This window comes from Kribbella sp. NPDC049174 (assembly GCF_043197365.1).
Classification (GTDB): Bacteria; Actinomycetota; Actinomycetes; order Propionibacteriales; family Kribbellaceae; genus Kribbella.
In genome coordinates, this window is the sequence record NZ_JBICSZ010000006.1 from 115344 (window position 1) to 343767 (window position 228424).

Annotated in this window: 203 protein-coding genes and 2 pseudogenes (2 of these 205 only partly in view); 113 read left to right on the forward strand and 92 right to left on the reverse strand. The window is 68.8% G+C overall.

Going from position 1 to position 228424, the window contains the following annotated elements:
• The 4 genes from ACGFIF_RS28040 to ACGFIF_RS28055 form a co-directional block, all read left to right on the forward strand.
• Nucleotides 1–426, forward strand: the final stretch of a protein-coding gene (locus ACGFIF_RS28040; protein WP_393158520.1) for an asparaginase. The gene continues 543 nt to the left of window position 1, outside the view; only the last 426 of its 969 coding nucleotides appear in the window; its start codon lies off the left edge, out of view; the stop codon is at nt 424–426.
• An 89-nt stretch (nt 427–515) separates the two neighbouring features.
• A complete protein-coding gene (locus tag ACGFIF_RS28045) occupies nt 516–1145 on the forward strand; it encodes a DUF1989 domain-containing protein (RefSeq protein ID WP_393158521.1) in 630 nt (209 codons plus the stop codon).
• On the forward strand, nt 1142–2263 hold the full coding sequence (locus ACGFIF_RS28050; protein WP_393158522.1) for a tRNA-dihydrouridine synthase: 1122 nt from the start codon (nt 1142–1144) through the stop codon (nt 2261–2263). Before ACGFIF_RS28045 ends, ACGFIF_RS28050 begins: the two co-directional genes overlap by 4 nt.
• The gene (locus tag ACGFIF_RS28055) at nt 2250–3110 is read left to right on the forward strand and encodes a polysaccharide deacetylase (protein ID WP_393158523.1); all 861 of its coding nucleotides are present in this window, start codon (nt 2250–2252) and stop codon (nt 3108–3110) included. The genes ACGFIF_RS28050 and ACGFIF_RS28055 overlap by 14 nt, the downstream gene beginning before the upstream one ends.
• On the opposite strand, the gene ACGFIF_RS28060 is transcribed toward ACGFIF_RS28055, so the two are convergent.
• Both ACGFIF_RS28060 and ACGFIF_RS28065 read right to left on the reverse strand, forming a co-directional pair.
• Nucleotides 3107–4669 (reverse strand): PucR family transcriptional regulator, encoded by a 1563-nt coding sequence (locus ACGFIF_RS28060; RefSeq protein WP_393158524.1) that lies wholly within the window; start codon nt 4667–4669, stop codon nt 3107–3109. The two genes, ACGFIF_RS28055 and ACGFIF_RS28060, sit on opposite strands and share 4 nt — an antisense overlap.
• A gap of 11 nt (nt 4670–4680) precedes the next feature.
• Nucleotides 4681–6240, reverse strand: coding sequence for a PucR family transcriptional regulator (locus tag ACGFIF_RS28065; RefSeq protein ID WP_393158526.1), 1560 nt, complete (start codon nt 6238–6240; stop codon nt 4681–4683).
• Nucleotides 6241–6360: 120 nt separating this feature from the next.
• Here ACGFIF_RS28065 and ACGFIF_RS28070 point away from each other — a divergent pair, with 120 nt between their 5' ends.
• Both ACGFIF_RS28070 and ACGFIF_RS28075 read left to right on the forward strand, forming a co-directional pair.
• Complete coding sequence (locus tag ACGFIF_RS28070; protein WP_393158528.1) at nt 6361–7875, forward strand: CoA-acylating methylmalonate-semialdehyde dehydrogenase; 1515 nt, start codon at nt 6361–6363, stop codon at nt 7873–7875.
• Complete coding sequence (locus ACGFIF_RS28075; RefSeq protein ID WP_393158529.1) at nt 7868–9193, forward strand: aspartate aminotransferase family protein; 1326 nt, start codon at nt 7868–7870, stop codon at nt 9191–9193. The genes ACGFIF_RS28070 and ACGFIF_RS28075 overlap by 8 nt, the downstream gene beginning before the upstream one ends.
• On the opposite strand, the gene ACGFIF_RS28080 is transcribed toward ACGFIF_RS28075, so the two are convergent.
• Nucleotides 9190–10170: an alpha/beta hydrolase family esterase gene (locus ACGFIF_RS28080; RefSeq protein ID WP_393158530.1), complete on the reverse strand. Its 981-nt coding sequence runs from the start codon at nt 10168–10170 to the stop codon at nt 9190–9192. The two genes, ACGFIF_RS28075 and ACGFIF_RS28080, sit on opposite strands and share 4 nt — an antisense overlap.
• 226 nt (nt 10171–10396) lie before the next feature.
• Between ACGFIF_RS28080 and ACGFIF_RS28085 the strand changes: the two genes are divergently transcribed.
• A complete protein-coding gene (locus tag ACGFIF_RS28085; protein WP_393158532.1) occupies nt 10397–11842 on the forward strand; it encodes a Gfo/Idh/MocA family oxidoreductase in 1446 nt (481 codons plus the stop codon).
• Nucleotides 11843–11855: 13 nt separating this feature from the next.
• Here the strand turns inward: ACGFIF_RS28085 and lhgO are convergent, their stop codons facing one another.
• Both lhgO and ACGFIF_RS28095 read right to left on the reverse strand, forming a co-directional pair.
• The gene (gene lhgO / locus ACGFIF_RS28090; RefSeq protein WP_393158534.1) at nt 11856–13043 is read right to left on the reverse strand and encodes an L-2-hydroxyglutarate oxidase; all 1188 of its coding nucleotides are present in this window, start codon (nt 13041–13043) and stop codon (nt 11856–11858) included.
• A 117-nt stretch (nt 13044–13160) separates the two neighbouring features.
• Nucleotides 13161–13730 (reverse strand): TetR/AcrR family transcriptional regulator, encoded by a 570-nt coding sequence (locus ACGFIF_RS28095; RefSeq protein WP_393158536.1) that lies wholly within the window; start codon nt 13728–13730, stop codon nt 13161–13163.
• Between the two features lie 66 nt (nt 13731–13796).
• Here ACGFIF_RS28095 and ACGFIF_RS28100 point away from each other — a divergent pair, with 66 nt between their 5' ends.
• On the forward strand, nt 13797–14123 hold the full coding sequence (locus ACGFIF_RS28100; protein ID WP_393158537.1) for a DMT family transporter: 327 nt from the start codon (nt 13797–13799) through the stop codon (nt 14121–14123).
• A gap of 70 nt (nt 14124–14193) precedes the next feature.
• The gene (locus tag ACGFIF_RS28105; protein WP_393158539.1) at nt 14194–14391 is read left to right on the forward strand and encodes a three-helix bundle dimerization domain-containing protein; all 198 of its coding nucleotides are present in this window, start codon (nt 14194–14196) and stop codon (nt 14389–14391) included.
• On the opposite strand, the gene ACGFIF_RS28110 is transcribed toward ACGFIF_RS28105, so the two are convergent.
• Nucleotides 14388–15494: a flavin-containing monooxygenase gene (locus ACGFIF_RS28110; RefSeq protein WP_393158541.1), complete on the reverse strand. Its 1107-nt coding sequence runs from the start codon at nt 15492–15494 to the stop codon at nt 14388–14390. The genes ACGFIF_RS28105 and ACGFIF_RS28110 overlap by 4 nt on opposite strands.
• A 238-nt stretch (nt 15495–15732) precedes the next feature.
• A pseudogene (locus ACGFIF_RS28115) lies at nt 15733–15921 on the reverse strand (YceI family protein); the annotation flags it as partial.
• On the opposite strand from ACGFIF_RS28115, the gene ACGFIF_RS28120 reads away from it, so the two are divergent.
• Nucleotides 15890–16888 carry a hypothetical protein gene (locus ACGFIF_RS28120; RefSeq protein ID WP_393158542.1) on the forward strand — a complete coding sequence of 333 codons (999 nt, stop codon included), beginning with the start codon at nt 15890–15892 and terminating at the stop codon, nt 16886–16888. The pseudogene ACGFIF_RS28115 and the gene ACGFIF_RS28120 sit on opposite strands and share 32 nt — an antisense overlap.
• A gap of 12 nt (nt 16889–16900) precedes the next feature.
• On the opposite strand, the gene ACGFIF_RS28125 is transcribed toward ACGFIF_RS28120, so the two are convergent.
• From ACGFIF_RS28125 to ACGFIF_RS28140, 4 genes and pseudogenes are all read right to left on the reverse strand, one after another.
• The gene (locus ACGFIF_RS28125) at nt 16901–19669 is read right to left on the reverse strand and encodes an AAA family ATPase (RefSeq protein ID WP_393158544.1); all 2769 of its coding nucleotides are present in this window, start codon (nt 19667–19669) and stop codon (nt 16901–16903) included.
• Between the two features lie 24 nt (nt 19670–19693).
• Nucleotides 19694–21034, reverse strand: a pseudogene (locus tag ACGFIF_RS28130) (NAD(P)/FAD-dependent oxidoreductase).
• Nucleotides 21035–21113: 79 nt separating this feature from the next.
• Entirely contained in the window at nt 21114–21974 is an 861-nt protein-coding gene (locus ACGFIF_RS28135) for a universal stress protein (protein ID WP_393158545.1), read from the reverse strand.
• A 29-nt stretch (nt 21975–22003) separates the two neighbouring features.
• Nucleotides 22004–23119, reverse strand: coding sequence for an alpha/beta fold hydrolase (locus ACGFIF_RS28140; protein ID WP_393158546.1), 1116 nt, complete (start codon nt 23117–23119; stop codon nt 22004–22006).
• 209 nt (nt 23120–23328) lie between these two features.
• Between ACGFIF_RS28140 and ACGFIF_RS28145 the strand changes: the two genes are divergently transcribed.
• Together ACGFIF_RS28145 and ACGFIF_RS28150 are read left to right on the forward strand one after the other, a co-directional pair.
• On the forward strand, nt 23329–26094 hold the full coding sequence (locus tag ACGFIF_RS28145; RefSeq protein ID WP_393158547.1) for an AAA family ATPase: 2766 nt from the start codon (nt 23329–23331) through the stop codon (nt 26092–26094).
• Nucleotides 26095–26195: 101 nt separating this feature from the next.
• Nucleotides 26196–27980, forward strand: coding sequence for a glycoside hydrolase family 15 protein (locus ACGFIF_RS28150; RefSeq protein WP_393158548.1), 1785 nt, complete (start codon nt 26196–26198; stop codon nt 27978–27980).
• A gap of 2 nt (nt 27981–27982) precedes the next feature.
• Here ACGFIF_RS28150 and ACGFIF_RS28155 read toward each other — a convergent pair whose 3' ends face one another.
• Nucleotides 27983–29407, reverse strand: a complete 1425-nt coding sequence (locus ACGFIF_RS28155) for a dihydrolipoyl dehydrogenase family protein (protein ID WP_393158549.1) — start codon at nt 29405–29407, stop codon at nt 27983–27985.
• A gap of 129 nt (nt 29408–29536) precedes the next feature.
• Between ACGFIF_RS28155 and ACGFIF_RS28160 the strand changes: the two genes are divergently transcribed.
• Nucleotides 29537–30577: an NAD-dependent epimerase/dehydratase family protein gene (locus ACGFIF_RS28160; protein WP_393158550.1), complete on the forward strand. Its 1041-nt coding sequence runs from the start codon at nt 29537–29539 to the stop codon at nt 30575–30577.
• Nucleotides 30578–30618: 41 nt separating this feature from the next.
• Nucleotides 30619–31803 carry an aldehyde dehydrogenase family protein gene (locus tag ACGFIF_RS28165; RefSeq protein ID WP_393158552.1) on the forward strand — a complete coding sequence of 395 codons (1185 nt, stop codon included), beginning with the start codon at nt 30619–30621 and terminating at the stop codon, nt 31801–31803.
• Nucleotides 31804–31942: 139 nt separating this feature from the next.
• Here the strand turns inward: ACGFIF_RS28165 and ACGFIF_RS28170 are convergent, their stop codons facing one another.
• Genes ACGFIF_RS28170 through ACGFIF_RS28190 form a run of 5 tightly spaced genes read right to left on the reverse strand, consistent with a single transcriptional unit; the run spans nt 31943 to nt 37627 of the window.
• Entirely contained in the window at nt 31943–32716 is a 774-nt protein-coding gene (locus ACGFIF_RS28170; protein ID WP_393158554.1) for an enoyl-CoA hydratase-related protein, read from the reverse strand.
• Nucleotides 32713–33936: an acyl-CoA dehydrogenase family protein gene (locus ACGFIF_RS28175; protein WP_393158556.1), complete on the reverse strand. Its 1224-nt coding sequence runs from the start codon at nt 33934–33936 to the stop codon at nt 32713–32715. The genes ACGFIF_RS28170 and ACGFIF_RS28175 overlap by 4 nt, the downstream gene beginning before the upstream one ends.
• A 29-nt stretch (nt 33937–33965) precedes the next feature.
• Nucleotides 33966–35003, reverse strand: coding sequence for a phosphotransferase family protein (locus ACGFIF_RS28180; RefSeq protein ID WP_393158557.1), 1038 nt, complete (start codon nt 35001–35003; stop codon nt 33966–33968).
• Nucleotides 35000–36655, reverse strand: a complete 1656-nt coding sequence (locus ACGFIF_RS28185; RefSeq protein WP_393158558.1) for a long-chain fatty acid--CoA ligase — start codon at nt 36653–36655, stop codon at nt 35000–35002. The genes ACGFIF_RS28180 and ACGFIF_RS28185 overlap by 4 nt, the downstream gene beginning before the upstream one ends.
• Before the next feature lie 6 nt (nt 36656–36661).
• Complete coding sequence (locus ACGFIF_RS28190) at nt 36662–37627, reverse strand: cyclase family protein (RefSeq protein WP_393158559.1); 966 nt, start codon at nt 37625–37627, stop codon at nt 36662–36664.
• 166 nt (nt 37628–37793) lie between these two features.
• Here ACGFIF_RS28190 and ACGFIF_RS28195 point away from each other — a divergent pair, with 166 nt between their 5' ends.
• A complete protein-coding gene (locus tag ACGFIF_RS28195; protein WP_393158561.1) occupies nt 37794–38669 on the forward strand; it encodes a TetR family transcriptional regulator in 876 nt (291 codons plus the stop codon).
• 2 nt (nt 38670–38671) lie between these two features.
• Here the strand turns inward: ACGFIF_RS28195 and ACGFIF_RS28200 are convergent, their stop codons facing one another.
• Nucleotides 38672–39583: a pseudouridine-5'-phosphate glycosidase gene (locus ACGFIF_RS28200; protein ID WP_393158562.1), complete on the reverse strand. Its 912-nt coding sequence runs from the start codon at nt 39581–39583 to the stop codon at nt 38672–38674.
• A complete protein-coding gene (locus tag ACGFIF_RS28205) occupies nt 39576–40463 on the reverse strand; it encodes a carbohydrate kinase family protein (RefSeq protein ID WP_393158564.1) in 888 nt (295 codons plus the stop codon). Before ACGFIF_RS28205 ends, ACGFIF_RS28200 begins: the two co-directional genes overlap by 8 nt.
• Nucleotides 40464–40518: 55 nt before the next feature.
• On the opposite strand from ACGFIF_RS28205, the gene ACGFIF_RS28210 reads away from it, so the two are divergent.
• The 8 genes from ACGFIF_RS28210 to ACGFIF_RS28245 all read left to right on the forward strand — a co-directional run bounded on the left by ACGFIF_RS28210 (nt 40519) and on the right by ACGFIF_RS28245 (nt 48894).
• Nucleotides 40519–41805, forward strand: coding sequence for a hypothetical protein (locus tag ACGFIF_RS28210; protein ID WP_393158566.1), 1287 nt, complete (start codon nt 40519–40521; stop codon nt 41803–41805).
• Between the two features lie 133 nt (nt 41806–41938).
• The gene (locus ACGFIF_RS28215; RefSeq protein WP_393158567.1) at nt 41939–42565 is read left to right on the forward strand and encodes a hypothetical protein; all 627 of its coding nucleotides are present in this window, start codon (nt 41939–41941) and stop codon (nt 42563–42565) included.
• A 37-nt stretch (nt 42566–42602) separates the two neighbouring features.
• On the forward strand, nt 42603–43448 hold the full coding sequence (locus ACGFIF_RS28220; protein ID WP_393158568.1) for a hypothetical protein: 846 nt from the start codon (nt 42603–42605) through the stop codon (nt 43446–43448).
• Nucleotides 43449–43457: 9 nt separating this feature from the next.
• On the forward strand, nt 43458–44762 hold the full coding sequence (locus ACGFIF_RS28225) for a hypothetical protein (protein ID WP_393158570.1): 1305 nt from the start codon (nt 43458–43460) through the stop codon (nt 44760–44762).
• A 22-nt stretch (nt 44763–44784) separates the two neighbouring features.
• The gene (locus tag ACGFIF_RS28230; RefSeq protein WP_393158572.1) at nt 44785–46413 is read left to right on the forward strand and encodes a hypothetical protein; all 1629 of its coding nucleotides are present in this window, start codon (nt 44785–44787) and stop codon (nt 46411–46413) included.
• Nucleotides 46410–47480: an aminotransferase class I/II-fold pyridoxal phosphate-dependent enzyme gene (locus ACGFIF_RS28235; protein ID WP_393158573.1), complete on the forward strand. Its 1071-nt coding sequence runs from the start codon at nt 46410–46412 to the stop codon at nt 47478–47480. Before ACGFIF_RS28230 ends, ACGFIF_RS28235 begins: the two co-directional genes overlap by 4 nt.
• Nucleotides 47477–48277 (forward strand): amidohydrolase family protein, encoded by an 801-nt coding sequence (locus tag ACGFIF_RS28240; RefSeq protein WP_393158574.1) that lies wholly within the window; start codon nt 47477–47479, stop codon nt 48275–48277. The genes ACGFIF_RS28235 and ACGFIF_RS28240 overlap by 4 nt, the downstream gene beginning before the upstream one ends.
• Nucleotides 48274–48894, forward strand: a complete 621-nt coding sequence (locus ACGFIF_RS28245) for a hypothetical protein (protein ID WP_393158575.1) — start codon at nt 48274–48276, stop codon at nt 48892–48894. The genes ACGFIF_RS28240 and ACGFIF_RS28245 overlap by 4 nt, the downstream gene beginning before the upstream one ends.
• Here ACGFIF_RS28245 and ACGFIF_RS28250 read toward each other — a convergent pair.
• Nucleotides 48891–50222, reverse strand: a complete 1332-nt coding sequence (locus ACGFIF_RS28250) for a sigma-54-dependent transcriptional regulator (RefSeq protein WP_393158576.1) — start codon at nt 50220–50222, stop codon at nt 48891–48893. The two genes, ACGFIF_RS28245 and ACGFIF_RS28250, sit on opposite strands and share 4 nt — an antisense overlap.
• A 279-nt stretch (nt 50223–50501) precedes the next feature.
• On the opposite strand from ACGFIF_RS28250, the gene ACGFIF_RS28255 reads away from it, so the two are divergent.
• Genes ACGFIF_RS28255 through ACGFIF_RS28270 form a run of 4 tightly spaced genes read left to right on the forward strand, consistent with a single transcriptional unit; the run spans nt 50502 to nt 54069 of the window.
• Entirely contained in the window at nt 50502–51422 is a 921-nt protein-coding gene (locus ACGFIF_RS28255; RefSeq protein WP_393158577.1) for a patatin-like phospholipase family protein, read from the forward strand.
• Nucleotides 51419–52642: a macrolide family glycosyltransferase gene (locus tag ACGFIF_RS28260; protein ID WP_393158578.1), complete on the forward strand. Its 1224-nt coding sequence runs from the start codon at nt 51419–51421 to the stop codon at nt 52640–52642. The genes ACGFIF_RS28255 and ACGFIF_RS28260 overlap by 4 nt, the downstream gene beginning before the upstream one ends.
• Nucleotides 52643–52645: 3 nt before the next feature.
• Nucleotides 52646–53134 carry a hypothetical protein gene (locus ACGFIF_RS28265; RefSeq protein WP_393158580.1) on the forward strand — a complete coding sequence of 163 codons (489 nt, stop codon included), beginning with the start codon at nt 52646–52648 and terminating at the stop codon, nt 53132–53134.
• Complete coding sequence (locus ACGFIF_RS28270) at nt 53131–54069, forward strand: hypothetical protein (protein WP_393158581.1); 939 nt, start codon at nt 53131–53133, stop codon at nt 54067–54069. Before ACGFIF_RS28265 ends, ACGFIF_RS28270 begins: the two co-directional genes overlap by 4 nt.
• 6 nt (nt 54070–54075) lie before the next feature.
• On the opposite strand, the gene ACGFIF_RS28275 is transcribed toward ACGFIF_RS28270, so the two are convergent.
• The 3 genes from ACGFIF_RS28275 to ACGFIF_RS28285 all read right to left on the reverse strand — a co-directional run bounded on the left by ACGFIF_RS28275 (nt 54076) and on the right by ACGFIF_RS28285 (nt 55729).
• Nucleotides 54076–54981 (reverse strand): GTP-binding protein LepA, encoded by a 906-nt coding sequence (locus ACGFIF_RS28275; RefSeq protein WP_393158583.1) that lies wholly within the window; start codon nt 54979–54981, stop codon nt 54076–54078.
• Between the two features lie 227 nt (nt 54982–55208).
• Nucleotides 55209–55493 carry a sigma factor-like helix-turn-helix DNA-binding protein gene (locus ACGFIF_RS28280; RefSeq protein ID WP_393158585.1) on the reverse strand — a complete coding sequence of 95 codons (285 nt, stop codon included), beginning with the start codon at nt 55491–55493 and terminating at the stop codon, nt 55209–55211.
• On the reverse strand, nt 55469–55729 hold the full coding sequence (locus tag ACGFIF_RS28285) for a sigma factor (RefSeq protein ID WP_393158587.1): 261 nt from the start codon (nt 55727–55729) through the stop codon (nt 55469–55471). Before ACGFIF_RS28285 ends, ACGFIF_RS28280 begins: the two co-directional genes overlap by 25 nt.
• Nucleotides 55730–55887: 158 nt before the next feature.
• On the opposite strand from ACGFIF_RS28285, the gene ACGFIF_RS28290 reads away from it, so the two are divergent.
• Complete coding sequence (locus ACGFIF_RS28290; RefSeq protein ID WP_393158588.1) at nt 55888–56499, forward strand: hypothetical protein; 612 nt, start codon at nt 55888–55890, stop codon at nt 56497–56499.
• 15 nt (nt 56500–56514) lie between these two features.
• Here ACGFIF_RS28290 and ACGFIF_RS28295 read toward each other — a convergent pair whose 3' ends face one another.
• Complete coding sequence (locus ACGFIF_RS28295) at nt 56515–57159, reverse strand: HAD family hydrolase (protein WP_393158590.1); 645 nt, start codon at nt 57157–57159, stop codon at nt 56515–56517.
• A gap of 91 nt (nt 57160–57250) precedes the next feature.
• On the opposite strand from ACGFIF_RS28295, the gene ACGFIF_RS28300 reads away from it, so the two are divergent.
• Nucleotides 57251–58609, forward strand: coding sequence for a serine/threonine-protein kinase (locus tag ACGFIF_RS28300; protein ID WP_393158591.1), 1359 nt, complete (start codon nt 57251–57253; stop codon nt 58607–58609).
• Here the strand turns inward: ACGFIF_RS28300 and ACGFIF_RS28305 are convergent.
• Nucleotides 58606–58839 carry a sulfatase/phosphatase domain-containing protein gene (locus tag ACGFIF_RS28305; RefSeq protein ID WP_393158593.1) on the reverse strand — a complete coding sequence of 78 codons (234 nt, stop codon included), beginning with the start codon at nt 58837–58839 and terminating at the stop codon, nt 58606–58608. The genes ACGFIF_RS28300 and ACGFIF_RS28305 overlap by 4 nt on opposite strands.
• 312 nt (nt 58840–59151) lie before the next feature.
• On the opposite strand from ACGFIF_RS28305, the gene ACGFIF_RS28310 reads away from it, so the two are divergent.
• The 8 genes from ACGFIF_RS28310 to ACGFIF_RS28345 are packed head-to-tail and all read left to right on the forward strand — an operon-like array spanning nt 59152 to nt 66782.
• Nucleotides 59152–60363 carry an ROK family transcriptional regulator gene (locus ACGFIF_RS28310; protein WP_393158594.1) on the forward strand — a complete coding sequence of 404 codons (1212 nt, stop codon included), beginning with the start codon at nt 59152–59154 and terminating at the stop codon, nt 60361–60363.
• Between the two features lie 14 nt (nt 60364–60377).
• Complete coding sequence (locus tag ACGFIF_RS28315; RefSeq protein ID WP_393158595.1) at nt 60378–61697, forward strand: ABC transporter substrate-binding protein; 1320 nt, start codon at nt 60378–60380, stop codon at nt 61695–61697.
• Nucleotides 61637–61873, forward strand: coding sequence for a hypothetical protein (locus ACGFIF_RS28320; protein ID WP_393158597.1), 237 nt, complete (start codon nt 61637–61639; stop codon nt 61871–61873). Before ACGFIF_RS28315 ends, ACGFIF_RS28320 begins: the two co-directional genes overlap by 61 nt.
• Nucleotides 61870–62829 (forward strand): carbohydrate ABC transporter permease, encoded by a 960-nt coding sequence (locus ACGFIF_RS28325; protein ID WP_393158598.1) that lies wholly within the window; start codon nt 61870–61872, stop codon nt 62827–62829. Before ACGFIF_RS28320 ends, ACGFIF_RS28325 begins: the two co-directional genes overlap by 4 nt.
• Nucleotides 62826–63656, forward strand: a complete 831-nt coding sequence (locus ACGFIF_RS28330) for a carbohydrate ABC transporter permease (protein ID WP_393158600.1) — start codon at nt 62826–62828, stop codon at nt 63654–63656. The genes ACGFIF_RS28325 and ACGFIF_RS28330 overlap by 4 nt, the downstream gene beginning before the upstream one ends.
• Nucleotides 63657–63673: 17 nt before the next feature.
• The gene (locus ACGFIF_RS28335) at nt 63674–65158 is read left to right on the forward strand and encodes a sulfatase-like hydrolase/transferase (protein WP_393158602.1); all 1485 of its coding nucleotides are present in this window, start codon (nt 63674–63676) and stop codon (nt 65156–65158) included.
• Nucleotides 65155–66057 (forward strand): hypothetical protein, encoded by a 903-nt coding sequence (locus tag ACGFIF_RS28340; RefSeq protein WP_393158603.1) that lies wholly within the window; start codon nt 65155–65157, stop codon nt 66055–66057. The genes ACGFIF_RS28335 and ACGFIF_RS28340 overlap by 4 nt, the downstream gene beginning before the upstream one ends.
• A complete protein-coding gene (locus tag ACGFIF_RS28345; RefSeq protein ID WP_393158605.1) occupies nt 66054–66782 on the forward strand; it encodes an alpha-L-arabinofuranosidase C-terminal domain-containing protein in 729 nt (242 codons plus the stop codon). The genes ACGFIF_RS28340 and ACGFIF_RS28345 overlap by 4 nt, the downstream gene beginning before the upstream one ends.
• A 56-nt stretch (nt 66783–66838) precedes the next feature.
• On the opposite strand, the gene ACGFIF_RS28350 is transcribed toward ACGFIF_RS28345, so the two are convergent.
• From ACGFIF_RS28350 to ACGFIF_RS28370, 5 genes are all read right to left on the reverse strand, one after another.
• Entirely contained in the window at nt 66839–67759 is a 921-nt protein-coding gene (locus tag ACGFIF_RS28350; protein WP_393158606.1) for a hypothetical protein, read from the reverse strand.
• A gap of 77 nt (nt 67760–67836) precedes the next feature.
• Nucleotides 67837–68232, reverse strand: coding sequence for a hypothetical protein (locus tag ACGFIF_RS28355; RefSeq protein WP_393158607.1), 396 nt, complete (start codon nt 68230–68232; stop codon nt 67837–67839).
• Entirely contained in the window at nt 68229–69608 is a 1380-nt protein-coding gene (locus ACGFIF_RS28360) for a DUF4331 domain-containing protein (RefSeq protein ID WP_393158609.1), read from the reverse strand. Before ACGFIF_RS28360 ends, ACGFIF_RS28355 begins: the two co-directional genes overlap by 4 nt.
• A gap of 78 nt (nt 69609–69686) precedes the next feature.
• Nucleotides 69687–69968, reverse strand: a complete 282-nt coding sequence (locus ACGFIF_RS28365; protein WP_393158611.1) for a twin-arginine translocation signal domain-containing protein — start codon at nt 69966–69968, stop codon at nt 69687–69689.
• 75 nt (nt 69969–70043) lie between these two features.
• On the reverse strand, nt 70044–70562 hold the full coding sequence (locus ACGFIF_RS28370) for a MarR family winged helix-turn-helix transcriptional regulator (RefSeq protein ID WP_393158612.1): 519 nt from the start codon (nt 70560–70562) through the stop codon (nt 70044–70046).
• 51 nt (nt 70563–70613) lie between these two features.
• Between ACGFIF_RS28370 and ACGFIF_RS28375 the strand changes: the two genes are divergently transcribed.
• From ACGFIF_RS28375 to ACGFIF_RS28410, 8 genes are all read left to right on the forward strand, one after another.
• On the forward strand, nt 70614–71645 hold the full coding sequence (locus ACGFIF_RS28375) for an LLM class flavin-dependent oxidoreductase (protein WP_393158613.1): 1032 nt from the start codon (nt 70614–70616) through the stop codon (nt 71643–71645).
• A 1-nt stretch (nt 71646) separates the two neighbouring features.
• A complete protein-coding gene (locus ACGFIF_RS28380; protein WP_393158614.1) occupies nt 71647–72339 on the forward strand; it encodes an NADPH-dependent F420 reductase in 693 nt (230 codons plus the stop codon).
• 233 nt (nt 72340–72572) lie between these two features.
• The gene (locus tag ACGFIF_RS28385) at nt 72573–73244 is read left to right on the forward strand and encodes a hypothetical protein (RefSeq protein WP_393158615.1); all 672 of its coding nucleotides are present in this window, start codon (nt 72573–72575) and stop codon (nt 73242–73244) included.
• Between the two features lies 1 nt (nt 73245).
• Nucleotides 73246–73671: a phage holin family protein gene (locus ACGFIF_RS28390; protein WP_393158617.1), complete on the forward strand. Its 426-nt coding sequence runs from the start codon at nt 73246–73248 to the stop codon at nt 73669–73671.
• Nucleotides 73647–74279: a DUF3618 domain-containing protein gene (locus ACGFIF_RS28395; RefSeq protein ID WP_393158618.1), complete on the forward strand. Its 633-nt coding sequence runs from the start codon at nt 73647–73649 to the stop codon at nt 74277–74279. The genes ACGFIF_RS28390 and ACGFIF_RS28395 overlap by 25 nt, the downstream gene beginning before the upstream one ends.
• Nucleotides 74279–75229 carry a YihY/virulence factor BrkB family protein gene (locus ACGFIF_RS28400; protein ID WP_393158619.1) on the forward strand — a complete coding sequence of 317 codons (951 nt, stop codon included), beginning with the start codon at nt 74279–74281 and terminating at the stop codon, nt 75227–75229. Before ACGFIF_RS28395 ends, ACGFIF_RS28400 begins: the two co-directional genes overlap by 1 nt.
• A 40-nt stretch (nt 75230–75269) precedes the next feature.
• Nucleotides 75270–76442 carry an alcohol dehydrogenase catalytic domain-containing protein gene (locus tag ACGFIF_RS28405; RefSeq protein WP_393158621.1) on the forward strand — a complete coding sequence of 391 codons (1173 nt, stop codon included), beginning with the start codon at nt 75270–75272 and terminating at the stop codon, nt 76440–76442.
• Nucleotides 76439–77383, forward strand: coding sequence for an SDR family NAD(P)-dependent oxidoreductase (locus tag ACGFIF_RS28410; protein ID WP_393158623.1), 945 nt, complete (start codon nt 76439–76441; stop codon nt 77381–77383). Before ACGFIF_RS28405 ends, ACGFIF_RS28410 begins: the two co-directional genes overlap by 4 nt.
• Here the strand turns inward: ACGFIF_RS28410 and ACGFIF_RS28415 are convergent.
• On the reverse strand, nt 77380–78933 hold the full coding sequence (locus ACGFIF_RS28415; RefSeq protein ID WP_393158625.1) for a phytoene desaturase family protein: 1554 nt from the start codon (nt 78931–78933) through the stop codon (nt 77380–77382). The genes ACGFIF_RS28410 and ACGFIF_RS28415 overlap by 4 nt on opposite strands.
• A gap of 137 nt (nt 78934–79070) precedes the next feature.
• On the opposite strand from ACGFIF_RS28415, the gene ACGFIF_RS28420 reads away from it, so the two are divergent.
• Nucleotides 79071–79742, forward strand: a complete 672-nt coding sequence (locus ACGFIF_RS28420) for a GAF and ANTAR domain-containing protein (RefSeq protein WP_393158627.1) — start codon at nt 79071–79073, stop codon at nt 79740–79742.
• On the opposite strand, the gene ACGFIF_RS28425 is transcribed toward ACGFIF_RS28420, so the two are convergent.
• The 17 genes from ACGFIF_RS28425 to ACGFIF_RS28505 all read right to left on the reverse strand — a co-directional run bounded on the left by ACGFIF_RS28425 (nt 79720) and on the right by ACGFIF_RS28505 (nt 95006).
• Nucleotides 79720–80031 (reverse strand): hypothetical protein, encoded by a 312-nt coding sequence (locus ACGFIF_RS28425; RefSeq protein WP_393158628.1) that lies wholly within the window; start codon nt 80029–80031, stop codon nt 79720–79722. The genes ACGFIF_RS28420 and ACGFIF_RS28425 overlap by 23 nt on opposite strands.
• Nucleotides 80032–80109: 78 nt before the next feature.
• The gene (locus ACGFIF_RS28430; RefSeq protein ID WP_393158629.1) at nt 80110–80454 is read right to left on the reverse strand and encodes an STAS domain-containing protein; all 345 of its coding nucleotides are present in this window, start codon (nt 80452–80454) and stop codon (nt 80110–80112) included.
• The gene (locus tag ACGFIF_RS28435) at nt 80447–81151 is read right to left on the reverse strand and encodes a GAF and ANTAR domain-containing protein (RefSeq protein ID WP_393158630.1); all 705 of its coding nucleotides are present in this window, start codon (nt 81149–81151) and stop codon (nt 80447–80449) included. Before ACGFIF_RS28435 ends, ACGFIF_RS28430 begins: the two co-directional genes overlap by 8 nt.
• On the reverse strand, nt 81145–82341 hold the full coding sequence (locus tag ACGFIF_RS28440; RefSeq protein ID WP_393158632.1) for a PP2C family protein-serine/threonine phosphatase: 1197 nt from the start codon (nt 82339–82341) through the stop codon (nt 81145–81147). Before ACGFIF_RS28440 ends, ACGFIF_RS28435 begins: the two co-directional genes overlap by 7 nt.
• Entirely contained in the window at nt 82338–83141 is an 804-nt protein-coding gene (locus tag ACGFIF_RS28445) for an alpha/beta fold hydrolase (protein ID WP_393158633.1), read from the reverse strand. Before ACGFIF_RS28445 ends, ACGFIF_RS28440 begins: the two co-directional genes overlap by 4 nt.
• 36 nt (nt 83142–83177) lie before the next feature.
• A complete protein-coding gene (locus tag ACGFIF_RS28450; RefSeq protein ID WP_393158635.1) occupies nt 83178–83525 on the reverse strand; it encodes a VOC family protein in 348 nt (115 codons plus the stop codon).
• 63 nt (nt 83526–83588) lie between these two features.
• A complete protein-coding gene (locus tag ACGFIF_RS28455) occupies nt 83589–84146 on the reverse strand; it encodes a hemerythrin domain-containing protein (protein ID WP_393158636.1) in 558 nt (185 codons plus the stop codon).
• 21 nt (nt 84147–84167) lie between these two features.
• Complete coding sequence (locus ACGFIF_RS28460) at nt 84168–85664, reverse strand: SDR family oxidoreductase (protein ID WP_393158637.1); 1497 nt, start codon at nt 85662–85664, stop codon at nt 84168–84170.
• 28 nt (nt 85665–85692) lie between these two features.
• The gene (gene groL / locus ACGFIF_RS28465) at nt 85693–87384 is read right to left on the reverse strand and encodes a chaperonin GroEL (protein ID WP_393158638.1); all 1692 of its coding nucleotides are present in this window, start codon (nt 87382–87384) and stop codon (nt 85693–85695) included.
• A gap of 55 nt (nt 87385–87439) precedes the next feature.
• Entirely contained in the window at nt 87440–88465 is a 1026-nt protein-coding gene (locus ACGFIF_RS28470) for an NAD(P)-dependent alcohol dehydrogenase (protein WP_393158640.1), read from the reverse strand.
• Nucleotides 88462–89178: an iron-sulfur cluster assembly protein gene (locus ACGFIF_RS28475; RefSeq protein WP_393158642.1), complete on the reverse strand. Its 717-nt coding sequence runs from the start codon at nt 89176–89178 to the stop codon at nt 88462–88464. The genes ACGFIF_RS28470 and ACGFIF_RS28475 overlap by 4 nt, the downstream gene beginning before the upstream one ends.
• A complete protein-coding gene (locus tag ACGFIF_RS28480) occupies nt 89178–90221 on the reverse strand; it encodes an amidohydrolase family protein (RefSeq protein WP_393158644.1) in 1044 nt (347 codons plus the stop codon). Before ACGFIF_RS28480 ends, ACGFIF_RS28475 begins: the two co-directional genes overlap by 1 nt.
• A gap of 9 nt (nt 90222–90230) precedes the next feature.
• Entirely contained in the window at nt 90231–90605 is a 375-nt protein-coding gene (gene mimD, locus ACGFIF_RS28485; RefSeq protein ID WP_393158646.1) for a propane 2-monooxygenase effector subunit MimD, read from the reverse strand.
• The gene (locus tag ACGFIF_RS28490; protein ID WP_393158647.1) at nt 90602–91783 is read right to left on the reverse strand and encodes a hypothetical protein; all 1182 of its coding nucleotides are present in this window, start codon (nt 91781–91783) and stop codon (nt 90602–90604) included. The genes mimD and ACGFIF_RS28490 overlap by 4 nt, the downstream gene beginning before the upstream one ends.
• Nucleotides 91780–92853: an NADH:ubiquinone reductase (Na(+)-transporting) subunit F gene (locus ACGFIF_RS28495; protein WP_393158648.1), complete on the reverse strand. Its 1074-nt coding sequence runs from the start codon at nt 92851–92853 to the stop codon at nt 91780–91782. Before ACGFIF_RS28495 ends, ACGFIF_RS28490 begins: the two co-directional genes overlap by 4 nt.
• A 76-nt stretch (nt 92854–92929) precedes the next feature.
• Nucleotides 92930–94579, reverse strand: a complete 1650-nt coding sequence (locus ACGFIF_RS28500) for a hypothetical protein (RefSeq protein ID WP_393158649.1) — start codon at nt 94577–94579, stop codon at nt 92930–92932.
• Nucleotides 94580–94760: 181 nt separating this feature from the next.
• Nucleotides 94761–95006, reverse strand: coding sequence for a hypothetical protein (locus tag ACGFIF_RS28505; protein WP_393158651.1), 246 nt, complete (start codon nt 95004–95006; stop codon nt 94761–94763).
• Between the two features lie 154 nt (nt 95007–95160).
• Between ACGFIF_RS28505 and ACGFIF_RS28510 the strand changes: the two genes are divergently transcribed.
• Nucleotides 95161–96954 (forward strand): sigma-54-dependent Fis family transcriptional regulator, encoded by a 1794-nt coding sequence (locus ACGFIF_RS28510; protein ID WP_393158653.1) that lies wholly within the window; start codon nt 95161–95163, stop codon nt 96952–96954.
• Nucleotides 96955–96962: 8 nt separating this feature from the next.
• On the opposite strand, the gene ACGFIF_RS28515 is transcribed toward ACGFIF_RS28510, so the two are convergent.
• Complete coding sequence (locus tag ACGFIF_RS28515; protein WP_393158654.1) at nt 96963–98432, reverse strand: S8 family serine peptidase; 1470 nt, start codon at nt 98430–98432, stop codon at nt 96963–96965.
• 96 nt (nt 98433–98528) lie between these two features.
• On the opposite strand from ACGFIF_RS28515, the gene ACGFIF_RS28520 reads away from it, so the two are divergent.
• From ACGFIF_RS28520 to ACGFIF_RS28545, 6 genes are all read left to right on the forward strand, one after another.
• On the forward strand, nt 98529–101111 hold the full coding sequence (locus ACGFIF_RS28520) for a CHAT domain-containing protein (RefSeq protein WP_393158655.1): 2583 nt from the start codon (nt 98529–98531) through the stop codon (nt 101109–101111).
• A gap of 166 nt (nt 101112–101277) precedes the next feature.
• The gene (locus tag ACGFIF_RS28525) at nt 101278–102852 is read left to right on the forward strand and encodes a hypothetical protein (RefSeq protein ID WP_393158656.1); all 1575 of its coding nucleotides are present in this window, start codon (nt 101278–101280) and stop codon (nt 102850–102852) included.
• A 293-nt stretch (nt 102853–103145) separates the two neighbouring features.
• Nucleotides 103146–105098, forward strand: coding sequence for a heparinase II/III family protein (locus tag ACGFIF_RS28530; protein ID WP_393158657.1), 1953 nt, complete (start codon nt 103146–103148; stop codon nt 105096–105098).
• A 177-nt stretch (nt 105099–105275) separates the two neighbouring features.
• Entirely contained in the window at nt 105276–107678 is a 2403-nt protein-coding gene (locus ACGFIF_RS28535; protein WP_393158659.1) for a X2-like carbohydrate binding domain-containing protein, read from the forward strand.
• A gap of 167 nt (nt 107679–107845) precedes the next feature.
• Nucleotides 107846–108853 (forward strand): tetratricopeptide repeat protein, encoded by a 1008-nt coding sequence (locus ACGFIF_RS28540; RefSeq protein WP_393158660.1) that lies wholly within the window; start codon nt 107846–107848, stop codon nt 108851–108853.
• An 88-nt stretch (nt 108854–108941) separates the two neighbouring features.
• The gene (locus ACGFIF_RS28545) at nt 108942–109685 is read left to right on the forward strand and encodes a pentapeptide repeat-containing protein (RefSeq protein ID WP_393158662.1); all 744 of its coding nucleotides are present in this window, start codon (nt 108942–108944) and stop codon (nt 109683–109685) included.
• A gap of 50 nt (nt 109686–109735) precedes the next feature.
• On the opposite strand, the gene ACGFIF_RS28550 is transcribed toward ACGFIF_RS28545, so the two are convergent.
• The gene (locus ACGFIF_RS28550; protein ID WP_393158663.1) at nt 109736–110539 is read right to left on the reverse strand and encodes an NPP1 family protein; all 804 of its coding nucleotides are present in this window, start codon (nt 110537–110539) and stop codon (nt 109736–109738) included.
• Nucleotides 110540–110732: 193 nt separating this feature from the next.
• Nucleotides 110733–111716: a calcium-binding protein gene (locus ACGFIF_RS28555; RefSeq protein ID WP_393158665.1), complete on the reverse strand. Its 984-nt coding sequence runs from the start codon at nt 111714–111716 to the stop codon at nt 110733–110735.
• A gap of 263 nt (nt 111717–111979) precedes the next feature.
• Between ACGFIF_RS28555 and ACGFIF_RS28560 the strand changes: the two genes are divergently transcribed.
• Nucleotides 111980–112888, forward strand: coding sequence for a serine/threonine-protein kinase (locus tag ACGFIF_RS28560; RefSeq protein WP_393158666.1), 909 nt, complete (start codon nt 111980–111982; stop codon nt 112886–112888).
• Between the two features lie 5 nt (nt 112889–112893).
• Nucleotides 112894–113703 (forward strand): aldo/keto reductase, encoded by an 810-nt coding sequence (locus ACGFIF_RS28565; RefSeq protein ID WP_393158667.1) that lies wholly within the window; start codon nt 112894–112896, stop codon nt 113701–113703.
• Here ACGFIF_RS28565 and ACGFIF_RS28570 read toward each other — a convergent pair.
• The 6 genes from ACGFIF_RS28570 to ACGFIF_RS28595 form a co-directional block, all read right to left on the reverse strand.
• Nucleotides 113693–114745, reverse strand: a complete 1053-nt coding sequence (locus ACGFIF_RS28570; RefSeq protein WP_393158668.1) for an ABC transporter ATP-binding protein — start codon at nt 114743–114745, stop codon at nt 113693–113695. The two genes, ACGFIF_RS28565 and ACGFIF_RS28570, sit on opposite strands and share 11 nt — an antisense overlap.
• A gap of 235 nt (nt 114746–114980) precedes the next feature.
• The gene (locus ACGFIF_RS28575; protein ID WP_393158669.1) at nt 114981–115976 is read right to left on the reverse strand and encodes an ABC transporter ATP-binding protein; all 996 of its coding nucleotides are present in this window, start codon (nt 115974–115976) and stop codon (nt 114981–114983) included.
• On the reverse strand, nt 115954–116889 hold the full coding sequence (locus ACGFIF_RS28580) for an ABC transporter permease (protein WP_393158670.1): 936 nt from the start codon (nt 116887–116889) through the stop codon (nt 115954–115956). Before ACGFIF_RS28580 ends, ACGFIF_RS28575 begins: the two co-directional genes overlap by 23 nt.
• Nucleotides 116890–116893: 4 nt before the next feature.
• Complete coding sequence (locus tag ACGFIF_RS28585) at nt 116894–117892, reverse strand: ABC transporter permease (RefSeq protein WP_393158672.1); 999 nt, start codon at nt 117890–117892, stop codon at nt 116894–116896.
• A gap of 37 nt (nt 117893–117929) precedes the next feature.
• The gene (locus tag ACGFIF_RS28590; protein WP_393158674.1) at nt 117930–119645 is read right to left on the reverse strand and encodes an ABC transporter substrate-binding protein; all 1716 of its coding nucleotides are present in this window, start codon (nt 119643–119645) and stop codon (nt 117930–117932) included.
• A gap of 94 nt (nt 119646–119739) precedes the next feature.
• A complete protein-coding gene (locus tag ACGFIF_RS28595) occupies nt 119740–120660 on the reverse strand; it encodes an ROK family protein (protein WP_393158675.1) in 921 nt (306 codons plus the stop codon).
• Nucleotides 120661–120782: 122 nt separating this feature from the next.
• On the opposite strand from ACGFIF_RS28595, the gene ACGFIF_RS28600 reads away from it, so the two are divergent.
• The 12 genes from ACGFIF_RS28600 to ACGFIF_RS28655 all read left to right on the forward strand — a co-directional run bounded on the left by ACGFIF_RS28600 (nt 120783) and on the right by ACGFIF_RS28655 (nt 129897).
• Nucleotides 120783–122027 (forward strand): ROK family protein, encoded by a 1245-nt coding sequence (locus ACGFIF_RS28600; RefSeq protein WP_393158676.1) that lies wholly within the window; start codon nt 120783–120785, stop codon nt 122025–122027.
• Nucleotides 122028–122052: 25 nt separating this feature from the next.
• Nucleotides 122053–122265 carry a hypothetical protein gene (locus ACGFIF_RS28605; protein ID WP_393158677.1) on the forward strand — a complete coding sequence of 71 codons (213 nt, stop codon included), beginning with the start codon at nt 122053–122055 and terminating at the stop codon, nt 122263–122265.
• Nucleotides 122266–122382: 117 nt separating this feature from the next.
• Complete coding sequence (locus ACGFIF_RS28610; protein WP_393158678.1) at nt 122383–122634, forward strand: hypothetical protein; 252 nt, start codon at nt 122383–122385, stop codon at nt 122632–122634.
• A 43-nt stretch (nt 122635–122677) separates the two neighbouring features.
• The gene (locus ACGFIF_RS28615; protein ID WP_393158680.1) at nt 122678–123439 is read left to right on the forward strand and encodes a carbohydrate deacetylase; all 762 of its coding nucleotides are present in this window, start codon (nt 122678–122680) and stop codon (nt 123437–123439) included.
• A gap of 92 nt (nt 123440–123531) precedes the next feature.
• A complete protein-coding gene (locus tag ACGFIF_RS28620) occupies nt 123532–124020 on the forward strand; it encodes a MarR family winged helix-turn-helix transcriptional regulator (RefSeq protein ID WP_393158681.1) in 489 nt (162 codons plus the stop codon).
• A gap of 100 nt (nt 124021–124120) precedes the next feature.
• Nucleotides 124121–124384, forward strand: a complete 264-nt coding sequence (locus ACGFIF_RS28625) for a hypothetical protein (protein ID WP_393158683.1) — start codon at nt 124121–124123, stop codon at nt 124382–124384.
• Between the two features lie 116 nt (nt 124385–124500).
• Nucleotides 124501–125469 carry a ring-cleaving dioxygenase gene (locus tag ACGFIF_RS28630; RefSeq protein WP_393158684.1) on the forward strand — a complete coding sequence of 323 codons (969 nt, stop codon included), beginning with the start codon at nt 124501–124503 and terminating at the stop codon, nt 125467–125469.
• The gene (locus ACGFIF_RS28635; protein ID WP_393158685.1) at nt 125466–126089 is read left to right on the forward strand and encodes an alpha/beta hydrolase; all 624 of its coding nucleotides are present in this window, start codon (nt 125466–125468) and stop codon (nt 126087–126089) included. Before ACGFIF_RS28630 ends, ACGFIF_RS28635 begins: the two co-directional genes overlap by 4 nt.
• Nucleotides 126086–126373 (forward strand): hypothetical protein, encoded by a 288-nt coding sequence (locus ACGFIF_RS28640; protein WP_393158687.1) that lies wholly within the window; start codon nt 126086–126088, stop codon nt 126371–126373. Before ACGFIF_RS28635 ends, ACGFIF_RS28640 begins: the two co-directional genes overlap by 4 nt.
• A gap of 61 nt (nt 126374–126434) precedes the next feature.
• Nucleotides 126435–127616: a tyrosine-type recombinase/integrase gene (locus ACGFIF_RS28645; RefSeq protein ID WP_393158689.1), complete on the forward strand. Its 1182-nt coding sequence runs from the start codon at nt 126435–126437 to the stop codon at nt 127614–127616.
• Nucleotides 127613–129349: a hypothetical protein gene (locus ACGFIF_RS28650; RefSeq protein WP_393158690.1), complete on the forward strand. Its 1737-nt coding sequence runs from the start codon at nt 127613–127615 to the stop codon at nt 129347–129349. Before ACGFIF_RS28645 ends, ACGFIF_RS28650 begins: the two co-directional genes overlap by 4 nt.
• 5 nt (nt 129350–129354) lie before the next feature.
• Nucleotides 129355–129897 (forward strand): tyrosine-type recombinase/integrase, encoded by a 543-nt coding sequence (locus ACGFIF_RS28655; protein WP_393158691.1) that lies wholly within the window; start codon nt 129355–129357, stop codon nt 129895–129897.
• Between the two features lie 405 nt (nt 129898–130302).
• Here ACGFIF_RS28655 and ACGFIF_RS28660 read toward each other — a convergent pair whose 3' ends face one another.
• From ACGFIF_RS28660 to ACGFIF_RS28680, 5 genes are all read right to left on the reverse strand, one after another.
• Nucleotides 130303–131145, reverse strand: coding sequence for an alpha/beta fold hydrolase (locus ACGFIF_RS28660; RefSeq protein WP_393158692.1), 843 nt, complete (start codon nt 131143–131145; stop codon nt 130303–130305).
• A gap of 107 nt (nt 131146–131252) precedes the next feature.
• Complete coding sequence (locus tag ACGFIF_RS28665; protein WP_393158693.1) at nt 131253–132068, reverse strand: oxidoreductase; 816 nt, start codon at nt 132066–132068, stop codon at nt 131253–131255.
• Nucleotides 132069–132390: 322 nt separating this feature from the next.
• The gene (locus ACGFIF_RS28670) at nt 132391–133398 is read right to left on the reverse strand and encodes an NAD(P)H-binding protein (RefSeq protein ID WP_393158695.1); all 1008 of its coding nucleotides are present in this window, start codon (nt 133396–133398) and stop codon (nt 132391–132393) included.
• Nucleotides 133399–133487: 89 nt separating this feature from the next.
• A complete protein-coding gene (locus tag ACGFIF_RS28675; protein WP_393158696.1) occupies nt 133488–134432 on the reverse strand; it encodes an alpha/beta fold hydrolase in 945 nt (314 codons plus the stop codon).
• A gap of 46 nt (nt 134433–134478) precedes the next feature.
• The gene (locus ACGFIF_RS28680; protein WP_393158697.1) at nt 134479–135489 is read right to left on the reverse strand and encodes an NAD(P)/FAD-dependent oxidoreductase; all 1011 of its coding nucleotides are present in this window, start codon (nt 135487–135489) and stop codon (nt 134479–134481) included.
• Nucleotides 135490–135657: 168 nt separating this feature from the next.
• On the opposite strand from ACGFIF_RS28680, the gene ACGFIF_RS28685 reads away from it, so the two are divergent.
• The 3 genes from ACGFIF_RS28685 (at nt 135658) to ACGFIF_RS28695 (ending at nt 138512) form a co-directional block, all read left to right on the forward strand.
• Nucleotides 135658–136281: a TetR/AcrR family transcriptional regulator gene (locus ACGFIF_RS28685; protein ID WP_393158698.1), complete on the forward strand. Its 624-nt coding sequence runs from the start codon at nt 135658–135660 to the stop codon at nt 136279–136281.
• A 36-nt stretch (nt 136282–136317) separates the two neighbouring features.
• Nucleotides 136318–136551 (forward strand): hypothetical protein, encoded by a 234-nt coding sequence (locus tag ACGFIF_RS28690; protein WP_393158700.1) that lies wholly within the window; start codon nt 136318–136320, stop codon nt 136549–136551.
• Nucleotides 136552–136868: 317 nt separating this feature from the next.
• A complete protein-coding gene (locus ACGFIF_RS28695) occupies nt 136869–138512 on the forward strand; it encodes an FAD-dependent oxidoreductase (RefSeq protein ID WP_393158702.1) in 1644 nt (547 codons plus the stop codon).
• Here ACGFIF_RS28695 and ACGFIF_RS28700 read toward each other — a convergent pair.
• The gene (locus tag ACGFIF_RS28700; protein ID WP_393158704.1) at nt 138427–138978 is read right to left on the reverse strand and encodes a hypothetical protein; all 552 of its coding nucleotides are present in this window, start codon (nt 138976–138978) and stop codon (nt 138427–138429) included. The two genes, ACGFIF_RS28695 and ACGFIF_RS28700, sit on opposite strands and share 86 nt — an antisense overlap.
• A 391-nt stretch (nt 138979–139369) precedes the next feature.
• Between ACGFIF_RS28700 and ACGFIF_RS28705 the strand changes: the two genes are divergently transcribed.
• Nucleotides 139370–139681, forward strand: a complete 312-nt coding sequence (locus tag ACGFIF_RS28705) for an antibiotic biosynthesis monooxygenase family protein (RefSeq protein ID WP_393158706.1) — start codon at nt 139370–139372, stop codon at nt 139679–139681.
• Nucleotides 139682–139685: 4 nt separating this feature from the next.
• Here ACGFIF_RS28705 and ACGFIF_RS28710 read toward each other — a convergent pair whose 3' ends face one another.
• Complete coding sequence (locus ACGFIF_RS28710) at nt 139686–141242, reverse strand: mucoidy inhibitor MuiA family protein (protein WP_393158707.1); 1557 nt, start codon at nt 141240–141242, stop codon at nt 139686–139688.
• A gap of 231 nt (nt 141243–141473) precedes the next feature.
• Between ACGFIF_RS28710 and ACGFIF_RS28715 the strand changes: the two genes are divergently transcribed.
• The 20 genes from ACGFIF_RS28715 to ACGFIF_RS28810 all read left to right on the forward strand — a co-directional run bounded on the left by ACGFIF_RS28715 (nt 141474) and on the right by ACGFIF_RS28810 (nt 165090).
• Nucleotides 141474–143633: an AAA family ATPase gene (locus ACGFIF_RS28715; protein ID WP_393158708.1), complete on the forward strand. Its 2160-nt coding sequence runs from the start codon at nt 141474–141476 to the stop codon at nt 143631–143633.
• 6 nt (nt 143634–143639) lie between these two features.
• The gene (locus tag ACGFIF_RS28720) at nt 143640–144464 is read left to right on the forward strand and encodes a Pvc16 family protein (RefSeq protein WP_393158710.1); all 825 of its coding nucleotides are present in this window, start codon (nt 143640–143642) and stop codon (nt 144462–144464) included.
• Nucleotides 144465–144517: 53 nt separating this feature from the next.
• A complete protein-coding gene (locus ACGFIF_RS28725; protein ID WP_393158711.1) occupies nt 144518–145660 on the forward strand; it encodes a phage tail sheath subtilisin-like domain-containing protein in 1143 nt (380 codons plus the stop codon).
• Between the two features lie 69 nt (nt 145661–145729).
• Complete coding sequence (locus ACGFIF_RS28730; protein ID WP_393158713.1) at nt 145730–146170, forward strand: phage tail protein; 441 nt, start codon at nt 145730–145732, stop codon at nt 146168–146170.
• The gene (locus tag ACGFIF_RS28735) at nt 146167–146538 is read left to right on the forward strand and encodes a hypothetical protein (protein WP_393158714.1); all 372 of its coding nucleotides are present in this window, start codon (nt 146167–146169) and stop codon (nt 146536–146538) included. Before ACGFIF_RS28730 ends, ACGFIF_RS28735 begins: the two co-directional genes overlap by 4 nt.
• Nucleotides 146539–146549: 11 nt before the next feature.
• A complete protein-coding gene (locus ACGFIF_RS28740) occupies nt 146550–146684 on the forward strand; it encodes a DUF6760 family protein (protein WP_393158716.1) in 135 nt (44 codons plus the stop codon).
• A gap of 24 nt (nt 146685–146708) precedes the next feature.
• Entirely contained in the window at nt 146709–147698 is a 990-nt protein-coding gene (locus ACGFIF_RS28745; RefSeq protein WP_393158717.1) for a DUF4157 domain-containing protein, read from the forward strand.
• 1 nt (nt 147699) lies between these two features.
• Entirely contained in the window at nt 147700–148491 is a 792-nt protein-coding gene (locus ACGFIF_RS28750; protein ID WP_393158718.1) for a LysM peptidoglycan-binding domain-containing protein, read from the forward strand.
• The gene (locus ACGFIF_RS28755) at nt 148488–150071 is read left to right on the forward strand and encodes a phage baseplate assembly protein V (RefSeq protein WP_393158720.1); all 1584 of its coding nucleotides are present in this window, start codon (nt 148488–148490) and stop codon (nt 150069–150071) included. The genes ACGFIF_RS28750 and ACGFIF_RS28755 overlap by 4 nt, the downstream gene beginning before the upstream one ends.
• Before the next feature lie 13 nt (nt 150072–150084).
• Nucleotides 150085–150447 carry a hypothetical protein gene (locus ACGFIF_RS28760; RefSeq protein WP_393158721.1) on the forward strand — a complete coding sequence of 121 codons (363 nt, stop codon included), beginning with the start codon at nt 150085–150087 and terminating at the stop codon, nt 150445–150447.
• Entirely contained in the window at nt 150447–150833 is a 387-nt protein-coding gene (locus tag ACGFIF_RS28765; protein ID WP_393158722.1) for a GPW/gp25 family protein, read from the forward strand. Before ACGFIF_RS28760 ends, ACGFIF_RS28765 begins: the two co-directional genes overlap by 1 nt.
• Nucleotides 150833–153049: a putative baseplate assembly protein gene (locus tag ACGFIF_RS28770; protein ID WP_393158723.1), complete on the forward strand. Its 2217-nt coding sequence runs from the start codon at nt 150833–150835 to the stop codon at nt 153047–153049. The genes ACGFIF_RS28765 and ACGFIF_RS28770 overlap by 1 nt, the downstream gene beginning before the upstream one ends.
• Before the next feature lie 24 nt (nt 153050–153073).
• Nucleotides 153074–154768: a phage tail protein gene (locus ACGFIF_RS28775; protein ID WP_393158724.1), complete on the forward strand. Its 1695-nt coding sequence runs from the start codon at nt 153074–153076 to the stop codon at nt 154766–154768.
• A gap of 74 nt (nt 154769–154842) precedes the next feature.
• On the forward strand, nt 154843–156837 hold the full coding sequence (locus ACGFIF_RS28780) for a hypothetical protein (protein ID WP_393158725.1): 1995 nt from the start codon (nt 154843–154845) through the stop codon (nt 156835–156837).
• Nucleotides 156827–157075, forward strand: a complete 249-nt coding sequence (locus ACGFIF_RS28785; RefSeq protein ID WP_393158726.1) for a hypothetical protein — start codon at nt 156827–156829, stop codon at nt 157073–157075. Before ACGFIF_RS28780 ends, ACGFIF_RS28785 begins: the two co-directional genes overlap by 11 nt.
• Before the next feature lie 28 nt (nt 157076–157103).
• The gene (locus ACGFIF_RS28790; RefSeq protein WP_393158728.1) at nt 157104–158717 is read left to right on the forward strand and encodes a tail fiber domain-containing protein; all 1614 of its coding nucleotides are present in this window, start codon (nt 157104–157106) and stop codon (nt 158715–158717) included.
• A complete protein-coding gene (locus ACGFIF_RS28795) occupies nt 158704–159072 on the forward strand; it encodes a hypothetical protein (RefSeq protein ID WP_393158729.1) in 369 nt (122 codons plus the stop codon). The genes ACGFIF_RS28790 and ACGFIF_RS28795 overlap by 14 nt, the downstream gene beginning before the upstream one ends.
• Nucleotides 159069–160340: a lanthionine synthetase C family protein gene (locus tag ACGFIF_RS28800; protein WP_393158730.1), complete on the forward strand. Its 1272-nt coding sequence runs from the start codon at nt 159069–159071 to the stop codon at nt 160338–160340. The genes ACGFIF_RS28795 and ACGFIF_RS28800 overlap by 4 nt, the downstream gene beginning before the upstream one ends.
• The gene (locus ACGFIF_RS28805; RefSeq protein WP_393158731.1) at nt 160337–163501 is read left to right on the forward strand and encodes a lantibiotic dehydratase; all 3165 of its coding nucleotides are present in this window, start codon (nt 160337–160339) and stop codon (nt 163499–163501) included. The genes ACGFIF_RS28800 and ACGFIF_RS28805 overlap by 4 nt, the downstream gene beginning before the upstream one ends.
• Nucleotides 163502–163629: 128 nt before the next feature.
• Nucleotides 163630–165090 (forward strand): DUF4157 domain-containing protein, encoded by a 1461-nt coding sequence (locus ACGFIF_RS28810; protein WP_393158733.1) that lies wholly within the window; start codon nt 163630–163632, stop codon nt 165088–165090.
• A gap of 33 nt (nt 165091–165123) precedes the next feature.
• On the opposite strand, the gene ACGFIF_RS28815 is transcribed toward ACGFIF_RS28810, so the two are convergent.
• The 4 genes from ACGFIF_RS28815 to recC all read right to left on the reverse strand — a co-directional run bounded on the left by ACGFIF_RS28815 (nt 165124) and on the right by recC (nt 175934).
• On the reverse strand, nt 165124–167274 hold the full coding sequence (locus ACGFIF_RS28815; protein WP_393158734.1) for a DUF4157 domain-containing protein: 2151 nt from the start codon (nt 167272–167274) through the stop codon (nt 165124–165126).
• A 265-nt stretch (nt 167275–167539) separates the two neighbouring features.
• Complete coding sequence (gene recD, locus ACGFIF_RS28820) at nt 167540–169330, reverse strand: exodeoxyribonuclease V subunit alpha (protein ID WP_393158736.1); 1791 nt, start codon at nt 169328–169330, stop codon at nt 167540–167542.
• Nucleotides 169327–172626 (reverse strand): UvrD-helicase domain-containing protein, encoded by a 3300-nt coding sequence (locus ACGFIF_RS28825; protein ID WP_393158738.1) that lies wholly within the window; start codon nt 172624–172626, stop codon nt 169327–169329. Before ACGFIF_RS28825 ends, recD begins: the two co-directional genes overlap by 4 nt.
• Nucleotides 172623–175934, reverse strand: coding sequence for an exodeoxyribonuclease V subunit gamma (gene recC / locus ACGFIF_RS28830; protein ID WP_393158740.1), 3312 nt, complete (start codon nt 175932–175934; stop codon nt 172623–172625). Before recC ends, ACGFIF_RS28825 begins: the two co-directional genes overlap by 4 nt.
• Nucleotides 175935–176083: 149 nt before the next feature.
• Between recC and ACGFIF_RS28835 the strand changes: the two genes are divergently transcribed.
• The 3 genes from ACGFIF_RS28835 to ACGFIF_RS28845 are packed head-to-tail and all read left to right on the forward strand — an operon-like array spanning nt 176084 to nt 177848.
• On the forward strand, nt 176084–176440 hold the full coding sequence (locus ACGFIF_RS28835) for an ArsR/SmtB family transcription factor (protein WP_393158742.1): 357 nt from the start codon (nt 176084–176086) through the stop codon (nt 176438–176440).
• Nucleotides 176404–176610, forward strand: coding sequence for a hypothetical protein (locus tag ACGFIF_RS28840; protein WP_393158743.1), 207 nt, complete (start codon nt 176404–176406; stop codon nt 176608–176610). The genes ACGFIF_RS28835 and ACGFIF_RS28840 overlap by 37 nt, the downstream gene beginning before the upstream one ends.
• Entirely contained in the window at nt 176607–177848 is a 1242-nt protein-coding gene (locus ACGFIF_RS28845) for an MFS transporter (protein WP_393158745.1), read from the forward strand. Before ACGFIF_RS28840 ends, ACGFIF_RS28845 begins: the two co-directional genes overlap by 4 nt.
• Before the next feature lie 15 nt (nt 177849–177863).
• Here ACGFIF_RS28845 and ACGFIF_RS28850 read toward each other — a convergent pair whose 3' ends face one another.
• Nucleotides 177864–179057: an acetate/propionate family kinase gene (locus ACGFIF_RS28850; RefSeq protein ID WP_393158746.1), complete on the reverse strand. Its 1194-nt coding sequence runs from the start codon at nt 179055–179057 to the stop codon at nt 177864–177866.
• Complete coding sequence (gene pta, locus ACGFIF_RS28855) at nt 179054–181153, reverse strand: phosphate acetyltransferase (RefSeq protein WP_393158748.1); 2100 nt, start codon at nt 181151–181153, stop codon at nt 179054–179056. Before pta ends, ACGFIF_RS28850 begins: the two co-directional genes overlap by 4 nt.
• Nucleotides 181154–181291: 138 nt before the next feature.
• Between pta and ACGFIF_RS28860 the strand changes: the two genes are divergently transcribed.
• Nucleotides 181292–182218 carry a hypothetical protein gene (locus ACGFIF_RS28860; RefSeq protein WP_393158749.1) on the forward strand — a complete coding sequence of 309 codons (927 nt, stop codon included), beginning with the start codon at nt 181292–181294 and terminating at the stop codon, nt 182216–182218.
• Nucleotides 182219–182451: 233 nt separating this feature from the next.
• Here ACGFIF_RS28860 and ACGFIF_RS28865 read toward each other — a convergent pair whose 3' ends face one another.
• Nucleotides 182452–182748, reverse strand: coding sequence for a hypothetical protein (locus tag ACGFIF_RS28865; protein ID WP_393158750.1), 297 nt, complete (start codon nt 182746–182748; stop codon nt 182452–182454).
• Between the two features lie 174 nt (nt 182749–182922).
• On the opposite strand from ACGFIF_RS28865, the gene ACGFIF_RS28870 reads away from it, so the two are divergent.
• Nucleotides 182923–186294 carry a BTAD domain-containing putative transcriptional regulator gene (locus ACGFIF_RS28870; protein ID WP_393158751.1) on the forward strand — a complete coding sequence of 1124 codons (3372 nt, stop codon included), beginning with the start codon at nt 182923–182925 and terminating at the stop codon, nt 186292–186294.
• 92 nt (nt 186295–186386) lie between these two features.
• Nucleotides 186387–187178 (forward strand): WD40 repeat domain-containing protein, encoded by a 792-nt coding sequence (locus ACGFIF_RS28875; RefSeq protein ID WP_393158752.1) that lies wholly within the window; start codon nt 186387–186389, stop codon nt 187176–187178.
• A gap of 30 nt (nt 187179–187208) precedes the next feature.
• Here ACGFIF_RS28875 and ACGFIF_RS28880 read toward each other — a convergent pair whose 3' ends face one another.
• The 5 genes from ACGFIF_RS28880 to ACGFIF_RS28900 form a co-directional block, all read right to left on the reverse strand.
• A complete protein-coding gene (locus tag ACGFIF_RS28880; RefSeq protein ID WP_393158753.1) occupies nt 187209–188441 on the reverse strand; it encodes an RNA polymerase sigma factor in 1233 nt (410 codons plus the stop codon).
• Nucleotides 188438–188761, reverse strand: a complete 324-nt coding sequence (locus ACGFIF_RS28885; protein ID WP_393158754.1) for a YciI family protein — start codon at nt 188759–188761, stop codon at nt 188438–188440. The genes ACGFIF_RS28880 and ACGFIF_RS28885 overlap by 4 nt, the downstream gene beginning before the upstream one ends.
• A 111-nt stretch (nt 188762–188872) precedes the next feature.
• Complete coding sequence (locus ACGFIF_RS28890; RefSeq protein ID WP_393158755.1) at nt 188873–189481, reverse strand: dihydrofolate reductase family protein; 609 nt, start codon at nt 189479–189481, stop codon at nt 188873–188875.
• Nucleotides 189482–189615: 134 nt separating this feature from the next.
• On the reverse strand, nt 189616–192864 hold the full coding sequence (locus ACGFIF_RS28895) for a BTAD domain-containing putative transcriptional regulator (RefSeq protein ID WP_393158757.1): 3249 nt from the start codon (nt 192862–192864) through the stop codon (nt 189616–189618).
• A 94-nt stretch (nt 192865–192958) separates the two neighbouring features.
• A complete protein-coding gene (locus ACGFIF_RS28900; protein ID WP_393158758.1) occupies nt 192959–193360 on the reverse strand; it encodes a hypothetical protein in 402 nt (133 codons plus the stop codon).
• A 154-nt stretch (nt 193361–193514) separates the two neighbouring features.
• Between ACGFIF_RS28900 and ACGFIF_RS28905 the strand changes: the two genes are divergently transcribed.
• The 5 genes from ACGFIF_RS28905 to ACGFIF_RS28925 all read left to right on the forward strand — a co-directional run bounded on the left by ACGFIF_RS28905 (nt 193515) and on the right by ACGFIF_RS28925 (nt 196789).
• A complete protein-coding gene (locus ACGFIF_RS28905) occupies nt 193515–194066 on the forward strand; it encodes an RDD family protein (protein ID WP_393158759.1) in 552 nt (183 codons plus the stop codon).
• Between the two features lie 86 nt (nt 194067–194152).
• On the forward strand, nt 194153–195034 hold the full coding sequence (locus tag ACGFIF_RS28910) for a tachylectin-related carbohydrate-binding protein (RefSeq protein ID WP_393158760.1): 882 nt from the start codon (nt 194153–194155) through the stop codon (nt 195032–195034).
• 198 nt (nt 195035–195232) lie between these two features.
• Entirely contained in the window at nt 195233–195964 is a 732-nt protein-coding gene (locus ACGFIF_RS28915; protein ID WP_393158762.1) for an FHA domain-containing protein, read from the forward strand.
• A gap of 6 nt (nt 195965–195970) precedes the next feature.
• The gene (locus tag ACGFIF_RS28920) at nt 195971–196366 is read left to right on the forward strand and encodes a hypothetical protein (RefSeq protein WP_393158764.1); all 396 of its coding nucleotides are present in this window, start codon (nt 195971–195973) and stop codon (nt 196364–196366) included.
• Between the two features lie 165 nt (nt 196367–196531).
• Nucleotides 196532–196789, forward strand: coding sequence for a WhiB family transcriptional regulator (locus ACGFIF_RS28925; protein WP_393158765.1), 258 nt, complete (start codon nt 196532–196534; stop codon nt 196787–196789).
• Between the two features lie 76 nt (nt 196790–196865).
• Here the strand turns inward: ACGFIF_RS28925 and ACGFIF_RS28930 are convergent, their stop codons facing one another.
• Nucleotides 196866–199091 carry a hypothetical protein gene (locus ACGFIF_RS28930; RefSeq protein WP_393158767.1) on the reverse strand — a complete coding sequence of 742 codons (2226 nt, stop codon included), beginning with the start codon at nt 199089–199091 and terminating at the stop codon, nt 196866–196868.
• 1 nt (nt 199092) lies between these two features.
• The gene (locus ACGFIF_RS28935; RefSeq protein ID WP_393158768.1) at nt 199093–199452 is read right to left on the reverse strand and encodes a hypothetical protein; all 360 of its coding nucleotides are present in this window, start codon (nt 199450–199452) and stop codon (nt 199093–199095) included.
• A 274-nt stretch (nt 199453–199726) separates the two neighbouring features.
• Here ACGFIF_RS28935 and ACGFIF_RS28940 point away from each other — a divergent pair, with 274 nt between their 5' ends.
• The 3 genes from ACGFIF_RS28940 to ACGFIF_RS28950 are packed head-to-tail and all read left to right on the forward strand — an operon-like array spanning nt 199727 to nt 203073.
• On the forward strand, nt 199727–200272 hold the full coding sequence (locus tag ACGFIF_RS28940) for a hypothetical protein (protein ID WP_393158770.1): 546 nt from the start codon (nt 199727–199729) through the stop codon (nt 200270–200272).
• A 1-nt stretch (nt 200273) separates the two neighbouring features.
• On the forward strand, nt 200274–200921 hold the full coding sequence (locus ACGFIF_RS28945) for a hypothetical protein (protein ID WP_393158771.1): 648 nt from the start codon (nt 200274–200276) through the stop codon (nt 200919–200921).
• A 25-nt stretch (nt 200922–200946) separates the two neighbouring features.
• Complete coding sequence (locus ACGFIF_RS28950; RefSeq protein ID WP_393158772.1) at nt 200947–203073, forward strand: hypothetical protein; 2127 nt, start codon at nt 200947–200949, stop codon at nt 203071–203073.
• Between the two features lie 55 nt (nt 203074–203128).
• Here ACGFIF_RS28950 and ACGFIF_RS28955 read toward each other — a convergent pair whose 3' ends face one another.
• Together ACGFIF_RS28955 and ACGFIF_RS28960 are read right to left on the reverse strand one after the other, a co-directional pair.
• A complete protein-coding gene (locus tag ACGFIF_RS28955; protein WP_393158774.1) occupies nt 203129–204442 on the reverse strand; it encodes a hypothetical protein in 1314 nt (437 codons plus the stop codon).
• Nucleotides 204439–204795, reverse strand: coding sequence for a hypothetical protein (locus ACGFIF_RS28960; RefSeq protein ID WP_393158775.1), 357 nt, complete (start codon nt 204793–204795; stop codon nt 204439–204441). Before ACGFIF_RS28960 ends, ACGFIF_RS28955 begins: the two co-directional genes overlap by 4 nt.
• 543 nt (nt 204796–205338) lie before the next feature.
• Here ACGFIF_RS28960 and ACGFIF_RS28965 point away from each other — a divergent pair.
• The 6 genes from ACGFIF_RS28965 to ACGFIF_RS28990 all read left to right on the forward strand — a co-directional run bounded on the left by ACGFIF_RS28965 (nt 205339) and on the right by ACGFIF_RS28990 (nt 214763).
• Entirely contained in the window at nt 205339–206289 is a 951-nt protein-coding gene (locus ACGFIF_RS28965; protein ID WP_393158777.1) for a hypothetical protein, read from the forward strand.
• Nucleotides 206290–206417: 128 nt separating this feature from the next.
• Complete coding sequence (locus ACGFIF_RS28970) at nt 206418–208529, forward strand: hydantoinase/oxoprolinase family protein (protein ID WP_393158779.1); 2112 nt, start codon at nt 206418–206420, stop codon at nt 208527–208529.
• Between the two features lie 2 nt (nt 208530–208531).
• Nucleotides 208532–210847, forward strand: a complete 2316-nt coding sequence (locus ACGFIF_RS28975; RefSeq protein WP_393158780.1) for a hydantoinase B/oxoprolinase family protein — start codon at nt 208532–208534, stop codon at nt 210845–210847.
• Entirely contained in the window at nt 210844–212376 is a 1533-nt protein-coding gene (locus tag ACGFIF_RS28980) for an FAD-dependent monooxygenase (protein WP_393158782.1), read from the forward strand. Before ACGFIF_RS28975 ends, ACGFIF_RS28980 begins: the two co-directional genes overlap by 4 nt.
• Nucleotides 212373–214013, forward strand: coding sequence for a (2,3-dihydroxybenzoyl)adenylate synthase (locus ACGFIF_RS28985; protein ID WP_393158783.1), 1641 nt, complete (start codon nt 212373–212375; stop codon nt 214011–214013). The genes ACGFIF_RS28980 and ACGFIF_RS28985 overlap by 4 nt, the downstream gene beginning before the upstream one ends.
• Nucleotides 214014–214022: 9 nt before the next feature.
• Nucleotides 214023–214763, forward strand: coding sequence for a TetR/AcrR family transcriptional regulator (locus ACGFIF_RS28990; RefSeq protein WP_393158785.1), 741 nt, complete (start codon nt 214023–214025; stop codon nt 214761–214763).
• Here ACGFIF_RS28990 and ACGFIF_RS28995 read toward each other — a convergent pair.
• The 5 genes from ACGFIF_RS28995 to ACGFIF_RS29015 all read right to left on the reverse strand — a co-directional run bounded on the left by ACGFIF_RS28995 (nt 214754) and on the right by ACGFIF_RS29015 (nt 218347).
• Nucleotides 214754–215977 carry an alpha/beta hydrolase gene (locus tag ACGFIF_RS28995; protein ID WP_393158786.1) on the reverse strand — a complete coding sequence of 408 codons (1224 nt, stop codon included), beginning with the start codon at nt 215975–215977 and terminating at the stop codon, nt 214754–214756. The two genes, ACGFIF_RS28990 and ACGFIF_RS28995, sit on opposite strands and share 10 nt — an antisense overlap.
• Complete coding sequence (locus ACGFIF_RS29000; RefSeq protein WP_393158787.1) at nt 215974–216219, reverse strand: hypothetical protein; 246 nt, start codon at nt 216217–216219, stop codon at nt 215974–215976. The genes ACGFIF_RS28995 and ACGFIF_RS29000 overlap by 4 nt, the downstream gene beginning before the upstream one ends.
• On the reverse strand, nt 216216–216842 hold the full coding sequence (locus ACGFIF_RS29005; protein ID WP_393158788.1) for a VOC family protein: 627 nt from the start codon (nt 216840–216842) through the stop codon (nt 216216–216218). The genes ACGFIF_RS29000 and ACGFIF_RS29005 overlap by 4 nt, the downstream gene beginning before the upstream one ends.
• Entirely contained in the window at nt 216839–217591 is a 753-nt protein-coding gene (locus ACGFIF_RS29010) for a maleate cis-trans isomerase (protein WP_393158790.1), read from the reverse strand. Before ACGFIF_RS29010 ends, ACGFIF_RS29005 begins: the two co-directional genes overlap by 4 nt.
• A gap of 132 nt (nt 217592–217723) precedes the next feature.
• The gene (locus tag ACGFIF_RS29015; RefSeq protein ID WP_393158791.1) at nt 217724–218347 is read right to left on the reverse strand and encodes an RNA polymerase sigma factor; all 624 of its coding nucleotides are present in this window, start codon (nt 218345–218347) and stop codon (nt 217724–217726) included.
• Here ACGFIF_RS29015 and ACGFIF_RS29020 point away from each other — a divergent pair.
• Nucleotides 218325–218579: a hypothetical protein gene (locus ACGFIF_RS29020; protein WP_393158793.1), complete on the forward strand. Its 255-nt coding sequence runs from the start codon at nt 218325–218327 to the stop codon at nt 218577–218579. The genes ACGFIF_RS29015 and ACGFIF_RS29020 overlap by 23 nt on opposite strands.
• An 8-nt stretch (nt 218580–218587) precedes the next feature.
• Here the strand turns inward: ACGFIF_RS29020 and ACGFIF_RS29025 are convergent, their stop codons facing one another.
• From ACGFIF_RS29025 to ACGFIF_RS29035, 3 genes are all read right to left on the reverse strand, one after another.
• Nucleotides 218588–220051 (reverse strand): cation:proton antiporter, encoded by a 1464-nt coding sequence (locus ACGFIF_RS29025; protein ID WP_393158795.1) that lies wholly within the window; start codon nt 220049–220051, stop codon nt 218588–218590.
• A gap of 10 nt (nt 220052–220061) precedes the next feature.
• Nucleotides 220062–221405 (reverse strand): SidA/IucD/PvdA family monooxygenase, encoded by a 1344-nt coding sequence (locus tag ACGFIF_RS29030; RefSeq protein WP_393158797.1) that lies wholly within the window; start codon nt 221403–221405, stop codon nt 220062–220064.
• Nucleotides 221406–221724: 319 nt separating this feature from the next.
• Entirely contained in the window at nt 221725–223008 is a 1284-nt protein-coding gene (locus tag ACGFIF_RS29035; RefSeq protein WP_393158799.1) for an ATP-grasp domain-containing protein, read from the reverse strand.
• A gap of 339 nt (nt 223009–223347) precedes the next feature.
• On the opposite strand from ACGFIF_RS29035, the gene ACGFIF_RS29040 reads away from it, so the two are divergent.
• A complete protein-coding gene (locus ACGFIF_RS29040; protein ID WP_393158801.1) occupies nt 223348–224118 on the forward strand; it encodes a BTAD domain-containing putative transcriptional regulator in 771 nt (256 codons plus the stop codon).
• A gap of 28 nt (nt 224119–224146) precedes the next feature.
• Here ACGFIF_RS29040 and ACGFIF_RS29045 read toward each other — a convergent pair whose 3' ends face one another.
• From ACGFIF_RS29045 to ACGFIF_RS29060, 4 genes are all read right to left on the reverse strand, one after another.
• The gene (locus tag ACGFIF_RS29045; RefSeq protein WP_393158803.1) at nt 224147–225304 is read right to left on the reverse strand and encodes a glutamate synthase-related protein; all 1158 of its coding nucleotides are present in this window, start codon (nt 225302–225304) and stop codon (nt 224147–224149) included.
• 164 nt (nt 225305–225468) lie between these two features.
• Nucleotides 225469–226731, reverse strand: coding sequence for an APC family permease (locus tag ACGFIF_RS29050; protein ID WP_393158804.1), 1263 nt, complete (start codon nt 226729–226731; stop codon nt 225469–225471).
• Between the two features lie 27 nt (nt 226732–226758).
• Complete coding sequence (locus ACGFIF_RS29055) at nt 226759–227766, reverse strand: asparagine synthetase A (protein ID WP_393158806.1); 1008 nt, start codon at nt 227764–227766, stop codon at nt 226759–226761.
• Nucleotides 227711–228424 carry the 3' portion of a methylaspartate mutase gene (locus ACGFIF_RS29060; RefSeq protein ID WP_393158808.1) on the reverse strand. Its footprint extends 636 nt past the window's final position, so 714 of the gene's 1350 nt are visible here — the last part of the coding sequence; its start codon lies off the right edge, out of view; it ends in the stop codon at nt 227711–227713. The genes ACGFIF_RS29055 and ACGFIF_RS29060 overlap by 56 nt, the downstream gene beginning before the upstream one ends.

Below are 228424 nucleotides of genomic sequence, written 5' to 3' on the forward strand. Positions count from 1 at the left end.
GTGTGGAGCCGCCCCGTGCGGGCACCAGGCTTCCGGCTCGACGAGCTGGGCAGCTCGCTGGCCCGGGTGGATGTCGTGTCACTCCACCTCGACGCCGACGACACACAGCTCGTCGCTGGGGTCGCGGCCGGAGCGCAAGGCATCGTGCTGGAGGCACTGGGCGCGGGGAACCCAACCCCACCGGTCCTGCGGACCGTCGCCGCCTGCATCCGCGACGGCATCCCGGTGCTCGTGACCTCGCGCTGCGGCGCCGGGCCCGCTGTCCCCGTCTACGGAGCCGGCGGAGGGGCCGACCTGGCCGCGGCCGGGGCGGTGTTCGCCGGTGACCTCGCGTCCTCGAAGGCCCGCCTCCTGCTCGCCGCGGCCCTGACCGCCGAACCGACTCCAGCCGCGGCGCTGCACCGCATCCGCGCCGGGTTGGCGTGACGGCGGATGGATGATTCTCTACCGTCGCTCCGAGTTGATGTGCTTCTGTCCATCGGATCGGCGGCCGCCGAACTGGTTGAGTTCAGCGCATGGTGACCGAGATTGTCAGCAAACGGGTGGTGGTGCCGGCCCGCGCCGGTCGAGCGATCACAGTGGGCCGCGGTGAGCGGTTCCGGATCGTCGACCTGGCCGGCGCCCAGGTCGGCGACCTCTTCGCCTTCGGGTACGACGGGCGCCGGATCCTCACCGAGCCCCTCAGTGCCTCCCACACCCGGGCGCACACCGAGCGGATCTTTCCGGCGGTCGGCGACGACTTCGTCACCACGAGGCGGCGGCCGATCCTTCGGCTGGTCGCCGACGACTCACCTGGCCGGCACGATCTGCTGATCGCCGCCTGTGACCCCGAGCGGTACGAAGCGCTCGGCGTACCAGGTCATCCGTCCTGCGCGCAGAACCTGACCGACGCTTTGGCCGGCCTCGACCTCGTCAGCGGCGTACCGGTACCCCAGCCGGTGAACGTCTTCATGAACGTCCCGGTCGCCGGCGACGGCTCCCTGCAGTGGTTGCCTGCGCCGACCGCGCCCGGCGACTCGATCACCTTCGAGGCGACGACCGACTGTGTGGTCGTCGTCTCGGCCTGCCCACAAGACCTGACCGGCATCAACGGCGGCGAGCCGTCCGCTCTTGCCATCGAGACCCTAGGAGTTGACCACCGATGACCCACCCCGCACTGGAACCGGCCCGACTCGGCCGCCTCGACCTGGCCAACCGGATGGCCGTCGCGCCGATGACCCGCGTGTCCGCCGCGCCGGACGGCGTACCGAGTAGCGACATGGCGGACTACTACGCGGAGTTCGCCGACGGCGGGTTCGGACTCGTCATCACCGAAGGCACCTACCCCGACACCGCCTACAGCCAGGGGTACTTCAACCAACCAGGGCTGGCGACCGCCGAGCACGTGGACGGCTGGCGCGAGGTGGTATCGCGAGTGCACGCTGCGGGCCGGCCGATCGTGGCGCAGTTGATGCATGCCGGCGCGATCTCGCAGGGATCCGCGTACGGCACCGAGCGGGTCGGTCCGTCCGCGGTCGTGCCGCTCGGCGAGATGATGCCGGAGTACGGCGGCCGGGGGCCCTGGACCGCACCGCGGGAGCTGACCGTTGCCGAGATCAACGAAATCATCGACGGGTTCGCCGCCGCCGCGCGCAACGCGCAGGCTGCCGGGTTCGACGGCGTGGAGATCCATGCCGCGAACGGCTACTTGCTGGACCAGTTCATCACCGTCTACACCAACCAGCGCTCGGACAGCTACGGCGGCCCGGTCGCGAACCGGATCCGGCTGACGGCCGAGGTGACCGCCGCGATCAAGGCCGCCGTACCGGGCGAATTCCTCGTCGGGGTGCGGCTGTCGCAGACGAAGGTCAACGACTTCGAGTACCGGTGGCCGGGTGGCGCCCGGGACGGCGAGGCGATCTTCGCAGCGCTGGCCGACGCCGGCGCGGACTACCTGCACATCGCCAGCGAGGGCCGCAACTGGCTGGACACCGCGCGGCTGGACGGCGGTCAGACGATCACCGGTCTGGCCCGGCGGATCAGTGGTCTGCCGGTCATCGCGAACGGCGGCATGCATGATGTCGGCCAGGCCGAGCAGGTGCTGGCCGACGGCCACGCCGACCTGCTCTCCGTCGCCCGCGGCGCGCTCGCGAACCCGGACCTGCCGAGCCGCTGGGCGAAGGACGCCGACGTCGCCGCGTTCGATCGCGACATGCTGGAGCCGATGGTGACGCTGGCCAATGTGCGCGCATGGCGGCAGGCTGCTGGTCATGAGCTGGCATGACGGCGCGGCCGCAGTAGCCACACTGACGTTCGACGTGGACGCCGAGACCCCGATCCTCGCCCGCGGGCGCAGGTACGCCGACCACCTGATGACCATGTCGCACCAGGGTTACGGCCCGGATGTCGGCGTACCGCGGATCCTTCGGTTGCTCGACGAGCTGGCTGTGTCGGCCACGTTCTTCGTCCCCGGGTGGGTGGCGGAGCGGCGGCCTGAGATGGTGGCGACGATCGTCGAGCACGGTCACGAGATCGCCCACCACACCTACAGCCACCGGGCGCCGGTCTCCTTGGACGCGTCGCAGGAGCGGGCCGACTTCGAGCGCGGACTGGCCGTGTTCGAGAAGCAGGGTGTCGAGATCAAGGGCTATCGGGCCGCGCTGTGGGAGGCCGGACGGAACACCTACGCACTGCTGGCGGAGCACGGTTTGCTGTACGACTCGTCGCTGATGGGTGACGACCGGCCCTACCTGCTCGACCTCGGCGAGTCCACGATCGTGGAGCTGCCGGTGCACTGGTCGCTGGACGACTGGGAACAGTACGCCTTCCTGCCGGAACCCGACGTCGGGTCGGTGATCGAGTCTCCACGCAAGGTCCTGGAGCTGTGGCGGGCCGAGCTGGACGGCATGCGGAGGTACCGGTGCCTGTTCAACCTGTGCATGCACCCGTTCCTGTCCGGCCGCCCGGGCCGGCTCGAGGCCCTGCGCGAGTTGATCGAGTACGCGCAGGGCTGCGGCGACGTGAGGTTCGCACGGTGCCGGGACGTGGCCGAGGCGGCCCTGGTGGACGCCGACGTCCGCAAGACTCCGCTGCCGGACGTGCAGGCCGATCCCGCGGTCTACCCCGACTAACGCATCGAGTCGGCCTCCAGGGCCAGGAACAGGTCGACCCGATCGACGGTCCGGGCGACGTCCAGGCCGGTGAGCTCGGCAACTTTCGCCAGCCGGTTGCGCAAGGTGTTCACGTGCACGTAGAGCGCCGCGGCAGTGGCACCGAACTGTGCGTCGTGGTCGAGGAACACGCGCACCGTGTGCTCCAGTTCCCCGCTGTGGCGTTGGTCGTGCGCACGCAGTGGGCCGAGCACCTGGTCGGCGAACCCGGCGAGGGTCTCGGCGTCGTGCAGCCCGAGCAGCAGCCGGTGCGTGCCGAGCTGGCCGATCGTGGCCACATCCATCCCGCCGTACGAGCTCTGCCGGCGGCGCAGCACCCGGCAGGCCTCGCGGGACTGCACGAGTGGACGGCGCAGGTCGGCAGCGGACGCCGCCGGCTCGCCGAGGCCGACCACCGGCCGGTGCCCGGGGAACTTCGCGAGTACGGCGGCGCGCAGCCGCCCGGCGAGCTCCGGGAGCTCGTCGTCCGCGCGCTGCCAAGGCAGCACGGCCACGACGTCCTGGCTGCCGGCTGCCACCACAACCGCAGTGCTGTTGTCGAGGAAGAAGTCGGTGACCGCCTCGGCCATCCCAGGCAGCGTCTCGCCGTCGGCGAAGGCGAGCGTGCACACCGCCAACGCGCCATCCGGGTCCACTCCGAACGCACGCAGCCGGTCCGGCACCTCGGCGGCCCGCTGCGGACCGGACAGGATCATGTCGAGTAGTTCACTGGCGTACCGCTGCTCGATCGCCTGCACAGCCTGCTGTTTCGCGACCTCCAGGCTGAGGAAACGAGCGGTCTGCTCGAGCGCGTCCTGCTCGGCCCGGGACAACTCGGTGACCGGTCGAAGGCAGAGCAGCGCCGCGTCGATGTCACCGACCGCACTGACCAGGAACATGGTCGCCCGGCCTGCATCGCCGAGATCGATCTCCAGCGGCGGGGGGTGGCGAGCCAGGCCGTCGGCAGCGCGCCGGAGCTGGTCCGCGGTGAGGTTGGCACCGGCGGCGGCGAGCTGTCGAGCCATCCGGTCGACCACCACCAGGGGGAGCTCATGCTCGCGGCGCAGTACCGACAAGACCCCCGAGGCGCCGGCACCGTGGGAGATCGCGGCGGCCAGGGCGTTACCGCGACGCACCAGGCCGACCAGGGTCCCTTGGCGCTGCTCGGTGTAGATCGCGGCGGCTGCTTCGGTGACGGCGGTGAACGGCACCCGGATCGAGATCTCCACGAGCGGCATCCCGGCCTCCCGGCACGCTGCCACCAGGTCGGGTGGTGTGGTGGGCGCCTGCTCCCGCAGTCCGAAGATCACCCCAACGGCACCCGCGCGCCGTACGTTCGCGACGAAAGCGGCCGGGGTCGTCTGCTCGAGCCAGAGTCCGTTGGTGAGGACGATCTCACCCTCCCGGACGTACGGCGACGGATCCGGCAGCTCGGTGTTGTGCACCCACAGCGCGGGCGCATCCAACGCGTCAGGCAGCCCAGCCTCCAGCACCCGCAACTCGAGCGCGGAATCCGCCACCAAGGCTCGCAACGTGAGCATGCTCAGACACTTTACGGAGCGAAGGTCCGTAGCTCGTCGGCTACCAGGGCGACATGCAGGGAGACGCGGATGTCGGGGTCGTCCAGGCTGACGCCGAGGAGGCGCTCGGCTTTGGCGAGGCGGTCGTAGAAGACGGGGCGGGAGATGTGCAGACTCGCGGCGGCTTCGGACTTGCCGGCCGGGTGGTGGAGCAGGGCGCGGACCGCGTCGAGGAGACCGCCGCCGTGTTCCTTCAACGGATCCAGCTCGCGGGCGATGAACAGGCGGAGGCGGTCGTCGTCGCCGAGCAGAGTGAGCAGGCCACGCAGGTGGACGTCTTCCAGGCGATGGACGACGCGGTCCATGGCGTCAGCGCGGACCGACTCGATCACTTGCTGGGCTTCCTTCAGAGTGCGGTCCGCGTCGGCTGCTTTGGTCGCAGGACGCCCCGCGCCGATCACGACCGGATAGCGACGGGCGATGCGGTCAGCCAGGTTGTCGACGATCCGGTCCGGGTTGGCGGCGGATGCGCAGGACAACAGCACCCGGACATCGCGGTCGATCTCGCAGACGATGGCCGGCACCTTCAGGTCGTACGCCGTGTGCACCACGGTCGCAAGTACGTCCTCGACCTGCGAAGGGCGGGCGCGCGGCCGCACCGTGATTCCGACGAGCTGACGCTTGTCCAGCGGAACGCCCGCGACCTCGCATCGGCGCAGTACGTCGGGATCGGTGGGGTCGGCGAGCAGGCCCAGCAGCAGTTCGTGGTGGACGCGCCGAAGCAGGCTGTCGCGGTGCCGGTCGTGCAGCCGGTGCATGGCCAGTGCCGCGGCCGCGCGTTCGGTCAGGGCGATCAGGCGCTGCGACGGCCGCGTCGGTGCTTGGACCACGAGCCGTCCCCAGCCTCGGTCGCGCTTGCCGAGCCGGGTCACCAGCCAGCCGGCTCGTTCGTCCCACCCGGTCCGGCCGTCCACCTGCACGCTGCGCGAGCGGGTGCTCCAATCGGTGAGGAACTCGGCAACGTCCGCCGGACCCGACCGATAGTCGAGGACCTGAAACTGCTCACTCTCCAGTACGACGGCCGCCCCGGCGAGCCGCTGGACAGCTTCGAGGATCTCGCGTGGACCAGCCTCGGCGATGCTCAACTCGGTGAAGGTGTCGTGGACCCGGTGGGTCTCGCGGAGCTCTTCGAGTTGCTCGTCGACGATGCGTTCGCCGACGGCCTGGATGATCGCGGCGAACCGCACCTCGTGATGCAGGGCGACCAGTGGCAGGGCGACGGCTTCACACGCGTCGATCAGGGCGTCGGGCACGCGACGCCAGCGGCGCCCGAGCTCGATCACCAGGCCGGCAGCGTCGCTGCTGCCGAGACTGGTCGCGAAGTCACGGAGGTCAGCGGCGGTCTCGGGGAGCGCGACGCCGGTGGTCAGGAGGAGGTCGCCGCCGCGCAGCAGCGGTGCGATGTCGGCGAGCTCGGCTGCGTGAACCCAGCGGACCTCTCGGCCGAGTCCCGACGCACCGGCGAGCACCTCGGGGCCCGCCCCACGCAGGGGCGGCATCTCGAGGACCCGTGCGACGGTCAGAAACGCCATCGATCTCCTGGGGAGTTCGCGGACACATTGTCGGAGATGGAGTCGCAATCCTACAGTCTGCAGGCCTGCGAGCCGATCGGCCGCGGTGACGATGGAGCCTGATCCCGAAGGAGCTGCTCTATGACCACCACGATCACGCACTGGGTCGACGGCGCCGGGTACGACGGCACGTCGCAGCTGTGGGCCGATGTCACCAACCCGGCCACCGGAAGTGTCTCCGGTCGCGTCGCACTCGCGAGTGAGCGCGACGCCCGCTATGTCATCGGTGCCGCCAAGAAGGCTGCCGCGGCCTGGGCCGAGACCTCGCTGGCTCGTCGTACCCAGATCCTGTTCGCGTTCCGCGAGTTGCTCAACGCCCGCAAGGACGAACTCGCGCAACTCATCACCGCCGAGCACGGCAAGGTGCACTCCGATGCGGTCGGCGAGATCTCTCGCGGACAGGAGGTCGTGGAGTTCGCCTGCGGGATCGCGCACCTGCTCAAGGGTGGGCAGTCGGGCAACGCGTCGACCGGCGTCGACGTGCACTCCAGGCGGGACCCGCTCGGCGTGGTGGGCATCATCAGCCCGTTCAACTTCCCCGCGATGGTGCCGATGTGGTTCTTCCCGATCGCGATCGCCGCGGGCAACACCGTCGTACTGAAGCCGAGTGAGAAGGTCCCGTCGGCCGCGCTGTGGATTGCGAACCTGTGGAAGGAGGCCGGTCTGCCGGACGGTGTGTTCAACGTGCTGCAGGGTGACAAGGTCGCCGTCGACGCCCTGCTGCAAAGCCCCGAGGTGGCCGCGATCAGCTTCGTCGGATCGACGCCGATCGCGCAGCACGTGTACGAGGAGGCGAGCCGGTACGGCAAGCGGGTCCAGGCCCTCGGCGGTGCGAAGAACCACATGGTCGTGCTGCCGGACGCCGACCTGGAGCTGGCCGCGGATGCCGCGGTCAACGCCGGATACGGCAGCGCGGGGGAGCGGTGTATGGCGATCAGCGTGCTGGTCGCGGTCGAGCCGATCGCCGACGACCTGATCGCCCGGATCGCCGAGCGCACCCGCACCCTGCGCACCGGCGACGGCCGTCGCGGCGCGGAGGTCGAGGTGGACATGGGGCCGCTGGTGACCAAGGCTCACCGCGACAAGGTGGCCGGCTTCGTCGCCTCGGGTGAGGCGGCCGGCGCGAAACTCGTCATCGACGGGCGCGACGTCCACGCTGCCGGCGACCGGGACGGCTTCTGGCTCGGGCCGACGCTGTTCGACCACGTGACACCGGAGATGGAGATCTACCGCGAGGAGATCTTCGGCCCGGTCCTGTCGGTCGTCCGGGTCTCGTCGTACGACGAAGCCGTTGCCCTCATCAACGACAATCCGTACGGCAACGGGACGGCGATCTTCACCAACGACGGGGGAGCGGCCCGCCGGTTCGAGAACGACGTCCAGGTCGGGATGATCGGTGTCAACATCCCGATCCCAGTGCCGGTCGCGTACTACTCGTTCGGCGGCTGGAAGCGGTCGCTGTTCGGCGACACCCACGCGCACGGCACCGAGGGCGTCCACTTCTTCACCCGCGCGAAGGTCGTCACCACGCGCTGGATCAACCCGGCCGCCCGCCCGGCGGGTGGCCTCGAGCTGGGGTTCCCGCAGAATGTCTGACCTCGCCGCCGACCGCGCCTACGAGCTGGACCGCAAGCACGTCTTCCACTCCTGGTCGGCGCAGGCGAGCCTCGACCCGATGGTGATCACCAAGGCCGAGGGCTCCTACCTCTGGGACCGGTACGGGAACCGCCTGCTGGACTTCACCTCCCAGCTCGTCTTCACCAACCTGGGCCATCAGCATCCGCGGATCGTGAAAGCGATCCAAGAACAGGCCGCCACCCTGTGCACGGTGGCGCCGGCCTACGTCAACTGGGCCCGCTCCGAGGCGGCGCGGCTGATCGCGTCGCACACCCCGGGCGACCTGGACCGGATCTTCTTCACCAACGGCGGCGCGGACGCCAACGAGCACGCGATCCGGATGGCCCGGCTGCACACCGGCCGGCCCAAGGTGTTGTCGACGTACCGCTCGTATCACGGCGGCACCCAACTCGCCGTCAACGTTACCGGCGACCCACGACGCTGGCCGAACGACAACGGCGCCACCGGAACGGTCCACTTCTTCGGGCCCTATCTCTATCGCAGCGCCTTCTCGGCCACCACCGGGGCGGAGGAATGTGCCCGCGCGCTGGCGCACCTCGAGCAGGTCATCGCACTCGAAGCACCGCCGACCATCGCGGCGATCATCCTCGAGTCCATCCCCGGTACGGCGGGCATCATGCTGCCGCCACCCGGTTACCTCCAAGGCGTCCGGGAACTCTGCGATCGCCATGGGATCGTGCTGATCGCCGACGAGGTGATGGCCGGGTTCGGCCGGGCCGGCAAGTGGTTCGCGATCGAGCACGCCGAGGTCGTCCCGGACCTGCTGACCTTCGCCAAGGGTGTGAACTCCGGCTACGTCCCCCTGGGTGGTGTCGCGATCAGTGAGCCGATCTATCGAACCTTCGCCGACCGGCCCTATCCCGGCGGCCTGACCTACTCCGGGCATCCGCTCGCGTGCGCAGCCGCCGTCGCCACCATCGAGACGATGCAGGACGAACAGGTCGTCGAACACGCGGCACAACTCGGCACCGACGTCTTCGGGCCGGCACTGCAGAAACTCGCCGCCAAGCACGAGTGGGTCGGGGAAGTCCGTGGAACGGGCGTGTTCTGGGCGCTCGAACTGGTCAGCGACCGCGCGACGCGCGAGCCGCTCGCGCCGTACGGCGGTTCCAGCCCACAGGTGGCGGCGATCGTGGCCGCGAGCATCCGACGGGGACTCCTGCCCTTCACCAACTTCAATCGCATCCATCTCGTGCCGCCGCTGACGATCACCGCGGCCGAGGCCTCCGAAGGTCTCGACATCCTCGACCAAGCACTCACCGAAGCCTCAAGCTAACCCTCGCCGTCGAGCCCCCAGAAGCGGGCGATGTGGTCCGCGGCGCAGATGTTCACGTCGAGGATGTACGGCGCGGAGGTCCCGCAGTTCTGGGCACCGGTGCCAGGGTCGATCGGCTGGCCGTGGTTCATCCCGGTGATCGAGTAGGTCTCCACGACGAGCCGGCCGCCGCTGTCCCGGTAGCCCTTGTGGGGATAGCCGTTGACGGTGTCCGACACGTCGGCGGTCTGATCGGTGCCGTGGACATCGGTCCACTGTTCCATCAACTCGTTGAGGTTGCTGTAGGCAACAGTGGAGTCGGCGGTGCCGTGCCAGAGTGAGATCGTCGGCCACGGGCCGGTGTGGCGCGACGCGGCACGGACCTTGTCACCCCATTGTCGCGGGGTGAGGTTCGTACCGGGGGACATGCAGGTGAGCGCCTGGAACAGCGTGCCGGCGCAACGGTAGGGCAGTCCGGCGACGACGGCCCCGGCGGCGAACACCTCGGGGTACGTCGCGAGCATGACCGCGGTCATCGCGCCTCCGGCGGACAGGCCGGTCACGAAGATCTTCGTCGGGTCTGATCCGAGGTCGGATCGCAGCCGATCGACCATCTGCTTGATGGACAAGGCTTCACCCGAACCGCGAGCAGTGTCGGTCGGCTGGAACCAGTTGAAGCAGGAGTTCAGGTTGTTCGCGCTCTGCTGCTGCGGCAGAAGCAGCGCGAACCCCATCCGCTCGGCGACCTGGATCCAGCCCGGCTCAGCGTCGTACGCGGCCGCCGACTGTGTGCACCCGTGCAATGCCACCACGAGTGGTCGTCCGGCCGGGAGACCCGCCGGCACGTAGCGGAACATTCTGAGGTTGCCCGGGTTGGTGCCGAACCCGGTCACCTCCTCCAGCCCAGCAGCGGCCTGGGCGGCGGGCGTGGGTATGGCGACCAGGCCGGCGACCACCGCGGCGATCGCGGCCCACCGGCGGATCATGGGCAGACGCATCAGGCACCTCACATCGTGTAGTCGGTCCGTTACTCGATGGTTGAGGTCAGCGCCTGCCCGGCGCCATGTCCTGGCCGCACACATCCGGGCCCGACGACATACGGGCGCGGCCCAGTTCGGTCGCGCTTCGGCCTTGTCTCCGCCGAGCGAGTGATCAATACTGCTCGCTACAACAAGCAACGAGACAAGTTCAGTCACGCCTAACCGCCCAAGGGAAGTGATCACTGTGTCGTCTCCGAGCCGTTACAACCCCTCCCGCCGGGGTCTGCTCAAGTCCGGAGCAGTACTCGGCGCCACCGCCGGCGTCGGTGCCGTCACCGCCGGATCGGCCGAGGCCGCGACCGCCGCGGAGCCGGCCCGTGGCCAGTCCGAGAAGCCGATGGTCGACGTACCGTTCGAAGGATTCGAGAACGTCCGGGTCGGCCTGATCGGCCTGGGCAACCGCGGTGGTGGTCAGGACGTGCGCTTCGGTGCCGTCTCCACGGTCACCGCCGTGTGCGACATCCGGCCGGCCCAGGTGACCCGCACGATCGGCCGCATCATGGCGCAGGGTTTCCAGGACACTCCGCCGGTCGGGTACTCCAACGGCGAGGAGGACTACCTCAACCTGGTCAAGCGCGACGACATCGACCTGGTGTACATCGCGACGCCGTGGGAGTGGCACTACCCGCAGGCCAAGGCCGCCATGGAGCACGGCAAACACGTCGCGATCGAGCTGCCGATCTCGCCGCACCTGCACGAGATCTGGGACCTCGTTCGTACGTCGGAACGCACCCGCAAGCACTGCATGCTGCTGGAGAACGTCAACTACTTCCGGCCCGAGCTGCAGATGTTCAACATGGTCACCGCAGGCCTGTTCGGCGACGTTCAGCACGCGTCCGGCGGTTACGTCCACGACCTGCGCTGGCCGTACCTGTTCGGTGGGGCGTACTACCCGGAGTACTGGCGCCGCCGCTGGCAGACCCGGATGAACGCGTTGCACTACCCGATGCACGGCCTCGGACCGGTCTCGGCCGCGATGGGGATCAATCGCGGTGACCGCTTCGACGAGCTGGTCGCCGTGTCCAGTCCGCCGAAGGCGCTGGCGTTGTTCAGGTCCGAGGACTCGCGGGTCGGGCCGGACCACTCGTCGTGGGACGACGCGCCGTACATCTCGGGCGACCGGCACACCGCGTTCGTGACCACCGCGTCAGGCCGGTTCATCCGGGTCGAGCACGACGTGAACTCACCGCATCCCTACACCCGCGAGACGACGCTGACCGGGACCAGGGGTTCCATCGAGCTCGACAACGCCCGGGTCTACCTGGAGTCGCTCGGACACAACAACCACTCGTGGCGGACCGGGAGCAGCTACAGCAGCATCCTGACCCAGCACGACCACTGGTTGTGGCCGGCCCTGGAACGCCTGGCCGAGCAGTACGGCGGCCATGGCGGCGGCGACTTCATCGCGATCTTCCGGTTGATCCAGCTGATGCGGCTCGGCATGACTCCGGACATCGACGTGTACGACTCGGCCGCGTGGTGCTCGGTCATCCCGCTCAGCCACGAGTCGATGAAGACGCCACACCTGCGCCCGGTCAAGATCCCGGACTTCACCCGCGGCCACTGGAAGTCGGCCCGACCCACCTTCGACCGCCCCCGCCCCGACGACCCCTGGCTCGAAGAACGCTGACGCCGCCGCTCCGTCAGGGAGCGGCGACCAAGGTGGACACCAGGTGGGCCGCGATGGGCAGGGCTGACGTCGCGGCCGGGGAGGGCGCGTTCAGGACGTGCAGGGTGCGGTCGGTGCGGCGGAGGAGGAAGTCGTGGACGAAGCTTCCGTCGCGCATGACCGCCTGGGCGCGGATGCCCGCCTCTCGCGGGGTCAGGTCGTCCAGGGTCAGCTCGGGGCAGTACTTGCGGCATTCGCGGAGGTAGCCGCGTTTCCACAGTGAGTTCTTGAGCTCGCGGCTGCCGACGCGGACGTTGGCGCGCGCGACCCGCCACATGCCGGGGTAGGTGGCGAGGTCGCGCACGTCGCGCCAGTTGACCGAGCCCTTGCGGTAACCCTCGCGGGCCAGACCGAGCACCGCGTTGGGGCCGACGTTGAGGCCGCCGGTCACTGTCGGGGTGAGGTGTACGCCGAGGAAAGGGAGCGTGGGATCGGGGATCGGGTAGATCAGCGTCTTGACGAGATCGGCCTTCTCCGCAACGACGTCGTAGTACTCGCCCCGGAACGGCACGATCCGTACGTCGGGGGCCAGGCCCGCCAGCCGGGCCAGCCGGTCGGCCTGGAGACCGGCACAGAACACCACCCGGCGCGCCTCGATCGGGCCCTGGTTGGTCTGCAGCGTCACCGCGTCCGTCGTCTCGCGAACGTCGGTCACGGTGACGCCGGTTCGGAGCTCACCGCCGGCCTTGGTCACCAGGTCCAGCAGCTTCGCCGCGATGGCGGGGTAGTCGGTGATCGCCGTCTCGCGCACGAACAGGGCCCCGAGGCCGACGATATGCGGTTCACGCCGGCGGAGCTCGGCGGCGTCGACGGTCTCGGCGTCGATGGAGTTGACCTCGGCGCGCTTCTGCAGCGCGTCGAGACGCTCCAGCTCCAGCGGGTTCGTTGCGACGAGCAACTTCCCGCAGGTCTCGACCGCGATGCCGTGCTCGGCGGCGAAGGCTTTGGTGGCGGCGGCGCCTTCACGGCACAGCACTGCCTTCAGGCTGCCCGGCTCGTAGTAGATGCCGGCGTGGATGACGCCGCTGTTGTGACTGGTCTGATGGCGGGCGACGGCCTCTTCCTTCTCGATGACCACGACCGGTCCGTAGCCCTTGGACGTCAGCTCCCAGGCGGTCGCGGCGCCGACGATGCCGCTACCGACCACCGCTACCTCGTACATCGCGTCACATCCTCGTCGAGAAGGCCGGCCCCGACCCGGTTGAACTCCGCGGCAGGTTCGATCTCACTCAGTCTCCACATCGCCGCAGCAGAAGCAAGCCGGATCGCGGGAGCGGGCTCATCGGCCGCCCGCGAGGGCCGCGACAGCCTCGGCCAGGTCGGCCACGGAACGTTTCCGGGCGGCCCGGCTGACGTCCAGGGGAGCGTCGAGCTGGAAGCCGACGAACGCCGCATCGATGACGGTGGCGGCTCGCTTGGCCAGCGGCCGGGCAACTCCTGATCCGGCCAGGTGGTTGACGAGGGCCCGCATCCAGCGTGCGTTGGCCTCGCGGACGACGGACGCGTACGGCTCGCGGCCGAGGAGCCCGAGTGCGGCCGCCTCGACGTACAGGCGGGCACACGGCTCGATGTCAGGTGAGTTCACGGCCGTCCACAGGTCGTGCACGGCCGCTCTCAGATCGCGCGAGGGAGAGAGTGCCTGGATGCCCGCGACGCCGCGGTCGTTGGACTCGCGCAACAGGGCCGCGATCAGGTGGTCCTTGGACTCGAAGTGGTACAGCAACATCCGGTCGCTGGTCCCGAGTGCCGCCGCCAGCGGGCGGAGGCTGAGTCCGATCAACCCGTGCTCGTGCACGTAGTCGGTCGCCGTCCGGGTCCACTCGTCCCGGCGCTGGAGATCCTTGGCCACCGGCCAAATGTAGCACGTGCTACGCTGGTCGTGTAGCGACTGCTACATCACGAAGGGACGTTGTTCATGTACACCGCGTTCGGCCTGCTCCTGGCCGCGATCGCCGCCGAGGTGGCGGCCACCTCGGCGCTGTCGCGCGCCGACGGGTTCCGCAATCCGGGGTGGAGCGCGCTGGTGCTGTTGGGTTACGCCGTCTCGATCTGGCTGCTGGCCATCGTGGTCAAGTGGCTGCCGGTCTCCACGGCGTACGCTGTCTGGTCCGGCCTCGGCACCGCGGCCGTCGCCGTCATCGGCGCTCTCTGGCTCGGCGAGTCGTGGGACCCGATCAAGATCGGCGCCCTGGCCCTGATCATGACCGGGGTCGTCCTCCTCAACCTCCAGGGCGCCCACTGACGGACCACACAGGTTGATCAAATCGTGGACCAGCCTTGTGTGGGTGGTGGGGGCGGACCATCGTGGGGGTATGGACAGGTCAGATGAGGACCGAGCGATCAATGAGGTTGTCGAGCGGCTGGCCAAGCAGTTCCCACGGGTGCCTGCCGGTGAGGTGGCGGAGGTCGTGAGTCAGTCCAGGCCGGAGTTCGACGATGTCCCGATTCGGGACTTCGTGCCGTTGTTCGTCGAGCGCGGTGCCAAGCAAAGACTGCGAGAGCTCGCCTAGTCACGGGCTCGGGTCGGTGTCGCGGTGGTGCGGCGCGAGGTGAGGTGCCGCGCGATCCGGCGTGCGTCCCTGCCGACGCCGCCGATCAGTGACGAGGTGCCCGCGGACTGGAAGAAGAGTCCGATGAAGGCGAGGCCGGGCTCGGATCGGACGAGGCCGCGATCGTGCCTTGGCCGGCCGTCCGGCTCGAAGACGGGGAGCTGGATCCAGCTGTAGTCGGGCACGAAGCCGGTGCACCAGATCACGGTGGTGACGTCGAGGGTCTGGCCGTCCGCGTGCAGCGGCAGACCATCGCGTACGCCGGTGATGCGCGGGACCCGCTCGATGCCCGCCCGGCTGAGATCCTTCCGCCGGACTCGAGCGAGCGGGAGCCCGTGACTGGACAGTTGCCGCTCGACCTTGCGGCCTGGTGGCGTCCGCGTGGTGAGCACGTGCGAGAGCAGGAACCAGAACGGCGGCGTGAGAAGCCGATCCAGGCCGGCGCCGGCGCGAACCGGCTCCTGTCCCGTGTCCCGACCGGACAGCCAGGTCTGGTGACCCGAGGCGGCCTCGATGGCGATCTCGGCCCCCGAGTTGCCGGCGCCGACCACCAGCACCGCGCCGTCCCGGAGCTGTGACGGGTTTCGGTACTGAGTCGAGTGGAGTTGCACGATGGTCGGGTCGAGTTCGGCGGCGAACTCTGGGATCCGGGGAGCGTGGTAGCCGCCCGTTGCGACGACCACGTTGTCCGCGTAGTACTGGCTCAGCCCGGAGGTGACGACGTACCCGCCGTTCTCCCGGGACAGATCGTCGACGTGCACGCCGGCGCGGACCGGGAGCCGGAAGCGGGCGGCGTACGACTCGAGGTAGTCGGCCACCTCGTCCTTCGTGGGGTACGACCATCCGGGTGCTGGGAAGGACGAACCAGGCAGCCCGTCATAGCGCGCGGGTGTGAACACCCGGAGCGAGTCCCATCGGTTGCGCCACGAGTCGCCGATGCGCTCGCCGGCGTCCAGGATCACGAACGACCGCTGCTGGGTCGCCAGGTGGTATCCGACGGCGAGGCCGGCCTGACCGCCACCGATGATCACGGTCTCGAAGTGCTTGGCGGCGGTGCTCGCCATGGCTGTCCCTCCATCCCGGCCCGGGCCGCGGACTGGTTGTCGCCGAGAGAACTCCTGTCACTTCAGGCTGTGACATGCCGCGGCCCGCCCGCATCGGAAGAATCACCCATTCACCCGTCCGGCCATCGTGTGTGGTTTTACCCACTGGTGTTCGCCGAAGGTCAGGAGGTCTTGATGGCGGACACCTCGATCTCGCGGGTGATCTTCTCGGAGACGAGGACCCCGCCGCCCTCGTGAAGTCGTTGCTGCGCAGGTGTTCGTCGCGCTGGCCGTTGCGGGTGTCGATGCTCTTGGCCTGGATGCTGACCCGGGCACGGGCCAGTGGGCCTCCCTGGCTCGACGCGGCCGGGTGTTCGGCGATGGTCGACTCATAGTCGATCGAAAAGAGGGACACGATGAGCTCCACGAGCACTGCCGCGGCTCCCACCGTGGAGAAGGCCGGGTCCTCGGGGTTGGCACTGCCGATCGCGCTGTTCTCGATCCCGTTGGGCCTTGCCGGTCTGGGCGGAGCGTGGGTGGCCGCGGCCGAGTTGCTCGGCGCGTCCGCGGCGCCTGCCGAGCTGGCCTATGCGGCCTCCGCCGTCGTTTGGGCGGCGTTCACCGGCATCTACGTGGTCGGTGCGATCCGCCGCGACTCGGGCAGGTTCAAGGTCGACCTGCGTCATCCGCTCTTCGGCCCGCTGACCGCCTACATCCCGGTGATCGCGATCCTGCTGGTCGCGCACTACGCGCCCAGCCTCGGCCAGGCCGCACGATGGCTGATGTACGGCGCGGTGGCCGCGCTGGCGATCAACGCCGCTGCGCTGGTGGCGCACTGGCTGAGCGCACCGCTGGAGGAGGACGCCCTGCACCCGGGCTACTTCCTCCCGGTTGTGGCCGGCCCGTTCATCGCCAGCATCGGGCTGGCCGCCGTACAGGACCATGCGGCAGCCGACGCGGTGTTCGGCGTCGGCATCTACTTCTGGCTCCTCCTGGGCGCCGTCATCACCAGTCGATTGTTCTTCGGTACGCCGTTGCCGCAGCCGTTCAAGCCGGTTCTGTCGATCCTGCTCTCACCACCCGGGACAGCCAGCCTGGCGTGGTTCGCGATCACCGGCGGCGAGATCGACCAACTGCAGGGCGCGATCGGCGCCGTCACCTTGTTCACGTTGCTGATCCAGCTCTTCTTCCTGGCTGACTACCTGCGCCTGCCGTTCAGCTCCCAGCACTGGGTCTTCACCTTCCCGCTCGCGGTGCTGGGCAACATCGGCGTCCGCTGGTCGGCCGGCCTCGGCTTCGACGGTTGGGAGGTCGTCGCGTGGGTGGTGCTGGGAATCTCCACCGCCGCGATCCTCGCGATCCTCGGTGGCACCCTGCGCGACTGCGCCCGCTACCTGTTCGGCAGGCAGCGGTGAGGTCGCAGTGGCTTACCTGTCGGGTGAGGCCGGCAGTGAGCGGCGGAGTTGTCGTCGGGAGGTGACGCCGACCTTGGAGAAGACCTTCCGCAGGTGCCATTCGACGGTGCGCGGGCTGATGTACAGGGCGGCGCCGATCTCCGAGTTCGTCAGCCCTTCCGCGACAAGTCTGGCGATATGGGCTTCTTGCGTGGTGAGGTCTCCGGAAGTCTCCACGGTGCGCTGGCGGATGGTCTCTCCGGCCGCGGCCAGCTCCTTGCGGGCGCGTTCGGCGAACCCGTCGACGCCCATACCGTTCAAGGATTCGAAGGCGGTGCGGAGCTGGGTGCGGGCGTCGCCGCGACGGCCTTCGTGTCGCAGCCATTCGCCGTACCGGAGTTGAGCTCTGGCGTGCTCGACGCGGAGCGTGGTGCGGCCGAGTCTCTCGATGCCTTCGCGGTAGGAGTCCTCCGCGGCGATCCCGGTGCACAGCAGGGCGTCGCGTGCTGCCAGCACACCCAGTGCCGCCTCCGTGCCGCTGGCTTTGGCGAAGTAGGCGAGCTGCTCGAGTGTGCTGGCGGCCTCGTCGGTGTTGCCGCTGCCCACGCCGGCTTCGACGAGCTCGGCCAGCGCCCACTTGGGCGGTCCGAGCTCCAACGGTGAGGCGGCGCCGGTCCGGGCGGCCTCCAGTGCTTCGTCGTACCGGCCGAGGCCGTTGTACATGATCGCCTGGAACCAGCTGATCATGTTCAGGCCGACACCTTCGCCGCGGGCGGTGATGTCGCCCTGCACCTTCTCGAACTGGGGCTCGGCGAGACGGACCCGGCCGCGGATGGCGTTGAGGCTCACGTCGCCGTACGGGATCATCGCGTTCTGGCCGCCGGTGACGTCGGCGACCCATTCGCACTCCGCGACCAGGGACTCGGCCTCGGCCAGGTCGCCGCTGTACAGGTCGTAGATGATCCGGCTGTTGAGGGCCACCGGCAGGACGCCGAGCGCGCCGATGTCCCGGATCGCGTCGAGATGCCGCCGGGTGAGGATCCCCCAGTTGGCGTCGTCCCACAGATCCGTCGCCGCGCAGGCGGCCAGCCAGGCGAAGCGGACCGCCTCGTCCATCGAGAGGTCGGCGCGGCCGAAGGCGCGGACGGTGTCGAGCAGGCCGGGCGCGGCCGTCGGGTACCCGTCGGTGTACAGCACGGCGATGCCTTGGAGCAGCAAGTCGGGTCGGCTCGGTTCGGCCGGCAGGTCCACCTGGCGCATGACCGCGGCCACGTGCCGCATCCCGATGTCGGCCCCGGACGCGAGCCGGCCGGCGAACATGGCCGCGGCCAGCGCGTCGAGGTAGGTCTCGCGAGCAAGTTTCGGGTCGGTCGGCTCCAGTCTGCGGGCGGCGTCGAGGAGCAGCGGGAGCGCCTTGTTCCCGTGCTCGGAGTAGTGCGAGATCTGGGCGTGCTGGAGCTGGATCCGTGCGTCCTCGGCCTCGTTGAGCGGTCCCGCCTGAGCGGCGGCGAGCAGGGCCAGCGCCTCCTCGAACGCGCCGGCGGTCGCCTTCGCCTGGGCAGCGGCCAACGAGCGTTGGGCCCGCCGGGCCGGATCGGGCGTCAGGTTCGCGGCCGCCTCCAGGAAGGCGGCGGCGGCCGCGAGTCCGCTGCGCCCGAATGCGCGGTCGGCCGATTGCTCCAGCTCGACCGCGACGGATTCGTCGGGTCCGTCCGCCGCGCGGGCGCGATGCCAGGCGCGGCGGTCCGGGTCGCTGTCCGGGTCGGTCTCATGCGCCAGGGCCTCGTGTGCCGTGCGGCGATCCTCCGGCGTGGCCGCGCCGTACACGGCCGATCGAACAAGCGGGTGCCGGAACTCGACCCGGTGGCGCAGCTCGACCAGGCCTGCTGCGTCAGCGGCCCCGATCGCGTCGTCCCCGATGCCGATCCGGTGCGCGGCACGCCGCAGTACGTCGACATCGCCGACCGGCTCGACGGCCGCGAGCACCAGCAGTTGGCGGGACTGCTCGGGCAGGTCTTCCAGTTGACGGAGGAACCCTTGTTCCAGCCGGGTGGCGAGGGGTGCGTTGCTCGCGAGCCCGCGGGCGGGCCCGAAGGCCAGTTCGGTGGAGGACAGTTGGCGAGGCAGCTCGAGCAGGGCCAGCGGGTTGCCGTGGGCCTCGGCCAGGATGCGATCGCGGACCCGGGCATCCAGCCGGCCGGTCGCCGGAGATTCCAGCAGCGCGGCCGCATCACCGGTGGCGAGACCGTGCAGCTCCAGTTCCGGCAGTCCGGTCAGCCTCGGCTGCTGATCCGACGTACGCACCGCGAAGACCATCGCCACCCGCTCGGCGCGGAGTCGGCGGGCGGCGAACTCGAGGGTCTGCGCTGAGGCCTGGTCGAGCCACTGGGCGTCGTCGACGACACAGAGCAGGGGCTGCTCCTCGGCCGCGTCGGACAGCAGGGTCAGCACGGCCAGGCCGACCACGAAGCGGTCGGGTGGATGGCCGGCCTGCAGACCGAACGTGATGGCGAGTGCCTCACGCTGTGGCGCCGGCAGCCGGTCCAGCCGGTCGAGGAACGGTGCGCAGAGCTGGTGCAGACTCGCGAAGGGGAGCTCCATCTCCAACTCCACCCCGGCCGCGCGGGTCACCCGGCAGTCCGCGGCGTTGGCGATCAGGAACTGGAGCAACGCGGTCTTGCCGATCCCCGCCTCGCCGCGCAGGACCAGGACCTGGCCCTGCCCGGACTGGGCGTTGGTCACGAGGCGACCGAGCGCCTCGCATTCGCCGGCGCGCCCCCGCAGACCTGGCCAACTCGCCATCGGAACACACTCCTGTCCTGTCGCTCAGCGCGACTCGTTGTCTGTCAGCACCGCCGGTTCGCCCCCGGTGACGAAGGCGGCGCGTGGATGTTGCACCGAGGCGAGCGAGAGGATGTCGCGGCCGAACACGGCCGCGGTCAGCCAGATCGCGAGGACCCGGATCTTGCGCTCCCAGCTGGGTACGGCGAGTACGTGGTACTCGCGGTGGATCAGCCAGGCCGGCACCCCGGTGATGACGATGCGCCGGTACTGGAAGATGCCGCGGCCGAGCCCGAGGGTCGCGACGGCGCCCAGGCTGTGGTGCAGGTAGTTCTTCGGCTTCCGGCCCTTCAGGGTGGCGGCGAGGTTGCGGGCCAGGAGCTTTCCCTGGCGATACGCGTGCTGGGCGTTGGGTACGGTCCGAGTGCCCGGGACGTCCGACGCAAGGTCAGGCACCGCGGCGGCGTCGCCCGCGGCCCAGGCGTCCGGCACCGGCTCGGCGTCGGTGCCGATCCGCAGGTCGGCCCGGACGACGATCATGCCGCGCTCGTCGACAGGAAGGTCGGTATGCCTGCCGATGACGGGATTGACGCCGTTGCCTGTGGTCCACACGATCAGTTCCGAGTCGAACTCCTCGCCGGTGGAGAGCACCACGTGCCCACCGACGGCAGAGGTCACCTGGGAGTTCAGGTGGACACGAGCGCCGCGGCGTTCGAGGGAGCGGACCACCCAGCGTCCGGGCCGTCAGGTGACCTCAGGGAGGATTCGGCCCGACGCCTCGACGAGATGGAAGCGCAGCTCGTCCTGGCTCAGCTCAGGGTAGCTTCTCAGCAGTGCGGTCGCGAGAGACAACAGCTCACCGAAACCCTCGACTCCGGAGAATCCTCCACCGACGAAGGTGATCGTGAGCAGCTTGCGTCGCCGCGGCCCGGGCTCCAGGGCGGCGGCCCGGTCGAACGCGGTGAGCAGCCGGTCGCGGATCGCCACGGCCTCTTCGACGTTCTTGAGGCCGATCGCCTCCTCGGCGATCCCGGGGTCGGCGAACTTCCGGGTGACGGCACCGGCGGTGACGACGATGACGTCGTACCCGAGTTCGAAGCTGTCGCCGTCGGCGGGCTGGACGGTGACCACGCGGTGGGCGTGGTCGATGGCGGTCACCATCCCGGCGAGCACGCGGGTGCGCCGCAGGTGACGCCGCAGCGACACCGCCGCGTGCCGGGCCTCGATCGAACCGGCCAGGACCTCGGGGAGGAACGGCTGGTAGGTCATGTACGGGCGGCGGTCCACGACGGTGACCTGGGCGGCACCGGCACGGAGTTTCTTCTCGAGTTTCCAGGCGGTGTAGAAGCCGGAGTAGCCGGCTCCGACGATCAGGATCTTGCGCATCGTGGCCTCTCGGGTCAGCGACCGGGGCCGGTCGCGGTAACGGGTGATTCACGGTGATCCGGTACAGCCGTTCCGGTGGTCATCGGGAGCCACCTGCCCGGGATCCCAGCAGCCGGGCGGGCCGGTTGTGAACGAATGTGATGGGGGCGGGGATGGTTTGGAGCAACCGGCCGATGGTGGATCCGGACCGCCACCGGGCAAGCGGGCCGTCGGGGGCGGCGAGTACGACGAGGGCCGCGGACCGGGACGCCCGCGGCAGGAGGGAACCGCGGGGACCGGTCAACGGCTGTTGTTGCAGGTCGACGTCGAAGAACACCTCTCGGTGTTGTCGCAGCAGGTCGTCCATCGTGGTTTCGGTCCTGGCGGTGTCGCGTGGGTTGTCGGCAAGAACGGTGACGCCGACGCCGCGGCGGTGCGCGGCATTGAAGGCAGCTCCGAGGACAGCCCAGGCCGCGGCGACCCCCTGGTCGGAGGACACCGCGGCCACCACCCGTCCGGCGGAGGGCCCGCGCAGTGGCGCACCGCTGAGCCCTACAACGGTCACGGGCCGCTGGGACCGGGCCGCGACCTGACGGGTCACGGACCTGGCCCATAGTCGGTGCGGGCGGCAGGTGGGATCGCGACCGAGCACGATCAGGTCGGCGTGGTTGCCCTCGATCGCGATGACTCGGGCAGGGTCACCGGTGTGGAGGTAGGCGGCGATCGCAAGCTGGGGTGCGATCTTGCCGGCCCGCTCGGCGGCATTGTCGAGGAAGCGCCGGGCCGCGTCGTGTTCGCCGGCGTCGCCCGGCCCGACGGAGGAGATCCCGAAGGGGTCCCAGCGGATGACGTGCAGGATGTGCAGGCTTGCCTGCCGGGCCGAGGCTTCGGCCGCGGCCCAGGCGACGGCGTCGAGCCCGTCCGCACGGCAGTCGACGGCGACCAGGACTGAGTGATGCATGGAGGGCTCCTTGAAGAACGTTGCGGGTCTTACCCGGCGGCCTTCAGGTACGGGGCGAGGAACGCGCCCAGCGCGGTGAGCATCGCCGCCGGGGCCTGCTCGGCGACCCAGTGGCCGGTGCCGGGGATGACCAGGCTCTGCACGTCGGTTGCGGCCGGCCTGATTCCTCCTGCCGCTGCGGGACCCCAGCTGTTCTCCCCGCCGATCCCGAGCACCGGAATCGTCAGCTTCGTCTGCTGGCGCTCCCCGTTCTGCTGCAGGATGGCGTCCCAGGCACGGTAGAGACCGAAGGTGGCGCGCAGGACGCTCCTGCTGCGGGTGTAGAGATCGACGTAGTACTCGATCGCGTAGTCCGGCAGCGTCGCGCCGCCGCCCTGGATGGCGAACTCGTAGCGGTAGAAGGCGTCCGCGTTGCTGTGCACCATGTCGACGATCAGGTCGTCGTCGACCCGGTTGAACGGGATGTGCCAGAGCCTGTTGTTGAGGAACTCGGGCAGGAAGAGTGGCGGCGGAGCGTGCTCGGGGTCTACCACTCCCGGAGGTCCGGGGATCTCGGCGACGACCAGGCGGTCGACCCGGTCGCGGTGGTCGGCGGCCAGCGCGTAGCCGATGATGTAGCCGGTGTCGTGGCCGACGACGGCGAAGCGCCGATGGCCGAGCGCGGTCATGAGTTCGGCCAGGTCGTCGGCCAGGGTGGCGGTGTCGTACCCGTCGCGTGGTTTGTCGGTCAGGCCGATCCCGCGCTGGTCGACGGCGATGACGGTGAAGTCGCGTGCCAGGGCCGGCATCAGGAAGCGCCAGGCGTACCAGTTCTCGGGCCAGCCGTGCACCAGCAGCAGCGGGGGACCGTCACCACCGACGACCACGTGCTGACGGATGCCGTTCGCGCGGACGAACCGGCTCCTGAACGTCTTGGTGAAGCCGGCCGGGAGCCTCGGAGCCGTCGTGACCGTGCCGAAGTCGTCCGCGATCCGCTGGGGTGCGGCGGAGGCGGTGGACGCCGCCCACCCACCGAGGAGCGACATTCCGGTGGTCGCAGCGGCGGTGCCGACGAAGCCGCGACGGGAGAACCGGCGCTGTGATCGGCCCGGTCGTGACACGTCGGTGCCGGCCTCGGTGGGCGGTTGCGCAGGGGAGGTGCTCATCAGGTGACTCCTTCGAGAAGGACAGATCCGCTGCGATCTGTCGACGTCTCCGAGCCTCGCCCTCGCCGCGATCCCTTGCGCCCGTGCATGTCCCTGGTCGCCTCACTGGTTCACGAGTACGGCGGATTGCCTGTGTGCACAGGCGGTCCGACCGTTGCGACGCGGAAATCCTGATGCGACGGTGTGAAAGGGCAGTTGGGAGGGATGACGTGTCGACGGGATCGAACAGTGCGTGGCCGGCCCTGCACGGCCGGCGCAACGAGTGTGAGCAGTTGGCCGGTCTGGTCCAGTCCGCCCGATCAGGCCGGAGCGCGGTGCTCGTCGTCCGGGGCGAGCCAGGCGTCGGGAAGACAGCTCTGCTCGAGTACCTGGCCGCCGATTCGGCGGGAAGCCGGCTGCTGCGAGTGTCCGGAGTCGAGTCGCAGATGGAGCTCGTGTTCTCCGGTCTGCACCAGTTGTGCGAACCCTTGCTGGGTCTGCTCGAGCGACTGCCTTCCCCGCAGGCGGATGCGATCGGCACCGCGTTCGGGCTCCGCACCGGCGCTCCGCCGGACCGCTTCCTGATCGGACTGGCTGCGTTGACACTCCTCTCCGAGGCCGCCGGGGAGCATCCGCTGATCTGTCTGGTCGACGATGCACAGTGGTTGGACCAAGCCTCCGCACAGACCCTCACGTTCGTAGCCCGCCGGTTGGCGGCCGAGTCCGTCGTCCTGGTCTTTGCGGTGCGATCCAGTGCGGACCAGCAGTTGTGGGCAGGACTGCCGCAGATGACGCTGGAGGGTTTGACGGACGCAGACGCGGAGGCTTTGCTCGAGTCCGCCATGGTGGGGCCGCTGGACGAGCGGATCCGGCACCGGGTCCTGGCCGAAGCCCATGGAAACCCGCTGGCCCTGTTGGAGCTGCCGCGCTGGTCTGCGGCCACGGAACTGACCTTCGGCCCACACCCAGGTCAGACCCGGACGCTGACCAGCCGGATGGAGGAGGCCTTCCTGCGCCAACTGGAGCCACTGCCCGACCAGTCGCGACGTCTGCTGCTCACGGCAGCGGCAGAACCTCTCGGTGACGTGAGTCTGCTGTGGCGCGCGGCCGAACTTGTCGGAGTCGGGACGGACGCCGCCGCTCCCGCGGAGATGGCCGGGCTGATCAAGTTCCGCGACACGGTTCGGTTCCGGCATCCGTTGGTACGGTCGGTCGCCTACCGGTCCGCGGCGGTGTCAGAACGGCAAGCGGTGCACCGCGCACTCGCGGAGGTCACGAACCCGGAGCTGGACCCGGACCGGCGGGCCTGGCACCGCGCTCACGCGGCCACCGGTCCCGACGAAGCTGTGGCCGCGGAGCTCGAGCACTCCGCCGGCCGTGCGCTGGCACACGGTGGCTTGGTCGCGGCGGCCGCGTTCCTGGACCGTGCTGCCGTGCTGACCCCGGACGCCGCCGAGCGTGCCCGCCGCCAGCTCGACGCGGCCGAGGCGATGTTGCACGCGGGGACCTTCGACGCGGCCCTGAACCTGCTCGCCGTAGCCGAACACGGACCGCTCAGCGCCCTTCAGCGCGCTCGCATCGACGTGCTCCGCGCTCAGATCGGATTCGCGTCCCAACGGGGGAACGAAGCTCTGCCGCTCCTTGTTGCGGCCGCTCGCCAACTGGAACCACTCAACGTCGACCTCGCTCTCGACTGCTACGTGGACGCGCTGACCGCAGCGCTGTTCGCCGGCCGGCTGGCCTCCGGGCCGGGCCCGGCCGAGGTGGCCCATGCCGCGCGCGGTGCGGTCGCGTCGTCCGCACACCTCCGGCGAGGAGACGTGCTACTTGAAGGTGTGGCCGTGCAGTTCGGCGACGGCTACTCGGCCGCGGCGCCGTTGCTCAAGCAGGCGACGGAGGCGTTCGACACCGATGAGCTGACCCTGGAGGAAGGGGTGCGGTTCATGTGGCTCGCGGCCGTTGTGGCCTCCGACCTGTGGGACGAACGTGCCTGGGACCGGCTGACCAGCCGGCACCTGAGAATCGTCCGCGATGCCGGGGCGCTCAGCGCGCTTCCGCTGGCCCTGAACACGCGGGTCTACGTAGATCTGTTCGCCGGTGATCTGACCGTCGCCGCCCGCCTGGTCGAGGAGATCGCGGTCGTGACCGAGGCGGGTGAAAGCAGGCTGACGCCGTACGCCGAAATCGGGCTGGCCGCCTTCCGGGGTCATGAGGAGCAGGCGGCGCCGTTGATCGAGACGTCGATGCAGGACGTCGTCGCCCGCGGTGAGGGGATCGGGGTCTCGCTGACGAACTGGGCCCAAGCGCTGCTGTGCAACGGACTCGGTCGCTACGCCGAGGCGTTCGCCGCCGGCCGGGTGGCCGCCGCCTTCACCGCGGAGATCGGGGTGTCGAACTGGGGACTGGTCGAGTTGATCGAGGCGGCGGTGCGGGTCGGTGATCGCCCGACGGCAACCGCCGCGTTCGAGCAGCTTTCCGAGATGACGCAGGCCAGCGGCACCGAGTGGGCGCTGGGCGTGGCCGCTCGTTCCGCGGCGCAGTTGCGCGACGGTACGGCGGCCGAAGACCTGTACCGGGAGGCGATCGGCCACCTCGAGCTCACCGAGGTGCGTCCAGAGCTGGCGCGGGCGCGGCTGCTCTACGGCGAGTGGTTGCGGCGGGAAGGCCGACGGGTCGAAGCGCGGGAGCAGTTGCGGATCGCCCACGATGCGCTGACCGCGATGGGGGTCGACGCGTTTGCCGAGCGAGCCCGCCGGGAGCTCGCCGCGACGGGCGAGACGGTGCGCAAACGGACGGTCGACACGAGTCAGGAACTCACCGCGCAGGAGTTGCACATCGCCCGGTTGGCAACGCAGGGCCTGACCAACCCCGAGATCGGTGCCGAGCTCTTCATCAGCCCGCGCACCGTGGAGTGGCACCTGCGCAAGGTGTTCGCGAAACTCGGGATCACCGCACGCAGGCACCTGCGCGACGCCCTGCACACCTCGAACGTCTGACCCGTCGCCCCCAGGGTGCCGGCCAGGGCTGTGTACTGGCGCGACCAGAGCCCGCGCCGACGACGCTGGACACACGAACCAGATCCAGCGACGGGACGACCATGACGCGCCACATCGAGGACTACGCCCTCATCGGCGACCTGCGGACGGCGGCCCTGGTCGGTCTGGACGGCTCGATCGACTGGCTGAGCCTGCCGCGGTTCGACTCTCCCGCCGTGTACGCCGCCCTCCTCGGAGACACCGAACACGGCCGGTGGAGTCTCGCCCCTGTCGGCCAGGGACACTGCACCCGGCGCCGCTACCGCCCGGGCACCCTCGTCCTCGAAACGGACTGGACCACCGCCGACGGCGCGGTCAGGGTCACCGACCTCATGGTCCCCGGCTCTGCGGCACCGACGGTGGTGCGGATCGTGGACGGCTTGGTCGGCACCGTGGCGATGCGGACCCACAACGCACCGCGGATGAACTACGGCAAGGACACCCCGGCCCTGCGCCGCACCGCCGGCGGTCGTTGGCTCGCGACGGCTGATGACGACGAGCTCTGGCTCGACAGCGATGTGGACTTGACCATCGCCGACGGATCCTGGTCCGGCGACTTCATCGTCACAGCGGGGGAGCGGGTCTCGTTCACCCTCGCCCAGACCGCGACCGTCGGTCCCTCGGCCGCCGATGCGCTCGCCGCAACCGACGCCTTCTGGACCGATTGGATCAGCCGGTCGACGTACACCGGTCCGTGGGAAGAGGAAGTCAACCAGTCGCTGATCATCCTCAAGGCACTCACCTACGCCCCGATCGGCAGCATCGTGGCCGCCGCGACGACCTCGCTGCCCGAGCAGTTCGGTGGATCCCGCAACTGGGACTACCGCTACTCATGGTTGCGCGATGCAACCTTCACTCTGCAAGCCTTCGTCTCCACCGGCTTCCTCGACGAGGCCGAAGCGTGGCGCGACTGGCTGGTGCGCACCGTGATCGACAATCCCGCCGACCTGCAGATCATGTACGACGTCGACGGCGCCGATCGCCTCCCCGAACAGACCCTGGACTGGCTACCGGGGTACGCCGATTCGACGCCGGTGCGGGTCGGGAACGCGGCAGCCACCCAACAGCAGAACGATGTCTGGGGTGAGGTCCTCGACGTACTCTCAGCCGCCCGGAAGGCCGGCGTACCAGGGACCGCGGACCAGGAGAAGCTGGAACGCGCCCTGCTCGATCACATCGAGAACCATTGGCAGGACACCGATCACGGGCTCTGGGAAGTCCGAGGTCCGCGGCGACACTTCGTACATTCCAAGCTGCTGGCCTGGGTCGGTGTCGACCGGGCGCTCGAAGGGTGCGGCCTCGAGGAGATCGGCCGGCTCACCGCACTGCGCCGTACCATCGCGCAGGAGATCTTCGACCGTGGGTATCACTCCGGGCGGCGGGCATTCACGCAGTCGTACGGGTCGCCCCGGCTGGACGCCGCCGTCCTGCTGATGCCGCGCTACGGCTTCCTCTCCTGGGACGACCCGCGCATGGTCGCCACCGTCGACGCGATCCAACGCGAGCTCACCGACCACGGGCTCGTGCTGCGGTACGCCGTCAACGATGACGGTCACAATGTCGACGGCATCCCCGGCAGCGAGGGCACGTTCCTGGCCACGTCGTTCTGGCTCGCGGACGCGTTGCACGGCATCGGCCGGGTGGACGAGGCGGCCGAGTTGTTCGAGCGCCTGCTGACGCTTCGCAACGACGTCGGACTGTTGAGCGAGGAGTACGACCCGAGGACGGGACGCCACCTCGGCAATACACCCCAGGCGTTCAGCCACGCCGGTCTGATCACGACCGCGGTGACATTGAGCGCTACTGGGGCGTCGAGCCTTTCTCGCATCAATGAGTGGTCCGCCTGACGTCAAGCAGTCGGCCGGCCGTACGTCTCGAGGAGCCGGAGCCAGATCTCGTTGACAGTCGGGTAGGCGGGTACGGCGTGCCACAGCCGGTCGAGCGGCACCTCTGCTACGACGGCCACGGTCGCGGCCTGGAGCAGTTCGCTGACGTCCGGTCCGACGAAGGTGACCCCCAGGATGACCTTGCGCTGCTCGTCGACGACCATCCGGGCGGTTCCCTTGTAGCCGTCCGCGCGGACGCTCGCGCCGGCGACGTTCCCGAGCTCGTAGTCGACGACCCGGATGTCATAACCGGCCTCGCCGGCGGCGGCCGCGGTGAGGCCGACGGACGCGACCTCAGGTTCGGTGAACGTGACCTGTGGGACCGCCGCGTGGTCTGCGGTCGCGACGTGGGCTCCCCACGGTTTGTCCGCGACCGGCGCGCCTTTCGCGCGGGCAGCGATGACGTCACCGGCGGCCCGGGCCTGGTACTTGCCCTGGTGGGTGAGCAGCGCTCGGTTCGTGACGTCGCCGGCGGCGTACAGCCAGTCGGACCCGCGGACGAGGAGGGTGTCGTCGGTCTCCAGCCAGGAGCCGGGCTCGAGCCCGATCGTGTCCAGCCCGATGTCATCGGTCCGCGGCGTACGACCGGTGGCGACCAGGATCTCCTCGGCCGTGATCGTCGAACCGTCGCCGAGTTCGACGACGACCTTGTCCTCGATCCGGGTGACCCGCCTCGTCTGGGTGTCGAGCAGCACCGTGGCGCCTTGCTCGCGCAGAGCTTCGGTCACCAGCTCAGCCGCGAACGGTTCGACGTGTTTGAGCAGCCCCGAGCGCGAGACCACCGTCACCTCGGTCCCGAACCCGGCGTACGCCGTGGCCATCTCGGTGGCGACGACACCACCACCGAGGATCACCAGGCTGCCCGGCACCGACTGGGCGCTCGTCGCCTCGCGACTGGTCCACGGGCGGGCCTCATGCAGGCCGTCGATGTCGGGCACGAACGCGTCGGAACCGGTTGCCACCACAACTGCATGACGTGCGGTGAGCAACGTCGCCGAGCCGTCGGCGCCGGTGACGCTGACCTCTTTGGGCCCCGTGATGCGACCATGGCCGCGCGCCAGTGCGATGCCTGCTTGCTTCATCCACCGCACCTGTCCCGCGTCGGACCAGTTGCTGGCGAAAGAGTTGCGGCGTTCGAGGATTGCCACCAGGTTGAGCTCGCCGGTCACCGCCTCGGCCGCGCCGGGCACCTGACGTGCCGCCCGGAGCACCTGTCCGGGGCGGAGCAGAACCTTCGAGGGCATGCAGGCCCAGTACGAGCATTCGCCGCCGACGAGTTCGCTCTCGACGATCACGGCGGTCAGACCGCCCTGTACCGCACGGTCGGCGACGTTCTCACCGACAGCGCCCCCGCCGAGCACGATGACGTCGTACACGGTCGTTTCCATGCTGACTCCCTTGTTCGTCGCTCGTACGGCGGCGCCGCTCGTTGACCCTCACCACGGTGCCGCATCGACGCGCCCGTCGCACCAGTGGGATGCCCCGGTGACGCCCGGGTGGGGTGCCGTCGACGGGCGATGCGCGGCGACCAGGGTGACGGCCAGGGCATCACCCGGGCGCGAGACGCGCCGGTCGCCGCCACCGTGAAGAGCAACCGAACCACGGCAGCGACAACAAAGGAGATGACGATGCGGATCTTCGTCGCAGGGGGAACAGGGGTCGTCGGCCGACCACTCGTCGAGGCGCTGGTGAGCCATGGCCACCAGGTCACGGTCAGCACTCGTCGTACCGACAGCTTCCCGCTGGTGGAGGCGCTCGGCGCACGGCCCGTGGTGATGGACGGGCTCGACGAGACGGGAATACGCCACGCGATCTTCGGGGCCGAACCCGAGGTGATGATCAACTTGATGACGGCGCTCTCGGCGCCGTCCCGGGACTACGGTACGTGGCTGGCACTGACCAACCGGCTGCGCAGCGAGGGCACGAACCTGCTGATGAACGCCGCCGCCGAGGCCGGCTGCCGTCGGGTCGTCGCCCAGAGCGCCAGCTTCATGATCGAGCCGGGACCAGGAGCCACCGACGAGTCGGCGATGCCGTACCTGGACGGCCCGGAACCGCTCGGGAGCCACGTCCACGCGAACATCGAGGCCGAGACCCGGGTCCTGAACACTCCGGCGATCGAAGGCGTCGTCCTCCGGTACGGCTTCCTGTACGGCGCGGGCACGTCGATCGGACCTGGTGGCGACATCGCCACGGCGGTCAAGGCGGGAGAGATGCCGATCGTCGGCGAGGGCGCCGGCAGGTACCCGCTGGTGCACGTCCGCGACGCGGCCTCGGCCACCCTGAACGCGATCGACCGCGGTGGCGCGGGGATCTACAACATCGTCGACGACGAACCCGCTCCCCAGGCCGAATGGCTGCCGTACCTGGCCCAGCTCCTGGACGCCCCGCCGCCGCGGCGCGTCTCCGAGGAGGCGGCCGAGCAGCAGTTCGGCGTCCAGGCCGTGTACTACGGCAATCAGCTCCGCGCGGCCAGCAACGCGAAGGCGAAGGCCCGACTGGGGTTCGCCCCGGAGTACCCGTCCTGGCGGGACGGGTTCCGCAAGGTCTTCGGCTGAGCAAGTCACCACAAGGACATCTGGAGGAAGGAATGACTGGTATGACAGCGCGGCAGTACGTCGACGGAAGCCTGGTGGGCTCTGCGAACGAGAGCAAATCCATCAGTCCGGCCGACGGCTCGGTCCTCGGCACCTACGCGGATGCCGATGCACAGCAGGCAACCCAGGCCATCACGGCTGCACGGCGAGCCTTCGAGCAGACCGACTGGGCCAGGGACCGCCGGTTGCGCCATCGGGTCCTCACCGAGATCGCCTATGCGGTCGAGCGGCACTCGGACGAGCTCGTCCTGATGCTCGCCCGCGAGAACGGCAAGATCCTGAAGGATGCCGCCTTCGAGGTCGGTCTCGCCGTACCCAAGTTCCGGTACTACGCCGCGCTGGCGATCAGCCAGGGAGGGCGCGCTTCGGAGGTCTCGCCGGGTCTGCAGATGAGCTCTGTCCCCGAACCGATCGGTGTGGCCGGGATCATCACGCCGTGGAACTCGCCGGTGGCCCTGTTGGCGCGCTCCCTTGCGCCGGCGCTGGCGGCTGGTTGCACGGTGGTGGTCAAGCTGCCCGGACAGACCGGAATGGTGAACGGCCTGTTCCACCAGCTCCTCAGTGAGATCCCGAGCCTGCCCGCGGGCGTGGTGTCGTCGATGACCGAGTCCGGCGACGACGTGGTGGTCCAGCAAGGTATCGCGGACGAGTTGCGTGATCGCCTGGTCGAGTCGTTGTCCGCGGTCCGGGTCGGGCCCGGCGACGACCCGCAGAGCCAGATGGGCCCGATGATCGACGCGGCGAACGCTCGCCGGGTCGACGAACTCGTCGAGGAGGCCGCGAAGAAGGGCACCGTGCTGGTGCGTGGCGGCCTTCGTGCGCCCGGGAGCGCGTTCTACCACCCGTCCCTCATCGCCATCGACGACCCGACCCTCGACCTGGTCCAGCACGAGGTATTCGGGCCGGTGGCAACGTTCGAGACCTTCGCGTCCGAGGACGATGCGGTCCGGTTGGCCAACTGCACGGAGTACGGCCTGGCCGCGTCCGTCTGGACCCGCGATGTCGACCGGCCCCGCCGGATCGGCAGCCGGCTACAGGTCGGCACGGTGTGGACCAACACCTGGGCCGTGGTCGTGGACGAGTACGAGGAGGGCGGCTTCAAACAAAGCGGTATCGGGCGGCTCAACGGTCTTCGCGGCCTGGAGGAGTTCCAGGAGTTCAAGACCTACGCCCACTTCACCGGCTGACGCAGCTGACTCCGCCCGGATCGAACGCCTCGGTCATCTTCGGTACCCAGGTCACCGCCGCGCCGCCGGGATCGGCGGACGGCTCAGCGACGAGTCGTCCGGTCGCTTTCGAGCGCGCCCGCGTCAGCTGAGGTGCAGGTCATGACTGGAACGTCGGGCGGCGTTTGGTGACGAATGCTTCTATTCCTTCCTTGGCGTCGGGGGTGCCGACCGCGGCGCGGATCGTGAGAGCTTCGCGGCGCATCACCAGGGCCGGGGCGGGGGCGATGGTGGCGCGGAGCAGACGCTTGGCGACTACCTGAGCGTTGCGTGAGCCGGACAGGAGGGTGTCGATCACTCGATCTGCCGCGGCCGCGAGTTCGTCGTCGGGATGTACTTCGGCCACCAGGCCGGCGGCCTGAGCCTCCTCCGCGGTGAGCAGTGGATTGAGCAGTGTGAGGTACAGGGCCCGGTGCAGGCCGAGTGATGCGGTGAACAGGCTGGTGCCGCCGTCGGGTGAGAGACCGACCTTCGTGTAGGCGATCGAGAACCTGGCCGAGTCCGCGGCCAGTACGACGTCCGCCGCGGCCGCCAGCGCGACACCCGCACCCGCGGCGACGCCGGTGACGACCGACACCACGATCGCGTTCAGGTCGTGCATGTCGCAGATCGCCCGATGGAGCGCCTCGGCGAGATCCTCGACGTACTGTTCGCGGTCGTCCGCGGCGGAGATCGCGACGAGGTCGCCACCGACGCTGAACGCATCTCCTTCGGCGTCGAGCACCACCACCCGGGCGTCGTCGGTGCGAGCCCGGCGCAGCGACCTGCCGAGCGATTCCAGGGTCGCGAGGTCGAGAGCGTTCCGTCGGTCGGGACAGGCCAGCGTCAGGTACGCCGCTCCGCCGGCACTGCGGTAGCGGATCCGGCTCGTCATACCGGCAACTCCGGCGTCCGGGCCAACTCGGCTTTGGCCAGTGATTGCAGGTGCACCTCGTCCGGACCGTCGAACAGTCGCATCGCCCGGTGCCAGCCGTACATTGCCGCGAGCGGTGTCGTGTCGGAGATGCCGGCACCGCCGTGCACCTGGATGGCCCGGTCGATGACCGCTGTCGCGGCGCGTGGCGCGGCCACCTTGGCCATCGCGACCAGGTGCCGCGCAGCCTTGTTGCCGGCCGTGTCGATGACGTGGCAGGCCTGGTGGCAGAGCAGCCGAGCCTGCTCGATCTCCAGTCGTGACTCGGCGATCTGTTCCTGGATGATGCCCTGCTCGGCGAGCGGCGTACCGAACGCGACGCGGTGCTGCGCGCGATCGACGAGCATCGCCAGGGCTCGCTCTGCCGCGCCGAGCGCGCGAAGGCAGTGGTGAATCCGGCCGGGCCCGAGCCTCGCCTGAGCCGCCGCGAACCCGCCACCCTCCTCACCGAGCACAGCGGTCCGCGGGACCCGTACGCCGTCGAGCCGCAGTTCGACGTGTCCGTGCTGATCGTGCCGGCCGAAGATCGACAGGTCGCGCACGACAGTGACACCCGGCGTCCCCATCGGAACGATCACCATCGTCTGCTGCCGGTGCACCGGCGCGTCCGGGTCCGTCTTGCCCATCACGATCAGTACGGCGCAGCGCGGATCGGCCGCTCCGCTGACCCACCACTTGCGTCCGGTGATGACGTAGTCGTCGCCGTCGCGCTCGATCCGGGTGGCGATGTTGGTCGCGTCGCTGCTCGCCACGTCGGGTTCGGTCATCGCGAACGCGGACCTGATCCGGCCGGCCAGCAGCGGTTCCAGCCAGTCGCGGCGCTGCTCCGGCGTACCGAGCTGGTGCAGGAGTTCCATGTTGCCGGTGTCGGGCGCCTGGCAGTTGATCGCCTCGGGAGCGAGGTCGTTGCTCCAGCCGGAGAGCTCCGCGATCGGCGCGTACTCGAGCTGGGTCAGGCCGGACTCGGCCGGCAGGAACAGGTTCCACAGCCCGAGCTTTCGCGCCCTGGCCTTCAGCTCCTCGACGACCGGGGGGAGGTTGTGATCGGCGGGTCCGGCTTCGGCGCGGTACGCCTCGTACGCCGGCTCGGCCGGCAGCACGTACATGCGCATGAACACGGTCATCCGCTCGGCCAGTTCCTGCGCCCGGCGGGACGTGTCGGCCGGTGCGGTCGTCAACATCTGATCCTCCTTCTCAACCGGTACGGCGCTCAGCCGTCGAGCGCCCGATGTCCGCGGTCCACCAGCGGCCCGACCAGGTCGGCCAGCCGGTCGAATCCGCTGCCGACGGTCTGTCCGCGCAGGTCCCGGAAATGAATGCCCTCCAAGATCGCGGCCACCTTGTAGTACGCGAACCCGAGGTACCAGGGCATGTCGTCCAGGTTGGTGCCCTGGTCGGCGGCGTACCGCTCGAGCAGCCGGCTGCTGGGTGGGAAGGCATCCCATTCGCCGGGCACCGCGGCCACCGGGCTGTCGAGTCCGGCGACCCCGTCCCACCAGACGAGCATCGAGGCGAGGTCGGTGAGCGGATCGCCGATGGTCGCCAACTCCCAGTCGAGCACCGCCTGGACGCGCAGTACGCCGGACCGCTCCTCGATCACCACGTTGTCGAGCCGGTAGTCGCCGTGCACCAAGGTGGTCCGGCACGAGCTCGGCAGGTGGTGCGCGAGCCGCTCGCCGAGCTGTTCGATCCCGGGAACATCCCGTGACCGGGACGCCGCCAATTGCTTGCCCCAGCGCCGGACCTGCCGCTCGAGATAGCCGTCCGCGCGTCCGAGGTCGGAGAGGCCGACCTGGACCGGATCGACCTCGTGCAGGACGGCGAGGGTGTCGACGAGCGCATCCGCGATCGCCTGGCCGGCTTCGGGTACGAGGCCGGCCAGTTGGTCGGCGGAGCGGTAGATCGTGCCGTCGGCGTACTCCATCAGATAGAACGGCGCTCCGATGACGTCGGATCCGGTGCAGAGCACGAGCGTCTGCGGGACCGGGACCGGGGTCGGCGCCAGTGCGGACAGGACCCGGTACTCGCGGCCCATGTCGTGAGCGGTCTCGAGCAGTTGTCCGAGCGGCGGCCGGCGGAGCACCCAGCGCCGGTCGCCGTCGTCGAGCAGGTACGTCAGGTTCGATCGGCCGCCCGAGATCAGCCGGGCCGACAGGCGGCCCGCCAGCCCGCCGGGCAGCCGGTCCGCGAGATAGACGCGGAGGGCAACGAGATCGAGGCCGGGCAGGATTCCGGCGGAGCGCCTCACCCGGGCTGCTTCCGCAGTTCACGCCGCAGGACCTTGCCGGTCACCGTCTTCGGCAACTCGTCGATCAGTTCCACGCTGCGCGGGTACTTGTACGCCGCCAGCCGCTCCTTACAGTGCGCGATCAGGTCCTCCGGTGTCGCCGTCGTCTCTGGTTTCAGGCTGACGAACGCCTTCACGGTCTCGCCCCGGTACTCGTCCGGTACGCCGACGACCGCGGCCTCCCGCACCGCCGGGTGCTCGTACAGGACGTCCTCCACCTCGCGCGGCCAGACCTTGTAGCCGGAGGCGTTGATCAGATCCTTCTTCCGGTCGACGGTGTAGAACCAGCCCAGCTCGTCCATGAACCCGACGTCACCGGTGCGCAGTCGCCGTCCGGCCAGCGCGTGCTCGGTCTCGTCCGGCTTGTTCCAGTAGCCGAGGACGACCTGGGGTCCGGACGTCACGATCTCGCCGATCTCGCCCGGCGGCAGGTCGCGTCCGTCGTCGTCCTGGATCCGCACCATCGTGCCGGGACCGGGTACGCCGACCGAGAGCGCGCCACTCACCGGGTCGACCGGCGCGGACACCCCCGGCGGCACCAGGTGTGAGGGGGACGTCGTCTCGGTCAGCCCGTAGACGTTGTGCAGATAGATGCCGAACGACTCCTCGAAGCGCTGCGCGACGGCGGGGGAGATCGGCGCACCGCCGGAGTACACCGTGGTCATCGACGCGAGATCCGCACGGGTGACACCCGGGGTGTTGGACAGCGCGATGAACACGGTGATGGCGCCCACCGTGAAGGTCGGGCGGTGTTCACGGATCGCGTCCAGCATCACCGCGGGGTCGAAGCGGTACGCCAGGACCAACGGGATGCGGGTCAGCACGGAGACCGCGATGTGCGCGACCAGCCCGGTGATGTGGAACAGCGGTGCGACGCCGAGAACCGTGTCGTCCGAGGTCAGCCCGCACCAGTCGCGGTACATCTGCGCGTTGTAGGTCACGTTCCCATGGGTGTTCATCGCGCCCTTGGGCGTGCCGGTGGTGCCGGAGGTGTAGGTGAGGAACGCGATGTCGTCGGCGTTGTACGGCACCGCCTCCGGACTGTGGCCGCCGTGCGCGTCGAGCAGTTCGAGGAAGTCGGCCGTACCCGCGTGCCGAGTCCGGTCGACATCCTTGAAGATCCGTACGTCGTCCCTGCTCTGGTAGTCCAGCTCGCTCGTCGTGACCACGAGCTGCACGACCGTGTCGTCCACGACGTCCTGTGCGACCGCGCCGTACAAGCTCTCCAGGCACAGCAGCACGGTGGCCCGGGAGTCCTTGAGCAGGTACGACAACTCGCGCTGCTTGCTCATCGGATTGACCGGTACGACGATGCCGCCGGCCTTCCAAGCGGCCAGCAGGGCGATCACGAACTGCGGCACGTTCTGCAGGTACAGGGCGATCCGGTCGCCGCGCTCGAAGCCGTTCGCCTGCAGGGCGACCGCGAACGCGTCGGACAGTCCGTCGAGGTCGCGCAGGGTCAGAACGCCGTCGAAGTACTTGATCGCTACCGCATCAGGGCTCTCGGCAACGGATGCGCGGAACATCGCCAGCGCGTCGGTGAACTCGGGCTCGAAATCGGCGGCCTGGCCGTCGGCGTACCGGCCGAGCCAGGGGCGGTCGTCGTAGCTCATGGCGGCCTACTTGACGACGACCGGGTTGACCGGGGCGCCGGTGCCGTTCACGACCTTCAGCGGGGCGGCCGTGTACAGGAAGTCCCACTGACCGTCGGCCGCACAGTCGGCGGCGAGTTTGTCGAGGTCGCAGATCTCGGTGAAGGCGATCCCGAGGTTGCGCATCAGCGCGCAGTGCAGCGGCAGCGCGACACCGCTGTCGGGGTCGATGGTCACCTCGTTGGCGATCGTGTCGGTGACCAGGTTGGGCACCTCGCGGTCCTGGAACCACTGGACGAGGTCGGGGGAGTAGGTCAGGCCGGGCTCGTTGAAACCGTCGTAGAAGGCCTCCTTGCCCAGTTCGTGGAAGAGGTTCAGGAAGCCGGTCCGGATCACCAGGATGTCGCGCTGCCGCAGCTCGACGCCCTGTGCCTCGGCACACGCCTCCAGGTCGTCGTGGGTGAAGGTCTCGCCCTTGTCGAGGGTCGCCTTGCCGCGGTGCCGGGCCAGGTCGAGCAACACCCCGCGGCCGACCACACCCTTCTCCGCGATCGGCTGCACACTCGCCTTCGCCATCCCGCCGATCGTGCTGGTGGCGTCGTACCCGTTCCAGATCTGGCCGTCGTACCAGACATGGCCGAGAGCGTCGTACTGCGTCGAGCCCTGCAGGAAGGCGGACATCGCGTCGTCGGCGTAGTGGAGTCCGCCGGGGAACGTCGGGCCCTTGTCGGCGAGCCAATGGCTCTCGTCGAGCAACATGTACCGCTCCGAGCCGCGCCGGCCCGGCCAGACCGGATCGCCCGCCGGGTTGCCCATCGGCATCTGCAGGGTGAATACCTTCCCGGAGCGGACCAGCCTGACCGCGGCGAGGGCTTCGGTCGGCCCGAGGTAGTTGAGTGCGCCGACCTCGTCGTCCGAACCCCACTTGCCCCAGTTCTTCGGCGAGTCCTTGAGCAGGTCACCGACGTAGGGGGCGCTTACGGTCTCAGTCATCCTGACCTCCGGGTGTTTGCTCAACCGAGCGAGCGATCGGTCTGTGGTGAACAACCATGCTGACGTCGAACTGAGCTGTCAAGATCTCGGGTCCAGCCTCCCGGGTTCAGGGTCGATGGCGCAGTAGAGTGTTCAGCCATGAGGAACACCGAGCGATCCGGCGCACATGGCTGAACACGTTGCCGCCGCCACCGACGCCCGGGCCACCATCGGCCGCCGGGTTCGCCAGTTGCGGATGGCGCGCGGTGTCAGCCTCCGCCGGCTGGCCGCGGACCTCGAGGTGAGCCCGGCGACCCTGAGTGCCGTGGAGAACGGCCGGACCGGGGTCGACGCGGTCCGGCTGGCGCAGATCGCCGGGTTGCTCGACGTCCCGGTCGAGCAGTTGTTCCCGGCCGCGTCGACCGACGTACCGCAGCGGTCACGGCGCGCTGCTCTGGCGCAGGCGGTGGCGACCGAGGACTGGCGGCGCTACCCGCCACTCGAGCTGGATGCTCCGCTCGCGGGTGCGCTCGCGGCGTTCCTCGAGGTCGGCTATCACGGTGCGACCATTCGGGACATCGCGCACCGGGCCGGGCTGTCGGTGCCGGGCCTCTACCACCACTACGCCAGCAAGCAGGAGATGCTGGTCGCGATCCTCGACCTGACCATGGACGACCTGCAGCTCCGGATGGTCGCGGCCCGGTCGGAGGGCCGGGATCCGGTCGAGCGCTTCGCCTTGCTGGTCGAGTGTCTGGCCCTGTTCCACACCCACCGGCGTGAGCTCGGCTTCGTCGGCGCCAGTGAGATGCGCGGCCTCGAACCGGCCGCGTACGAACGGGTCGCGGCGGCCCGGCGAGCCGTGCAGCGCATGGTCGACGCCGAGGTCGAGCTGGCGGCCCAGGAGGGCGCGTTCACGACCCCGCACGCACACGAGGCCGCTCGCGCGGTGGTCACGATGTGCACCGCGATGTCCCAGTGGTTCCAGGCCGGTGGCCCTGCCAGTGCCGAGGACGTTGCCCAGCTGTACGTCGACCTCGCCCTCGAACTGGTCGGCAACCACTGACCTCAGGCTTGGGCGGACGCGAGGGTGACGGCCACCCGGGCCGCGAGGGCCGCGTTGTTGCGGGCCAGGGCGAGGTTGGCCGGGATGCTCTGACCGTCGGTCTCCTTCTCGATCCGTTCGAGGACGTACGGCGTGACGGCGGGGCCGGTGACGCCCGCGCGAGTACTCGATTCCAGCGCGGCGGTGAGTACGGCGTCGATCCGCGCCGCCGGGATCTCGTCGTCGACCGGGATCGGGACGGTCAGCAGGACACCGGTCGCCGGCCGGGCCCGGAAGCGCAGTACGTCACAGACCACGCGCTCCTCATCGACCCGGTGCGGTGCCGGCAAACCGCTCGACCGCGTGTAGAACGCCGGGAACCAGTCGTGCTGCCAGCCCAGCACCGGGACGCCGACGGTTTCGAGGTACTCGAGGGTGCGCGGCAGGTCGAGGAACGCCTTGGCGCCGGCGCAGACGGTGATGACCGGGTGGTTGGCGATGGCGTCGAGGTCGGCCGAGACGTCCCCGCTGAGTTCGGATCCGCGGTGCACGCCACCGATCCCGCCGGTGGCGAAGACCGAGATCCCCGCCGCATGGGCCAGAGCGACCGTCGCGGAGACTGTGGTGACGCCGACGTCCCAGCCTTGTGCCTGCGCCACGGCCAGATCCCGCTCGGCGACCTTCCGCGTGCCCTGCAGCACTCGCTTCTCTTCGTCCGAGGAGAGACCGACGTGTGGCCGGCCGTCGAGGATCGCAGTCACCGCCGGTGTGGCGCCCTGGTCGAGGACGGCTTGTTTGCAGAGTTCGAGTGCCTCGGCGTTCGCGGGAGCGGGCAGCCCGAGATTCGAGAAGATCGTCGACTCCAGTGCGACGACCGCACGCCCCTCGGCCAGGGCTCGCGCCACGTCGTCGGACAAGATGGCTCGGTCAGTCACGAACAGCTCCCGTTTCGTCAGCGGTCATGGTCAGGGCGGCGCCAGGTTCGGTGAGGACCTTCCGGGCCAGGTCGTGGCCGGCCTCGACCGCCTCGACGACCTCCGCGTTGTCGAGTACGGCGGACAGGAATCCCGCCGCGAACGCATCGCCGGCGCCAGTCGTATCACGCACCTCGTCGACCGGAGGCACCCGAACGGTTGCCGACCTGTCGCCGGCGAAATGTACCTCGGTGGGGTCCACACCGTTCTTGACCACGACCGTCGTACAGGGACCGGCGAGCTCGCGCAGCGAACCTCTGTCGGCTTCGGCGCTGTTCGCGAAGAGGTACGTCGGCTGCAGTGTGCTGATCAAGTCGCGGAAGGTCGCGGGTCCGACCGTATCGATGAGAGCGACCGAGGACGCATCGATAGTGAGGATGGCACCCTCGGCACGAGCGATGCCTGATGCTTGGTGGAGGACGGGCCGCGACCCCTCAAGGGAATAGGCCGAGAGATGGACCGCTGCCGCGCCGGAGATCCAGGAGTCGGCGACATCGGCCAGCTGGGCCGCGGCCGCACGGTCGGGGTACATCGTCCGTTCGCCCGTGCCGTCCACGATGAGAACGATGGTGCCGGTCCGTCCTTGCCTCTGGACCCTGGCGTCAACGCCCGCCATGGCGAGCTCTCGCACCAAGGCGTCGCCGATGGGGTCGTCCCCGACCCGGCCGATGAACCGCACCGGCGTACCCAGGCTGCTCGCGAAAGCAGCCACGTTGGACGCCGAGCCGCCACGGGTCCGGCGGATCCGCGCCGGATTGTCCGTCCCGGCCCGCGGCACACCGTCCGACCAGACCACGACGTCTTCCACGAGATCGCCGATACACACCAGAGCGCCACTCACAGGGCCACGCTATGGGACCTGGTTCGACGCGAGTCCGGCGGACTACCGTTGACAGGTGGGGACCGGGTCGGGTGGGCCGGTGGTGGGGCTGGAGTTGCGGACTCGGGCCGAGCTCCGCACTGTGCCCGGCCTGCTGCAGTCACTCCGGTTGTTGCCCCTCGGGTACGACGCCCTGATCGGCACCGTGGAGCGGGCACTCACCGACAATCCGATGCTGGAGCGATCGCCGGGCTCAACTTGCCCGGGATGCGGCCGTCATCGCACAGCGAGCCGATGCCCCCGGTGCTCGGGCGGGCTCCGGTACGCCGGCCGCGATCCAGCCCTCATGCCCTTCGACACCTTGGAGTCGGCGGCCGCCTGTGAGATCAGGTCCGACTGCCGCGTCGCGCTGCCGGTCGTGATCGCCCACCTCACCAGGCGCGGGCTGCTCGACGCCGAGCCGGGCGAGATCGCGGCGTCGCACGGTCTCGCGCCGGACGTGGTCGCCGAAGCGGTACGAGCGATCAAGGCGGCCGGGCCGGTCGGTGTCGCGGAGACTTCCGTCGCCGACCTGTTGCTCGCCCAGGCACGCGGTCTGGTCACGGCTGGGAAAGCCGCGCCGTGGTTCGTCGATCTGGTCCGGGATCACCTGGCGGCTGTCGCCACGGGGGATACGACGACTGTCGCCCGAGCATTCGGGATCTCGCCGCAGGCGGTCGAGGAAGCGTTCCGGCTCGTCCGCGCCCGGCTGCGGCCCGTCGCCGTGGTCGAGGTGCCGGAGCGGCCGGAACCGGCAGGGATTCCGGACGTGTTCGTCTATCGCACTCGTTCGGGAGTCTTCGAGGTCGAAGTGCCCGACAGTGACTGGTTCGGTCTTGGCGTGGCCGACGTACAGCCGGCCGTGCGGGCCGATGCGGTCGCGTCGGCTTGGCTTGCCGGACACGAGCGGGCTGCCCGGGAGCTGCTCCGCCAGCTCGATACGCGGGCGAGTGTGCTGCGGCGGGTGGCGACGTACATGGTTGACCGTCAGGCGGGCTACTTCGAGCGCGGTGCGGCGGCGCATGTCCCGTTGTCCAGGACAGATGTCGCTGTCGAGCTCGGGCTGCATGCCTCGACAGTCAGTCGCTGCGTCGCCGGCAAGACCATGCGCCGCCCGGACGGCGAGATCGTCCCACTCGCCGACCTGCTGGGTGGGGCGGTGGCGATCAAGGCGCGCATCGCGGAGTTGGCGGCGACGGGCCGGGTCAGCGATGCCCGGCTGTGCCGGGCGCTTGCGGACGGTGGACACATCGTGGCCCGCCGGACGGTGGCGAAGTACCGCGCCGAGCTAGGGATCGCCGCGGGTGGGCTGCGCCGAACCTGACTTCGGCCTGCGCTCCGGTCCGGGTCCTCCCGGCGAAGCGCGCTTCGCGTGCTCGCCCGCTGTCTGCGCTCCACCGGAGTTGGCACGAATTGTGCGGTAGGTGGGGTGAGACCACGCGGAGAGGGAGATTTCTATGCACGACATCGACCGGGCGCTGTTCGAGTCCGAAGCCTTCGGCGAGGGCGAGCAGACCGAGTACCAGGAGTACGGCGAGACGTCGGAAAGCGAACTGGCGCTGGCGTCGGAGCTGCTGGAGATCACGACAGAGGCCGAGCTCGACCGGTTCCTCGGCAAGCTGGTCAGCGGCGCCATCTCCGCTGTCCGCAGCTTCGCCGGATCCGATGCCGGCCGGGCGGTCGGCGGAGTCCTCAAGTCGGCCGCCAAACAAGCGCTGCCACAACTGGGCCGGGTGGTCGGGGACGTCGTTGCCCCCGGCCGCGGCGGCGCACTCGGTCAGCGCGCCGGCCAGTGGGCGGCCGGCCGGCTGGAGCTCGGGTTGCAGACCGAGGGCCTGTCGGCCGAGGACGAGGAGTACGAGGTCGCCCGCGCGTTCGTCCGCTTCGCGAACGAGACCGCCCGGCGAGCGGCGCAGGCGCCTCCGACCGTGCCGCCGGTAGTGGCGGCCCAGCGGGCTGCCATCGCCGCGGCGCAGCGGCATCTGCCCGGACTGGTGGGAGCCCAAGGAGCGGCAAGTGGTGGCCGCGGCTCGGAAGGCCGCTGGATCCGCCGTGGCAACCGAATCATCGTGCTCGACGCATGACGACGCATGACACAGCGAACTGAGAAGGGACACCGGCATGTACGAGGCATTTGAGATCCCGCGGGACAGCTACGAGTTTCCCGGTGAGGCCGAGTCCGAGTGGGAGTCGGGGGAGGCGTACGAGAGCGAAGCGGAGGCGATGGAGGCCGAACTCGTCCAGGAACTGCTGGAGGTCACCACCGAGGCGGAGCTGGACCAGTTCCTCGGCAAGCTCGCCAGCAGTGTGATGAAGGGCGCGTCCAAGTTCGTCAAGTCACCGATCGGCAAGGCGCTGGGCGGCGTACTCAAGAACGTCGCCAAGACGGCGTTGCCGGCCGTCGGCGGCGCGCTCGGCTCGCTGGTGCTGCCGGGTGCGGGGACCGCGATCGGCGCCAAGCTGGGATCGATGGCCGGCGGTCTGCTCGAGGCCGAGGAAGCCGAGTCGATGGGTGAGGTCGAGGCCGAGTGGGAGGCCGCGAGCCGCTATGTCCGGTTCGCCCGCGGGGCGTACTCCAACGCCGCCCGGGCGCCGCGCAACGTGCCGACGCGGGCAGCCGTCCGTGCGGCCGGCATCAGCGCCGCCCGGCGGTACGCGCCCAGCCTGCTCGGATCGGACCAGCGGCAGTCCCCGTGGCGTTCGCGCCGCAGGTCGTACGGCGGTGGCCGGTCGCGCCGGTCCTGGCAGTACGCCGAGCCGGTGCCGTGGTTCGGCGGTGGCGACGACTACGCCGGAGGCGGTTACGGCGACGAGCCCGACCAGTGGTGGCAGGGCGACGACTACTACGAGTCCGGTGAGGGCGAGGGTGAGGCCCAGGGCCGTCCGTCGGGCGGCGGCAACGGAGGGCGGGCCATGTCCGGGCGCTGGATCCGGCGCGGCGGTCGCATCGTCCTCCTCGGTGCCTGAGGGGTAACGATGGCCGATCCCGGAGGCCTGGCGACCCGCCTGCTCGAGCATGAGGCGCGCGGGCTGCTGGCCCGGCTGGACCAGGTGCGGCCGTTTGCGCTGCACGAGACGATGGTGCTCGCCGCCGCCGTGCCGTACGACGCGCAGCTGATCATCGAGCGTTTCCTGCACGCGAGCCGCGGCCGCCTTCGGGAGAAGGTCCATGGCTATCTCGACTGGCTGCACGGGCAGGGTCGCGGGGCCGATGCGGCCGAGCAGCAGCGGCGCTTCGTGCTGATCCGGCTGGGGTTCAACGACGTCCTGTCGCAGTTCGATCTGTTCACCGAGGTGATCACCCAGCGCAGCGAGCACGAGACCGGTGTCTGGCTGTCCGGCCTCGACGTACTGGCCCGGGACGCACTCCGGCTCGAGCTCGACGGGTACGAGCAGGCCCCGGCCGTCTGCTACCTCTCCCGTGGTCCCGGCGCCGCGATTCGGCGGGCCCGGACGCGGTTACCCGGCGGCGTACCGAACCCGGTCGCGATCATCCGGGTGCCCAGGGAGCGCATGGTCGGCAGCGGTATCGCCAGCTCACTGGTCCACGAGGTCGGGCATCAGGGCGCCGCGCAGCTCAGACTGGTGGAGTCGTTGCGCCTCGACCTCGCCGAGGCGGCGAAGAAGGATCCACAGGGATGCTGGCCGACCTGGGACGCCTGGATCAGCGAGATCGTCGCGGACTGCTGGTCGGTCGGGAAGCTCGGGATCGCGTCCACCGTCGGTCTGCTCGCCGTCGTCAGCCTGCCGGCCTTCTTCGTCTTCCGCCCGTCCGGCCGTGACCCGCATCCGGTTCCGTACCTGCGCGTCCTGGTCAGCGCGACCATCGGCGAGGCGATCTATCCGCACCCGCAGTGGGCCGCGATGAGGCACACCTGGAAGCAGCTCTATCCGACCAACGAGTTGCCCGCCGGTCGTCGTACCGAGCTGGAGCGGCTCGAGGCCTCGATCCCGGAGTTCGTCCGGCTGCTGCTCGCGCATCGCTCACCCGCCCTGCACGGTCAGCGGCTCGGCGACATCTGGCCGGGCCGGGAACGCCATCCGACCCGGCTGATCCGCCTGCATCGCGACTGGGCCGGCGACGTCGGGGTGATGGCACGCCAGCCCTCGTCGCTGGTGTTCGCAGTCATCGGCCAGGCCAAGGCGGCCGGCCTGATCAGTCCGGAGGCGGAGAGCCGCCTGCTGTCGGCCCTGCTCCGAGCGTGGGCGGTCCGCAGCAGCCTCGACGTCGTCCAACGGCCACCCAGCAACCACCTGCCGTCCGCGCGCCGGGCGTCATAACACCTATCGAAAGGACACGACCGTGGAGATTTCATGGATCCCGGATCCGATCCGGGTAGGCCAACGGGCCGTTCTGAGGATCCTGCTCAACGACGGCGACCCGACCGGCAAGTATCGGTTCACCTTCTCTCAGCTCGGAACCGGCGAGTTGCCGTTCGGTGGTGTCAGCGCCGAGATCGAGCACACGATGGAACTGGGCGATGACTTCGAACCAGAGGTTCTGTTCACGACGGAAGGGGTCAAGAACTTCAAGGCGGTCAAGCTGGCGACGGCCAAGGTGCAGCGGACTGATGTCGAGATAGCCAACATCGACATCCCGGTGCTTGCCGCGATCGTGCCGCAGGTGCCGACGCAGACGGTCGCGCTCGTAGCGGGCGATCCGCCACAGAGCGAGGACGAGGTGCTCTGGAGCTTCATCCGCCAACTCACCGACCAACTGCGGTTCGAGGAGTTCCACGAGTTCGTCCGGCCCAGGCTGACCGGGCTGTCGGGTCCCGAGTGGTTCGGCACCGACGCCTACCGCCGGCTGTTCCGGGCCGCCGAGACCTTCGTCGAGGCCGCCGCCGATCCGCTGCGCGCGGTCGAGCGGAAGCGACTGCTCAAGCACGAGATCTCCCGCGACACGGTGGTCGACAGTCTGGAACGGTCGTACGTGAGCAGCGAGCGCGACGACCTCGCACAGCCGTTCCTGCGGTTCGATCCCGCGATCGCCGGCACCACCGGTCCGGCCGCTGTGTTCCGGGGCGCGGCGGTCGACCCGGCCGAGTTCCCGTTGCCGAATGTGCCGTTCGTCGAGTTGATCTGGAACTACTGGCACGAGGAAGGCGGCCTGGTCCAGACGATGAACCACATCCTCGCCCGGTTCCAGAACCGCCGGATCGGGCCGCAGTACGACGCCTTGGCCCGGTTCGACCTCAATCCGCTGCTGCCGCTGCGCAATCTGCTGTGGGGGTTCACCGAGGACGAGCAGAGTCGTCTGACCGTGCGCCGGCGTGCGGCGGAGTACATGGTGCAGTACGGTCTGCCGTTGGTCGGCCGGGCGGTGCCGCCGCCGTACACGATGGTGGATCGGCGGACGCAGTTCCTGGAGGGCTTCCACGCGCTGCTGCACGCGGCGCACGAGTTCTACAAGGAACGGGACGACAAGACCGTCGACGCCGACGCGTTCCCGTTGCTCAGCAGCCTGCGCGAGGTCCATCTCGTCCTCGCGCACGGGGCGCACAACCAGTTCGCCGACCTGCCGCTGGTCGCGCGGGCGGAGATGCTGACCATGCAGTGGATCCTCGCCCAGCCGGAGATGCGGGAGTTCCTCGGCGGGCCGACCATGGTCCCGTACGAGGAGGACTGGATGGACCGGGTCGACACGATGAAGAGCATCCAGGGCTGGCCCGAGGCCAGCATCACGCACTTCTTCGAGCTGGCCGTCCACGGTGAGCAGATCCTGCTCTCGATCCGGCACGGGCGCTGGAACGAGTCGGGCCGGACCCGCGAGGACGCGGCGAACTGGGCACTCACGTGGCGCAACGAGATCCAGCGCTACATCCACGCCTACCGGACCGTCACCGGAGTCGATCTGGCCACCACGGTCGACGCCACCATGCCCTCGGTCCTGCTGGCTCGCCGCGGCGCCCGGCAGATCCGCCGAGCGTGACCGGTCATGTCGCACTGGATCCGGGGCTCGACTTCACGTCGTCCTTGTTCCTCGGACTGCACCATGGCAGCGCGTCGCTGCCGCCGTGGGCTTCGCTCACGACCGGCGTACCCGCGGTGCTTCACGAGGCGCCCGCTGCGCACCGGGTCGCTGCGGCTGTGGCCGCAGCGCACGGGGCGCAGGCCGGCGTCGTCGGCCGTTCGACCCTGCATGCGCTGATGGATGTGATGGGGATGCTCCCGCACCGTGGCGACATCGTCGCGATCGACGCGGCCGCCTACTCGCTCGCCGGGTGGGCGGCATTGCGGGCGGCCGCCAACGGCGCTCTGGTACGGCGGTACGCGCACCACCGGCCGGAGTCGATCGTGCCCGAGCCCGGACGGCGCCTGTTCGTCATGACCGACGGGTGGTGCCAAGGTTGCAACCGGCCGGCGCCGCTGCCGGAGTTGCAGCGACTCGCACGCGACACGGGTGGTGTCCTCATCGTCGACGACTCACTGGCCTTCGGCGTCCTCGGCAGCAGACGGCCCGGGGACGTGTTCGGCGACGGCAGCGGTACGCCGAACTGGTGCGGACTGGATCACCAGGCGACCGTCTGGGTCGCCTCGTTGGCCAAGGCCTGCGGGGCGCCGCTGGCTGTGACGACCGGCGATCACTCGACGATCCGGCGACTCGCGGGGCAGGGCGGCAACCGGGTGCACAGCAGCCCGCCCTCGGCTGCCGACCTGGCTGCCGCGAGCAGGGCGCTGCGCGACTCGAACGAGAACCGCACTCGCCGCGCCCGGCTGCAAGGGCATGTACTGCGCCTTCGCAACCGCCTGCGAGACCTCGGCCTGACGGTCAACGGCATGCCGTTCCCCGTCGTGAGCACCTGGTTGCCCGGTTCGGACGCCCAGAGGTGGTGGTCGCAGCTCCGGTCAGCCGGGATCCGCGCCGTACTGCAGCAGTCACGGTGCCGGCGCGGCGTCATGCTCACCTTTCTGGTGCGCGCCGATCACACGCCCGCCGATCTCGACCGGCTCACGGTGGCCCTGCGGGCGATCGCCGTACGACGGGGTGCGGCATGAGACGCCCTCCGATCATCGACTCGCACTGCCACGCCGGCCTCGGCGACGGGTTCACCGGACCGTGGGACACCGATGCATCACTCCACAATTACCGCGTCCGCGCTCGCGAGGCGGGTATCGACGTGACGGTGCTGCTGGCTCCGCTCACCTCGGACTACCGCTCCGCCAATCGGGCCGTCGGCGCGATGGTGAAGGCCGAGCCGCGGCGCTACCTCGGGTTCGCCTTCGTCAATCCGGAGACCGATCGCGGGCGGATCGCCGTCCTGGTGGACGAGGCCCGAGCCTGGGGTGCGTGCGGTATCAAGGTCCACTGGCGGGACGGCCGGATCACCCGGGAGATCGCCGAGGTGGCGCTGCGCCGGAACCTGCCGATCCTGTACGACCCGGCCGGTGACACCGCCACCGTCGAGATGGCGGCGACGGCGTACCCGGATGTCGCCTGGATCATCCCGCACCTGTCGTCGTTCTCCGACGACTGGAAGGCCCAGACCGCGTTCGTCGACCGACTCGTCCGGCTGCCGAACCTCTTCACCGACACCGCCGGCGTGCGCTACTTCGACGTACTGGCCGATGCGCTGCGGCGGGCCGGACCGGACAAGGTGCTGTTCGGCTCCGACGGCCCGTTCCTCCATCCGGCGGTGGAGATCAGCAAGATCCACGCCCTGCACCTCGAACCCGCGGACGCGGCCCTGGTACTCGGCGGCAACCTGCTCCGACTGACCCGGACCGCCCGCCGCTCGGCCCGGCCGCCGTCGCTTGATCGAGCGGCCACCCAGAACCGGAGGTACGAACGATGACCATCACACCGCAGGAGTCCGAGGTCCGGAACTGGGCGACCAGCTTCCTTCCGCCCGCAACCTCGCCGGGGCAGAGCCTGACTCTGCGCACGCCGGGGTACGTGGAGATCAAGCCACACACGGTCTCCGGGATCCGCTCCGGCCTCGCTCAGCTCGGCGCCCGCCTGGAGAAGGCAAACCTCCCGAGCGGGGTGCTCGCGACCTACGTGGGGACCGACTCCCGCGGCAATCCGCTCAGCAAGGGCATGGCGAAGTACCTGCGGGTCTATGCGGTGTTGGTGAACGCCAAGCCGAAACCCACGTTGGCGGCGTACAACCAGCCCGGGAGGTGGCACTACCTGGGATTCACCAAGCTGGAACCGACAATGAAGCACCCGCCGGTGGACCATGCGCCCGCCTTCGGCTGGGCGGTCGAGCCCGTTGTCCAGGAGCGGGTGAAACTGGCGGTCGCGCTGGCGACTCCGCAGCGGAAGTGGACGACCGCGGGCGGTCCCGCACCGGGCCCGGACATGACCTACTCCGAGCTCGCCGAGTTCTACCGGCAGCTGGCGCACGAGTTGCGTGATCCGTTGTACGCCGAACTGGCGTCGGAGCTGGAGGCGATGGCTGTTGCTTAGGTACGTCGTTTCGCCCGTCGGAGCTGCAACGCCCGGTCGGTGACACCCAGCCGGGCCGCCGCCGCGCGGATGCTGCCACCGGATTCCTCGATCGCGGCGGTCACCGCGAGGTCGGCGACGTAGTCGCGCAGTTCCCTCAGTGTCATGCCCTGCCGCAGCTGCTGGCGGATCGAATCCATCAGGGTCGGCGCGTGGTTGTCCGTCGTACTGTCATTGCCCAGCGGGCGATCCGAGGGTGGGAGATCTCCAGGAGTGACGGGCCCCGGACCGACGTGCCGCGACGCGACCCGATGGGCGAGTTGCCGGAGATCGCGGAGATTGCCTGGGTAGTCCCGCCGCCGCAGCGCGACCTCGACCTCGGGAGTGACCTCGGCCGGTTCAGCCTGTCCTTGGGCCTCGGACACGAAGCCGCGGAACAACGGGATCAGATCGCCGGGCCGGTCGCGCAGTGGTGGGAGCTGCACCGAGTACGCGGCGATGCGGTAGTAGAAGTCGGCCCGGAACCGCCCGGCCGTGACGTCGTCCTCCAGGACGCGGTTGGTGGCACAGATCAGCCGGAAGCTCGTGTGCTGCCAGGTGTCGGCGCCGACCCGCTTGTACATCCCCTCCTGGACCACGCGCAGCAGCTCCGGCTGCAACTCGAGGGGGAGCTCGCCCACTTCGTCGAGCATCAGCGTGCCGCCGTTGGCGGCGGCGCAGGCGCCGGTCCGCACGCTCACCGCGCCGGTGAAGGCGCCCCGTTCGTGGCCGAACAGCTCCGAGCCGGAGAGGTTGGGGACGATGGTCGTGCAGTCGACCACGACGAGGTGCCCGGACCGGCCGGCCGCGCTCACCGCATGCGCGACCTTCGCGGCCAGTTCCTTCCCGGTCCCGGTCTCACCGGTGATCAGGATCGGTCCACCGCCGAACTTGGCGGCTGTGACCAGGTCTCGCAGGGCCTGTCGTAGGGCCGGACTGGTGCCCCGGATCACGTCGGCGACGGGTGGGGACTCGACGACGTTCTCCACCTCGATCAGCCGCTCGAGGCGAGCCTGGATCGGTCGGGGATCGTCCTGCCAGATCATCAGATCCGTCGCACCACACGCCAGCAGCGCCCAGGGCTCGAGGCGATGGTCGGCCTCCGACACGACGATCACGTGGGCGTTGGACGACGCCGCCATCGCCAGCGTCTGCTCGAGCTCGTGCGAGAACGTCGAGCAGACAACGACGCCGGTGAGCTCACCTGGTTCGGGACAGGTGACGAGTCGCAGGTCCGGGTGGGCACTGCTGATCGCGCGCGCGATGGCCTTGGTACGTGAACCAACGCCAAGGTCGAGCACCCACGTCATCGAATCCCCCGGGAGAACCCCGTTAAGGCATGGGCCCACGCCCTCCGCCTCCGGCCGCAGCCGGCCACCCAGCCCTGTGTCAAGGCTAAGCGGCAACCCCGGCTTCGACCAGACCTCAGTCCTCAGTCCACCGGCCCTGACCCCGCCGAATCATCAACTCGCTTGAAGCACCCGCTAGTTGCCAGCGGCAACCGCCGCGGCGGTGGTGTCACAACTCGGGCGGCTACCTGGTCCTCATGGGTGAGCGACCGATCCGAGTCATGGTCAGGAAGGGGAACCATGAGCACAACTCGTCGGGAACCTGAGCCGTCCGCAGGCTTGGGCGCCCTTCCCCGTCCGGTGGCCGTGGCACTGGGCGGCGGGGGAGTGCTCGGCGCGGCGCATGTCGGGGTCGGGTACGCGCTGGAGCATCGGAAGTTCGTCCCGGACCTGATCGTCGGTACGTCGGTGGGCGCGCTCACCGGCGCGATCGCGGCCGCCCATCCCGACCGGGCCGCACCGTGGCTGGACGACGTGTGGACCCATCTGCGTCGCCGGGACGTGTTCCCGCTCGGCTACCTCTCCTCTCGGGCCAGCATCTTCACGGATCGCGGCCTGCGCCGGCTGATCGCCCGGTCCGGGTTGCCGCCGCGGATCGAACAGTTGCCGGTCCCGTTCACCGCGGTGGCCATGGACCTGGTCACCGGCGCCGAAGTTCGGCTCGACCACGGGGACCTCGAGTCGGCGTTGCTGGCGAGCGCAGCCATTCCGGGTGCGCTACCACCGGTGGTTCGCGACGGCCGGACGCTTGTCGACGGCGGACTGATCGCCTATGTCCCGGTCCGGGCGGCCGAGCTGGCCGGGGCGGCGAGCGTGGTGGTGCTGTCGACCGGTCCGGCGAGTTGGCCGTTGCGTCCGACCCTCCCGCGCCGGCGTCCCGGTGCGATCGCGTCCAGGGCCGCCGTACTGCAGGTGCACCATCAGATCGAGAGCGACCTGCACGACGTGGCCAAGCGCATCCCGACGGTCGTGCTGCCGACCGGCGTCGAGGAGTGGCCGGCGCCGTGGGACTTCGGCCAGTCGCAGCGGCTGATCAGCACCGCGTCCGTCACGGCGGGGCGCTTTCTCGACCGGCTACGCATCAGCGGGGCCGGACTGTACCGAGCCGACGATCATGCTCCGGCGTCGGCCGGCCTATCCCGATCGGGGGTTGGACAGTGAGTACCGTCGCCTTCCTGAACATCGGCATGCACGGCCGGATCAACCCGACGCTGCCGGTGGTGGCCGAACTTGTCCGGCGTGGCCACTCGGTCAGCTACCACACCTCACCCGCGTTCCGTGCCGAGATCGAGGCCGCCGGTGCGACGGTGTTCCTCTACTCCGGCGGCGAGCAGCCGCTGCCCGATCCGCCGACACCGGCCGCGTTGCTGGAGGGGCTCGCGCGGACCGCCGTACGTGTGCTGCCCGCTGTGCTCACCGAGCTGCGTGACGTCCGGCCGGACCTGATCGTCCATGACTCCGCTTGTCTGTGGGGCGCGGTTGCCGCCCGCGAACTCGATGTGCCGGCGGTGTCGTCGTTCACCACGTTCGCGTTCAACCGGCAGGTGCCCAGTCCCACCGGCGCTTCGATGGGTTTGCTCCTTGCCGCGGCGAGTCGACCCAGCATCATCCAGGGCTATTTACGGGCGCGTTGGGAGTTGCACCGCCGCTACGACGCACGTCAGTTGCCGGTGCTGGACCTGGGCAACATCCGCCAGCCGCTCAATCTGGTCTACACCTCGCGGACGTTCCAGCCCGGCGTCGAGGATCTCGATCAGTCCTACCGATTCATCGGCCCGAGTATCGGCGCCCGTCCGCCCGACCCGTCGTTCCCGGCCGACCGGCTGCGGGACCCGGTGCTGTACGTCTCGCTGGGCACCGTGTTCAAGGCCGCTCCGCAACTGCTGCGCACCTTCGCCACCGCACTCGCGCCGCTGGGCGGTACCGTGGTCGTCGCGACCGGACAGACCGACCCTGCCGCGCTGGATCCGCTGCCCGCCAACGTGCTCGTACGACGCTCTGTGCCACAACCGGACGTGTTGGCCCGGGCCGCGATGTTCGTCACCCATGGCGGCATGAACAGCGTCAACGAGGCGATGTACGCCGGGGTTCCGCTGCTGGTGGTCCCGCAGGGCGCCGACCAGCCCCTGGTGGCCGGTCGGGTCGTCGAACTCGGAGCGGGTCTGTCCATCCGCACCGAGGACGTGACCGAGGACGCCGTACGTCACCTGGCTCGGGAACTGCTTGACGACTCCCGGTTCCGTGCGGCCGCGGCCACGCTGCGGACGGCCCAGCGGGAGGCGGGCGGCTTCCGGAGTGCCGCCGACGAACTCGAGTGCTACCTGCAGCCGACCGGCTCGGTCGATCGGTCGGCTCGCGTCGATCCTTCGCTCGGAGGCTGATCGATGTCACCGGTCATCGTGCTGTTGCTGATCGCTGGGCTGTCGGAGGCCGCCGGACGCGTCCTGCCCTTGGTAGCTCGCCGCCCCGGCATGTCACGGCCGCTTGTGGTCGGATTGCTGCTGGCCGGCGCCCTCATCGAGGCCGCCGTGATCGCGCTGTGGCCGCTGACGGCGTGGAACCTTGCGGAGTTCGTGATGCCCACTGCCGCGCCGGACACCGCTGAACTGGTGTGGACAGCGGGCCTGATTGCGCCGCTGGTGCTCGCGGGCATCCTCGCATTTCCATGGCTCGGGCCCCTGCTCCACCTGCTCCTGCTGGTCGGAGTCGGGGCCAGTCTGGCCGGACCGCTGGCGGCGGCATCCGGGCTGGGCTGGGGCGTCGCCGCCGCTTGTGTCGCCGTCGCCGGCGTCGGGCTTGCTGTCGCGGTCGAGATCGTACGGCGCCTGGTCGCGACGATCCTGGCCATCGGAGTGCCGGAGCCGATCACATGACCAACCTGCTGCCCTGGATCGTCGGCCTTGGGCTGGCGCTGATCGTCGAGGCTCTGCTGGCCCGTTACGAAGTACTCGCCTACAGCGTCGGCTGGCGAGCCCCGTCTTCCGTGCTCCCCGAGGGCGTGCCCTATGCCCGGGGCGCGGCCGCTGACAGGCCGCCGGCTGCCTACCTGGTCTACCTCGACGGCATCGGCAAGCGGCGCGCCCACGACACCCGGGACGGTGGGCAGTTGGTCAAGGCTCTGCTTGCCGGCGCCCCGGAGCTCCGGGTCCTCGGTCAGGTGCAGCCCTACTCACCACTGGCCGACCCGCTCGCTGACCGGCCGGTGTGGGCCTGGCTGCGCCGCCATGCCGGGCTACTGCTCTTCCTGCACAACGTCATGCAGACCTTCGTCGCCGCCGACCGCCGGTACCGGCCGTTCTACAACCGGGCCGTGGGCAACCAAATCGCGACCCAGCTCCGGCTCGCCGGCTACCAGCCCGACAGCGGTGTCCCCGTCGTACTGCTCAGCTACAGCGGCGGCGCCCAGGTCGCCACCGGTGCGGTCGACGAACTACACACCCAGCTACGCGCCCCGCTCCTGCTGATCTTGCTCGGTGCGTTCCACAACGGCGCCAACGACCTCACGTACGCCGAGCACCTGCATCAGCTCACCAGTGCGAGCGACCGGATCGAGCGGGTCGGCACCTGGATCTTCCCGCAGCGCTGGCGGCTGTTCCGCCGTACCGGATGGAACCGAGCCGTCCGCGCCGGGAAGGTCACCGTGCATCGACTCGACCCTGCCACTCACGTCGGGCCCCGTAGCTACATCAGCCCGACGGCCCAACTGCCCGACGGCCGCACCCATCTCGACCGCACGGCCGACACCGTGATCGACCTCATCCGCGCCCACTACAGCGCAACCACGTCGACGGACGACCGCTCGCTCTGAGGTGGCTCAGATCTCGAGGCCGGCGCTGCGGGCGGTGCTTAGCGCGATCGCTTCCTCGAGGGCCGCGAGGATGTAGCGGGGGACCTTCAGCCCTTGCTGCTGAGCCCACAGGAGTTCGCGTTCCACCAGGCTCACCTGCCGGGCCACCTCGACGAGATCCCGGTCGAATTCGAGTGCACGGGCGACGTCGCCGAAGTCCGCGCGTTGCCGGCGATTGTTCACGCCGACGAGCTCGAACGACCTGCGGCGCAGGATCCGGGCGAGCTGGAGTTGCCAGTCGCTCAGCCCTTCTTCACCCACCAGCACCTCGGCCGACAGGCGGTAGAACGCGAAGTGCCCCGGCTCCTGCCGCCGGATCGGTGCGACCACCGTCTCCGCGATCGCGTGCTCACCCATCGCGCGAAGGCCGTCGACCAGTCGCGTGTACGCGACCACCGCCGACCGTTCGGTGGCCGCGCCGGTCAGGTAGTAGAGCAGCCGGATGACGCCGAGCATGCCGGGCAGATGCGAGAGCACCCCGACCAACCGGATCTTGGCGCTGACCTCTAGATCCGTCGCTGCCGGCGTCATCCCGAAACCCTGCTGCACCGCGTCGAGAAGGATGCCGTGCTGCAGCTCCTGCGGCGACCACACATCGTGGTAGAAGAGTCGGTCCGTCTCGGTCGCGTCGGGCATGAGTGCGCGCAACTCGAGCACGTTCCGCTCGACTTCGAGCTCGACCCGGGTCAGATAGTTGAACACCCCGCCGTACCGGCGGCGGACCTGGTCAGGGTCCTTGATGGTCAGGTCGGCGGCATCCAGCGACAACGGCGGATGTTCCTCGGCGAAGTCCTCGACGAATCGGCGAAGCCCGGCACTGGAAGCGCGCCTGGGTACGGCGCTTCGTCGCTCCCGGGCACTCAACTGGGCCATGGCGTCTCCTCCTTTCCTGTCTGCCCGGGGGAGGTCCGCCCGTGGTCACGTACTAGGACCGCGCGAGCAGTTGCGCTGTGACATGGGGCGATCGATGTCACACGGCGGGCCGAATCCGCTGCGACCACTGTCCGCGAGGGCGAGCGCTCGCCAGCGGCGCGTGCAGGCTATTGCCTCAGGCAACCTTGCCGTGGATCAGCCGATCGAGACAGGGCCGGCGGCATCGATCAGGGCAGCGGGGAGTTGCCGGCCAGGAACTCTTCCAAGTCGGTGAGGTCGCCGGCCCGGGCTGCGCTCAGGAACGTCTGCAGGAAGTGCTGATGGGAGGCCGTGCTCACGGCCGTGTCCCGCTCGGCGGTGATGTGCCGGCGGGCCCGGCTGACCAGTTGCCTGGCGTTGGCCGCGCCGACGTGGAGGGTCTCGGCGATCTGCCGGTACGGGGAGTCGAACGCCTCCCGGAGGACGTAGGCGGCGCGTTCACTGGGGGTCAGTCTGCCCAGGATGAGCTGCACCGCCTGCTCCACGGCCTCGCTGCGTTCGGCCCGCGCCGCCGGGTCGTCGCTCGCGTCAGCCAGCTCTCCTGGACGACTTCCTCGGCCTCACTCGTGGTGCCGAGGATCCGGTACGCGATCGCCATCAGCCGCGGTCGCACCTTGACGAAGATCGCGACCGCCTCGTCGAGGTCACCGTCGACCCGCCCCGTGTCGTCCGCGTCGTACTGTTTCTCCTTTACTGTTCCGGTGTTCACACTCCCGGCCTTTCTCCCGGTCTGGTGGGCATCTCGCTGCCCTTGCCTTCACGATGCGGCGCCGGAGGCTTCCGTCGCGCCCTGGGGCACGGGCCGTCACAGACGAAGCGCCTGTCCTGTCTCTCCTGATGAGTGCGTCGTGGAACGAGGAGGCTGTGATGAGCACCATGCAGCAACGCCGGGGCGAGTTGTGGCTCCTGATGCTGCTCCGCCGTCTCGGGTTCGGCCGGAACCCGTTGCGTCGAAGGGTGGACAGGATCGAGTCCGCGTTGCTCCTCGGCGCAGTGGTGGCCGGCTTGCTGGTGGTCCCCGCGGCGGCGGCTCTCGGTACGACGATCCACGATCGCGCCGAGCACACAGCCGCCCAGCAGCGGGCCCAGCTCCGTTCGGTTCAGGCGCGAACGCTCGAGACCACCGCGGAAGTCGTTCCGTCGACTCCCGGACAGGTCGTCTCCAGCGTTCGCGTCAGCTGGCTCGACAGGTCGGGATCCCCGCAAGTGGGGTGGGCGGATGTCGTGATCGGTACCAAGGCGGGCACCGAACTGACGATCTGGCTCGACCGGAGCGGAGCGATTACCCGCGCTCCCCGAGAGCCCGGCGACAGCGCTGCTCTTGGTGCCGCGGCCGGACTGACGCTGCCGATGCTCGCCTGGCCGTTCCTGTTCGGCTTGTTCCGGTTGGCGCGCCGGCCGCTCGACCGCCGTCGTACCGAGGACTGGGCGCGCGAGTGGGAGCAGGTCTCACCCCGGTGGACACGACCGCAGCACTGAAGCTGCGGCGTGGGCTCAGCTGTCGAGCAGGTGGAGAGCTTCCTGGACGGAGTTCGTGACCGGTATGCCGGTGGTCTCGAGGGCGGCGCGGGTCATCGCGCCGGTGTTCACCAGGATGCAGCTGGTGCCGGCGGCCTGGGCGGCAACCGCGTCGTCGACCACGTCGCCGATCAGTACGACGCCGGCCGGGTCCAGGGCCTGTGCTTCGAGGTGTCTCACCAGGCTGTCGCTCTTCGAACCACCACCGACATCCCCGGCCAGCCCGTCGACGCGGCTGAAGTACCCGGTGAGTCCGAACTGTTCGATCGTCGGTACGAGTCGTGCGTGGAACCACATCGACAACAAAGACTGGGTCCGGCCGCTCTCGGACCAGCGGGTGAGTTCGGCATGGACTCCCGTTGCCAGATCGCAGGTGTGCAGGAGGGCGTCGTACTGCTCGTAGTAGAGCTTGTCGACGCGGGCCCATTCCTCGTCGTCGAGCGGGCGCTGCAGGATCTGTTCGTACGAGACCCGCATCGGTCGCGCGTACACGGCCTGCCACTCGGCCCAGGTGAGATTCCCGCGGCCGAAGTCGACGCAGACCGCGTTGACCGCGGCCAGTACGGCGTCGTTGTCGTTCAGCAGCGTCCCGTTCCAGTCCCACACGACATGCGAAATCACCCGGCAACTCTAGACGCTCACCCCGGCCACAGGTGACCACCAACCGGTCGGGACCGGTTGGTACGCGGTGGTAGTGGGTACGGTGGTCAGAATGCTGGTTGCGAATCGATACAGACTGGGCCCCTCCATCGGGCGGGGTGGCATGGGAGAGGTCTTCCGTGCCACCGATGAACAACTGGGACGCCTGGTCGCGGTCAAGTTGCTGTTGCCGTCCGATCACGCTGCGCGAGCGGCCGAGCGATTCCATCGCGAGGCGCGCGCCGCCGCGCGGCTGAGCGACCCCCACGTCGTCTCCGTCTACGACTTCGGTCAGCACGGCGACGGCTTCTTCCTGGTGATGGAGCTGGTCGAGGGCCGCAGTCTCGCCGAGGAGCTCGCCGAGCACGGACCACTGCCGAAGGACCGGGCGATCGACCTGATCGAACAGGCCGCGGCCGGCCTGGCCGCGGCGCATCGCGAGGATGTCGTCCACCGGGACGTGAAACCGGGCAACCTGATGCTGGCGTCGGACGGGACCGTGAAGGTCGCGGACTTCGGTATCGCGCACCTTCCGGGCGAAGGTACGACCACGCTGACGGGGACCGGCCAGATCATCGGCAGCACGCACTATCTCGCGCCCGAGCGAGCGAGAGGTGCGTCGTCCGGTAAGGCCTCGGATGTCTACTCGCTGGGTTGTGTGCTGTACCAGTTGGTCACCGGTGAGCCGCCGTTCAAGGCCGAACACCCGGCAGCGATTCTCTACCAGCACGTCGACACTGCTCCGGCTCCTCCGAGTCTGACTCGCCCCGAACTCGGTGGACCGTTCGAGCACGTTCTGCTCCAGATGCTCGCCAAGGATGCCGCCGACCGTCCGTCCGCCGCCGAGATCGCGGCCGGCTCCTTGCGTGTCCTCGGAGACGACTCCGGCCGCGTCGCGGCCGTCCCGGCGACCGAGACTCTGGACGCCGAGCCGGACGCCGGCCCGCTCGAGGCGCCCAGCCGGGCACGAAGGAACGCGCTTCTGGCCGGAGTGATCGCGGTCCTCGCCACGGCAGGTGCTGTGGTGGCCGGAGTCTTGCTCAACGGCAACGAGACGAAACTGCCACCGACGACCGACGTCGGTCCCCAACCGGGCGTCAGTTCCAGTACGCCGGGGTCGACCCCTTCCTCGACGAGCACGGCATCCACGACCGGCCCGACCCGGCCCACGACGAACCCGACGACCTCGGCCCCGTCGTCGCAGACCCCCTCTCAGCAACCAACGCAGCCCACCACCTCGCCTTCCACCACCCCGACCAGTACGACGTCGCCGAGCGCGCCCACGCAGACCAGCACCACGCCCAGCGCTCCCACCCAGGGAACACCGTCGACGGGAACCAGCCCGTCGAACACGCCATCCGACACCCCCTCGCCAACCAGCCCGGCGTCAGACACTCCCACACCTGACGCCCAGGTCATCGGATCCGACTAGGGCCCCCTTACCAGGCGGCTTCTCGGGGCTGACTGCGTCCTCGGCCGGACGAGGACATCAAGCAAGAACTCCCGCAGCTCGGTCCGGACACTGCGATGTGCGGGGTCGTCCCAGAGATTGCGCAGTTCGCTCGGGTCGGCATGCAGGTCGTACAGCTCGCCGGTCCGTTCGCGGGACGTGGCTGGTTCGCCGTGCTGTACGACGAGCTTCCAGTGATCACGGCGGAGCATGGTGAGGTGGACCAGGGATCGTACGGCTGGCCGCTGTTGCGGTACTCACTGAGTGCCCAGCCCCGGCCACTCGCGCCACCAGTTGCCAGTGGCAACAGATCCTCACCTTGACCTCGTCGCTGCTCGGGAGCACCCGTGGCGCCCAGTGCGGAGAAGTGCTGCTGATCGGTGCAGATGAGCAGCGCGCTGGGATGGGGCATGACCGTCAGTCTCGATCGGATCCTCGTTAACGTCAAGAGTCCGGAATAAATCGACGCCGATTAAATCCGGGCTCTTGACAGAAATAACTCGTGGCGGCCAGAGTCGTCTGCCGTGACCAAGGATTCCGCCGGACCGCTCCGCCTGCTTCGTGAGACCCACGAGGAGCGGGTGCTCGCCGCGCTGCGTGCGCAGGGCGCGCTGACGCGTGCACAGTTGGCCGAACAGGCCAACCTGTCGAGAGCGACGCTGTCGTCGATCGTGCAGGACCTGCTGGCCAAGCAGGCGATCGACGAGAGCACGGCCGGCGGGGAAGCGGCCCGCGGCCGCGGCCGGCCGGTCTCCGTGCTCACCCTGAACGCCGCCGGTGGACTCGCCCTGGGCATGGATCTCGGTCACCGCCGGATCCAGGTCACCGTCGCGAACGTCGCGCACGAGGTGGTCGCCTCCGAGGGGATCGTCTGTTCGGAACGCACACCCTGGGGACGACGGCTCGAACTCGCCCTCACCCTCGTCGACGAGCTCACCGCACGCGAGCAGATCTCCCTCAGCGCGCTGGCCGGTGTCGGAGTGGGTGTCGTCGGTCCGGTCTCCGAGACCGGCGACCATCCGCAACCGAGCCGTGCCGCCCGGATCGCGCTGATCCGCGACGGTCTCACCGACCGGTTCGGCGTACCGGTGTACGTCGACAACAACACCCGGCTGGCCGCGCTCGCCGAGGCGATCTGGGGCGCGGGCGCCGGGGTGCAGGACGTCCTCTACCTCCGGTTGTCGTACGGCGTCGGTGGAGGTCTCGTCCTCGGCGGTCACCTCTTCTCCGGAGCGGGCGGCGCGGCGGGCGAGCTCGGTCACATCAGCGTCGACCGGAGCGGACCGCGCTGCGCGTGTGGGGGCCGTGGATGTCTCGAGCGGTACGTGTCGCTGGCGGCGGTCCTCGAGCAGAGCGGCGTACGGCGGTTCGACGAGTTCCTGCGGCGGCTCGACGCGGGGGATGAGACCGCCCGGCGGGTGATCGACGACGCCGGCACCCGCATCGGTGAGGTCCTGGCGGCAGCCTGCAACACGGTGAACCCGGACACCGTCGTCATCGGCGGCGAACTGGCCGACGCGGGCGATCGGCTGTTGCGTCCGCTCCGGGCGGCTCTGCGGCAGTACACCCATTCACAGGTCCGCCGGCACTTGCGCATCGCTCCGGCGGTCCTCGGGCACGACGACGCGGCCCGCGGCGGGATCGCCCTGGTGCTCCGCCGGTCGGCCCTGCTGGCCGGCTACCCGGCCACCACCTCTGGTCCCTCGCCCCAGGACCAGGCCCACGACATCGGTTGAGGAGGCAGCTCGTCATGAGCACACCGACCACGCATCGTCCGTCCCGCCGCCAGCTTCTCCGCACCGCAGGCGGCCTTGCCCTCGGGGTACCGATCCTCAACGCCTGCACCGGAGGTGGTCAGTCCGCCCAGGAGGCGAACGCGCCGGCCGCGGAGACGCCGTCGGGACCGGTCACGGTCCAGTGGTGGGACCAGTTCCGGCCGCTGACCGAGTTGTTCGAGAAGGGCCTGTTCGCCGACTACCACAAGGAACACCCGAACGTCACCGTGCGGCGGCGCCAGCTGGATCCGCCCGACCTCGGTCAGGCCCTGCAGCTCGCCCGGCGCAGCAACCAGTTGCCCGACGTGCACTCCACGGCCGGCCTGACCGGGAGCGCGGCCGCCCTGGTGGCGAACGGCTGGTTCCAGCCGATCGGCGACTTCTTCGACATCGACAGCACGCCGCTGAAGGACTACGTGTACGACGGGATCCATCGCTTCGACGGGAAGCTGTACACGTTCCCGATCTTCAGCGGTCAGTGGCACGACTCGACCTCCTGGGTGAACAGCGCGCTGGTGAAGCAGGCCGGCCTCGATCCCGAGCAGTCGCCGGCGACCTGGGACGACTACCGCAACGCCGTACGGACGATCGACCAGAAGACCCCGGACGCGGTCCACGGTCTGCTGCTGCCGATGAAGGACACCGACTATCTGGCCGGCAAGCTGATCGCGCTGGCTCAGATCGCCGGCGCGCCGGGGCTGACCGACTGGAGGACGGGCGAGATCGTCATCGCGTCCGAGCCGTTCCACCAAGCGATGGAGTTCCTGCTGGCGCTGAAGAGCGACGGGGTTCTGCACCCCGCCTCGTCCTCGCTCGGGCCGCGGGACGCGCGGGCTCGCTGGGCCGCGGGTGAGGCGGCGCTGTTCCCCTGGGGACCGTGGTTCATCGGTGGCCTGATGGTCGAGGAATCACCTGCTGTCGAACGTGGCATCGCCGCCTGGCAACTGCCGGCGCCGTCGGCGCAGCGGGGGAGCGTGTACGTCGGTCCGCCGTCCGGCTCGTTCTGGGTGTCGGACCAGGCGAAGAACCCGAAAACCGCCGCCGACGTGCTCGGCGCGATGGCGACGCCGGAGTTCGCCACGCTGCTGGCAGCCCGGATGGACCAGCCGCCGATCCTGGTCGACATGGTGGCGAAGGCCGACGTGCACCCGGCGTACAAGAAGAACATCGAGTTCTTCCAGCAGGACGTCCGGACGGCGCCGGTGCCCGAGGTCCGCAACGGTGCGGTGCCAAGGTGCTGGCCGAGACCCGCGACGTCCACCCGGATCCGGGGGAGATCGTCCAGGCGGTGCTGACCGGCTCGATCAAGGACTACAAGGCCGCCTTCACGCAGTACGCCGACAAGGCCAAGGCCGAGCGGCAGCGGGCGATCGGCGCGGCCAAGAAGAAGGGCGCCGAGGTCAGCGAGGCCGACTGGGTCTTCGACAACTGGGAGCCGGGCAAGGACTACACGCAGGCGCAGTACAAATGACCACGACGACGGCCGCGCCGGTACGGCGTGACACGCCGCCGTCCCGGCCGGTCCGTCGTACCGTCTGGCGGCGGATGCGGGACGACTGGTGGATCTACCTGTTCCTGCTTCCGACGGTGCTCGGGTACGGCGCGTACACGGTCTACCCGCTGGTCGCCAGCTGGTGGTACGCGTTCCTGGACTGGCCCGGGTTCGCGGACGCCGGCACCTTCGTCGGGTTCGCGAACTTCGAGCTGCTGTGGGCCGACGACCTGTTCTGGAACGCGTTCGGCAACTCGCTGGTCTTCCTGGTGATCGCCGTCCCGCTGCGGGTCGGTCTGGCGCTGCTGCTGGCGATCGTGCTGAACAAGCCGACGACACCGTTCCGCGGCCTGTTCCGGACGTTGCTGTTCCTGCCGGTGGTGACCACCGGGGCGATCGTCGGAGTCGTGTTCACCCTGATCCTCGACGCCGGCGGGCCGGTCAACCTGGCGTTGGTGAAGTCCGCGCTGGTGGACAGCCCGGTCGATTTCCTCGGCTCGTCCGGTCTGTCGCTCTACAGCGTCATCGGCGTGTGGGTGTGGAAGTGGCTCGGCATCACCTTGATCTACTGGCTGGCCGCCTTGCAGACGATTCCGTCCGAGCTGTACGAGGCGGCGCGGGTCGACGGCGCGGGGTCGTGGCAGGAGTTCCGCCATGTCACGCTGCCGTTGCTGGTTCCCTTCCTGGTCGTGATCACCCTGATCGACATGATCGGCGCGCTGAACGTCTTCGACCTGGTCATGACCCTGACCGGCGGCGGACCCGCCTTCTCGTCGGAGGTGGTCGAGGTCTACATCTACCGAACCGCGTTCGGCGCGACGGTCCCGCAGCTCGGCTACGCCTCGGCGGCGGCGGTGCTGTTCGGCCTGCTCACGATGGTGCTCGCGGTCGGCCAGGCGCTCGGCATCCGGGCCGCGAGAAAGGCGATGGCATGATCGCGACCCGGAGTTCCCGCTGGCTGATCGGCACCGGGCTCGCGCTCCTGTGCGCGGTCTGGATCTACCCGTTCCTGTGGCTGGTGTCGGCGTCGCTGAAGAGCGGGCCGGAGATCTTCTCGAAGGGTCTCAATCTGTTGCCCGAGGCACCCGTCTGGGAGAACTACAGCCGGGCCTGGTCGGAGGTCGGCTTCTCGTCGTACATGCTGAACACGGTCGTCATCACGCTGGGCACGGTCGCACTGGTGATCCTGCGCAGCGCGCTGGCCGGGTATGTGCTCGGCCGGTACGACTTCGTCGGCAAGAAGGTCCTGATCGGTGTGTTCCTGGTGACCTTCTTCCTGCCCGAGGGCTACACCATCATCCCGGTCACGCAGCTGACCGACCAGTTGCATCTGCTGAACTCCCACGCCGGCGTGATCCTCGGCCTCGGCGCGGGCGGGCACGCGGCGGCGACCCTGCTGTACGCCGGGTTCTTTCGCACCATCCCGAAGGATCTGGAGGACTCGGCCCGGATGGACGGCGCCGGACCGCTGACCATCTTCTTCCGGATCATGCTTCCGCTGGCGAAGCCGATCACGGTCAGCGTCTTCATCCTGCAGTTCCTGGCCGCCTGGAACGCCTACCTACTGCCGCTCGTCTTCACTCTCAGCCACCCCGAGCTGCGCACGCTGGCCGTCGGCATGTCCGCGTTCGTCGGCGAGCACGACACCGACTGGGCCGGCATGGCCGCCGCGGCGGTGCTGTCGCTCGCTCCGGTGGTCGCCGTCTTCGTGGTGCTGCAGCGGCAGTTCGTCGAGAGCCTGGCCGGCGCGGTGAAGCAGTGAACGGATCTGGAGAGCGAGTGCCGTCGAACATTCTGCTGCTGATGACCGACCAGCACCGGCTGGACACCCTGGGCTGTTACGGCAACCAGGTGTGCGAGACGCCCGCGCTGGACGCACTCGCCGCCGGCGGGACCCGGTTCACGAACGGGTTCACGCCGACCGCGATCTGCACGCCGGCCCGGGCGACGCTGCAGACCGGTGTCCTGCCCTACCGGCACACACTACTGGCGAACTACGAGCGGAACGTCGGATATCGGGAGGAACTCGACGACGAGGCGTTCCCGCCGTTCTCGCAGTACCTGGGCGCAGCCGGCTATCAGCTCGGACACATCGGCAAATGGCATGTCGGCAAGGTCAAGGGACCGGCCGACTTCGGGTACGACGGTGAGCACTATCCGGGCTGGGGCAACGCGGTTCAGCACCCGGACTACGGGCAATACCTGGCCGAGCACGGGTACCCGGAGTTCGCCGTCCGGTCGCCGGTGCGAGGGACGTTCGCCAACGGTGAGCCAGGGAACCTGCTGGCCGGAATCCTCGAGCAGCCGGTGGAGGCCACGTTCGAGTACTTCCTGGCCGAGCGGACCATCGAGCGGCTTCGTCAGTATGCGGAGGACGGGCGGCCGTTCTACTTGACGTGCAACTGGTTCGGCCCGCATCTGCCGTACCTGCTGCCCGAGGACTACTACTACCGGTACGACGTTGATCAGGTCGAGCTGCCGGCCTCGATCGCGGAGACGTTCGCGAACAAGCCGCGGGTCCAGCGGCACTACTCGTCGCACTGGACGTTCGACAGTGTCGGACCGGACCGATGGCGCGAGCTGATCGCGGCGTACTGGGGGTACGTCACGTTGATCGACGAGCAGGTCGGCCGGATCTTGGCCGTGGTCGACGAACTCGGCCTCGCCGGCGACACCGCCGTACTGTTCACCGCCGACCATGGTGAGTTCACCGGCGCGCATCGCCTGCATGACAAGGGCCCCGCGATGTACGACGACATCTATCGGGTGCCGTTGCTCGCGCGGGTCCCAGGGTGCCCGGCCGGCCAGGTCCAGGACGCGTTCGCCACCCTGACGGACCTGACGCCGACGTTCCTGGAGTTGGCCGGTGTCGAGGTGCCCACGCAGTACCAGGGCCGGTCGCTGCTGCCGCTGATCGCCGGGTCGCGGCCGGACGACTGGCCGGCCGAGGTAGTTGCCGAGTTCCACGGCCACCACTTTCCCTACCCGCAGCGGATGATCCGCACCGCGGACTACAAGCTGGTCGTCAACCCGGCCGACGTGAACGAGTTGTACGACCTGCGAGCCGATCCGGACGAGCTGCAGAACCGCTACGACCACCCCGAGCTGACCGACGTACGTCGCGAGTTGATGGGCCGCCTGTACGACGTACTGCGCGAGCGCGGGGACAACTTCTACCACTGGATGACGTCGATGTTCGAGGTCGGCGCGAAGACGTATGACACGGCCCTGAGCGACCTCGACGAGGAGACGACCCGACCGTGACTTCCGACCTCCGCACTGCCACGATCGACATCCGCCGGGACCGGCGGCACGCCATCGATCCGTTCATCTACGGGCACTTCCTGGAGTCCGCCTTCTTCGGCAACATCGACGGCGGCGTGTTCGACGAGGGCTCGCCGCTGGCGTACGACGGCGACGGTGCGCGCAACGGTCTGCGCACCGACGTGATCAAGCTCTGCCAGGAGCTCGGCCTGCCGATCGTGCGCTGGCCCGGCGGCAACTTCACCTCGCCGTACCACTGGGAGGACGGCATCGGGCCGCGGGACTCGCGGCCGCGCCGGCTGGAACTGGCCTGGGGCGAGGAGGAGACCAACCACTTCGGCACCGACGAGTTCCTCGCCTGGTGCGCCGAGGTCGGAACCGAGCCCTACCTCGCGCACAGCTGCCGAAACGTCGACGAGGCGGTCCGCTGGGTCGAGTACACCAACTACGGCGGCGACACCGACTACACGCGGCAGCGGGCGCGCAACGGTCACGCCGCGCCGTACGGCGTGAAGTACTGGGGACTCGGCAACGAAGTCTACGGACGCTGGCAGATGGGACATCGTAGCGCGCAGGCGTACGCCGCGGATGCCGTCGAGCACGCTCGCTTCATGCGCGCCGTGGACCCGTCGCTGAAGTTCGTCGCCGTCGGCCTCACCGACGACCGCCAGGGCTGGACCGAGACCGTGATGGGTGCCGTCGGCAACATGGTCGACTACCTCTCCTTCCATCTGTACGGCGCGACCAAGCAGCTCGTGGACGGCGCCGCCGAGTACGACGCGATCGTTGCCCAACCGCTCTACTTCGAGCAGCAGATCGTCGAGTACGCCGACCTGGTCGGTGAGCTGGCGGCCCGCCACGGCCGCGACCGCCCACTCGGACTCGCCCTGGACGAATGAACATCCGCCACGTCGAACCAGCCGGGTGGCCGGATCCGTTGCCGTCGGACGACGGCGGAACAGCCGATCGCGACGTCGACGGGCTGCCCACCGGACCGGCGCACCGCGTCAACCGCTGGAGCCCGCGAACGCTGGCCGATGCGCTGTTCTACGCCGGCGTCTTCCATGCGCTGCACCGAGCCGGGGGACTGCAGACGCCGGTCACGATGGCCAACACCGTCAACCTGCTGAACGCGAACGGTGTGATCGTTGCCCGTCCCGGCGGTGCTGTCCGCGCGGCGACGTACCACGTCTGGGACCTCTATCAGAACCACCTCGGCCCGGTCGCGCTGGCGGCCGATGTCCGGTCGTCCGGCCGGTTGGCCGACGTACGGCAAGGCGACGATCGCGACCATCGCGGCGACTTCCGCACGCGTCCGGCCACGGTGCCGGATCTCGACGTCTCAGCGGCCCAGACCGAGGACGGCAGCTCACTGCGGCTCGCGGTGATCAATCGCCATCGGTCTGCGGCGATCCGCGCCGACCTGTCCCTGGACGGCGGTGTCCTGCCCACCCAGGTGGCCGTGAAGGAGTTGGGCGCGGACGTCGACGACGTCCTCGCCGCGAACACCCTCAGCGCCCCCGACACCGTCGCCCTGCGAGACCGAGGCGTGATCGAGTGGCCAGCGCCGACCTACACGTTTCCCCCACACAGCATCACCCTCCTGTCCTTCACTCTCACCTGAGAACCCGAGGCACAGTGAAAGGACGGCCGGCCGCGCGAGCGCGGCCGGCCGTGGGGTCAGTCGCCGTTGAGGACGTCGTACTTGGGCGCCCAGCGGAAGTACTGCGGGTCGGAGAAGGTCAGCGGGACCTTGCCCAGGCCCTTGATCACGGTGTTCTTGCCGTTGGCGTGCCCGACGGCGTACAGGTAGCCGGACTTGGTGTCGCGGTCGATGCCGAGCACCAGTGTCCCGGTCGCGCCACAGTTGGTCGCGATGAGCTGCTCGAAGCCCTGCCAGGTCGCGTCCCGGACCGATGTGGCGGTCGCCGCGCTCAGGTAGCTGGTGGGCCACCGGACCGTCATCAGCTTGCCGGCCCGGGTGTTGGCGAGGAATGTCTCGTACGTGCTGGTGCGGCTGATCAGCGTCATCGACTTCACCGTGCTGAGACCGCCCACGCCGCCGTTGTTGCGCCACCTGGTGCCGTCGGCAATCCAGCGGTGCATGGTGCCGTCGGTCTGCTGGCCGTAGAGCGTGGTCCGGCTGGGCACGCCGGCGTCCGCCGAACGGCGGACGGACTGCTCGATCCAGCGGAAGTTGGACCAGCCGCCGCCGACTCGGAGGTTGTTGTGCGGGTAGTGCGGGTCGATCTGGCTCTGGCCGTCGACGACGTACGCGCTGGAGTGCAGTGCGCCGGCGAGGACGGTCAGGCCGGCTCGCGACTCCCCACTGCCCAGCGGCGTACCGACGAAGCTGCTGGTGTGCTGGACCTGGTTCGGGCCGAACACCCCGGCCGTCCCGCGCACTCCGCCGATGGTGATCGGCGAGGTCGCGGTGACCGTGCGGCTGGTATGCGCCCCAGTGGCGGTCACCGAGCCGAGCCGAAGTGAACAGGCCGCGCTCGCCGCCGACGTCCCGGCGTGCGCGGACGGAAGTGCCGCCACGCCGAGCGTCAGTGCGAGTGCCCCGGCCGAAGCCAGACTTGCGGTCTTACGAAGCATCTGGAATGTCCTCCCCTTGGTACGAAGGCCCACCGGCCTTCGTCGTACGGTTTGGATTCCGGAAGCGGCCGAAAAGTTCACCCCGGCCAGGTTGCTTCGGTGACCTCGCCGCCGTGGATGTCGACGGTGAGTTGGACCGGGCCGTCGGGGCGGACGTACAGCTGGTAGCTGCCTTGGTGTACTTCGTGGAAGACGGCCGAGTGCAGGATCGTTCCGTCCGCCGCCGGCCGGGGTACGACGGCGACGTGCGGCAGGTGATGGCCATGGCTGTGTCCGTGGCCATGGCCGTGACCATGTCCGTGGCCGACGGGAGTGGAGCTGCCCGTCGGGCGCAGCTCGATCTCCTGGTCCTCGAGTTCGTCCGGCAGCCGGATCACCAGGGCGCCGATCTCGCCGCCGATGTCGAGCGGGACCGAGGAACCCTTGCCCGCATGGGGATTCTCCACCGCATTGTTGCCCGGTCCACCGGTCATGATGCGACCGGGGTTCCAGGCGTCGACTGGGAGCCGCCGGCCGGCGTACCGAGGTAGGGGAACCGGTCGAGCAGCGGCGGGTTCGTGTTGGAGGTGCCGTCCTCGATCGCCGCAGCCGCCGCGTCGGGTTTGTACGACGGGTCGACCAAGGGGATCGTGAGTCCGGCCACCGCGCGCAGCTCGACCGTGACCACGTTGTCGATCAGCCGGCGACCGTTCGGGAATCCGGCCGCGTCACCGGCGACCAGGCCGAGCGGGTTCGGCGAGTCCGTCGGGGGCACGGCCACGTTGAGGCGCAACATGTCGGCCTGGACCGGACCGGTGAAGTTCTGGAACCCGGGGACGACACCCTTCGGGATGCCGGTCAGCAGGATCGCCGCGAGGTCGGCACGGTCCTTCTTGTACGCCGCCAGCTTCGGGAACACCCCGGGATACAGCACCGGCAGCAGCGCGGCGAGCTCAGGCCTGGCGACGTACTTCGCGAACCGCTTGTCCTCGAACGGGGGCCGGCTGTTCCACCGGTCCTTCTCGGCCATCGGCACGATGACCTCGTTGAACAACGGGTTGCCCAGCCGGGAGACCTGCTTGTACGGGCCGTGCCCCACCGAGACGCCGAGCTGGTCGTCGAGCATCCGGGACTGCCGTCGGCTGGCGGTGGCGTACACGCCGATGACGGACTTGGCGTCCAGCACATTGGTCGGCCTGCGGCCGTCGCGGGTGAGGTCGGTGATCGGGACCTGGAGGGCGATGGTGTGCACGTTCGAGCCCTGCAGACCGTTGACACCGGCCGCGGCCGCGGACGGGATCAGGTGCGCCATCTGGAACGGGCGGAGCGTGGCCAGATCGAAGATGCTGCCCAGGTCGGCGAAGAACGCGTCCGCGCGCTGACCGGCGAACACCTTGCGGTTGCGGCCGATGGTGTGAACCGCCTTCGCGGCCAGTCGCGCGTAGTTCGGCGTACTGCGGACGCCGACGTTGACCGGGGGAGCGGCCAGGTTCCGGGCCAGGATGCGGGACCGGCCGCGCTCGACCCGGGTGACCGAATAGAACTGGGGCCGGTTCCAGTTCGAGTCCTTCAGCGACGTGATCGGACCGGTGTTGTAGAGGAAGGACTTCTTGTTCCGGATCTCGGCGCGGAAGCGGAACTGGTAGCTGATGTCGGCCTTGCCGGTTCCGCTGTTGGAGATGTGGATCTGGTAGAGCACGTCGTCGCCGAACTCGTAGAAGTTCGGGCCGCCGTACGGGTTCTGGAACGGGATGAAGTTGGCGACGATCGTGACCGTGTCCGGTTTGTCCGGGCTGACGAACGCGTACACGTCGGTGTTGTCGGCGACCGGATCCTTCGAGATCTCCGGCGCTTCACGGTGCGAAGACATGACAAGTCCTCCAGTTGATGCGGTGAAAGCTTGAGGGGTACCGATGAGGAGCCGCGGCCGGCTCGTGTCCTGCCGGGGTCAGCCGGTCGTGACGCCGGCCAGGCGCGCGGCGAGTTCGCGATCGGTCACCAGAACCTCGCGCTCGCCGACCATGATCGCCAGCCGGCCGGCCTTCACGTCCTTGACGTGTACGACGAACGACTCCGCGTTCGCCAGATCCGCAGGCTGCAACGGCCTGGCGTTGTTCGCCGCCTCGGCGGCCTGGTCGCTGAACAGCTTCGGCGCCGCGACGGCCCCGACCGCTGCGGCGGTCCCCGCACCCGCGAACACCAGGAAGCCCCGGCGGGTTGCGTCACTCATGCTCGTTCCCCTCTCCATCGTCAACAGCCCCCGGCCGGGCCGGCCGGGTCACGACGACAATTCGGAAGCGAGTGGTCAGCGGATGGGTCGCTCGGTGCGATGGGTGCGCAGAGCCGCGGTGAAGTCCTGGACGGCGTCGAGCTGGTCCGGGGTGAGGGCGTCGACGAAGAGTTCGCGGACGGCGTGCAGGTGGTGGATCGAGGAGCGGCGGAAGGCGTCGGCGCCGGTGGAGGTGAGAACGATCTCGGCGCCGCGGCTGTCGGTGGCGCAGGGCTCGCGGTGGATCAGCTCGCGGCGTTCCATCCGGCCGAGGTGGTGGGACAGCCGGCTGCGTTCCCAGCCGATCTGATCGGCAAGCTCGGAGGAGCGCATGCGCCGGCCGTCGGCCTCGCTGAGAGCCAGGAGTACGGCGTAGTCGCCGGGGGAGAGGCCGGACTCCGCCTGGAGGCGCGCGGCCAGGGCCGAGCGCAGCTGATCGGCGGTCTCGATGTAGGCGCGCCAGATCCGCAACTGTTCCGCCGTCGGTGATCGGCGCTGCGCCATGCCCTGCTCCTCGTGCCCGGGAATCAACCGGCCCTCGATCCGTGTTGACATGTCAACCTTAGCTCATACAATTGACATGTCAATCAGATAGGGAGTGGCTTCATGACCGACCTCCAGTTCGGCCTCGACACCTTCGGTGACATCCCCGAGGACGATGCCGGCCGACTCGTCTCCGACGCCGCGGCGATCCGGCAGGTGGTCGAGGAGGCGGTGCTGGCCGACGAGCTCGGCGTCGACGCGATCGCGCTCGGTGAGCACCATCGGCCGGAGTACTCGATCTCCACGCCGGAGACGGTGCTGGCGGGGATCGCCGCGCGGACCTCGCGGATCCGGCTCGGGTCCGGCGTGACCGTGCTGAGCTCGGACGACCCGGTCCGGGTGTTCCAGCGGTTCGCGACGGTGGACGCGATCTCGAACGGGCGGGCCGAGGTCATCCTCGGACGCGGCTCGTTCACCGAGTCCTTCCCGCTGTTCGGCTACGACCTGGCCGACTACGACGTGTTGTTCGAGGAGAAGCTGCAGCTCTTCGCCCAGTTGCTCGACGAGAAGCCGGTCACCTGGAGCGGAACTACCCGGGCCGCGCTCGACCATGCCGATGTCTATCCCAAGACCGAGTCGGGCCGGTTGACGACGTGGGTCGGCGTCGGTGGGTCACCACAGTCGGTCGTGCGCACGGCGTCGTACGGTCTGCCGCTCATGCTGGCGATCATCGGTGGGTCGCCGGAGCGGTTCGCGCCGTACCTCGATCTGTACCGGCGGGCGGCCGAGCAGTTCGGCACGGTCGTGCATCCGGTCGGGATGCACTCGCCGGGCTTCGTCGCCGACACCGACGATGAGGCCAAGGAGCTGTTCTATCCGCGCTACAAGGTTGTCCGCGACCGGATCGGTGCGCTGCGCGGCTGGCCGCCGATTCGCCGGGAGGAGTTCGACTCCGAGGTCGTGCACGGTTCGATGTACGTCGGTTCGCCGGAGACTGTGGCCCGCCGGATCGCCGGCGCGGTGCAGAAGCTGGGCGTCGGCCGGTTCGACCTGATCTACACGGCCGGTTCGCTGCCGGTCAGTGCCAGGCTGAGGGCCGTCGAGCTGTACGGCACCAAGGTGATCCCGATGGTCCGCGACATCCTGGCCGGCTGACATGAGCGACAAACCGACGATCGCGATTCTCGGTGCCGGCAAGGTCGGCACCGTGCTCGCCCGGCTCGCGGTCGCGGCGGGCTATCGGGTGCTCATCGCGGGCTCGGGTGACGTGGAGAAGATCGCGTTGATCGTCGAGATCGTCACGCCCGGCGCCGTTGCGACCACGGCGGCCGATGCCGCCGCGCGGGCCGACGTGGTGATCCTCGCGCTCCCGCTCGGCAAGTACCGCACCATTCCGGCCGAGGCGTTGCGCGGCAAGCTCGTGATCGACGCGATGAACTACTGGTGGGAGGTCGACGGCATCCGCGACGACCTGACCGATCCGCGCACGTCGTCCAGCGAGATCGTCCAGGCGTTCCTGCCCGGCGCCCGGGTGGTGAAGGCGTTCAACCACATGGGCTACCACGACCTCGAAGACGGCGCCCGGCCGGCCGGATCACCCGGCCGCAAGGCGATCGCGATCGCTGGTGAGCCCGATGATGCCACCGCGGTCGCGGCGATCGTGGACGCGCTCGGCTTCGACCCGGTGGTGGCCGGATCGCTGGCCGAGGGGTCCCGCTTCGAACCGAACACCGAACTGTTCGGCGCCAACGTGGACGCCGACGAGGTCCGCGTCATGCTCGACCGTTTCCCGGACACCCCGCAAGGACACCGCATCACCCAGGCGCGAGCCGCTGCCAAGGTTGCTTAGATTTCGGCCGCGCCCACGCGGTTAGCTGTTTGGAGTCGGGTACCGGGCGTCTAGTGGTGGTACGGAAGTGTGCCATTTCGGTAAGTCCTTGTTGCGAGGCAGAGATGCTGCGCCCTTCGGCCTAGGTAGCCACCCCCTCTCACACTCATCTCCTGTTGCCGTGCTTGTGGTGCGGCGGGTGAGACGTGGGCCTCGCGACGCCAAAACCCAATGCTCCTGGAAGGAGCCGTCACATGACGAACACAACTAATCATCGGATGGACGCCGACAGTCCACCGGCAGAAGGCGTGACCGACACCGCCCGGGACGAAGCCGGGCAGTTGAAGGAAACGTCGGTCGAGGCCACCCGCCAGGTTGCGGGGACGGTCAAGGAGAAGGCGTCGGACGTGACGTCGGACGCCCGTGAGCAGGCCCGGCGGCTGGTCGGCCAGACGCGGGACGAGCTGGTCGGGCAGGCCGGCCAGCAGAAGGACCGGGCCACCAACGGCCTTCGTTCGGTGAGCGACGAGCTGCGCGAGATGGCTGAGCACGGTCAGTCCGGCCTGGGGGCTCAGCTGGCACGGCACGGCGCCGATTTCACCGATCAGGCTGCGGACTTCCTGCAGAAGCACGAGCCCGGCGACCTGCTGGACGAGGTCCGTGGGTTCGCGCGGCGTAAGCCGGGCACGTTCCTGCTGGTAGCAGCGGCCGCCGGTGTTGTCGCCGGCCGCCTCACGCGTTCGCTGGCAGCAGGCGGCACCGGTACGCCGAGCACCAACGGCACGCCGATCAACACCGGCTCGCAGAGCTTCGTCGGTACGCCGGAGCAGTCGGACGACTACCTCGTCCCACCGCCGCCGGCACCGGTGAGCGCCCCGCCGGTCGCGCCGACCTCGCCGCCGCCGATGCCGAGCCAGGGGCACTGACATGTCCATCGGCGAATCACCACCCGACAGTGGCCCGAAACGGCTGTCGATGGACGAGTCGGTCGGTGAGCTGGTCTCCCAGCTGACCACCGATCTCGGACAGCTCACGCGCCAGGAGCTGGCGCTGGCCAAGGCCGAACTCCAGACCGAGGCGAAGAAGGCAGGCAAGGGCGCCGGCATGCTCGGCGGCGCGGCCTTCGCCGGCTGGATGGTGGCCCTGTTCGTCTCCCTCACCGTGATGTGGGCTCTGGACGAGGCAATGGATCTCATCTGGGCAGCGCTCATCGTCGCCGTCATCTGGGCGGTCGTTGCCGCCGTCATGGCGACGAAGGGTCGCAAGGAGCTTCAGGAAGTCAATCCGAAACCCGACCAGACGGTCGAATCACTCAAGGAGGATGCGAAATGGCTGAAGACCCGGAACAGCTGAAGCGGAACATCGAGCAGACGCGGCGCAACGTGGGCCGCGATGTGGACGCCCTGACGGAGAAGGTCACCCCCAGCCGCATTGTCGGCCGGCGGGTCGACCGGGCCCGTGGCGGGGTCCACCGGCTGAAGGAGCATGTGATGGGCTCGGCGGAGTCGGTCGGCGGATCGGTGAGCGATTCCGCGGGTTCGGCCGTGTCGACGATGCAGGATGCCGGCGGCAAGGTCGGTGACGCGGTCGGCTCCGCGCCGGAGATGGCTCGCGCGCGGACGCGCGGTACGCCGCTGGCGGCCGGCATGGTCGCGTTCGCGGCGGGATGGATCGCGGCCGCCGTCGTTCCTGCTTCGACGCGGGAGCGGGAGCTGGCGCAAGACACCAAGGACAAGGCGATGGAGGCCGCGGGTCCGGTGAAGGAGCAGGCCGCACAGGTGGTCCAAGAGGTCAAGGACAACCTGCAGGAGCCGGCTCAGCAGGCGGTCGACCACGTCAAGCAGTCGGCCTCCCAGGCGGCCACCGACGTCGCGGACGAGGGCCGGTCGGCGGCACATCAGGTGGCGGACGGGGCGAAGGACTCGGCGGACAACGTCCGTCAGGCGGGTTCCTCGGGCTGATGAGCGGCGAGAGGCGGCCGGACGTTCCGGGAGTCGATGCCGAGAAGCCGACGGAGATCCCGGCGACCGGCTGGTGGCAGGTGATCCGGCGAGCCTGGGCTGAGGCCAAGGCCGACCAGGTTCCGCTGCTTGCGGCCGGCGTCGCGTTCTTCGGCTTCCTCTCGCTGTTTCCTGCCATCGTCGCCGCGGTGCTGGCCTATGGACTGGTTGCGGATCCGGCCACGATCCGCGACCAGGCCAACGAGCTGACCGCGGCCATGCCGGCGTCAGGGCGCGATCTGCTGCTCCAGCAGCTCGACGCGCTGACCTCGGCGCCGCGGCAGGGCCTGGGGATCGGCCTCGCGATCGCCGTGGCGGCCGCGCTGTGGAGCGCGTCGGGAGGCGTCGGGTACCTGCTCACCGCGGTGAACCTCGCCTACGACGAGGAGGAGACGCGCGGCTTCGTCCGCCGGAAGCTCCTGGCGCTCGGCATGACCCTGGGCGCGATCGTCTTCGTCCTGCTCGCGATCGTCCTGTTCGCGGCCGGCGCGGCCATCGGGGACGACGTCGCGACACCGGTCCGGATCCTGCTGGGGGCGGCACGACTGGTCCTCGCCGTCGTACTGATCACGGTGGCGCTGGCCGTCATCTACCGGCTGGGGCCGGCTCGGGACGCGCCGCGCATCCGCTGGGTTTCCGTGGGTGCGGTTGTTGCCACCGTCATCTGGCTGATCGCGTCGATCGGCTTCTCGATCTATGTCGAGCTGTTCGGCAACTACGCCAAGACGTACGGCAGTCTGGCCGCGGTCGTGGTGCTGATGTTGTGGCTGTGGCTGACCGCGTACGCCGTACTTCTCGGCGCCGAGGTCAACGCGGAGGCCGAGCAGCAGACGGCGCGGGACACCACCAAGGGTGAGCCGCGTCCGCTCGGCGAGCGCAACGCCGTCAAGGCCGACTCCCTCCCGCAGTAGGAGACCCGGTTCGCCGTCGGTACGCGGGGTACCAGGGAGCATGAAAGCTTTGACATGGCAGGGAAAACGGAAGATCGAGTACTCCGACGTACCGGATCCGGTGATCCAGGAACCGACGGACGCCATCATCGAGATCACCTCGAGCGGGATCTGCGGATCGGACCTCCATCTGTACGAGGTGATGGGCCCGTATCTGGCGCCAGGTGACGTGCTGGGGCATGAGCCGATGGGCATCGTGGTCGAGACCGGCTCGGCGGTGCCGAACCTGACGGTCGGCGACCGGGTGGTCATTCCCTTCGGGATCGCCTGCGGTCGTTGCTTCATGTGCGATCGCGGGCTGCAGTCGCAGTGCGAGACCACCCAGGTTCGTGCGGAGGGGATGGGCGCGGCCCTCTTCGGCTACACGAGGCTCTACGGGCAGGTGCCGGGCGGACAAGCCGAGTACCTGCGGGTGCCGCAGGCGCAGTACGGGCCGATCGTGGTGCCCGCCGGCCCTGCTGACGATCGCTTCGTCTTCCTGTCCGACGTCTTGCCGACCGCTTGGCAGGCAGTCGAGTACGCCGGTGTGCCGGATGGCGGAACCTTGGCGGTCATCGGTCTCGGGCCGATCGGAGACATGGCGGCCAGAATCGGGCTGCACCACGGGTACCGCGTCATCGGGATCGATCTGGTGCCTGAGCGACTCAAGCGCGCCCAGGATCGCGGCGTCGAGACCCTCGAGTACTCCGACGAGGTCGCCGACCAGGTGCGTCAGCTCACCGACGGTCGTGGCGCGGACTCCGTGATTGATGCCGTCGGCATGGAAGCGCACGGATCGCCGAAGGCACAGGCCGCGCACAAACTCGTCGGACTCCTCCCGGACGGGATCGCCGAGAAGATGATGGAAACGGTCGGCGTCGACCGGCTCGCGGCGTTCTATCTCGCGATCGAGCTGGTCCGCCGCGGCGGCACGATCTCGTTGAGCGGCGTGTACGGCGGTGCCGCCGATCCGCTGCCGATGCTGACGATGTTCGACAAGCAGATCCAGCTCCGGATGGGGCAGGGCAACGTGCGCCGGTGGGTCGACGACATCCTGCCGCTGCTGACCGACGAGGACCCTCTGGGGGTCGACGGATTCGCGACTCATCGGGTCCCGCTGTCCGAAGGCCCGGCGGCGTACGAGATGTTCCAGAAGAAGCAGGACGGCGCTGTGAAGGTGTTGTTGACACCGTGACGCGAGTCGTTGTGGTCACCGGGGCCTCGAGCGGTATCGGACTCGCCACCGCGCGGGCGTTCGCTCGGCAAGGTGCTCGGCTGGTACTGGCCGGGCGCTCGGCGGACAGCCTCGAGGTTGCCGAAGGTCTCTGCACGTTCGACGGCGCCGACGTCCTGGTCGTGCCGACGGACGTGTCGCAGGCGGCCGAGGTCGATGCGTTGATGGAGGCCGCCGAGCGGCGCTTCGGTCGGGTCGACGTTGTCGTCCATGCCGCGGCCGTGATGGCGTACGGACGGTTCGAGGACGTCCCGAGTGACATCTTCGACCAAGTGATCAGCGTCAACGTCCGCGGTACGGCGAACGTCGGACGCTCGGCGCTGCACGGATTCCGGCGCCAAGGTGGGGGCACGTTGATCGTCGTCGGTTCGTTGCTCGGCCTGATCGCGGCCCCGTACCTGAGCTCGTACGTCGCCAGCAAGTGGGCGATCCACGGCTTGACCCGCACGTGGCAGATCGAGGTCAGATCCGATCCTGGCGTCGAGGTCGCGCTCGTCTGGCCGGGGTCGGTGAACACTCCCGCGTTCTCGCAGGCCGCGAACTACGCCGGCCGGATCGGGCGCCCGCCGCCTCCGGTCGACCCGCCGGAGAAGGTCGCTCGGCAGATCCTCCGGCTGGCCGACCGTCCCAGCCGTTCGGCGTCTGTCGGCGTGGCCAACGGCCTCACCCTGTTCGGGTTCCGCAACCTGCCTGCGTTCTTCGACGTCCTGGTGACTCCGCTGATGACGGCCGGAGCTCTGTCTCGCGACGAGATCGCCCCGCACCCGGGCAACGTCATGGTTCCCCGCCCGGTCGGCGACGCAGAGTACGGTCGCTGGGGACGGCATTGGCTGCGGGCCACAGCCGGCACAGCGGCGGCCGCCGTTCTGGTCGCCGCCGGCTGGAAGACCCTTCGCCGTTAGCGGGCGTGGAGGAGGGCGGCGCGGGCCGCGTTGGAACCGCACGCGCCGTGTACGCCTCCTCCCGGGTGAGCCGAGGACGAGGCGAGGTAGAGCGACTTGATGGCCGTCTCGGCCCGGCCGAGGCCGGGCATCGGGCGGAGGACGAGTTCTTGCCGTAGACCCGAGGTCCCGCCGTTGACAGCGCCGCCGACGAGGTTGGCGTTGCGCCGCTCCAGCTCCGGCGGCGTGAGGACCCGGCGGGCGATGATCCGGTCGGAGAAGCCCGGGGCGTATTCGTCGATCCGCGCTTCGATCCGTTCGGCCATCGCCGCAGTGTCCGCGGCATCCCAGTCACCGTTGATTCTGCCGCCGGCATCGCCGCGAATTCGCTGCGGTACGTGCGTGTAGGCCCAGGCCGACTCGGTGCCGGCCGGAGAGCGGCTCGGATCGGCCGTCGTCATCTGGCCCATCAACAGGAACGGCCGGTCGGGGATCCAGTCGGCGGCCAGCTGCCGGGACCACCGGCGCAGATCGTCGACCGAGTCGGCGAGGTGAGCTGTGCCGGGGTCCAGGTCAGGTGTGGCCCGCCACGGAATCGGCGCGCTGAGAGCCCAGTCGACCTTGACGGTGCCGGGGTCCCACCGGAAGAACCGCAACCGTTGCCGAACGTGCGCAGGCAGGTCCTGCCGGGGGATCAGGTGGCAGTAGAGAGCCGGTGCCGAGACATCGGCGAGAACCGCGCGGCCGGCGGAGTACTCCCGGCCGTCGGCCGTCCGTACGGCGACCGCCCGGCCGTCGCGGATGACGATCTGATCGACTCGGGCCTGGCAGACGATCGTGCCGCCGGCGGCCGTGAAGCGGTCGGCCAGTGCCTGTGACAGGCGTCCGGCGCCGCCGCGCGGGACGGGGTATCCGTACTGCTGGGCGATCATGACCAGCAGCCAGCCCAGCAGTCCCGATCCCGGGGCGGTCGGCGCGATGTCCGCGTGCTGCGAATTGGTTGCCAGCAGCAACTTGGCGGCCTCGCTCGCGAACCGTCTGTCGCCGACGGACCGCACCGGGCCGATCAGAAGCTGCAGCCGCTTCAGACCCCGTGGGCCCAACAGGTGGCGAAGCAGGTCGACGCCCGCCCGGACCGGAGGGAACGGGGTGAGCAGGGCCTCGGTGATCGCTGGGCCGACGCGTTCCCAGTCCGAGTACAGGTCCAGCCAGGCCTGGCCGTCGCCCGGGGCGTGTGCGTCCAAGGCCTGTGCGGTGTCGGCCGGCTCCGGGTGGACGAGGGCCCATCCACCGGTCCGTAGCGGGTTGCCGACCGGTGCGGGCGCGTTCGACCATTCCAGCCCGTAGTCGCCGAGATTCAGGCTCCTGATCGTGGGGGAGATCGCTGCGAGTGGATAGAACGAGCTGAAGGTGTCGTGCACGAACGAGCTCTCGACGTCGGTCGAACTGCGGACCGCGCCGCCGATCGCGTCGTTCGCCTCCAGCAGCACCACGTCCCAGCCGGCATCGGCCAGCAGGTTGGCTGCGACCAGTCCGTTGGGTCCGGCGCCGACGACGACCGCATCGCTCACGTGATCAACCTTCAGCTGGGTCGGGGAGCCTGGATCTGGCCCGGTACCCGGGCCCGAACCGCCCAACCTCTCGTACTCCACCCGTCGGAGCAGCCTCAGACCGATTCCGAACCGCAGTCCGGGGTACAGGTTTTGCTGTGACTGACGACAGACTCCTGGATGTGGCCCAGCGGATGGCCAAGACGCTTACTCCCGGCGACCTTGACCACACGTTGAGCCAGATCACGGCGGCCGCGGTCGAATCATTGCCCGACACCGACTACGCGAGCATCACGATCCTGCACAAGGACGGCCGGCTGGAGACCGCCGCTCCGACCGACGACTTCATCCTGGATCTCGACGCCGCACAGTACGAACTGCGCGAAGGTCCTTGTTACGAGGCCGCGGCGGACGAAGTTCATGTCGCGGCACCTGATCTGGCCCACGACGCGCGGTTCCCGCGGTACGCCGTGAGCGCCGTGTCCGCCGGCATCCACGCCCAGGCCGGGATCCGGCTCTTCGACGCTCCCAAGTCCCGTGGCGCCCTGAACCTGTACGCGCGGCAGGTCGGCGCCTTCGGCGATCTCGGCGCGCTCGGCGAACTGTTCCGGCACCAGGCAGCCACGGCGATCGACTATGCCCGGGAGATCCACAATCTGCAGGAAGCGATGCGCACCCGCGGCCGGATCGGCATGGCGGTCGGCATCGTGATGGAGCGCTACGGACTGCGAGACGACCGTGCGTTCGCCTTCCTGACCCGGCTGTCCCAGGACGGAAACGTGAAGCTGAGAGTCGTCGCCGAACGTCTCATCGCGGCCACTGGCCGATAGGCGACCGCAGCGGCATCGGGCAGGTTGGTTCGGTCTCGGCGTCGGCCAGGTCGTAGGCCACCAGTGGGCAGCGGCTGCAGACCAGGAGGCCGGTTTCGGCGTCAGTGACCAGGTCGTGACCGTGGGCCTCACCGGCGACCGGGCAGGACGTGCCCTCGATCTCGCGCCGGTCGGTGAAATGCGCGCCGCACCCGAGACAGACCGGGACGACGACGGCACGCCCCTGGGGGGTGACGCGTGACAGGTCGACTACTCGATGCCCGTTGATTTCATCGAAGAAGTCTGTCACGGCACCCTTTCCCCAGGGAGTGTGTGGACGTGCCTCCTCGGTGCCCAGCGCAAGCATTTCTACGCCTTCGGCCGGCAGTCAGGCCGGATCGTCCGCTGTGGGGACGTCGTCGCGGATGCGGAAGAGCCGGTGCAGCATCGTCAGCCTGATCGTCGACTCGAGCTGCGGCCGCAGCCGCGCGAGGCAGAGACTGCCGCCGGCACCGTCGGCCAGTTTGTGGAGCCGGACCAACGCTCCGAGGCCGCTCGAGTCGCAGAACCCCAGCTCCGCCAGGTCCAGAACCACCGGGTGCCCGGCCTCCACCAGCGGCTGGGTCACCTCCAGGAAGCCGGGCGTCGTGCCGAAGTCCAGCTCGCCGGAGACGCTGACCAGCGTGTCCGAACCGCGGTCCGACACCGTGACGGACAGCTGTTCGTCACTCACTGTAGGGGCCTCGCAGCTTGCGGGTGTCGATCAGTTCCTGCGCGACATCGCGCAGTTTGACGTTGTTCTGCTGTGAATAGCGCTTGAGGATCTCGAACGCGCGGCTCTCGTCGAGGTCGAAGCGCTCCATCAGGATGCCCATCGCCTGTCCGACCAGCTTGCGCGCGTCCACCGCCGCGGCCATCGTCTCGCCGTCGCGCGCCGACGCGACGGCGACCGAGGCGTGCCGGGCCAGGATGTGAGCGATCGCTTCGTCGTCGGCGGTGAACGCGTTCGGTTCGGTGTTGAACAGCGACAGCACCCCGATGAGTTGCTCATTGGCCCACATCGGCACGTGCAGGGCCGAGCCGACCCGGTTCTGCGTCAGCCGCGCCACCCAGGCCGGCCATCGCGTCTCGGCCTTCACCTCCGGGACGTGGACGACGATTCCTTCGCTGAGCGCGGTCAGCATCGGGCCTTCGCCGATGTCAGCCTGCAACTGGTAGATCTCGGTGACCAGGGGGTGGGTCACGGCGGCGATCTCCGGTCGGTCCCGCAGCGTGAGCACGACACCGGCGTAGGAGCATGCTTCCGCCTGAAGGGCGAACTGCACGACGGCCTCGACCGTCTCGTCCACGCCGCCCGCGTCGTGAAGTTCCACCGCGAGGCGGGCGAAGGCGTCCGCTCCGAACGTCACCTGGTGATCCATGGTCAACATGATGCCTTGCCATGCATCGGAACCCCGAGTGCGAGTAGGGCGGTATCGTCGTCGAGGCCGGGCCCGAAGCCGGCGAGTACGTCGGAGAGTGCCGAGACGAGTGCTTCCGGTGACGTCCCGGCGTACCGGGTGGCCAATATCTGCAAGGCATCCGGCCCGTAGAAGTCCCGCCCGCCGTTGACACGGGCCTCGGTCAGCCCATCGGTGTAGAGCAGCAGCATGTCGCCCGGACCGAGTGTGACGTCCGTCTGCGGAAACTGCGAGGACGGCAGGATGCCGATCAGCGTGCCGTCCGGACTGAAGAGGAACTCGGACCTGCCGTCGGCGCGAATCAGCAACGGTGGCGGGTGCCCGCCCGACGCGAACCGTACGGCGACCTGGCCCGTCTCGAGATCGCTGTGCAGAGTCCCGAAAACGGCCGTGCAGTAGCGCAGGTCGCCGCCGGCGTACCGCTCGTACAGGAGGGCGTTCAGAGTGCCCAGCGCAGCAGCTGGGTCATGCATCGCGGCGGCTCGCAGGGTGTAGCGCGCCACCGAGGTCACTGCGGCAGCAGCGGGACCCTTGCCGCACACATCGCCGAGGAAGAAGCCCCAGTGCTCGCCGTCGATGGCGAAAACGTCGTAGAAGTCGCCGCCGAGCTCATCAGGCGAGGCTGTGTGGTAATACGCCGCAGTCGCCGCTCCCGGCACATCCGGCATGGCCGCCGGCAGCAAAGACTGTTGGAGGACGGCCAGAGCGTCCTGCAGGCGGGCACGATCCTCCTCGGCCTGATGCCGTGCCAGCTCGGCTGCTTGACGCCCTCGCAGCAGTTCCTCTTCGTACGCGCGCCGGATGTGCGCGTCGAAGATCGTCGTACGGATCAGCATCGGCCGGCCCGTGTCGTCGTACTTGACGATCGACGAGACCAGGATGGGCATCCGGGCGCCGCCGGCCCGTTTGAGCTCGAGGGCGACCCCGCCGACCTCGCCCTGTAAGCGCAGCAGGGGAGCGAAGTGGGTCTCGTGGTAGAGCTTGCCGCCGACGGTCAGCAGGTCGGGGAACCGGAGTCGTCCCACCACCGCGTCCCGGGACAGGCCGAGCCAGTCGAGCAACGTGCTGTTGACCTTGATGATCGTGCCGTCCATCGACGTCGACAGCTGGCCGCAGGGCGCGGCGTCGTACGCCTCCTCGGCGGTGTCCGCCTCGGTCATCTCAGCTTCGCGAGGAAGTCCGTGATGGCCTCGTTGGTGGCGTCAGGCGCCGACAGGTGCGGGCAGTGACCGGTGGAGTCCAAGGTGACGAGAGTCGATCCCTGGACGGTGTCCCGCACATACGCGCCGACCTGGCGCGGTGCGATGGCGTCCTCGGCCGACTCGAGGATCAACGTCGGCACCCGGATCGTGGCCAGATCCGCGCGAGAGTCGGACAGGAACGTCGTCCGCGCGAACACGCGAGCCATCGCGGGATCGGTCGCGCAGAAGCTGTTCGTCAGCTCCTCGTTGAGCTCGGGCCGGTCCGGCGTACCCATGATGACCGGTGCCATCGCGGCGGACCACCCGAGGTAGTTCGACTCCAGCGAGCTCAGCAGCTCGTCGATGTCCTCGACGCTGAACCCGCCGTGGTAGTCACCGTCATCGACGTAGCAAGGGGAGGGGGCGACCATCACCAGCGCGCCGATCCGTTCCGGAGCCTTCTGCGCGGCCAGTACGCCGATCATCGCGCTGACCGAGTGCCCGACGAACACCGCGTCGGTCAGGTCGAGCGCGGCGCAGACCTCGAGCACATCCTCGGCATACCCGCCGAGCGAGGAGTAGCGCAGTTCGTCGAAGGCCGACAGATCGGACCGGCCCGAACCGACGTAGTCGAACAGCACCACTCGGTGATCAGCCGCCAACGCGGGAACTGTCAACCGCCACATGTTCTGGTCACATCCGAACCCGTGAGCCAGCACAACCGCCCGCCCGTCCGGGTTACCGGTGACGACGACGTTGTTCCTGCGCAGGATATCCACCCGGCCATCCTCGCAGCCATTGGCGAGGATCCGGCATCACCCGCTGGATTCGAGTAGCCCAAGCTGGTTTCCCGCCGGATCAGCACACGTCACGAGACGTTGCCGACCGCTCGCCACCACGATGGGATCGGTGGTGGTGATGCCCTTCGAGGTCAGCTCGTCGACGCGGGTGTCCAGATCGTCGATGAAGAAGTTGACCGTCGTACGGCCGGACTTGCCTGGATCGTGGAAGACCTGGACGATGCCCGCATCGCTCAGGTGCCACTCGGCCAGGGAGTCCATCGGGCGTTGGTCCGCCGGCCGCCCGAAGAACGACGTGTACCAGTCGCAGGCGTCATCGAACTCCGCAACCGGTATTACAGCCAGTACTGCGTTGATCGCCATGAGGTCCGGTGCCCGCGGTCGTGGCGGGGAAACCGCCACGACCTTGCGGTGTCCGGGTGTGGATCAGCTCTTGGCCTCGCGGCGTAGCTTCTGCTGCAGCTCGTCCTTGCTGAGGCCCGACGTGCCGGACACATCGGCGTTCTTGGCCTGCTGTTCCAGGTCGGCGCGGGTCATGTCGCCGGGCTGGTCGCCGAGGTGTTGCTTGCGGCTGGCGGCGAAGGCCTCGCCGAGTTGGCTGCGGCGCTGGTCCGACAGGCCGGAGCGCATCCCGGGCAGGACCTTGGTCTCCTCCTCCTCGACGTGGTGAGACACCGCGTCGACCAGGTTCTGGAGCGCCTTGTCGAACTCGGGGGAGGTGGGATCGGTCTTGGCGAGCTTGGCCAGCAGCTGGTCGGCCTCGATGTGCTCCTGCTGGCTGTGTGAGACCTCCTCCTTCTCGCCGGCCTCCGCAGCGGCGACAGGGTAGACCTCTGCCTCCTCCGCGCGGCTGTGCGCGGTGAGCAGGGTGGTGAGGACCGGTAGCAGGTTCGGGCGCTTGTCCGGGTTCTGTTTCAGCTCGTCGAAGAGCCGTTCTACCTCGCGGTGGTCCTGCATGATCAGATCGACCACATCGGCGGGCATCTTTGCTGTCCTCTCGTACGGTTAGGTGCCGCGCCCGGTACCCGCTCTCATGCCCTGCTGCACCACCTCGGCGGCGATGTTGCGCTGCATGCCGCCGAAGACGAGGCCGTGGAAGGGCTTGATCGCCCACCAGTACAGGTGGCCGGGCAGGCCGTGCGGGTGGAACAGCGCACGTTGACGGAAGACGGTCCGGCCGGCGTCGTCGTGGTCGACGACGAGTTCGAGCCAGGCGAGGCCGGGGAGGCGCATCTCGGCGCGAAGCCGGAGCAATCTCTGGTCCTCGATCTCCTCGACCCGCCACCAGTCGAGCGGATCGCCGACGGACAGGTCGCGTGGGTTGCGCCGGCCGCGGCGCAGACCTGGGCCGCCGAACAGACGGTCCAGCAGGCCGCGCGCCCACCATCCGAGCCGCCAGGAGTACCAGCCGTTGCCGCCGCCGATGCCCTCGATCACGCTCCACAGCCGTTCAGGGCTCGCAGGTACGACGCTTTCGCGCTCGTCGACGTACAAGGATCCGCCGGACCAGTCCGGGTCGCTCGGCAGCGGATCGCTCGGGGCACCGGGCGTTGCCGCGGAGGCCCACGTGGTTGTCACGTCCAGGTCCCGGACCCGCTTGAGCGCGAGTTCCACGGCCCGATCGAAGCCTGTCAGTCCCATCTCCGGATCGGGGACGTACTTGGCGATGTCGTGCTCCTTGCAGACGACCTCGTGGACCAGGCTGTCGACCAGCGGCCTGGCGATACTGCTCGGCACGGGGGTGACCAGGCCGACCCAATGACTCGACAGCGACGGCGTGAGCAGCGGCAGCAGGACGATCCGCCGTTGGTTGAGCTGGGCGACCTTGGCGTAGCGCTGCATCATGTCGCGGTAGGTGAGGACGTCGGGTCCGCCGATGTCGAAGCCGCGGTTCACGTCGGCCGGCATCGACGCGCTGCCGACCAAGTAGTGCAGGACGTCGCGCACGGCGATCGGCTGGATCCGGGTGCTGAGCCAGCGCGGGGTCACCATCACCGGTAGTCGGTCGGTCAGGTGCCGGAGCATCTCGAACGACGCCGAGCCGGAACCGAGAATCACGGCCGCGCGCAGAACGGTGACTGGTACGCCGGACGCCAGCAGGATCTCGCCGACCTCGCGCCGGGAGTCCAGGTGCGGTGAGAGTTCCTCGTCGTCGGGGTAGAGGCCGCCGAGATAGACGATCCGCCGTACGCCGGCTTCCCGGGCAGCCGTTCCGAACGTCAACGCGTTGTGCCGGTCGCGTGCCGCGAACCGCCGGCCGGTGCCCAGGGAGTGGATCAGGTAGTAGGCGACGTCGACGCCGTCCATCGCCGCCCGCAGCTGCCGCGCGTCCCCGGCATCCGCCTCGACGACCTCGACGTCGTCGTACCAGGCCCGATCGTGGAGCCGGCGTGGGTTCCGTGCCATCGCGCGGACCCGGAACCCCGCCTCGAGCAACTCCGGCACCAGCCGCCCACCGATATACCCCGTGACCCCGGTAACAAGCGCAAGCCCCTGATCCATACCTCCCTGTGCCCGAATCCTGCCGATCTCAGCCGACCGAGGGGCCCAGTCCCAGGGACTGTGGGGTGCTGGAGTCGGGGGAGGGTTGGTGGAGGCCTTCGTCGAGGGGGCCGAACTCGGTCATCAGGGCGGCGCTTCCGCCCCACGGGGTCTGCTCCTCGGCGACCAGCGTGTTGGTGGTGAGCAGCAGGCCGGCGACCGATGCGCCGTTCTGCAGGGCTGATCTGGCCACCCGGAGCGGATCGACGATGCCCATCTCGAGCATGTTCCCGTACCGGCCTTCGAGTGCGTCGAACCCGTCGTCCGGACCGAGCTGTCCGATCCGCTCGAGTACCTCCTCGCCGGAGTAGCCGGCATTCGCCGCGATCAGGTACGCCGGTTCGCGCAAGGCCCGCCGGACGATGTCCACGCCGGTCGCATAGTCGTCCTTGACCTCGAGGTCGTCGAGTGCCGACGCGGCGTGCAGGATCGCCACCCCGCCACCGGCCACGATGCCCTCCGCCATCGCCGCCCGGGTGGCCGAGAGCGCGTCCTCGACACGGTGCTGGAGCTCCTTCAACTCCGCCGGGGTCGGTGCCCCGACCTGGATCACCGCGACCTTGCCGGACAGCGCACCGATCCGCTCGGTCAGCACGTCCTCGTCGATCCCGAACGTGGCCCGCTCCAGCTCGGCCCGGAGCTGGGTGACCCGGAAGGCGACATCCTCCTCATGACCGGCGGAGGCGATGATCGCGGTGCGGTCGGCCGTGACGCGCACCTGGTCGGCCCGGCCGAGCTGGCTGAGCTCCATCGTCTCCAGCGTGAAGCCCGAGTGCCGGCTGAGCACCGCGCCACCTGTGATCGCGGCGATGTCCTCCAGTTTGTGCAGCCGCCGGTCACCGAATCCCGGTGCCTTGATGCCGACGCACTGGATGTGGCCGTTGACGTGGTTGTGCACGAGCATGCTGAGCGCGGTGCCTTCGAGGCCCTCGGCGATGATCACCAGCGGCTTCGGATCGCGCATCATCTTGTCCAGCAGCGGCATCAGTTCCTGCACCTTGGTGATCTTGTCGCTGCAGAGCAGGATGTACGGGTCGTCGAGGACCGCCTGCAGACTGCCCGGATCGGTCACCATGTACGGCGACAGGTAGCCGTTGTCGAACTCGAAACCCTCGACGAAGTCCACCCGCATCCCGTGCGTGGTCGACTCCTCGACCGTCACGATGCCGCCGTCGCCGACCGAGTGCAGGGCCCGGGCGATCACCGCGCCGACCATGTCGTCGTCGTTGGCCGAGATCGCCGCCACCCGGGCCAGGTCGCGCTCGCTGACGACCGGGTGCGCGACCTGGCGCAGCCGCTCGACCAGCCGCGCGACCGCGACGTCGATACCACGCTTCACCAGCACCGGGTTGCCGCCGGAGCCGATCGCCCGCATACCCTCGCGGACGATGGCGTGCGCCAGCACCGTCGCGGTGGTGGTGCCGTCACCGACGATGTCGTTGGTCTTGATCGCCGCTTCCTTGACCAGTTGCGCGCCCATGTTCTCGAACTGGTTCTTGAGGTGGATCTCCCGGGCGATGGTGACGCCGTCGTTGGTGACCACCGGGGAGCCGGTGATCTTCTCCAGGATCACGTTGCGGCCCTTCGGGCCGAGTGTCGACTTCACCGCCTCCGCCAGTTGGTCCACCCCGGACAGCATCAACTCGCGCGCCTGCTCACCGAATCGCAGTTCCTTGGCCATCGGTCCCTCCTCCTTGACTGCCCGGTCAGGGCGAACGGTGTGTTAGAACGGTGCGCTACGGAACGAGGATCGCGCGGCCCCGCACCCGGCCGGCGTCGAGATCCGCGACCGCCTCGGCGGCGGCCTCCAGCGGGTAGGTCCTGGTGTGCAGGGTGACCTTCCCGGCCTGCGCCAGTGCCATCAGCTCGGCCAGTTCGTTGTACGTGCCGACGATGTTGCCGATGATGTTGCGCTCGGTGGAGATGATGTCCAGGGTCGGGACCTGCAGCTGGCCGCCGTACCCGATCACGAAGTACGAACCGGCCGGCGCGGTCATCGCGAAACCGTCGGCCTCGGCGCCCTGCTCGGCGACGAAGTCGAGGACGACGGTCGCACCGGTGCCGCCGGTCAGGTCCTGGACCGCGCTCACGTGGTTGCCGTCAGCAACGACTGTGTGGTCGGCGCCGAGCTGTTCGGCGAGCTTCAGTGCGTCGGGGTTGCGGTCGACGACGATGATCGTGGTGGCGGTCAGCGCGGCCAGGCACTGGATGCCGATGTGGCCGAGCCCGCCGGCGCCGATCAGTACGCAGGTCGTCCCCGGGTACAGCAGCGGGATCGCCTTGCGGACCGCATGGTAGGCGGTGATACCGGCGTCGGCCAGTGCCGCGACGTCCTTGGGCTGTGTCGACGGGTCGAGTTTCACGCACGCCCGTGCGGAGGTGAGCAGGTAGTCGGCCATCCCGCCGTCGCTGTCCAGGCCGGGGAAGGTGCTGAGCGCGCAGTGCATGTCATTGCCGGCCCGGCAGGCCTGGCAGAGCCCGCAGGTGGGGGTCGGGTGCAGGATCACGGTGTCGCCGACCTGCACGTTGGTGACGGCGGAGCCGATCTCGTGCACCCAGCCGGCGTTCTCGTGGCCGATCGTGTAGGGCAGCGTCGGATGCATCGCCTCGGCCCACTGACCCTCGATGATGTGCAGGTCGGTGCGGCAGACCCCGGCGCCGCCGATCTTGACGACGACGTCCAGCGGGCCCTCGACGCTCGGCTCCGGGACCTCCTCGACCATGGGTTGCTGGTGGTATCCGTGCAGTCGAACGGCCTTCATTCCTCGTCCTCCTCCTCACCCGCACCGGTCGTTGCGTATCGGTGTCGCAGCATGCCCCGGCAGATGCCCGTGTTGGCCTCGATACCGACCCGGGTGAGCCGCGCTTTGCCCAGGTGCAGCGACACCGCGGCACCGGTGATCGGTTCACCGGTGCCAGGGTCGACGAGCAGGGGAGCGGCAGGGTCGGCCCGCAGGCCGAGCTCAGCCCGCCGTCGGCACAGCCTCTCCAGCTGTGCCGACGGTGGCATGTCGCCGAGCGTCATCGTCGTCAGCGCCGCCGGGTCGAGTCCGGCGGCCAGCAAAGGACGGCAGACCTGATCGGTGCCGGCCAGCACCGCCTTCGCCACGAACGTACGGCGCAGCTCGTCCAGCTCGCCGACGGCTTCACCGGCGAACGACACCGCGAATCCCGCCCGCGCCGCGACACCGGCGTTGATCGCCGCCGACGCGAAATGGTCCTCCAGCGCGACGTCGGCACTGCGCACCTCGGGCAGCGCCGACACGACGTCGTACGCGTCGGCGACCATCAGGAACGCGAAGTTGGGCGCGCAGAAGTACGTCGGCAACCGGAGCCGCACCACCACGTCACCGGCGGCCGACACGACGCACGTCGACACGAACCCGAGCGACGTGATGGGCTCGTCGAGCTCCGGGTCCCGCACCGCGTCGAGCGCGGTGAGGACCCGGGACCGCTCCGCGACCGCGGCCGTCATTACTGGGTGACCAGCTTCGCGTCGTCCTGCGCGGCCGGTGTGCCGTGGTCGAGCTGCAGCTCGTCGGGCACCTTGATGTCGTAGAGCTTCGCCGCGTTCAGCCCGAGGATCTTCTTCTTGCCCGCGGTGCCGAGCCGCGGGTAGTCGGAGAACTCGTCGCCGGGCGGGAAGTCCCAGTCGACGAAGCCCTCCACCTGCCACTTCGGCTCCCAGATGCCGTAGTCGCTGCCGAAGGTCATCTTGTCCTCGCCGACCCAGAACAGCAGCTCGCCCATCACCTTGGCGAAGAACCGCGGCCGGGCGTGCATCAGACCGCCGATGACGACCGCGAGGCCGGCGTACACGTTCGGCTCCTGGGTCGCCATGAAGCAGAAGTCCTCGATCCGCGGCAGTCCGACGTGCTCGACGATGAAGTTGAGCTCGGGGAAGTCCGTCGCCGCGTGGTCGACGTCCGACACGTCGAACGCGTCCTTGTCCAGCGGCCAGATCGTGGGGCCCTTGTGGACGTGGATGTTCTTGATGCCGAGCTCCTGCGCCTTCTCCAGGTAGCGGTACGCCGCGGTGTCGGTGAGCTTGTAGCCGCGCGACCCGGCGTTCCACTCGGCGGTGTACAACTTCACACCGCGCGAGCCGTACCGGTCGACGTTGCGCTTCAGCTCCTCCAGCCCGGCGTCGCCGTCGCGCGGGTCGAACCGGGTGTTGTGGACGAACATGCCCGCGTGCTTCTCACCCAGCGCGGCGTTCCGTTCGGTGGTGTTGAAGCCCTCCTTGTACCACTCCTTCAGATACGTCGGCTGGAAGATCGCGACGTCCACGTAGCCGTCCTCGAAGACGTCCTTCATCAGGTCGTCCTCGGAGTACTTCATGAACTTCTCGATCGGCCAGTGGGTCTCCTGCGGTGCGAGACCCATGTACGCGTGGAAGCACTCGATCCAGCCCTTCGCGTACTGCTCCTGGCCCGGCACCCAGTTGTCGGGTGAGGCATCCCAGAAGTGCATGTGGCTGTCGACCACGAAGTACTTCTCGCCATTCTTCTCGTACACGACGCCCCCTTACTTGGTTGCAGACAGGTCGAACCCCAGATACTCGGCCGCATCCTCGGGATTGGCGACCAGGATGGTCCGGTCGTCGGTGTGGATCATGCGCCCGTAGTGCGTGGACATGTTCTCCTCGAACTCGGCCTGGTCGAAGTACCCGGGCTCCTCGCCCAGGGCCTCGGAGATCTCGTCGTAGACGACCTCCATCTTGCCGACCGCGTCGACCCTGATCATCGACGGCAGCGGCGTCAGGGTGACGTTGTCCCGCTGGCCCATCACCTCGGCGACCACCTCCCCGACCTGGTTGTTCATCAGGGTGAATCCGCACCGGTTGGACGCGGTGCTGTCGGACTTGAAGGGACTCTCTGCGGTCGTGAAGGTGGTGCTCACTGTGTCAGCTCCTTCGGCTCCTCGAGGCCTAGTCCGACGACGATGCCGCTGAAGCGGCTCTTCGCCCGGTCCAGCCCGTCTTCGAATCGTGGCGGCTTGCTGTCCGGCTGCGACCAGAGCGGCTGCATCGTCCGGGCCGCCGCGATCGCACGCGTCGTCCAGTCGGACAGCCAGCCCTGCAGGATCGCCTTGTTGTGGTCGGCGAACTCCTTGTCGGCGGTCAGCAGCTCGAACATCGCCTTGGTGTACCGCAGGTCGCGCTCGGCGTAGTCGTACTCCGCCGCTCCGATCACCGTCGGCGTCACGAAGTCGCCGTTGCCGGGGGAGGCCTGCTGGACCAGATGGCTGCGGAACAACTCGCCGACGAGCGGTTCGAAGACGACATTCGCGGCGAAGATCGCCTCGCACCAGTCGTCGATCGCGGTGAGCCGCTCGGCCAGGTCACGCACACCCTGCCAGGCCGGGTCGGAGTTCCAGGTCTCCAGGTGGGCCGTGCCGTCGAAGCCCTCGAGCTCCTCGCTCAGCGTCAGGTTGTACAGCGCGAGGTCCTGCGCCGCGCGGATCCGGTGCATGCTGTTCACCGAGATCGCGTTGTTGTGCATGTTGGTCGGAGCCCGCCGGTTCGCGTTCGCGAACAGGTAGAGACCCAGGCCGTGGTCCACGTGCATCCAGGCGCCGATGTGCTGCTCGATGAACCGGATCCAGTTGCGGTTCCACTGCTCGAAGGCCTTCGACTGCTTGGCCGCCTCGATGTTCTGGGTGACCTGCCGGACGACGTTGGAGTTGTACCGGTACAGCGTCATCTCCCATTCTTCGTTCGGGTCCCGGAACTCGTGCCAGCCGGTCGCCGGCCAGTCGTAGCCCTTGCCGCCCGTACCGGGACCGCGCTCCGGCTCCGGCCGGTCCGAACCCCAGGCCTTCAGCACGGTCCAGTCCAGCGGGTAGCCACCGCGGCCGTCGGAGAACCCGTACAGCCAGCCCTGGCTGAGGTAGTGCCGTGGATCCGGCTGCACCTCGACGGTGACGTCCTCGTAGTGGCTCTGCTTGCGCTTCTGCGGCGTGTAGTAGTTGAACCGGCGCAACGTCGAGTCCGGGAACACCTTGGCGCCGGCCTCGGCGTCGGTGAACGCCGGCTGCGGCACGCTCCGTGCCTGTGGGGAGTCCTGTGTGGTCGTCATCTGGTCTCTGCCTCCAGCACCTTCGGATCACCGGCGTCACCGGTGGTGGTGAACTTGTCGTAGAAGATTCGCTTCTGCGCCACGCCCAGCCGTTCCAGCAGGGGTAGCGCGGCCTCGACCATCGGCGGCGGGCCGCACACGTACGCGTCGGCACCGGCGAGGTCGTCTTCATGCCGGCCGACGACGTCGGTGATCAGACCGACCTCGCCGTCCCATTCGTCGTCGTCGGCCGGCTCGGACAGAGCCGGCACATAGCGGAAGTTCGGCAAGGTGGCGGCCAGCGCCCGGAGTTCCTCGTCGAAGCACAGGTCCCGCTTGGTGCGAGCCCCGTAGTAGTAGGTCGCCGGCCGGTCGATGGCACGCTCGGCCATCGACCGCAGCAGCGCCAGGATCGGCGCCATCCCGGCCCCGCCGCCGAGGAACACCAGCCGGGCGTTCGGGCTGTCCCGCAACGTGAAGACACCGAACGGGCCGGTCAGATTCAGCCGGTCACCGGGCGACAGCTGTTCGTCCAGGTACGACGAGAACAACCCGCCCGGGTAGATCTTGATCACGAACTCCAGCAGCCCGCCGTCGCGGCTGGACGTGTTCGCCATCGAGAACGACCGGGTCGCCTCGGATCCCGGTACGGCGATGTCGACGTACTGGCCCGGGAAGTACTTCAGCTCACCCGGCTCCAGCAGCCGCAGCACCAGCCGCCGCATGTCGTGGGTGACCGCCTCGTTCGCGACCACCTCGGCGACGGCCTCCTGGATCGGCAGCCCCGAACGGATCATGTCCTCGTCGTAGTTGAGCAGCTCGATCGTCAGGTCCTCGTACGGATGCGCCCGGCAGAGCAGGGTGTAGCCCTCGTCCAGCTCGTACTCCGGCAGCGCGAACGTCGAGTACCGGTCGAGCTCGATGTCGTCACCGTCGAGCACGAACGACTTGCAGGACGAGCACTGGCCCTCCTTGCAGCCGTGCATCAGCATCACGCCCTGCTCGGCCGCGGCCCGCAGGATCGTCTGCTCCTCGTCGACCTCGATCTCGATGCCGACGGGTTCGAACCTCACGACGTGCTTGTCGCCCATGGATCCTCACAGCCGTGCGGACAGGTGACGGAGCGGGAGGGCAAGGGGCGTGCCCTCCCGCGTGACGGGGTGCCGATCAGGCGTCGACCGGAGCTCGACCGGCAGGTCCGCCGCGGACGTAGCGGGCCGCGAAAGCCGTCCGCTCGTCGTCGGTCATCTCGTTCAGCAGCACGTTCGGGCTCTGCAGTGGCGGGCAGCGCCGCAGGTGGTCCAGGGTCCACATCTTGTCCGGGTTCAGGTCGAGATGCGGCTGCGCGACCAGCGTCTTGCCGTCGTCGCGGACGAATCCCATGTCGGACACCACATCGGCCCAGTTCCAGCCGTGGTACAGCGTCTCCCACTCGCGGTGGCCGATCAGCTGGCCCATGTTCGGGGTCTGCCGGCCCTGGTACGTCGGGCGGAACGCGGTTTCGTCGGTCCACTTGCACATCTCGTGGCAGTACGTCCGCCACTGGCCGTCGACCTTCGCCATCACCATGTCCTCGCGGACCAGGCACGGCACCATGCAGGTCCAGCAGCGGTGCGGGTACTCGTAGTCCACGTCCTCGAACACGATCGGGTTGTGGCCGTTGGCCGTGGAGAGCCGGTTGTAGTTCTCCCACCACTTGCCGTACTTGTCGTACCAGCCGGGGTACTTGTACTCGAACCACTCGAAGTCCTTGTCGGTCATCGGGTCGATCCGCCAGTAGTTGGCCAGCCAGCCGGTGGCGAAGAACTGCGCCACCTCGTGCACGTACCCCTTGTTCCAGATCTGGTTCCAGGCCTCCTCGATCAGGTCGTGCGGAATCTCCAGGCCGTACTTCTCCAGCGGCACCAGGTAGCTGCGGTAGTAGTCGTCGTAGATCCACCGGCGCCACATCTCGGCGTAGCTCTCCCGGTCCTTACGGCGGTCCTTCGTGCCGTACTCGATGAAGGTCCCGATGGCCGCGTCGACGACGCGGTGGTTGTTCCACCACGCGTACCGCAGGTCGCGGGCGAGCAACTGGTGGTTCCCCTCGTCGGCAAGCGCCATCAGGAGGGTCGCGTACCCGTTGCTGATGTGCCGCGACTCGTCGGACTGCACCGAGTGGAACACGGTCGGTAGCAGGTAGTCGCCGTTCGCGGCCGCCTCGGCGGGCATGGCGACGAACAGCGTGTTGGTGAAGGCCGTCTCGGCCACGATGGTGAGGTAGATGCTCGCCGCCGTGATCGCGTCACCGGTGATGAAGCCTTCGGCGAACTGCCGGCCGATCGTGCCGCAGTAGTCGTTCTGGAAGTTGCGCAGGCTGGAGTTGAAACCCGCTGGGTCGATGTAGTTGTTCATGTACAGGCGCTTGAGGTTCTGCTGGATCGTCGAGTGCCTGACCTCGTCGATCATCTGGATCGCCTGGCCGTTGTGCAACTCGGGGTTCGGCACCGTCCGGAACAGCAGCGGCATCGCCCGGGCGGCCGAGATCTCCGGCAGCGGGATGATGCTCAGGAACAACTTCTGCCACTCCAGCCAGCGCTCCTGCACCTGGCGGAACATGTTGCCCCGGATCGCTCCGTCCGAGGCGCCGTACACCCGGTGATCCTTCTCCTCCTGCATCGGGAAGTACGACCGCAGGACCTGCTTCAGCGGGTCCTTCTTCTGAGCCTTCTGGAACGAGTAGTCCGTCCCGTACTGGGAGACCGGCTCGTGGTACGCGGGCTCCCAGGACAGCTCCTGGATCTTCTGGTGGGCCTTCGCCACACTCTGGCGACTCATGGCACTCCTCACCCTCGCTGTGGCCGCTGGCCTGGCCCCACCCGCCGGTCGGCATGTCGCTGCCCTCCCCGGCGGCGAGGCCGCGTGGGCGTGGGCCCTCGACGCGAGCCCACGTCTTGCTTGCGTTTGCAGTACATCGCCACCGTGCTCGCCGGGAGGTCTCAAATTGAGACCCCTCACCTCAGGGGTCGCCGAACACGGCCGCGCGGAGCTGGGCGAGCTCTGTTTCGGCGTCCCGCAGCCCCGGGGCGTCGCCTGGGGTGGACGGCCGGATGCCGAGCGCGACGAGTAGCGCGGCGGCGGCCTCGCCGGGGTCGCCCGCCGTCCCGAGCACGGGATGCAGCCCCGCGTCGGCGAGGTGGTGGAAGACCGCGTTCACGATCGTCCACGGGTTGTACGTCTCGTCGGCCGGAATGTCGTCGTCCATCCCTACCTCCTCCGCTCTTCCCATCCCACGCCTCGCCGTGTGAACTGACTGTCTCAATCTGAGACAACCGGCGGCCCGCGAAGAACTAAGCTGGAGAAGGCGATTCCATCGGCGCGGGAGGCCTAGGCCGTCCAGCCGGTCGCCAGGAGGCCTCGTGGACGAAGCGGCACCCGGGTCAGGTGACAACGGCCGGCTTGCCAAAGCCCGGCTGAGTTTTCTGACGTACGACGCGTTCCCGGTCGGCGACGTACGCCGTCCGGTGCTGGCCTCATGGGTGCGTTCGCGGCGGTGGAACCTGCCGGCCGACCGGATCGACCTGCCGTACGTCGCGGACCCCGACCTCGACCTGCCGTTGGCTCGCAGTGCGACCCCGGTGCTGCGCCGGTTGCACGAGCACCTCGCCGGACAGCCGATCAGTGTCATTCTCACCGAGCGCAACGGGCTGGTGCTGCGCCGGCTGACCGCCGACGCCCAGCTGAGCAGACACCTGGACCGGGTCCACCTCGCGCCGGGCTTCAGCTACTCCGAGCAGTTCGCAGGCACCAACGGCATCGGTACGGCGCTCGAGCGCGGTGGACCGATGCATGTCTTCGGGCACGAGCACTACGCGGAGGATCTGGAGGACCTCGCGTGTGCCGGCGTACCGATCAAACACCCGATCAGCGGCAAGACCGTCGGGGCGATCGACCTCACCTGCTGGCGCAAGGACGCCGGTTCGCTGCTGATCACGCTGGCCAAGACCACCGCAGACCAGATCCGTGCGGCCCTGCTGAGGGACAGCTCGGCCCGGGAGCAGGAACTCCTCCAGGAGTACCTGCTGGCCGGACGCCGGTCCGGTGACATGGTGCTCGCGGTCAACGACGACCTGCTGCTCATGAACGCCAGCGCACAACAGACCCTCGACGGCAGCGATCAGGCGGCGGTCCTCGCCCACGCCGCCGACCTGCTGGGCCAGACCGGCACCGATGCGCTGGTGGTCGAGCTGCCGAGTGGGCGACGAGTGCGCATGACGTGCCGCCGGGTTCCCGAGGACGGACCGGGATCAGGTGCCGTCATCCAGCTCACCGAGCGGACCGCCGGCCAGGGTACGACGAGCGTCAGGGCGCACCGGCCGCCACCACGCCCGGAGCTGCCGGGCATCGTCGGCCGGAGCGCGCCCTGGCTCGCGACCAGCCGGGCCGTGGACAACGCCTATCGCGCCGGGCACTGGATCGTGCTCAGTGGCGAGTCCGGCGCGGGGAAGGTGGCGCTGGCCCGGGCGGCCCACCGGCAGAACAACCCGGCCGGATCGTTCCACCTGGTCGACGCCACCGACGCCTCGGATCACTTCGCGGACGACCTCGAGGCGGAGCTGAGCGACGTCACCGTGCAGGCGTTGGTGATCCGCCACGCCGAGCGGCTCGGCGCGGCCAGGCTCGACGAACTGGTCGGTGCCCTGCACAGCGGCCGCGAGCGCCGGCTGTCCGATCCGCCCTGGGTCGCGCTGACGCTGACGACCGGAGGTTCGAACGGCTCCGATCTGGGGGAGTTGCTGACCCTGTTCCCGATCACCGTCGATGTGCCGCCGCTGCGGCACCACATCGACGACGTTCGTGAGCTGGTCCCGTTCTTCCTGAGCCAGTTGAGCCACGGCGACCTGAGCTGTTCGGCCGAAGCGATGCACCAGCTGCTGCGATCGGCCTGGCCGGGCAACACCGCGGAACTGCATCAGGTCCTGAAGCAGGTCGTCCAGCACCGGCGCCGTACCGGCGTCATCGTGCTGGCCGACCTGCCGGCCGACCTGCAGGCGATCAGCCGCCGCTCCCTCAGCCAATTGGAGGCGCTGGAGCGCGACGCGATCATCCGCAGCCTCCTCGACAACAACGGCAACAGACGTGACGCGGCACGGTCGCTGGGAATGTCCCGGGCCACCATCTACCGCAAGATCCACGACTACGGCATCCGCTGACCCGAGGATCAGGACCTGCACCCGCACCCACAATCGCAGTGGGTACGGCATGGCTCGCGGGGAGTACCGCACACGTCGTGCGGCAACAGCACCGGGCCGACTCCCGGCACCGCCTGGCTCCGGGCGAGCCGCAACAACGCCTCCGTCGCAAGGGGCGCGTTCTCACCGGTCGCGGCCATCCGTGCCGCGATCATCCCGGCCACCAGCGGCGTCGAGAACGACGTACCACTCCACTTCGCCAGCCCGTCGAAGTGCAGTTGTCCATAGGGCGCGTCGATACAGGTGTAGTCACCTACAGCGAACGCGTTGACCAGGTCTTCGCCAGGTCCGTACACGTCGACCCAACCGCCGTAGTTGGAGAAGTACGCCCGGTCGTTGCCGTCCGCGGACAGAGCGCCGACCCCGAGCACCCACGAGTACGCCGCCGGGAACGTCGGCTCGAACGTCGTGTCGTTCCCGGCCGGCGCGACCACGACGACGTTCAGGTGGCGCAAGCGTCGGTCGTAGAAGGCGTTGAAGGTGTGCATCGGGCGGTGGAACCGGGTGAAGCCGTCGAACTCGCAGACGATGACGTCCGCACCCTCGTCCAGCAGGTCGCTCATCTTGCGGATGATCTCGTGCTCGTACGCCATCCCCGCGAACGGCCGGTTGTCGATGTACTCCGCCTTCTTGACGCGCACCTTCGCCTTCGGCGCCGTACAGCGCACGCAGCCGGCCACGAACGTCCCGTGGCAGGAGTACGGCTTGATGTGTCCGTTGGGCATGAAGGGGTCCTCGGGGTCGCCGTCGACACCCTCCATCCACGGCCACATCTTCGGTGCATCCAGGACCAGACCGGCGTCGACGACACCGACGAACACGCCCCGGCCGTCCCATCCGGGCGTCCCGCAACAGATCCCGTCACTCACCGGCGGTTCCGGGGTCACCGACTTGCTCGGCACCTCCGTCGGCTCTTTCGCCGGGCAGGGATGACCGTTGCCGTTCAACGGGAGCCCATGGTCCGGGGTCCCCTTCCCCACCCCGAGCACCTGGTCCAGCCGGGCCAGTACGTTCGGCGTCGACAGCTCATCGTCATCGTTGTACTGGCCGTCGTACGTGCCGCCGAACTCTTTACCGCCGTACTTCGCGCGCCCCGCCTGGACCGACTCGGCGGTCCTGCCGTAGCGCCAGACCAGACCGGTGACACCGTCGATCACGGGCAACCGATCGATGGCTACCTCTTCGGGAATGATCGCCGGCGCTTCCCGCAGCGCCTCGAGCACCAGGTCCATGTCCTCGGTGCGAACGAGAATGGTGTCCCGGCGGTAGAAGTACTCGACGTACCCGAGTTCCTCCCAGTTGTGCGGGTAGACGGCGGTGGTGCCGTGCCATCGCTCGTGCCCGTCACCCCGTTTCCGGCGCCGTCCCGAACGCTCCTGCTCCTCGGGGTCTTCCAGGATGAGGCGTAGTGCGTCTTTGAGGCGTTGATCGGCTGGCATGTGGTCCCTCCTCTGTCATGAAACTGTCGGAGAATGCACTGAGATGGCGTATTACGATCTGACCATGTCCGGATAGGGGAGGGGCGGGTTCGCGCCGTGGATGCCGACGAGTTGCATGCGCTGGCACTGTCGCGACCCGCTGACGCCCTGAAGATCGCCCACGAGGTTCTTGCTGATACACCGTCCGATGCCGACGCCGCGGCAGCCCATCATGCGGCGGGTGTCGTCCACCGCGACTTCGGTGACATCGATGAGGCGGTGACGGAGCTCAAGGCGGCGTACCGGCACATCCGCAAAGCGGGCGATCCCGACCGTGAGGCGGAGATCCTGGCGACCCTCGGCGTGGCCTTGGTCATGGCCGGGCACACCGAACGTGGCCTGGCCGCACTCGACTCGGTCGTCCCCGGCCGGACCGGTGTGCTCGCCGGCCGGATCCTGATCCGTCGCGCCTGGGTGCACGGCGCGCTGCTCGGCCGGTACGCCGAAGCGCTGGCCGACGCGGAACAGGCGGTCGCGTTCCTGAGCGACACCGGCGACCTGGTCTGGGAGGCCCGGGCGCTGACCCACCGGGCGATGGTGTTGCTCGCGATGGGTGCGATCGACCGTGCCGACGAGGACTACGCCCGCAGCGAGGAGTTGTTCGCGAAAAGCGGTCAGCAGGTCGAGTACGCCGATACCCGGCAGGCGCGTGGCGCCGCGGCGTTCGCCCGCGGTGATCTGCCGACCGCACTGCTGTACCTCGACGACGCACAACGGGTGGTCGAAGAGTTGGGCGTCCTCGAGCCGGACTTGTACGCCAACAAGTGTTTGGTGCAGCTGGCGGCCGGCCTGACGCGCGAGGCACTCACAGAGATCAACAGCGCGCTCGACCGGATCGAACAGCAGCATGGCTCGACGGCTCGACGTGCGGAGTTGTTGCTCTGTGCCGGAATGGCGGCGCATGCCGCCGGCGCTCTGGATCTGGCCGAGAGCCGCAGCCGCAGCGCGTTGCAGCTGTTCCGTCGCCAGCAACGTCCGTGGTGGGCGGCACGCGCGGAGCTTGCGCTGCTGCAGTCCCGCTCTGCGGCCGGCGGCCGGACGGCGGCGCTGGTGCGCGCCGGCCGGCGGGTCAGTGCCGAACTCGACGAGCTCGACCCGGAGCTCGCGGCCGAGGCACACCTGCTGACCGGCCGGCTCGCTCTCGCGCGCAACGATCGCGCCGAGGCCGTGCACCACCTGAGAATCGCGGCCGGAGCCCGGAACCGCGGCCTGCGATCTCGCGGCGCCGGCTGGCTCGCCCAGGCGATGCTCCACCAAGATGACGGCCGGTCGCGCGCGATGCTGGCCGCCTGCCGGCAGGGCCTGAGCCTGATCGAGGTCTATGTGCGCACCCTCGGCGCCACCGAACTGCGCGTCCTGGCCACTGCCCAGGGGGCAGAACTCGCCGCGATCGCACTCCGGTACGCCGTCCGGCACGGCAACGCCCGCCAAGTCCTGGAATGGAGCGAACGCTGGCGCGCCACCGTGCTCGCTATTCCACCGGTCCGGCCGCAGGAGGACGATGACCTGGTCGCCGATCTCGCGGCCCTGCGCAGCCTGACCCAGCGGATCGAGGCCGGCTACGATCACCGGCCCGAATCCGGGGCGACGCATCGCGAACGCCGCCGCCTCGAATCTTCCGTCCGCCGCCGGGTCCTGCTGACGCCCGGCACCACCGGCGACCGGCCTGACCAGTTCCGTACGGCCGACCTGCTCGATCACCTCGGAGACCGCAGCCTGGTCGAGCTCACCGAGGTCGACGACCAGCTGTACGCCATCGTGGCGGCGCGTGGCCGGGTCCACCTCGAGGCGATCGGTCCCGCCCAGCTGGCGACTCATCGCCTGTCCCACGCGTTGTTCGCACTGCGCCGCGAGGCGACCGGACGCGGCGAGCACCGGCTCGACCTCGACGCCATCGGAGCCCGGCTCGAGTCGGCCCTCCTGGGCGACGTCGTCAAGCAATTGGGGGACGGCCCCGTGGTCGTCGTACCGACGGGCCGGTTGCACGCGGTTCCGTGGAGCCTGCTGCCGTCACTGCGGCACCGGCCGATGTCGGTGGCACCGTCGGCGGCGGCATGGTTGCGCGCCCACAAGGCTCGACCGCCGTCCGCCGAGCGGGTGGTACTGATCGGCGGTCCCCAGTTGTCGACAGGACCAGAGGAGGTACGACGCCTCGCCGAGCTGTATCCGGATGCGGTGGTGCTCACCGCCGGCGATGCGACGGCAGAGGCAGTGCTGCAGGCGATGGACGGGGCGTCGCTGGTGCACGTCGCCGCGCACGGCACGTTCCGCGCGGACAGCCCGCTGTTCTCGGCACTCCGACTGGATGACGGGCCGCTCACGGTGTACGACCTCGAACGGCTGGGGCGCGCGCCGCACCGGGTGGTGCTGTCGAGTTGCAGCTCGGCGCTCGGCGGACCGAGTGGTGCGGACGAGCTGCTCGGCCTGGTCAGTGCGCTGGTCGCACTCGGGACGTCCGGGGTGGTAGCGAGTGTCGTGCCGGTGAACGACCCGGCGACCGTGCCGCTGATGCTCGGTCTGCACGGCAGGCTGCGGGCAGGGGACGAGCTCGCCGATGCACTCGCCCAGGCCCGGGCATCGGCCGGCGACGACCAACTGGCACGCACGGCCGGCCAGTCCTTCATCGCCCTCGGCGCCTGAGCGCTGCTCATAGCGGTCCCCTCGATGCCGGGCCTCTGTTCAGGACCCTTTACCGGTACGGACCGCATCAGGGGCTGCTAGATACATCCAATCCACTGGTTTCTTCGCGGCGGTCATGTATCTCGGCCGCGCTGTGCCGACTCCGCCCTTAACGGAGGGGGAGACTATGAGTACAGCGCCGACGTATCAGGGGTATCGACCGGACCGGCTTGACGTAGATGCCCTGCGCCATCCGACGGAGGGCTCGCGCTTCGCCCTCGCCTGCCTGGCCAGCACGGCAGTGATCGCCTGCGCTGTGTTCGTCTTCCTGTCGACCGGGCACGCCCTCGAGATCGCGCTGTTCATCCTCGTCCTCGTGCTGTTCGTCCTGTTCGTTCGCCTGGTGTGGATCGTGCTGCGCATCCAGTTGCTCGCCAACGCCGTCCAGGTGTCGGCCGCGACCCTTCCCGACGTCGACGACGTGGTCCGGGAGGTGCGCGAGAGGCTGGCGTACGACGGCCGACTGGACATCTTCGTGGTGAACAAGACCAGCCTCGCGCTGGGCGACGCGGCAGCGCCGATCACGATGATCAGCTTCTTCGGCGTGCACTTCATCCTGGTCGAGGGCGATGTCATCGGTGACCTGTCGGACGACGGTCAGCGCCGGCAGTTCGTCTTCCTGCTGGCGACCGTCGTCGGTGCGCTGAAGGCACGGCACACGACCTGGTCGCCGTTCCTGTCGATCCTGCAGGCCATGGTGCTGCCGAAGTTGGTCGGACCGTTCGTCGCGCCGTGGTATCGCGCGACGGTGTACACCGGCGACCGGATCGCCGCCGCCTGCTGTGGCGATCTCGACGTCAGCCTGCAGGCGTTCTACCGGGACCTGGTCGGCAAGGACATCTCGCCTCAGGTGCGGTCCGGCGGCTTCGTGGCCCAGTCCCTGCAGGCCCGCCGTCGTACGCTGCTGCGGATCTCGCAACTGCTCCACACCTCGCCGCACGCGACCAACAGGTACCTCGAACTGTTGTCCTTCGCCGCCTCCCGCGAGCGCGCGGGATTCGAGGCCTTCCGCGCCGAGATCGGACCGACCACCCGGGAGTTCGACCAAGTCCTGGCCCAGCTGGGCAGCCGGCGACCGGCGCAGGGTGCGCCGACGATGGGGATCGTGTTGTCGGTCCTGCTGCTCGTCTGCGGCAGTCTGGCCGGACTGGTCGTGCGGGACGTCGGCCTCGCACAGTTCGTCTACAGCGCCTTCAATCAGAGCGGTGGCAGCGAACCCGAACCTGTACTGCCTACCGATCCCGGGCCCACCGACACCCCGAGCCCGATCGAGCCGGCGCCGGACCCGGCGGACCTCTTCATCGCGAGGCTGCCGGCGGACCTGCGGGCGACCTGTGTGACCGGAACGGCGGACACCGACGACAAGGCCGTGCTGGTGGTCGACTGCACCCCGGCCGGCTTCTCGACACCCGACACGGTGAGGTACCTGGTCTACCCGAGCGGGGCCACGATGCGGGCGGCCTTCGAGGAGTACGTCGGCGACATGGCATCCGGTGCTTGCGCAACCGGCTCGGATCACCGCACCACCTGGACCTCCGGCAGCATCACCCGCGGACCGCTGGCCTGCTACACCGCTCGTTCGGGGCGAGCGACGGTGCTGTGGGGCACCGCCGATCTCGCTGTCCTCACCATCGCCCAGGACCAGGACCTCGAGATCGAGGATCTGTACGCCTGGTGGGCGCAGCACGCCGTGATCTCCTAGCCGGTCGCAACCTTTCGTGGTGCGGGCGCATCATGCGAGGTAGGGGGATTTGCGGTAGGGGGGTGGTGGTTCTGGTGACGGAGCTTCAGCAGTCGCACTCGACCTGACAGCAGGTCGAGATCTTCTTCGAACGGCGAGCGGACCGTCCCCGCGGGAGCCCGCGTGCTCGCCGACGGCACGACGCATCGGGCAGGCGCTGCCCGAGTACCTGCGTCTGCACAGTCGGCTCTGGGGTGAGCCGAGCCTCGATGGGCGTCGCCGCGGTCCGGCGACGGGTGGGGGAAGGACAAGTCATGCGATTCATGCGCACGGCCGGGGCGGCCGTGGGGATCGCCGCTCTGGTGCTGGGGGCGGGAGCGGCAACAGGAGGAACTCGAGCGCCGGCGGCGGACCCGCCGGGCATCCAGATCGTGCCCGGGCCGGAGGGGCCGGACGGGGCACAGTTCGTGCCCGGCGTCAGCAACGTCGTCCGCGCGACGGCGCCGCCGGCCACCGATATCGGGACGGACAGGATCCAGTCGCTGGCGGCGCCGTTCTATGCGTGTCCGGGTTTCAGCGGGATCGAGCGGACGAACCCGTTGGCGAATCTGTACCGCGACACGTTCACCTGGGGGCCGTACGCGCCGTACAGGGTCGGCAACGGTGGTGGAAACATCAACTGGCTGGCGAATCCGTACAAGAACGCGAGCTGGTACATGTGGTTCCACTCGCTGCGCTGGCTCGGCCAGGGCATCGTCGCGGCGGGCCAAGGCGACCTGACCGCGCTGACGCGGGTGAACACGATCGCCTGGGACTGGTACCGCGACAACCCGTACTCGTGGAAGGCCAACGTCGGTGCCTGGGAGTCCACAATGCACCGGACGAACGTGCTGATCTGTCTGCGGCAGGCCATCCTGTCCGGGCTGAAGGTGACCACGGTGCCGACGCGCTACGCGTGGGTCAACACCGCGCTCCTGAGCCATGCACGATTCCTGACGTACAACTGGAGCGGCGCCTGGAACCACGGCACCGACGAGAGCATCGCGCTGTTCGGGGTCGGCTGCACCTTGAACCGGACCGACTACAAGAACCTCGCCCAGCAACGGTTCGCCCAAGGCATCACCACCTCCATCGACGCGCAGGGCTCGACGAACGAACAGTCGACCGGGTACGCCGCGTTCAACTACTCGCTCTGGGGCCGCGCGATCGCGGTGATGCAGAACTGCGGTGTCTCGCCCGGTACGACGATCGCGACCCGGCGGGCGTTGCTGGCCAAGTGGCTGGCCTTGGCGACGAACTCGCTCGGCAAGCTGCACCAACTCGGTGACACCGAGCTCCAGGCGACGTACCCCTGGGTGGGAACGCCGCTGGAGTACGCCGGTTCGCTCGGGACGAAGGGTACGGCGCCGCCGTGGCGCGTCGGGGTCTACTCGGCCGGCTACGTCTTCGGCCGCACCGGCTGGGGGACCGATCCGACCAGGAAGTTCGCGGGCGAGTCGACGTACAGCATCAGGTACGGCGTGGCGCGGGCGTTCCACGGGCACTTCGACCACACCAGCATCACCTACACGTCCCGTGGCCGGGACATCGTCATCGACGGCGGGTACGCCGCGTACTCGGCCGGTGTGTGGCGCACCTGGACGATGAGCCCGGCCGCGCACAGCGTGATGACGACGCCGCTGGCGAAGGCCGCGAACCCGGCGACGAGACTGACCGCGTACTCGGTGAAGACGAACGCGGAGTCGTACACGTTCGCCGATGTGCCGGGGACGGGGATCAGCCGGGTCCGCTCGGTCCTGGTGCTGAAGGACCCCGACCTGCTCGTCACCTGGGACCGTGCGTCGGCGACGACCGCGCAGGCGTTCCAGACGCTGTGGCATCTGCCGCCGGATCAGCGGGCGAGCGTCGTCTCCCGAACCACCGCGGTGGCGATGGCGTCGGGTGACTCGACCAAGACGATCCTGTTCCAGATCCCGTTCAAGCAGGCGCTACCCGCGGGTGCGACGCTGCTCAAGCAGGCCCAGACGAACCCGATCCAGGGCTGGTACTACCCGAGCAGTTACGTCCGCAGGTCCGCGCCGACCCTGATGCTGGCCCGGTCCGGCAGGACGGCGTCGATCCTGTCGTTCGTCGTCCCGGTCCGCGCCAGCGGCTCGGTCACCTACCGGGTCCGGCAGTCCGGTACGACGTTCATCGTCAGCCTCAACGTCGGCGGCCGGGCCGCCACGGTCGCCATCTCCGGCGGCGGCTCCCTCTACCGCGGGTAGATCAGTTCGTCCACAGAATCTTGACAGAGTTAAGTAAAGGAGCAAATATCCTATCCGATCCGGGTTCTCGGATTCCTGACGAGGACCCGGACGGCCGGGACCTCGGCTGGCAGATCGTCAGAGAGGTCACCGCTCATGACCAGATCCCTACGGAGCAGGGCAAGACGAGGCGTAGTCGTGGGTCTCGCCGTCGCCGGGCTACTGTCGGCCGGCTTGGCTGCCACGTCGTCCGCCGTACCGGCGCCGCGCGGGACGACCATCACGGCGAGCGCCACTGGCGGACCGGCGGGGGAGAAGGCGCTGAAGCCCTACATGGGCTGGAGCAGTTACAGCATGCAGGTGTACGCACCGCCCGGAAACCAGTGGATCACGGCGGCTCAGCTCAAGGCCCAGTCGGATGCGATGCACGAGAAGCTCCAGCCGTACGGGTACGAGTACATCAACATCGACGCCGGCTGGAACGGCGACATCGACGGGTACGGCCGGCCGGTGCCGAGTACGACGCTGTACCCCGACGGTCTGCAGGACGTGATCGACCACATCCACGCCAACGGCCAGAAGGTCGGCCTCTACGGCATCCCGGGCATCGGTCAGTCGCTGATCGACGCCAACCTTCCCGTGTACGGCGCACCGGAGTGCCGGACCGGGGACCTGCCGGTGCAGCCACTGCAGAAGGCGGACTACTGGGGTCTCGGCTTCAAGATCGATTTCTCGAAGCCGTGCGCGCAGAAGTACATCGACTCGATCGCCGATCTCTACGCGTCGTGGGGCGTGAACTTCCTGAAGTTCGACAGCGTGACGCCGGGTTCGGGGATCAGCGACCTGTCGCTCGACGCGCGCAATGACGTCAAGGCGTGGTCGCAGGCCTTGGCCCGCCATGGCATCTGGCTGGAGCTGTCGTGGGCGCTCGACATCAACTACGCCGACTACTGGAAGCAGTACGCCAACGGCTGGCGGATCGACTGGGATGTCGAGTGCTACTGCCCGGGTCAGGCGTTGACGACCTGGCAGAACATCGCGCGCTTGTTCCCGAAGCTGGCCGACTGGTGGCGTCATGCCGGACCGGGTGGCTGGAACGACCTCGACTCCCTGAATGTCGGCAACGGCCAGATGGACGGCCTCACTCGCGACGAACGTCGTACGGCGGCGACGCTGTGGGCGGTCTCGGCCGCGCCGATGTACATCGGGAACGACATGACGAGGCTCGACTCGTACGGCCTCGAGTTGCTGACCAACCGCGAGGTGATCGCGGTCAACCAGGCCGGACGTCCCGCACAGCCGGTATCGACGAAGACCAACCGGCAGGTGTGGTTCTCGCTCAATCCCGACAGCACCTATACCGTTGCCCTCTTCAACCTCGGGCAGACCGATGCCGACATGACGGTGAACTGGTCGGACCTCGGACTGGACGGCGCCGCGAACGTGCGCGATCTGTGGGCGCGCAAGGACCTCGGCCAGTTCGCCTCCGGCTTCACGGCGAAGGATGTGCCGATCCACGGTGTCCGGCTGCTCAAGGTCACGCCGCAGAAGAACTCGGGAATCCGGGTCAACGACGACGATCTGCGGGTGTCGTACGACGGCGCCTGGGAGCGCAACGGCAATCGCGAGGTGCCGGCGGTCTCGGAGCCGTTGACCGTCACCGTGACCGACTCCGCCTCGGCGAAGGCCGGCGTGACGAATGCAGGCGAACGGACGATCGAGGTCAACAACGACGACTCGCAGATCGTCTACACGGGTTCGTGGAGCCGGAGCACGGGTCGAGGGCTCGGTGACTACCTGGACGACGTGCAGTACACCGAGACCAACGGCGACGCGTTCTCCTACAGCTTCGTCGGCACGGGTGTGGATTACGTGACCGAGAAGCACAACTCGCAGGGTGATGTCGACATCTACGTCGACGGTCAGTTCAAGCAGACCGTGAGTACCTACCAGGAAGACGGCCGCGGCGCACAGCAGGTCGTCTACAGCATCTCGGACCTGCCGAACGGAACCCACACCATTCGCGGCGTGAAGAAGTCCGGACAGTTCATGCTGCTGGACAAGCTGAACGTCCGCCAGGAGAGCCTGCTGAATCCGGACACGGCGACCTTCGACAAGGGGGCGCCGGCCGACGTCAGCGTCCAGATCGGCCGCGACCCCGGCGAGGTGGTCGCCGTCTCCAAGGCCGGTACCGACCTCGTCAAGGGCACCGACTACACCGTCGACGGCGGCGTGGTGACGATCAAGAAGGAATACCTCGCGGCTCAGCCGACCGGCACCACGAAGCTGGACTTCAGATTCCGTGGTGACTACCGCGACGACGTGCACGCCACCACAGTGAACGGCGCAGCGATCAACTTCACCTTCCAGGGCAACGGCGTCGAGTGGAGCACAGCCCTCGCTCCGGATCAGGGCGAAGCCGACGTCTACCTCGACGGCAAGCTCGTCCGCCGGGTCAACCTCCACAACGATGCCCGTGTCACCGCACGACAGGTCTTCACCGCGGCCAATCTGAAGGACGGCCAGCACACCGTGCGGATCGTCAAGGTCTCCGGCGATGTCCTGCGCAACGACACCATCCGCTACACCATCGCCAAATAGCCTTGACTCACCATCCGTCGCACGTACTTGCCAACAGCAAGTACGTGCGACGGATGCCCCGCAAACAAACGTTGGCATCTGGCAATTCCGTTTTTTTCGGGCGACGTTCTGTATTGTGTGAAGAATGGTGCGCAATTGTGTCGCGCCAGCTGGGGTAGGGGGTCGCAGTGACGACATCGGGCGAGGCGGAGCGTGCGCTCCAGCTGGCGATCGACTCCGGGCCTGCCGACCAGGCCCCTCAGGCAGCATTCAACCTCGGTGTCCTGTGTGAGGATCGTGACGATTTCGCCGGGGCCGAGCGGGCTTATCAACTGGCGATCGATTCCGGGCATGCCGACCAGGCCCCGAAGGCGGCGGTCAACCTCGGGGTCCTCCGCGAGGGGCGGGGCGACTTCGCCGGGGCGGAACGGGCCCTCCAGGTGGCGATCGACTCCGGTCATGTCGACCTGGCGCCGATGGCGGCGGTCAACCTCGGGGTGCTCCGTGACGATCAGGCCGGGGCGGAGCGGGCCTATCAGGTGGCGATCGATTCCGGGCACGCCGACCAGGCCCCGCGGGCGGCAGTCAACCTCGGGGTACTTCGTGAGGATCAGGGCGACTCCGTTGGCGCAGAGCGCGCCTACCAGTTGGCGATCGACTCCGGTCACGCCGACATGGCGCCGATGGCCGCGGTCAACCTCGCGGTGCTCCGCGAGGGGCGGGACGACTTCGGTGGCGCAGAGCTGGCCTACCAGCTGGCGATCGACTCCGGGCACGCCGACCTGGCCCCCAAGGCGGCGGTCAACCTCGGGGTGCTTCGTGAGGGGACGGGCGACCTCGACGGGGCGGAGCAGGCCTACCTTGTGGTGATCGACTCCGGTCACGCCGACCAGGCTCCGCAGGCGGCGGTCAACCTCGGCGTGCTCTGTCACGGCAGGGAGGACTTCGCCGGGGCGGAGTGGGCCTTCCAGTTGGTGATCGACTCCGGGCACGCCGATCTGGCACCGAAGGCGGCGTTCAACCTCGGTTTGCTCCGTGAGGATCAGGGCGATGTCGCCGGGGCCGAGCGGGCCTATCAACTCGCCATCGACTCTGGGCATCCGTTGGCTGCTTCAGGCGCTCGAGAGCTGATGACGCAGCTACGCGGAGGCGACTCGCGCGGGACAACTGGTGCGGCGTGCGGTCGCACGGTCTAGCCTCGGCAGGGATATGTCTGTGACTCACCAGCCTGTCCGTGGCTCGGAGCTGCGCGCTGATTGTGCGCGGTGCGCTGGGCTGTGCTGCGTGGCGTTGGCCTTGACCGCGTCCGCCGACTTCGCCATCGACAAGCCGGCCGGTGAACCGTGCCCGAATCTGAAGGACGACTTCCGGTGCGGCATCCACTCGCGGCTGCGGGACGGTGGCTTCCCCGGCTGCACGGTGTACGACTGCTTCGGCGCCGGCCAGAAGGTCACGCAGGTGACCTACGGAGGCCGTGACTGGCGGCAGGCGGTGGACTCGGGCGCGCAGATGTTCGAGGTGTTCTCGGTGGTGCGGCTGCTGCACGAGCTGCTCTGGTACCTGACCGAGGCGCTGGAGCTGGCACCTCCCCTGCACGGCGAGCTCAGGCGGGCGATCGTCGATACCGAGCGCCTGACCCTCGGCAGCCCGAAGTCGCTCGCGGACCTCGACGTACTCGCCCATCGCGCACGGATCAACGACCTGCTGCTACGGACCAGCGAGCTCGTCCGTGCCGGCGTCTCGGACACACCGATCAACCATCGCGGTGCGGATCTCATGGGCGCGAAGCTCCGCGGCGCCGACCTTCGTGGCGCGGACCTGCGCAGCGCCTACCTGATCGCCGCCGACCTGCGTCAGGCCGATCTCACCGCCGCCGATCTCATCGGTGCCGACCTTCGCGACACCGACGTACGCGGCGCTGACCTCGCGCGGAGCATCTTCCTGACCCAGATGCAGCTCAACGCGACCCGCGGCGACGCCAGTACGACGCTTCCGCACCGGCTGACCCGCCCACCGCACTGGTCCTAGCCGCGACGTGGCTCGGTCTGAGCTGCCAGACCGAGCCACGTGCGATGGGATCAGGCCCAGGGATCGAACGGGATTCCGGCGGGCTTGGAGTTGTTGAGCAGGGACCGGAAGCGATCGCTGGTGTCGGTGATCTTGATCGTGGCGGAGCCGAAGTCGGCGTTCATCAACTGGTCACGCAGGGCGGTGCTGGGCCAGCCGTTCCAGCCGACCAGCGGCGGGTATCGCCAGTTGTGATAGTGGTTCTCCGGCGGCTCGTCGTTGCTGTTGGCGAGCCGGAAGAAGTGAGTACTCGCGCCGTCCTTGTGGTAGACGATCTTGGGATGCGATCCGTCGAATCGCACCTGCGATCGCGAGTACGTCACCTGGCTCGCGTGCTGGGTGGTGGTCACGTACTCGACCTGGTTGGTCGCCTGGTTGATCCAGGAGATGACGTGTTCGAAGTCGTGCCGGTGCCCGCCGAGGCTGCTGCCGGGCACGGCCTGGTCCTTCTCGAAGTAGCTGGCGTACACGACCGCACACCACCCGTTGTTGCATTTCGAGCGGGCATAGGTCTGGGAGTTGTCGAGGTCGGACTGGTCCCGGCAGTTGCCGTTCACAGCGCCGGTCGGGTTGAGGCCGGGATTGAGTGTGCCGTTCGCGCCGATCGCGGGTGTCGCGTAGCACCCGTCGGTGTCGTAGTCGTAGGCCGGCGAGAACGACTGCTCGTACCCGTCGGCGTTCTGCGGGAGATGCGGCGGCGGGGCGGCGTACGCGGCCGCGGCCGAGGTGACCATCAGTACGGCGGTGCCGAGGACGACGCCGAGCAGGCGGTTCGTACGACGTCGGCGTGGCGGAGGAGGGGCGGAGTCGGCCATGCGTCGCTCCTTCAGGAACGTCAGGTCCGGCCGGCGTACGGCGGGACCTCGGGGCGGAAACAACGAGTCGAGGATGACAGGTCACTCCCACCACTGCACATACGCCACGTGCCTACACATTGACGTTCCGTGAACAGACAACCCCTGAAAGAGGACCCGGCGTCCGCGGTCGGGCGGACGCCGGGTCGTGTGGTCAGAGGATGTTGAGCGAGATGGTGCCAGGCGCGAGCCTGCCGGTGGACACCCGGTCGCGGCCGGTCAGCGTGTCAATGGTCAACTGGTCCGCTGGTTCCGCGTCCTTCAACCGGACCTCGGCCCGCAGGCCCGAGACCCGCACGTCCCCGTCGGAACCGGACACCCGGATGTTGTCCCGGCCGGCCGTGCCGGTGACGGTCACCGCGTCGACCGCCGAGTCGCCGCCGCTCGAGTTGAGCTGTGCGCCCAGGTCGATGTCGACCTTCCGGACATCGGTACGGCGCAGATCGCCGACGGTGACCGTGTCGGCGCCACCGAGCGCGTTCAGCGTGACCCGCTCGACGTCGTCGGTGTCCATCACGATGTTGCCCAGGTCCCGGGTGAACCGCAGTCGCTGACCGTTGGCGGAGGCAACGAACCTCTCCGCGGCGGCCGCACCGTTGAACAGCATGGTGTCCTGACCGCGACCGCCCTTGATCACGTCGCTGCCGTCGCCCGGATCCCAGATGAACGTGTCGTTGCCGTTGCCGAGCAGCGCCGTGTCGGTGCCACGGTTCCCGTCGACGACGTCGTTGCCGTTGCCGGTGCGGAACAGTTCGTTGCCGCTGCCACCGAAGGCGGTGTCGCTGCCGTTGCCGGTGTCGATGATCGTGAACGGCTGCACCTCGGCACCGTAGTCGATCCGGACGGTGTCGTTGCCGCCCCGGCTGTCGACGTGGATCTGGGTGAAGTCGCTCCGGTTCACCGTGCGCGTCGTCGAACCAGGACCGAAGTCGACCTCGAGAACCGACGTGTTGGCGGCCGGCACGCGCAGGGTGATGTCGTCCGCGTTGTTCGTGCCGGTGACGATCAGCTGGCCGGTGTCGATCACGACGCGGCGGTCCGGCGCCGCGGAGGCCGTGCCGGTCAGACTCAGGGCGATGCCGGTGGCTACGGCCGCGACAGTTGCCGCGCCAAGACCTCGCCGGATACGTCTCGTCACACTACTCATGATGTTGCCCCTCCCATGTTGGTCACGGCTGTCTCGGATCGATCCGCCGCGCTGTCGGTTGCTATGGGGCCTACACGGGCGCCATCGGCGGGCGGTTCAACCGAATTTCAGGGAATTTCGCGACGCCGCGGGAATAGTTGCCTAAGGCACCTAGAGGTCCTGGTCGCAAATTTTCCGGATCGTCGAACCGGATCGGCCCGGGGTCCGTGTAGAGAGCACGGAAGGCGTCTGAGAACCAGCAGAGGCAGGCGATCATGAGAACAGGCGCGGTGAAGTCACCACCGACGGTCGTCGGCTCAGAGCGCCTGGTGACCGGCCGCTACCGCTTGAGGGCGTTGCTCGGCCGCGGCGGCATGGGCTGTGTCTGGCTCGCCGAGGACGAGCTGCTGCGGCGGCGCGTCGCGCTCAAACAGGTGGTGCTCCCTGGCTGCGCGTCCGAGCACGTCCGCGCCACGGCGCTGGCCGAGGCACGTGCGGCGGCGCGACTGGATCATCGCAACGTGGTCAAGGTGCTGGACGTTGTCGAGGACTCCGGCGACCACTGGATCGTGATGGAGCCGCTGTATGGCCGCACTCTGGCGGACACGCTGGTCTCGAACGGACCGCTCCCGACGACGGAGGTACGGCGGATCGCGCTGCACCTGGTCGACGCGCTGCGGGCCATCCACCGGGCGGGTCTGGTGCACTCTGACGTCAAGCCGTCGAACGTCCAGCTGTGCGACGACGGGCGGGTGGTTCTGATGGACTTCGGCATCGCGGCGGCCGTCGACGGCCACCAGACCCCGTCGAGCGAGTCAATGGCCGGCAGCCCGGCGTACATGTCACCGGAGCGTGCCCGTGGCGACGTGGTCGGTCCGGCGTCCGATCTCTTCTCGCTGGGCGCCACGCTGTTCGCGGCCGTCGAGGGACGGTCACCCTTCGGCGCCGGAGACCTGTTCAGCACCATGGCCGCCGTGGTCGAGGCCCGTCCACGCCCGTTCGTGAACGCCGGCCCCTTGCGCCCGATCATCGAAGCCATGCTCGCCAAAGCCCCGTCCGATCGGCCGACCGTCGACCAGACCGCCGCCGCTCTCCACCCTGGAGCACGACACTCCGCGGCGCGGCGAGCCACCCCTGTCGTAGCCTCTCTCCGACGTTTCGCGATGATGGTGCGTTATCGCTAGGAGGCATGGTGCAGGAACTCGTCGGCCGCGTCGGACTCGGAGTGGCAAGCTTCTCGTTCGCGCCCAGGGACCGATCCGCTGATCTCGCCACGATCCGGGCCGGGATCGCTGCCGGGACGGCGATCCTCGACACCGCGCGTGCGTACGCCCACGTCGACGCTCCGTTGTACGGGGAGGAGCTGGCCGCGGAGGCCGCCCGGGGTACGAGCGCGATGGTCGGAACCAAAGGAGGTCACTCCCGGACCGGCGCGGCCACCTGGGATGCGGACATCAGCGCGCCCCGGATCCGGGGCGACGTCGAGACGAGCCTTCGCGTGTTCGGCCGCGAGTGCCTCGATCTCTACTACTTGCACAGAGTCGATCTCGCCGAACAGCCGGTCGAGGAGGGCGTTTCTGCGCTCGCGTCGCTGCGTGACGAGGGGAAGCTGGCCCGGATCGGCCTGTCGAACGTCACCGTGGCTGAGCTCGAGAGGGCGTCCGTGGTCGCTCGCATCGACGCCGTACAGAACAAGCACAGCGCGATGGGACGCGAGTCGGCCGGGGTGCTCGCCTGGTGCACCGCCAACCAGGTGCCGTTCTTCGCCTACTCACCTCTGCGATCCTCGGTTGCGGCGCCCCAGCTGACGACGCTGGCGGACGAACGCGGCGTCTCACTGCAACGCCTGCAACTTCGCGCCCTGCTGGCGTCATCACCCGTCTTGTCGGTGATCTCAGGTGCGACCCGACCGGAAACAGTCCTCGACTCGCTCGCCGCAGAATCCGAGCCCTGGGACGAGGCCCTCGAAGCCGCCTACGCAGCGGACCTCAACGTTTGACCGACGCCGCTTCGGACTGCCCGGGATCCGGTTGGGCGACGTGGCAGGCCGCCTTGTGGCCGTCGCCGAGGACGCGGAGGGTCGGCGTGATGTGGTGACACTCGTCGACGACTAGAGGGCAGCGCCACCGGAACCGGCATCCAGGGGTGGGGTCGATGACCTTCGGCGGTTCACCGGTGTCGCCTTCGGCGCCGACGGTGAGTGGCGCGCGGGGATCGGGCACCGCTCCGAGCAGAAGGTCGGTGTACGGGTGCTTGGGGTTGGCCAGAACCGCCTCGGTCGGGCCGGACTCGACGATGTGACCGGCGTACATGATGACGAGGCGGTCGGCGACGTAGCGGGCGCTCGCGATGTCGTGGGTGATGTAGAGGAACGACACTCCGGCCGAGCTGCGCAGTTCCGCCATCAGGTTGAGCAGACCGATCCGGATCGACACGTCGAGCATCGAGACCGGCTCGTCGGCCAGGATCAGCTTCGGATTGTGCGCCAAGGCCTGGGCGAAGCCGATGCGTTGGCGTTGACCGCCGCTGAGTTCGTAGGGGTAGCGGTGCATGATGTCGGCGGCGGGGGACAGTCCGACCGCTTCGACGACTCGCTCGGCTTCGTCGTACCGCTGTGACCGGGTCAGCTCGCGACGGTGCAGCTTGAGGCTGCGCAGGATGCCGTGGGAGACGCGGAAGGCGGGATTGAGTGAGCTGAACGGATCCTGGAACACCATCGGTACGTCGCCGCGGTAGGCCAGCTCGTCGCGTCGCGATCGCCTGCTCGACAGCGAGGTGCCCTGGTAGAAGATCTCGCCGCTCGTCGGTTGGTAGACGCCGGCGAGCAGGCGGGCGATGGTGCTCTTGCCGCTGCCGCTCTCTCCGGCCAGCGCGACGATCTCCTGCCGGCCGATGGTCAGGTCGACGTCGTCGACCGCGTGCAGCATTTTGCGGGAGATGCCACGGCCGACCCGGAAGTGCCGGGTCAGCTTCCGCGTCTCGAGGAGCGGCTCGGTTCCGGGGTCGGTCGAGATGAGCGGCTCGACGTCGAGATCGGTCATGGGGCCTCCCGGCCTGGACTGAGGAGCGCAGGGAGCGCGGTCATGGGGCCTCCCGGCCTGGAGTGAGGAGTGCAGGGAGCGAAGCGACTGGAGCGACGAGGGAAGGCCGGGAGCAACAGCCCCATGACCCGCCGCGCCGGAGGCGTGGCATTCAACACAGCGACTGCAGTGACGAGGGAAGGCCGGGAGCCAGGGCCCCATGACCCGCCGCGCCGGAGGCGTGGCATCTGTACAGTCATGAGGTCGCCTCACGCACGGGTTCGGCCGATTGCGTCTGGCCCGGGGCATGGAGCAGGCAGCGGGCCTGCACCGATCCGACCTGATAGAGCTCGGGCTCCACCTTGGGACAGTCGGCGAAGGCCTCCGGGCAGCGGGGGTGGAAACGGCAGCCGGCCGGCGGGTCGGCGAGGTTGGGCGGGCTGCCGGGGATACCCGTCAGCGGGACCTTCGGTCCGCGAATCGACGGGAACGCATCGAGCAGGCCCTTGCTGTACGGATGCGCCGGATGGTCGAAGACCGCACGCGTGGCGCCGAGCTCGACCGTCTGGCCGGCGTACATCACCACGAGCTGGTCGGAGAAGTGGCTGATCAGCGACATGTCGTGGGTGACGAAGACGACCGCGAAGCCGAGCCGCTGCTGCAGCTCCTTGATCTGCACCATCAGGGATCGTTGCGCCACCACGTCGAGGGCCGATGTCGGCTCGTCCATGATGATCAGGTCGGGGGTGAACAGCAGGGCCATCGCGATCATGGCCCGTTGCCGCATCCCGCCACTGAGCTGGTGCGGGTAGCTCTTGAGGTGGATCGGGTCGATGCCGACCAGGCGCAGTACCTCGGCCGGGCGGTCGTCGGTGACGGGTTCGTCGTGCGCCATGATCGCGTCCCGGAACTGACTGCCGATGCTCTTCACCGGGTTCAGGGCGTTCATCGCGCTCTGCATCACCACGGAGAAGTCCCGCCAGCGCAGGGCGGCCAGCTTCTTCTCGCTCATGGCGACGAGGTTCTGGCCCTGGAACCGCACGGTTCCACCGGTGATGGCAGCCGGCGGACTCAGCAGCTGCGCGATGGCGAACAACAGCGTCGATTTGCCGCAGCCGGACTCGCCGACCACGCCGACGAACTCACCGGGACGTACGTCGAGATCCACCGCGTCGACCGCGACGACCGGACGATCGCCGGTGTCGTACTCGACGGTGAGATCACGGACCTCAAGAATGGGCTGACTTGACACGTCGCCTCCGAACCGGCCGCAGCGCGGGGTTGCTGATCTCGTCGAACGCGTAGTTGAGCAGGGCGAAGGAGACACCGAGCAGGGCGACCGCCAGACCCGGCGACAGGGCCCACGCGGGCAGACCGTTCACCAGCGCGCCCTGGTTCTGCGCCCAGTAGAGCATCGTGCCCCAGCTCAGCGAGTTGGGGTCGCCGAGTCCGAGGAACTGCAGGCCGGCGGCGGTCAGGACGGCGTACAGCGCGGCACCGAGGAAGTTCGCGACGATCAGGGAGATCATCGTCGGCAGCACCTCGACCACGATGATGTACGACCGGCGTTCACCCCGGACCCGGGCCGACTCGAGGAAGTCACGGTTGCGCAGGGACAGCGCCTGCGCGCGCATCTGCCGGGCGCCGTACGACCAGCCGGTGACGATCAGCACGATGATGATCACGGTCAGATTGCCCTTACCGGCGTACGTCGCCAGCACGATGATCAGCGGGAACGTCGGCAGCACCAGGAAGACATCGGTCATCATCGACAGCGCGTCGTCGGCGACACCGCCGAGGTAGGCGGCCGAGACGCCGATGATGACCGACAGGAAGGTGGCGCCGAGACCCGCGACGACCGCGATGATCAGCGACTCCCGCGTGCTGTAGATCAGTTCGGCGTACACGTCCTGGCCGAGGCCGGTGGTGCCGAGCCAGTGCTCGCTCGACGGATGTGCCAGCGGCGTGTCGCCGATCGCCCGGGGATCGCCCTCGAGCCACGGGACGAAGAGCTTCGGGAACGCGGCAAGGAGAACGAAGAGCAGCAGCAGACCCGCACCGAGCATGGCCTTGCGGTTGTGCAGGATGGCCCGAAGCAGGCCGCCGCGCGGGCGACGGCTCGCACTCGGTGCGGGCGCGGCAGTGCCGGCGACAATCGCGCTCATTGGTCTACCCCTTCGTCCGGGCGCGCGGGTCGAGCAGGAACACCGCGAAGTCGCAGAGTAGGACGCAGATCAGCACAGCCAGCGTCACCAGCAGGAACAACGCCTGCAGGGTCGGATAGTCCGTACTCACCGTGGCGTTGTAGAACATGTAGCCCAGGCCGGGATAGTTGAAGACGTACTCGACCAGGATCGTGCCGGAGATGACGAAACCAAGTGACATCGCGAAACCGGACAGGTTGGGCAGGAAGGCGTTGCGGCCCGCGTAGCCGAACATGATGCGCCGGTTCGGGATGCCCTTGGCCCGGGCCATCCGGACGTAGTCCTCGGCCAGTGTGGTCACCATGTTGTTGCGCATGGTCAGGATCCAGCCGCCGACGGCGGTGATCAGGATCGTGCCGGCCGGCAGGATGCCGTGCTCGATCACGCTCCCGATGAACGCCGCGTTGAACCCCGGCGTCAGCCCGTGGTCGTAGTTGAAGTCGTTGGGCAGGACCGGATTGTTGCCGATCGCAAACAAAGAGATCAGCAGCAGCGCCACCCAGAAGTAGGGGAGTGCCGAGGTGACGATGAAGACCGGCGGCACGATCCCGTCGATCAGCCCGCCGCGCCGCCAGCCGGCGATCGTGCCGATCAGCGTGCCGAGGACGAACGCCAGGACGGTCGCGATGCCGACCAGGCCCAGCGTCCACGGCAACGCGTCGCCGATCAGCGTGGTCACCGGGACGCCGAGGCTGCTGCCGATCGACACGCCCCAGTGCCCGGTGACCATCGCCTTCAGGTACTCGCCGTACTGGAGCACGATGTTCTTGTCCGGATCGAAGCCGAACTCGGCCAGCACCGTGCGCAGCTGCTCCGGCGAGACCACTGAGCCGCCTTTGCTGAACCGTTCCCGCAGCGCCTGCTCGGGACTTCCGGGCATCATCCGCGGGATGAAGAAGTTCAGCGTCATCGCCGCCCAGAGAGTGAGCGCGAAGAAGCCGAGACGACGAATCAGGTACCGCACGGCGACCAACTCCTCGCGCTCACTCCCATGGCAACTACTACTTCTGCGCCGACTTCGAGTACAGGTTCGCCACGACCTGTCCGACGTCGGGGATGTTGTACGGCGCCGGCTGGGCGTAGGGGTTCTCCTGCGTCGGCCAGCCGCCGATGTCCTTGGTGTTGTACTGGTACCAGTTGACCGACTCGGTGGTCGGGATGATCGGCACGTCCTTGATCATGAATCCCGAGATCTGCTTGATCAGCTTGACCTGAGTGTCCGGGTCGGCACTCGCGTACTGGTCGAACAGCTTGTCCACGTCGGGGTTGACGTAGCGCTCGTAGTTGCTGCTCGCCTGCTGGCCGATCGGCGCACTGTTCTTCGAGTACAGCAGTTGCCGCAGCTCGTAGTACGGCGTGGGGCCGCCGGACTGGCTGGAGTAGGCCAGGTCGTAGTCACCGGTGAAGAGCTTCTGGTTGTACGACTGCTGCTGCAGGTCCGAGATGGTCAGCTCGATGCCGACCGCCGCAAGCTGCTGCTTGACGACCGCCAGCGAGGCGTCCCAGTCGGTGTAGCCGGTGACCGTGATGACGGTGAGCTTGAGCGGGTTGGACGACGAGTAGCCCGCGCTCTCCAGCAGTTGCTTGGCCTTGTCCGGGTTCGGCTTGTCGTAGCCGGCGGCGGTCAGCGCGTCCTTGTCGAAGTACCTGTCGAAGGTCGGCGTGACGACGCCGCTCTGGTTCGCGGCCGGCTGGTAGCCGCTCTCACCGATCTTGGAGATCTGCTCCCGGTCGATCGCGTAGGCGATCGCCTGCCGGACCGCCAGGGTGCTGGTCGCCTTGTGCGACGGGTCGAGGTTCGGGACGATCGCCACGTTCGCGGTCGGCGGGAACCAGTAGTTGTTGTCGGGGGACTTCGCCTTGTAGAACTGCTCGATGTTCGGGATGTACTGGCCGCCCCACTGCGCCTTGCCGCTCTGCAGATCGAGGTTGGCCGGGTTGTTGTCCAGGTACGCCGGGTACTGGATCTTCTCCAGATACGGCTTGCCCGGCTGCCAGTAGGTGCCGTTGGCAACGTAGCTGATGACGTTGCTGGTGCAGGACGCGACCGTGAACGGCCCGGTGCCGACCGGCTTCGGGTTCGCCCAGGTGGCCGGCTTGGCCGCCGCCTCACCGGCGGACCAGATGTGCTTGGGCACGATGCCGACCTGGTTCGCGAAGTTGAAGAAGTACGGCTCGGCGGGTGCCTTGAACTTGAGCGTGACCTTGTCACCGGCCGCGGTGACACTGGTCAGGCCTGCGCCGGTCCACAGCGAGTACAGGTCGAGGGCCGGCTGCTGCTTCATCAGGTTGAACGTGTAGGCCACGTCGTCGGCGCTGAACGGCTGCCCGTCGCTCCACTTCACACCCGAGCGGATGGTGAAGACGATCGAGTCCTTCTTCGGCGACCAGCTGAAGCCGGTGGCCAGCATCGGCGTGGCGCCGCCGTCCTTCAGCACGTTGACGAAGGTCAGCGGTTCGTAGACGAAGCCGAGTGCCACCTGGTTGACCGACGGGTTGAACGGGTTGAACTGGCACGGCCAGGTCTGCCCGCCCACGTTGGCGATCGTGACGGTGCCACCCTTCTTGAACTCTCCCGAGCCCTGGTTGCCGCTGCCGGCCGAGGCCGGGGGATTGCTCGACGCGGCGTCCCCGACCGGCTTGCTGCCGCCACCACATCCTGCGGCCAGTACGCCGATCGCCACCGCGGTGACGGCGATACGCTTGATGCCCCTCATCGTCCCTGCCTTTCACTCCTCGAACTCCGGGTCTTCGCCGTACGGCGGATGGCCCGGACGACTGGTTGGCGGGCTCGTGGGTGGCACGAGCCGGTCATGCGAACGCCTCCTCACCGAGGACGACGCCGGCGGCCTCGACGGCCAGGGCCAGTGCCCCGACCAGCGGCGCCTCCGGAAAACGGGCCACCGTCAGCTCCGGTGGGAAGGGGACCGCCGCGTCGAGTGCCCGGCGCAGCCCGGGAGCGATCCGGTCCCAGGAGCCGACCAGTCCGCCGCCGACGACGATCCGGACCGGGTCGACGGCGATGGACAGGTTGACGACATGCATCGCCAGTTCGCGGTTGAACTCGTCGGTGAGTTCCGGCCGTTCCTCGGTCAGCGCGAAGGCCTCGGCCGCCGTCACCGGTCGCCCCAACCGGGCGCGGGCGGTGGACTCGAGCGCCTGGCCGCTGACGACGTCCTCCAGGATCGTGCGCTCAGGTTGATCGATCCATACGTCCGCGGCGGTGCGCAGGTTGTAGCCGATCTCACCGGAGGCACCGTGCGCCCCGGCGATCACGGTGCCGCCGGCAACGATCGCCGCCGCCAGACCGGTGCCGAGATTGAGGTAGATGCCCGGATCGCAGCCGGCCAGCGCACCCCACCGCAGTTCCGCGGCGGCGGCGGCCTTCACGTCGGTACCGAGCCGGACCGGGACGCCCGGGAACGCGCCCCGGACCAGGTGTCCGAAGGCGATCTCGCCCCAGCCCGGAAAGGTCGGCGCGAGCTCGACGCGATCGTCGTACGGAATGCCGAGGGTGGCCGCGCCCACCGCCGCGAGTTCGTGCCCGGGCGCGACCGACGCCAGCAGGTCGCTGGCCGCGGCCAGGCCGCGAGCCATGGCGGCGTCGGCTCCGGCCTCGGCCATACTGTCGATGGTGGTGGCGCCGAGACGCCGGCCGGACAGATCGCCGACCGCGACGGCGATCTTCGTCCCGCCGAAGTCGAGGCCGAGTACGACCGGCGAACGAGTCATGGACTGGCACCTCCACGTGCCGACCAATAGAATCGTTAGGAAACTAACTTAACAATCCCGTCGGCACAAGGCCTGATTGTGACGGCAGTTTTAAGAATTCGCGACACAGGGGGGAGATCGACGTGACAGTCGTCGGCGGGGGTGCCTCCGGGGCCCGACCACAGCTGATCCGCGCGATCAACGAGCAGGTCCTGCTGGACCACATCCGGCGGTCCGGGCCGGTGTCGAGGACCGAGCTGGCCAGTCTCACCGGTCTGTCGAAGCCGACCGTCTCCGCGGCGCTGGGCACCATCGAGCGCGTCGGGCTCGTGCACGCGACGGGGCAGCGGACCGGCCTCCCCGGTCCGGCCGCACAGCTGTACGGCGTCCGGCCGGAAGCAGGGTTCGTCCTCGCGCTGGACGTGGGACACGAGTTCCTGCGCGGGGCGGTCGCGGATCTGGCCGGCACCACGCGCAGCCGGCTGAGTGTGCGGACCAAGGCCGTGGATGCGACGGGCCGGATCCAGGAACTCGCGGATCTCGCGGCGACCCTCGTGGCTGAGGCCGGCATCGACGCATCGCAGCTCACCCAGACCGTGATCGGAAGCCCCGGTGTCTACGACCGCAAGCGGGACACCCTGACGCTGACCGGGCGCCTGTCCGGCTGGGACTCGCCGGCTGTGCTGCCGGCCCTGCGTGAGCGGTTCGGGGCCACACTGCTGATCGAGAACGACGTGGATGCGGCCGCGCTGGCCGAACGGGTGCACGGTCACGGTCGCGACGTCGACAGCTTCGCGTTCGTGTCCGTCGGCACCGGTATCGGGATGGGCCTCGTGCTCGACGGCAAGCTCCGGCACGGTTCTCACGGTGTCGCCGGCGAGATCAGCTACCTGCCGTTCGCCGAAGGCAGCGGCAGCGATGTACGGGACGCCCGCAAACGCGGGAGCTTCGACGCGTCGGCCTCAGCCGCGGCCGTGGTCCGAGCCGCCAAGCGGGCCGGAGTGCGGGGTGCGTCGTCGGCCGAGAAGGTGTTCGCGGCCGCTGCGCGCGGCGATGCGGTCGCCGCCGAGGTGGTGGCCGAAGAGGCGCTGCTCGTGGCCAAGGCGGTGTGCACCGTCATCACGGTCGTCGACCCCGACCTGATCGTGCTGGGCGGCGGCATCGGTCAGGCGCCGGGTTTCCTCAAGGCCGTCGTCGACCAGTTGCGGGTGCTGGCACCGGTGCTGCCGGAAGTGAAGGCGACCGTGCTCGGCACCGAGACCGTCGTGGCCGGATGTATCGCCGCCGGCCTCGACCAGGCCTGGCAACATCTCATCGCCGGGATATCTCCCTCCTCGACCCGGGGCGAGGCCGATCGGATGGCCGGGCAGTTGCCAACAGCACCTTAGACCGTCGGTCGACGGTGGGCCCGCCGTGTGCGAGGGTGCGCCGTACGGCAGATCGAGCGGGCCCGGGCAGCCGCGGGTGCTGATCCGGACCGGGGCACCGATCGCGGACGTCGCGCACGATCTCGGGTACTACGACCAATCACACCTCGCGCGATCGCTGGATCGCTTCATCGGGCACACCGCCACCGCCTTGCGCGACGGGACGTCAGGCCAGCGGTCCCTTCTGTACAAGACCTGACCGCGGGGGCGGACGTAGCGTCCCGATGACGCCGAACGTGATCAGGAGGCCACAGGTGCGCAAGGTTGTGCTGGCGATGATGACCACACTCAACGGGCGGCTGGACGCTCCGGACGAGTGGGTGACCGGACTGAGCGAGGACCACTACCGGGAGATCGACCATGGCTACGCCAGTGGCGCGAAGCTCGCCAGACTCTGGTCCGCCTCGGTCTCGTCGACGAGTACCGGTTCTTCGTGTACCCGGCGTACTCACCGGGCGCCACCTGGTACGGCGAGCTCGAGACCCAGCAGACCCTCGAACTGATCGGCTCCACCGCCTTCGAGAGCGGCGCAGTAGCGCTGTACTACAAGCCGACCGCATCGACCTGAGGTACGGTCGTCATCGGTTCGTTCGCTGATCACAGGAGTGCGCGTGGCTGGTGACATCAGGCTGATCGTTCAAGGTGACGACTTCGGTATGTGTCATGCCGTCAATGTCGGCACGATGCAGGCGTTTCAGGACGGGATCCTGACGCAGACGTCCACGATGGCCGCGTGCCCGTGGTTCACCGAGGCCGCGGCGCTGGCGCGCGAGTCCGGGATCCCGCTCGGCGTCCATCAGACCCTGACCTGCGAATGGGACTTCCTGCGCTGGCGGCCGCTGACCGACGGTCCCTCGCTCGTGGGGGGTGACGGAACGTTCCTCCGGACGGTCGCCGAGGCCCGGGCGTCGATCACCCATGACGACGCAGCACGCGAGCTGTCCGCTCAGGTGGCGAAGTTCGCCGCGGAAGGGCTCGATATTCACTACCTGGACGTCCACATGGGCGAGAGCGCGCCGGATGTGTACGCCGAGATCTCAGCGGCCGCCGGCAAGCCGTACATCTACGGCCCGGTGGAGTCGCAGCGGTTCGCCTCGATCGAGATCCTGAGCGACCGGGACGCGGACACCAAGAAGCCCTGGATGGACGCCTACATCGCCGGCCTGACTCCGGGTGTGCACCTGTTGGTCACGCACTGCGCCGTCGCGGAACCTGAACTCGCCGCGATGCACGCACCCGGCACCGAGACCTACCGATGGGCCGAGGAGTACCGGCTCTCGGATCAGGCCATCGTGACCGACCCCGAGATCCGCAAGGCGATCGAGGAGCGGGGCATCGAGCTGGTCTCGATGCGCAACGCCTTCACCGACTGACAAGTCGTACGGCGGACGCTCACTCTCAGGGCACCTGCGCTAGATTTGTGTACTAACGATTAGTGCCAGATGCGCGTCTCGTGGAGGTGCCCTTGAGTGACGACGGCGGCAACGCCAACCCGCTGGACCTGGAGAACCAGGTCTGCTTCGCCCTGGCGGTTGCCTCGCGGAGCGTGATCGCGGTCTATCGCCCGCTGCTGGAGCCGCTCGGGCTGACCCACCCGCAGTACCTGGTGATGCTGGCGCTGTGGCAGTACGCGCCGCTGTCGGTCAAGGAGCTGAGCCGGCTGCTGCAACTGGAGCCCGCCACCTTGTCGCCGCTGCTGAAACGCCTCGAGGCAAGCGGTTACGTCGAACGTCCCCGCGCGAGAGGGGATGAGCGTTCGCTTGCGGTCACTCTCACTCCGGCGGGATGGCGGCTGCGCAGTGAAGCCGAGAAGATCCCCGGGACGATCGTCAGTCGCCTGGGCATGGAACTGTCCGAACTCCAGCACCTCCACCAGGTGCTCACCCGGGTCATCGGTGCCGCGAACGAGGCCAACGGCTTCCGTCGGCCGGTACCGGGAGAACTGTCGACCTGACGGGGTGGTCAGCATCACGCTCGGAGGACAGTTAGGGCACTAAGCATTCGCGTACTATTGAGGTATGACGAGCAGGTCCAACAGACGTCGTAGAGCCCCCATGAGGATCGAAACGGTCCAGCGATGGGTCGCCTCCGCAATCTTGTTCCACGTCGGCAGCGTCCCCGCCGTCACTCTGGCCGTGTACAGCATCGGCGTCGCGGAGACCGACTACGGCAAAGGCGTCGGCTTGTGGTTCATGTCCGGCGTCATCGGCCTCCTGACTGTCGCCGGCATTCTGGCCATCTTCCAGCGCTCGCTGCTGTCACCCTGGCTCATCGCCGGCGCCCTTCCCACCGCGATCACCGGCTTCTACGTCCTGTGACTCCTGTCGTCCCCGGATTGGCACCGCTGCCCGTGGTCGCGAGCGACGGACGGTCGTAATGTCGGGGAGGGGCGGCCGACGTCGTCCCCGGTCTGCCGACTGGGAGGGGACGAGCGATGGTCGACTCGGTCGCACCACACGGGCTGCACCACGTCACTGCGATTGCGGAGGATCCGCAGCGCAACGTCGACTTCTACACCACGGTGCTGGGGTTGCGCCTGGTCAAGCGAACCGTCAACTTCGACGCTCCGGACACCTATCACCTGTACTACGGTGACTCCTCGGGCCGGCCCTCGACCCTGTTGACGTTCTTCCCCTGGCCGGGAGCCCCGAACGGCAGGCAGGGCACCGGCCTCACGACAGCCACCGCATTCAGCATCCCGCCGGAATCCCTCGGCTGGTGGCAGCAGCGCCTCCAGAGCCTCGGCGTCGACGCGGACGAGCCGGTCGCTAGCTCCGACGAGGAGGTACTGCGGCTGCGCGACCCCGACGGCCTCGTGATCGAGCTGGTCGCGTCGGACGGTGACAGCCGATCCGGCTGGGACGGCGTCGCCGCCATACCGTTCGACAACGCGATCCGCGGCCTCTTCTCGGTCACCATGACGGAGCAGTTGCTGGACCCGACGGCCGAGATGCTCGCGGGCATGCTGGGGATGCAGCACGGCCAGGACACCACCGATGGGTCGCGGTTCGTGATGTCCGGCGGAACCGACGGGACGGCGGTAGACGTCCGGCCGAGCAAGGCGAGGCGCGGACTCCAGGCGGCCGGAACGGTCCACCACATCGCCTTCCGAGCACCTGACCGCGAGACCCAGGCGAAGTGGCGCCTCGAGTTACTCGAGGCCGGCGTACAGGTCACCGAGATCCTCGACCGGCAGTACTTCACCTCCATCTACTTCCGCGAACCGGGCGGCGTGCTGCTGGAGATCGCGACCGACCAGCCCGGCTTCACCGTGGACGAACCGCTGCTGGAACTCGGCCAGCACCTGAAGCTGCCGCCCTGGCTCGAACCGAACCGCGAGCAGATCCAGGGCGCGTTGCCAACTCTGCGCGTGCCACCGCCCCCGGACGAAGTCGACAGATGAGCGAGGACCCGCTCCGGCGGCCGCACGTCTGGCAACCGGGTACTTCCGCGCCACCGCTTCTGTTGCTGCACGGCACCGGCGGCGACGAGCACGACCTCCTCGTACTGCGGGAGCACCTGGCGCCGGACGCACCCGTTCTGTCGCCGCGGGGGACCGTGTCGGAGCAGGGGATGGCCCGGTTCTTCCGCAGACTCCGGGAGGGCGTGTTCGACGAGGAGGACCTTCGGCTCCGCGCCGACGAGCTCGCTGCTTTCCTCACCGCCGCCGAGGAGAAGTACGACGTGGCCGCCGGTTCCTGGATGGCGGTCGGCTTCTCCAACGGAGCCAACATGGCGTCCGCCTTGCTCCTACGCCACCCCGAGTCACTCGCCGGCGCGGTACTGCTGGCCGCGATGGTGCCCTTCGCCGCCGACGAGCCGTCGGACCACGCCCTCGCCGGCAAACGGGTGCTCATCGTCAACGGCGACAGCGACCCGATGGCCACGCCCGACCAGACCAGCAGACTGACCGAGCAACTCCGCCGCCGGGACGCCGCCGTCGAACTGCTCCCGTTCAACGGCGGCCACACCATCGACCCCAACCAGCTACCCCAGATCAGGAAGTTCATCGCCGCGGGGTGAGCTCGTCAGGGCTGGGAACGGGGCCCGTGCTCGGTGTCGACGTACAGGCCGTTCGGGTGGGCGGGGGATTCGGCCCGGGCCGCGCGAGACTTCTCGCGGGCCTCGGCTTCGGACCTGGCGACGTCCACGCCGGCTTCGCGAGCGCCCATGGCGACGGCGTCGTACGCCTTGGCCGCGCAGGTGCGCGCCGCGTCGTACTGGTGGTTGCGCAGGTTCGTCGCGGCCAGACCGAGGTACAGATCGGCTCGAAGCAGGTCGTCGTACGCGCGGACCGCTCCGGCTAGTTGACTGAACTCTTCGGGTACCGATTGGCGTGATCGGTACCGGACTGGAGAGGGTGTGTCGGTGGAGGGTGTCGTATTGGGCCGAGTCGTTGAGTTCGAGCAGGGACTGCCGTGGCGCGTGGTGTTTCCGGACATTGAGCATGCGGGGGCGTCGGGCTATCTCCGTGAGTTGGCCGTCTCGGACTGCTCGCCGGCGACACTGCGCAGCTACGCCTACGACCTGCTGCGGTGGTTCCGGTTCCTGCACGACCGCTGGACGGCGTGGGAGCGTGCTGAACGGTCCGACGTGCGCGAGTTGGTGGAGCTGTTGCGTGAGGCACCGGTTCCGCAGCGGCTGAATCGCCGTCGGGATGTGTCGCCGCCGGGGTCGGTGAATCCGGTCACGGGCAAGGCGACGCTCGGTTCGACGTACGCCGCGCGGACCATTAACCATCAGCTGAGCGTTCTGTTCGGCTTCTACGAGTGGGCCTGTGCGTCGGGGCTCGGGCCGCTGATGAACCCTGTGCCCGCCCAGCGGAGCCGCGCGACGGGCGGGCGGTTGAACGCCCACCATAACCCGATGGACAGCTTCGCAATCCATCAGCGGGCAACGTACCGACAGAAGACACCGCGGCCGGTGTGGCGGGCGATTCCTGACGATGCAGCTGACGCGCTGTTCGGCGCAATGCGCAGTCACCGCGACCGGGCGCTGGTGTCGTTCTGGCTGTCGAGCGGTGCCCGCGCGTCCGAGCTGCTCGGCCTGTGTCACGGTACCGACCTTGATGCGGGGGCGAACACGATCACGGTGGTCAGCAAGGGTAGCCGTTTGCGGGAGACGATCCCGGCGAGTGTGGATTCGTTCGTGTCGCTGGCGCTGTATCTGCAACGGGAACGCCCGCCGATCGAGCACGGCGGACCGGTGTGGTGGACCCGGCAGGGCACGCGGCGGCCGCTGACCTACCACGCGGCGCGCGCTGTGCTGCAGCGCGCGAACGCCGCGTTGGGGTCGAACTGGACGCTGCACGATCTGCGGCACACGGCGGCGGCGCGGTTGCTGGCGGATCCGGCGTTCACACTGTTCGACGTGCAGACGATCCTTCGCCATGCCAGCGTCTCGACCATGCAGATCTACAGCCAGCCACGGCTGGAGGACTTGGTCGCGAAGGTGCTGGAGCATCATGCACGGCCGCGGCCCGCGGGTCCGGTCATTGAGCCTGTCTACGACGAGGCTGCGGTGCGCGAGCTGCTGGGGCTGCGCGAATGACCCAATTGCCTGCCAGCGGTTCGCATCTGGCGACTGGTCCTCGCGCGGCCGCGCGAATCCAGGCGGCCCGCACCCGGGCGGCATCAGGCCCGAGATCGAGACCGCTGTCGCCGCCGGCCGTGGTCGCGCCGGACGGGTTGTTTGGGGCGAACGGCCGGCTGCGGCCGCACCGCGCCTACGACAGCGGTCTCGAACCGCCGATGCTGCTACCCGACGCAGCGGGGGCGCAGGTCCAGCACCTCGGTTTGGACGAGAGGATCGAGGCCACCTTGGAGAAGGTGCTGGGCATCTTCCCAAGCCGCAAAGCAACTTCGACCGGTTTCCGGCGGATCTTGGGTTGGCTGCACCAGTTCGGCGGCGAGACGTGGGAGCAGCGGTGGCTGGCCAGCGGCGCCGACCTCGCTCCGAGAGCCTGGCGTTCAGCGGTGACACCTCGGACGCCGGAGTCCTCGCTGGCTCAGGGAGTGAACGCGTTGATGGTGGCGCGGGTGCTGCGCCCGTCGTACGGCTGGCAGCTGGCCACTGGGGCGGGCGCCTACCTTCCGCAGCGGATGCTCGGTGTCAACGACGCGGATCAGCTGCAGCGGCTGCGGGCGTTGCCCGCCTACCGATCGGCGCTGCTGCGCCATCAATACGACGCGGAAGCGTGCTTGTCGCGGGTGCTGATCCGAACCGGCAAGCGAATCGAGGAGTTACAGGGCGAGGATCTGCTGTTCTACGCCGACGTCGTGCGCACGTCGGGCCGCAGCCGGCGCGAGCATCTGGCCTGGGAGCTGCTGGTCGCGCTTGGCCCGTTCGCGGGTGAACCGCTCACCCTGCGGGCGGCCTGGTCGGCCAAAGGTAACTCCCGCCAGCACTCCGTGCAGACCTTGGTCGACCGCTACGGCGTCCCGGCTAGCGGCGTGCGGGACCTGCTGGTCGACTACCTCAGCGAGCTCAAGCCGTCGATGGACTACGGCACGCTGGAAGGGTGGGCCTACCGGTTGGTGCGGCTCTTCTGGTGGGAGGTGCTGCAGATCAACCCCGCCCAGACCGACCTGCGGCTCACACCACAGGTCGCGGCCGAGTGGCGCCAACGGCTCTCGGTGACCATCGACGGACAGCCCCGTCGCGAGATCCACTCCACGCTGTTCGCTGTCCGCGGGATGTATCGCGACCTGGCGGAGTGGTCGCACGACGAGCCAGCCCGCTGGGGGCCGTGGGTCGCGCCGGCTCCGGTGTCGCGGCACGAGTCCAAGAGCGCCTCGAAGGCGAAGCGCCGTCAGCAGTCGCGGATGCAGAACCGCACCAGGGCGCTGACGCCGTTGCTGCCGAGGTTGGTCGCGGAAGCGTTGCGGCGCCGGGACTGGTCGGCCCGGCTGCTCGCTGCGGCCCAGCAGGCCACCCACGGGCAGCGGTTCGTGGTCGACGGCTCGGAGTTCGAGCTCCATCAGCCGCCGCCGCGCCGCTACGAGCGAGACCGGCCGAGCCTGATGCGAGCCCGGATCGTCGCAGCCGCCCCGGACATGCCGCTGCTCGGCGTCAACCGGCACGGCCTGGCCGACATCACCGCGGCCGAGGCAGACGGGTTCTGGGCGTGGGCCGTCATCGAGACGCTGCGCCTGACCGGGATCCGGGTCGAGGAGCTGCTCGAGCTCACCCAACTGTCGCTGCGCCACTACACCGCCGCCTCAACCGGGACGCTGGTGCCGCTACTGCACATCGTGCCGAGCAAGACGACGCCGAGCGGCTGATACCCATGACGCCGGAGCTGGTGACAGTGCTTGTCGCGGTCCAGCGCCGCGCGAAAGGAAACGGAGACCGGATACCGCTGTCGGTGCGCTACGACCCGCACGAGAAGGTGCACGGCCAGCCGTTCCCGCACCTGTTCGTCCGCCGCATCGGCACCCGCAACGAAGTGCTGTCACCGTCGGTGGCGCGGCGGCTCATCATCGCCGTCGCCGCCTCGGCCGGGCTCCAGGACGGCGGGGAGCCGATCTACTTCACGCCGCATGACTTCCGGCGACTGTTCACCACTGAGATGGTCTCCAGTGGCCTGCCGCTGCACATCGCGGCCACCCTGCTCGGCCACCTCAGCCTCGACACCACACGCGGCTACACCGCGGTCTTCCCCGAGGAAGTCGTCGCAGCGCATCAGCACTTCATCGAACGCCGCCGCGCCACTCGGCCGGGCAGCGAGCTCCGGCCGGCGACCGGCGAGGAGTGGGCCGAGTTCGAGGGGCACTTCTTGCTGCGCAAGGTCGCTCTCGGTGAGTGTCACCGCCCCTACGGCACGCCTTGAATCCACGAGCACGCCTGCATCCGGTGCCGATTCCTTCGGGTCGACCCCGCCCAGTTGCCGCGCATCGATGAGATGACCGCCAACGCCGAACAGCGGCTCGCTGAGGCCAAGGATCGAGCATGGCTTGGTGAGGTCGCGGCGCTTGAGGAGTCGCTCAGGCACCTGGGACAGCGACGAAGCGAGGCACAGCGCGACCGGCATTCGGCAAGCTCACCAGGATCTCTTGTTTGATGCTTGAGCGCCCCATCGAGCGGTATTCGGACACCCTCCAGGCACTCGACGTGGGTTGCATTGCTGGTTGCCGGGCGGAGATCCGCCCCGTCCCGCCGTCCGCGACAACGCCATGTCAGAGTCCGCCCGGCGCCGCCCATCCTGGTGGTCTCGCGGCGAGGGTCGAGTGATCCGCTACTGGGCCCATGCCGCGATCCGTTCCGCGATCGCCTCGGGGGCTTCGATGTGCAGGAAGTGACCGACGTCGGGGACGACCTCCATCGCGTGCGGGGCGGCGAACCGATGTCGGTCGTCGACCTGCGGGGGGAGGAAGCAGCCGTCGTCGGCACCGTAAAGCTGCAGCAGGGGCACCGCGATCGGTTGAGACAGGCGGCGCGTCGCCCCAAGCATGCCGGGTCGCAGCATCGCACGGTAGTACTTCAGAGGCGCGGGCATGCTCGCCCGCAGGTGCTCGTGTAGCTCCGCCTGGAGAGCTGGATCGAGCGAGAGGCTGGGCGACCACTGACGCCAGAGGCGGTCGATGAAGGCGAGATCGCGGGCGGTGGCAATCCAGCCGCTTCCCGGCAGTTGAAACAGCCCCATGTACCAGATCCGGCGTAGCTGAGCGAGGCGCGGCCGGCTCAGGAGGGTGATTGGGTGGGGGACTGCGAGCGTGACCGCGCGTTCGATCCGCTCCGGCGCGGTGGCGCAGGCATCGTAGGTGATCAGGGCGCCCCAGTCGTGGCCGATCAACTCCACGGCTCGCCCGGGAGACCAGCGGTCGATCAGTGCGAGCACGTCGCTGGTGAGGGATGCGAAGTCGAACGGCCCCGCGGTCGGGGACGGCGCGTAACCGCGAAGCCAGGGTGCGACGACGTGACGTCCGCGGCGGCCGAGCTCGGCGAGGAAGGGCTTGGCGGTTGGCGGATGGTCCGGGAAGCCGTGCAGGACGAGCGTCGGTTGACCATTGGGATCACCACCCTGCAGCGCGTGAAAGGTGCCGTGTGGCAGGTCGAAGGTGACGTGTTCGAATTCCATGGGTGTCAGCCTTCCCAAGAGTGGCCGGACGAGAGATGCCGATGCTGGCTTCGGTGTCTCTGGTGTTGGACATGTGCGTCTCCTCAGGCGCCGGGTGTACTGCGGGGTCAGCCGGCCAGTCGGTTGAGCTTGCGGATTTGTCTGTCAAAGGCGCGCGAGGGCACGATCCGGCGCAGGAGGCTGACGCGTGCGGCCATCGAGCCGGCGGTGTACCGGAGCTTGGGCTTGGAATCGGTGGCGGCCGCGACGATCACCTTCGCGACAACGTCCGGGTCGTCGGCGTTGCGCAGGGCCGTGGCCAGCACGTCTCGGGAGACCTCCCGCTGCGCGGCGTAGACCGGCAGGGGCGAGTCGGGTGCCATGCTGCTCGCCTCGAAACTCGTGCTTGTGTAGGCCGGCTCGACCAGCAGCATCCGGACGCCGTGCTCGCGAAGCTCGTGGTCGACGGACTCGGAGTAGCCCTCGACCGCGTGCTTGGTGGCGGCGTAGACGGCCATGAAGGGGGCTGGGATCAGACCGAGTACCGAGGCGACGTTGACCACGCGGCCACTGCCCTGGGCGCGCAGGTGGGGCAGCACTGCGTTTGTCATCCGAATCAGACCGAAGACATTGATGTCGAAGACCTCCTTGGCCTGGTTGATCGAGCTCTCCTCGCCAGCGCCGACCGCGCCCACGCCTGCATTGTTGACCAGGACATCGATCCGGCCGAACCGCTCGATCACCTCCTCGACCAGGGAGCGGACCGACTCGTCGCTGGCCACGTCGAGATCGAGGAACGTCACGCCGGCGAGCGGCTCGGCGTTCGCCGCGTTACGGCTCGTGCCGACCACCGCGAAACCCGCGCCCACGAGGGCGAGCGCTGCCGCCCGCCCGATCCCGGACGAGGCGCCCGTCACGAGGGCCACTGGGGAAGCTATCTGCATGTTGGTTCCTTCGGTTTGTGGGCCTGACTTTGTCGTGGGAGTGCGGGTCGCCTGTGCTCAGGCCGACACAGTCCGCACCGGGTCGGTCCGGGTCGGTCCGCGTCCTCAAAGGACGAAGGCCACGAGGCCGAGCAGGTCTTGAGCTATGGAAGGGTCTTCGGGCCCGGCCTGGCCGTCGGCCAGGTGCACCCCGGCCACGGCATCGCACTCGTCCAGGTCAAAGCCGTGGGTGAAGGAGGTCAGGTCCTCGGTCGGCTGACGGAACAGAAAAGATCCGCCTGCTGAAGACTCAGAGGTGGCGTCATGTTCTGCTGCGGAGCGCTCAGTGGCTCGGAGCAACCGCCAGCTCGCGCAGGCGCGTATTGTTCTGCAGCGCCCACCGCATGGTCCGCGGTGGGCGCCCGAGCAGGGTCTCCAGTTGGTCGGTGACCACGTCGTACCGCCCGCCGGCGATCAGCCTGGTCTGGATCTTCAGGTGCTCAGCCACGTGCCGGGCCGTAGCCGGGTCGCCCAGGGCCTCCTGCAGGACGGTCTCGTCAATGAAGGCCTCGTTCCAGGCCTCCACTTCCTCAGGAATGTAGGCGACCTGGCGTCCCAGCACGGCTGCGTAGTCGTCAGCGAACCCGTACATGTCCTTCAGCTCCGGGCCGGTGAGCTCGTAGGACTTCGAGATGTGCGGTGCGGGGTCGACCAGCATCTTCACGCACACCTCTGCCAGGTCGTGAACGGCGATGGGCGCGAGCCGCTGGCTGCCGAAGGGCAGGCGCAGTTCACCGTTGCTCAGCGGGCCCAGTAGCATCCAGGTCAGATGGGGGTTCTCGGCGAACAGGGTCGCACGCACGTTGATGGTCGGAAGGCCGGACCAGTCCAGCACCCGCTCGCAGACCCAGTGCGCCCGCTGCTGCGGTGACCAGTCCGTGACCAGTCCGCCGAGCCAGGAACGCCGCTCCTCATCCGGTGTGGTCATCTTCTCGAGCGTCATGTACGACTGCTCGTAGTTGGACAGGTGCACGAAGGCCTCGATGTCGCCCTGGTCTCGCGCCGCCGTGGCCATCAAGGTGAGGGCATCGGCGTAGTACGGCTGCGGGCTCATGCTGAAGAAGATGCGCCGGACACCCTTCAGCGCGGCGGCCACGTCCGCGAGTTTGAGCAGGTCGCCGACGAAGACCTCGGCCCCGGCCTCGCGCAGCGACTGCGCGCGCTCGTCGTCCCGTCGCACGAACGCGCGCACCGGGTGGCCCTGTTCGAGCATCATGTCGACCATCACCCTGCTCACGCCACCGACTTGGCCGCCGGCGCCGGTGATCAGGATGGGATTGCGTTCCGTCATTGGGGTGTTCTCCATCTGGTTGGGGTGGGTCGGCCGTTCAGGAAGCCGAGGACTCCGCACGCGCACAGCCGCCCGTTCGACATTGCGGGTCAGGTGCGCGCGGGCGTCGTCTGCAGGAACAGGTCGAGCAGCGCCAGCAGCGTCTCGGGAGCGTCCTCGGTCGGGAAGTGGCCGGCGCTGGGGATCTCGACCACGGGGGCGTCGGGGTAAGCCAGATGGAACGACGGGATCACGTACTCGGGCAGCAGTGCGGTGTCCCGCATCCCGACCGCCAGCATCGCCGGCACGGCTCGCAGCGCGGCGACGGCTTCCATGGGCGGCGGGCCGGGCGGCGGGCCCTGCGGGCCCTCCAGGGCCTGCCGGGGGAAGGCGATGACACCGCGGCACTCCGCCGGGGTCGGGAAGGGGCTGGAGTACGCGCGGATCCAGGTCGGCGTGGCGATCTCCGGTCGGGCGACATGCTGCAGGTCGATCATCAGGTGGGCGATGGTGTGACCCGCGTTTCCGAGGATCTGCTCGAACGAACCGTCCGAGAGCGCCGACTGGGCCCACTGGAACCACCGGCTCTCGGCGCCGTTGGTCTTCATGAGAGGGGCGATTTCGTCTGCGAGGGGCATCACGGTGTTCGTGGCGAAGATCCGGGAGATCCGGTCGGGGTGACGCAGCGCGAACCCGGTGCCGATGGGGCCGCCCCAGTCACGGAGAACCAGGGTGATGTCGGTGAGGTCGAGCGTGTCGACGAGCAGCGATTCGAGATTGAGGATGTGTTCACCCGCGTCGTACGTGCGGTCCTGCGGTGTCTCGCTCTTGCCGAAGCCCATGTGGTCGGGAACGATCACGCGATGGTGACGTGACAGTGGCCCGATCAGGTGGCGCCACTCGTAGCCCCACGTGGGCTCGCCGTGCAGCATGACGATCGTCTGATCGGGCCGTTCTGGGCCCTCGTCGACGTAGTGCTGGCGGAAGCCGGCCGCCTCGTTGAAGCGGGCGGGATACGGCCACGTGCCGTCGAACGTCTCTTCAGCAGCAATCATGGGATCTCGTGCCTTTCGGGGAGTGGGTGGTTTCGAGCCGTCGCGTTCAGAAATCAGATGTCGGACTCGGTCCAGCCGCGTGCAGGGCCGCGTCGGTGTCCGCGATGGCCAGCATCCTGTTGATGTCGGCGCCGGCCAGGGCGCCGGCCGCCGCGGAGGCCCCGACCTGGGCGGTCAGATCGGTGACGTTGCCGGCCACCCACACACCCGGCACCTCGGTGATGCCGGCCATGCCGGAAGCGAACACGCGGCCCTTCGGCAGGTCCTGCACCGGCAGGCGCAGACCTTCCAGGCCGTGGGCGCGAATCTGCAACTGCGCGAGGACCGCGAGGACGCGGCGGGCCACGACCTGGCCGTCGGCCAGGCGCACCCCGGCGAGGGCACCGTTCTCGTCGTTGACGACCTCGGTGATCGGGGTGTCGATGATGCGGATGCCGCGGGCGGCGAAGCGGGCGCGGTTGTCCTCGTCCAGGTCAGTGCCGTGGGTGAAGTAGGTCAGGTCCTCGGTCAGCTGACGGAACAGAAACGCGTGGTCGATGGAGACCGGGCCGGTGGCGAGGATACCGATGGGCTCGTCGCGCACCTCCCAGCCGTGGCAGTACGGGCAGTGCAGCACGCTGTGCCCCCAATGCTCGGCGAGCCCGGGCACTTCCGGCAGCACGTCCGTGAGGCCGGTGGCCACCAGGATGCGGCGGGCGGTGATGCTGCGGCCGTCGGCCAGGGTGACGGTGAACCGCAGATCCCCCTCCGGCGACGGGGCGGCAGGCTCGGCCGCGACCACCTCGCCGTGGACGACGCGTCCGCCGTACTGGCGCACCTGCTCTCTGCCCCGTCGGAGGATCTCGGACGGCGGGGTGCCGTCCAGGGCGAGGAGGCCGTGCACGGCCTCCGCGGGCGCGTTGCGCGGGGCGCCGCTGTCGATCACGACGACCGAGCGGCGGGAGCGGGCGAGGATCAGTGCACCGTTCAGCCCCGCGGCGCCCCCGCCGATCACGACCGCGTCGACGGTCCCCTCAGCCAGTGCGTCGCTCGCGTACGGAGCAGTCGTCACAGCCATGGCCTCCTGCCTTTCCTTATCAGTCATCGTTCGGTCAACCCTTCGAGTTCTCGATGGTTGGAGGGCCCTGCCCGGCGAGCTCAGAATGGTTGTGTACTGAACTGTCAGAAACGTAGATGGTTCTGTACTGAATTGTCAAATACGGCAGGTCGGCCCTACCTTCTATGTATGGCGAGACCACGAAGCTTCGACCGCGACCACGTCCTCCATGCCGCCGAGCGGCAGTTCCGCACCACGGGCTACAACGGCACAAGCGTCGACGACATCAGCGCCGCCACCGGCCTGGGCCGCGGCAGCCTCTATGCCACGTTCGACGGCAAGCACGGCGTGCTGCTGCAGGCGATGGCCGGGTACTTCGCCCGGCTGGGGCAGGGTGCGCCGCAGATGCTCGCCGGACCGGACGAGGGCGCTCTGGAACGACTGCACGGGTACTTGCTCCGCGCCGTCCACGGGGTGCCACTCGCCGCCGACGTACCCCCCGCCCCTGACCGGGCGACGGCGACCTGCTTCGCCGCCAAGATGGCCATGGAGATCGGCGCCTCCGACCCCGAGGTGCAACGCCTGGCCAACGACTGCTTCTCCGTGGTCGCAATGGCGGTGGCCGAGTGTGTGCGAGCGGCGCAGCGCAACGGCGACATCGACCCCGACGCGGATCCCGACGACCTCGCGTACCTTCTGGTGACCATCATCCGCGGGACCGATGTCGTAGGCGCGTACGGCCACAGTCCCGCCCGCCTGACCTCGATTGCAGAAAGCGCGTTCGCCTTGCTGCCTCGCCCGCGCCACCGCTGAGAACGGCACGGCCGGATCTCGTTGTGGAGGCCTCTGATGCGGACCCCCACAGGCGGTCAGTTGGTCAGCATCAAAGCCTCGCTACAACAGGCCTTCCACACCGACGTCCGCCGCGGCGTACTCCTCGAACCAGCGCTGCGCCTCGGGCGGGTCAGCGGCTACATGTCGGCGACAGCAAGAACGTCGAAGGCCAGGAAGGAGACCGTTGGGAGGCCCTCCGGCGCTGGCGGTTTGCCGCGTTGTGCCAACCGCGATGCGACCACCAAGTAGACCAGCGACGGCACGCCGAACCGAGTGTTGGCAGATCGGTCGCGCGGTCCGCGACTGACTGCCTCCGCCCGCCCGTGAATTGTGCCGAGGACCTCATTCGAACCTCAGTGAACACGCGGATGCGGTCAGTGGACGAGCGACGCGCCGAGCTCAGGTGGCAACGACCCTGAAGGACATCCTGGAGCGCACCGGCGGCCGCTACGACCTGCAGACGATGTGCGAGGCGGGAGGGCACCCCGAACCTCACCCTGCAGCCGAGCGTTCCAGAATAGTGATCAGCTCAGCCGAGCAAGCCGTCAGCCAGGCGAAGGAGACCCATGAGCAGCATCCCGGTTCCCGACGAGATGACCCACTACTCGTCGCGACAACGGGACGAGGTCGACGAGCTGTCATGGCCGGTCTTGAGCGAGCACCTTCTGAGCCTGCTCCGATCGGGCGGTGAAGAGCTGCGCCCCGAACCCGGCGAGGTGTTGTGGGACGCCGGAGACCCGTACGACCTGTACCTCGTGCTCGCAGGAGGGCTGCTCCTGGTCGATCGTCGGGAGGACCGGGTCGTCTTCGTCGTGGAGCAAGGCGACTTCGTGGGCGAGCTGGGCATGTTCATGGGCCAGCGATCCTTCTTCCAGGGTGTCGCCAAGGAGGGGACCGTGGTTCTCAAGGTGCCCATCGAGGAGCTGCGGCGGCTCGTGGAGATCTCGGCCGAGCTGAGCGACGTCGTGCTGTCCGCACTCGACGCCCGACGGCTCTACCTGACGAGGATGGGCGAGGGCGGCCTCGTCCTCGCTGGAGACGACGACCGTGATCTGCACCGGCTCCAGGATTTCGCTGGACGCAACCGGCTCCCCTACCGGACCGTGCTGCGCTCGGACCCCACGGCGTGGGCCGAGCTGGCGAAGACGACGGCGTTGCCCGCGTCGGGTACGGCCGTGGTCGCCGGCGACCAAAGGGTCATGACCGCGCCGACCACGCGCGATCTCGCCAGCGCGCTCGGGATCGACTTCTGGGGCATTGCCGACAACACTCGATGCGACATGCTCGTGATCGGGGCCGGACCAGCGGGCCTGGCGGCCGCGGTCTTCGGGGCATCCGAGGGCCTCGACGTGGTTGTCGTGGAAGACGTTGCTATCGGGGGCCAAGCGGGCAGTTCCTCGCGGATCGAGAACTATCTCGGCTTTCCACGAGGCGTGTCCGGGACCGAGCTGGCGCGGGCAGCGATGATGCAGGCCGTCAAGTTCGGAACCCGGCTGGTCTCGCCCCGATCCGTCACGGGGTTGACCCAGACGGCTTCAGGCTTCCGCGTCCGCCTCGACGACCAGCACGACATCGACGCGAGCGCCGTGATCATTGCCAGTGGGGCTCAATATCGACGTCTGGACGTGCCCGGGCTGGCCGACCTCGAGGGGCGGGGCGTCTACTACGCGGCGAGCGACCTTGAGGCCAAGGTCGTCTCGGACCGGAACGCCGTGGTTGTCGGGGGCGCCAACTCGGCCGGACAAGCCGCTCTGTTCCTGACACGGCACGCCGCTCACGTCCACATCCTGATCCGGCGGGACGATCTGCGAGAGACGATGTCGGCCTACCTCGCGCAGCGTCTGACCCACCATGAGCGCGTCACCGTCCACCCCCGTGCGGAGCTCTCCGCGGTCAGTGGAGCGACGCGGCTGACAGGTGTGACGTGGCGAGACCACGCCCACGAGGCCACTGTCCGACTCGACGCCGCCGGTCTCTTTTTGATGATCGGCGCGGATCCACGCACCAACTGGCTGCATGGAGCAGGTGTGGAGCTCGACGGCAAGGGCTTCGTCGTGACGCGGGAGGGGTTCAATGCGTCGTTGCCCGGGTTGTTCGCCGTGGGCGACGTACGCGCCGGATCGGTCAAACGAGTTGCCTCGGCCGTCGGCGAAGGCTCAGTGGTGGTCTCCGCTGTCCACGCCCACCTCGCCGACGCGAGTCGGTCCTGACATCACAAGCATCGCGCGCCTGCCAGCATCGCGGGCTCACCATCCAGCAAATCCCGCTCGTGGGCGTGCTACCGGTGCGCTTGACAGGTTCAGTGAAGGGGGCGGCGAGTGCCTCGGCGGCGAGATCGTTCGCGGCCTGGTTGAGTGCGGCCGTCCGGAACCGGTCCAGGTTGTCGTGGTCGAACTGGCTGAAGTCCCAGTTGAGGTCGATGTAGCTCATCATCGTGTTCGACTGGTCGCCGAGCCAGGCGAAGAAGGTCGGGCCGGGCGGGGCGAACAGCTCACCGGTCGCGCCGTCGTAGCCGTCGTGCGGGTGCGCCAGCCCGATGTGGTGCCCGACCTCGTAGTTGAAGATCGGCAACTCGTGGTCGACCTTGCCCTGGTCGTCCTGGGTCCGGGCCAGTTCGCGCTGGTTCTGCAGGTAGAAGTTCGCGAACGGCTCCAGACCTTCTAAGAACCGCGACACCGAGTGCGGAACTGGGCAACCGGCTCGGTCATGACTTGGGCCTGCGGGTCAGGAGTGTTCTGCAGGAGGAGAGCAACAGCCTGGTCTCCTGCCTCGGCGCCAAGGGCCACCCGCTCCCGCAGGGCACGCGCTACGACGCCACCAAGAACGTCACCCAGTTCGGTATTCGGCTCGGCGCCAACACCGCACCTGTCGTCAAGCCGCCGAGCGCGGCACGAGCACAGGGCTGTTCGACCGGCTCGACGCGCGGCTGCCGTCCCTGCAGCGGCAGATTGCCGGCGAGCACGCGGCCGAGTTCGCCGAGCTCAACCCGAAGCTCACCGTCATGGCCGCCCGAGCCGACACCGCGCTGGCCAAAGACACCGGCACCAAGCCTCGCTAGGTTGGCTGCATGATCGCGCGCATGTGGCGGGGATGGGTGCCCACCGAGAAGGCCGCCGAGTACGTCGACATCGTCGAACGCACCGGGATGTCCGGCTATCGCCGTACGCCGGGAAACGAGGGCGCTCAATTGCTCACGCGGGATCTCGGCGACGGACGAACCGAGATCATCACGCTGAGCTGGTGGTCCGACCTCGATCACATCCGCGCCTTCGCCGGTGACGACATCGACCGCGCCAAGTACTACCCGGAGGACGACGACTACCTGCTCGAGCGAGAGGAGACGGTCGCCCACTTCGAGGTGGCGCCGCCCGCACCCTGAGCGGTTACTCGCGCCAGCCGCTCAGTTCGACGGACTTGCCGGTGTCGACGCGGAAGGCGAGCTTGACGGCGATCTCCTGGCCGGCGGCCAGGTCGAGCTTCCAGGTGACGACGCCGAGGTCGGTGGTCTCGGCCGGCTCCGGTTCGGCCGTGATCGGTTTGACGGTGATCTCGTGGTCGCGCGGGACCGGCAGCTGGTCGAGGACCGTGACCCGGGCCGTCCGCGGGGTGTGGTTCTCGATCTTGGTCTCGTACTCCACCTCGCGCCGGCGCGTCGATCCGAGCGTCGCCTTGGTCGCGGTCCGGCGGACCAGCTTCCGCTCGACCCGGATCCGGTCGTCCAGGCCGAGGGCGAGTTCGACGTCCTCGCCAGGGGCCCACAGCGGCAACGCGGCCGAGCCGACGAAGTCCGCCTCGTGGAAGACCGCGGCTTTCCCGGCCGGCAACGTGTGGGTGGACGAGTTCACGACCGTGGCCCGCAGGTGGACGTCCGTCGACCGGACCGGCGCGGTGACGTAGTCCAGCTCGGCGTCGAGGTCGATCGCTGCGATCGTCGCGCGGTGCGTGGCGCCGTCCGCGGGTACGGCGACCGGCCGGGGCGGGGTGTAGGTCGCTGCGGTGACGCCCTGCTCGACCGTCGCGGCGAGGTCGGCGAAGGCGGCCGCCGGGGCCGCCTGCTGCTCGATGAAGTCGGCCGTCCTGGATTGGAGACCTCGCGGGACCGCGGCGGGCGCGACCGGCATCGGTGGGTGGAAGCGGTCGAGGTACCAGGGGTCGAGCTCAGGCACCTTCGCGGTCACCGTGGGCCGGGCCGTCGACAGCGTGAGCTCGCACTCGGGCCAGTCCTCACCGGTGTGTTGGGTGATCAGGCCGTACCAGTTCAGCGTGAGCTGGTCGGCCTTGAGGCGCACGTCGTACGAGCTGACCCAGCCGGCGTTGGGCACGACGTACGAGAGCTCGATCTCCACCTCGGCCTCGGATTCCAGCGCCAGCGCGACCGCGGCGGTACGGCGGTCGGGCCTGCGTTGCTGCGCGACCTTGGCCAGCCGGCGGTCGGCGGCGGCGAGGCGTTCCTCGGCTTCGCGCCGCTGCGCGGCCAGCTCTCTCCGCTGCGCCCGTACGGCGGACAACCGGGCGGCGAGCGACTCGGTGAACCCGCCCAGCTCGGCGCCTGCCTCGCCGGAGGCCAACGTCCGGGCGAAGCTGCCGCCGGCTCGCCGCGCCAGCTGTGCCAGGAACCCGTCGAGCTGGGCCTGCACATCATCAGCGTCGGTCAGCTCCGCAACCTCGTCCTGTGCCTCGCGCCGTTGCCGCTCCAACTCGGCGACGGTCTCGTCCGGCGCCTGCGGGTGATGCTGGATCGCCAGATCCACGCCGAGCACAGTGGCCGGTCCGCGTCCGGCGACCCGGATCGAGTCCTCCTGCAGCGCGAGCGGCAGCGGCTCGACGTACACCGTCTGGTCACCGGCCGGCACAGTGATCCGCCCGCGCCGAGTCACCCGGGCCCGATCCGGATAAACAGTGACAGCAGCAATCGGAGCATCCACCACGAGTTGCGTCATGCCCAGACAGTAGCCGCCGGACGGAGCTCCGGAAGGCGATGACGTGCGCGGTTCATTCATTCGCTTGAAGGATTGTTGCTCTTGGCAATGAACGGTGACCGGTCCCGCGTGGCCTGCCCGGGATCATGTCTTGACACGACCCATGACCCTCCGTAGCGTCGTTGGTTGGGGATTTCGTCAGGCCACCTCACCTCATTGGGGTGTGGACACGTCGTGCCTGAGGGGGGATGCATGTCCGACGCTGCGTTCTCCTTGCTGGCCGTCGCCGAAGCGTCGCCTGGTACAGCCGATTCCGTCGCGGATTGGCGGCGACCCTTTCAGCGCCTCGACACCCTGCTGGCGGAGGCCGTGGCCGAGGCCCGGGTGAGGTTCGGTGCCGAGGCGGGGCACGACTCGTTCCGGGGGCTTTACATCAGCGATGAGCAGGCGGTTGCGGCCCTGAGCCGTCCGCCGGGTGAGCCGTTGCGCGTCGGCCAGGAGGCAGGACCGGACCGCCTACTCGAGCCGGCCTGGGCCGACGTGGCCGCCGTTCACGGCGGGTGGGCCTGGCTGCGACGCACCTACAGCCTGACCGACACCGAGCTCGACGTCGTGCTGATCGCGCTGGCCCCAGAAGTCGACGTGCGTTACGAACGGCTCTACGGCTACCTTCAGGACGACGTCAGCCGGCGCCGCGCGACCGTTGATCTGATCCTCGACCTGATCAGCATCTCGCCGGACGAGAAGCTGGCCCAGCGGTCCTTGTTCGCCGCCGACGCACCGCTGCTGCGAAGCAGGATCCTCCGACTGGTCGGCGACGAGCGGGTACAGCCAGCGATCCTGGCGAATGCCGTCGTCCTCGACGAGCAGATCACGGATGTCCTGCTGGCCGTGGGCGGCCTCGACAGGCAGTTGGCCGAGTACTGCCGGCTTGCCACCCCGCCTCCGGGGGCTTGGGACGAGACAGCGCTCCCGCCGACCGGCCGGCGAACGGTTCTTGACGCGGCCCGCGCCGCGCAAGGCCGCCACGCGCTGCGAATCCAGCTGCACGGGCCGGTCGGCTCCGGCTGCCGGGCTGCGGCGGTGGCCTTGGCGGGGGAGCTGCAGATCCCCATCCTCACTCTGCGAGTGGCATATCTGCCGGCCGGAGACGAGGAGGCGGCAACCGTCGTCGCTCGTTCGTTCCGCGAGGCAGCGCTTCACCACGCGATGCTGTTCGTCGACGACGTGGATGCCCTGCCACTCGGGTCGCGCGCGCGATCGGCCCTCGTTGACGGCTTCGCCGAGCACAACGGCATCACGGTGCTGGCCGGCTCTCAGCCATGGACGGCGGACGGTGGCCCGCCGCTCGGTGTCCTCGACGTTGCCCTAGGCCGAGCGGATCTGCCCACCCGGCGCACCGTGTGGGCGCGGGAACTCGACCAGGCCGGGGTGACCTCGTCGACCGACCTGGTGGAGACACTGGCCGGGCGGTTCTCGTTCGGTCCGGCGCGGATCGCCGAGGCGGTCGCGAGCGCCGTCACTGCCGCAGGCGCCGGCGGGCGGCCGAGCGCGAGCGAGGTTTTCGCTGCCGCGCGCCGGCAGACCAGTCAGCGGCTGTCGACCCTGGCGCGCCGGATCGAGCCGGCCGGCTCGTGGGCCGACATCGTTCTGCCGCCGGAGACCACCGCGCAGTTGGAAGAACTGTGCGCCCGGGTCGGGTTGCGGTCGACGGTCCTGAACGAGTGGGGGTTCGATCAGAAGCTCTCGCGTGGAAGCGGAACCAGCGCGCTGTTCACCGGGCCGCCGGGTACTGGCAAGACCATGGCCGCCGAGGTCGTGGCCGGGGAACTCGGCCTGGACCTGTTCTCGATCGACCTCTCGGCGGTGGTGAGCAAGTACATCGGTGAGACCGAGAAGAACCTGGAGAAGATCTTCGCGGCGGCCGCCGATGCGGATGCGATCCTGATGTTCGACGAGGCGGACGCCTTGTTCGGCAAACGGTCCGAGGTGCACGACGCGCACGACCGGTACGCCAACATCGAGACGTCGTACCTGCTGCAGCGGATGGAGCAGTACGAGGGCATCGCGATCCTCGCCACGAACCTGCGCCAGAACCTGGACGAGGCGTTCACCCGCAGGCTGCAGTTCATCATCGAGTTTCCCTTCCCCGACGAAGGACTGCGCGAGGGGATCTGGCGGGTCAGTTTCCCGGCCGGCGCACCGCTGGCCGGGAGTCTGGACTTCGCGGGGCTGGCCCGCGACTTCCGGCTGTCCGGCGCGAACATCCGGAACGCGGCCCTGCATGCGGCGTTCCTGGCGGCAGCGCGGGGTGAGCCGATCGGGATGGCGCACCTGAACCGGGCGATCCGCCGCGAGTTTCAGAAGATGGGCCGGGTGCCTCCCGATCCCGCTGCGGAGCGGGTGTGGTGAGCCGCCGTGTTCCACGACCTCGACGAAACCCTGAAGGCGATGCTGGACGACGCCGCGGCGCCGACCGAACTGCGCGCGGCCGACGTGAGTTTCGATACTCCGGACAAGGACTACAAGCCGACTGAGGCGACCGTGAACCTCTTCCTGCACGAGGTGACGGAGAACCGGAGCCTCCGCGACGAGGCGCGGGTGCTGGCCAGAGCAGGAGATGTGTACACGTCGCGGCTGCCTTCGTTGCGAGTCGACTGCACCTATCTGGCGACGGCCTGGTCCTCACAGGCCGGCGGGCTCAGGGCCGCGGAGGAGCATCGGCTCCTGGGACTCGCCCTGCAATGGCTCAGCCGGTTCCCGGTGGTGGACGAACGCTTCCTGCGCGGCTCGCTCAAGACTCCGCCGCAGCCCTATCCGCTGCCCGCCGTCGTGGCGCAGACCCAGGAAGGCCGATCGATCGGCGAGTTCTGGAGTGCTCTCGGTGTGTCGCCCCGGCCGGCCTTCCCCTTGACGGTGACGGTCGCCCTCGAGCCGTACGACGAGGTCGAGGAACTTCCACTGGTCCAAGAGGTCCACCTGCGCAGCACCTTGGTCGACCACCCCGTACTTCGTGGGGTGCTGTTCGACAAGTCGCTCGCGCCCGTCCCGGCCGCGGCGGTGTCCGTCGTCGAGACCGGCGCCCAGGCGACATCCGGCCCGGACGGGGAGTTCGTCGTACCGGGACTCGAGTTCGGGACGTACACCCTGACGGTGCGGGCGAGCGGGCGGCCCGACGAACAAGTCGCCGTGACGTTCGCGGCCGACCATCAGACGCAGACAGTGGTCCTGTCCGGGCCCTGACACCCGGAGCACGTATGCCACCGGCGAGAAGAGGGAAAGGCGGAAGATCGGCGATGGTCGACTACGCGACAGCAGCGCCCGGGATTCACCTGGAGGAAATCACTCCCGCGGGGCCGATCGAGGGAGCGGGAACGAGTGTGGCCGCCCTGATCGGGACGACAGCCACGCTTCCCACCGGCGACGCCCTGGGCAAGCCGGTGCCGGTGACGAGTTGGAACGCGTACAAGGCGACGCTGGGCGAGTACAAGTCCGGGCAGAACCTCCCGTACGCCGTCCGCGGGTTCTTCGACAACGGTGGCACGTTCGCCTATGTGGTGCCGATCAAGGACATGGGTGGACTGGACGGGGCACTGGAGGAGCTCACCCGGTTGCCCGACGTCGGGCTGGTGTGCGTGCCGGGCCTGGTGGACCACGCCGCGCAGAAGGACAAGGTGATCAAACACTGCGAGGACATGGGGGATCGCTTCGCGATCCTCGACGGCATCCAGGACAAGGATCCACTCAAGCCGGGCGGCCCGCTACTCACCCAACGGGCTGGGTTGTTGTCCCCGAACGGATTCGGCGCGCTCTATTGGCCGTGGATCCTGATCCGCGATCCGGCCGCGGCGACCGCGGCGACGATCGCAGTCCCGCCGTCGGGACACCTCGCCGGGGTGATGGCCCGCTGCGACAGCACGGTCGGGGTCCACAAGGCACCCGCCAACGAGCAGGTGCGTGGCGCCGTCGGCCTGGACTTCGCGCTGAACGACACCGAGCAGGGTGCGCTGAACCAGCAGAACATCAACGCGCTGCGGATCTTCCCCGGCGGCCCCCCGCTGGTCTGGGGCGCGCGCACGCTGACCGCCGACGCGCCGTGGCGATTCGTCAACGTCCGGCGGCTGGTGTCGTACGTCGAGGACTCCCTCATCGCGGGCCTGCGCTGGGCCGTGTTCCAGCCGAACAACGTGGCGCTCTGGAAGGGGCTGGAGCGCTCGATCACCGAGTTCCTCACCCGGGTCTGGGAAGCCGGTGGACTCTTCGGACGGACCGCGAAGGAAGCCTTCTACGTGACCATCGACGAGTCCCTGAACCCGGCGCCGGTACGCGACCGGGGCGAGGTGTTCGTCGAGATAGGCCTGGCTGTGACGAGGCCGGCCGAGCACATCATCCTGCGGATCGGACTGTGGGACGGGGGCGCCGAGGTCAGCGAGGGCTGACCCGCAGTGGAACCGGGCAACCGATGCCCGGCGGAGGTGTAGTGGCAACTCGGGGTTGGGAGGCAAGGGATGCCCCAGACAGGGCAACGCGTCGATCCGTACCGCAGCTTCAACTTCCTGGTCGAATTGGACGGGATCGCGCAGGCCAGTTTCACGGAGTGCAGCGGGCTCGGTTCCACCACGGAGGTGATCGAGAACCGTGAAGGCGGTGACAACACCACGGTGCGCAAGCTGCCTGGCAAGACGACGTACACCGACATCACGCTGAAGTGGGGAGCGACGTCCTCGATCGAACTGTGGCAGTGGCGGCTGCAGATCGTGCAGGGCCAGGTCGTCCGCAAGAACGGCGCGATCGTCGTCTACGACCTCGCCAACCGCACCGAGGTGGTGCGATGGAACTTCGACCGGGCCTGGCCGACCAAGTGGGAGGGATCGGCGTTCAACGCCAAAGGCAGCGAGATTCTCATCGAAACCCTGGTTCTCGCGCACGAGGGGCTGGCCCGGGTATGACGAGCCAGGTGGTCACCGAGGTGTCCTTCGAGTTGCCGAAGGGATACGTGGACGCCGAGGGCACGTTGCACCGCTCCGGCACGATGCGGCTGGCGACGGCGGCGGACGAGATCTACCCGCTGCGCGACCCGCGGGTGCAGGGCTGGCCGGCGTACCTCATCGTGGTGCTGCTGGCCAGGGTGGTGACCAGGCTCGGCAGCCTGCCGGATGTCAACCCGGGGGTGGTCGAAGGATTGTTCTCCGAGGATCTCGCGCATCTCCAGGATCTGTACAACCGGATCAACGGCCTCACACCGCACGTGTTCGAAGTCGTCTGCCCACATTGCGGCGAGAGTCACGACGTGGAGGTGCCGCTGCTGGGGGGATAGCGGGCTACCCCTTGGATCGGGTCCACCAGGAGGCAGCCTTTCTCGGACGACACACGCACTGGACCCTCACCGAGGTGTTGACCCTGGACCATGCTCAGCGCCGGCGCTGGGTGCAGGAGATCTCCGCTCAGCTCGAGGTGAGCTGAGCGATGGCGTCAGGAGGGGGACGGATGGACGTTGCGACTTCGGCCGATGAGGTGCGGCGCCCCGGTACGCTCGGGCAACGGCTGGCCCTGCTCGCCGAGTACCTGCGTCTCCGGCACGTCGCCGACTTGTCGTGGGCACCTGGATTCGCGCGGGTCCTGCAGCGGATGGACACGCTCAATCAGTCCTGGGCCCAGCGTTTCGAGCGACACGACAGCTCGGACGCCTGGTCGGCCTCGGCTCAGCGGCCCATGAGCTTCTTGGCCGGACAGTTTGCCGCAACACCACCGTCCGACGAGAGCGCGACGACCGGATCGGCCGTCAATCCGGAGACTCCGCACGTGCAGCGGGAACAGGTCTTACCTGTGGACGTTCGGTCCCGGCTGCGAGCGGTGGCCGGCGCCGGTGCGGACAGCATGACTGTGCGACTCGACGCAGAGGCGGACGCCGAGGCCCGGTCGCAACGCGCCGACGCAGTCACGGTGGGCACGACCGTCAAGATGCGATCCGGGCGATTCCGGCCGGACACTGCAGAGGGTCTTGCCTTACTCGCGCACGAGGCGAGTCATGTCACCGCGCTGCTCTCGCGCGGTGGGACGGCGCATCGGAACACACCAGGCGGTGTGGAGGCGGAGGAGGCCGCGGCAGCGCGAGTGGAGCGCCTGGCCCGGCAGATCCCGGGAGAAGGCGCCGCCCTGCCAGTCGAGCACGGCAACGCCCGCCTCCCTGTCGAATACGGCAACGCCTGGCCGCCTGTCGAGTACGGCGGCGGTGTTCCCCCCGTCGGAGATACAGCAACGGCTCTCATCGATGGTCGGTACCCGTCGCCGCGAGGCGCCGCGCCGATGGGTGCGCCGGCGTCGACCACACCCCTGGCCGCTCAGCCGATGCGCGCGGACGTCGATCGGCCGGAGGCCACTGCGCCGGCTGTGCCGTTCGACTCCGATGGCCTGCGCCACAGCATCATCGAGGACCTCATGCGCCGGCTCCGTACCGACTCCGAGCGGGGAGGTTGAGATGGCTCCGCCTCCTCCGCGCGCCGCGCATGCGCTGCTCCGGACACCCAAGCGGCAGGCGGCGCTTCCGGTCAGCAACGAACTGGCCAAGGCCGTCCTGATCGACACCACGACCGGGACAGGCCATGTGGTGATGTACAACCCCGAGGAGCTGAAGTTCGAGCAGGGCAACCAGTTCGCCGAGGTCGGCATCCCCGGGCTCAACGCGTCCCCGCTGCAGTACGTGCGCGGGAAGAACCGTGTCCTGACGATGGAGTTGTTCTTCGACACCTACGAGTCGAAGGAGGATGTGCGCACGTACACCGCGCCGATCGTCCGGCTGCTCGACAAGCAGCCGCAGACGCTCGCCCCGCCGGTACTGCTGTTCTCCCTCGGCAGGGTGCAGTTTCGCTGCGTCCTGACCGACGCCGGCCAGCGGTTCACCATGTTCGCGCCGGACGGTACGCCGGTGCGCTCCACGATGTCGGTCCGCCTGCAGGAGTACGTCGACATCTCGCTCGAGGTTCGCCAGGGCCTGTTCTTCGGGTCGCCGACCGTCTCGGCGCTCGTGAACCCGGCACTCACCCCGATCGTCGAGGCCGCCGGTGGGTCCACCTCGTCGTCCGTCCACGTTGTCATCGCCGGGGAAACGCTCAGCGGCATCGCCGGCGCCTACCTCGGAGATCCCGGGCGCTGGCGGGAGATCGCGAAGGCGAACGGGATCGTCGATCCGCTCGCCTTGCAGCCGGGTGCGTCGCTGGTTGTCCCGGGCAACGGGCCGTCGGGTCCGGATGGGTCAGGGCGGAGGTCGTGAGCGCCCCGCCGTACGCCCCTCGGTTCGACGTACGTCTGTCGGGCGTGACACTGGCTGCCGATCTGGCCGACCAGGTGCTGAGCCTGACCGTCGAGACCGACCTCGACCTGGCCGGCTCGTTCAGTCTGAGCCTGCGCAACCACGACAACCAGCTGCTCGACTCGGCCTTGCTGGACGTCGGCAAGACGGTCGAGATCCACCTCGGCTACGGGCACGACCTGGTCCCCGCGTTCCTCGGTGAGGTCGCGGCGATCGAGCCGTCGTTCCCGGCTGACGGGCCGCCGACGATCACGGTGTCGGGGTACGACAAGTCCTACCGGCTTCGGCATACGCAACCGGAGCCACGCTCCTACAGCGATGTCAACGACAGCATGATCGCGGCCCAGATCGCCGCCGAGAACGGGCTCGTCCCGATCGTGGACCCGGTCCCGTTCCTCGCCGACCGGGTCCAGGTCGAAACCGACATGGCCTTCCTCAAGGCGTGCGCCGAGCAGTACTTCTTCGACGTCTACGTCGAGTGGGACCGGCTGCACTTCCACTTCCCCCGGCCGCAGTTGTCCGCCCACACGTTGGAGTGGGGGAAGAACCTGAGCAGCTTCAGTCCGCGCATCTCGGCCACCGGCCTGGCCGGGGTGCAGCAGGTCCGGGTCTACAACCAGGAGCTGGCGCAGGCGCTCACGGTGACCATGCTGGCGGTGGATCTCGATCCGGAGAATCTCGTCGAACGCCTCGGGAGCTCGGCGTCGCAGCTGCTGATGTCGTTCGTGCGCAAGGGAATCCGTCATCAGGCGATCGGCAATCCGGTGCAGGCCGCAGCGGTGGCCAAGGCGATCTTGTCGAACCTGCTGGAGGGCATCTACGAGGGCAGCGGATCCTGCATCGGGATCCCGGAGCTGTCGGCGGGGCGCTACGTCACGATCGCGGGAGTGGGGAAGAGGTTCAGCGGCACCTACCGGTTGCGCAAGGTGACGCACCGGATTGACGGCAACGGGTTCCGGACCGACTTCTCCATCACCCAGCGCGGGCATTCGAGTCTGCTCGGACTGTTGCGCAAGAAGCTGGTCGAGGCGCCGTCGCCGAATCAGGCCGAGCGGTTCTACGGCGTGGTCCTTGCCGTGGTCGAGGACAACAACGAGTCGCGGTCAGGATCGGTCACGCCGGCGATCGGGCGGGTCAAGGTGGGCTTCCCGGGGCTGGGCGACACGTTCAAGAGCGGCTGGGCACCCTGTGTACGGCCGATGGCGGGCGACGGCACCGGGTTCTACGCGCTCCCCGACAAGGGGGACCAGGTGCTGGTCGCCTTCGAGCACGGCGAGCTGTCGAAACCGTATGTGCTGGGCGCCCTGTGGACGGCGCTGCGCAAGCCACCGGCCAGCAACGCGGACGGCATGAACACCCAGAAGGTGTTCAAGTCCCGATCGGGGCACACGATCACCTTCGACGACACGGCGGGAACCGCGGTGCTCACCATCAGCTCCGCCGGTGACCTGGTGATCAAGGCCGCCGGAGAGATCTCGCTCGAGGCGGTGGGTGGAAATACCGGCATCACGATGGCCGCGAACGGGGTGGACGTGACATGACTCGGGAGGACCGGTGAAGATTCCAGCGGTGCTGACCACGGACAGCACGGTCACCTGCGCGCACGCGGGCAAGATCTCTGCCGACAGCACAAGCCGGCTCCGAGTCGCCGACAAGCCAGTCCTGCTGGCCAACCTGGCCGGCAAGACCGTCGACTGCAAATTGCCGGATGACCCGAACACCGGGACCAAGCATTGTACGAAAGTCAGCGCGGTGTCAGCCGGGGAGTCCTCCAAGCTCAAGGTCGGAAACGTATCGGTGTTGCTCGACGTCCTGGCCGGGTTGTCCGACGGCACTCCGCCGCCGACTGGTGGGGTCCCGCTTCTGCCCGCGGTCGCGGGTCAGACACGGCTGCGAGCGGCGGCGGTGGTGGCGTGATGACCGAAGAGGTGCTGGGCCGGGGGCTGGCCTTCCCGCTGCGGATCAGCGGGACAGGGCTCGCGGAGTCCGCAGGAGTGGCGCGGGTCGAGGAGTCGATCAGAATCATCCTGGGCACGCAGTACGGCGAGCGGGTGATGCGACCGGAGTTCGGTGCCAACCTGAAAAGCCTGGTCTTCGCACCCAACAACGCGACCACGGCCAGCCTCGCGGGGTACTACGTGACCGACGCGCTGGCGCGCTGGGAGCCTCGCATCGACGTTCTCGACGTCCTGGTGACCAACGATGTCGACGAGGCGCGGCTCGTGATCGAGATCCAGTACCGCCTGCGGGCCACCGCCCAGGAGCACCAGTTCGTTCTTCCCTTCCTGCTGGAGCGTGGCTGATGTCCCCCGAATCGCGCCGCGGCCGGATCGTCCCTCCGGATCTGGACGACCGGACCTGGCAGGACCTGGTCGACCAGATGCGGGCGCTGATCCCGAAGTACGCGCCGCAGTGGACCGACCACAACCCCACCGACCTCGGCGTCACCCTGATCGAGTTGTTCGCATGGCTCGGCGAGGGCATCATCTATCGGCTGAACCAGACCCCTGAGAAGAACTACCTCGCTTTCCTCAACCTGCTGGGCATCACCCGGGATCCACCGACTCCCGCTCGTACCTACCTGACCTACGGTTCTGCAGTCGCGGTCCCCGTCACGGTGCCCGCCGGGACCCAGGCACAGACCGTCGATCCGGCCGGCGGCCGGCCGGTGGTGTTCGAGACCGACGAGGATCTCGTCGTACTGCCCACCAACCTCAAGTCGGCGCTTCGGGTCGGGCCGTTGACGGCGAGCGCGACCCAGGGGTCGTATCGCAAGGTCTCGGCCGACCTGGTCGGCCCGCCGACCGCCAGCCACCTGGTCGAGGTCCCGGCCGAACAGACCGTCGCGTTCTACCTCGGATTCGACCAGGCCGTGACGGACGACCTCACGCTCGGGCTGCGCCTCTACCAAGCGGCCCGGACACCTGGGGCCGCCACGTTGCGGGTCACCTATTCCAGGGGCACCGCCGAACCGCTGACCTGGCCGCAGGTGCCGGTGGTCGGCGATGGGACGGAAGGACTGCAGCACGACGGCGCGGTGCGACTGTCGATCCCGGCCAACTGGCGCGCACAGCGGGCCGCGGGCCCGGCCGGCACCAACCCGTGGACGACCGTCTTGCCGGAGACGGCCGCGGACGAGGTCACCGAGCCACTGTTCTGGGTGGGCTTGCAGATCGATGCGCCGGCGGCCGCCCCGACGCCCGGCGGCGACCCGCCTCCGCCGCTGGCGATCGGTATCGACCGCCTGCTGTTCAACGCCGTGTCGGCGCGCAGCGCACTGTCTGTTCGCGCGGCCGAACTGCTGGGGGAGAGCACCGGCCAAGGGTTCCAGGTCCTTGCCCTGCGCAACCGTCCGCTGTACCGCCGGCCGGGTCTGACCGCGCCGTACGCCGACCTGGTGGTGCAGGTGGAGTCGGGGAGCCCGCCGACCTGGCGGGACTGGAACCTGGTCGAGGAGTTCCCGCCCGGGCCGGCCGAGGTGTACCGGATCGATCCTGTTGCCGGCGAGGTGCGCTTCGGCAACTTCGACGAGCAGACCGGCAAGGGGAGCGGCTCGATCCCGCCCAGGGGCAGCAGGATCCAGGCGGTCCGCTATCGCTACGTCGCCTCCGGTGCCGGCGGAAATGTCGGACCGAACCAGGTCACCGTTCTCGGGACCGCCCCCGCCGGGGAACTGGTGACCGGCGTCACCGCGGTGGCGAACCTCGGCCCGGCCCGCGACGGGGCCGACGAGGAACCGATCGAGGAGACGATGCGACGCGCCCCGGAGGAACTGCGGATCCGCTACCGGGCGGTCACCGTCGACGACTACGAGTTCCTCGCGCGGGAGGCCAGCAACGACCTGCGGATCCGTCGATGTCTGCCGCCGCGGGTGCACACCGCGGACGCCCCGGGGCAGCCGCCGCCGTGGAAAGCCGGGGATCCCTGGACGTTCGGTGGACTGATCCGGGCACCCGGCACGGTCAACCTGGTCATCGCTCCTGACCGGGATGTCGAGGTGCCCCGGCCGGAGCCCACCCAGGACCAGATCCGGCTGGTCCAGGCGTATCTCGACGCTCGACGGGACCTCACCGCCCGGCTGGAGGTGGTCGCCCCGCGGTACCTCCCGGTGATCGTGAACGTGGAGATCATGGTGTGGCAGGAAGCCTTGAACGCCGGCGCCGACCGGGCCGCGATCGAGGCGGAGACCCGGGCCAGGATCCAGGAGTTCTTCCACCCCACCCGCGGCGGGCCGGACGGGACGGGATGGGCGGTCGGCGCGCCGGTGTTCACCTCTGACGTCTTCCGGGCGCTGATGCCGACCGAGGATCTCGGCTACATCAGCGTGCTGCAGGTGAAACCTGACACGCCCGTCTATCACTTCCCGCCGATCGGTCCGGGCGGGACCTACAAGGGTGACGTCGAGCGGCCGTTCGCGCTCTCGCCCTTCGGGGCGTCGGTGCGGCTGGCCGACTACGAACTGGTCTGCGCGGCGGTCGACTCCGCGCAGCAGGTCAAGACCACTCCGGTCCAGGTCTGAGCAGCGGCGGCGGTGACTCCAGCGATGACAGAGTCCAGCAGCTACCTTGCCTACTTGCCGCCGGTGCTCTGGCGGGACGACCCCAGGGTTGATGCGGGCGAAGACTCGCAGTACCGGCTCGGGCTCGGCGCGACGTTGCGGATCTTCGAGAAGATCGCTACCGGGATTCCGGACGGGATCGCGCTGGAGCATGCGGATCCCGCCGACCCCCTCCGAACGCACACCCACCTCGCCCTCACCGACGAGATCGCCGACCTGCACCGGCTCTTCGACCCCTGGACCACGCCCACGGACTTTCTGCCCTGGCTGGCCTCCTGGGTGGCGCTGGAATTCCCCACCCTGCAGGGGATCCCGCTGTGGGAGGAGTACCAGCGCCGCAAGGTGACTGCTGAGATCGCGCAGATCTACCGGCTGCGCGGCCGCAAGACGGGTCTGAACCAGTACCTCGATCTCTACGCGGTCGGTCAGGCGCGACCTCGGGTGAGCGTGGATGACGGCGCACGTCTGCTGAGTGTCACCCCGCAGGCGGGCGAGCTGTCCACGGTCAGCGCGCTCGTCTCCCAGGGCCCGGTGGTGACCGCTGGTGTGGTGCGCTCGGAGGGGCTGACCAGGCCCTGGTGCGTTGCCGCCGGTACGGACGGAAGCCTCTTTGTCGGGGACATCGGCCTCCCCGAGATCGGCCCGGTGCGGCTGCCGAGCCGGGTCTGGCACCTCGACCGGGCCGGCCGCTACGAGTTGTCGGGAACACCGCCGCGGCCCGCCCCGCTGGCTCCGGACACGGCGAACCTCAAGGACGTCGTCGCGGTCGTGGTGCGTCCGGCCCGGGCTGCGGCGCCCGAGACGCTCTACGTCCTGACCCGGACCGGGCGGCTGTTCGCCGTACCGGCTCCGTTCCGCGAGGTTCCCGCCACCCTGGTGACGACCTTGTCCACCCCGGGGACAGCCGTGTGGATGGTCGCGCTCGTCGTGGACCCCGCCACCGGCGACCTGCTCGCACTCGATCGCGGGGGCAGACCGCCGCAGGCGCCCGTACCGACCGTGGTGACCGTCCGGCCGAACCCGTTGTCGGTGACCCGCACGCGGTTGACGAAGGCGATCGAGCCGCTTTCGCTGTCGGTCGAGCCGAGCGGCACGCTCTTGCTCGGCGACGGCGGCGACCAGGAGCCGGCCGACTCGCAGGGGCTCGCCGGCAACCTGCTGCGCATCGATCGGGGCACCACGCCGTGGCGGGAGGCGTTCCTGCTGCCGGCGGACAACCCACTGGTCGCGCCGACGGCATCGGCTCGCATCCGGGACGGTCTGCTGTACGTGCTGGACGTGGGACTCAAGCCCTTCGCTCCCTCGGCCACGGACCCGTTCATCTGCCCGGTCGCCGAGCACGCCGCCATCTACGCCGTCGACCTCGCCGCGACGCCGCCGACGTACACGCGCACCACCGTTCCCGGCGAGTTCGTGTATCCCACCGGGATGGTTGCCGTCGACGACCACCTGGTGGTGAGCGATCCCGGGCAGCCGGAGGTTTCGGGGCTGGAGCCGTACTGGGGACGAGTACGACCGTTCGAGTTCGACGTGTCGATTCACTTCACCGAGTCGCGGCTGCCGGCCGACCCCGCCGCGCGCAAGCGCGTGCTCGACCAGGCGGTCGGCAACATCAGCTCGATCGTCGCGGAGCAGAAACCGGCCCACACGCTCTGGACCTTGAACACCTCGATTCTCTGACCGTGATGATTCAGGAGGGCAGCGAATGACAGTCAGCGCACCCGAAGGGTGGCGTTCTGCCGAGGAGTCGTCCGGTGGCTGAGGGACTCGTACGGCGGACGCAGTACTGGAACCTCCCGACGCATACGGTCCGGACGGGGGCGACCGGTCACGGGGAGAGCTTGATCGACCTCGAGCAATACCTGCTGCCGTTGGAGGAGGCGCGCGGGTCGACCCTCCACACGTGGGGCGTGGCCCAGGGGCTCGAGGTGTCCGCGGTCGCCGGTTCCGCCGAGGTGGCGGTGTCTGCCGGAGTCGCGCTGGACGCGGCGGGCCGCACGATTGTGCTGGCCACAGGCGGCGTCGCGGTGACCGACCCCGCGGTGGACCCGACGGCGGTGCTTGACGTTCCCACGGTGGTAGTAGGTCCGGCGGGCGTGACGCTTGGCACTGCTGGGGCCGCCGCTGCCTGTCTGCTGACCCTGGCCTGGCGGGAGGTGCAGGGGGAGAGCGCGTTGGCGAACGCGCCGGCGTTGCTGCATGCACCCTGGTTGCGGCTGGTGCCGGTGGACGGGTTCGTGGATGGTGGCGAGCAGGTCGTACTGGCCAGGCTGAGCGTCGGCGCCGGGATGGTGCAGGACCTGGTGTCGGGGCCGCGACGGCTGGCGGGTTCACCGGCGGGGAGCCTCGAATTGCGGGTCGCGCGCTCCTCGGCAGGAGCGGCGCAGACAGTCGGACAGGACCCGGTCGCGACGTTGGCCGCGGAGCCGAACGGGGATGTGATTCTGCGTCTGCTCGGCGGCACAGTGCCGCTACCCGCGCTGAGGGTGGCCGCCGGCAGCGGCGATGCCCGGCTGTCCGGCGCGCTCAAGATCCCGTCGCTCACAGTCGACGGTGTAGCGGCGGTTGGCGGTGATCTGTCGGTAGCGGGTGCGTTCTCTGCGACGAGCTCTGTCGCCGTGGGGCTCGGCGCTGCAACATCGGCGCGTGCCCTGCACGTCGAGGGCAGCGAGGTGCACAGCGGAGGATCGGGTGGCGGGTTCTCATTCGCTGACCGCGACGTGGGCTCACTTGTCGAGAATCCCGCCTCCGGGCAGCGGTGGGTCTGGTATGCGCGTAGCGGCGAGGCTCGCCTGTGGTCTCAGGAGGACGTCCTCAAGGTCAGGCCCGGGACGGTGGCAGCGGCAAGCGGCGACGGCGTCGGCTTGGACGTGTTCCGGCGGATGCGGGTGCGGTCGAATGGCGGCTTCACGGCCGGGATCTGGTTCCACGAGGACGCCGACAAAGGCTTCGTCGGGATGCTCGACAGCACGCACGTCGGCTTCTACGGCGCGAACGGCGCCGGCTGGGGCCTGGTGATGGACACTGCCTTCGCCAATGTCGGCATTGGTATCGGTGGTTCTGCCCCGAAGGCACGACTGCACGTCGACGGCTTCACCGCGATCCGGGCCGCCGGCCGGGTCACTCCGCCGGGTCCGGGCCCGTTCACTCCGTTTCCCCTGTTCCGGGGCGTCGGCGTCGAGGCCAGCGGTGACATCGGCATCCGCTCGACCGGACGGGTCTGGGCCGGGCAGTTCGACGGGAACGTCACGATCAGCGGCACGCTGTCGAAGGGCGGCGGCGGGTTCACCATCGACCACCCGGTCGATCCGGCCGGCAAGTATCTGTCCCACTCGTTCGTCGAGTCGCCGGAGATGGTCAATCTCTACGCCGGCCAGGTCACGACCGACTCCGATGGCCTTGCGTGGGTCGAGCTGCCGGCGTACTTCGGGGCGCTGAACCGCGATGTCACCTACCAGCTCACTCCAGTGGGGCAGCAGGCTCGGGTCACGGTGGCCGAGGAGGTCTCGGACAACCGCTTCGCGATCCGGTCCGACCCCGACGAGATCACGGTCTGCTGGCTGGTCACCGGCGTACGACAGGATCCGTGGGCCAACGCCCACCGGATCGTCGCCGAGTTGCCGAAGCCGGAGTACCAGGCAGACCGCTTCCTGCACCCGCACCTGTACGGCGCACCGCCCGACCGGAGTGTGCTCAGCCGGCCGGATCGACCAGCTACGACTCGACGGAGTGATGGCGATGACCGATGAACGGCTGCAGGCGCGATTGGCCGAGTTGCGGCGCGAGTACGCGCTCGGCGAGGGGCGGTTGCGGGACCTGCTCCAGCAGGAGTCGGCCCTGCGGGAGACCTTGCTGCGGATCAGCGGGGCGATCCAGGTGCTGGAGGAGCTGGCCGGAGCCGGGGCCGACGACGTCCCGCCGAACGCTGCCTCCGCCGGCACGAACAACGATGCCGAGCCGGACCGGCAGGTTCTGAGAGTCCCCTAGCACGAGCCGCGAAGGAGAGGAGACACCGATGAGTGCCACAGGCCTGGTGCGGACGCAGTACTGGAATGTCAGCGGCCCGAACCCCACGCCGAGGTCGGGGATGACATCGCGGGCTGAGTCGCGCACCGACGTCGAGGGCTACCTGCTTGCCGCGGACGCGGCGCGGAATGCCGCGATCCACGGCTCCGGCGTGGCCGGCGGGCTGGAGGTGTCGGCCATGACCGGTGCGACCGGGATAACGGTGGCCCCCGGTGTCGCGCTGGATCTCGACGGGCACATCGTGGTGCTGGCCGAGGGCGGCCTGGCGATCGTCGACCCGTTCGTCGGGCCAACCGGCGTACAGAACATCCCGACCGTCCCGGTGACCGCGACCGGGGTCACGTTCGACACCACCGGTCTGGCTGGGGACATGCTGTTCACCATCACCTGGCGGGAGGTCGAGGAGGCGACCGCTGGGCTGCTCGTGCTGCATCAGGCGCCGTGGCTGCGACTGGTGGACCCGGCGACCTTCGTCGACGACGGTCTCCAACTCGTGCTGGCGGTGGTCACCCTCGGAACAGGCGGAGTGGTGGATGCTCTCGCTCCGGCGACGCGTCGCTTCGTCGGAGTTGCCACGAGCCGGCTGGAGCTGCGGCTGCCGAGCCTGGACCCGGCAGGATCCACGGTGAGCGAGCTTCCGACCGCGGTGCTGGCGGCCCGGACCGATGGCGGGGTCGATCTCAACCTGCTGCCGCCGACCGGGTCTGCGCGCCGGGCGCTGTCAGTGGCCGGCCCCTCCGGAGACGTCGACCTCGCTTCCGGCCTGCGCGTCGGCGGAGCGACCTCCCTGGCCTCGGGATTGACTGTCGCCGCCGGGATCGAGACGGACGGCGACCTGATGATCGCGGGCAACATCACCGCCGGTGGTGACCTCGCCTTGGCCGGCAGCGCTGCGGTGGATGGTGACCTCACCACCACCGGGGACCTCAGCGGGGCAAGCGCCACGCTGACCACTCTCACGGTGGGCGGTAACGCCGATCTGGGGGCAGGCCTCGCGGTGCACGGCAGCGCGACCATCGGTGCGGGTGGCAATGCTGTGCTGACCACCCGGCACGTGGACGGGAAGAGAGCCGACAATGATCTGCCGGACGGGCTGTTCCTGAACTGGGGCACCGGGAAGACGGTGCACGTCGGGGGAGGCAGCCCAGCCGACCTCTCGGTCTCGCGGAACGTGTTCGTGAGCGGGCGGGTGGGTGTCAGGAAGACCAACCCCGCGTTCGAGATCGACGTCGCCGGCACGATCTGTGCGACGACTTTCTGCAATCCGTCGGACCTGCGGCTGAAGTCCGATGTCACGGAGCTCGTGGATGTTCTCGACCGGCTCGCCGACGTACGAGCGGTGAGCTTTGCACCGCGGCAGGCCGACGAGCAGGCACCGGTCCGTCGCCACGCCGGGGTCGTGGCGCAGGACGTCGTCGAGTCCTTCCCGGAACTCGTGATGCCGATGGGATCGGACGGGCTGATGGCCGTCGACTACGCCGGTCTGGCCGGTGTGCTCGTGGGTGCGGTGAATGAACTGCGCTCCGCGACCGCCGAGCTGTCGGAACGGGTGGCCGGTCTGGAGCATCGGCGTGGGCAGGACGGCGACGATGTCCGCAGGTGAAGATGTCGCCGCGGTCGCCCGGCCCTGGTCCGCGTGGCCTGTCGCCGATTCGTCCGACGGCGGGCTCGACGAGTTCGACCTCGACCTGGTGTTCGGTGAGCTGGACCAGCACGACATCGCTCTCTATCTGCCGACCGGGCGTGAGATACCGGGCGAGACGTGCAACACGAACAACGCGACCTGCCCCAACACCTGCCACGCGACCTGCCCCGACACCTGCCGTGCGACGTGTCCCAACACCTGTCGTGCCACGTGTCCCGAGACCTGTCGTGCGACCTGCCGGGAGACGTGCCACCACCCGACGCAGGCGAACACACACTGTTTCACCTGCAGATCAGGGTGCGTGGAGCCGTGACTGCGTCCGCGATCGCCGAACGCGTTGCGACCCGGGTCACGGACCCGGTGATCCTGGCGGAGGCGATCACGGCCACGGCCAGGCAATCGCAGTACGCCGACCTGCTGCCCTGGCGCGCCGCGAGCCTGACCCACGGGCACGCCGGCATCGCCGTGCTCAGCGCCGAGTTCGACCGTCGCAATCCGGACCAGGGCTGGGACCGGGCGGGGCACCACCATCTCTCGGTCGCCGCGACGGCGGCCGATCCCTATGACATGTCGCTGTTCTCCGGGTTGGCAGGGATTGGATTCGCTGCAGTGCAACTCGCAGCAGGACGCCCGCGGTACGAACGCCTGCTGAAGACCGTCGATACAAAGCTGGGCTCGCACGTCGAGCAAGCCGCGAGCCGACTGGCGGGCGCGGATGGCTGTCCGGCCCGTGACCACGATCTCGTCTCGGGCTTGACCGGAGTGGGTGTCTACCTGCTTGCTCGGCATGTACAGGGCGGTGGTGACGACGAGGCGCTGATCCAGGCACTGTCCGGCCTGGCTCGTCTGCTGGCCGACCCATGCCACCCCCGGAGGTGGCATACGCCGTTCGACCTGGCGACCGGCTCGCTGCGTGAGGCGTACCCGAGCGGGCACCACAACTGTGGGCTCGCACACGGAGTACCGGGACCGATGGCGCTGCTCTCCATCGCCCTCCGCGCCGGCGTGGAGGTGCCGGAGAGCCGGCAAGCAATTGAGGTCACCGCCGGATGGCTGGCCGATCATCAGACCGGGACCGCTCGGACACCGGCCTGGCCCGACGCCGTTGCCCTCGACTCCACGGAGCCGATCGCGAACGGGGGACCACCTGGCCGGGCGGCCTGGTGCTACGGGGCGGTCGGAGTGTCGCGCAGTCTCTGGCTGGCCGGCACCGCCATGCACCGGACGGACTGGCAGGACCTCGCGGCCGACGCGATCCGCGTCATCGCGCGGCGCCGTCCGGAGCAGTGGTCGCTGTCCACCCCGACGTTCTGCCATGGCGGAGCGGGACTGCTGCAGGTACTGCGCCGGTTCGCGGCGGACCTCTCCGACCCGGCACTCACCCGCACTGCCGACGCACTGGCCGGCGACCTCGCCGCAGGGTACGACCCCGCGTCACTGCTTGGGGTGCGCGGTGTCGAGCCCGGGGGCGTGCTCGTCGATCATCCGGGACTGCTGGACGGTGCGCCGGGGGTCGCGCTCGCCCTGCTCGAGCTGCCGTCAGGTGAGAACGGCTGGGACCGAATGTTCCTCCTCTCATGACGGACGGGCCGCTCTACCGGGCGCTGAGCGGGCTGGTCGTCCGCGCGCCCCTGCTGCCGGCCGCTGCCTTCGCCAGGCTCGGCAGGCAGTTCGACGCCGACGTCGAACGATGGTGGGCCGACCCCGAGGTCGAGTTCGCCGTAGCAGTCGCCTCTCCGGACCTGGCCGCGGCCTTGGCTGCGGCGTCTTCGCCGGGCAAAGCCTCCGCTGCAGCCCGAGCGGCCCTGCAGCGCTATCTGATCCGGGCCGCCACACGCCCCACACCGTTCGGCGGCTTCGCTGCGGTCGGAGTGGCCCGATGGGCCGAGCACACCGATCTCGAGGTCGGTCCGGTACGTCGGCCGACCCGGACCCGAGCCGATATGCAATGGCTGTCGGAGGTGGCCGAACAGCTGAGCCGGGACCCGGGGTGCCGGCCGGGTCTGCGCGTGTACGCCAACACCTGTGCCTTCGAGCGCGCGGGCCGGATCTACCTCGCCGACCCGGGCACCGGTGGGGTGCGGGCCGGGCCGGACGTGTCCGTGCGTGCGACACCGGTGGTCCGGCGAGTACTCGCGCTAGCCCGGGGGAGTGGGATCCCCGCCGACGACCTGCGCCGGCATGTGCTCGCCGAGAACCCGTCCGCGACGCCCGCGAAAGTGGACCACCTGCTTGACGAACTGTCCCAGCAGCAGTTCCTCCTGCCAGAGCTGCTGCCTGCTCTGGTCGGCGACCCGCTGGCCCGTGTGGTGAGCGATCTGGACGCGATCGCAACGACGCCGGCGGCCGATGAGTGGTCGGAACGGTTGACGGATGTCGGTGTGGCCTGCCGCGGGGTGGACGTCGCTGATCAAACCACCGCTACGGCGGCGCTCAAGGACGCGAGGGCAGTGCTGGCGGCGATCCCGCTGCCGATGGAGCAGCCGGCCGGGTCGCTCAGGCCCGAGGGCCGGACAGCCGACCTTCAAGTGGACTCCAGCCTGCCACTGTCCCGAACCGGGGTAGCTGGCGTCGTCGCCGACGACGTCAGCCGAGCGGTCGATGTGCTGTTCCGCTTGCACCCGAACCCCACCTGGACGGCACTGGCCGGCTATCGCGCGGCGTTCCACCGCCGCTACGGCGACGACTGCCGGGTGCCCCTCCTCGAGCTGCTCGACCCCAGGTTCGGCCTTGGTGCACCATCGGACCACCGAGGCGAGCTGGACGCTACCGGGCACGACGGAGGAGCCGCCCGCCGACGAGCAGAGGCCCTGCGCGGCCTTGCTGCCACAGCGATCCGCAGCGGCAGCGAGGTTGTCCTCGACGACCCGCTGATCGATCGACTGTCGAACGGGCAGGTCGACGCCAGCCGGCTACCGGCGTCGGTCGAGCTGAGCGTTTTCGTCGCGGCCCGCAGCCGCTCCGCGGTCGATCGGGGCGACTATCTGCTGGTCGTGGGTCCCAACCTCGGCGCGCAGGAGGCCGGGCGGGGGCTCGGGCGCTTCGCGGATATGATCGGCTCGGACGCGCAGGACCTGCTGGCCGAGGTCGTTGCCGAAGAGGCCGCCGTACGCGGCGACGACGCAGTGGTGGCCGAGCTGGTGTACCGACCCTTGCAGGCGCGGTCGGCGAACGTCGCCGTGCGTCCGTTGGTGCGGGACTACGAGCTGCCGGTCGGTGTTGCTCCGACGCTTGCGCCTGATCGGGTGGTGCACGTGGACGAGGTGTCGGTCGGAATGGAAGACGGCCGGTTCAGAGTGTGGTGGGATCCTGTGGATCGCCCGCTGCTCCTCACGGCCGGACACATGCTGAACCCGGCCGGAGCCCCGCCGGTCTGCCGCGCGCTGTTGGAGCTGACCTCCGACGGTACGACGTACCTCCCTGACTTCGACTGGGGACCGATGACCGGGATGCCGTTCTTGCCCCGCGTCCGCCATGGTCGAGTGGTGCTCTCCCCGGCGCAGTGGCGGCTGGGCCCGTGCGATCTTGGCCTCGTGGCCGGCGGATTCGACGCATGGCTGGACTCCTGGCGGGCGCAGTGGGGTGTCCCGCGCCTCGTCTACTTGGTCAGCGCTGACAACCGGCTGCTCCTGGATCTGGACGACTGCTCGCATCGGGCGCAGGTGCGGGGGGCGATGGACCGAGAGCGTCCTCATTCGCTGACCGTCCACGAGGCCTTGCCCGGCCCCGACGATGGGTGGCTCCCTGGTCCGCGGGGCGCGCTCATCGCGGAACTCGTGGTTCCCCTTGTGCGTGCCCGAGCCGCCGACCGGCCTCGTCCAGCGACGCGCACCCGACCTCGAGTGCCGCCGGTCTGGGAGGATTCGCAGCGGCTGCGCCCGCCCGGCTCGGACTGGCTCTACCTGACTCTCGATGGCCCCCACCGGACCGAGGACGAACTGCTGACCGGCTCGCTCGGCGACCTGGCGGACGGATTCGTCCAGCGGGGAGACGCCGACGGGTGGTTCTTCGTCCGGTACGCCGACCCGGACAGGCAACTGCGAGTGCGATTGCATGGCGAACCGCAGGTGTTGGTCGACCGGGTTCTGCCTGAGTTGAGCCGATGGGCGGCGTACTCCATCGCAACCGGGGCCCGGACCCGGTTGGAGCTCAGGACGTACGAGCGAGAGCTCGCGCGGTACGGCGGGCCGGAGACGACTGCGGTCTGCGAGGCGATCGCCTGTTGTGACAGCTCGGCGGTCCGGGATCTGTTGAGCGTGACCCGGTCCCGGCTCGTCTCAGGCGCGCTGGACCGAACAGAGTTGGGGCTGGTCAGCGTGACCGACCTGCTGCGGTCGTTGACCGGGCGGGACGACCTCGAACGAGCACGATGGGCCAAGGATCTTGGTGGTCAGGTGACGTCGGCCGGCTCCCGGTTCCGCGACCACAAGCGTCAGTTGAGGGCGCTGGTGCGCGCATCCGACGATGGACCGTGGGATGGGGCCGGTGCGGCCTGGCATGAGGTAGGGCAGCAGGTCCGCGAAGTACTGGACCGGCGCCGGTCCGCATTGACACCCCTCGTCGCGGCCCTGCAAGCCCACTGGCTCGACGGCACGGGGCTGCGCTCGCCGGAGGAACTGGCCGCAAGCCTCATCCATCTGCACGCGAACCGTCTGGGCTTGGACCACTCCGCCGAACGCCTGACATTGGGGCTACTCGACCGAACGCTGCGCTCGCTCAACGCGTATCAGGTTCCTGAATGATTGCCGCACACGTCCGCAGTGACCCAGCACGGACTGAACATGTGCCGAGGACCGTTCCTCCGCGCCAGACCGGAGGAAGGCTGACAGCGGATCACCTGAGCGTGCATCGGTTGGTAGGGAATCACGCCATGAGTCGGCTGCTGACGCGCGTCGTCGACCCGCGCCTGCGCGAAGCCATCGGGACCGTCGGTGCGGGGGAGCGGTCGATCGCCCGGCTGGAACCGATGGCAAGGGCGGAGATGGAAGGCCTGCTCGGTCATGACCTCAGTGGGGTGCGCATCCACACGGGCGCCGCAGCCGCGGCCTCGGCTCGTCGGCTGGACGCGCGGGCCTACACGATCGGCGACGACATCGTCCTCGGCGACACCGTCCCGTCCCTCGACTCACAAACCGGTCGGCAGGCACTCGGTCATGAGCTCGTCCACGTCGTCCAGCAACGTCTGGGTGGGGCAACGGGAGCCGAGGCCGACAGTGTCTACGAACAGGACGCGGAGCAGGCTGCGGTGGCACTGGCCGAGGGGCACCGACCGGCACCGGTCGTTCGCGGCACGACCGTCGGGGTCGCCCGGCAGCCGATGGATCCTCGGCACGCCCGCGGGTACGCCGGTGAGCAGGGCATGGGCTTCATCCACTATCGGCGGGAGGACGGCTGGATCTTCTTCGAGGGCCCGAGCGGAGCGCGCGGCCACGGGGTGACCCAGCCGGGGTTCGACGGGGTCGCGTACAACGTGCGGACAGGTGAGACGCATCTGGTCGACAACAAGTCCCTCGCGGCGACAGGCAACGTGCGCAGCGCAACGGCCATCGACCCCAGCCGCAACCTCGGCAAGAACCTCGACGCACTGATCCAGCGGGTCGAGGCTGCGAAGGACGTGCCTGGCCGGATCGGGTTGCTCGGGCGGCTGAGGGCACTCAAGGCCTCGCTGGCCGGCGGTCAGCCGCTCCCGGACGATGTCAAACTCGTGGTGACGAGCGTGGGCGGGCGGACGACTGACGTGTCGCGACGACTCAAGGACGTTGGCGTGCAGCACCTGCCGGCCCCACCTCCCAGGCCGGCGCCGTCGCCCGCGCCGTCGCCGTCGCCCGCGCTGACGCCACCCGTTGAGACACCGACCGTCGCTCCTGCTCCGAAGCCGGCCGTCGTCCAGGCCCCGGCGACACCTGCGGTCACGCCCACGGTCCGTCCCACCTCGGCGTGGAAAGCGGGGCTCAAGGCGGGTGGCAAGACCGTGGTCGCGGTGCTGATCTTCGCCGGGTTGGAGTACTTGGTCCACCAGCGGCTCGAGAAGGACCTGGAGGAATCGATCGACAAGGCCCGGGAGGGAGCGATGCCCTGGGCTCAGCGCGTGAAGCGCCAAGACCCGTCGAAGCCGGTGTACCTGAGGGTCACCGTGCGGTCCGCGGCCTACAGCCGGTACTGGCCGCTCACCGGGTGGATGCCGGAGCCGCCCCAACTGAGGATGACCCAGATCGCGATGGTTCGTGCGGAGATCGATCCCCCGATCGTCAAGGTCGAGGATCATCCACTGGACATCCTGCGCCCCGGCACCTCGACCGAAGTCACCTACACCGAGCTCATGGTCCCATGACGCGCGATGCGATGCAGCGGCCGGACGGTCACGTCACTTCGCGAGGGCGCCGATCTGTGACTTGGCCTTGAGGTAGTCTCCCGCGGAGGCCTTGCCCACCTCGGCCTTCGCCATGATTTCGAGGATGGTGTCGAGCTTTCCCTGGATCAACGCCTTCTCCAGCGGCGTCAGAATGATGGGGCCGTGTGCCTTCTCCCACTCGTCGGCCTCGAACAGCAGCGTGTAGATCTCGATCGCGGCGTTCACGATCCAGGAGGTCTTCACGTCCTCGACGCTCGCACCGTCCACGAGCTGTTGGTAGACGGTGAGTGAGTGCCAGACGTCATCCTTCTCCATGTAGTGCATGGTGGCGGGCTGCTGCTCCTTGGCGGTGATCCACTTGTCGAGCTGATCGCGCCGCAACCGCAGGAGCGCGCCGACCCAGGCCCGCGACTCCCTGAACGAGCGGTTCAGGAACGGCAGCAGATCGGCCTCGCGCTTGAGTGCGCCGGCGCTCCCCTTGAGCAGCTCCGCGCCCAGCATCCGGCCCTGGTTCTCGGCGATCATGTCGTTGATCGAGTCCTGCCCGAACACCTCGAAACCTTCGAGGTGCCACAGTTCGTAGGCCAGGAAGAGTTCGCGCAGCCCGAGCTGGTTCTGGGCCGCGTACTTCACCCCGGTGGCCCAGTGCATGAGCTGGGAGATGTTCTTGCCGCCGCGGCGTACGTCGGCGTTGAAGTCGGCGATCTCCGGATTCGTCTCGCCGATCAGGAAGGGGATGTCGAGGAAGGGGAGCTTGTCGGTGTTCTCCTTGCCCAGGATGTCCGTCGCGGCGCCCAGCTTCGTCGGCAGGGCGAGCACGTTCGCGAACATCGGCAGTGCCTTCAGCCGGCCGAGCTGCGCCGGCAGCTCCTGTCCGTTGAGCCAGGTGATCGCCTTGATCTCCCACTCGCTCGTGACCGGGCGCCACACACCTCCCTTCACCCGCACCAGCAGCGTGTCGGTCCCACCGATCGTGGCGGTTCTCCCCTCGAGCGCGGCGCCGAGCTTCTCCTCGGCCGCTTCCTTCCCACGAGCTGCCGTAGGGGACGCGAAGTAGTCCGCGAGGTACTTCGTGGTGAGCTGCTTGTAGAACTTCGAGGTCGGATCGATGCTGCCGGGCACCTTGGCGCGGGCGGCGGCCTCCGCCTTGATGAAGGCCAGCACCTCGCGGGTCCTGGCTTCGGCGCTTCTGTCGTTCCGGTCGAGAGTTTGCTGGCCCAGCAGCCAGAGAGCGTAGTCCCGTTCCGACCCGCTCAGCTCCGAGCGCAGGCGGTCCGGCAGATACTCGTTGTAGAGGTCCTTGTAGGCGATCTTGAGCTTGTTGAGCTGATCGAGCTTGCGGCCGAAGGGGAGCAGCACCGCGTAGATGGCCTCCTCGTCCGTCCGGAACCCTTCCACTGCCTTGCGCAGGCGTTGCGCAGCCTCGATCCATTCGGCATCGGTCCCGGGCGGCGCGCTCCGCGCGGCCTGATCGCTGCCGGCGTCGCCCAGGTTGATGAGTTGGAGCGCATACTCGAGCTCGCTGCCGCTGAAGTCGCTGCGCAGGTCCGCCACGAGCTCGACCTTGTACTTCGCCCGGTATTTGTCCTTCAGCCGCAGGACCGCGTCCGGATCACGACCGAGTCTCTGCAATGCCCTGTACACACCTTCCTCGTCCGTCCCCAGTCCCCGGACTCCCTTCTTCACCTCGCGGGCGATGCGGTCGTAGTCGAGGGTGTCCGCGAAGGCACGGGGCGGGGCCGCGGTCGCCGGAGACGCGACCTGCCGGCGGATGGGCGCGCCGGGCTGCGCTCGATGCTGCCTGACGTGCACGAGTTCGTGGGCGAGGAGGCGCCGGCCCGCCGCGCGATCGGGCGCGTACTCCCCGCGGCCGAAGACGATGTCGTTACCGACGGTGTACGCGCGGGCTCCGAGGCTCGCCGCCGAATCGGCGCTCCGCGTGTCAGTGTGCAGGCGGACCTGTTCGAGCCCGGCGCCGAGCCGCGGCTCGAAGAAGGCGCGTGTCGAGGCCGGCAGCGGCATGCCTGCCCCGGCGTCCGATCCACCCGGCGGCGACGGGGCTGGGGCGCTGGGCGTCGCCCGCTGAGCGCCGTCGGCGAGCGGCTCGGAGCCCAGGATCTGCTCCGTGCGGCGATCCGCCTCCACCTCGCTCGGATCATCCACGCGCCCCACAGTTGGACCACGTTTTTCGGAATCCCTTGGTGCGTCCAACAACCGCCGCACGTTGTGATTACCGATTGTGCGTTGTAAATGGAGAATCGAGCGAACTCCACGACTTTGCTGATGGCTCGCCGAATCGGTGGTCGGAGCCTCGAGGAAGGGCGAATCCTGCCGAGCTGTCTGTGGTTCTTGTGTGAGTGTCCGCATGGTCTCTGCGCCGTGTCCGAGGCAAGGAAAGTGGAATCAGGCGGCCAAATTACGCTACCAGCTACGGCGAACCAGTGGAACAGGTCCGGCTAGTGGTCAGTCTTTGGCGGAGGCCGGTTGCGCGGAGCGCGCGGCGTTGGAGTGCGAAGCGTACGGCGGGCTCGGTTCCGACGACTCGGACTCGGTCCTGGGCGCGGGTGATGGCGGTGTAGAAGAGTTCCCGGGTGAGGAGGCGGGAGTCTTCGGTGGGGAGGAGGACGGTGACTTCGGTGGCCTGGCTGCCTTGGGCTTTGTGGATGGTCATCGCGTGCAGGGTTTCGACGTTGCCGAGGCGGCCGGGGGAGAAGTCGAGGCGGCCGCGGGAGCTGTCGATGCAGACGCGGAGCGAGCCGTCGGGGCGGCGGACGGTGACGCCGACGTCGCCGTTGTAGATGCCGAGTCCGTAGTCGTTGGCGGTGACGAGTACGGGCCGGCCGACGTACCAGGTGTCCCAGAGCGGGTCTTCGGTCTCCTCGGTGATCCATCGCTCGACGGTCCGGTTCCAGTGGGTGACGCCCCACGGGCCGTCGCGGTGGGCGCAGAGGAGGCGGTGCCGTTCGAGTGCGCGCAGAGCGGCGTCGGCGTCGCCGGCCTCGGCGGCGGCCCGGATCGCGAGCGCGTCGGGAAGCAGCGCGGATCGCAGCGTCTCGCGCGGATCGTCGTCCTCGACGAAGGTCACCCGGTCGTTGCCGCTGCGGAGCAGGTCGAGTACGTCGTCCGGACGGTCCTCGCGCACTGCCAGAGCCAGGTCGCCGATCTCGCTGCCGAAGCGATGCGACGTACGCAGCTCGGCTGCCTTCCCGTGCCCGCCCGCGACCAGTCCGTCGACCAGGTCGGCCAGCACCGCGCCTGCCTCGATGGAAGCCAGTTGGTCGGGATCGCCGACCAGCACCAGCCGGGCGTCGGGACGTACCGCCTCCAGCAGGCGCGCCATCATCGTCAGCGAAACCATCGAGGTCTCGTCGACGACGACGATGTCGTGTGGCAGCCGGTTGTCGCGGTGATGGCGGAAACGGGTCGACGAATCCGGGCGCCGGCCGAGCAACATGTGCAGGGTCCGGGCGTGGAAGTCGCCCAGCCGCTCAGTGTCCTGTTCGGAGAGGCGGTGGGACATCTCGTCTCGCACTGCCTCCTCCAAGCGAGCCGCGGCCTTGCCGGTCGGCGCCGTCAACGCGATCCACGGACGACGCTCGCCGGCCACCTCTGCCTGCTCGGCGAGCAACGCCAGCAGCCCCGCGACGGTGGTGGTCTTGCCGGTGCCCGGGCCGCCGGTGAGAACCGTCGTCCATTGCCTGGCCGCTGTCTCGGCCGCCGTGCGCTGCTCGTCGTACGACGTACCAGAAAACAGCCTGTTGAGCCCGGCCCGCAGCGCATCCTCGTCGGCGATCACCGGCGACGCCTGCCCGGATCGGCGGCGGAGGTCCAGCTCGACCTGTTCCTCTTCTCGCCAGTAGCGATCGAAGTAGAGCCGACTGCCTTCCAACCGAAGTGGCTGTGGTACGGCGAGCAGCGGGCTGGACGCGATGGCCGCCAGCCACTCCTCGGGGTCGGGCCAGGTCAGATCGTCGCCGTCCTCGCCGACCTCGTCGCGTACCTCGGTGAGATCGAGACAGACCGAGCCCGCGCGCACCGCCCGCACCACCAACGCGCAGGCGAGTGCCACCGACTCGTCGCTCTCGCCGAGCATGGTTGTCAGCCGGGTCGCGACATGGACGTCGGCGGCGACCAGCACTCCCGCCTGGTTGAACTCGCGCAACATCCCGGTGGCGGTGAGCGCCAGCGAGGAGTCGAACTCGTCGACGGTCGTTGTCACAAGGCCCTCCCATCCAGCAGGTCGGACAGTTCGAGCACCAGCGCGGCCGGCACCGGCCAGCTGAACACGCCGGCGGGGTGACCGTCCTCGAGCGGTGTCTCCGGTCCGCACATGCCACGGAGATAGAGGTAGATGACGCCGCCGAGATGTACGTCGGGGTCGTACGCCGGCAGCCGCCAACGCAGGTACCGGTGCAGCACCACCGAGTAGAGCAACGCCTGCAACGGATAGTCGGAATGCAGCATCGCGGCAGCAAGCTGCTCGCGTCCGTAGTCCGCAGACGTGGCCGGCCGCTCGGGGTCACCGAGCCGGTTGGTCTTGTAGTCGACCACCACGAACCTGTGGCTGTCGCCTGACGGGATCCGCAGCACGACGTCGATCGACCCGGAGAGGTAGCCGCGTAAGGATTGCCGGCCGAGCAGCGGTTGCTCGAGGCGATCGGCGTACGCGATGAGTGGATCGTCGACCGGCAAGTGAGTTCGCAGCAGCGGCGCCAGCTCGGCCAGCCGTACGTCGGCTGCGACGGCCTGGTCTCCACCGGCCAAGGGGATCTCGAACTCGAGTTCGCGGAGCCGGTCGTTCAGACCGAGGTCGCCGAGCGTCAGTCCGGGCGCGAGCGGTCCGAGTGGCGTGGTGTGCAACGGCAGCATCGCTTCGGCCAGGACATCCGGTGTCACGTCGACCCGCCACAACCGCAGTTGCTCGCGAACCCGCCGAGCCAGCTCGGCCCGCAGATCGGGTGCATGCGGATCGGCGTCCTCGAGGACAGCATGCACCAGCGAACCGAAGGTCGCCCCGACCGGCAGCCCTTCCATCGGAGACGGAAAGGCCTCGCCCGGTACGACGCCCGGTGTCGGCAGGGAGTCCACCGACTCGTCCTCCAATCCACCGCCCTCGTGTTCGCTGGCCACGCCGCTCACCTGCTGGTCAGCAGCACGGATCAGCCCGGAGTACGACGTCCGGCGCCAGGCGAGATCGACCTCGCGGGAGAAGGACCCGACCGTGAGTCCACCGGGCAAACCCGCACGTGCGGGCTCGAGACGCTCGGCGATCACCGACTCCTCGACGACCGGGCCGCCGGCTTGCTGCCAGCGCCGCAACCAGACCAGCACGTCGTCGTCGGACGAAGCCCGGAGCAGGCTTTCGGGCACCAGCGGATCGCCTTGTTTGCGACCGCGGAGCAGCCGGGAGATTCCGCCGTTGATCTCGTCCCAGGACGGCGCCCACCAAGCGACGACTTGGGACTGGGCGCGCGTGAGGGCGACGTACGTGAGCCGGATGTCGTCACCGGCGACCTCGGTCCGCCAGCGTCGCTCGTTGGCCTTGGAGCCACCGTGGTTCCGGCCGCCGATGTCGAGGCTGCGGACGCCGTTCTCGTGGAAGAGCAGGAGTTCCTCGTCGTCGAAGATGTGGCGATTGAACCCGAACGGGAGATAGACGACCGGGTACTGCAGGCCTTTGCTCACCCACACCGTCATGATCTGGACTGCCGCGGCGTCGCTGTCGAGGCGCCGGGTCCGCTCGGTCGTCCGCCCCTTGCCGGCGCACTCCGCACGCAGCCAATCGAGCAGCGTGGGCAGCCCGAACCGCTCGCGATGCGCAGTCTCATGCAGTAGCTCGGCGAGGTGTGCGAGGTCGGTCATGTCCCGCTCGCCGGCGCGCCAGGCCAGCACCCGCTCCGACATCCCGCTGAGCTGTGCAGCCTCGAACACCGCGGCGACTCCGCGCATTCGCAGATGGTCGGCCCAAGCGCGCAGTGTCTGTCCGATCCGGTCGGTGAGCTCGTCACCGCCGGCGTGCAGACTGGCCGCGGTTTCCCCGAAGAACATCGTGGTCGCGGCCGCGCGGACCAGACCGGAGCGGTGCGGCTGCTCGAATGCCTCGAGCAGGCACAGCCAGTCCTTGGCGGCCTGCGAGGCGAAGATGTCGAGGTCGCCGGAGTAGACCGCAGGAATGCCGGCGACGGCCAGCGCCTCGCGGCAGGCCCGGGCGTCCTTGTGCGCCTCGACGATCACGGCGAGGTCGCCCGCGCGCAGCGGGCGCCCGTCGTACGTCGCGCCGGCGGCGAGTAGCTGACCGATGTCGGCGGCCAGGTCGCGGGCGATGTGGTCGCGGAGGTCGTCCATCGGGATGCTCTTGCGATTGGCCGAGCCGAACTGCTCCCGGCGGGCGACCCGGAGCCGGAACGGGGCATCGGACGGTGCGCCGGCGAGGCGGCTGCCCTGATGGTGCGCGGCAACCTTGTGGACGACGATGTCCTCGTGGCCGAGGCGGGCGTCGCCCAGCACGACCTGGAGGCAGTCCACGAGTGGCTGGTCGCTGCGCCAGTTGGTATCGAGGGTACGGCGCTCACCAGCGGTCTCTGCCGCCGCGAGGTACGTCGCGATGTCGCCGCCACGGAACGCATAGATTGCCTGTTTCGGATCACCGATCAGCACCAGCGTGCTGTGACCGTTGAACGCGGCGTCGACCACCTTCCACTGCACCGGATCGGTGTCCTGGAACTCGTCGACCATGACCACCGACCAGCGGCGTTGCATCCGCTGACGGGCTGGGGCCTCGGGGTCCTTCAGCGCATCGGCGAGCCGCGTCAGCAGGTCGTCGTACCCGAGGATGCCGAGGCGGCGTTTGCGGTGCTCCAGCTCGGTCAGGACGGCTCGCGCGAAGCCGACGCGGACGCTCTCGGGTGAGCCGGCGGCGTACGTCTCGGGAACCAGTCGGGTGTGCGGGTTGCCGACGACTTTGGTGGCGATCTCGAGTGCGGTGGCGCGGGTGATCGGTGGTGGCTGGGCCGAAGCCCCGAAGTGGCTGAGATACAGGTCATCGACAACCTCAGCCACGAGCGGTCCGAGGTCGTCGACGAGGGTGACGCCGGCGTCGGTGTCACCGGCGACACCGAGTGAGCGGAGCACGAGCTGGCAGAACTGGTGGGTCGTCGCGATGGTGGCGGCGTCGAAGTTGGCCAGCGCGTCGCGGAGACGAAGGCGGCGCGCCGCGACGTCGCCCGCGCTGCCGCGCGTGAGGTGGCCGAGAAGGCCGGTGTCGCCGCTCCAACGGTCCGGCGTCGCCGTGGCCTGTTCGGCCTCCAGCAGTTGTGCGCGCACTCGCTCCCGGAGCTCCTGGCTCGCCGCGCGCCCGAAGGTGATCAGCAGCATCTCGTCCAGTCGGGCCTCGCCCTCCGCGACATAGCGGGTGACCAGCCCGGCGAGCGCATAGGTCTTCCCGGTGCCGGCACTCGCCTCCAGCACGGTCGTTCCGATGGGCAGCAGACCGAGGAGGTCGAACGGCTCGATCACGGCGCCCCCTGCTCGAAGCGCAGCATCGGATCCCAGAGCCGGGCAGCGTAGGAACCGAGCCGGGTCGGCTCGCCGGGTCGCTCCTCACCGGGACGCGTCGGCTCCAGCAGCACAGTGAGCGACGTGTTGGGACCCCAGACCCGGACGTGCGCGGGATCGGCGTTCTCGCCGTCGTAGTTCGCCGGACGCCACCGGCGACCGGCAGCCGTCGTCGGGTCGTCGTGGGTCAGGCGGGCCTGATACCACGCGTACGACGTCTTGAGCGGCAGCGGCAAGGGCTCCCGGCGACCGGCGTCGTAGATCGCGACCAGGTCGGCGAGCAACGCGCCCGCCTCCGGGCCGATCGGACCGAACAGCCGGGCCGCGGGGCCCCGGCTCCGGGATGCGCGGCCGATGACCAGACTCGTCCAGTTGTGGTCCTCGTCGTTGGCGGACAGCGCGAGCAGTTGCACCCACGCGATCAGCAGTTGCTTGGCGTCGAGTCGCGAGTAGCTGACCGAAACCAGCCGATACGAGTACAGGCCGGGCACGGTGCCGGTCAGGCGACGGCCGTTGCCGAGGTCAACGTCCAGATCGAAGGCCCGGGGGCTGACCTGCCGATGGGGATGGGCGCTGGCCGCGAGCCCGCGGGCGATATCACGGATGTCGGTCGCGGTGCGCCAGCCCAGTCGGCCGGGCGGCAGAGTCCCTCGTCGCCACTCGGCGTTGAGAGCGTCGTCGGGGTGGATGCCCGCCAGCATGTCGCGGAGCATCCGGTCGCCGACCGACCACTTCTCGAGGTTGTCGATCTCCACCGGCATCGCGTCCGACACGCCGTCGACCTCCCAGGGCAAGGTCAGGTCGAGCGCGCGGAAGAACCCCTTCACCGGATCACGGAAGAAGGCGAGCAGATCCGCCAACGCCACGTCGTCGCCCTCGGGCAGCGTCAGGGGATCCGTCAGGAACTCCGGCCGCGGTGGCCGGGATCCCGCCGCGGCCCGCGCCGCGACCAGCGCGGTCGGGTCGAAGGTGAAGGGACCCGGCGGGCCGAGCCGGCCGGGCTCGAGGTTCTTGCCGTCGAAGGGCTGCAGTGGATGCCTGACCAGGACCGCGTCCCGGGCCTTCGCCTCGGTGGTGCCGTCGAGAGCGTCGAGAAGCTCGCCCAGGGGTACGGCGGGTGGTCGCGGCTGACCGGAGTACTCGTTCGCGCCGGTGTAGGTGATCACCAGCGATTCAGTGGCGGCGAGGATCGCGTCGAGCATGAGCTGGCGGTCCTCGCTGCGAACGTCGCGTTCGCCGGTGACCGGGCACCGTGCCAGTACGTCGTCGCCGTCGGCGAGACCGAAGCGTGGCAACACGCCGTCGTCGAGCCCGAGCAGGCAGACCACGCGGTGCGGCACCGACCGCATCGGCACCATCGTGCAGACGGTCAAGGTGCCGGTCCGGAAGTTGGCCCGGGTCGGTCGCCCGGCCAGATGTGCGGACAACAAGGCTCGGACGTCGGGCAGCCTGAGCGCCGTACCGGCGAGGGTGCCGGCATCGGCGGCGACGGTTGCGAACTCGTGCTGGACCTGGCCGACCTGCCAGGTGTCGTCCGGTCCGACTCGGGTCAGTCGGTCGATGCCACCGCGGAGGGTGTCGAGCCATTCCGCGAGCGGCCGAGTGCCGTCGAGACGACTCGCGATCAGTTGCAGGCGGTCGACGTACTCCGCGAACCGGCCGGCCAGATCGATACGGGTGCTGCCGACATCGTCGAGCGGAAGCGCGGTGTCGATCCAGGCGTGCGCATCGGCCGACATCGTCACGCCGCTGACGACCCGGTCGAGGCCGAAACGCCACGTGTTCTGCGGGTAGTCGGCCAGGCCGAACGAGCGGCGGTCGCTGCTGTCGAACGCCCACCGGATGCCCGACTCGCGGACCCAGGCGGTGATGGTGTCCAGGTCGTCGTCGGTGAACCTGAACCGGCGCCGTACCGGATCGGCCTGGGCGAGGTCGAGCACCTGGCTGGCGGTGGCCCGACTGCTGGCGAGGTCGAGCAGTTGGGCAGCGATCCCGAGCAGCGGATTCGTCTGTGTCAGCGAGCGGTCCGCCAACTGCACTCGGAGCCGGTGCGCCGGATGACTGTTCCCGCCGAGGTCACCGAGCCCGAACCGGGCGGTGATCAACGGGGCGTAGGTCTCGATGTCGGGGCACATGACGAGAACGTCGCGTGGCTCGAGCGTCGGATCCGCCTGGAGCATCCCCAGCAGGACCTCCCGCAGTACGTCGACCTGGCGGGCAGCGCCGTGGCAGGCGTGCACCTGGACGCTCCGATCGTTCGCGGCCAGGCGTCGTCCAGCGGGGGAGACGGTGTTGTCGCGCAGGTCGTGCTGCAGCCAACCCAGCAGAGTGTCCGGCGCCGGCGGCGGTGCGGAATGGTGATCAACGGCCGAGGTCGTGGCGAGCGTCAGTTGAAGCTCGCGACTGTCCCGCCCGAGTGTGGCCAGGAGCGGGTGATCAGCTGCTTGATGGCTCGTGTCGAGGGCTCGATCACCTGCGGAGGTTGCCGCCCTGAGGCGTTCCCACAGGGCACCACTGGGATGGGGCAACCAGAGGTGTACGTCGCGATGCTCGGCCAACGCGGACAGCAGCTCGACCTCCGTGATCGGAAGCCGGGTGTGTCCGAACAGCGACAGGCGTTCCGGAAGATCGAACGACTCAGGCTGCCCCCGGAGCTGGGCAAGCGTCTCGGCGTGGCGAACATTGGGCGGCGGCGCATCGATCCGGTCGTTCATCCGCCGCCAGAGCTCGGGCTGCCACGCGAGGTCGTCGTCGACAGCTGCACCGCGGCCGTCGGTGTCGCGGCCTTCGATCCAGTCCGCGAGAAGCGTCGGCCGCTGAACGGCGTACGACGCGAAGAGGCGTGCCAACCGGGCTGCGACGGCGTAACGGCGGCCGTGGCGCAACTCGGCCTCGGCGCCGGTGTCGAAATGACCGAGATGCCGGGCCACCGGCTCGCACCACGCCTCGTCGAGGGATTCGTCCAGTACGGCGAGCAGCGGCCAAGCCATCGCCTCCGCCGCCCACGGATCGTCGTCGGTGAGACCCAGAACCGCCGACACCAGCGAGCGCGGCGACATGAACCGGACCCCGGCACACACCCCGTCGCCCTGCGCCGGCGCAGCGCCCAACCGGTGCGCAAGCCGCTGCGAGAGCCAGCGCTCAACACCCTTGGCGGGCACCACGACGAGTTCTTCCGCGAACGGGTCGGCCGGCGGCTCCGCGAGGAGGTCACCCAGTCCGCGGGCAAGCACGTCTGTGCGCTCCGCGCGGTGCAGGTACAGGGTCACCGAGGCAGCATCCCACGCGGCACCGACGCATCGTGGGAGGGCTGCCCGCAGGGTGTTCTACCACACTGACTGTCCAAGAAGTGTTTGACGGTTGACCCGGTCTTCGGGCAGTCTTGCTCCCCAAGAGTTGTTGGGGAGTGGGGGCTGCGATGACCGAGGACGGCATCAAGGATCTGCGGGCGGTGGCGCACCCGGTCCGGCTCCGCATCCTCTCGCTGCTGACAGGTTCGGCGATGAGTGCCGCCGAGGTGGCCCGGGAGCTCGGCCTGACCCACGCGAACGCGTCGTACCACCTACGGCTCCTGCTCGAGTCGGGAACGATCGTGGAGGCCGGCGAGGAGCGGATCCGCGGCGGCGTCGCGAAACGCTACCGCTACCCCCACGAGGAGCGCGGACAGCGTCGCTCTCGCGCCACCACGGAGGGCAAGGTCGCCGAGGTCCGGGGCTCGCCCGCGAGCTCGAGCGGCGGATGCGGCAGCGCAAGGCGGGCACGCCCGGCCATCTGAGCGACCTCGACGGCTGGGTGCAGCCCGAGGTCTGGGAGCGCGTGCGCGAACTGCTGATGGAGGCGTCCCTGCTGATACACGACCACAACCAGCCACCCCGGACGCCGGGCACGGTGCACGTCAGCGCCACGTCCTGGACGTTCCAGATGATCAGGAAGGCCCGCGGATGAGCGAGGCCTCCGCGCTGGCCCCGCTGCGCGAGCGGAACTTCCGCTACTACTGGTTGTCCCGGCTCATCGATCGGGCCGGCACCACGATGGCCGGTGTCGCGCTCGCCTTCGCGGTGCTCGAGGTCAGCGGCTCGGCGACCGCGCTCGGCACGGTCCTGGCCGCCTACAGCATCCCGATGGTGGTGTTCCTGCTCGCCGGCGGCGTACTGGCCGACCGGTTCGGCCGGACCCTGGTGATCCAGGCGACCAACGTCGCCTCCGGCCTCAGCCAACTGGCGACGGCTGCTCTGGTACTAAGCGGGACTGCCGAGGTCTGGCAGCTGGCAGCGCTCGCCGCACTCAACGGCACCGCCACCGCCGCGGGCATGCCGGCCCTGGCCGGCGTGCTCCCACAGCTGGTACGACGCGACCAACTCAAGGCGGCCAACCTCGTCCTCGCCGTACCCGAGAACGCCCTGATGGTGCTCGGTCCGGCCGTGAGCGGCGTGCTCGTGGTCGTCATCGGACCGGGGTGGGCCCTGGCCGTCGACGGAGCGACGTACCTGCTGGCGACGCTGACTCTCACCCGGGTGCGCATCCCTCGGCCGGCCGAGGGACACGAGCGCAAGGGCGCCGTCGCCGACCTGCGTGAGGGGTGGACCTACTTCCGCTCCACCACCTGGCTCTGGGTGGTCGTTGCCTCGTTCTCCTTGCTCAACGCCATCACCAGCGGTGGGTTCAACACCCTTGGTCCGGTGCTCGCCACCCAGACCGACATCGGCGAGGCCGGATGGGGTCTGATCCGCTCGGCCCAGGCGGTCGGCTTCCTGGTGTGCTCGCTGATTCTGATTCGCATCTCGTTCCGACGGCCGCTCCGGTGGGGGATGCTCGCGATGGCTCTCAACGGCCTTCCGATGCTGGTCCTCGGCCTCGAGCCCTCGCTCGTGGCGGGGATGGTGGCGGCCGGACTGGCCGGCCTCGGCAGCCAGGTCTTCGGCTTGGGCTGGGACCTCGCCATGCAGGAGCACGTGCCGGACGAGATGCTGTCGCGCGCGTACTCCTACGACATGCTCGGCTCGTTCGTCGCGATCCCCATCGGCCAGTTGCTGTTCGGTCCGCTTGGGCTGGCCTTCGGCGTCCAGCAGGTGATGGTCGTCGCCGGCGTGGCCTACATCGCGATCGCGCTGCTGACCCTGGCGTCGAGGTCGGTCCGCGACCTCCGCCGAGCCACGACTGTCGTGACCACCACGCCGTCCTGATCGGGGCGCAGGTGGTCAGTCGCGGACGACGCTGAGCGTCTCGCGGGCGATCTGCCACTCCTCGTTGGTGGGGATGACGAGGACGGCGACCTCGCTGTCGTCGGGCGAGATGCGGCGGGCTTCGGTTGACTTCGCGTTGTTGCGGTCGTCGTCGATGGTGATGCCGAGGCGTTGCAGTCCGCTGAGGGAGGCCGCGCGTACCTCGGCCGAGTGTTCGCCGACGCCGGCGGTGAACACGACGGCGCCCACGGTCTCGAGGACGGCGTAGTACGCACCGACGTACTTGCGGATGCGATGGCAGTAGACGTCGAAGGCCAGACCGGCCCGTGCGTCACCGGCGGCGCGCAGCCGTGAGACCTCGCGGAAGTCGTTCTCGCCGGTCAGTCCCTTCAGGCCGGACGCGGAGTTGAGTGCGCGGTCGATGTCGTCCATGGACATGTCCAGCTCCCGCATCAGGTACGCCGGGATCGCCGGGTCCACGTCACCTGAACGGGTCCCCATCACCAGGCCCTCGAGTGGCGTGAGACCCATGGACGTCTCGACCGAGTGCCCAGCCCGGACAGCGGATGCCGAGCAGCCGTTGCCCAGGTGCAGGACGATGACGTTCACCTCGGCCGGGTCTCGTCCGAGCAGCCGGGCTGCCTCCTGGGACACGAACGCGTGCGAGGTGCCGTGGAAGCCGTAGCGGCGGATCCCGTGCTCCTCCGACCAGGACGACGGTACGGCGTACGTGTAAGCGTGCGGTGGGAGGCTCTGGTGGAACGCGGTGTCGAAGACAGCGACCTGCGGCAGGTCGGGAAAGAGCCTGCGGGCGACGCGGATCCCTTCCACGTTGGCCGGGTTGTGCAGCGGGGCGAGCGGCATCAGGTCGGTCACCGCTGCGATGAGGTCGTCGTCGATCGGCGTGGGGGCGCTGAACCGGGATCCGCCGTGAACGACGCGATGACCGACGGCGGCGATCTCGACGTCGGACAGCGACGGCCCGTGGGACTCGAAGGCCTCGATCGCTGCGCGCAGGGCGTCCTCGTGCGTCGGGATCTTCCGCGTCGTCTCTGTCTCGCCGCTCGGGCCGCGGTGGACCTGGCGCCCCTCGCTCTCACCGATCCGTTCAGCCAGTCCGGAGGCTGCCACCTCGCCAGTCAGAGCGTCGACCAGGCTGTACTTCAGCGAGGAGGAGCCGGTGTTGATCACGAGGACGTGGTCGCTCATCGGTCTCCGCCTTCGGTGGGTTCCGGGGTCTTCTGGGCTTGTACGGCGGTGATCGCGACGGTGTTGATGATGTCTCGTACGGTCGCCCCACGCGACAGGTCGTTGACCGGCTTGCGGAGTCCCTGCAGGACCGGCCCGACCGCGACGGCGTTCGCCGAGCGCTGGACCGCCTTGTAGGTGTTGTTGCCCGTGTTGAGATCGGGGAAGATGAACACGGTCGCCCGCCCGGCCACGGGGGAGCCGGGGAGCTTCGTCCTGGCCACGGCCTCGTCGATGGCGGCGTCGTACTGGATCGGTCCCTCGACCGGCAGTTCCGGTGCTCGCTCGCGGATGATGGCCGTTGCCTTCGACACCTTCTCGACATCGGTCCCCGAGCCCGAGCTGCCGGTCGAGTACGACAGCATCGCGACGCGTGGCTCGATGCCGAAGGCGACCGCCGTCGCGGCCGACGAGATCGCGATGTCGGCGAGCTGTTCGGCGGTCGGATCGGGGTTCACCGCGCAGTCGCCGTACACCAGGACCTGGTTCTGCAGGCACATGAAGAACACCGACGAGACGACGGACACCCCGGGCACGGTCTTGACCGCCTCGAGCGCCGGCCGGATGGTGTGGGCGGTCGTGTGCACCGCGCCGGACACCATGCCGTCGGCCAGCCCGAGCTGCACCATCATGGTGCCGAAGTACGAGACGTCCCGGACCAGCTCCCGGGCCCGGTCCAGGTCGACGCCGCGATGCTGCCGGAGCCGGTGCAGTTCCGCCGCCAGCCGGTCAGCGAGGTCGTCGTGCTCGGGATCGACGACCGTGGCCGCGGCGACGTCGACACCGAGGGATGCCGCCTTCGCGCTGATCGCGACCGGATTCCCGAGCAGGGTCAGGTCGGCCACGCCCCGGCGCAGCAGGACGTCGGCCGCGCGCAGGATCCGCTCCTCGTCACCTTCCGGCAGGACGATGTGCTTGCGGTGGGCAACTGCTTGGTCGATCAGCTGGTGCTCGAACATCAACGGTGTCACCGCGCTGCTGCGGGAGACCGCCAGCTGATCGAGCAGGGCCTCGCTGTCCACGTTGCGGTCGAACAGAGCGAGCGCCGCGTCGAGCTTGCGCGGCGACTCCTTGGTGAGCCGGCCGCGAACCGCGGTCAGCGCGGTCGACGTCGATTGGGTGTCGAGAGTGGTCTCGAGGATCGGCAGGGTGACCCCGAGACCGTCGATCAGGCGCTGCACCTGCGGCGGCAGGGTGAAGCCGCCGTTGAGGATCACCGTCGAGATCTGCGGGAAGTTGAGCGAGGCATGGGCCATCAGCACGCCGAGAACCACCTCCGGGCGATCGGCGGCGGTCACCACCGCCGCGCCGTCGAACAACCGGTCGAGCACGTTCGGCATCGTCATCCCCGCGACCACGAGGCCGGTGACCTCCCGGGACAGCAGCACCGGGTCACCACTGAGGAGTTGTGCGTTGATCGGGGCCATCAGGTCGGCGACCGTGGGCTGACTGAGCAGCGGTTCTTCCGGCAGGGCGAACGCCGGCGCGCCCGCGCCTGCCAGCGCCGCGACGGCGTCGGAGAGGCCGCCCGGGTCGACGCGGTTGGCGACGAGGGCCGCGAGTGAACCGTGATTGGCGTGCAGCTCCCCGACCGCGATGTCGGCGATCGCCCGGAGATCCCGCGGGCTGCGCCGGAACCCGTTGAGCACGAGCAGAACCGGCGTACCGAGGTTGGCGGCGATCTTCGCGTTGTACGAGAACTCGGTCGGCGTCCCGACATCGGTGTAGTCGCTCCCGACGACGAGTACGGCGTCGGCCCGGTCGGCCACGGCGTGATAGCGCTGCACGATGGTGTCCATCGCCGACTCGGGGTCGACATGCACCTCGTCGTACCTGACGCCGACACACTCGTCGTACTCCAGCTCGACCGCGTCATGCGCCGTGAGCAGATCCAGCACGTAGTCCCGCCCACCATGCATAGCCGCATCCGGACGCACGATAGGCCGAAACACACCCACCCGCTCCACCCGCCGCGACAACTGCTGCAACACCCCAAGAGCAACCGTGGACTTCCCGGTAGATCCCTCCACCGAGGCGACGTATACGCTGCTCCCCATACCTGCCACCCTAAGTCACGCCATACCCGGCAGTGACTCCGCCAGGGCTTCATCCCCATGTTCATCGAGTACGTCGAAGCCTTCGCGCACGACGAGGCAACCTTGCTCGGGGCAACCGTCCGGGATCACTCTGGAGTGGTGGACGTCGACGCGGTGGTTGAACTGTACGGGCTGCCGCCTGATCAGTTCACCACTGCGCGCAACCGGCTGGCCACGGAACTCAGACGGGCCGGCGACGCCAGCGGAAGTGCCTCGGTCAAGGCGCTGCGGAAGCCGACCATGGCCGCCTGGCTGGCGAACCAGTTGGTCAGAGTGGCTCCGGATCAGATCGCCGAACTGACCGAGTTCGGGGACGAACTCCGCGCGGTCGTTCTCGCCGGGGACGGCACCCGCCTGCGGCATCTCACGCCACGCCGCCACGACCTGGTGCAGCGCCTCGTCGCGACCGCGAAGACCGAGGCGGCGACGATGGGACGCGCAGTCACCAGCACCGTGGCCGAGCGGCTCGCAGAAACCCTGGACGCCGCCCTGGTCGACCCCGGCGCGGCCAAGCTCCTGCGCAGCGGTCAACTGACCAGCGCGCTGCGCCACATCGGATTCGGGGTGGTTGACGAGAGCGGCGAGCCAGTGACCGTTCGACCGCTCAAGGTAGCGAAAGCCACGCCCGCGCCCAAGACGACCGCACGCGCGTCGAGATCCGCTCGAGGCAAGCCGGCGCCGCCCCGGGCGGCACCCCGCGAGGACGTGCAGAAACGGGCCATGGAGCGGCAACGGGCCGAGCTGGAAGATCGACTCCGCGAGGTCGAAGCCGAGTACGGCGAGGCCGAGAACCAGCGCCAGGCCGCCGAAGCAGACCTGGACGCCAACGAGCACCACATCGCCGACATGCACACCGCGATCGAGCGACTCACCAGCGAACTCGAGCAAGCCCGCCACGAGCTCCGCACCGCCCAAAGCCAAACCAGAAAACTGGAACGATCCCTCACCCGCGCCGAACGAGACGCAGCCATCGCCAGACGCCGACGCGACACCCAACAAGAGCGCCTAAAAGCCTTCAACGAGTAAGCACGCGCTCCGCTCCGAGCCTGCAGGACGCCTACCGTGCAGGTTCGGTTGCCTGTGAGCACCGGGGCCGGAGGCAACTAGTACGCCCGTGTACGAAATGAGTGTTCGGCCGGACCGACGACGCCATCCCCCGAAGGGCGCAGGGCCCCTTCGGGGGAGCGGGCGGTCTCGTCGCAGGCTGGTGGCTGGGGCACTTCGGACGGGTCGACGTTGTCGTCCATGCCGCGGCCGTCTCAGGCGGGGTGCAGTGCGGTGTGGTGGTCGCGGCGGCGTTGTACGCCGAGGGTGATGGCCAGGCCGACGCCGGCGAGGGCGATTCCGCCTAGTGCGCCGGCCGCGACAGAAGTCGCCTCGAAGCCGTCGTCGATGGGGACATTGCGATCGACGTACACCACCGTTGGTGTGTCGGGCGGCTCCGGAGGCACCCCGGCCGTGGCCGGTACGGCGAGTGTCAGGCCGGCTAGACAGGCACCTGCACCCACCGCGAGCCGGACCAGCTTCGTCGTGTGTTTCGTTCCGTGTGCGGACATGACTGCTACTTCCTGTTCTCGCGTCCGGCGGGACTCGCTCTGGCGATGGGTCCGGGTGCGCTGGACGATCGGTGATGCCTTTGTCGCACCGTGCGGTATTGCGGCGGGATGGCCCGGTATCAGCGCGGTATCGGCGCCCTTGACCGGGTTCACGACGGGGTCGACAGTCGAGATGTGAGTATCGCCGTTCTCGGCCCGCTCACGATCGAGGGGGAAGAAATTCTCGGACGACGTGATCGCGTCGTGCTCGCCGCCCTGGTCGTGCACCCGGGTGATGTCGTCAGTGCCGAGGCGCTGGCCGAAGTGCTGTGGGGCGAGCAGCCGCCGGCGTCCTGGGCCAAGATCGTCCAGGGGTGCGTGGTCCGGCTCCGCAAGCTGCTCGGCAGCCACGCGATCGAGACGTCGCCGCTCGGCTACCGGTTGAGCGTGCCGCTCGACGAGATCGACGCGCAGCGCTTCGAGCGCGCGGTCGGCCGGGCCGGCGAGCTGCTGGCATCCGACGAGGCCGAGCGGTCGGCGCTGGTGCTGGCCAACGCGCTCACGATGTGGCGGGGCCGACCGCTGTCCGAGCTGGACGGCTGGGACCCGGCCCGGATCGAGGCCGCCCGGCTGACCGAGCTACGGCACTCGGCCGAGGAGCTGTACGTCGAGTCCGCGCTGCGCTCCGGCCAGCACGACAAGGTGCTGGCCAAGGCGCAGGCGTTCGTGGCCGAAGCCCCGCTGCGCGAACGACGCTGGGTCCTGCTTGCCACGGCGCAGTACCAGGCCGGCCGCCAGGCAGAGGCGCTGCGCACGGTTCGCCAGCTCCGCACGGTCCTGAACCGCGAGCTCGGCCTGGACCCCGGCCCCGACATTGACGCCCTCGAACAGGCGATTCTGCGGCAGGACCCGTCGCTCGTTGCGGCCAGTGCGCTCCCGGAGCCAAGCCCGGTCTGCCCCTACCTGGGGCTGAAGGCGTACGACGTGGACGACGCGGACGAGTTCTTCGGTCGCGATGCCGACGTCGCGGCCTGCCTGCACAAGCTCGCCGACACCTCGGTACTGGCAGTGGTGGGCCCGTCGGGATGCGGCAAGTCCTCCCTGGTGCGCGCCGGCGTCGCGGCCGCGATGCGGCGGGACGGGGTCCGGGTGGTGGTCATGACTCCGGGCGTGCACCCGGTCGCCGTGCTGGCCGGGGTGATGCCCCACGAGGGCCCGCCGCCGGCGTTGCTGGTCGACCAGTGCGAGGAGGTGTTCTCGCTGTGCCAGGACCACGCAGAGCGGGACGCCTTTCTCACCGCCCTGACGGCTCATCTGGCGGTGGCACCGCTGATCTTGTCGTTCCGTGCCGACCGACTCGCCGACATCTCGTCCCACCCGGCGTTCGCCCGGGCCGTGGAGCGGGGTCTGTACCTGCTCGCCGCAATGGCGGAGACCGACCTACGGGCCGCGATCGAGGAACCCGCCCGGCTCGCCTCGCTGATCGTCGAACCCGGTCTGGTCGACCTGCTCGTCAACGAGGTGGCCCACCAGCCGGGTGCGCTGCCGCTGATGTCGCACGCGCTGGCCGAGACGTGGCAGCGCCGCGAAGGACGCACCCTGACCGTCGCCGGCTACCGCGCCACCGGCGGCATCCGCGGCGCGGTTGCACAGTCGGCCGAAGAGGTCTATGCCCAGGTCTCCCCGGAGCAGCGCGAGGTGCTGCGTGGCCTGCTGCTGCGTCTGGTCTCGCCCGGCCCGGAGGGAGAACCGGTCCGCAGCCGGCTGCCCAAACGCCTGGTGGTTACTGGTCCCGAGCCCGAAGCGATGGTCAGCCTGCTGATCGGCGCCCGGCTGGTCACCAGCGACGACGGTGTCGTCGAGCTCGCGCACGAGGCGCTGGCTCGCGCCTGGCCCCGGTTGCGTGGCTGGCTCGACGACGACCTGGAGGGGCAACGGATCCTGCACCACCTGGCGACCGTCGCCGACTCGTGGGACACGCTCGGCCGCCCCGACAGCGAGCTCTACCGCGGTGCGCGGCTGGCCAACGCCTTGGACTGGCAGGAACGCAGCCAACCCACGCTCACCGAGATCGAGGAGGCGTTCCTGGCCGCGAGCAAGCGCCTGTCCGAGGCCGAGCTGCGCGCTGCCGAGGACTCCGCCCGGTACCAGACCCGCGTCAACCGGCGTCTCCGCGCCGCTTTGAGCACCGCCGCGCTGCTGCTGGTCGGGGCGCTGGTCGCGGGCTTGGTGGCTGTCAGCCAGGCCGACCGCGCCGATCAGGAGGCAGCCGCCGCCGAGCAGGCTGCGGTCGTCGCGGATGCCGGCCGGGCCGGTGCCAAGGCGCTCGTGCAGGACGCCGTCGACGTGTCGATGCTGCTGGCTGTGGCCGGCGTCCGGCTCCACGAGACCCCCGAGTCCCGGGCCAACCTGCTCGCCGTACTCGCCAAGCAGCCGCAGCTGATCCGCTCGGTCGTGACGGAGCCGATCGAGAGCTTCAGCCTCGACGTGAGCCCGGACGGCGGTCGGGCCGTGCTGTACGACCCGAACGGCACGGCTCTGCTGTACGACCCGACGACCGGGGAACTGCAAGGCGCGCACCGCCCCAAAACCGACCCGCCCGGGGCGGTCCGCCGGGAGGGGTGGGGAGCGGCGGCCTTCGGCCCGGACGGCAGGTACCTGGCCGTCGGAATGCCGTCACCGACCACCCGACCGGTCTGGCTGCTCGAACCGAGGACGCTCGAACCGGCAGCCGAATCGCAGCAGTTGCCGCGCTTCAAGGTGCCGGCGCGGGCAACGCACCTCGACTACAGCCACGACGGAAACTCACTCATGGCCGTCATCAAGTTCTACGCGGACGGGACGCTGAACGACTACACCACCGGGTCCTTGGTTGTCTGGAACGTCCGACAGGGCACACACCCATCGGTGCGGAGAATGCTGCCGCTGTCTGACGACGCGGTCAGGGCCCGGGCGCAGATCAGCCCCACCGGCGACCGGGTCTACACGACCCGACCGCTCACGGCGTACGACGTGGCGACCGGGAAGGTGGCCTTCTCACGGCCCACTCTGTCGACGAATGCCGTCGACGTCACGCGAGACGGCAAACTGCTTGCACTTGGTGGCGAGATGCCGCCGGGGTCGGGCTCCGGCATCGGGGATGTGGTGCTGATCGACGCCGCGACAGGAGCAGACAAGGGCCGCCTGCCCGGCGACGACGAGATCCTGATGGTGCGCTTCTCCCGCAACGGCTCCCGAGTGGTGTCGACGTCCGCGGAACCGAAGACGATCGTCTGGGACGTGGCAGAGGGCCGTGTGGTCGAGGAGCTCGACATCCGCGACCAGGACCCCTGGGACGTCGGCTTCAGCCGGACGACAAGACCATGTACACGGCGGGAAACGGAGCGCTACGCAGCTGGGATCTCACCGGTGATCGCGGCTATCTCACACAGGTCAAGAAGCCGTCCGGCTTCGACCACGGCTGCGTCATACCGGCTCCTGGTGGCAGGACTGTCTACCGCCAGGGCCGGACCGGGATCCGGTTCATCGACGTCGAAACAGACCAGGCCACCAAGCCGACCGTTCTGAGTGGCGACTGGTTCGTCATCGACACTGCGAGATGCGGCACCTGGCACCCCGGCGGAGAACGGTTCGCAGCGGTCAAATTCGGCGTCATCAGAGTGTGGAACACACGCACCGGTCAGGTCGTCGCGCAGCGCCGGCTGCCCGGCGGCTCTGTCCAGGACATCGCCTACAGCGCCGGGGACGGCAGCCGGATCGCGATCGGCCAGGCGTCCGGCCTGGCCACGCTGCTCGACTCGGACACCCTCGAGCCGGTGGGCAAACCGGTCCAGGTCGGCGCGTCGATCTCCTGGCTGTCCGCTGGGCCGGACAATCGCAGTGCCGTGGTACTCACCGGCGGCCGAAACTTCGGGCTTGACTTCGCTGTCCCGTCCACGGGATGGGCGCTGCTCGACCTCGAGACGGGAACGGTGGTCCGCACGGGCCGACTGACGCTGCGCAACCCCGAGGGGGTGGCCTTCTCCCCGGACGGCCGGCATGTCGCCATTGGGAGTCAACACGGCGAGGTGATGGTGCTCGACACCGCGACCGGCACAGCGGTCGGTCCGCCGTTGAAGTTGCACAAGGATCCGATCAACAGCCTCGCGTACTCGACGGACGGCTCCCGCCTGGTGTCGTCCGGCGCCGACGGCACCGTGACCCTGATCGATGGCAACAGCGCGGCTCTGTTCGGCTCCGTCGTCATCCCAGAACAGACCCTCACCACGGCCGACTTCCGGCCAGACGGCCGCACTGTCGTGATCACGCCGTACGACGACGGGATCTACCACTGGGACACCCGCCTCGAGCACGCCATCGACCACGCCTGCCAGGCCGCCGGTCGCGACCTGACCACCGAGGAGTGGCGCGAGAACCTCGGCGACCGTCCCTTCCGCCAGACCTGTCCCTGAGCGGGACGCCCCTGCGGTTTCGTACGGGCGCTACCCCAGTTGGTCGCGGCGGCGGGTTAGGTAGGCGGTTTCGGCGGTATTGCCTGCTAGTTCGATGGCTTTGTCGTAGGCCGCGCGGGAGTCCTGGCTGCGGCCGAGGCGGCGTAGCAGGTCTGCGCGGGTGGCGTGGTAAGCGTGGTAGCCGGCCAGCTTGTCGTCGAGACGGTCGACGGCGGCCAGCGCTACCTCCGGGCCGTCGAGCTCGGCGGCCGCGATGGCCCGGTTGAGCGCGACGATCGGTGTGGGCTCGACGCGGATGAGCTGGTCGTAGAGGGCGACGACCTGTGACCAGTCGGTGTCGCGTGCGTCGCGAGCGGAGGTGTGTACGGCGTTGATCGCCGCGAGGATCTGGTAGCGCCCCGGTGCCATCCCGGCGGCGGCAGCAGCCAGTCGCTCGCGCACCAGCCGATGCCCTTCGGCGATCAGCGCTGCGTCCCAGGCCCCGCGGTCCTGCTCGTCGAGGGCGACCAGTTCGCCGCTCGCCGAGACCCGGGCGGTGCGGCGGGCCTCGGTGAGGAGCATCAAGGCCAGCAGCCCGGCCACCTCTCCGTCGTTCGGCATGAGGGCACGGATCAGGCGAGCGAGCCGGATCGCCTCGGCGGTCAGGTCCTGCCGGACCGGATCAGTGTCGGGTCCGGTCGCCAGGTAGCCCTCGTTGAACACGAGGAAGAGGACGGCGAGTACGCCGGAGATCCGGGCCGGGAGATCCTCCGCGGACGGCACCCGATACGGGATGCGAGCCGCCTTGATCTTGGCCTTCGCGCGGGTGATCCGCTGCCCCATGGTGGCCTCCTGCACCAGGAAGGCACGGGCGATCTCGGGCACGGTCAGGCCGCCGACCATCCGGAGCGTCAGCGCTACGCGGGTCTCGATCGCGAGCGCCGGGTGGCAGCAGGTGAAGATCAGCCGGAGCCGCTCGTCGTCGATGGCGCCGAGAGGCTCGGGCGGGTCGTCGTACACCATCTGAGCCTCCTTGTGCTTGTCGTCGCGCTTGTTCTCGCGGCGGAGCCGGTCGATGGCCTTGTTGTTGGCGGTGGTGGTCAGCCAGGCGCCGGGGTTGGGGGGTACGCCGTCGGCCGGCCAGCGCGCGACCGCGGTCGCGAACGCCTCGGCCGCGGCCTCCTCGGCGATGTCGAGATCACCGAAGCGTCTGGTCAGAGCGGCGACCACCCGCGCCCACTCCTCGCGGTGGGCCTGGGTGATCGCCTCCTCGACGTCGCTCACCGGAACGGCCGCACCTCGATCTTGCGATCGCAGACCTTCGACGCCTCGGTGGCGAGCTTGAGCACCACATCCAGATCGGGGGCCTCCCACACCCAGACGCCGGCGAGGTACTCCTTCGACTCCACGAACGGCCCGTCGGTGAACACCGCCTGCTCGCCCCGGTTGTCGATGACCGTGGCCGCGTCGGTGTCCGCGAGTCCGCCCGCGAAAACCCAGTAGCCCTCGGCGATCAGTCGTTCGTTGAACGCGCTGATGGCAGGCTGCCTGTCCGTGCTGCCGGGATTGCTCTTGTCGTCGATCACGGAAACCAGGTACTGCATCGCGGATCATCTCCTGTGCTCCGGCGGCGCCCCTCACGGGCGACCGCTCACCCCTGCTACGAACACCGCAGCCCCGATCCGACACCGCCGCCCGGATTTCTTTCAAGGACTTCAGTCGGCCGTCGCATACTGCGGGCGTCCCTTGGGCCGGTAGACCTGGAACGTTACCCCCGCCGGGGTCGACCGCGATTCCACCAGTTCGAGCGCCGCATCCGGGCCGGCAGCAGGGAACAACCGCGTGCCCTGCCCGACGACCACGGGATAGGTCAGCAGAATGATCTCGTCGACCAACTGGTTCTCGAACAGCCACCGGACCAGGTCGCCGCTGCCGTGCACCTGCAGCTCACCCCCCGGCTTGGCTTTCAGCTCACGAATCGCGGCCGCGAGGTCCCCGGCGAGAGCGGTCGTATCCGCCCATTCCGGCTCGGTGAGCGTGCTCGATGCCACGTACTTCGGCCGCGAGTTCAACGCCCCCGCGATCGGGCTGCTCAGATCCTCCATCGTTCCCCAGTAGCCGGCGAAGATCTCGTACGTCTGCCGACCGAACAGAAACGCATCGGCCCGCTGGTAGACCTCCCCAAGGAGCCTCTCAGCCTCCTCGTCAAACAACGGCAAGGCCCATCCACCTCGCTCGAACCCACCCCGACGGTCCTCATCCGACCCGCCAAGCCCCTGCATCACCCCATCAACAGAAACATTCGTAACAGTCGTCAGCTTCATAATTGCCGGTCCTTTCCCTGGAGACGCCCCTCGTAGGCGTCCTCTCACCCCAACTACGAACACCTCACCCCCGATCCGACACCCAGACAGCCCCGGGCGGCTGCTGATCGAAGTCTTCGCGCCAGGATTGGTGATCAGGATCGGACTGGCGCGGTGGTGGCCTGGGTTTCGAGCAGGCGGTAACCGCAGGATCGGGCGATCGATGCGGCCTGTTCGGCGGCGTTGGTTGCGGCTGTCGTGTCGCCGGTGGCGCGTCGCGCCGTGGCCAAGGCGAGGAGGGCCTCGGTTTCGAGGTATGGGTAGGTCCCGCGCGCGATCGTGAGGCAGTCTTCGATCCACTGGATGGCGGCGGGAGTGTCGCCGAGGGTGAGGTGGGCCTGGGCCACGGTCGAGGCGGTTTGGGCCTGCGCCTTTCGGTCGCGGACGACGATCGCGAGGTGGTGTGCTCGCAGTGCCGCCTGTAGCGCAGCGGTTCCGTCTCCGCGCTGGCTGTACAGCCGTGCCCACTCGTCCAGCGTCGACACCTCGCCGCGAAGGTGCGAGCGGCGCTGATAGCCAGCCAGTACGTCGCCGAGCAGAGCGGCCGCCTGGTCGGCCGCACCCAGCTGCCGCAGGGCGCTCGCCAGGTTGCCGCGGATAGTGAGAGTCGATGCCTCCTGGCCGGTCTCGTCGGCCTGCAGCGCGGAACTGAACAGGTCGGCTGCCTCTTGCAGCTCGCCCTGGTACAGGCGCGTCATCCCGAGACTGTTGAGCACGATGGCACGAACGTGGCCGTGCTGGTCGTCATCGGTCAGCTCCAGGGCGCGGCGCATCCACAGGTCTGCGTCGGCGAGCTTGCCCCGCTCCAGCTGAAGCCATCCGACCTGGTGGGCCAGATAGGCGGCGCCTGTGGTCCAGCCGACGGCCACCGCGAGGGCATGGCCGGCGAGACAGTCGGACAGTGCGTCCTCATCTCGTCCGACTGCGCCCAACGCCTGGCCGCGGTTGATCAGCATCGCGGCCTGCGCGACGTCGTCACCGGCCGCGGTGGCGGCGGCCAGCCCGGCCTGTGCCGCCGGTAGCCAACCGTCGGCATCCCTGCGAATCAGGAAGTATCCCCGGAGTTGGTCGGCGATGCGCCAGGACAGCGACCGGTCGCCGGACCGCACCGCATCCTTCACGACCGCCAGCAAGGCGGGGAGCTCGGCGTCGAGCCACTCGACCGCCTCGGCTTCCGAGCCGAAGAAGCTGACGGGTTCTGGATGGACACCGAGTCGGACGAGTTGCGGATACACCCAATCCAGCGCGGCCGTCACCGCTTCGGCGTACCAGGAGTACAGCCGGGTCCGGGCGGTCTCACCCTCGGCGTCCTCGGCGTCTTCGGCGAGAAGTCGACGGGAGTAGAGGCCGAGCAGATCGTGGAACCGGTAGCGGTCCTTTGCCTGCTGCAGAAGCATGTTCGCTTCGAGGAGGTCTTCCAGGACTCGATCGGCCGCAGTAGTCGGAATCCCGAGCAGAATCCCCGTGCTGTCGGCACTGAAGTCGTCGCCAGGGTGCAGGCTGCACAGTCGGAAGGCGCGCTGCGCCTCGGAGCTCAGGGCGGCGTAGCTGAGCTGGAAGCTGTTGAGGACGCTCGACTCGCCGAGGCTGAGCTCGCTGAGCCGTCGGTTGCTGTCGTCCAGACGGCGGGCCAGGTCGGCGACCGTCCATTCCCGCCGGGTCGCGAGCCGCGCGCCGGCGATGCGCAGTGCGAGCGGGAGCCGGGCGCAGGCCTCCGCGAGCGCGCTCACACCTTCGGGGTCGGCATCGAGCTGATGCGTTCTCGCAGTCGAGGCGATCAGCAGGATCGCGTCGTCGCGGGGGAGTGGCTCGAGGTTCACGACGCCGGCTGCGGCCAGGCCCGGCAGTCGCCGTCGGCTGGTCACGATCACGTCGCTGCGTCCGGCCCCCGGCAGCAGTGGTTGTACCTGGGCTGCGTCCTGTGCGTTGTCGAGGAGCACCAGCAGTCGTCGGTCGGCGAGTTCGCTGCGAAGCACTGCGGCTGCTTCGGCTTCGTCGGTGCCGATCCGGCGGCCAGGTACGCCGAGCGCGCGGAGGAAGCGGCCGAGCACCTGGAGCGGCGCAGGTGTCGTCACGTCACTGCCGCGCAGATCGGCGTACAGCTGTCCGTCCGGGTACTCCGCGCGGAGGTGGTGTGCCGCGGACAGGGCCAAGGCGGTCTTGCCGACCCCCGCGATGCCGTTGATCAGGACGACTCGCGAGGAGAGTGCGCCGGGCCGGGTGAGCGCCGTACGGATCGTGCCCAGCTCGTCCGTGCGGCCGACGAAGTCCGGCGGTGCGGACGGGACCTGCTGGATGACTAGACGCTCGGCCGGTGCTCCGCTCTGCTGCCGGAGTACCTCCAGATGAACCGCGCGGAGCCGTTCGCCGGGGTCGATGCCGAGTTGTTCGGCGAGCGCCGCCCGAATTCGGTCGTAGGCCGCGAGGGCCTCGGCCTGCCGGTCGGCCGCGGCCAGGGTCTGCATCAGTTCGACCTGCAGCGGCTCGTCGAGTTCGTGCCGCGTGGTGAGGTTTCGCAGTGGCTCCAGTGCACGTTCCGGCTGGCCGAGGTCACGCGCCAGAGCGGCGAAGGCCCGGACTGCGGCCGTGTACTCGTTGGAGACCGCAAGGTAGAGCGGGTTGGCCGCCATCGGCTCCACGTCGGTATCGCCGCGCCACAGCGCCACGGCACCCGAGAGCTTCGCCAACGCCACCTCCGGGTCGGAGCGAGCTGCCCGGGCGGTGAGATCGCGGAACCGCAGCAGGTCGAGGTCGTCATCGCTCAGCGTCAGCCTGTAGCCGGTGCGGCCGCCGATTATCACATCGTTCGCCGCCAGCAGTCGTCGCAGCCTGGTGACGCGGGTGTGGAGCAGATTCACCGCGTTTGCGGGTACGGCGCGCGGCCAGAGGAGATCGATGAGCTCGTCCTGACTGACAGTCGTACCCGCAGCGAAGGCGAGCCGGGCGAGCAAGGTGCGTTGCGGACCGGAGTTGACGGGCACCGGGAGTTCTCCGTGCCAGACCTCGAGTGGGCCGAGGATAGCGATGCGCAGCGGTCCGGCGGCGCCGGAGATCGAACCGGTGACGGAGCTCTGCGCCTTCCCGGCGGCGTTCAGTCTCCCGGCGTCATGACCAGCCAGCCTGAGGGCGGCGATGATGGCCTCGATCGAGTCCGGCTTCGGGCTCTTGGTCCTGCCTTGTTCCAAGTCGCGGATCGCCGCCGCGCTGAGGCCGGCCCGATCGGCGAGCCCCCGCTGCGTGAGCCCGGCGTCCTGGCGGAACGTCCGCAACAGCTCACCGAAGCGGCCGACTGGCTCCTGGACATGCGGAGGGCCGGGTGGATCCTCCTGCGGCCTTTGGGGCACGGGGAGCATCTTACGGGCTTCGAGGGTCGCGGCGACTTCATGCTTTCCCGCCCGTTGCCGACGGCATCCATCCTGACCAGGTCTTCCGGTGGTGTCAGCGGGGTGTGATGCCAAAGCGCGCGCGCACCTGACCGACAGTGGGCACGGCGCTGAAGCCCAGGGCGTTCGCAGCGATGACGATCGTCCTGTTTTCGGTCGCATACTCCTGCGGGGTCGACCAACTGTCCTCGAGGCCGGGCGATGCGGCCATCGCCCGCAGTACCGCCTCCATCACCGCGACGGCATCGTCCCTGGTCGCTGCGTCGACCACCACGCGACCACGTCGCCAGCCGCCGCCGAAACCGAAGTTGCAGTCGAACTCCGCGGAGGTCACGCCGGCAACCGATGTCGCAGCCGCGGTGAACGCCTCCTCGCACTTGGAGGCCTTGCCGGACGTGCACGCCGTGACGGACAGCACCACCAACGCCGATCCCAGGACGACCGCCAACCACCGCATCTGTTCAGTCACTCCCTCGACCGGGCCTTGTGCCACCCGACAGATGCCTGCGGCAATGATCTCAGCGACAGATGTTAGGTGTAGTTGCTTGCATCTGCCTGCCCGTACTCGCCCCGTACATCGATGGACCCAGGGAGTCTGTACGGTCGCGAACGTGAATCGACATGTGGATCCAGTGGTCGTCCTCGGGGCGCAGGTCGCCAAGCGAGTCCAGCCATTCGGGGACGGGCGTCGGTATGTGGCCGCGGGGGAGTGGGCGCGGTTCCTGGCCTGGCTGGTGGATTTGGTGGTCGTCGTGTTCGGTGTGGGGATCGGGTTCGTTGCCCTGGCGCTGGTAGACGGTCAGGTTGCCCTCAGCAACGGGGCGTTGACGCTGGCCCTGCTCGGGCTGATCTTCGGGGTTCCCCTCGTGTACGGATGCTTCTACGGCAACGGCCGAGCCCTGGGTGCCGTCCTGACCGGTACGCAGCTCGTCCGGCTGAAGCACGGTGGTCGGCTCGGTTTCTGGGCGTCGTGGGCGATGCTTGTGCGAATCCTGCTGCCGCTCTTCCTCGTCGCCGTGGTGGCGAGTGCATTCGCCGGCGGAGGATCAGCGCCCGGGTCGTTCGTCCGAGTCAGCCTGGACGTCGACGCCACCCACCGACTCTGGGCAGCGGAAGGAGTACGGGCGCAGTACGGGCAGAGTCGTGACGATGGGCATCCATAAACTCCAGCGCGACCCAAATGGGTTGCTGAAGGCAACAGTCCCCAGAGCCATGTCTGGCCCTTGACCTCCCTGAAGGAACTCTCCTGATGCGTAAATCCATCCTGGCCGCCGCGGCAGCGCTGGCCGTTGCCGCGACCGGCCTCGTCGTGGTGGCCCGGCCGACGGCTGCGGCTCTCAGCGATGTGCCCGCGGACTGCAGTGTCTCCACGGCGGCGTACCGCTCCGACGGGCAGCGTCTGACATATGTGTACTCCGGCCAGACGACGAGCACCAAGGCCTACGCCAACGACAACCTTGGCTGGGTGCCGACGGCGCATCAGCAGATCGGCGCCTCTGGTGACGACACGAGCTTCCGGAGCACCGAGTACGCCGCCCGTGCGGGCGAGGATCGGCTCTACAAGCTGAGTCGTCAGGGCGAGTTGGTCGACGGCACCTGGAGAATCACGGCGATGAGCGCCAGCCACATCGGGGTTGGGTTCGCCGGCACCCGGATCCTCGCGTCGGCGTCGCCGTACCTCTACCATGTGGCGGGCAGCTCGCTCTACCGCTCGACGGAGACCTACGTGGACGGCGTATTCACGCTTTCGCGGCCGGTGAAGCTGGCCGGCACCGGGTGGGACACGGTCAACACACTGACCTACGAGCGCAGTGGCGGAACAGGCAGCGCCGCCGTCGACGTACTGATCGGCACCAAGTCCAACGGCGAGCTCAAGGAGTGGCGAATCAACCGAGCCACCCCGACAACGATCACTTCGAAGGTACTGCGAGCAAGCGGCTGGGGACCGTTCACCAGCCTCAGCACGGGCTACTGCGACGCGCACCCCAACGGCCGCCCACTGCTCGGCATCACCGCCGCCGGCAGGGCATCCGTGCACTTCGACGCCAACAAGACCGACAGCATCGGCACCGACATCAAGGGCGGCTCCCTCGGCTCCCTCGGATGGACCGCCAAGGCCTACGGCCAGTAACGTCGCGCTGCACCTGGTGCTCGGCGACGCGAAGTTGCTCGAGTGCAATCGTCTATCGGTGCAGACCAGAATCCCAGCCAGGAAAGCGCCGCGAACCCGTCCGCAGGTTGCATCTTGTTGCGGTGCGGCCCGAGTGCTTTGCTGATTGTGGGGGTGCGGCGACGACGGGCGAGGTGCCCGCGATCGCCGCAGGGGACGATGAGCGATGGATCGAGTACGCCGTACCTCGTGGTGGAGACCGGATCGCACGAAGGGCGGCGGATCAATCTGACCGGCGCCCACCTGACGGTCGGCCGGATGCCGAACTGCGACGTACGGTTCGACGACCCGTACCTGAGCCGCACGCACGCGGCGCTGTGGCAGCAGGGCGGTGTGGACTACGTCGAGGATCTGGGCTCGGCCGGCGGCACCTTCGTGAACGGGGAGGCGATCACGGCGCCGCGGCGGCTGCACCCGGGGGATCGCGTCACGTTCGCGGACCTGCAGCTTCGCTACAGCACGGGCGAGAGCGCGCCGACCGCGGTCCGCTACGACATCGGCGATCAGCGAGCGCAGACGATCAACAATGTCGGGCGGGACCAGTACGTCCAGCACGTCATCCAGCAGCGGGAGAACTTCTTCCGCGAGATCGCCGCGACGAAGACGAAGGCCCGAGGACTGATCTGGACCGGTGTCGTGGTGTTCCTGGTCGGACTCGCCATCGCCGTCGTCGGCTGGTACACGTACTTCGGTCAGATCATCGACTTCTCGTCCGCATCCGGCATGCCTTCCCAGGACGACTTCAGCGGCTTCCTGGTGTTCGCGCTCGGCGGCCTGGTCAACCTGGTCGGCGTACTGCTGATCATCGCCGGGATCGTGATGCACATCGTCGCCACGGCGCGCCGCCGGCGGGTCGACCGGGATCTGCCGCCACCCCAGCTCATGAGATGAGTCGCGATGACCTTCAACATCGGCAACCAGAACGCCGCCAACATCAACAACGTCGGCCGCGATCAGCACATCACCGGAGGCCAGACCGGCATCGTGGTGACGCCGGAGCAGGCCCGGCAGGCGCTCGCCGACCTGTGGGCGGGCGTCAAGGCCACGCGACTCGACCCCGTGACCTCGGTCGCGGCGGAGACGGAACTCCGCGACGTCGAGGCCGGCCTGCGCCAGCCGGAGCCGGATCGCGCCCGGATCGCACCAAGGCTCGAGCGCCTGACCCGCATCCTCCTCGCCGCAGGCTCCCTGGCCTCGGCCGGCTCGGCTCTCGTCGCGCCCCTCCGCACGCTCGCCCAGTGGCTCGGAGCCCTCGGAGAACCAATCCTCGGCCTGCTGCCCCTTCTGATCTGACCGCCCGTCTGGACGGCGTTCCCAGGCGGAGCGTGTAACGGCGCGGCTTGACCACCGCCGCTGTCACAAGCGGGTGGACTGACCTTGTCTCTCAGTTGGGACCGGACGAGGCCCGGACGGTCTCGACGACATCCAGACCGTCCCCATGGAGGAGACCGTGATGCCATGAACTGGCTGCTCAAAGCCGCCTGCCGCACCGAGGACCCGGAACTGTTCTTCATCGGAACCACCGGACCAGCCCTGCAGCAAATCGAGACTGCGAAGAAGGTATGTCGCCGGTGCGAAGTGGTCACCACCTGTCTGGACTGGGCACTCCGCACCGGCCAGGACAGCGGCGTATGGGGCGGCTTATCCGACACCGAACGCCGCACCTTGAAACGCGGGCAGCGCGACCGGGACGAGTCAGAGTCCACGCCGAGATAGCTCCTAACAGTGTTCAGAGCCGTCCGACCCCTGGCCACCGCGCCGCCGGCTTGGGCGCGGTGGCAGGTTGCGTGTCCTATCGGCGCGGCTTCTTGGCCGGCTTGGCGGCGGATGACTTCTTGGCCGGCGCGCGCCGGCTGCGCTTGGCCGTCGAGTCGGTGAGGCCCGCGTCGCGGGTGGGAAGAAGACCGGCGAACGCTTCGGCGACTCGCGAGCGTCCCTGCGCGTCGTCGGCTGCTCGGACACCGGGTAGTGCCCCTCCGCCCGCCAGCGCGGACAGGCGCTCCACTGCCTCGGTGAGGTGGTATGCGTCGCCGCCGAGCGCCACCCACTTGCCAACCTCTGGATTCATCGCCAACGACGCGTCGCGATTCTCCAGGTCGTTGGTCGGGTGATCCACCCAGAGCTCCACATTGTCGACGACGCCGACCGGGATGCCGCTGGCCGACCACGCCACCGCCACGGTGACCAGATGCCGGCCGGGCCGATCGAGCGCGAACCCGGCCGAGCTCCAGAACAGCCGATAACTCGCCGTCCTGTGCTCGCCCGGAGCGAGTGGCGCGAGCCGTACGGTCTCGCACTCGATGACGAACGGCCGGACGGGACGCTCGTCGCCGCGGTCGTCGGTGACGGTCATGGTCGCGAACAGACCCTCCAAGCGCACGTCGTTGGGAACGATCAGCTCGTCGTTCGAGGTGTTCGTCAGCGTCCAGGTCACCGTGACCGGTGCGCCGAACGCGGCCGGCGCGGTGTCGACGCTCACCTCGAGCGACAGCTCGGACGGATCGAACAGTTCCCGGTCACCCGCCTGCGGCGCGCCGGATGGGAACCAGCTCGCGAACGGCCAGCCACCCGGCCTGATCACCGGATCGGGCATGTGCGCCAGGTGATTGCGGACGGTGGTGTTGAACCCGAGGTTGATCTGATCCGGGAACACCCCAGGGGCCCCGGTGGTGGGTCCGCCGAGAACGTCGGCCACGCTCGGCGTGGTCGTCATGATCGAGTTGTCGGCTGCTGTCTCACTCTCCTGGTGGATCTGGTTGAACGCGTGGGTGACCTCGTGGCTGGCCGATCTGAGGAACGCTCGGGGTACGTCGCGCTGCATCTCGTCCTCGGCGTCCCCGAAGTTGCTCGAGTGCGAGGCCGGGTAGCCGTCGTCGGAGAAGCTCGCCGACCCTTCGCGAGGTACGTCGATCTGGTCGTACATGACGCCACGGGAGCACCCCATCGCGGCTGGTACGACGACCAGATGGGTTCGCCATTCGGCATCCAGATTCGTCGTTGGCTTGCGCACGGCCGTCATCAGGTCGTGGAGGTTTCCGCTCGACCAGCAGACGTTCGGGTCCACACCAGTCGGCACCGGAACGTCGACCTGGTCCTCCACGACGGTGAGGTCCCAGCGGGCGCCGGCGAAGACTGTGTCGAAGTACTCGGTACCTGTCCCCGAGGGATGCGGGACCGGGGCCGGTGCGACCGCTCCGGTGAGTACGTCGATCTCCAGGACGGCACGGCGCAGGTGCGCCGAGACCCAGGTCAACGTGATCGATCCGCGGTCCACGGTTCCCTGGAACACGCGGCCTTGGAAGCGAGGCCCGCCGATGGACGGCAGGGGGAACGGTGGCGAGGCCCGGTGCAGGACGAAGCGCAGGCTCCGGCTCGGCGACGCCGGGAAGGAACCTTCGAACGACCCGGCGGGCGGCTGGGTGTAGTCGTACTGGTCGACGTCGATCGTGACCTGGCACGGACGATTCCCGATCGTGAACGCGGGTACGACGAGCCGGGTGCCGCTCAGGTAGGAGTGGTACCGATTCCGCGGGTAGATGGGGATCCGCTGTATCGGCAGCAGTTCGAAGGGCGGGTCACCTCGACTCAGCGTTGCCGCGACCGATCCGGCGGAGGGTGCTGCGTCGGGGTGGACGACCCACGGTGGCGCGCCGAGATAGAGGTCGCCACTCACGATCACACCGTCCGGCCCGGCTTCGGGAGCCCCGCGGTCGATCCTGAGGGTGCCGACCAGCGGCCGGAGCGCACCCTTGGGACGGAACGTCACGGCGTAGCAGCCGTCCCGGAAGCCGAGGTTGCACGGCTTGAACGGCGGTATCGGTGGATGCGGCGGCTGGGGCACGGGAAGGGACGGAAGATCAGGCGACGCCGGATCCGGGCTGGGAACCTGTGGCGTATCGCCTTCTGGTTGCTGGGTGTCGACGGCGATCGGCGCAGCTACCGGAACACCGGGCTGGACGGCCGGCAGACCGAATGCGTCCGCACTGGACAGATCTCTCGGATCGTTACCATCGGGCATGTCATTCTCCCCCCTCGGGAATCGACCCGGATGGCGACGGCGGGGGAGAGGTCGTGCGCTCGTAGGTGACCTCACACCCTTCCGGATCGGTGAACGTGAAGCGCTGTGAGGTGAGCTGGACGGGATACTCGACCAGCTCGTCGGTCGCGGTACTCAGGATCAAGGTGCGGTCATCGGCGAGTCGGTAGGTTCCGGCGTCCCACCAGATCATCCCCTGATCGGGCCCTCGTGCTCCGCGGTACGTCGCCAGCACGAACGTGATCTCGGCCGGATAGCGTTGGGCGCACTCGGCCGTGGACAGTCGTCGCCACTGTCCCTGCAGGAACGGCAGACCGGTTCCCCGATCGGCCGATGCCGCCATGACTCCCCCCGAGGACTCACTGTGCGCAGCCAAGAACCGATACTGTCAGGATTGGTTCCCGCCGCGGCCACGTCAAGTGACGACAGGCCAATTGAAACGCATGATTTCCCCGACGGCCGTGTCTCACCAGGACAATTGCTTGGTGGCAAAACCGGGCTATTGACTTTGCTGTGTTTGCGTGCCTTCACTGGGGGCGGGTGGGGCGCCTGGCGATCGCATATTTCATAACCACTGCGAATCGCGTGGTGCGGTGAGCGATCAATGGAGTTGGGTCGTGGGGGCGACGGAAACCGACGAGCGGACGGAACGTCCGCGCTTCAAGCGCGGCAGGTCTGCCTGGGAGGCACGCGTGCGCCATGAGGCGCAGCGGCTGCGGGCCGACCTTGCGTCATGTACCCGGTCAGTGGCCGCGAGCGGGCCTCGAGCGGCCGTTGACTCCGACCGCCTGCTCAGGATCGGTGAGCACCTGGATCACGCCGATGAGGTGCTGGATCAGCACTTTCAGCGCAATGGACCGATGCGGCTCTTCACTGCCGGCCACACCTATCAAGAAGCGCTGGCGTCGGTCTACCGAGCCAGTGAGGACCTCATCCTCGTGCAAAGCGATGAGGCGTTGGCTGCTCGGCTTCCGGGTCTGCGCGCTGCTGTGCGGTCCTACCTGAGTGCAGACGATCCCCGACGGGAGATCTACCTGCTGCGCATCGATGCGGCGCTGACCACTGTCGGCGCTGAGCGGTTGGCCGAGGCGGCGCGGCTCGCGGCGCGAATGTCGGAGCAGCGAACAGCGGACGTCGACGACGTGGCCGATCCGGGCGGATGACATGCAGCACTTCACCGCTGAGGATCGTGAGGCTCTCCGAGCCGCCGCTCGGGCTGTCAACGACGCGCAGCTTTCGGTCCCGGCCACTGCCCGCAGTTACCGGAACGCGTTGACTGTCGCGATCTTTGTGCTCGCGATAGCCGCCATCGTGTTTCCGCTGCTGGCCACCAGGGCTGATTCGCGGCTGCTGGACCTGCACCCTTCGGCAACGCCCGGAGCGACCACAGCCACACCTGCGGCCGGCCCGGACGGTTCGGAGGCGAGGCCGCCGGCGAGCGAGGGTTCTGCCTCCAGCTCCACGGGCATCAGTGAAATCGCATCCATCGAACTGTGGGGTGTTCTCGGCGCCCTGGTGGGAGCCCTGGCCGGCCTGCGCAATCTGCGTGGTTCGACGCAACCGGTTGGTCTGCAGATGGCCCAGATCGCCCTCAAGATCCCAGCGGGAGCGCTGACCGCGCTCGTCGGGATCATTCTGCTGCAGGCGGCACTGACGCCCAACACTCTGGCGGTGGAGGACGGAAAGATCGCCGCTTTCGCAATTCTCTTCGGCGCGGCGCAGGAGACCATTACGGCGTTTGTCGATCGAACCGCCGGAAACCTGCTGGACAAGGGAAAGACGCTCGGCGAGAAGACCATGCAGGCGGCATGACCCGCGGTCGTTTGGAGGAGGGCGCATGTCGGATCTGGTGAATGTGCAGGACTACAGTGGTCTTGTCGTGGACTCCGATTGGGCACCGGCGTTCGCGAAGGCCATCAAGGATGCCGTTGCCAACGGCAAGAAGGGGGTCTTCGTCCCGGACGACGGCGCTGCCTACACCGTCAAGAAGCCGTCCGGTCAGACCCCGTCCATCGATCTTCGCGGTCTGACGAACTTCATCCTCCTGGGCGAGGGAGACGGCAGTCGCATCCGCCTGACCGGGAGTGGGGGTGGCGGGTCGTGGAACATGATCATGATCGGCGGGCACTGTGCCGACGTCACCGTGCGTGGCCTGTACCTCGACGGCGACAAGCAGCACCTCACCAACCTCGACAGTGGGCACACGCACACGGTCCAGATCGGCGGCATGGTCTCGGGAGGTTTTGCTCACCGGGTCCGCATCATCGACTGCACCATGACCGACATGGACGGTGACGGCGTGGCCATCGCTGCGCTCGCCGGGCCGTTCGGCGGCGGCAACGAGGTCTCGGTCGTAGACATCATCGGCTGCAAGTTCCTCAGCTGCCACCGCAGCGGTGTCAGCAACCAGCGGTCCGCCGAGTTCGTCCGGATTCAGAACTGCCACTTCGAGGGCACCGGGGCTCAGGACATCGACTTCGAGCCGACCGGACTCGAACTCGGTACCGGTCCGCGCCGCTACGCGATCATCGGGAACACCATGATCCACAGCTCGAACGAAGCGGCCGTCACGTTGAGCGGCGACGCCGGCGACATCCCTGCCCGGGACAACATCTTCGCGCTGAACCACGTCTACGGCGGCCGGGTCGGCATGGTCGACACGCAGCACGTGCTGATCTTCGGCAACTACATCGAGTGCGGCCCCCAGGACACCGAGGCGGTCCTCCAGATGCGCGGCAAGTCCGACGGAGCACGCGTCAGCCACAACCACATCGTGAGGGTCCCGGGAGCCGTGGCGGGGAGGACAGTCAACATCTCGAGCCGTGCGGTGGAGGCGACGCTGTGGGGATTCGACCACACGACCGACACGATCAGGATCACCTCACACGGCCGAGACTCCGGCACCGGGCCGATACGCCTGGCAACGTCCGGGACGCTGCCCACGGGGCTGGATCCCGGCACCGACTACTGGCTGATCCGCGTTGACGCCAACACACTGAAACTTGCCGCCAGCAAGCAAAACGCAGAGGCACCGGCAGCGATCGCGGTCAGCTTCTCGGACAACGGCACCGGGCGCCACACGATGGTGTTTCCAGCCTCCAGCATCCGGCTGCGGGGTTTTGACCACACGACCGACGTTCTCACGGTGACTTCCCACGGACGCGAGACCGGCACCGGCCCCGTCGAGCTCCGGTCATCCGGAACGCTGCCGACCGGTCTCGATCCAGACACCGACTACTGGCTCATCCGCCTCGACGCCGACACCCTGAAGCTTGCCACCAGCAAGCAAGACGCTCTGGCCGGGACTGCCGTCAGCTTCTCGGACGACGGCACTGGGCAGCACAGGCTCCGGATGATTGACCACCCCCGCGGCGTCGACGTATCCCAGAACCGGATCCACAGCCACACGGGAGCCGACGACTGCACGGTACTCGTCACCAACGGCCGAGAATGCTCCTTCGTGGACAACGAACTGGTCTCCTATGCCGGAACCGAGGTGACCAGCGGGGTCCGCTTCGTCACCTCAGCGGTGATGCGGGAGTCCGTGGAGGACTGGAACATCTCCGGCAATCGCATCCGAGGCGACGCCGGCATCGGTGGTGCGTACACGTACGGCGTCACCGTCACGCCGATCGGCGTCACCGTCAGCGGTGTCAAGGTCAACGGCAATGCGTTCCGAGGCTGCACCACCAGGGTGCACCTGGACGTCCGCTCCGGCGGCTCCTACGCAGATACCCCCATCGCGTACGGCAATACGGGCAGCGGAACCGACTTCGCCGGTCTCGGCAACCTCGCCGCGGTCTGCATAAGCGGCAACACCGACTCACAAGCCGACTACATCTACGACGCCAACGGCGACCCGGCGTTCACTGCCGCGGACGGCTCGACCGCCCGCCGCAGAACAGGCGGCGCCGCCGGCACCACCATCTACTTCCGGGAAGCCGGCCACTGGGTAGGAAAGTAGCAAATCAAGCACGACGCACGCGGGCGGGACTTGGGACGTCAAGCCTCCTCTCAGGTCAGGATGTCAGTTTGTATCCGTGCTCTTGAAGCAGTTCGCGGAGTGAGACCTCGAGTTGTTGCTCGTTCAGGCTGTTCTTCTCCGGTGCCCAGACCATGAAGGCGACGTGTGAAGTCCCGGCTTCCTGGAGCCAGATGCCGGGGCGTCCCGGATCGCGGTCGTACAGGAGATAGGTGCCGCGGCGTTGGTCCGGACCCGTCCACGATCCGCCGACGGCGTCGGCCTGGTTGGGCTTGCCGAAGCTGAAGGGCGTGACGTTCGAGGAGTACTGGGTGTAGACGACCCAGAAGCCCTGAGCGGTCTGACAGCTGTAGATCAGTCGCGTGACCTGGTTGTTCTTGGCTTCTGGCTCGTCCAGCCAGCTGTCGCAGACGTCCGACCATTGCGCTAGGTCGTCGCGGAGAAGATGGTCTGGTGGAAAGCCGCGGGGAACGATGGACAGAGCAGGCTCGGGGCTGGGGCTGCTCGCCGGTTGGACTGTTGACGTAGGGTTCTGCGGTCCGGCGACGACAGCGTCCGGCTGAGCCGATCCGCCGCCCCGGGTGGCGAACAGGAAGACACAGAGGACCAGCAGGGCGCCCGAAACGAGCATGAAAGCAAGAGCCTTCGACCGGAGCAGGCGTTCGCGCCGGGCGGATTCGGCAATGGCCCGCATCTCGACCAAGAGGACTTCGGCTGCGTTCCGGTCATTGGTCTTCAGGCGGTCGATGATCTCCTCGGCATCCGCCGGTGGGAACGTGTTGAGCACGCGGGCAGCGAGGTGTGGCTCCATCTGCCTGATGTAGTCGGCGCGGTGTGTGATCGCAAAGGCTGCGAGCACGTTCGCCGCCGTACCGCTGTCGCCGCGTGCCAGATCTGATAACAACGCTGCACCGTCATCAGGCCCCATGCTGCCGATGATGCGTGCCGGTGCGCCGTGGGCCGCCATCAGATCCGCTCGCGCAGAGGGCCTCATCAGCAGCATGAGCTTTCCCGCGAAGGCTGCGTCCAGTTGGCGGATGAGTTGCCCCGCGCCGGCGGGATCGGCTTTGAACAGCCTCTCGACGAGATCGGATGCACGGCGCGGATCCTTGACGGCGAGATCGCCGAGCACGCCCGCCTTGAGATCGATCTTCCGGAATCTCTGGAAGGCGCCGTTCAAGCTCAGATGCTGAAGCTCGAGAACGAGGTCGTTGATCGACGACGGACTACCGATGTTGATATCGCGACCGGCGGCCAGTCCCGCGATCGAACCGTCGCTGGCAAACGTCGCTCCGGTTTGCTGGGACGGTTTCTGGGCACCGTTCCCGTCCGCTCCCGGCACGTTGATCAAGCGCCTTCGTCCGGCTGGTTCGGCGCCTTCGACCGATGAGTCGGCGGCATGCCGATGTTGATGTCGTTGCCGGCGGCCAGACCCGCGATCGAGCCACCAGTCGCAAATGTCGTTCCGGTCTGCTGGCCGGGCGGGACCGCCGGCGATACCTGTCCCGGGCTCGGCGGATCTGGCTTGGACCGCGCTGTGAGGATCGAGTTTCCGATCGCGACCGCGGCGGCGAAACACGCGCCGCCCAATCCGATGGACCAGGCTTTGACCTCGCCGGTCACCACGAAAGTGCCGACCACGATGATTGCGAAGACTGTCAACGCGCCACTGATCGTGGCAATCCACACCTTGGACCTGCTCATGCGTACCTCCCCGGACCCGCGTTCCGTCCGGCGGACGTGAACTGGATTACGCGTCAACAGAATGCGGCCCGGCAACCTCAGCAGGCAATAGCGGATCGAATGCCTGCTTTCAATCAAGCGTCGGTTTGGATCACCTGCCGACTGCTTGCTCGACCTCATCGCCCTCCACTAGCGGGAATACCGAGCTCATCCAGAGGTCAGAAAACATTTCTGCGGCTTGTAGAATCGAAAGATTAGGGACGATCTGTGCACCCAGCGGGCGCACGGGTCAGGGGGAACGACGCTCGGCTTGTCACGCACGACGACGGAAACGTCGAGTTGTACGGCGACGACCCTGGGGAAGGGCGCCAATTCCGGCAGCCGGCCGGCGCTCCATCCGGTGCCTGCCGGTGTGAGCTGTCCCGCGGACCGATGACGGTCGCGGATCAGTAGCAGGGGGAAGCCATGCAAACGCTCGAAAATCAAGGCGTGCCACCGGCACGTCGCGTCACGAACGACGGAGATGTCCAGGAGAGGACGTACAACTACCTGCGGCTGTCGATGGTGGCCGTGATCGTGGCCTTGGGGGTCTCGCTGGCGATCGAGTGGATCTCGGCCGAGGGGTGCTTCCAGACGTCGATCAGCGCCTATTACTACACGCCGGTCCAATTGGTCTTCGTGGGTGCACTTGTCGCCATCGGCGTGTGCATGGTGGCGCTGTGGGGCCGAAACGCCGCCGAGGACGCCTTCTTGAACCTCGCCGGGCTGCTCGCACCAGTCGTCGCCTTCGTCCCCGCGTCCAGGGCGACAAGGTGCAGCGTTGTGAGCGAGACCGGTACGAGGCCGACCGAAGGGCAAGCGGCACCGGTCGACGACGACGTGGTCAAGGCTGCTCATGAAGCGATCAACAACAACATGGGGACCGTCTTTCTCGTGGTCCTGCTCGGGCTCGCGTTCACGGTTTGGTCCCGACGCATGCGCCCGTGGAGTTCGGCGCAGTCGAAGTCGGACAAGGTGGCCTATCTGTCCTCGTACCTCCTTGCGCTCGCGGCCTGGCTCGCCGGCGTGATCGTGTTCTTTGCGGACCGAGACCTTTTCTATCGACGCGCTCACTTTGCCGCTGCGTTCCTGTTCTTCGCCTGCGTCATCGTTGTGGTGTTCGCGAGCGCCTACGAACGCACCCGCACTGATGACGAGCGGTCTTTTGGCGCACGAGTACGGGCCACTATGAAGGATCGGGACGCGGTGGTCGGTTATGCCATGGTCCTGTCGATTCCGGTGATCGTCGCGATCGGGTCGGACTACTGGGTCTTGCGGCTCGAAGGTGTCTTGATCCTCCTGTTCGGCACGTTCTGGCTGTTGCAGACTTACGACCACTGGTCGTCGATGCCACCAGCAGCGCCGGCCGCCGGCGGTGACGGGGCCGCCGACGAGGACGGCGACGGCAAAGGACCGGAGCCAGCAGGCGTCGAACCCACCGAGGGTCGGCGGGGTGAGATTGACACCCCGATCTAGCTGGTGGGTCCGTCGGATCTCACCGAGCGTGGCGAGGTTGCGGCGACCGTGCTGACATTGGTGTCGAAGTATTGACGCGGGCGTCAGGCAGTGGCTACGTTGGTGTTCTCAGAGGAAGCGAGGGCGCCATGGCTTATGTCATCGGGGTGGATGTCGGTGGGACGTTCACGGATGCGGTGTTGGATGACGATGCGGGGACGGTTGTCGCGGCCAAGGCGCCCTCGACGCCGGATGACTACTCGCGTGGAGTCATGGAGGCGCTTGCCGGACTGGCCGAGCAGTTGGCCGAGCCGGTGGAGGAGATGCTCGGGAAGACGCATCACGTCGCGCACGGTACGACGTCGTCGCTGAACGCATTGGTGACGGGCAACGTGCCGCCGGTCGGTTTCCTCACGACGGTCGGGCACCGCGACTCGATCTTCATCATGAACGTCGAGGGCCGCTACCTCGGGTCGTCGCCGGACGAGTTGCAGAACGTGCTCGGCCAGAGCAAGAACCACGGTCTGATCCCGAAGCGGCACGCGCTGGAGGTGGTCGAGCGGATCGACCGGGACGGCAACGTCGTCGTACCGCTCGACGAGGACTCCGTGCGGACAGCGGTGAACAGCCTGCTCGCCGAAGGGATTCGCTCGATCGCGGTGTCGCTGTTGTGGTCGTTCAAGAACCCGGTGCACGAGCGGCGGATCCGGGAGCTGATCCACGCGATCGATCCCGGCGTGTTCGTCGCGGTGAGCTCGGAGGTGAGTCCGCGGATTCGCGAGTTCGCCCGCAACGCGACGACGATCATGAGTTCGCAGATCGGCCCGGGTCTGGGCGAGTACCTCGGTGTTCTCGAAGGCCGGCTGCGTGCGCAGGGGCTCGTCGGTCCGCTGCTGGTGATGCAGAGCAACGGCGGTGCGATCGCCGCGAGCGAGGCGCCGTCGAACGCGATCAGCACGATCGGCTCGGTGCTCACCGGCGGTGTCGTCGGTGCCGTTTCCCTGGGCCGGCAACTTGCCCACCGCAACATCATCACCACCGACGTCGGCGGTACGACGTTCCTGGTCGGCCTGATCGTGGACGGCGAACCGGTCCGGGCCAGCACCACCATCATCAATCACCATCCCGTCAACGTGCCGACACTGGAGGTGCACGCCATCGGCTCGGGCGGTGGCGCGATCGCCTGGATCGATGCCGGTGGCAACTTGCAGGTTGGGCCACGCAGCGCGCAGTCGGTACCCGGCCCGGCCTGCTACGACACTGGAGGTACGGAGCCCACCAACACCGACGCCAATCTGGTGCTCGGCATCCTCCCGGAGTCCGGCCTGCTGGGTGGTCGCAAGGCGCTCAACGTCGAGGCGGCCCGGCGGGCGATCCGTGAGCGGATCGCCGCTCCGCTCGGCCTCAGCGTCGAGGACGCCGCCGCCGCGATCTACGCGATCCAGAACGCCCAGACCGGCGATCTGTTGCGCAAGACCGTCGTCGAGGCGGGTCATGACCCGAGGTCGTTCGTGCTGTACGCGTTCGGTGGTGCCGGTCCGGCGTACTGCGCGTCCTACGCCGCAGAGGTCGGTGTGCGGGAGGTCGTCGTACCACTGGGACCGGTCGCGTCGGCGTTCTCCGCGTACGGCCTGGCGTCGTCGGACGTCGTGCTGGCGTCGGAGCTGTCGGATCCCGGGCCGATGCCGTTCGATCCGGTCCGGGCCGCGGACAACTTCGCCGTACTCGAGGAGCAGGTGCGGTCCGCCCTGGATCGTCAGGGGCTGAGTTACGAGCGGATCGAGTGCGTGCGGTCGCTGGATCTGCGCTACACCGCGCAATTGGCCGAGGTGTCGGTCGAGGTTCCGAACGGGCCGCTCGACGCGACCACGATGGCCGACACCGTCGCGGCGTTCGAGAAGCGGTACGCCGAGTTGTACGGCGAAGGCACCGGCTTCAGCGCGGCCGGAATCCAGGCGATCACCTTCCGCGTCCGGGGCACCGGTGTCCTGCCGTTCTCGCCCACGTTGCCGAAGCTCGCCGATGCCGAGGGATCCGATCCGTCGGCGGCGTCGCACTCGACCAGGAAGGTCTGTCTCGATGCCCGGGTCGGGTACGTCGAGACACCGATCTACGACTATCGCGCGCTGAAGGCGGGCCACGTCATCACCGGGCCGGCCGTGATCGAAGTGCCCACGACGACTGTTGTGGTACCGCCGGAGATGACCGGTGTGGTCGACCACCTCGGCAACCTGACGATCGACACCCAGCGGAGGTCCTGACCATGGCGATGCAGATTCCCGGTTCGGAGTACTTCTCCAGCCGTCCCGTCGACCCGGCGGTGCTCGCCTCCGCGTTGCCCGCGTCCCTGCCGGTCCACACCGTGACGCAGGAGCAGATCGACAACCTCGATCCGTTGACCTACGAGGTGATCCGGCATCGCCTGTGGTCCGTCACCGAGGAGATGGGCGAGGCGCTGAAGCGGATGTCCGGCTCGCCGATCGTCACGGATGCGAACGACTTCGACTTCGCGATCTGCGACGAGCTCGGCCAGGAGGTGCAGGTCGGTCTCTACAACACGATGCTCGTCGGTGCCGTCGACCTGGCGATCTACTGGACGCTGCAGCACCGGGCCGACAACCCCGGGATTCGCGAGGGCGACATGTTCCTCTGCAACGACCCGTGGGTGGGCGGCGGTTTGCACCAGAGCGACGTGATCGTGTTCCAGCCCATCTTCCACGAGGGCAAGCTGTTCGCCTGGACCAGTGCGATCTGCCACGAGCCGGACCTCGGCGGCGTCGGGCTCGGCTCGTTCTCCCCGGCCGCGCAGGACGTCTTCGCCGAGGCGCTGCCCACGCCGCCGATCAAGGTGGTGCGCGACTTCGAACTGCAGAACGACGTCGCCGACGCCTGGGTCCGTCGGTCGCGCGTGCCGATGCTGGTGAACCTGGATCTGCGCGCGAAGATCGGCTCGAACTCGGTCGGCCGCAAGCGGCTGGCCGACGTCATCGAGCAGTACGGCGCCGACACGGTCAAGGCGGTCATGAAGCGGATGATGGCCGACGCCGAGAGCCGGCTGCGGCGCAAACTGACCGCGCTGCCCGACGGGACCTGGCGCGCGACCGGTTACCAGGACCAGTCGCACGAGGGCGATCGCGGCGTCCACAAGATCACCGTGGCGATGACGAAGACCGAGGATCACCTGACCTTCGACTTCCACGGCACCGACCCGCAGACCGGCGTCATCAACTGCACCTTCGCGGGGATGCGCGGCGGCGTGATGCTCGCGTTGCTGCCGATCCTGGCCCACGACATCCCGTGGTCGGCGGGCGGGCTGATGCGCTGCTTCGACCTGGTCGCGGAGGAAGGAACCATCAACAACGCGACCTTCCCCGCGGCCGTGAGTCGTGGTCCGATCGGCCCGGCCTGGCTGACGGGGACGTTGGTCGCAGAGTGCCTGTCACAGTTGCTCGATCAGTCGGTGGACCTCGGCAAGAGCGTCCAGGCTGCCTGCTGCGGTACCTGGGACACGGCGGTCGTGGCCGGGCTCGACGAACGTGGCGAGGTCCCGATGCCGTTCCTGAACGTGATGATGGAGCCGATGGCCGGTGGGTTCGGAGCCCGGCCGCAGGCGGACGGCATGGATACGGGCGGTCTGTTCTGCATACCGATGGGACGCATCCCCGACGTCGAGATGACGGAGTTCCTCTATCCACTGCTCACGCTGTGGCGGCGCGAGGAGCCCGACTCAGGCGGACCCGGGCGGCAGCGTGGCGGAGTCAGCGCGTCGGTCGCGGTGACGCTCTACGGGTCCAGCAATCCAGCCGGCCTGGTGCTCGCCTCCGCCGGCAAGGCGGTCTCGCAGAACAACGGGCTCGCCGGCGGCTATCCGGGCAACACAGGTCTCGACGCGGTCGCGCGTGGCGCCGACGTCCACGCGCTTCTCGAGCAGGGCAAGGTTCCACAGTCGCTGGACGACTTCGGCGATGGTGTTGAACTCGGCAACTGTTATGCACAGTCCTATCTCGCGCCGGGGGAGGTGCTGTATCTGAGCTGGCAGGGCGGCGGCGGGTACGGCGATCCGCTGCATCGCGACCCGGCTGCGGTGGCTGACGACGTACGAGAGCAGAAGGTCTCACCACAGGCCGCGCTTCAGGTGTACGGCGTTGTCCTGCGCGACGGTGTGGTCGACGGTGAGGAGACCGCCGTACTGCGTCACCGGTTGCGGGACCAGCGACGTCAGCGTTCCTTTGCGCCTGCGCCGGACGGTGCTCCGCGGATCGCTCTGGAGAGTGCGCGACGGTTGGACGACAACCTGGTTGTCGTGGGCAACGAGGTCGGATGCGCGCACTGCGGTCACCAGCTCGCCGACCTCACCACCGGTACGCAGCTTCAGCTCGCGATCTTCGAGGGACCGTCGAGCGAGGCTGGTCCGCAGATCACCTCCGAACCGTCGACCTACGTCGACGACGAGGTCGTGTTCCGGCAGCTCTGCTGCCCGGGCTGCTGGACGGCTGTCTATTCCGCGGTCGTGCCGAAGGATCACGCGGATCACGTATCCGACGTCCGCCGGTTCGCACTCGCGGGCAGGCCGCAGTGAAGCTCCGCTCCGTGGATGTGCTGGGCGGCGGGCCGGGCGGTCTGTACGTCGCCCGCCTGCTCAAGCTCCGGTATCCCGACAGTCGCGTGCGGGTCTTCGAGCAGTCGGAGCCCGCGAGTACCTTCGGCTTCGGTGTCGGTCTGGCCACTCGCACGCAGCGGAATCTGGATGCGGCGGACCCGGAGACGTTCGCGGCGATCGTCGCGCATTCGTGGTCGCACGAGATGTCGATGGCGGTCGGCGGCCGGCAGGTGAGTCTGGCGCTGGACAATCTGATCGCGATCGGCCGGTCGACGTTGCTCGACGTACTGCGCGGTCATGCGGCCGATGCCGGCGTCGAGTTCAGCTACAACTCGCGGGTCTGTGCGGATGAGCTCGATGCCGATCTTGTGATCGCCGCCGATGGTGTCAACAGTGGGACTCGGGATGCACGCGCCGAGGTGTTCGGCGCTCGGATCGACGTACACAAAGGCCTTTACCTTTGGGCCGGGACAGACGTCGCACTGCCGAGGGCGGTGTTCACTCCGGTGCGGACCGAGTACGGGACCTTTGTCGCACACGCCTACCCCTATGCGGGTGATCGGAGCACGTTCCTGATCGAGACTGACGAGGAGACGTGGCGGCGGGCCGGCTTCGACGTGACCACTGAGCGGCTGCCGTTCGACGGGAGTGACGAGGACGCGCTCGAGTATCTCGGCGAGGCCTTTGCCGAGCATCTGCACGGGCATCGGCTGATCGGGAACCGGACGCGCTGGCTCCGGTTCCGCACGGTCAGCTGCGAACGCTGGCACGACGGCAATGTCGTTCTGCTCGGCGACGCGGCCCACACCGCGCACTACTCGATCGGGTCCGGCACCAAGCTCGCGATGGAAGGCGGCATCGCGCTGGCCGCGGCGATCGCCGGCGCGAGCGACCTCGAGGAGGCGCTGACGGAGTATGAGCGGGTACGGCGGCCGGTCGTCGAACATCTCCAGGAGACGGCGGCTCGGAGTATGAGCTGGTGGGACTCGTTCCCGACGCGGCTCGACCTGCCGGTGGAGCAACTTCTCGTCTCGTACATGACCCGGGCGGGGAAGGTCTCGGTCGACCGATTCGCCACGTCGGCGGCGGGCGTCGTACGGATGGCCCTTGCCCAGTACGGGCGGTGCGATGTGTCCGAGGTCGATGACGGCAACCGCAGTGAGTGGGTGTTGCGGCAACCCCTCGGTACGGCCTTCGCGTCGCGTCGTGTGCGGGCTTCGGACATCGCCGGCCTGCGTCCGGTGCACGTGACGGTGAGCGATCCTTGGGGGTCCGCCGCCGATACTCTCGTCAAGGAGATCGGGGCCGACGAGGCTCTGTCCGGCGTACTGCTGAGCACAGCTGCTGATACTGGTTCCGTGCTGACGATGTTCGACCTGGCCGAGCGGATCCGGCGCGAAGCGGGCACGCTGGTCGTGGCCCGACTCGACGCGAGTGCGATCGACCTCGCCGTCGGCGCTCTCGTCACCGAGCGCGTCGACCTGGTCGATCTGGGCGATGCCGCTTGATCACGGACGAGCTTGTGCCGCCGTTCCGGCCGGAGCTGGCCGAGCGCTACCGGGAAGCCGGGCTGTGGGGGAATCGTTCCATCGCTCGAGAGTTCACCGCGGTTGCGCAGCGGCATCCGGACCGCATCGCTGTCGTGGCCGAGCAAGGGAGCCTGACGTACGCCGAACTCGACGCGCGGACCGATCGGATCGGTGCGGGTCTGCTCGAGCTCGGTCTCCACCCGGGCGACCGGGTGATCTTCCAGGTGACCAATCGGCTGGAGACCGTGGTCGCGTGGTACGCCTGCCTCAAAGCCGCTCTCGTCCCTGTTGCCACGCTCGCCGCTCACCGGGCGCACGAGATCGCCGAGATCAGCCGGCAGTGTTCGGCAACCGCTCATCTCGTCGAAGCCGGCCTGCCGTTCGACCTGGTCGACTTCGCCAAGGACATCGCCACGGACCATCCGACGCTGCGCCACATCATCACCCTGGGCACCGAGGCGTCGTCACTCGAGCTGCTCGGCGCCGACCTGAGCGAAGCGGCGATTCGCACCCACATCGACAAGGCGCAAAGCAGCACCGGCCCGGACGATCTGGCGGCGCTGCAGCTGTCCGGCGGCACGACCGGCGTACCCAAGCTCATCCCACGCCGGCAGGCGGAGTACTGGTACAACGCCGCGGCCTACGCGCGTCGGCTCGGCTGGACGAAGGAGACCAAGGTCGGTCACCTGATCCCGGTCATCCACAACGCCGGCATCACCTGCGCGGTCCACGCCGCCCACAGCTGCGGAGCCACCCTCGTCCTCGGCACCCCGGATGCTGCCGCCTCAGCGGCCCTGCTGGCCCGCGCCGGCGTCGACTCGGCGCTGATCGGCCACGGCCACTTCGGCGCTCTCCTGCAGCCCGTCCTGCTCGATCAACTGCCGACCTTGCGGCAGGTTCTCCTGTCCGGCACGAAGGTCCCGGAGATCTTGTTCGACGAGCTCGAGCGGCGCGGGATCTGGTCGGGACAGCTGTTCGGCATGGGTGAGGGCCTGTTCGTCATAAGCCGGCTCGACGATCCGCGCGAGGCACGGCTGCGGACCGTCGGCACGCCGCTGAGCGAGTACGACGAGGTGCGCATCCTGCTCCCGGGCACCGAGGTCGAGGCGCCGTACGGCGAGATCGGCGAACTGTGCTGCCGCGGTCCGTACACGATCCCCGGGTACTACGCGGCCGGGGAACGTAACGCGCTCGCGTTCACCCCGGACGGGTTCTACCGCACCGGCGATCTCGCGCGCTGGGGGACGTACGACGGCAGGGCGCAGCTGCTGATCGAGGGGCGCATCAAGGACGTGATCAACCGTGGCGGCGAGAAGATCAATGCCGAGGAGATCGAACTGCTTCTGCTCCGGCACCCCGACATCCGGCAGGCGGCCGTCGTCGCGATGCCCGACGCCCGGCTGGGGGAGCGGTCGTGCGCGTACGTCGTGGCCCGCGCGGCCGTCGACCTTCCCACCGTCCGGCAGCATCTGGACTCGCTCGGCGTCGCGAAGTTCAAGTGGCCCGAGCGGGTCGAGCAACTCGACGACCTGCCGCGGACGAATGTCGGCAAGATCGACAAGGCGTCCCTGCGCCACCGCATCGCCGCGGCCTTGCGAACCGGCACGGACAGTTAGAGTCGGCCCATGACTTCAGGACGGCAGCCGGGGAAGAAGGCGGTTGACGCGGACGAGCGCGGCCGGAGCAGTACCCGTCGCGATCTCGTCGAGAGCCAGATCATCGCCGAGGCGACCCGGCTCTTCGCCGAGCGTGGGTTCTCCGGAACGAGCCTGAAGGACATCGCGGACGCGACCGGGCTGACCCGGCCGGCGCTCTATCACTACGTCAAGAACAAGGACGAGATCCTGGCCAAGCTGGTCAGCGAGCTCGCTGAAGGACCGGCGCGTGCGCTGCGCGCCATCCGCGCACAGAGCGAGCTCGGGGCCGCCCAGAAGCTGCGCGAGATCGCGCACGCGATCGCACTGCAACAGGCCGGTGAACCGGCCAAGTTCCAGCTGCTCATCCGCTCCGAGGCAGACCTCCCCGAAGACCTCGTCGGGCCGTACAACCGGAGCCGCCGCGACGTCCTCAACGAGATCGTCGCCGTGATCGAGGCCGGCGTCGCCTCCGGCGAGTTCCGCCCGGTCGACCCCCGCATCGCCGCGCTCGCGGTCATCGGGCAATGCAACTGGGTCGCCTGGTGGCATCACCCGGGCACGCCTGAGGAGAACAGCCGGGTCGCCACCACCATCGCCGACCTGGCGGTCGCTTCCGTCCTCTCCTCCGACGACGCCGACCCTGGCGTGGACCCGCGGACCCGGGCGATCGAACGCCTCAAGCAGGATGTTCAGCACCTCGAGAAGATCCTGATCACCGATCAGACGTGAGCCTTCAGCCAGCTCTCGATCCGCTGTGCCGCCAAGGACGTGCCGGTCGCGGCTCCCTTCGTGACCGGGCCGCCGAAGTGGGTGCCGGCGACGGACTGCACAGTCAGGTCCGAGGCGGCCAGTGCGCCGCTCATCGCGGTGATGTCAGTGGGATACGACGCTTGGTCGCCGGTGAACTCCAGGAGCAGCGTCGGGACCGTCACGCCGGGAGCGCAGTCGAGGAAGGTCGCGTTGGTGGACAGCGCCGACCAGGTGGAGAGCCAGGCCCCGGCAGTCGACAGACGGCCGAAGCCGACCAGACCGTAGTTGGTCAGATCCGGCCGCCGGCCGAACAGTGAGCCGTACGGGCGATCGTTGGGATCCAGCGACAGATCGACGTTGCGCAGATCCGCGTCGGTGCGGAAGACGGTCATCAGGCGTGGAGCGAGCGCGCGGCGACGATCGGCCGCGTCACCGCCGGACTTGAAGGCGCGATTCGCCTCCTGGGCATCCGACACGTGTTCGCGAGCCTGCGCGTCAAGGCGCCGTACCCGGTCCTGCTGGGCGGCCCGGTAGCGAGTGATGAAGGCTTCGTCGTAGCTGCTCGACTGGGGTGCCGGCCGGAATCCGTTGCCGGGGTTGAACGGGTCGAGGTCCGGATCGACGGAGAGCGGATCGGACTCGTCGACCACGGACGGGTCGATCAGTCGCTGCAGGAGGGCGCCTTGGCCGGGATGTGGTGCGAGGAAGATGCATCCGTCGGGAAGGGGCATCGCGGTGCCGGCCAACGGAACCGGCCGGCCGGACGGCGTGCTCGCGAGGCGTTGATCAGGAGGTAGAGCGGCCTGCTGGCAGTAGAACGCGGCGAGCGTCCCACCGCCGGAGTGACCCAACGAGTAGACACCGAAGCCGTTGTCACGCAGGAAGACGTGACCGGCGGCGAAGTCGATGATCGCCTGCTCGTGCAGCAGGTTGAGGTCGTTGTTCGGCGATCGGGTGGCCTGTGTCCACACGCCGTACCCCATGGTCAGCAGGTACGGAACCAGCGGATGGTGCGTGACGTCCTGCCGCGGATGCATGATCGTGACGACTGTCGTCGCTCCTCGCGGCACGCGCAGGACGCCGGTGACCTTGGCGTCGTCGCTGGTGCCGAGCTCGTGCACACTCGTCGCGACACCGTCAGGGCCCTCGATGGTGGAGGAGTAGCGGCCGGCCCCCAGTCGCGTTGCCGTCATCGCGGGTCCACTCGCAGCGCGTCCTTGTCCCACTGAACGATCCGGCCGCCGGCCAATCCGGCGATGCAGCTGTACCAGACCGCGTGTCGACAGCCGGTGGCTCGACGGTCGATGACGATCGGGCCGTCGTACTCGATGACGAAGTACGGACCGAGCTTGTCCACCTGGACGCCGTCCGACTCCGCGGCGACCTTCGCCACCGAGGTGTTCTCCGGTACGTCGAGCACGTACAGCCGGCTCATACGCGCACCTCCCACGACGGCGCACGCTCCACGATCAGCTCGGCCTTGCGGGTCAGCAGATCGTCCATAGTGTGCCCTTCGCGCTGCGCGACGTCGACGAGCGCGTCGATGGTGAGGTTGGCGTCCAGATCCTCCTGCGGGGTCACCGGACGCAGTGCCCGGGTGATCTCGACCATGTAGCCGTTCGGGTCGTGGGTGTAGATCGACTCGATCGTCTCGTGCTGGATCTGCATCTCGACCGGCCATTCGCTCAGGTCGAGCCGGCGACGGTACTCCGTCAAGGCGTCCTCGGAGTCCACATGGATCGCCAGGTGACGCGATCTCACGAACCAGTCCGGCGTACTGTCGTCGAACCGGGCGTAGACATCACCCTTCCGGTCCGACGACGGCCGCGGCAGCCCGAAGTAGTAGAAGAACGCGATCCGGTCGTCGTTGCCGATGTCGAAGAAGAAGTGGATGAAGTCCGGGTGATCGTCCGGACCCCAGCCGGCCGCACAGATCGAGTGCACGACGGGGAAGCCGAGGACGTCGCGGTAGAACCGGACGGTCCCGACCGGATCGAACGTCGGAAAGGCGGCGTGGTCGACACCGCGGGCGAGATGGCGTCCGGCGAGCTCGTTCATCGGGACAGTCCTGCTTCGCGACGGAGCAGCGAACCTGCTCCGGGAATGTCGATCGGCAGTCCAGCGGCCTCGAGGACGCTGTAGGCGCCGGCCGTCGCGGCCGAGAGCACCGGAAGCCCGAACTCCTGTTCGGCGGATTCGACCAGCGGCAAGGAAGGCATCTGCACACAGGCCGAGATCACCAGCGCATCCGCGCGAGCCAGCTCCAACGAGCGGGCGGCGGCCATCACCTGGTCGCCCGGGATGCAGCCGACCTGACGGTTGTCCTCGACCTCCAGGGCTCGCCAGTCCACGACCTCGAAACCCTCCGCCTCGAGGTACGTCACGACCTTCTCGGCGAGTGGCTTCAGGTACGGCGTGACGATCGCGATCCGCTGCGCCGGAACAGCCCGAAGGGCCTCGACCAGCGCACCGGCACTCGACCTCACCTTCGTCCTGGACCCTCCGGTGGCGAGCTGCTCGGCGATCAACCCTTCGACGCGCTCGTGCTCACCAGGACCGACGGACATCAACGCGACGAGGCACGCGTAGAGCAGCACGTCCGGATCGGCATCGCCGAGCTCCAGCACGCACCGCTCCCGCTGCGCGTTCATCGCGGCCAGTTGCGCCGGCGACACCTTGGCCATCCGCATCCGGCTGGCATGGAAGGAGAACGTCGCCGCCGGATGCCGTCCGAGCAGCACCGGCAGCTCCGTCTCGACAGTGATATTCGAACTGGGCACAACAAGCCCGACACGTACGTGACTCATCCAGATCCTCTCGTCTCCTTCCAGCATTCGACGGATCCGACGAAAAGTCAACACCAGCGTCAATCGCCCGTCCGGAGGGCGGCTCGTACGGTGTGCTGTCGCGCAGGTGACGGTGGACGGTACCGGAGAAGATCAGTGTGGGGTGATGGTGGCAAGCTCCGGGGTGCGGCGGAGCATTTGCAGGGCTCGCATGCGCATCGGGCCGATGCTGCCGATCGGGAGGTTGAGGGTTTCGGCGATCTCCGTGTAGGACGGGCAGCTGTCTGACATGAGTAGCCGGATCAGGTTCTGGTAGCGGCTGGGAAGGCGGGATAGAGCTCGCTCCGTGGAGGGCTCGTACTCGCCGTCGACCGGGTAGACGTCGACTACAGCGGCGCGGTGGCCGTCGCTGTGCTCGGCTGTCGGGTCGGCGTACAGCAGGTACCGCTTCCGGCTGATCGCCACTCGCAGACCCTCCCGCCGGGCCGTCGCGGCCAGCCAGGCCGGGAGGCACTCGGGATCGCGGACCTGGCGACCGTGTTGCCACAACCGCAGCCAGGTCAGCTGAGCGACGTCAGCGGCGTCGCTGTGGCTCAGGCCGACGCCACGAGCGGTGTGCAGGAGCAGGGGACCGAAGCGGCGTTCCAGCTCCTTCCAGGCCGACCAGTCAGAGGTGAGTGCGCGGCCGAGAAGGACCTCGAGCGAGTGTCCTGAGTCGTTGTGATGGCGATGTGCCTCAGCCGGCCGTGCGGTTGTGCGTAGCGAGATCGTCGACACGCTTCCACGTCCTTTCGCTGTTCCCGCAGGTGGCGACGATGCGCGGGTCAAGGCACAGGAAGAGCCGGCCGATGGCGGCGGACCACCGGCTGAAAGCCATGCGTCAGCGGGCTCGGTAGAGCCCTACTCCGGCGAAACCCTGGACGGCCTGTGCCTCACCACGTCCCCCGTGGTCGTCGTCAGTGCTGCCTTCGTGGCCTATTCGATCACCGGTGCCGTCACGCAGACGTAGCCGATCCATCACGAAATCGCACGTGTGGCGTCACCGTTCGCATACGCACCCGTCGGTAACCGGTCGGTCGCGCTCGGATCCCGCAGGGACGGGCCGAGCAGGCGCAGCAACGGTGCGGCCATCATGGTGGTGACCAGCGCCATCACCACCATCACCGTGAACGCGCTGTGGTTGATGATGCCGACACCGAGGCCGGCGGACAGGACGACGATCTCGGTGATCCCGCGGGCGTTCATCAAGACGCCGAGGCCGGCCGCGGACCGGGCCGGCAGACCGCCGGCCTTGGCCACCGGCACGGCGCCACAGAACTTGCCGATGATCGCGACGGCCAGCAGCAGGCCACCGGCGGCGAGCACCTGCGGTTGGGACACCGCCGCGACGACGTCGGTCTGCAGGCCGATCGAGGCGAAGAAGACCGGTACGAGCAGGGCGCGGTTCAGCCCGCCGATGTGCTCGGCCACCTGCGCCACCGGCATGCTGACCTTCGGCAGTACCAGGCCCGCGAGGAAGCCACCGAAGATCGCGTGCACCCCGATCCGGTCGGTCGCCGCGGCGAGGCCGAGGATCAGGCCGAGCACCAGCAGCACCAGGATCGGCGTGGGCAAGGAGGCGGCGTACCGGTCGGCGAGCCGTCGGAGCAGCGGTTTGAGGATCAGGAGGCAGCCGCCGCCGACCAGGATGGTCAGAGCCAGCGACAGCAGGGCCTCGCCCGGCCCGGCCGATCGGATCATCGCCATCACGATCGCGAGCGCGCACCACGCGAGTACGTCGGCCGCGGCGGCGCAGAGCATGGCCAGCGATCCGAGCCGGGTGCCCTGCAGACCACAGTCCTGCACGATCCGGGCCAGCACCGGGAAAGCGGTGATGCTGAGCGCCGTACCGATGAAGATGACGAACGGTAGCCGGTCCACGGACGGGCCGGCCAGCGCCGGGTAGAGGGGGAGTGCCGCGATCACGCCCAGCGCGAACGGAACAGCCATGATCGCGAGGCTGGCCGCGGCGATCGCGCCACGATCCCGCCCGATCCGGTCCTGACCGAAGTCGGCGCCGACCGTGAACATGAAGACCGCCAGCCCGGCTTGCGCCAGCAGACCGAGATTGGGCAGTACCTCGGCCGGCAGCACGGCGTCGAACAGCCAGGGCGCCAGCGAGCCGATCACCGATGGTCCCAGCACCAGGCCGGCCACGATCTCACCGACCACCGGGGGCTGACCGATCAGCCGCGCGAGCCGGCCGCACAGGGTCGCCAGCGCGCAGACCACCGCGATCGCCAGCAGCAGCCGCCACATCACTTGTGCCGGCGACGGCCCGGCGGCCGGTGGCGCGGACCCGGCCGGCCCGCCGGCTTCCGGCGTCAGCCAGCCGGCGGCATAGGCGAGGCCGAGCAGTGCGACCGAGCCGGCGACGAGGCCGGCGGCGACCACCACACTACGACCGGGCGTGGGCAGGAACGACCTCTCCGTCCCAGGCATCGGCGCTGCCTCAGGTGTGCAGCGCGCCGTCGGCCGACAGCGGGACAGCAGTCAGCTGCTCCGCCGTGGCCCGGTGCACCCCGTTGACCCGCTTCCCGGCCCGGCGGGCGAGGATGTCCTGCGTCACCTCGGCGGCCCGGTTGCCGAGCACGCTGAGCAGCGAGTCGGCGATGCCGTGCGTCGCCTCGTTCACGCCCTGCAGGTAGCAGGCGGCGTCCGACGGTTCGCCGAGGTTGAGCCGGTACTGCCGGCTGACCTCGATCCGATCCAGTCCGATCGCCGCGCCGAGGTTGCGGACCAGCCACGGCATCTCCCGGACGAATCCGGTGCCGAGGAAGACCAGGTCGCGACGCAGCTCGGTCACGCTGCCGGTCTTGCGGTTTGTGAGCTCCAGGACGATCTCGTCCCCGTCGGTGCGGGCGCCGGTGATGTCGGTCATCGGCACCAGGCGTCGCTGCTCGACACCGGCGAGCTTCTCGAGGTACATGCCGGTGTAGAGCTCCTGCAACAGGTCGCTCTCGACACCGGAGTAGTTCGTCAGGTGCATCTCGCGCAGGATCTGCTCCTTGCCCTCCGGCCTGGCCTCGAAGAACTTGTCGATGAACGACGGGTAGTAGAGCTCGTTGGTGAACTTGTTCGTGTCGTACGCGCGCAGCCCGATCGATCGCATCACCCAGCTCACGTCGCTGTTCGGCAGGTCGAGCTGCACCGCGCGGAACATCTCGGCCGCGCTCTGCGCCGCGCCGACGACCGCGACCCGGTACGGCCGGTCCTTGTCCAGCTCTGTCAGCTGGCTGCGGTACCGGGTGCTGTGGATCAACCGGTCCGCGGGCAGGCCCGCCAGTTCCGGCGGCACGTACACGTCGCGCCCGGCGCCGATGACCAGGTACCGGCTGGAGATCGTCCTGCCGTCGGCGAGGCGGGTCAGCCACCCGGTCAGGGTGCCGGCCGAGTTCCGCACCGGCTCGATCGACGTACTCTCACAGCCGAGCTCGAGCCGCACCTTGCGCAGCGACTCCGAGACCCAGCGCAGATAGCCGGAGACCTCGACGCGGTACGGCGTGAAGCTGCCCATGTTGATGAAGTCGTCGAGGCGGCCGACACTGCGCAGGTAGTTCAGGAAGGTGAATTCGCTGCGCGGGTTCCGCAACGTCACCAGGTCCTTGGCGAAGGCCACCTGGCTCTTCGTCCACGGCAGCAGCAGACCGCGTTGCCACTCGACCGTGTGACCTCGTTCGATCACCAGGGAGTTCTCGGCCAGGCCGTCGACGCCGAGTTCTTCGAGCGCGACCGCGAGGGCCAGATTCGCCGGCCCGGCGCCGACGGCGAGCAGTTCGACCTCACGGTTGGTCATTGGCCCTCCTGGCCTGGACTGAGGAGCGGACGGAGCACGGTCACGGGGCCTCCCGGCCTGGACTGAGGAGCGCAGGGAGCGAAGCGACTGGAGCGACGAGGGAAGGCCGGGAGTTCAAGCCCCATGACCCGCCGCGCCGGAGGCGTGGCATCCAACACAGCGACTGGAGTGACGAGGGAAGGCCGGGAGCAACAGCCCCATGACCCCGCCGCGCCGGAGGCGTGGCATCCAACACAGCGACTGGAGCGCCGAGGGAAGGCCGGGAGTCGAGGCCCCGTGACCACGCCGGCGCCGGAGGCCCGGCCAAAAGCACAGCGGCTCACCAGGGCCGTCCGGAATACTCGGGCTCGTTCACTGCGTCGTAGGTCAGCTCGACCAGGTCGGCCGCGGTCGTCAGCCGGTCGGCGCAGGTGGCGGGATCGTCCGCTGTGCAGACGACGTACGCGTGCCGGCCGATGTGGGCTCGCGGCGGCAACCGGACCGTCGCTCCCGGGGCCACCATCGGGTGTGCCTCCACGAGGCCGGGAACCGACCCCGGCTCCGGTACGACGATCTCCACGACGCGGCAGTCCACCGGTGGGTAGCAGAACCGGATTCCGACGCAGGTCCGGTGAGTCGGCTCCAAGTGGGGACGGACGCCCTGCGCCACGTCGACCAGGACCGCGCCGGGATCGATACCGGTGGCCAGCTTGCCCAGGTACGGGATCAGGTCACCGCCGAGCCGGCCGTTGATCTCGATCACCACCGGTCCGCGGGAGCTGAACCGGATCTCGGTGTGGGTGATGCCGTACGGCGCACCGATCGCCTCGTGCGCTGCCCGGAGCAGCTCGCGCAGGTCGGCGTCGGCCAGCAACGGGTCGGCACCGTCGACGACGTGGCCGACCTCCTCGAAGTACGGCGGCGGGCCGAGTTGCTTGTGGGCGATGCAGAACGGCAGGTACTCGCCCGCCACCACCGCACCGTCGATGCTGATCTCCGGACCGTCGACCAGCTCCTCGATCAGCGCGCCACCGTGATACTCGGCCGGACCGCTCCGGCTGGAACTGTCGGCCCGGTCGAACGCATCCGTGATGCCAGTCTTGTCGTCCACCACGGCAACGCCGATGCTCGCCGCCATGCCCCGCGGTTTGACCACGACCGGATAGCCGATGTCCGCGGCGGCGGTGGCGGCCTCGTCGGCCGTCGCGGCCACGGCGAACCGCGGCTGCGGTAGCCCGGCAGCGGTCAGCGCCCGCCTGGTCTGCGCCTTGTCGCGACAACCCTGCGCGCCCCGGGCGGTCAGACCCGGCAGGCCGAAACGCTCCGCGACCAGCGCGGTGGCGATCACCGACGGCTCGTCGTACGTGAAGACCCCGCGGACGCGCTGGGTACGGGCAACGGACTCGGCGGCCGCGAGCAGACCGTCGTGGTCGAGCACCAGACCGGCTCCTTCGAGTGGCACGACCACAGAGCTCCCGGCCAGGTACGGCTGCTGCCAGGTCGCCGGCTCGTCGTCGATCAGCCAGAGCCGGCGGCGTTTCGCCGCACCCTGCATCAGGTACTCCCGGTAGGGCTGGAAGCCGCTACCGAACTGCAGCACGACACCATCGGTGTTGTCGTCCACGCATTCCCTCCCGGGTCGGCACTACCGAACGAGAGCGGCTGACTCACGGCGGGTGATACACCACTGCGGCGCAACTACCCGTAACTCATTGGCCCAACGACTTGTACTCAGGTAATTGACGGCTCAGACTCACGGGGTGTAGCTCGGGAGTCACTCAACGAGGAGTCGCCGATGCCTGTACCGGGAGACCCGTCCGCCCGACGTTCTCGCGGTCACGGAAAGCCGCCTGTCGCCAGCGGTGCTGAGGATTTCGTTCACAGTGGGGGAGATCGACACATGCGCGCTGTACCAGCGGATGATCCGGATCCGGATTCACCGCCCGTTGGAGTTCACCGACCGGTGAAGCTCCGGATGCTCGACGGCTTCCGGGTCGTCGCGGATCACCAGACCTTGTCCATCCCGCTGAGCGCGCGCCGCGTGGTGGCGTTCGTCGCGCTGCGCGGACGTTCCAGCCGCGCCGAGGTGGCCGGCACGCTCTGGCCGGAGGTATCGGACTCCAAGGCCCAGGCGTGCCTGCGAACGGCACTGTGGCGGCTGCGCCAGCTGAGTCCGTACCCGCTCACCACCGGCGACGAGACACTGCGCATCGACGAGTCTGTCGACGTCGACGTGAACACCCTGATCACCGCGATCCGCCGGGTGATCAACGACGGCGAGTGCGGAGCCGACCAGGGGTTGCTGCCGACGCTTGCGGCGATGGGTGAGCTGTTGCCCGGCTGGTACGACGACTGGGTTCTGCTGGGGCGGGAACGCCTGCGTCAGCTCCAGTTGCACGCGCTCGAGCTGACCGCCCAGCAACTGACCTGCTCGGGCCGGTACGCCGAGGCGATCGAGGCAGCCATGGCGGCGGTGCGGCTGGAACCGTTGCGGGAGAGCGCGACCAGGGTGCTGATCGAGGTCCATCTGGCCGAGGACAACGTGGTCGAGGCGATCCGCCGGCTCGAGTTCTTCCAGCGGAGTCTGGCCAACGAACTCGGGGTCGAGCCGACCGAGGAGCTGGTGGACCTGGTGCGCCGGCGGCAGACCGCACCGGATCCGCGCAGGACCGTGGCCGACCTGCTCAGGCTGGACCGAGGCAGAGGCCTGGCGCCCAGGACGACCCTGGCGTAGCCCGTGTCTCCCAAGCCTCGATCCGAGGCTAGCGATCCGACGGACTCCACAGGTCCTCGGTACCGAGCGCCGCCACGTGGTACTTACCGAGGGCGCTGACGAGCATCTGCAGCTCGAGTGCCAGGCACTCGACCAGATTGGTGAGGCCGTGGTCCGGGTCGGTGTCCACCGCGATGAGTGCGGCCCGGCCCAGGCCGGCCGCGTTCGCGCCGAGTGCCAGGCACTTGGCGACCCGCGCGCCTTCCCACATCCGTCCGGACACCAGCAGGCTGGACGGATGTGGGGTGGCCCGATCCTCGCGGATCCGCAGGAGGCACTCGCCGAGGGGAAGGCCGACGTGGCGCAGGAACGCGCGCGGAGCCCAGCCGGTGCCGGCTTCCGCACCGTCGACCGAGACCGCGTCGGCGCCGGCCGTCCAGGCCACCTGCGCTGCCGCCGCCACGTCCCGCGCGGGCGGCAGTTTCACCCAGACCCGGGCGCGCGGGTAGTTGTTGCGCATCAGGCGGATCTGCTGCCGCAGGATCTCCTCGGTGAAGGTGCCGGGGCTGCTGCTGCGCAGAACCCGGTCGCCGCCGAGAACCGGGTCGAGGAGGTAGGCGTCGGCCAGCCGTTCGGCCGCGCCGGCGCCGACCAGCGTCATCCCGCCCAGCCCGGGTTTGGCGCCCTGTCCGACCTTGAGCTCGAACGCCAGCCGGCCGGTCTCGAGCAGCGGCAGGACGTTCGGGTCGCTGTACACCAGGTTCCACACCTCGGCGTCGGCGTCCTCGGTGCTCTGCTGCACGACCACGCCGCCGTACCCGTCCAGCGCCTCGGTCTGGTACGCGCTGATCCGGCCGAGCAGCGAGCGTTCCGCATCGGCTTCCAGCCGGCCGTAGCTGTTGACCGGCATGACGTTCTCGCCGACGACCATCGGGATGCCGAGCCGACCGGCCTGGCGAGCCGCCGCGATGCCGAGCGCGACACTCGCCGCCTCGGTCGAGCCGAACGCGGAGATGTACACCGGCAATGCGGACGGGAACCCCCCGATCGTCGTCTCGAGGTCCACGTCCCGGTACACCGGCTCCCGGCCCAGCTCGACGAGCCGTGCCAGCCGCTGCGGCACGAACACCGGTGGCACCAGCCGCAGCCGGTCGATCGGGTCGGCCGGGGGACGTGCATCAGGACAGTCGGCGTCGGCGCCGAACAACGCGTGCCCGTAATCATCCGACGGTGGGAACGCGTCGGCGGCACCGGCTCGGGCGCGCCTCCGGATCGCTGCCTCGGGAAACCCTTCGGCGTGCAGGATGCCCTCCTTCGGTCGGCCTTCTGCACGGAAGAGCCGGCGACGGTACGGCGAAAATACGTCCGCGCTCAGCGACGAGTACGGGTCAGCCTCAGGTAGAGCAAGGCCGCGACGGTGACGACCAACGGCCAGACCAGGTAGGGCCCGGCCATCAGCAGCAGAATCACGACGGCTCCCTGCGCCACCAGGGCGGCGAGACGAGCCTTGCTGTGTCGCGGCAGCAACCGGACCGCGGCCGCGACACCGACGGCGTACACGGTCACGAACAACCCGGTGGTGAGCAGGACCAGGGACTGCGGTCCCACGCCCGCCGCCACCACGACCACGGCAGTGACCATCGACAGCACACTCAGTACGGCGAGACTGCGTCGTGGCACCACTCCGGCGGAGCTGCCGCGGTCGAGCCAGGCCGGGAGCGCGCCGTCCCGGGCCAGCGCGGCACCGAGCTTGGCGGCGCCGGCATAGTAGGCGTTCATCGCGCCGAAGGTGAGCAGCAGCGCTGCGACCGCGGCCAGCACTCGGGCGTTGCCGCCGAGGCCGATCGCGAGCAGGTCGCCCAGCGGCGCGTCGGTCTCAGCGGCCTGCGGGCCCAGAACGGTGATGGTGGCGAACGCGACGCTGAGGTAGAGCACGCCGACGACGATCACCGCGAAGGCAGTGGCCCGCGGTACGTCGCGGGCCGGCCGGCGAAACTCCGCCGTCAGGTAGGTGACTGTTTCCCAACCGACGAAGCTCCAGACCAGCAGTGCGGCGGCTGGACCGATCGCCTGCCAGCCGTGCGGCGCGAACGGTCGCAGGTTGGCCAGATCAGCGTGCGGCAGCGAGAGCACGACCGCCACGACCAGGAAGAGCGTCAGCAGCGCCGCGAGGCTGATCTGGACCCGGCCGGTCACCTGGATGCCGAACGCGTTGGTCGCCGGCACGACCACCATCAGCGCCAGCATGGTCGCGAAGACGGTGCGCTCACCACCGCCCAACCCGGCTTCGACGTAACCACCGGCCCAGAGCGCGGCAGCCGGACCGCCGACCGGGACGGACAGGTAGAAGCACCAGCCGACGACCGCCGCGGCCCGGTCGCCGAACGCCAGTCGCGCGTACGTCGCCACCCCACCGGAGTCCGGGTAGCGGGCACCGAGCGCGGCGAAGGTCGCCGCCAGCGGCGCGGACACCACCGCGAGACCCAGCCAGGCCAGCAACGACGCGGGGCCGGCCACATCGGCGGCGAGCGCCGGCAACGCGATGACACCAGTCGCCAGCACGGCTCCGACGTACAAGGCCGTGCCCTGTCCGAGACTGAGCCGGCCGGCCGGTGCGGACGCTCTCTCCACCATGCGGGACATCTTGGCCCGAACCACCGGTCACGGCGAAGCGATGCCGGGCACCTTCGGGAACGCACTGGCCTGCCAGACCGAGTCCAGCCCGGCGATGTAGCGCGTGAACCGCTCGAGGCCGAGGCCGAATCCCGCGCTGGGCGGTACGCCGTCGCGCAACATCTGCAGGTACCACGCGTACTTGGCCGGGTTCTCGGCCGTCTCCCGCATCCGCGCAACGATGGTCGCGTAGTCCTGCTCGCGTTCGCTGCCGCTGCACAGCTCGCCGTACCCCTCCGCGGCGATCAGGTCGAAGTTCCGCAGCATGCCGGGCTGGTCCTTGCTCTCCCGGTCGTAGAAGCCGCGTGATCCCTTGGGGTAGTCGGTGACGAAGAACGGCTTGCTCGCCTTCTCCGACAACTTCGCCTCGCCGACCCAGTCGAGCTCGGCATCCGGACTCTGGTCGTGCCCCATCGCCTGCAGGTCGGCGACCGCGTCGGCGTGCGTGCGGTGCCCGAACGGCGAGCTGAGCAGTTCGGTGAACTCGCCGGTGTCCCGGCCGAGGGCCTCCAGTTCGCCGGGCAGGTCCTCCACCACCCGTCGTACGACGTACCGGACCAGGTCCTCCGCGAGCGCCGTCGCGTCGTCCCGGGACGCGTCCGCCATCTCGATGTCGATCTGGTGGAACTCGGCGAGGTGCCGGCTGGTCGACGCGGTCTCGAGTGGTTCCAGCCGGACGTTCGGAGCGATGAAGAAGATCTTGTCGAACGAGGTCAGAGCCGCCTGCTTGTAGAGGATCGCACTGGTCATCAGCTTGTACCGGTGCCCGTAGTAGTCCACGTCGACCTGTTTGGCTCCCCGCGCACCCGGGTCGGTGACCGGGCCGATGACCGGCGGCAGCAACTCCGTGAAGCCACGGCCGCCGAGGAGGTCGCGGGCAGCCGCCAGCATCCGGTTCTGGATCGTGAGCACCGACCGGGTGACCGGTGAGGTCAGGTGCTCACGCGGACTGGCGGGCAGCCGGGCTTCGGTCGCCGGGATCCGGGTCTCCGTCATCTGGTGTGCTCCCTAGTGAGTCGGCTCGGTATTCGTGCTCGAGGCTGGCGTTGTCGAAGGTCCGCTCGACGTACGACAGCGAGGCGAGCAGCCCGGCTGCCGTCAGCTTGGTGGAGCCGGTCGGCCCGACCACGCCGCGGATCGGCATCGAGCCGATGGAGGCCCACTGCAGCCGCCCGGCGCTGTCGAGGTAGCTGCGGGCCTTGCCGGCGTTGTCCGGGTGCAGGCAGTACGGCACGTCGAGGTAGCCCCGCCGGAACGCGGTGGACAGTGCCGAGCCGAGATCCGGACCGAGCTCGAGTACCGCCTCGATCAAGGCCCTCGCCTCGGCGTGGATGCCGGTGTCGACGACATCGCCGGCGATCGTGAGACAGCGCTCGGCGGCCAGTGCCGCCGTCTCCAGGGCGGCGATGTTCTCGGCGAAGGTCGGAATTCGGTAGCCCTCGGCAACTGTTTTCACGATCAGCCTGGCCGCCCCGGTCCGGACAGCAAGCCGGGCCGCCTCCTCGAGGAGCCGGGCGGCACCATCAGGCGTCCGCGGATAGACGCCCATGTAGGTGTAGACGACGATGTGCCAGTCGACGTCCGGCAACCACTCGGCGGCCAGCCGGCGCAATGCCAGCAGGGCCTCCGTGTCCTGGTCCGGATTGGTTTGCTG

What these genes read in the sequence shown, in the direction of transcription:
- ACGFIF_RS28045 (WP_393158521.1), top strand. Translation starts at nt 516, where the DNA reads ATGGTGACCGAGATTGTCAGCAAACGGGTGGTGGTGCCGGCCCGCGCC.
- ACGFIF_RS28050 (WP_393158522.1), top strand. Translation starts at nt 1,142, where the DNA reads ATGACCCACCCCGCACTGGAACCGGCCCGACTCGGCCGCCTCGACCTG.
- ACGFIF_RS28055 (WP_393158523.1), top strand. Translation starts at nt 2,250, where the DNA reads ATGAGCTGGCATGACGGCGCGGCCGCAGTAGCCACACTGACGTTCGAC.
- ACGFIF_RS28060 (WP_393158524.1), bottom strand. Translation starts at nt 4,669, where the DNA reads ATGCTCACGTTGCGAGCCTTGGTGGCGGATTCCGCGCTCGAGTTGCGG.
- ACGFIF_RS28065 (WP_393158526.1), bottom strand. Translation starts at nt 6,240, where the DNA reads ATGGCGTTTCTGACCGTCGCACGGGTCCTCGAGATGCCGCCCCTGCGT.
- ACGFIF_RS28070 (WP_393158528.1), top strand. Translation starts at nt 6,361, where the DNA reads ATGACCACCACGATCACGCACTGGGTCGACGGCGCCGGGTACGACGGC.
- ACGFIF_RS28075 (WP_393158529.1), top strand. Translation starts at nt 7,868, where the DNA reads ATGTCTGACCTCGCCGCCGACCGCGCCTACGAGCTGGACCGCAAGCAC.
- ACGFIF_RS28080 (WP_393158530.1), bottom strand. Translation starts at nt 10,170, where the DNA reads ATGCGTCTGCCCATGATCCGCCGGTGGGCCGCGATCGCCGCGGTGGTC.
- lhgO (WP_393158534.1), bottom strand. Translation starts at nt 13,043, where the DNA reads ATGTACGAGGTAGCGGTGGTCGGTAGCGGCATCGTCGGCGCCGCGACC.
- ACGFIF_RS28100 (WP_393158537.1), top strand. Translation starts at nt 13,797, where the DNA reads ATGTACACCGCGTTCGGCCTGCTCCTGGCCGCGATCGCCGCCGAGGTG.
- ACGFIF_RS28105 (WP_393158539.1), top strand. Translation starts at nt 14,194, where the DNA reads ATGGACAGGTCAGATGAGGACCGAGCGATCAATGAGGTTGTCGAGCGG.
- ACGFIF_RS28110 (WP_393158541.1), bottom strand. Translation starts at nt 15,494, where the DNA reads ATGGCGAGCACCGCCGCCAAGCACTTCGAGACCGTGATCATCGGTGGC.
- ACGFIF_RS28120 (WP_393158542.1), top strand. Translation starts at nt 15,890, where the DNA reads ATGAGCTCCACGAGCACTGCCGCGGCTCCCACCGTGGAGAAGGCCGGG.
- ACGFIF_RS28125 (WP_393158544.1), bottom strand. Translation starts at nt 19,669, where the DNA reads ATGGCGAGTTGGCCAGGTCTGCGGGGGCGCGCCGGCGAATGCGAGGCG.
- ACGFIF_RS28135 (WP_393158545.1), bottom strand. Translation starts at nt 21,974, where the DNA reads ATGCATCACTCAGTCCTGGTCGCCGTCGACTGCCGTGCGGACGGGCTC.
- ACGFIF_RS28140 (WP_393158546.1), bottom strand. Translation starts at nt 23,119, where the DNA reads ATGAGCACCTCCCCTGCGCAACCGCCCACCGAGGCCGGCACCGACGTG.
- ACGFIF_RS28150 (WP_393158548.1), top strand. Translation starts at nt 26,196, where the DNA reads ATGACGCGCCACATCGAGGACTACGCCCTCATCGGCGACCTGCGGACG.
- ACGFIF_RS28155 (WP_393158549.1), bottom strand. Translation starts at nt 29,407, where the DNA reads ATGGAAACGACCGTGTACGACGTCATCGTGCTCGGCGGGGGCGCTGTC.
- ACGFIF_RS28160 (WP_393158550.1), top strand. Translation starts at nt 29,537, where the DNA reads ATGCGCGGCGACCAGGGTGACGGCCAGGGCATCACCCGGGCGCGAGAC.
- ACGFIF_RS28165 (WP_393158552.1), top strand. Translation starts at nt 30,619, where the DNA reads ATGACAGCGCGGCAGTACGTCGACGGAAGCCTGGTGGGCTCTGCGAAC.
- ACGFIF_RS28170 (WP_393158554.1), bottom strand. Translation starts at nt 32,716, where the DNA reads ATGACGAGCCGGATCCGCTACCGCAGTGCCGGCGGAGCGGCGTACCTG.
- ACGFIF_RS28175 (WP_393158556.1), bottom strand. Translation starts at nt 33,936, where the DNA reads ATGTTGACGACCGCACCGGCCGACACGTCCCGCCGGGCGCAGGAACTG.
- ACGFIF_RS28185 (WP_393158558.1), bottom strand. Translation starts at nt 36,655, where the DNA reads ATGAGCTACGACGACCGCCCCTGGCTCGGCCGGTACGCCGACGGCCAG.
- ACGFIF_RS28190 (WP_393158559.1), bottom strand. Translation starts at nt 37,627, where the DNA reads ATGACTGAGACCGTAAGCGCCCCCTACGTCGGTGACCTGCTCAAGGAC.
- ACGFIF_RS28195 (WP_393158561.1), top strand. Translation starts at nt 37,794, where the DNA reads ATGGCTGAACACGTTGCCGCCGCCACCGACGCCCGGGCCACCATCGGC.
- ACGFIF_RS28215 (WP_393158567.1), top strand. Translation starts at nt 41,939, where the DNA reads ATGCACGACATCGACCGGGCGCTGTTCGAGTCCGAAGCCTTCGGCGAG.
- ACGFIF_RS28220 (WP_393158568.1), top strand. Translation starts at nt 42,603, where the DNA reads ATGTACGAGGCATTTGAGATCCCGCGGGACAGCTACGAGTTTCCCGGT.
- ACGFIF_RS28225 (WP_393158570.1), top strand. Translation starts at nt 43,458, where the DNA reads ATGGCCGATCCCGGAGGCCTGGCGACCCGCCTGCTCGAGCATGAGGCG.
- ACGFIF_RS28240 (WP_393158574.1), top strand. Translation starts at nt 47,477, where the DNA reads ATGAGACGCCCTCCGATCATCGACTCGCACTGCCACGCCGGCCTCGGC.
- ACGFIF_RS28245 (WP_393158575.1), top strand. Translation starts at nt 48,274, where the DNA reads ATGACCATCACACCGCAGGAGTCCGAGGTCCGGAACTGGGCGACCAGC.
- ACGFIF_RS28250 (WP_393158576.1), bottom strand. Translation starts at nt 50,222, where the DNA reads ATGACGTGGGTGCTCGACCTTGGCGTTGGTTCACGTACCAAGGCCATC.
- ACGFIF_RS28255 (WP_393158577.1), top strand. Translation starts at nt 50,502, where the DNA reads ATGAGCACAACTCGTCGGGAACCTGAGCCGTCCGCAGGCTTGGGCGCC.
- ACGFIF_RS28265 (WP_393158580.1), top strand. Translation starts at nt 52,646, where the DNA reads ATGTCACCGGTCATCGTGCTGTTGCTGATCGCTGGGCTGTCGGAGGCC.
- ACGFIF_RS28270 (WP_393158581.1), top strand. Translation starts at nt 53,131, where the DNA reads ATGACCAACCTGCTGCCCTGGATCGTCGGCCTTGGGCTGGCGCTGATC.
- ACGFIF_RS28275 (WP_393158583.1), bottom strand. Translation starts at nt 54,981, where the DNA reads ATGGCCCAGTTGAGTGCCCGGGAGCGACGAAGCGCCGTACCCAGGCGC.
- ACGFIF_RS28290 (WP_393158588.1), top strand. Translation starts at nt 55,888, where the DNA reads ATGAGCACCATGCAGCAACGCCGGGGCGAGTTGTGGCTCCTGATGCTG.
- ACGFIF_RS28300 (WP_393158591.1), top strand. Translation starts at nt 57,251, where the DNA reads ATGCTGGTTGCGAATCGATACAGACTGGGCCCCTCCATCGGGCGGGGT.
- ACGFIF_RS28305 (WP_393158593.1), bottom strand. Translation starts at nt 58,839, where the DNA reads ATGCTCCGCCGTGATCACTGGAAGCTCGTCGTACAGCACGGCGAACCA.
- ACGFIF_RS28315 (WP_393158595.1), top strand. Translation starts at nt 60,378, where the DNA reads ATGAGCACACCGACCACGCATCGTCCGTCCCGCCGCCAGCTTCTCCGC.
- ACGFIF_RS28325 (WP_393158598.1), top strand. Translation starts at nt 61,870, where the DNA reads ATGACCACGACGACGGCCGCGCCGGTACGGCGTGACACGCCGCCGTCC.
- ACGFIF_RS28330 (WP_393158600.1), top strand. Translation starts at nt 62,826, where the DNA reads ATGATCGCGACCCGGAGTTCCCGCTGGCTGATCGGCACCGGGCTCGCG.
- ACGFIF_RS28345 (WP_393158605.1), top strand. Translation starts at nt 66,054, where the DNA reads ATGAACATCCGCCACGTCGAACCAGCCGGGTGGCCGGATCCGTTGCCG.
- ACGFIF_RS28350 (WP_393158606.1), bottom strand. Translation starts at nt 67,759, where the DNA reads ATGCTTCGTAAGACCGCAAGTCTGGCTTCGGCCGGGGCACTCGCACTG.
- ACGFIF_RS28355 (WP_393158607.1), bottom strand. Translation starts at nt 68,232, where the DNA reads ATGACCGGTGGACCGGGCAACAATGCGGTGGAGAATCCCCATGCGGGC.
- ACGFIF_RS28360 (WP_393158609.1), bottom strand. Translation starts at nt 69,608, where the DNA reads ATGTCTTCGCACCGTGAAGCGCCGGAGATCTCGAAGGATCCGGTCGCC.
- ACGFIF_RS28365 (WP_393158611.1), bottom strand. Translation starts at nt 69,968, where the DNA reads ATGAGTGACGCAACCCGCCGGGGCTTCCTGGTGTTCGCGGGTGCGGGG.
- ACGFIF_RS28370 (WP_393158612.1), bottom strand. Translation starts at nt 70,562, where the DNA reads ATGTCAACACGGATCGAGGGCCGGTTGATTCCCGGGCACGAGGAGCAG.
- ACGFIF_RS28375 (WP_393158613.1), top strand. Translation starts at nt 70,614, where the DNA reads ATGACCGACCTCCAGTTCGGCCTCGACACCTTCGGTGACATCCCCGAG.
- ACGFIF_RS28380 (WP_393158614.1), top strand. Translation starts at nt 71,647, where the DNA reads ATGAGCGACAAACCGACGATCGCGATTCTCGGTGCCGGCAAGGTCGGC.
- ACGFIF_RS28385 (WP_393158615.1), top strand. Translation starts at nt 72,573, where the DNA reads ATGACGAACACAACTAATCATCGGATGGACGCCGACAGTCCACCGGCA.
- ACGFIF_RS28390 (WP_393158617.1), top strand. Translation starts at nt 73,246, where the DNA reads ATGTCCATCGGCGAATCACCACCCGACAGTGGCCCGAAACGGCTGTCG.
- ACGFIF_RS28395 (WP_393158618.1), top strand. Translation starts at nt 73,647, where the DNA reads ATGGCTGAAGACCCGGAACAGCTGAAGCGGAACATCGAGCAGACGCGG.
- ACGFIF_RS28400 (WP_393158619.1), top strand. Translation starts at nt 74,279, where the DNA reads ATGAGCGGCGAGAGGCGGCCGGACGTTCCGGGAGTCGATGCCGAGAAG.
- ACGFIF_RS28405 (WP_393158621.1), top strand. Translation starts at nt 75,270, where the DNA reads ATGAAAGCTTTGACATGGCAGGGAAAACGGAAGATCGAGTACTCCGAC.
- ACGFIF_RS28435 (WP_393158630.1), bottom strand. Translation starts at nt 81,151, where the DNA reads ATGTTGACCATGGATCACCAGGTGACGTTCGGAGCGGACGCCTTCGCC.
- ACGFIF_RS28440 (WP_393158632.1), bottom strand. Translation starts at nt 82,341, where the DNA reads ATGACCGAGGCGGACACCGCCGAGGAGGCGTACGACGCCGCGCCCTGC.
- ACGFIF_RS28450 (WP_393158635.1), bottom strand. Translation starts at nt 83,525, where the DNA reads ATGGCGATCAACGCAGTACTGGCTGTAATACCGGTTGCGGAGTTCGAT.
- ACGFIF_RS28455 (WP_393158636.1), bottom strand. Translation starts at nt 84,146, where the DNA reads ATGCCCGCCGATGTGGTCGATCTGATCATGCAGGACCACCGCGAGGTA.
- ACGFIF_RS28460 (WP_393158637.1), bottom strand. Translation starts at nt 85,664, where the DNA reads ATGGATCAGGGGCTTGCGCTTGTTACCGGGGTCACGGGGTATATCGGT.
- groL (WP_393158638.1), bottom strand. Translation starts at nt 87,384, where the DNA reads ATGGCCAAGGAACTGCGATTCGGTGAGCAGGCGCGCGAGTTGATGCTG.
- ACGFIF_RS28470 (WP_393158640.1), bottom strand. Translation starts at nt 88,465, where the DNA reads ATGAAGGCCGTTCGACTGCACGGATACCACCAGCAACCCATGGTCGAG.
- ACGFIF_RS28475 (WP_393158642.1), bottom strand. Translation starts at nt 89,178, where the DNA reads ATGACGGCCGCGGTCGCGGAGCGGTCCCGGGTCCTCACCGCGCTCGAC.
- ACGFIF_RS28490 (WP_393158647.1), bottom strand. Translation starts at nt 91,783, where the DNA reads ATGACGACCACACAGGACTCCCCACAGGCACGGAGCGTGCCGCAGCCG.
- ACGFIF_RS28495 (WP_393158648.1), bottom strand. Translation starts at nt 92,853, where the DNA reads ATGGGCGACAAGCACGTCGTGAGGTTCGAACCCGTCGGCATCGAGATC.
- ACGFIF_RS28500 (WP_393158649.1), bottom strand. Translation starts at nt 94,579, where the DNA reads ATGAGTCGCCAGAGTGTGGCGAAGGCCCACCAGAAGATCCAGGAGCTG.
- ACGFIF_RS28505 (WP_393158651.1), bottom strand. Translation starts at nt 95,006, where the DNA reads ATGGACGACGACATTCCGGCCGACGAGACGTACAACCCGTGGACGATC.
- ACGFIF_RS28515 (WP_393158654.1), bottom strand. Translation starts at nt 98,432, where the DNA reads ATGCCAGCCGATCAACGCCTCAAAGACGCACTACGCCTCATCCTGGAA.
- ACGFIF_RS28525 (WP_393158656.1), top strand. Translation starts at nt 101,278, where the DNA reads ATGAGTACAGCGCCGACGTATCAGGGGTATCGACCGGACCGGCTTGAC.
- ACGFIF_RS28530 (WP_393158657.1), top strand. Translation starts at nt 103,146, where the DNA reads ATGCGATTCATGCGCACGGCCGGGGCGGCCGTGGGGATCGCCGCTCTG.
- ACGFIF_RS28550 (WP_393158663.1), bottom strand. Translation starts at nt 110,539, where the DNA reads ATGGCCGACTCCGCCCCTCCTCCGCCACGCCGACGTCGTACGAACCGC.
- ACGFIF_RS28560 (WP_393158666.1), top strand. Translation starts at nt 111,980, where the DNA reads ATGAGAACAGGCGCGGTGAAGTCACCACCGACGGTCGTCGGCTCAGAG.
- ACGFIF_RS28565 (WP_393158667.1), top strand. Translation starts at nt 112,894, where the DNA reads ATGGTGCAGGAACTCGTCGGCCGCGTCGGACTCGGAGTGGCAAGCTTC.
- ACGFIF_RS28570 (WP_393158668.1), bottom strand. Translation starts at nt 114,745, where the DNA reads ATGACCGATCTCGACGTCGAGCCGCTCATCTCGACCGACCCCGGAACC.
- ACGFIF_RS28580 (WP_393158670.1), bottom strand. Translation starts at nt 116,889, where the DNA reads ATGAGCGCGATTGTCGCCGGCACTGCCGCGCCCGCACCGAGTGCGAGC.
- ACGFIF_RS28590 (WP_393158674.1), bottom strand. Translation starts at nt 119,645, where the DNA reads ATGAGGGGCATCAAGCGTATCGCCGTCACCGCGGTGGCGATCGGCGTA.
- ACGFIF_RS28595 (WP_393158675.1), bottom strand. Translation starts at nt 120,660, where the DNA reads ATGACTCGTTCGCCGGTCGTACTCGGCCTCGACTTCGGCGGGACGAAG.
- ACGFIF_RS28625 (WP_393158683.1), top strand. Translation starts at nt 124,121, where the DNA reads ATGAGGATCGAAACGGTCCAGCGATGGGTCGCCTCCGCAATCTTGTTC.
- ACGFIF_RS28630 (WP_393158684.1), top strand. Translation starts at nt 124,501, where the DNA reads ATGGTCGACTCGGTCGCACCACACGGGCTGCACCACGTCACTGCGATT.
- ACGFIF_RS28635 (WP_393158685.1), top strand. Translation starts at nt 125,466, where the DNA reads ATGAGCGAGGACCCGCTCCGGCGGCCGCACGTCTGGCAACCGGGTACT.
- ACGFIF_RS28650 (WP_393158690.1), top strand. Translation starts at nt 127,613, where the DNA reads ATGACCCAATTGCCTGCCAGCGGTTCGCATCTGGCGACTGGTCCTCGC.
- ACGFIF_RS28655 (WP_393158691.1), top strand. Translation starts at nt 129,355, where the DNA reads ATGACGCCGGAGCTGGTGACAGTGCTTGTCGCGGTCCAGCGCCGCGCG.
- ACGFIF_RS28660 (WP_393158692.1), bottom strand. Translation starts at nt 131,145, where the DNA reads ATGGAATTCGAACACGTCACCTTCGACCTGCCACACGGCACCTTTCAC.
- ACGFIF_RS28665 (WP_393158693.1), bottom strand. Translation starts at nt 132,068, where the DNA reads ATGCAGATAGCTTCCCCAGTGGCCCTCGTGACGGGCGCCTCGTCCGGG.
- ACGFIF_RS28670 (WP_393158695.1), bottom strand. Translation starts at nt 133,398, where the DNA reads ATGACGGAACGCAATCCCATCCTGATCACCGGCGCCGGCGGCCAAGTC.
- ACGFIF_RS28675 (WP_393158696.1), bottom strand. Translation starts at nt 134,432, where the DNA reads ATGATTGCTGCTGAAGAGACGTTCGACGGCACGTGGCCGTATCCCGCC.
- ACGFIF_RS28680 (WP_393158697.1), bottom strand. Translation starts at nt 135,489, where the DNA reads ATGGCTGTGACGACTGCTCCGTACGCGAGCGACGCACTGGCTGAGGGG.
- ACGFIF_RS28685 (WP_393158698.1), top strand. Translation starts at nt 135,658, where the DNA reads ATGGCGAGACCACGAAGCTTCGACCGCGACCACGTCCTCCATGCCGCC.
- ACGFIF_RS28690 (WP_393158700.1), top strand. Translation starts at nt 136,318, where the DNA reads ATGCGGACCCCCACAGGCGGTCAGTTGGTCAGCATCAAAGCCTCGCTA.
- ACGFIF_RS28695 (WP_393158702.1), top strand. Translation starts at nt 136,869, where the DNA reads ATGAGCAGCATCCCGGTTCCCGACGAGATGACCCACTACTCGTCGCGA.
- ACGFIF_RS28705 (WP_393158706.1), top strand. Translation starts at nt 139,370, where the DNA reads ATGATCGCGCGCATGTGGCGGGGATGGGTGCCCACCGAGAAGGCCGCC.
- ACGFIF_RS28710 (WP_393158707.1), bottom strand. Translation starts at nt 141,242, where the DNA reads ATGACGCAACTCGTGGTGGATGCTCCGATTGCTGCTGTCACTGTTTAT.
- ACGFIF_RS28715 (WP_393158708.1), top strand. Translation starts at nt 141,474, where the DNA reads ATGTCCGACGCTGCGTTCTCCTTGCTGGCCGTCGCCGAAGCGTCGCCT.
- ACGFIF_RS28725 (WP_393158711.1), top strand. Translation starts at nt 144,518, where the DNA reads ATGGTCGACTACGCGACAGCAGCGCCCGGGATTCACCTGGAGGAAATC.
- ACGFIF_RS28730 (WP_393158713.1), top strand. Translation starts at nt 145,730, where the DNA reads ATGCCCCAGACAGGGCAACGCGTCGATCCGTACCGCAGCTTCAACTTC.
- ACGFIF_RS28735 (WP_393158714.1), top strand. Translation starts at nt 146,167, where the DNA reads ATGACGAGCCAGGTGGTCACCGAGGTGTCCTTCGAGTTGCCGAAGGGA.
- ACGFIF_RS28745 (WP_393158717.1), top strand. Translation starts at nt 146,709, where the DNA reads ATGGACGTTGCGACTTCGGCCGATGAGGTGCGGCGCCCCGGTACGCTC.
- ACGFIF_RS28750 (WP_393158718.1), top strand. Translation starts at nt 147,700, where the DNA reads ATGGCTCCGCCTCCTCCGCGCGCCGCGCATGCGCTGCTCCGGACACCC.
- ACGFIF_RS28765 (WP_393158722.1), top strand. Translation starts at nt 150,447, where the DNA reads ATGACCGAAGAGGTGCTGGGCCGGGGGCTGGCCTTCCCGCTGCGGATC.
- ACGFIF_RS28770 (WP_393158723.1), top strand. Translation starts at nt 150,833, where the DNA reads ATGTCCCCCGAATCGCGCCGCGGCCGGATCGTCCCTCCGGATCTGGAC.
- ACGFIF_RS28775 (WP_393158724.1), top strand. Translation starts at nt 153,074, where the DNA reads ATGACAGAGTCCAGCAGCTACCTTGCCTACTTGCCGCCGGTGCTCTGG.
- ACGFIF_RS28785 (WP_393158726.1), top strand. Translation starts at nt 156,827, where the DNA reads ATGACCGATGAACGGCTGCAGGCGCGATTGGCCGAGTTGCGGCGCGAG.
- ACGFIF_RS28790 (WP_393158728.1), top strand. Translation starts at nt 157,104, where the DNA reads ATGAGTGCCACAGGCCTGGTGCGGACGCAGTACTGGAATGTCAGCGGC.
- ACGFIF_RS28795 (WP_393158729.1), top strand. Translation starts at nt 158,704, where the DNA reads ATGTCCGCAGGTGAAGATGTCGCCGCGGTCGCCCGGCCCTGGTCCGCG.
- ACGFIF_RS28805 (WP_393158731.1), top strand. Translation starts at nt 160,337, where the DNA reads ATGACGGACGGGCCGCTCTACCGGGCGCTGAGCGGGCTGGTCGTCCGC.
- ACGFIF_RS28810 (WP_393158733.1), top strand. Translation starts at nt 163,630, where the DNA reads ATGAGTCGGCTGCTGACGCGCGTCGTCGACCCGCGCCTGCGCGAAGCC.
- ACGFIF_RS28835 (WP_393158742.1), top strand. Translation starts at nt 176,084, where the DNA reads ATGACCGAGGACGGCATCAAGGATCTGCGGGCGGTGGCGCACCCGGTC.
- ACGFIF_RS28840 (WP_393158743.1), top strand. Translation starts at nt 176,404, where the DNA reads ATGCGGCAGCGCAAGGCGGGCACGCCCGGCCATCTGAGCGACCTCGAC.
- ACGFIF_RS28845 (WP_393158745.1), top strand. Translation starts at nt 176,607, where the DNA reads ATGAGCGAGGCCTCCGCGCTGGCCCCGCTGCGCGAGCGGAACTTCCGC.
- ACGFIF_RS28850 (WP_393158746.1), bottom strand. Translation starts at nt 179,057, where the DNA reads ATGAGCGACCACGTCCTCGTGATCAACACCGGCTCCTCCTCGCTGAAG.
- pta (WP_393158748.1), bottom strand. Translation starts at nt 181,153, where the DNA reads ATGGGGAGCAGCGTATACGTCGCCTCGGTGGAGGGATCTACCGGGAAG.
- ACGFIF_RS28865 (WP_393158750.1), bottom strand. Translation starts at nt 182,748, where the DNA reads ATGTCCGCACACGGAACGAAACACACGACGAAGCTGGTCCGGCTCGCG.
- ACGFIF_RS28885 (WP_393158754.1), bottom strand. Translation starts at nt 188,761, where the DNA reads ATGCAGTACCTGGTTTCCGTGATCGACGACAAGAGCAATCCCGGCAGC.
- ACGFIF_RS28890 (WP_393158755.1), bottom strand. Translation starts at nt 189,481, where the DNA reads ATGAAGCTGACGACTGTTACGAATGTTTCTGTTGATGGGGTGATGCAG.
- ACGFIF_RS28900 (WP_393158758.1), bottom strand. Translation starts at nt 193,360, where the DNA reads ATGCGGTGGTTGGCGGTCGTCCTGGGATCGGCGTTGGTGGTGCTGTCC.
- ACGFIF_RS28910 (WP_393158760.1), top strand. Translation starts at nt 194,153, where the DNA reads ATGCGTAAATCCATCCTGGCCGCCGCGGCAGCGCTGGCCGTTGCCGCG.
- ACGFIF_RS28915 (WP_393158762.1), top strand. Translation starts at nt 195,233, where the DNA reads ATGAGCGATGGATCGAGTACGCCGTACCTCGTGGTGGAGACCGGATCG.
- ACGFIF_RS28920 (WP_393158764.1), top strand. Translation starts at nt 195,971, where the DNA reads ATGACCTTCAACATCGGCAACCAGAACGCCGCCAACATCAACAACGTC.
- ACGFIF_RS28925 (WP_393158765.1), top strand. Translation starts at nt 196,532, where the DNA reads ATGAACTGGCTGCTCAAAGCCGCCTGCCGCACCGAGGACCCGGAACTG.
- ACGFIF_RS28930 (WP_393158767.1), bottom strand. Translation starts at nt 199,091, where the DNA reads ATGCCCGATGGTAACGATCCGAGAGATCTGTCCAGTGCGGACGCATTC.
- ACGFIF_RS28935 (WP_393158768.1), bottom strand. Translation starts at nt 199,452, where the DNA reads ATGGCGGCATCGGCCGATCGGGGAACCGGTCTGCCGTTCCTGCAGGGA.
- ACGFIF_RS28945 (WP_393158771.1), top strand. Translation starts at nt 200,274, where the DNA reads ATGCAGCACTTCACCGCTGAGGATCGTGAGGCTCTCCGAGCCGCCGCT.
- ACGFIF_RS28950 (WP_393158772.1), top strand. Translation starts at nt 200,947, where the DNA reads ATGTCGGATCTGGTGAATGTGCAGGACTACAGTGGTCTTGTCGTGGAC.
- ACGFIF_RS28960 (WP_393158775.1), bottom strand. Translation starts at nt 204,795, where the DNA reads ATGAGCAGGTCCAAGGTGTGGATTGCCACGATCAGTGGCGCGTTGACA.
- ACGFIF_RS28970 (WP_393158779.1), top strand. Translation starts at nt 206,418, where the DNA reads ATGGCTTATGTCATCGGGGTGGATGTCGGTGGGACGTTCACGGATGCG.
- ACGFIF_RS28975 (WP_393158780.1), top strand. Translation starts at nt 208,532, where the DNA reads ATGGCGATGCAGATTCCCGGTTCGGAGTACTTCTCCAGCCGTCCCGTC.
- ACGFIF_RS28990 (WP_393158785.1), top strand. Translation starts at nt 214,023, where the DNA reads ATGACTTCAGGACGGCAGCCGGGGAAGAAGGCGGTTGACGCGGACGAG.
- ACGFIF_RS28995 (WP_393158786.1), bottom strand. Translation starts at nt 215,977, where the DNA reads ATGACGGCAACGCGACTGGGGGCCGGCCGCTACTCCTCCACCATCGAG.
- ACGFIF_RS29000 (WP_393158787.1), bottom strand. Translation starts at nt 216,219, where the DNA reads ATGAGCCGGCTGTACGTGCTCGACGTACCGGAGAACACCTCGGTGGCG.
- ACGFIF_RS29005 (WP_393158788.1), bottom strand. Translation starts at nt 216,842, where the DNA reads ATGAACGAGCTCGCCGGACGCCATCTCGCCCGCGGTGTCGACCACGCC.
- ACGFIF_RS29010 (WP_393158790.1), bottom strand. Translation starts at nt 217,591, where the DNA reads ATGAGTCACGTACGTGTCGGGCTTGTTGTGCCCAGTTCGAATATCACT.
- ACGFIF_RS29025 (WP_393158795.1), bottom strand. Translation starts at nt 220,051, where the DNA reads ATGCCTGGGACGGAGAGGTCGTTCCTGCCCACGCCCGGTCGTAGTGTG.
- ACGFIF_RS29030 (WP_393158797.1), bottom strand. Translation starts at nt 221,405, where the DNA reads ATGACCAACCGTGAGGTCGAACTGCTCGCCGTCGGCGCCGGGCCGGCG.
- ACGFIF_RS29050 (WP_393158804.1), bottom strand. Translation starts at nt 226,731, where the DNA reads ATGGTGGAGAGAGCGTCCGCACCGGCCGGCCGGCTCAGTCTCGGACAG.
- ACGFIF_RS29055 (WP_393158806.1), bottom strand. Translation starts at nt 227,766, where the DNA reads ATGACGGAGACCCGGATCCCGGCGACCGAAGCCCGGCTGCCCGCCAGT.